This is a genomic window from Burkholderia sp. BCC0044 (genome assembly GCF_902832955.1).
Lineage (GTDB): Bacteria > Pseudomonadota > Gammaproteobacteria > Burkholderiales > Burkholderiaceae > Burkholderia.
The window spans coordinates 225,756-448,566 of record NZ_CADFDO010000003.1 but is presented as its reverse complement, the minus strand read 5'-3'; the positions used below and the strand labels follow the sequence as shown (position 1 = coordinate 448,566).

The following is a 222,811-nucleotide window of genomic DNA, read 5'->3' as shown; positions in this document are numbered from 1 at the left end:
GCCAGGTGCAGTACGGCCGTATCGTGATGGCGTTTTCGGCGTTCTATGCGCTGGGCCTGCTCGGCTTCGGGCGCATCGTCGACTGGCTCGGCACGCGCGTGTCGTACGCGGTGGCGATGCTGGTATGGAGCATCGCCGCGATGCTGCACGCGGCGGTCGGCTCGGTGACGGGCTTCGCGGCCGTGCGCGCGCTGCTCGGGATCGGCGAAGGCGGCAACTTCCCGGCCGCGATCAAGACGACGGCCGAATGGTTTCCGCGTCGCGAACGCGCGCTCGCGACCGGCATCTTCAACTCGGGCGCGAACATCGGCGCGGTGTTCGCGCCGGCGATCATCCCGGCGATCGCGGTGGCCTACGGCTGGCGCGCGGCGTTCGTGATCATCGGCGCGATCGGCATCGTGTGGCTCGCGGTGTGGCTGGTGATGTATCGCACGGCCGACACGCGCGCGCTCGCCGCGGAATACGACGAGCCGCGCGACGAAGCCGAAGCGCTCGACGCGGCGAACGCGAATGCCGGCGCGCCGCGCTGGGGCGAACTGATCCGCAAGCGCGAGACGTGGGCCTTCCTGATCGGCAAGTTCCTGACCGATCCGGTGTGGTGGTTCTATCTGTTCTGGCTGCCGAAGTGGCTGAACGAATCGCGCGGAATGGACATGCAGCACATCGGTTTGCCGCTCGTCTGCATCTATGCGCTGACGACGGTCGGCAGCATCGGCGGCGGCTGGCTGTCGTCGATGCTGCTGCGCGCGGGCTGGAGCGTGAACCGGGCGCGCAAGACGGCGATGCTGATCTGCGCATGCTGCGTGCTGCCGATCGCGTTCGTGTCGCAGGTGCAGAGCCTGTGGATCGCGGTGCTGATCGTCGGCCTCGCCGCCGCCGCGCACCAGGGCTGGTCGGCGAACCTGTTCACGACCGCGTCCGACCTGTTCCCGCGCCGCGCGGTCGCGTCGGTGGTCGGCATCGGCGGGATGGCCGGCTCGATCGGCGGCGTGCTGTTCTCGGAAGTGATCGGCCAGGTGCTGCAGCGCACCGGCCACTACTGGGTGCTGTTCGCGATCGGCGCGTCGGCCTACCTGATCGCGCTGGCCGTGATGCACGTGCTCACGCCGAAGATGAAGCCCGCGAAACTCGATGCGTGATCGCGTATCGGCAAGCGACAACGCCGCCCTTCACTTGGGCGGCGTTTTTTTGCGTTCGGGAAAGTGACGCGTCGCGACCGCGTCAGCCGGCCGACGCCGTCGACGCGCGCATGATCAACCGCGGCTCGAACGTCGAATAGCTCGCGTCGGTGCGCCCGGCGAGCGCGTCGATCAGCTTCTGCATCGCGAGCTCGCCCATGTTCTCGCTCTGGATGTCGACGGTCGTCAGCGCGGGCGCCGCGTATGCGCCGTACGGCACGTTGTCGATGCCGGCGACCGACACGTCCTGCGGCAGCCGGAAGCCGAGCGAGGCGGCCTCCTTCATGAAGCCGAGCGCGATCAGGTCGTTGTAGCAGATCACGGCCTGCGGACGCTGCGGCCCGAGCATCACGCGCGAGCACGCACGCTCGCCGGCCTCGGCGGTCGGCGCGTGCGCGTCGTGCACGTCGAGCGTGAGTCCCGCTTCGGCGAGGCAGTCGCGCGCGCCCTGGATCCGTTCGTCGTTCACGCGCGCGGTGCCGAAGCCGAGATACGCGATGCGCGTGTGGCCGAGATTGAGCAGATGGCGCGCGAGCATGTAGGTCGACAGCCGGTTGTCGATGCCGACGCTCGGAATCGGCAGGCCGGGGCTGCGGCGCAGCAGCACGAGCGGCTTGTTGAGGTCGAGCATCCAGCCGGCTTCGTCGTCGGGCATCCGCGTGCTGACGATCAGCCCGTCGACGCGCTGCGCGAGCGCCTCGATCAGCGAGCGTTCGCGCGCCTGGCTTTCTTCGGTATCGACGAGCAGCAGCGTGTAGTCGTGCTGCAGCGCGACGCGGTTCGCGCCTTTCACGACGTTCGTGAAGTGCGGGTTGCTGATGTCGAGGATCACGAGGCCGATGGTGCGCGTGCGGCCGGTGATCATCGAGCGCGCGAGCGGGTTCGAACGGTAGCCGAGCCGCTCGATGGCCTCCTTCAGCCGTGCCTCGACGGTCGGCGAGAAGCGCTGCGTGCCGTTCACGTACTTCGATACCGTCGCGACCGACACGCCGGCTTCCGCGGCCACGTCGCGGATCGTCGAGGAAACTTTTTTCATTCGAAGGGTAACGTTTTCGTTCGATAACGCCCGATTGTGGCAGAAAAAGCCGGCGCGCAGACCGCCGCCGATATCGGGAAAGTGCGGAGGGTTGCGAGCAGATTCGACCATTGACGCTCGGCGCCGCGTCCGCGTATAGTTGGAAAACGTTTTCCGCTTTAGGTCAGATCCAAGGAGATTCGATGAACGCCTCATCCACCGCCGCGCGCAAACCGTTCGGCCGCCTGCTGCTGACGGGCGCGGCCGGCAACCTCGGCCGCCAGTTGCGCGGCGCGCTCGCCGACTGGGCCGACGTCGTGCGCGTCAGCGACATCGCGGCGCTGGACGACGCGGCCGCGCATGAAGAAATCCGCGTGGTCGATCTGGCCGACCGGCCGGCCGTGATGGATCTCGTCGACGGCGTGGACGCGATCGTCCACCTCGGCGGCATTTCGGTCGATGCGCCGTTCGACGATCTGGTCGGCGCGAACATCACCGGCACGTACAACCTGTACGAAGCCGCGCGCAAGCACGGCGTGAAGCGCGTCGTGTTCGCGAGCTCGAACCATGCGATCGGGTTTCATCCGGTCACCGAGGTGCTCGACGCCGATGCGCCGCTGCGCCCCGACAGCCTGTACGGCGTGACGAAGTGCTTCGGCGAATCGCTGTCGCGCTATTACTTCGACCGCTTCGGGATCGAGACGGTGTGCCTGCGGATCGGCTCGTCGTTCGAGGTGCCGAAGAATCCGCGCATGCTCGTCACGTTCCTCAGCTATCGCGACTTCATCGAGCTCGTGCGCTGCTCGCTGCTGACGAACCGCGTCGGGCACGCGATCGTCTACGGCGCGTCGGACAACCCGGTGAAGTGGTGGGACAACACGAAGGTCGGCTTCCTCGGCTTCCGCCCGCGCGACAGCTCCGAGCAGTTCGCCGGGCTGTTCCCGGTGACGGCGCCGACCGCCGAGTACGACGATCCCGCGCAGCGGTTCCAGGGTGGTGGGTTCGTCGTCGGCGAGCCGATGGAGCGGAAGGCGTCGTAAGCGTCGGCGGCGTTGCCTGCGTCAAGCCTCAACGCAGAATGTCGGTCGCCTTGTGCCGCTCGTCGACGCCGTCGATCAGGATCAACGGGCCGCTCGCGTGCCGTGCGCGCAGCGGCTGGATCTGCCGATACGCATCCGATTCGTACCACGCGCGTGCCGTGTCGAGATCCGGAAACGCGATCGCGATCAGGTCGCCGTGCCACACGCCTTCGCGTACCTCCGGCCGTGCGCCGTGAATCATGAAATGGCCGTCGTACGGCGCAAGCGTGCCGTCGATGCGTTCGAGGTATTCGACGATGTCGTCGCACATGTCGACGTCGAGCAGGTGGGCGATGGCATAGGCGGTCATGGCGGGCTCCTTGGCGTGATGCGGTGCGTGAGTCGATGGAGCCATGATCGCGGCGCGGGCGGCGCGCGTCGATTACCTGCGACGTAAGCAAATCCGGACAACTGCACCGCATCGTGTTTCAGTCCGCGGCGCGCATCGATCAATGGACGGCGCCGCGCAATCCCGCATCACACTCCCGCAGCACACTCCATCACGCCCGCTTGCGCGCCGGCCGCACGACGGGCGCCGGCTCCAGCGGCTCGGCGGCCTGCTCGCACAGCCGGTCGAGCATCCGCTGCGCGGCGCCCGCGCAATCCTCGCCGGCCGGCTTGTTCTCGATCTCGTCGATCAGCGTTTCCAGATGCTGCCGGTTCTGCGCGAGACGCCGTTCGAGCAGCGCGATTTCGTCGACCTTGTGCCGCAGCGCGACCAGCAGTTCGTCGTGCGGCCATGCGCCGAGATCGGGCGGCAGCACCGCGCGGATCTCGTCGAGCGAGAAGCCCGCGCACTGCGCGCGGTCGATGATCGCGAGCCGCGTCAACGCTTCCGGCCCGTATTCCCGATAGCCGTTCGCCTGCCGGCGGGCCGGTTCGAGCAGGCCGCTCGCTTCGTAGAAGCGGATGCGCGACGCCGCGAGGCCGCTCGCCTTCGCCAGTTCGCCGATTTTCATGGGGGCTCCAAAAGGGCTTGACCTTAAAGTTGACTTTAAAGTTATCGTGGGCCATCGTCAATCGAGGATCTCCCACCATGACTCTGTTTGCGCCCCTCACACTGCCCAACGGGGCGGTGATTCCGAACCGTCTGGCCAAGGCCGCGATGGAAGAAAACATGGCCGATGCGGACCACGCGCCGTCCGATGCGTTGCTGCGCCTGTACCAGGCGTGGGCCGACGGTCAGGCCGGCCTGATCCTGACCGGCAACGTGATGGTGGACGGCCGCGCGATGACAGGGCCGAACGGCGTCGTGCTCGAAAGCGACGCGCATCTCGACCGTTTCCGCCGCTGGGCGCAGATCGCGCGCTCGAACGGCGCGCACGTGTGGATGCAGATCAATCACCCGGGGCGCCAGATGCAGGCGGCGCTCGGCCAGACGACGCTTGCGCCGTCGGCCGTGCCGCTCGCGCTCGGTGCGCTGTCGAAGCAGTTCCCGGTGCCGAAGGAAATGACGGCAGCCGATATCGCCGACGTGCAGCAGCGCTTCGTGCGCGCCGCGCAGCTCGCGGAGCAAAGCGGCTTCACCGGCGTGCAGGTGCACGCGGCGCACGGCTATCTGCTGAGCCAGTTCCTGTCGCCGCTGACGAACCGCCGGCAGGATCAGTGGGGCGGCAGCATCGAGAATCGCGCGCGCCTGCTGCTCGATATCGTGAAGGCGGTGCGCGCGGCTGTGTCGCCGGCCTTCGTCGTCGCGGTGAAGCTGAACTCGGCCGATTTCCAGCGCGGCGGCTTCAGCGCGGATGACGCGAAGCGCGTGGTCGAACTGCTGAATCCGCTCGGCGTCGATCTCGTCGAACTGTCGGGCGGCAGCTATGAAGTGCCGGCGATGCAGGGCGAGGCGCGCGACGGCCGCACGCTGGCGCGCGAAGCGTATTTCCTCGAATTCGCGCACGACATCACCGCCGTCGCGCGGATGCCGCTGATGGTCACGGGCGGCATCCGCCGCCGTGCGGTGGCCGAGCAGGTGGTGAACAGCGGCGTCGCGATGGTCGGTATCGCGACCGCGCTGTCGATCGACCCGAACCTGCCGCGCGACTGGCGCGCCGGCAAGGACAGCGCGCCGGTGCTGCAGCCGATCCGCTGGAAGAACAAGGCGCTGGGCGCGCTGGCGAACATGGCCGTCGTCAAGTTCCAGCTTGCGCGGTTGAGCGAAGGGCGCCGTACGCATCCGCAGGTGTCGCCGTTGCGCGCGCTGGTGGGCCAGCAACTGGCCGCGCAGTGTCAGACGCGACGCTACCGAAAGTGGATGGCGGGCCCGCGTGCGTGACGGGTTGTTTCGGGTAGGCAGCGGCGAGACCGGACACTGACCGACCCGCCGCCGCGCACGCGTTGCGCGACGGCGCGCCGCATCAGAACCGGTAGTTCGCCAGCACTTCGAACCGCCGGTCGTTGCCGAGCAGATACTGCGTCTCGTTGTAGTACGCGGACTGCACGTAGCGGCGATTGAACACGTTGTACGCGCGGGCGGTGATCGTCATGTCCTTGCGCGGCTTCCACGCGAGGCCGAGGTCGACGGTCGTGTACGACGGCATCACGAGCTGGTTCGCGGTATCGGCGAACCGCTTGCCGACGTACTTGACGCCCGCGATGCCCGTCCAGTCCGGCGCGAAGCGCCAGCTCACCCACAGGTTCGCGAGCCGCTGCGGCACCGACACCGGCACGTTGCCCGCGCGCGACACGGTCGTGCCGCCGGACGATTGCTGGAAATCGTCGTATTTCGCGCGCAGGATCGACACGTTCGCATCGACGCGCCAGTCCTTCGCGAGCTCCGCGCCGACCGTCGCCTCCAGCCCGCGCGACGACTGCTGGCCGACCTGGATCGACTGGTTCGGGTTCACCGGGTCGGCCGTCAGCAGGTTGCTCTTCACGATCCGGTACGCGGCGAGCGTCCATTCGGCCTTGCCGTCGAGGAACGACTGCTTCACGCCGATCTCGATCTGCCGGCCGGTCGCGAGCGTGAAGTTCGCCTTCGACGCATTCAGCGACAGCAGCGAGCTAACGGGATCGGCCGCGACCGAATACTGGCCGTACACGGCGAGGCCGGGCCGCACGTCGTACACGGTGCCGATGCGCCAGCCGGTATTCGCGAACACCTTCGTGAACGCGCCGCCGTTCACGAGATCGTCGCGGTTCACGCTCGCATGGTCGTAGCGCAGCCCGCCGATCACCGACCAGCGCGACGTGATCTCGAGCCGGTTCTCCGCGAACAGCGCGTACTGGTTCGACTGGCTGCGGTACTTCGGAAACGTGCCGGCCGTGTTGATGAAACTGCCCGGGTCGAAGTTGAACGGATCGACGGTCGACGTGCCCGAATACGGCGAGTTGTTGTCGTGCTGGAACGTCGTGTGGTTGAACTCGACGCCCGCCGAAAACGTGTTGCGCATGCCGAGCAGCGCGCCGCCGACGGTGGCCGTCGTCACGTTGCCGTATTGCTCCTGGTCGTGAAAAATTTCCGTATAGCTGCTGCGGCGTACCTGCGCGCTCGACGGCAGGTACGTGTAGTACTCCGCATCCTTCCAGTGACGGTTGCTCTTCATCCGGTACAGCGTGCTCGTCACGTTCAGGCTGTCGCTCGGCTGCCAGTTCGCCGAGACGGTGGCCCAGCTGTCGCGGAACGCGATGTCGGCGTCGCCGACGTTGTAGTTCTGCTTGTCGAGCGCGCGATCGCGCGCACCGTTGACGAGCGGCACGCCGAAATACTGCATCGGATGCATGAAGCCCTGCGCGTACGATGCCGTCACGTACAGGTCGGGCGTCACGTCGTAGCGCAGCGCGCCGGACACCGACAGGTTGCGCGAATCGCCGCGATCGACCCAGTTCGACGCGCGGTTGCCGCTGATGTCGAAGCGGTACGACAACTTGTCGTTGATCGCGCCGCCGCTGCCGAACGCGGCGCGCGCGGTGCCTTCGGTGCCGCCGCCGATTTGCAGCTCGTTGCGGATCGGCGTGCGCGTCGGCTTCTTCGGGACGATGTTGACCACGCCGCCGATCGCGCCTTCGCCGTAGATCACCGAAGCGGGGCCGCGCAGCACGTCGATATGGTCGACCGACCACGTGTCGAACGGGAACGTGACGCCGATCGCGCCGTACGGGCGCACGCCGTCGTAGAGCTGCGTGACCGACGACGCGCCGACGAAACCGCGAGCGGCGAGCTCCGAGTTGCCGTTGCCGGGATGCGGCGACGCGCTGATGCCGGCGGCGCGGCTCACGGCGTCGATGATCGAACTGTCGCCGCGCGTGTCGAGTGTCGCGCGGTTGAGTTGCTCGACGCCCGCGGGCGTTTCGAGCGACGACAGCCCGAGATGGCTGCCGGTGTCGAGCGGTTGCGTCAGCGCGGGCGCTTTCTGCGCGTCAACGCGAATCGGGGCGAGCGTGGCGCCGGCGCTGTCGACACTACTTTCTTGTGCTTGTGCCTGCCCGGCCGGCGACAGCGCCGCGAGCACGGCAGCAGGCAGCATCAATCTGAACTTCATTTTTTTGGTTTCCTTCGAATGGGGGAAGCGCTTGCGTCGATCACGCCGCGGCGCGAGCCGCGCGGCCGAACAGCAGCCGGTCGAGCAACCAGACCGCGACGATCGTCAGCCCCATCAGCGGGAACACGATGCCGAGCAGCACGAGCCCGGCGATCCAGCCGCGCATCGACGGCGTGCCGCGTTCGCGCGACGGTGCGCCCAGCGTCCGGGCCGGGCGGCGCTTCCACCACATCACGGTGCCCGTGACGGCCATCGCGGCCAGCCCGAGCGACAGCACCGCGCAAATGATCTGGTTCGCGAGCCCGAAATAACGGCCCATGTGCAGCGACGTGCCGTACGACACCGCTTTCGATACCGCGCCGTAGTCGCCATAGCGGATGTCCTTCAGTACCGCGCCGCTGTACTGGTCGACGTAGATCGTGCGTTCGGCCTTCGGGTCGGCCGGAAAGTACGACGCGGTGAACACGCCGTCCGCGCCGGACGGCAGCGCGAGCGTGTAGCCGCTCGTCACGCCGAGGCCGGCGACGATCGCGATCGCACGGGCCAGCGGCAGCGGCGCGGGCGTCGGCGCGGACGGCGAATGCGGGACGGGCACGTTGCCGACCGCCCACGGCGTTTGCGGCAACGGCAGGTCGTCCATCACCATCCCCGGCATCGATTCGCCGGCATCGTGGTGATGGCCGGACGGCGCGGCGGCCTGCGCAGGCGCACGTGCAGTGTCGGGCGTCGCGGCGGCGCCCGGGCGCGTCGAGCGCACCGACGCACCGCCCCACGCGCCTTCCGGCGCGCCGAGGTTCACGGTCGCGGCGAGCGCCTTGAAGTTCTTGCCCCACGAGCCCGACCACGGCAACCCGGACAGGATGAACGCGACCGTGCCGGCCGCGAGCCAGATGCCGGCCGTCGCGTGAAGGCTCTTCCACAGCGGCCGCCCGCGCAGCGACAGGTCGGGCCGCAGCGCGTGCCCGACGCGTGCCGCGCCGCGCGGCCACCACAGCGCGATGCCGGTGCCGATCATCACGAAGGTCCAGCAGGCGGCGAGCTCCATCAGCAACTCGCCGGTCTTGCCGAGCAGCAGCTTGCGATGCAGCATCCGGTCGACTTGCATGAAGCGGTTCTCGACGCTCAGCGTGCCGAGCACGCTGCCGTCGTACGGGTTCACGTACACGCTCTCGCGGCTGCCGTCGCGCAACCGGAACACGTACTCGGCGCTGCGGTCGGGCGCGGTGGCGACCTGCACGGAAACCGGCGTCGCGCCGGCCGGCATCGCGGTGCGGGCGCGGGCGAGCAGCGTGTCGGCATCGAGCCGCGGCGTCGCGCGCGGTTCGACGACGAGCCGGTGCGGATACAGCAGCGGCTCGATCTGCGGCTGGAAGCAATAGAGTGTGCCCGTGATCGCGAGGATCACGAGGAACGGCATCACGAACAGGCCGGCATAGAAATGCCAGCGCCAGAGCGTCCGGTAACCGGCGCTGGCGGGACGGGCGGGCGAGAGGGCCCGATCGACGGTGGTCGACATGGTGTAACTCCTCGGGTTCGTCGAGCGGCACGGCCGGTGCGGGCCGGCCGCCGTCAACGTGCGTCGCACCCGCGTGCGTGCGTCGGCGCAGCAGGCGGCGCGGCACGCTGCGCAAACGGGGCGCAGGGCGGCGTCGCCCGCGCGAAGCGGGCAGGCGGGTGAACGCGTGAATCAGGTCGGGTGAAACGAACGGCGTGAACGCGCATGCACGTCGACGTGCCTGCGCTACAGGGCGGAACGTTCAGCAGAACCGGGGAGGCGCGCGGGAAGGCGGGCGATCGTCGAATATCGATCGCACGAAGGGAGGACTGTCGAAATGAACGCGGAACCGCCGCGGCGCCGCTGCGGGAAACAGCAGCACCAGCAGCACGAACGACGCGAGCGCGGTGAACAGCGCGGCGCCGAATGCGCACAGGCTGTCGCCGTTGCCGGAGGACGCCGCCTTGTCGGCGTGCGCGTCATGCTTGAGCGCATCGACGAGCGCGCGCGCATCGTTGGCCGGCGTGATCGGCGCGCGCGCGTCGAAGCGGGCGGCCAGTGCGGCCCCGGCGACGATCAGCGGGCCGCGACCCGAACACAGCACCACCGAGCCCGCATCCGGACCGTCCGGATCGAGCATCACGGCGCCCGACATCAGCGCGCGGGACAGCAGCGTCACGAGGAGTAACCCCCACAGCAACTGTCGCGCGACGCCTGGCCGGAGCAGGAAGCGGCGAAGTGCGTTCATGGCGCGCGATTGTACCTCCGTTTGCGCGGAGGGGCAGGCGGGCCGTGCGTGTGCGGGTTAAGTCAGGAGGAACTGGAGCCGATGCGCTGTTCGTCTTCGGTTTCGTCGTCGTCGGCCAGCAGATCGGAAAGATCGGCCGGCGACAGTCGCCTCATCACGCGTTCGGTGTCGCGATCGTAGCGACGATCGTTTGGATCGAGATGCTTCTGTGCGTTGCGCCCGTATTGCTTTACGAAGAGGCCGAGTTCGCCGGCCAGCCGGGATGGGCGATTTCCGATGCGCATGCGCACAGGTTAACCGGCGTGCTCGCGAAGCGTGAAAGGCCGGCGTTGCCGCGACGGCCATACGCGGCTCCCGATCCGTTGCGCCGGCTCACACCGGATACGCATCGTCGACCTTCAGGTTCGCGAGCCGGAACAGCGTGCGCAGCGTCTGCGGATGAATGTCGCGGTGCGAGGCGAGCGACGTCAGCATGAAGTCGAGCACTTTCGCATAGCGGAGCAGCACGAGGCAGCGCGCGAGATCCGGCGTGCGGCCGCGCATGTCTTCGGCGAGCGTGACCATTTGCGTCGACAGCGTGCGCGCCATCTCGAGTTCCATCTGCTGTTTTTCGGTCCAGTCGGGCAGCGGCTGTTCGAGCACCTTCGCGAGGAAGAGCTGGAACGACGAATCGGACGAGTTGGGCTGCGCATCCATGGAGAGCCTCGTTGCGTGTGCATATCGTACGGGCGGATCCGTGGAGCGCCCGAGGGTGAATTCATGTCCGCGCGTTATCGCGCGCGGCTTCTGCCCCGAACGGAATGCAGGTTCCGTACCAGCGCCGCCGGACGATTGTTGAGGAATGTTGAGCCGCGATCCGGCATCGGGCGGCGAGTCCCGTCGGGACTGGATCGCGCAGGTGGTGGAGGAGGGTGTCTATGGGCGGGAGGCAAGCGGTGTCGAGCGCCCGACGCGGCGCGACGACGCGAAATGCTTCACGGATGTAACGTAACGCGGGCATCCGGCGCGTCGCGCGTTTATGCCGGCGAACGGCCGGAACGACGTGTGCGGTGCGCTTCGGCCACGCCCGCCGTGCGTCCGGCGGCGGACACCGGCCGCAAGGAGCACGCGTCGCCGCATCGCGCGAACCGGCGGCGAATGCACCGGTTGTTTCAAAACAGAGACAGTTCGGCACGCGGCGACCGGTTGCATGTTCACGCAACCTGGCCCAGCGATTGACCGCGCAATTGTGCATGGGCAGACGGCGCAGGTTTGCCAACCATCTCCGAATTATCCCTGCGAGGTTCGACATGAGCGTCCATACCTTCTTCTCCGCCAACCTGCTGCTCGCCTACACCGCCTATTTCATCGGCACGGCCAGCCCCGGGCCGAGCAATCTCGCGATCATGTCGATCGCGGCGACGCAGTGCCGCAAGGCGGCGCTCGTGTTCGCGCTCGGTGTGATTTCGGGGTCGATATTCTGGGCGACGGTCGCGGCGCTCGGCGTATCGGCCGCGCTGCTCGCGTGGTCGAAGCTGCTGGTCGCGATCAAGGTGTTCGGCGGCTATGCGCTGGTGTTCTCGATGGACGGTGCGCGCCGGCTGTACGTGCGCGGCCGGCGCGCGATGGAAGCGTGCCTGGCCGTCGTGTTCGGCGTGGCGGGCGCTCGGCTGCTGGTGACGAACGTCTAGCGGGGGGCGTGCCGGAAACCCTCCGCCGCACCGGCGTGCGACGGAGGCTCCGGCACCCAATCAAGCCGGCTTCAGAAAATGAAGCCCGTATTGATGAACTTCGAGTGGTGATCCGACACGATCGAGTCGAGCAGTTGCTTGCTGCTGTCGGTCTGCTTCGCCGCGACCATCGAGCGGATCGAGAACGCGCGCAGCGCGTCGCTCACCGACAGCGTGCCTTCCGCCGAATCCTTGCGGCCCGCGAACGGGAACACGTCGGGCCCGCGCTGGCACTGGCAGTTGATGTTCACGCGGCACACCTGGTTCACGAGCGGATCGACGAGCGCGCCGATCTGCGCCGGATCGGAACCGAAGATGCTGACCTGCTGGCCGTGGTCCGACGTCGTCACGTAGTCGAGCGCGGTTTCCACGTCGTCGAACGGCGCGACCGGAATGATCGGCCCGAACTGCTCCTCGCGGTACAGCTTCATCCCTTCGGACACCGGATACACGACGGCCGGGTAGAACAGCGTCTTGCTGAATTCGCCGCCCTGATGGTTGACGACCTGCGCACCCTTGGCCTTCGCGTCGTCGATCGCGTCGGTCATGTACGCGGTGCGATGCATGCCCGGCAGCGGCGTGATGCTGACGCCCTTTTCCCACGGCATGCCGATCTTCAGCTGTTCGAGCGCGGCGGTGAAGCGCTTCAGGAATTCGTCGACGATCGAGCGGTGCACGAGCAGCATCTTCAGCGCGGTACAGCGCTGGCCGTTGAACGACAGCGCGCCGAGCAGGCACTCCTTCACGGTGAGGTCGAGATCGGCGTCGGGCAGCACGATCGCCGCGTTCTTCGCGTCGAGGCCGAGGATCGCGCGCAGCCGGTGCGACTTCGGGTGCTGCTTCTTCAGGTGATCGGCCACCTTGCTCGAGCCGATCAGCGCGAGCACGTTGATCTTGCCCGACGCGAGCATGTGCGGCACGACCACCGCGCCCGGCGCGTAGATCGTGTTGATCACGCCCTTCGGGAACGCGTCGCGGAACGCTTCGAGCAGCGGCTCGAACAGCAGCGTGCCGTACTGAGGCGGCTTGAACACCACGGTGTTGCCCATCAGCAGCGCGGGGATCAGCGTCGCGAAGGTTTCGTTCAGCGGATAGTTGTACGGGCCCATGCACAGCACGACGCCGAGCGGCGTGCGGCGGATCTGGCCGATCGTGCCTTCCGCGATCACGAAGCGCGAGTTCGCGTTGTCGAGTTCCTTCAGCGCGTCGATCGTCTGCGTCATGTACGTGACGGTGCGGTCGAACTCCTTCTGCGAATCGGCGAGGCTCTTGCCGATCTCCCACATGATCAGGTTCACGACGAGTTCGCGCTGCGCGACCATCCGCTTGATGAAGTCCTGCATGCACGCGATGCGCTGCTCGACCTTCATCGTCGGCCATTCGCCGCGGCCGGCGTCGTACGCGCGCACCGCGGCGTCGAGCGCCGCGTCGCTTTCCGTTTCGCCCATCACCGGGTAGCTGCCGATCTCGACCTGCTCGACGCTGCCGTCCGCCTGCCGCACGCACACGGGCGACAGCACGGTCTTGGTCGCACCGTCCCACGGTCGCAATGCGCCGTCGACAAGCGACACGCGCTGGTGAATCGGCGAAGCGAGCCGGAATTCGGCGGGGATGTCCTGTAACGCGGGAAACAGATGCTGCAGGGAGGCGGAATCGGGCATGACGGTCTCGTTTGACGGGGTGTCCGGGAAGGACGGGCGATGCGAATCCTGAGTCGGATGATTCTCGATCCTGAATCGGCATCATGACGCGCACGCGACGGCTCGTCACGCGAGAACATGGCCGATTCAACGAATGGAACCAGTTCCATTTAAAAGGAACGCCGCGATGAATGCAACCTGGGTGCTATCGCGGCGAAATGACCGTAAGCATTTGGAAAGACTGTTTCCAAATCGCCGATATAACAGCCTGGGTGCAACCGCAAACGTTTTACTTCGGCGGAATTGAGCGGATAATGGCCCGACGCGGTGAGGAAAAAAATGCAGTGAACCTGAGAGCAGACGTAGTGAAGAACAGAAGAAGATCCGCCGCGCCGCCGATACGAGGTCGGCTGCCCGGAGCGCCGGGTCGGGGTTGCCCGGTCCGGCGCACACCGGACCATTGAATCCGTCCCGCCTGCTTCTCCTGATCCTTCGTGATCCTCTCCAGCTTCTCCGTCGTCCTGTCCCGAATCCCGCCTTTTACCGATCGTTGCCGCATCAGGCGACCGACCAAATTCTTTCGTTTCCATTACGTCCAAGCCGCTCAATCGCTTGAAATAGAAAGGCATTCGTCAGGAATGCAGAGCGCAATACGCATTCACGTTGCGGGCAGGCGACACGACGAAAATTAATTAAAAACACGAATCATTCTCGTTTATTATTTCGCCGCATTACGAGCCGTGACGGGGCGTCACGGCTTTTTTCGTGCCGGTTACGCCGGCCGGCAGCGATCCGCGCCGGCCGTTCGTCCGCCGGCCGGCGCGGCGGGGCGATCCTCCACGCGCGTCGTCGTCTTTGCGCAAAGGGCTGCGTCGGCTGATTCGCCGCGTGACATGCGCGCGTGCCGGCGTGCCCTCGTTCGCCGTTTTCTTCACCCTCTTCTACGTTCACGATGAAACTCAACACGAGCGCGTGCCATGCGCTTCTGATCGCCACGTCGCTGGCCGGCGCCCGCACTTCGTTTGCGCAGGCGGCCGACGCCGCGGCGACCCTGCCCGCGATTTCCGTCAACGCGGCCGCCGAGCATGCGTCGTACGACGGCGGCCATTCGCGCGCGGCGACCAAGACCGACATGTCGCTGATGGACGTGCCGCAGACCGTGAACGTCGTGCCGCACGCGGTGATCGAGGATCAGAACGCGACGTCGCTGCAGGACGCATTGCGCAACGTGCCGGGCGTCGGCTTCTCGGTCGGCGACGGCCAGCGCGACCAGATCACGATCCGCGGCTTCAACAGCATCACGGACCAGTACGTCGACGGCATTCGCGACGACGCGCTGTACTACCGCGACCTGTCGAACGTCGATCGCGTGGAGGTGCTGAAGGGGCCGGCGGCCGTGCTGTACGGGCGCGGCTCGGCGGGCGGCATCGTGAATCGCGTGCTGAAGCGGCCGCAGGCGAACCCGGTGAACGACGTCGGCGTAACGCTCGGCACGCGCGGCGAGCGGCGCGGCGAATTCGACCTCGGCTGGAACGCGAACGACGCGGCGCGGTTTCGCATCACCGGCGCGGCCGAGAATTCGAACAGCTTCCGCGACCAGTTCCAGCTCAACCGGCAGGCGATCGCGCCGTCCGCGCAGTTCAAGCTCGACAGCGACACGGTGCTGAACGTCGAATTCGACTACCTGCACGACCGCCGCACGTCCGACCAGGGGCTGCCCGCGTATCGCGGCCGGCCGGTCGACGTGCCGATCAACACGTACTACGGGTCGGCCGACGGGGTGAACAGTTCGTACAACGACGTCTCCGCGAAAAGCGCGACGGTGTCGCTCGATCACCGCTTCAACGATTCGCTGTCGTTCCACGGCGCGATCCGCGCGTACGACTTCTCGCTCGAGCGGAAGAACTACGTGACGTACGAGCCGATCAAGACCGCCGCGCACCCGGTCGTGACGCTCGACCAGTCGACGCGCCAGCGTACCGATCACGGCATCGACGGGCTGTTCGAGCTCACGCAGAAGACGTCGCTGTTCGGCATGCGCCACGAGCTGCTGTACGGGCTCGAACTGTCGCAGCAGCAGAAGTTCGACACGATCTACAGCGTGACGAAGGTCGCGACCTACGATCTCTTCAATCCGCAGGCCGTCGTCTTGCCCGGTGTGCCGATCGGCACGCGCGCGAAGACGAACGCGTCGACCGTCGTCGGGCTCGCGGGCGTCTATGCACAGGACCTGATCTCGCTGACCGAGCACTGGAAGGTGCTCGCCGGCCTGCGCTTCGACTACCTGAACCAGATCCGCCACGACTACACGTCGTCGAACGTCAATCTCGACCGTACCGACCACGCGTGGAGCCCGCGCGTCGGCCTGATCTACGAACCGCTCGACTGGCTCACGCTGTACGGGTCGTTCAGCCAGTCGTTCTCGCCGCTGGCCGACACGCTGATCAGTTCCGGCGCGTTCTCGAACGGCGCCGCGCTCGCGCCGCAGAAGACCACCGCGTATGAAGTCGGCTCGCGTTTCGACCTCGGCGGCAAGGCGACGGCCAGCGTCGCGCTGTTCGACATGCGCCAGACCAACCAGCAGATCGGCGACCCGGCGAATCCCGGCTATGCGCTGCCGATCGGCACGCAGCACGTGCGCGGGATGGAGCTGGGCTTCACCGGCGAGATCGCGCCGAAGTGGTCGGTGTATGCGGGTTACGCGTACCTGAACGGCACGGTCGATGGTTCCGCGCAATCGACGGCGGCCGGCCTCGCGGTGTCGAGCAACACGCCGGGGCTGATGCCGCGCCACAGCGCGAACCTGTGGCTCAAGCGCGAGCTGCCGTACGGCTTCTATGCGGCGGCCGGCATGCAGTTCCAGTCGGCGCGCTACACGTCGGCGAGCGATCTCGTCACGCTGCCGTCGTTCACGGTGTTCAACCTGGGCGCCGGCTATCGCAGCAAGAAGGTCGACGTGACGCTCACGCTCGACAACCTGTTCAATCGCCGCTACTTCATCGCCGCGCACGGCAACGCGGACCTGTACAACATGCCCGGCGATCCGCGCACGCTGACCGCCACGGTGAAGTGGCACATGTAACGCACGCGGCGCGCGACGGTGCGGGTCTTCGTCATGATGATCCGCACCTCGCTGCCCATGATCGGCAACGCGCTTGATGTGCCGAGCATGACCGGCCGCGCCCGCGCGCTGCTGGTAAAGATCGTTTCAGCCGACGCGCCGGCGCGGCACGTATCCAACGCCGCTACGCGATGACGCCGGCGCGACGGCGCGGTTACTCGACGTCCTCGTCGTCTTCCTCATCGGCGTTGTTCTCTGCGAGCTCCGGCGCCGCATACGCGCTCGCCTGTTCGAGCAGCCAGCTGCGGAACGATTCCAGCGGCTTGCTGTGGCTGAACTCCGTCGGATACACGAGGTAGTACGCCGAATCGCCGACGGTTGCCGCATCGCACGGCACGACGAGCCCGAGCTGCTGCAACTGTTCCTCGACGAAGAACTTCGGCACGAGCGCGACGCCGAGCCCGGCCGCGGCCGCGCTGATCAGCATCGTATGCAGCTCGTAGCGCACGCCCTGCATCGTGCGGATGTCCTCGACGCCGTGCGTCTCGAACCACTGCGCCCATGCGCCGGGGCGCGTCGTCGAGTGCAGCAGCGGATACGCGAGCAGATCCTCGACGCGCTCGACCGGCCCGTTCAGCAGCGCGGGCGAGCAGATCGGCACGACTTCCTCGCCGAACAGGTAGTCGGACGACGTGCCGGGCCAGGTCGGCTTGCCGTAGTGGATCGCGGCTTCGAAGTGCGTGTCCTCGAACGAGAACAGGTCGGTGCGGCTGCCCATGTTCACGCGCACGTCGGGCGTGCGATCGTAGAAGCTCTTGATGCGCGGGATCAGCCAGTGCGACGCGAAGGTCGGCAGCACCGCGAGTTCCAGGTAGCCGCCGCCGCTGCCGTGCGCGATGATCGACAGCGTGTCGCGGTCGAGCGATTCCAGCGCGCGTCGCACCTGCGTGCCGTACAGCTTGCCGGCGCGCGTCAGCACGACGCGCTGCTTCACGCGTGCGAACAGCCGCACGCCGAGGCTCGCCTCCAGCGTCGCGATCTGCCGCGACACCGCGCTTTCGGTCAGGAACAGCTCCTTGGCCGCGTGCGTGAAGCTCTCGTGGCGGGCGGCGGCTTCGAAAGCCACGAGCGCGCCCATGTTGGGGATCTTGAATTTGCGCATGATGCTCGATTTGTCTGATGAACGGACCCGTGCGGCCCCGGGGTGAAGCGCCCGCGAGGAGCGGTCGATAATTCCAAAAACTCATCACGTATCAATTTAATCTCGCTTTACGCCCCGCCGCAACCCTTTGAATAATGCTTCCCGTGCAAGGTCAGGCGCCCGCGGGCGGCCGGCCGACGCGTTGCCGGCACGTTTTGCCGGCGGGTCCCGACACGAGAATCCTGATGCGCAATCCGAATATCGACAGCCTGCTGACGAAGCTGCTGGGACAGGCGAAGACCGATGCCCTGTTCTCGACCCTGAACATGCCGGCCATCCTCGAAGAATGGGAAGACGGCGTCGTGACGCGCGCGGAAATCGCGCAGGCGATGAACATGGCGCTGTTCGAAGGGCTGCTCGAGCGTTCGGCGAACGGCCGCGCGTACACGGCCGACGCGATCGAAAGCGGCGGCTCGGTCCATTTCGACCACGGCGCGCTGCGCACGGTGCGCTGGCCGCACACGGGCGCGCTGCCGCCGGGCGAGGCCGCGTTCACGCGCATCCTGCGCCCGCTCGGCTTCCGCCTGAACGGCCGTTACCCGCTCGACAAGCTCGGCATGACCGGCCGCGCGTATGCGCATGAAGACGCGCCGGACGAAATCGCGCAGTTCTTCGTCAGCGAACTGCATCCGGAGCGTTTCTCGAAGGAATTCCAGCAGGCCGTGACGCACGTCGTCAGCTCGTCGCGCGATCCGCTGTCGCCGGCGGCCGTCGCGCTGCTGTGGGAAGTCGAGCGCGAAGGCTGGCTGTCGCTGGAAGCCGCGCACGCGCTGCTGCCGGAAATCGTCGGCGCGTTCGCGCGCCAGCACGATGTGCCGAACGAACTCGACTACGAGATGCTGCTGATGGAATCGGCGGAAATGGCGTGGATCGCGACCGAAGGCAACGCGTTCAATCACGCGACCGACCGCGTCGCCGACGTGTTCAAGCTGTCCGACGACGAGAAGGCGAAGGGCCGGCCGATGAAGCCGGAAGTCGAGCGCTCGCGCTCGGGCCGCGTGTTCCAGACGGCCTATCGCGCCGATACCGTCGAGCGCGAGTTCCGTACCCGCGACGGCGGCACGGTGAAGCGCAACGTGCCGGGTTCGTTCTACGAGTTCATCACGCGCAAGCGCACGTTCGACCAGGCGTCGCGTCGCTGGGTGACCGACCTGCGCTTCGACGCGGGCAACGCGCAGGGCATCTTCAAGATGACGGCGAACGCGGCGAAGTAAGCGCGACGCGTCACGTACCGCACGCAAAAGAGAAGGGCCGGCGGCTGGTTTCAGCCGTCGGCCCGTTTTCATTGACGACGCGTCGCGTGCATCAGAAGAGGTGCGTGATCAGATAAAACAGCACCAGCAGCCCGATCGGTACGCCGAGCAGCCAGGCGATCAGGTATTTGCCCATGTCGTTGTCCTCCTCGTGGCCGCGACGCGGCGCGCGTCGCGGCGGGGTGAAACGACCTGCGCGTTACAGCTCGCGGTCGAATTCCTTCAACTGCTTCTCGGCTTCGTCGCGGGCGATCCCGTAACGCTCCTGGATCTTGCCGGCCAGATAATCGCGATTGCCTTCCGCGACCTGGAGATCGTCGTCGGTCAGCTTGCCCCACTTGGCCTTCAGCTTGCCGGTGAGCTGCTTCCACTGGCCCTTGATCTTGTCTTCGTTCATGGTGTGCTCCTGGTGTAAGGGGAGAAAAGTGCGGCGGTCGGCCGCCGCGTGGTAGCTCAGGCCTTCGCCTTCAGGCCGGACGAGTCGACGTGCTTCACGCCCTTGATCGCGCGCGTCACGGCGATGGCCTTCTTCACGGCGGTCTTGGTCGGGAGCACGCCCGTCAGCGTGACGACGCCGTCCACCGTCTTCACGCTGACGTCGGTGCTTTCCACGCCCTTGGTGGTCGCGAGTTCGCTCTTCACCTTGGTCGTGATCCACGTGTCGGTGACAGGCTGATTCGATTCGCTCGCCATGCCGCTGTCGGTCGACGAGGCCTGGGCGTGCACGTTCGTGAGCGGGGCGGCGGAAAGCAGGAAGGCCGCGCTGACGGCGAGCAGTGTCGAAAGGTGCGAGGTCTTGTTCATTGATGTTCTCCTTCGATTGGCGGGTTGAATCAATCAGTGGGTGAGCACGGATCGTTCCCGTGCAGGCCGATGCGCGCCTGGGGCTCAGCGGGCGATCGGCGTGTCGTAGCCGGGCTCGCGCGGCGGCATGTCCGGGCGCGGCACGTCGGGCGGCAGCGGCACCGGCGGATCGGTGCCGGGCGCCGGTTCGGGTGGATGGTCAGGGGCCGGCTCGGGCCGCGTCGGATCGGGTGTCTGTTGCAATTTCATCCGGATGTCCTCCTCTGCGGTATGAAAGGGCAGCGCATGAGCGCCGATGCAGTACCAGCGTACCGACGCGAACGCGAGCGGACATCGCGCAAATTCACCTGATCGGCTAGTGCGTTTGCACCGGGGGACGGAACGCACGGCCGGGCACGCGACGTGCACCATGACCCGGGCAACGCGGTGTGGCGGGTGCGCGGGCCGCATCGCACCGTTCGGCGGGGCGCCGCACGAAATGCAGGCGGCGTACGAATGTACTATTTGAGATAGTGCATCCGCGCCTGTCGCGCCGTTGCGCCGCACGTGATCATCGCCGCACTCGCCGGCCGGCGCGTCACGCTGCAACGGGCGCCCGGGCCGTGCGCTGTTGACCGCTCATGTAGACGACAGGGACAACGAATCGATGAACGAACCAGTAGACGAACAGGTGCTCAAGTCGCATACCGACCGGCGCCAGTTGCACCAGATCATCGCGGGGCTGACGGAGGGCGTGATCCTGATCGAGCCCGACCAGCGGATCGTCTGGGCGAATGAGGCCGCGCTCGCGATGCACGGCGTGACCGAGCTGAAGGCGCTCGGCGCGGACGTCACCGAATACCGCGAGCGATTCCGGCTGCGCTACCGGAACAACCATCCGGTGCGCGACGGCCACTATCCGATGGATCGCGTGATCGCCGGCGAGGAGTTCAGCGACGTGACGGTCGAGGTCGAATCGGCCGCCGACGAGTCGGTGAGCTGGGTGCACCGCATCCGCAGCCTCGTGCTGACGAACGCGGCCGGCGCACCCGACTGCCTTGCGCTCGTGCTGCACGACGCGACCGAATGGGCGAGCGCCGAGGAACGCTTCGAGCGCACCTTCAACGCGAATCCCGCACCGGCCGTGATCTGCCGGCTCGACGACTTGCGTTACGTGAAGGTCAACCAGGGCTTTCTCGACATGACGGGCCACGCGCGCGATGACGTGCTCGGCCGCTCGGTATACGAGATCGACGTGCTCGAACAGGCCGAGCGGCGCGAGCTGGCGATCGAGCGGCTCGGCGAAGGCGCGACGATCCCGCAGATGGAAGCCGTGCTGAAACTGGCCGACGGCAGCACCAAGGCGGTGGTCGTCGCCGGGCAGCCGATCGACATGAACGGCGAGGCGTGCATGCTGTTCACGTTCATGGATCTCGAGCCGCGCAAGCAGGCCGAGCGCGCGCTGATGCAAAGCGAGGAACGCTTCGCGACGGCCTTCCGGATGGCGCCGGTCGCGATGGCGATCGTCACGGCCGACCGTTTCGAGCTGCTCGACGTGAACGACGCGTTTGCCGCGATGACGGGCCACGCGCAGGCCGACCTGCTCGGCAAATCCGCGGACGAGATCGGGCTGTGGGCCGAACGCGGCGTATGGCCGCGCATCGAAGGCCGGCTCGCGCGCGACGGCAACGTGCGCAACGCGGACGTGCAGATCCGCACGCGCGACGGCGACGTGCGCGATTGCGTCGTGTCGGCCGACCCCGTCGCGATCCACGGGCGCGACTGCCTGCTCGTCGCGCTGCTCGACATCAGCGACCGCAAGCGCACCGAGATGGAGCTCGTCTATGCGATCGAGACCGCGATGCAGGATGCGTCGTGGTTCAGCCGCACGCTGATCGAGAAGCTCGCGAACGTGCGGCGCGCGAATGCGCCGGATGCGGGCGCGCAGCTGTCCGACCTGACCGCGCGCGAGCGCGACGTGTTCGACCTGCTGTGTCATGGGCTGGCCGACAAGGAGATCGCCGGGCGCCTCGGGCTGGCGCCGAACACCGTGCGCAATCACGTCGCGACGATCTACGCGAAGCTCGACGTGCACAGCCGCGGCGAGGCGATCGTGTGGGCGCGCGAGCGCGGGATCGTCGGCGCGGCCGAAGCGAACGGCGCGCGCGGCGACAAGGGCGGCGCGAAGGGCAAGGACTGAACATACAAGCGCGGCGGTACGAATGCACCATGCCGATTGGTGCATCCGCATCTACCTGTCGCGGCGCCCGCTTGCGAACCTGTCCACTCGGCGGTGCGACGGAGGGCGCCGCATCGCCGGCTCTCCCTCAAACCATCGCAGGAGATGACCATGGACAAGAATCGCGTCGAAGGCAAGCTCAAGCAGGTCAAGGGTTCGGTCAAGGAAGCAATCGGCAAGGTGACGGGCGACCGCGAGACCGAAGCGGAAGGCCTGGCCGAACAGCAAGCCGGCAAGCTGCAGGAAAAGGCCGGCGAGGCGGCCGATGCGGTGCGCAACCAGACGGGCACCGATCGGCACTGACCGATGACGCGACGCCCTCCCGTGGGCGTCGCGAAGGCCGGCCGGGCCGCATCGCAACGATGATGCGTAGCCGGCATGACCACGGCCGGCCTTGAACCGGCGGCGCGGCCGCCATTCCCCCGCAAGACCTCCATCCACGGCCCACCGTCGTACGGGCCGCGGATCGGCCATGGCCACGGAACTTGATGACAAATCCTCACAACATAGTTCCGATATTTCGTTTGCTGCACGGGTATTGGCTACCCACAATCCATTCACCTCTTTCGCGATGAAAGGTTCTTCGGAGACGGAACCGCGGTGATCGGCGGGCCGGTCGCGCGCATGGCGCCGCGGCAGCGCGAGCAATCACCGGCGCGCAGGAGGTTGCCGACGCGCGCCGATCGCGCGTCGCATCCCGACCCTCACAAGAAGGACTGCCATGACGTTCCGCATTCGTTCGCTTTCCGGCATCGCACTGACCGCCGCGCTTCTCGCATTCCAGACGGGCGCGGCCCATGCGCAGGAGACGATCGTCAAGGTCGGCGTGGCCGGCCCGCTGACGGGCGGCGGCGCCGCGTACGGCAAGGACATCGAGAACGGCGTGCGGATGGCGGTGGACGAAGCGAATGCCGCGCGGACGACCGTCGGCGGCAAGCCGGTGAAATTCGTCGTCGCGTCGCAGGACGACCAGAGCGATCCGCGCACCGGCGTGCAGGCCGCGCAGCAGCTCGCCGACGCGCAGGTGGCCGTCGTGATCGGCCACTTCAATTCGGGCACCACGCTGCCCGCATCGAAGATCTACGCGAAGGCCGGCATTCCGATGATCACGCCGTCGGCGACCAATCCCGACATCACGCGCGCCGGGCTCGACACCGTGTACCGCGTGATCGCGACCGACACGCAGAACGCCGGCAATGCCGGTACGTATGCGGCGAGCGTGACGAAGGCGAAGCGCATCGCGATCATCGACGATCGCACCGCGTTCGGCCAGGGCGAAGCCGACGAATTCGAGAAGGCCGTGAAGGCGAACGGCGGCACGATCGTCGCGCGCGAATTCACGAACGACAAGGCCGTCGACTTCAGCGCGCAGCTCACGAAGATCAAGAGCGCCAACGCCGATCTCGTGTTCTTCGGCGGCCTCGACGCGCAGGCCGCGATGCTGGTGAAGCGCATGCGCCAGCTCGGCATCCGCGCGCAGTTTCTCGCGGGCGGCGGCGTGATGAACGCGAACTTCATCAGGCTCGCCGGCAATGCGGCCGAAGGCGCGTCGGTGTGGGAATACGGGCAGCCGCTGTCGCGTCTCGCGAAGGGCAAGCTGTTCGAAACGAAATTCAAGCAGAAGTACGGCGTCGACATGCTCGCGTACGCGCCGTTCGCGTACGACGCGACGTGGATCGCGATCAATGCGATGCAGAAGGCGAACTCGACGAAGCCGGTCGATTTCAACGGCGCGCTGAAGGGCACGCGCTACGACGGCATCACCGGCACGATCGCGTTCACGAACACGGGCGACCTGAAGAACCCGAGCTCGACGCTGTATGAAGTGAAGAACGCCGCGTGGCAGCCCGTCACGACGAAATCGGCGGATTGAACGCAACATAACGCAACCTGCGCGCGGACTTTCGCGGCGATGCCGGACGTGCTGAAATAGCCGAAGCGATCGCCCGCGAAGTTTGCCCGCGCGACGCCGCGCGAGTCGCGGCACGCATCACCCACAGGCGCTGAGCCTTTTACGTGCAACCGGAGTCAGTCGTGAGTTCTCAAGTCGTCATCGTCGGCGGTGGTGTGATCGGCAGCTCGATCGCTTATTTCCTGCGCGCCACCGATCCCACGGTCGCCGTGACCGTGATCGAGCGCGACCCCACCTATGCCAGATCGTCGTCGGCGCTGTCGGCCGCGTCGATTCGCCAGCAGTTCTCCACGCCGCTGTCGATCGAGATGTCGCTGTTCGGCATCGAGTTCCTGCGCACGATCGGCGAACGGCTCGAAGTGGACGGCAACCGGCCGTCGATCGATCTGCACGAAGGCGGTTACCTGTTTCTCGCGACGCCGGCCGGCGACGCGACGCTGCGCGAGAACCATGCGCTGCAGACGCGCCTCGGCGCCGATATCCGGCTGCTGGACGGCGACGCGCTGCGCGCGAAGTTTCCGTGGCTGAACGTCGACGATCTCGTGTCGGGCGCGTATGGCGCGAGCGGCGAAGGCTGGTTCGACGGCTACGGGCTCGTGCAGGCGCTGCGCAAGAAGGCGCAGGCGCTCGGCGCGCGCTACGTGCCGGCCGACGTGAAGGACGTGGTGCGCGACGGCCGCAAGATCACGCACGTCGTGACGGGCGACGGCGAGCGTTACGCGTGCGACACGCTCGTCAACGCGGCCGGCGCATGGACGCGCACGCTGTCGTCGATGATGGGTATCGACATCCCCGTGTATGCGCGGCGGCGCAGCATCTTCAACGTATCGTCGCCGGCAAAGCTCGCCGATTGTCCGCTGCTGATCGATCCGACCGGCGTGTATTTCCGGCCGGAAGGGCGCACGTATATCTGCGGCACGTCGCCGAGCCCGGATCGCGACCCCGACGACCTGCCGCTCGACGAAGTCGACCACGACCTGTTCGACGACGTGATCTGGCCGACGCTCGCGCACCGCGTGCCGGAATTCGAGGCGCTGCGCGTCGAGAATTGCTGGTCCGGTTACTACGAGTACAACGTGTTCGATCACAACGCGATCATCGGCTACCACCCCGAACTCGACAACGTCGTGTTCGCGAACGGCTACAGCGGCCACGGGCTGCAGCAAGGGCCGGCGACCGGGCGGGGCGTCAGTGAACTCATTCTGGGCGGGCGTTACGACACGCTCGACCTGTCGTCGCTCGGCTGGGCGCGTGTGCTGGAAAACCGGCCGATCGTCGAAAAGAACGTCGTGTAGTGTAGTGCGGCGTGACCGCCCGGTATGGGGTGGGCGGGATTCTCCTTGTGTCTCAAACCCGTTGGCCCGACGTTGTCGGGCCTTTTTTCGTTGCGGGCGTCAGCCGGCGCCATAAACGGCGTCGCGCAGATCGAGCGTGTACTGCCCGTTCATCCCTTCGTAGAGCGTGTTCGACAGCGACACGACGGTCAGCCCGCGTGCGCGATCGACGAACCACGAATGCCCGTAGACGCCGCCCCAGCGCCAGGTGCCGACGGATTCCGGCGACGCGGCCGCCTGCGGGTCGCGCAGCACCGAGAAGCCGATCCCGAAGCCCGCGCCCGGCAGATCCGGCAATTCGAAATCGCCGGTCTGTACGCGTCCCATCTCGTCGACCAGTTCGGCCGGCAGGATCGCGCCACCGCCCGCGCGCAGCGTGTCCAGCACCGTCAGCACGTCGCCCGCGGTGCCGACCATTCCGGCGCCGGCCGACGGGAACGCTTGTGCATTCAGCGCGCGCGACGGCGAATACGTGACGCCGACGAACCCTTCGTCGATGGGCACCGTCTCGTTCTCCGCGAGCCGATGCGGCTGCGGTGTGTCGTTCACGTACGGCGTGGCGAGCCGCGCAGGATCGCGTGCGACGAAGCCCGTGTCGCGCGCGCCGAGCGGGCGCAGCACGAGCGCATCGATCGCATCGGCGAGCGGCTCGCCGCGGACGGCCTCGATCAGTGCACCGATGACGTCGATCGACAGCGAGTAGTTCCAACTGGTGCCGGGCGCGAACAGCAGCGGCACGCTCGCGATCCGGCGCAGGTTTTCCGCGAGCGTGATCGATGCGCCATCGAGCCCGTCGGAGACACCCGCACGCGCATACGGGCCGTTCGCGTCGGTTTCGTTGAAGCGATAGTCGAGGCCGGCGGTATGCACGAGCAACTGGCGCACCGTGATCGTCGGCACGCGACCGTCGGGCAGCGCCGGACGGAATTCTGGCAGCCAGCGCGTGATGTCTTCGTCGAGCGACAGCTTGCGTTGCGCGACGAGCACCATCGCGGCCGCGGAGACGATCGGCTTCGTGACCGAGGCGAGCCGGAACAGCGTGTCTTCACGCATCGGCGTACGCGATTCGCGGTCCGCGAATCCGGCCGCGCGTCGATAAACGAGTTCGCCGTCGCGGGCGACGAGGACGACCGCGCCGACGAGGCGCTGCGTATCGAGCTGGCGGGACAGGACCGCGTCGATGCGCTCGGCGAGCGCCGGATCGGTTGACGACTGCGGTGACGATGCGGGAGAGGAGGTCATCGAAATTTCCGTCGTGAAGGGCCTGGTCGACATGTTAGGCGGCTGTTGCCGCACGCGTCGTTAACCCTTACACGGAACAGGGCGATGCGCGCGGGGCGGGCGGCTGCGATGAATACCGAACCCGGCAGCCGACAAAATAGGCGCCAATCGGCCGGCGGCGTTCGTTAGAATCGGCTTTCGTCGAGGCAATGACGCATTTGCATGGTGCAGAGCAGTATCGAATCGAAGACGCTGCTTGTCCTGATTCCATCGTTCATCTTTCACCGGAGGCGAGCATGCCAGGTTTACTTCCCGATGTTGACCGCGAGGGGCTCCTCGAATATTCGGTGGTGTACACCGATCGCTCGGTCAACCATATGTCGCAGCGCTTTCAGGGCGTCATGCGCGACATTTCCGCCACGCTGAAAAAGGTCTACAACGCGAAGTCGGTCGCGATCGTCCCGGGCAGCGGGACGTTCGGCATGGAAGCCGTGGCGCGACAGTTCGCGACGAACAAGAAGTGTCTCGTGATCCGCAACGGCTGGTTCAGCTTCCGCTGGTCGCAGATTTTCGACATGGGCAGCATTCCGTCGGAAACGACGGTGCTGAAGGCGCGCCCGGTCGAAGCGGGCAGGCAAGCCGCATACGCGCCGGCGCCGATCGATGAAGTGGTCGCCGCGATCAAGGAAAACAAACCGGATTTCGTGTTCGCGCCGCACGTCGAAACCGCGTCCGGAATCATGCTGCCCGATGCGTACCTGCGTGCGGTGGCCGATGCCGTGCATGCGGTCGGCGGGATGTTCGTGCTGGATTGCATCGCGTCGGGCACCGTGTGGGTCGACATGCAGGCGAGCGGCGTCGATATCCTGATCAGCGCGCCGCAAAAGGGCTGGAGCGCGTCGCCGTGTTGCGCGATGGTCATGTTGAGCCCGCTTGCGCGCGAGCGCATCGATTCGACCACCAGCACCAGCTTCGCGTGCGATCTGCGCAAGTGGCTGCAGATCATGGAAGCGTACGAGGGCGGCGGGTTCGCGTATCACGCGACGATGCCCACGGACAGCCTCACGACGCTGCGCGACGTGATGAAGGAAACCGATGCATACGGCTTCGACAAGGTGAAGGCGGAACAGCTCGAACTCGGCGAGCGCATTCGTGCGCTGCTGACGGAGAAGGGGTTCAGGAGCGTGGCCGCGAAGGGGTTCGAGGCGCCGGGTGTCGTCGTGAGTTACACGGACGATGACGGTATTCGCACCGGGAAGAAATTCGCCGATGTCGGTTTGCAGATCGCGGCGGGTGTGCCGCTGCAATGCGACGAACCGGAGGATTTCAAGACGTTCCGGCTCGGGTTGTTCGGTCTCGACAAGCTGCATGACGTCGATGGCGCGGTGAAGCGGTTTGCCGATGCGTTGAACCGGATTGTTTGATGCGGTTTTATGGAATCGGTTGATCCGGCGGCCGCCGCTCGTTCGTTGAGCGGCGGCTTTTGAGTCGTTGAAAACGCAACCATTCGGGATGGTGACATGATCGAAGGCGCTCTGACGTTTGCCAGTCAAGTCGAATGGGAAAGCTGGTTGGCGCAGAACGGCGGCACGTCGACCGGAGCATGGCTGCGGCTCGCGAAAAAAGGTACGGGGCAGCAAACTGTCACCTACCAAGAGGCGTTGGAAAGCGCGCTCTGCCATGGCTGGATCGATGGTCAAAAGAAGGCCGAGAGCGAGCAATTTTGGTTACAACGTTTCACCCCGCGCTCGGCGAAAAGCATCTGGTCCAAGTTGAACAAGGATAAGGCCGAAGCGCTGATCGCCGCAGGCAGAATGCGCGCGGCCGGCCTGTCAGAAATCGAGCGGGCCAGGAAGGACGGCCGCTGGGAGGCTGCCTATACGTCGGCCGGCAATTCAATCGTGCCGGATGACCTGCAGGCGGCTCTGGACGCCAATCCGAAAGCCGGGAAGTTTTTTGCGACGCTGAACAGCCGCAATCGCTATGCGATCCTGTTCCGGATACAGAACGCCAAGAAGCCGGAAACACGGGCGCGCAAGATCGCGGAATTCATCGACATGCTCAAGCGGGGCGAGACTTTTCATCCGTAGAGCGTGGGTTTCCGACGGAGATTTTGTCGAACGCGATCGACGCGATAATTGTTCCGGGTCGCCATATGAATGGAAAAACAAGAATGCGAGCAAGAATGCATATCCGCGCATCGGCGTTCAGCCCTCGCCGCGTGGCGCCGGGCGTCGCCATGGCGCTGACGTTGTCGTGGTTCACCGCTGCGCAAGCGCAGAGCTGCGCACCAGATAGCGTAGCGCCCGAGTGCTTGCTGCAGCGCAGTCAAGATGAATTTCAGCGAGTGGATGACGAATTGAACCGCACGTACCGGAAGGTTTTGAAGTCGCTGTCTCGGCCACGTGACGAGTACGTCGACTATCCGGCACTCAAGGTGAAATTTGTCGCGGCTCAGCGGCAATGGATCCGTTTTCTCGGCGACGAGTGTTCCGCTTGGTATCTGATAAACGAGGCAGGCGCGGATCGTAATCTTGATCTACTGACTTGCGAAATCGACAGAACACGTGATCGTACGCGCGAATTGAACGCGTGGCTCAAGCAAGTGAGCCATGATTAGTGCAGCGCTAGACAAAGCGGGTGCGTGGCTAGCGTCAGGTCAGTCATGCGGTGCACCGGGATGGTAGCGCCAACATAACGGGGAAACGAGCGATGGTGTCGAAAAGCGTCCGCAGAGCGACGGTAGACGATGTGCCGGTGCTGACACAGATCCGGAACGATGCACATGCCAAGAAGGTCGCGCACGGCGACTACGTATGGGGCAAGGAAGGCGACGGCTTCTCCGAACGGTGGGTACGAAACCATGTCGCCGAGAAAGCCGTATACGTCGTCGAACAGGAGGGCGCGCTGGTCGGAACGTTCTCGCTCGACTTCGACGAGGACAGGCACTGGGAGCCTCAAGAGCCGATCGCAGGTTACGTGCACGGCCTCTGTGTGCGGCAAGGTTTCAACGGGCTTGGGCTCGGCAGCTTCATGCTCGACTGGTGCGCGCATGAGGTGAGCCGATCGAATCGGCGTTTGCTTCGACTCGACTGCGGCGCTGAAAACACGAAGCTTTGCGCTTACTACGAGTCGTTAGGCTTTGTTCGCGTTGGGTTGAAAACGGACGGTATCGTCTGGTCTCTTTACGAAAAGCCTGTCAGTTCGACCCGCTGATGATCGTGGCGGTCCGGCAGCAAACTTCGGCGACGGCATCCACGTGAGCCTGGGTCGCGCGATTGAACATCGTGCGTTCGCGAACGTTCGACATCATCTGAAGCCGCGTCGCCGTTACCCTGCTACGCCGGCAAAAGCCCCGCTTTCCGATAATTGTCGATCAGCGCGTCATAGAGCGAGAGATCGCCGCGACTCCGCGCGATGAGCTGGGCGCCGGCGATGGCGGCGAAGATGGCCCGCGCCCGCGGTTTGCTTTCCCGAGCGCCGACTATTGCCGCTGCGGACAGGACCTTGCTGAGCCACGCGACATTCACGTCGGCGAAGGCCAGCACTTCCTTCATCACGACTTCCGGCAGGTCGTCGGTTTCGGCGGCCATGAAGCTGCACAGGCACAGGCGGTTGCCGGTCTCGAGCGCCTTGCGGAAGGTACCCGGATAGCGACGCAGGCAGTCCAGCGGATCGCGCGATCCGGCCAGCATGTCGTCCAGCGCGGCCGCTGAATCCTCCCAATAACGCCGCGCTACCGCTGCGCCGAGATCGGCCTTGCTTTCGAAGTGGTGGTAGATGCTCGCGGCCTTGATTCCTACCTCGTTGGCGAGATCCCGATAGTTCAACCCGCCGTAGCCGTGCGTCTGCGCGAGCCTCGTGGCGGCTGCCAGAATTCTTTCTCTCGAGTTCGAGCTCGCGTCGTTCGTCACTGCTTCAGTCTCCGCGCACGGGAAAGGGATGTTGACACGTCGGATTGTACCTTATATGGTTAACCTAACAAACGTTAGGTAGTTTCGTGGGCGACGTGCTTTCACGTCGTCCGATCCAGTGCAACCGACTATGGAGCGCCTCTGCAATGACTTCCAGTAACGCCGATTTCGACACAACCCGATTACCCGTGATGAAGATCCACGATTTCCCGACGGGGCCCTATCCGACCCGCGTGCGCATCGCGCTGGCCGAAAAGGGGCTGCAATCGCGCGTCCAGTTCGTGATGGTCGATCTTTACAAGGGCGAGCATAAAAAGCCCGAGTTCATCGCCGGCAAGAATTATTCGGGTACGTTGCCGGTGCTGGAGCTCGATGATGGCACTTGTATTGCCGAGTGCACGGCCATTACCGAATACCTCGACACGCTCGATGGCGTACCGACGCTCACCGGCAGCACGCCGCGCGAAAAGGGCATCATCCACATGATGAGCAAGCGCGCCGAGCTGGAGTTGCTCGACGCGATCAGCGTCTATTTTCATCACGGCACACCGGGCTTGGGGCCCGACGTCGAGACGTATCAAAACCCGGAGTGGGGGTTCCGTCAACGCGACAAGGCGCTGAGGGGCATGCGCTACTTCGATGCCGTTCTGCAACGGCAACCGTACGTCGCGGGCCAGACGTTCTCGATGGCCGACATCACCGTCATCGGCGGTCTGATCTTCGCGACGCTCGTGAAGCTGCCGGTGCCCGAGGAGTGCGAAGCGCTTCGAGCCTGGTACGCGAGAATGCTGGAGCGTGAGAGCGTCAGGAATCAGCCGGTGTTTGCGATGCTGAGCTGAGCTGGCCCTGCGTTGGTCGATAACGGGCGGATGGGGCGACCGAACGGAGGGCTGCGCTACCGCGTCAAGCGGTACAAAACATCGGGGCAGCCTTCCTCGTTTCTGCTTCCGTCGCTGTGCGCAATGGCAACGAACCCGTGCTGCTCGTAAAACGCAGCGGCATCGCGGTTCATTTCGAACGTATGGAGCTGGAGCGTGCCGTCCGTTTGCGACTTCACCGATTCCAGCAGGGCAGTGCCGATTCCTCGCCGTTTGAATTCGGGGCGCACGTACAATTGCTCGATCCATGTCACGCCGTCGGTGACAGCGTGTGCGGCCATGCCGACGATGTGGCCATCGTTCACGGCAACGGTAACGTCGCCCGACGGGACAAGCATGTTGGCAACCCAATCGCGGACGGCCGCTTCGGCGTGCGCGAGTGGCGCATAGGATGCCAGCGTGTCGCGCGACCGAAGATAGACGTCGGCCACCGCGGCGGCATCGGCCATCGTCGCGCGGCGCAAGATCAGGGGCATTGGTCGGCCACTCCGAAGTCGTCAAGGAATGCTCGACGATAGCAGCAGGGCATCGAACTTCCAAGGTCGCCCGGAATGCTGCTGAAGTGGGCTGAATTCGGCAGGTCCACGGGATAATCGAGTTTGCGGCACGAACAATTGGCGCAGCGTCCGGCCAGTTTCTGCCATTCGATCTTCGGAGGAAAATCGTCGACAATTCGCGGAGGTATTGGGGACTCCTTGGGACTCGGGGAAGCTCAGTGACAAGCATGCGCTTCAGAGATGGGCACGGGCTCAGTTGCCACTCCTGCAGTGCCGGCGAGCAAACGTCGCAGATGAATCTGCGCGGAACCGGGGCCGCTTATCAAGACCTCATAATCCCGACCCGCTTCGGGGACAAAAGTGCCGGCGCCTGGCGCATAGGTTATCCAGTAAGCTTTGGCGTTGACCATGGTCGCCTCAGTAATTTGAGCGCTAATCGTCAAGGGTTCGCCGGCAGGAACGATCCATTCTTGATAATAGCGATAGGCGTCGGAAGGTAGCGGCATCCCGACAGTTTTATTCACCATTGCGGAGAATCCCGGCTTGGATACCAGGCGGCTGGGCTCGGGATATCCACCCCAAAGCCCTTGTTTCGGCGTACAAGCCGTGTTGTATTGAAAATACACGGTCGCCCCCCAATACACGCGAATTCGGGCTTCCCTATCAGGCTGCCAAGCGGTTCGGTTCGATTGAGGGGACGCACAGGCGCCGAGCACAATAGGAGCGAATAGCGCGCAAAAGAATGCAATACGATGGCTCATGGAGTAGCGCGGTGGTTATTCGTGGCTAGCGAAAATACCTCAGGTCTTGGTTACTGTCACCAGGCATCGATCGAATGATCATCAGCTTTCGAGCGGCCCGACTGACCGTTTCGGATTGGAAGCGCCCAACGGCTCTGGCCGCAGCCAATTGCGGCCACTCACGGGACCCATATGTTCACCCCCGAATTTGTAAACGAAGAATTACGCCAGTTTGTCCTAGTCGCCAACCATAGCTTGGAATCGGCGGAGGCCGCTTGTCTAAGCATCGAGTACAACCGAGCGCGCATCGTGCACGGTCGACCGCATCTGCCTTCGGGGCCCTGGAAGTGTCAACTTGTCTATGATGTTCGCGGTCAATCGGTGAGCGAAGTGACGATTGACCAAGTCAGGGCAGCGCTCTGCGACGTAGCTACCGTGGAGTTCAAGCGCTGATGGGCATTCAAGTCGTAGTTGCCGCCGGGAGTCGAGCAGAGGTAGTTGAGAAATTGGGAAATGCGGCTCCATTCGCCGAGATCTTTCCATTGTCGGGAGGCAATTTCGGGATTTCCATCCCGTTCGAGGTCGTCGCCGATATTGGCGAGCAGGTCGTGCTCGACCGCATCTCGGCTCTCAAGTATTTCGATCTCTGGGCGGGCGAGTGGAAGCCACCGCAGTAGAGCCTACGCTCGCTTGCGAAAGAACAGCAATAGCTCATACGCCACATCATGAGGGTTCGCTTCCGGGTACCAAAACGGCCGTCGGCATCCTTGTTATTGAACGGCAGCAACGGGTCATTCTGAGCCGATAACAGACCACCGCCGCATGTGGCAACATTGCGGTCATCGCTACATCACGTCAGCGTGCTGACCGATCCAACCATCCGGGGAAACTCATGTTTGACCACGTCAAATTCGGCGTCAGCGACTACGCCGCCAGCAGGGCGTTTTTCCTGAAGGCACTTGAACCGCTGGGCGTCGAAATCGTCGGGGAAGGCGAGCCGTCGTACGGGATCGAGATCGGTCTGCCCGACAAGTCTTCGCTGTGTCTGTTCCCGACCGAAGAGAAGCCGGCGCCTCTCCACATCGCGTTCGCGGCCGACACGCGGCAGCAAGTCGATGCGTTCCATCGCGCGGCGCTGGAGGCGGGCGGGAAGGACCATGGCGCGCCGGGGTTGCGGCCGCATTATCACGCGAACTACTACGCGGCGTTCGTCATCGCGCCGGATGGACACAATATCGAGGTGGTGTGTCATCGGGCGGACGGCTGATGCGCGGGATCGGTAAAACGCTTGCGGTGATTTCAAGCATCGCGGTCTTCGGCATCGCCTACGTTCAAGCCGCTCCCACGGAATCCGCATTTCCACGCTTCACGCAGGCCGCGGGCAAGCTCGATGGCGACGGGCTTCCGCTGTCCGGCGTGAAGCTCTGCGTGCTGCCCGACCGTGCGCCGTGCTTCGAGATGCCGCCGGCGCCGCTTCCTCATTCTTCGAAGGAGCTGTACCAGTTCGGCCTGAATCCACGGTCCGAGCGGCTGCCGATTGCGTCGGGCGGCTCGTGGGTGTTCTTCTCGGGGATGTTCTCGGGTGGCGGCAGCGGGATGCTGGAGCGCGTGGCCGTGCTGCGGGTCGGTGCGAACGGCAAGATCGAGAACCTGATGCCGAAAGTCACCCAGACGGAAATGGCCGATCGCGCGATGTGGAGCTTGCCGGAGGTGTCGCCGTATCCGCTGTTCGTTCGGGCCGACTATGTGTGGGGCAAGGGCGAGGATCATTTCGGCGAGCACTTCTTCGACGTCGACGCATGGGCGTTCGATCCCGCCGCCAATCAATACACGAAGCGCTTGGCTTACCGTACGAGCAAGCGCTACGACAGGGGCGAGGGCGGGGACCACGTGCTGAGCGCCGAACGTCCGGAAATCCTGCGCCGCCTCGCCGCCGGCAAGTAGCGCGTTATCGCTGCGCGTCCCCGTACGTCTCCTTGCACACCTCGCGTAGCGCGTCGACGAGCAGATCGCGCGCGGGCGACCGCGAATCGGCGGCGCGCGTGAACAGCGCAATGGGCGGCAGCGTCCACACCAGCGAATAAGGCACGATCGCCACGCCGGCGATCCGCACCAGTTCCTCCGCGATATCGGCCGGCACGATCGACACGGCCTCGTCGCTCGACGCGATCATTTCGCCGATCAGCTTCGACGAGTAGCTTTCGACGATTGGCACGGGCGGCGCGATGCCGGCCGACAGGAACAGGTCGGTCACCTGTTCGCGCATCGGCGTATGCGGGGCGCCGAGAATCCAGTCGAGCGCGTGCAGCTTGTGCCAGTCCAGCGGCGTGCGCGCGAGCTTCGCCGCCAGCCGCCGGCTCGCGATCATGCGCGGCTGCTGCTGGTACAGCACTTCGAACGAAACCTGCCCGAGATCGATCGCCGACGACGCGCGCCCGATCACGATGTCGACGCTGTGATCGCGGAGCTGCAGCAGCAGCTGATCGCTGGTGCCTTCGTGAATCGTCACGGTCAGACGCCGCTCCATGCGCGCTTGCAGCCGCTTCAGCGCGGCCGACAGCATCTGGCCGGAGATGAACGGAATCACGCCGATGTGCAGATGGGCCGCATGCCCGGCGGCGACGGCCTCCATCTCGCGGGCGAGGTGGTCGAGATCCTTGATCATCGCCTTCGCCCGTTCGAGCACGACCGCGCCGAGCGCGGTGGGTCGCATGCCGCGCGACGAGCGTTCGAACAGCGGCGTGCCGAACATGCTCTCCAGTTCGGACAGCGCGTTCGTCACGGCCGGCTGGCTGCTCGCCATGTGCTCGGCGACGCGCGTCAGCGAGCCGTGCTGCTGGATCTGCAGCAACAGCACCAGATGCCGAATCTTCAGACGCGCGCCGAGCCGTCTGACCACGTCGTTTGCGTCAAAATTCATTGACTGGTCATGTATTCATCAGGAAAAGGTTATGAGCCGATATTAAAACAGAATCATCACGTTATGGCGGATGCCTAGAATCACCTTCATGGATCGCGCCGGGACTGGCCTGGCGCCCACGCCGAGACGAAAACATGAAACAGACCGAGACACAGAAGCAGGCCGCGTTCGACTATCACGAGTTTCCGACTCCCGGGAAAATCTCGGTCGTCGCGAGCAAGCCGCTGGTGACCCAGCGCGATCTGGCGCTGGCCTATACGCCCGGCGTGGCGAGCGTGTGCGAGTCGATCGCCGCCGATCCGCTGCAGGCGCACCGCTTCACGAGCCGCGGCAACCTGGTGGGCGTGATTACGAACGGCACCGCCGTGCTGGGCCTCGGCAACATCGGCCCGCTCGCGTCGAAGCCGGTCATGGAGGGCAAGGCTGTCCTGTTCAAGAAGTTCGCCGGAATCGACGTGTTCGACATCGAGATCAACGAGACCGACCCGGACAAGCTGATCGACATCATCGCGGGCCTCGAACCGACGTTCGGCGGCATCAACCTCGAGGACATCAAGGCGCCGGAATGCTTCACCGTCGAGCAGAAGCTGCGCGAGCGCATGAAGATTCCCGTCTTCCACGACGATCAGCACGGCACGGCCATTACCGTTTCCGCCGCGTTCATCAACGGGTTGAAGGTGGTCGGGAAGTCCATCAAGGAAGTGAAGGTCGTGACGTCGGGCGCCGGTGCGGCCGCGCTGGCGTGCCTGGACCTGCTGGTCGACCTCGGGCTGCCGGTGGAAAACGTGTGGGTGACCGACATCGAAGGCGTCGTCTATCGCGGCCGTACCACGCTGATGGACCCGGCCAAGTCGCGCTTCGCGCAGGAAACCGATGCGCGCAAGCTTGCCGAAGTGATCGGCGGCGCGGATGTGTTCCTGGGGCTGTCGGTCGGCGGCATTCTCACGGCGGAGATGCTCAAGCAGATGGCGGCGCGTCCGCTGATTCTCGCGCTGGCCAACCCGACGCCGGAAATCTTCCCGGAACTGGCGCATGAGACGCGCGACGATGTCGTGATCGCGACGGGCCGCTCGGACTATCCGAACCAGGTCAACAACGTGCTGTGCTTCCCGTACATTTTCCGGGGCGCGCTGGACGTGGGCGCGACGACGATCACGCGCGAGATGGAAATCGCCGCGGTGCACGCGATCGCGGGGCTGGCCGAGGAAGAGCAGAACGAAGTCGTCGCGGCGGCCTACGGTGCATACGACGTGTCGTTCGGCGCGCAATACCTGATTCCGAAGCCGTTCGACCCGCGCCTGATCGTGCGGATCGCGCCGGCCGTGGCGAAGGCGGCGATGGAAGGCGGCGTGGCGACGCGTCCGCTCGCGAATCTCGATGCGTACGTCGAGCAGTTGCAGCAATTCGTCTACCACTCGGGCGCGTTCATGAAGCCGCTGTTCGCGACCGCGCGCCAACTCGTGCGTGACGGTGGCAAGGCGCGGATCGTGTTCACCGAAGGCGAGGACGAGCGTGTGTTGCGGGCGGTGCAGGTGATCGTCGACGAGAAGCTTGCGCGGCCGATTCTGGTCGGGCGTCCGGAGGTGCTGCTCGCGCGCATCGAGCGGTTTGGCCTGCGCTTGCGGCTCGGTCAGGACGTCGAAGTGACCAATCCGGAATATGACGAGCGCTTCCCGCAATACTGGACGAAGTATTGGGAACTGCGGTGCCGCGACGGTATTTCGAAGGAAATGGCGCGCGTGGAAATGCGCCGCCGCCTGACGCTGATCGGCGCGATGATGGTGCAGCTCGGCGACGCGGACGGGATGATCTGCGGGACGGTGGGCGAGTATCACAATCACCTGCGGTTCGTGGACGAAGTGATCGGCAAGAAGCCCGGTGCGTCGACCTACGCGGCGATGAATATTCTGTTGCTCGATCAGCGGACGGTCGCGCTGGTGGATACGCACGTGAACGACAACCCCGATGCGGAGCAGATCGCCGAATTCACGATCGCAGCGGCGCGGCAGATGGAATGGCTGAACCTGACGCCGAAGGTGGCGCTGCTGTCGCGGTCGAATTTCGGGTCGGGGAGCGCGGCTTCGGGGGTGAAGATGCGCCGCGCGCTGGAGATCGTGCGCGAGCAGGCGCCGGATATCGAGGCCGATGGCGAGATGCATGGCGACTGTGCGCTAGATGAAGGGCTGCGGGCGAAGCTGCTGCCGATGTCGCCGTTGAAGGGGGCGGCGAATTTGCTGGTTTGTCCGAACGTGGATGCGGGGAATATTGCTTACAACCTGCTTAAGACCGAGGCGGGGAGTAATGTTGCGGTGGGGCCGTTCTTGTTGGGCGTCAACGCGCCGGTGAACATCCTTACTTCCAGCGCCACCGTGCGGCGGATCGTGAATATGGCTGCGCTGACGGTGATTGAGGCGAATCGAGGTGTGGCGGGCTGATTGGTTGGTTGTTGTGGGGCGGCTGAGGCCGCCCCAGGAAGTGTCGTGGCAACAGTGGGGCGCCTCTAAGCACGCGTGAATCGGCCGTTTTTCTATGAATCGAGAGCGCAAGTCTGCGCGTACGTATGCGCTATCAAGTGCGCCAGAACTGATGCCTCAAAGTAGATGTGTTGTGCCGTTGTATAGCTGTAGGAAGCTACACCTTGATTTAAGATTTTTCTTGCGTAAATTATTATATCTGTTCTGCAATTTCATCAAGATCAAATTCTTTTAGTAGCTGCTTGGCGTGATCCTTGTCGTGAAGTTTTTTTTGAACAAATTCCTTTATTATGATTGGGAATTGATTGCTGTATTTTACTTGGTCGTTCTTCTTAGCTATTTTTGCCAAATATGTCAGATGTGCTATTGGGTTTTCTGAGTCATATAGTCCGAAGCGCAGCTTCTTGGCAAGATCATTGGCTTGAGCAAAGCTATCGGAGTTTTCATATATTTTTAGCATTCGGTCTATCACTAATTCTGGAGTGTCAAACCAGAATCCCCCGAAAACGTCATCGGCTGATGCTCGCTTGACGCGCTTCAATGAAGATTCATAGAATGGAAGTTCTTTCTTCGCAAGAAGATACTCAACGGAATCGAAAGAGTCGGTTGGTAAGTTCTCGACAAATGTCCTCAGGCGTAACCGATCTGCCTCTCCAACAAAATCCCAAAGCTGTACTCCTTCCCCGTGGCCAATGAATTTTACCGTTCGAACCAATTGATTGTCGTCGTTAAGGTTGGGGATGAGTGCTGCCAGCAATTCTCGCATTAGGCGCTTCCATTGCTCAGGGTGCATTTCGGAAAGTGCAAATAGAGAATTAGATGCTCTGCTATGTGTTTCGGAGCTGTCCCACTCGTCCTTCAAGATTCTCTTTATGAGAATGCTTAGGTAGCTTCTCAGTAGAGACTCTCGTGGTTTTGCGAGTGCGCCAGCTTTCAGGAATACGAGTGTGTCGTTGCTTTTTGAAGGGAAAAAATTTGAATCCAATTCTGACACAAGGCGTTCCAGTGCTTGCTTGCCTTGAGCTGCTGGTTGGGCTAATACATAGCGCGTAGCATTAACTATATGCAGTCGAGCTAATTCTGGTGTGGCCTCGAAAACTTCAGTATCAGAAACCAGCGACGGATGCGCGCACCGATTCCGATCTTCGATCAATCTTCCTAGGTCGATAAATTCGATGTGTGAGATGAATTGAAACTTGTCTCGAGCAATTGGCAGTAGTTCTTTCTCGAACGAAAGGGCCGCTCGCACATCGCCGTCTTGTCTTGCTCGATCAAATGTTGCAATGGTTTCTGCGGCCATCGCATCTCCGGATGCAGCTAGCTCGCGGATTTTGTCCACGAGATCGAACGCGACGGCGATCCAACACGCGACCACTGAGGCTCTGTATGCCCCCGCCTTGTAGCATTGGACTGCTTCTCTAATGTATTTTCTTGATCGCGGATCTGGGCATTCTGACACTAACTCGTCTAAGTCAATAAGCATCTTGGCCTCTCGGTGGGCATGTTGCCGGGGAAGTGCCACATTGGAGTGGCGTCGTCGTTTCCTTGGAGTACCCATGCGGCGGCTGGCCGGCACATGTGGGGTATGCAAAGGAGCATCTTTGTTATTATTAAGCGACTCTCTTTGGGAGCACAAGACGCAAACGTCGAAGGCGGGATCAGGAAGAAGAATACGCAGAGTCAGGTTCTAGTCGTAGTGCGCCTCCACCGAATAGCTAATCTCTTCAATTCCCCATCTCTAAGATGTTGACTCGACTACACTGATCGAGAAGCCTTGCTTCTCACCATCGGAAGTCACGCACAGTCTCAGCACCGATGGTCGGAAAATTAGTCTTTCTTAACAAGAACCAGCGAAGGGGAAGGCAGAAGCGAAACCCAAGGCAACAAAGAAGCGCGGGCCGCATGGGCGGCAACCCATACGATCTGTTGACAACCACCACCTAGTTACAGGGATCGGACGCGGCTAATGCTAATAGTAGCCGCGCCGAAAGAACAAACCGGTCAACATGCAGGAGACGTTTGATCTGGTCCTGCGCAACTACCCGGACCTCCCATACGAGGTCGGCCGCACTTATCGGGGATGCAGGCGATCGCATTGATTTCAAGATCTTCGATTTAAGCCTGGCGACCGTGGGGACTGGTCGCCAACTAGGTAACCCCGGTAGATCACGATCATGCTGGACTAAAGCCAACTGCCGCTGCGAGAGCAGCCGTACCATGATCCTGATTGAGAACTGTCGCCGCTATAGCACCTGCTAGGGCCGCTTGCTGTGGCTCTTGCGAGTGGATGTAGGCGTTTCCAGAAAGCGACTGACCACCGGGTCGAACCGTCCTAGCCCTTGTCGCGAACGTCGCGCGTCACACCAATAACCGTCTTCAACAACTGTCACGGCCGCAAGGCCCGTGAGGCTGCACCCCGTCCGGCGAAACACTCTCTGAACACCCGTTCCATAGACAGCCCGCAACACCTGCATCAACAACCCAGCCCCGCTACACCCCCCATCCCCATGTAATGACCAAACCGCAAGACCTAGTGCATAGATATCGTTTGCCGAGCCCTTAATGACTATCGACAATCGTGGCTCGAATTCCCCGCCTCGGCGCCAGAAGCGCCTAGGCGGCCGGCACTCGACGGCCATCCCGGCCGTCCGCGCCCCCCGCTCACGACGACATGTACGCGTTCACGCCCTCATTCCAAAACCCTGCCGGCTCGCCGATCCGCGAGTTGTTCAAGTACCTGTCCGAACCGGGCATGATTTCCTTCGCGGGCGGTTACCCGGCCAGCGACCTGTTCGACGTCGACGGCCTGAACGCGGCTGCCGAGCGCGCGTACGCGCAGCCCGTCCGCTGCCTGCAATACGGCCCGACCGACGGCCTCGCCGAACTGAAGCAGCAACTGATCGCGCTGATGGCGCGTCGCGGCGTCGTGTGCACGCCGGCCGAACTGCTCGTCACGACCGGTTCGCAGCAGGGTCTCGACCTGCTGCTGCGCGTGATGGTGTCGCCCGGCGACGTCGTGCTGACCGAACAGCCGGCGTACCCGGCCACGTTGCAGGCCATGCGGTTGCAACAGGCGCGCATCGTGACGATTCCCGTCGACGGCGAAGGTCTCGACGTCGATCGTCTCGGCGAACAACTCGCGTCCGGCGCGATCGCGCAGCCGAAGCTGCTCTACACGGTCCCGACCTTCGCGAACCCGACGGGCGCGACGCTTACGCGCGAACGCCGGCTGAAGCTGCTGCGTCTCGCGGTGCAATACCGTTTCCTGATCGTCGAGGACGATCCGTACGGCGACCTGCGTTTCGCGGGCGAAGCCGTGCCGTCGATGCTCGCGCTGGCCTGCGAAGTGGACGGCGCGCGCGACTGGCTCGTGCATTTCGCGAGCCTGTCGAAGATCGTCGCGCCGGGACTGCGCGTGGGCTGGACGATCGCGCCGGCCGAAATCGCGCGGCGCTGCGTGATCGCGAAGCAGACGGTCGACCTCTGCAGTGCACCGTGGACGCAGGCGACCGCCGCCGAATATCTGGCCGACGGTGCGCTCGAACGTCATCTGCCGCGCATCACGGCCGCGTACCGGCGTAAGTGCGACGCGATGTGCGACGCGCTGCGCGACGGGTTCGGCGACGCGATCGAATTCCATCGTCCCGAAGGCGGGATGTTCGTGTGGGCGCGGCTCGGCGCGGTGTCGTCGGACGCGCTGCTGCAACAGGCGATCGCCAACAAGATCGTGTTTGTGCCCGGCAAGGCGTTCTTCGCGGACAACGTCGACGCAGCGTCGCTGCGCCTGTCGTTCGCCGCGCCGGATGTCGATGCGATCCGGGGGGGCGTCGCGCGCCTCGTGCGCGCGTATGGTGCGGCGCGGGCCGCGTGAGGAGATATCGACATGACAATCACCGTCAACGAAACGGCATCGATGGGGGCAGCGGCGAGTGCCGCCTATGAACAACCGGCGAAGCATCGCTCGTCGCAGATCAGCGCCGGGCCGCAGTATGTGGCCGACGTGCTCGGCCGCTTCGGCGCGGAGCCGGCGACCGATGCCAGCGAGGCGGCGTCGGTCGTGCTCGGCTACAACTGACATGACAGGCACGAGGGCAACGCCGCATTACATGCGAGCCGTCGCCGAAACAAACGGTTAAGCTGGCGCGATCGAAACACCGACGATCGCCACCGCCTCATGTCCGACTCGATCTCCGAATCGCTCGCGCAAACCTACGACCGCTTGTGGTCCTGCCTCGAATCCGGCGTCAGCGTGCAGCGCTCGCCGTTCACGATGCTGCAGGCGGCGACGCTCGGCCTCGATGGTGCGCCGAAGGTTCGGACGATCGTATTGCGTCAGGTGAATCGCGCCGAGCGCGTGCTGTCGTTTCATACCGACGTACGTTCGGAGAAGGTCGCGGAGTTGCGTCGCGATCCGCGTATCTCGATCGTCGCGAACGATCTCGACGCGCTCGTGCAGATTCGCGCGGAAGGCGTTGCGTCGATCTGCGAGGACGAAGCGCAACGGCGCGCGATCTGGGAGGCGAGCCGCCCGCATACGCTGCTGCTGTATCGCGCGCCGTTGCCGCCCGGCACGCCGATCTCCTCACCGGAAGACGCGCATCTCGACAGCACCGCACCCACTACAGATGGCTACGAAAACTTCTGCCTGATCCACATGACGGCCACGCGCATCGACTGGCTCGAACTCGCGCGCGCCGGCCATCGCCGCGCGGTATTCGACCTGAACGAAAGCGGCTATGAAGCCCGCTGGATCGCGCCCTGACGCGGGCCAAGCGCGCTCAGTTCGCTCAAGGCCGCCCGTCCGACGCGGCCTGGATCATCCACTCGCGCATCACCGCGATCGCATCGTCGTCGCGGCGCTCGGCCGGATACACGAGATAGAACCCCATCGACAGCGGAAACGCGAAGTCGAACGGCTTGCACAGCCGTCCGGCGGCGATGTCGCGCTCGACGAGCGGCTCGGTCGCGAGCGCGATGCCCTGGCCGGCGACGGCCGCATCGATCGCGAGCGACGTCTGGTTGAAGCGCAGCCCCTTGTGCGGATCGACGTCGACCGGTGCGGGCATCGCCGCGAGGAACTCGGGCCACAGGTCGTGCGCGTCGTGCAGCAGCACCTGCCCGGCGAGCGCGCGCGGTGAGGCCGGCCCGGTCAGCACCGACGGGCTGCACACCGCGCACACGTCGAGCGGGAACAGCGCGTGGGTGGCGAGATGCTTGCCGAACGGCGGCTTGCCGTAGCGGATCGCGAGATCGACGCCGTCGTGGCGGAACGTCGCGATCTGCGGATCGGCGATCACGCGCACGTCGTAGTCGGGGTGTGCTTCGGTGAACTGCGCGAGCCGCGGGATCAGCCACTTCGACGCGAACGACGGCGTCGTGCTGATCGTCAGCGCGGCGCGCCGCTTCACGAGCTTGTCGGTCGCATCGGCGATCGCATGCAGCGCACGCTGCACGTCGGAGAAATACGCGGCGCCGTCGTGCGTGAGCGCGAGGCCGCGCGGCAGGCGCTCGAACAGCTTCAGGCCGAGCACGTCCTCGAGGTGGCGCACCTGCTGCGCGACGGCGCCCTGCGTGACGCCGATCTCGTCGGCGGCGGCGCGGAAGTTGAGGTGCCGCGCGGACACTTCGAACGCACGAAGCGCATTCAGCGGCGGCAGGCGGGAAGGGCGTGGCGGCATCGTCAGGCTGTAGAAAAACTATCGGCTGGCGGCAGAAATACTGGTTCGACAGTCGGAATCGATGCGCCTACATTACCACCATGGCGCACCGACCGGCGGCTGCGCGGCGGCAGAATCGGAACGAGGAGCGGATCGTGACTGTAGAAAAAGTGGCGTTGATCACGGCGGCAGGCAAGGGCATGGGCGCGGCGATCGCGCGCGAACTGGCGGCGACCGGCTATCGCGTCGCGCTGATGTCGCCGTCGGGCAGCGCGGTGGCGCTCGGCGAGGAACTGGGCGGTTTCGGCATCAAGGGCTCGGTGACTGACGAGGCCGATATCGACCGGCTCGTGCAGGAAACGGTCGCGCGCTACGGCCGGATCGACGCGGTCGTGAACAACACCGGCCATCCGCCGAAGGGCGAGCTGCTGGCGATCACCGACGACAACTGGCACGCGGGGCTCGACCTGATCCTGCTGAACGTGGTGCGCGTGATGCGCCGCGTGACGCCGATCTTCCAGAAGCAGGGCGGCGGCGCGGTGGTGAACATCTCGAGCTTCGCGGCGGATGCGCCCGAGCAGCCGATGCCCGTGTCGTCGGCGCTGCGCGCGGCGCTGAGCGCGTGGACACGCCTGTACGCGGAACGCTATGCGGCCGAGAACATCCGGATGAACGCGGTGCTGCCGGGCTTCATCGACAGCTGGCCGGAAACGCCGGAGATCGTCGCGCGCATCCCGGCCGGCCGCTTCGGCAAGACCGGCGAGATCGCGAAGACGGTCGCGTTCCTGCTATCGGACGGCGCGGGCTACATCACCGGGCAGAACATTCGCGTCGACGGCGCGATCGTCAAGGCGCTCTGAGCGTCACACCGGCGGGCGGCCGCGCAAGCGTGGCCGCTACAAACACGTACAAATCAGACAAATCCGGGATACATCGGACCTTTCAAATGGGCGACGCCGCGTGACGAGGGCGCGCCGGATTGAAAGCCTCGGGGCGATCCCGCGCGCGGCATGTTCACTTTCCACTTCACGAAAGGAGATGCCGAACGATGTCTTCCACACCGTTTTCCCCGATGCGTCGCCACCTGCTGGCCACTTCCGTGGCCGCCGGGGTCTCGGCGATGCTGCCCACCGCGCTGCATGCCGCTACCGGCGCAAGCGGCATACGCCCGTTCACCGCGCACATTCCCGATGAAGCCGTGGCCGACCTGCGCCGTCGCATTGCCGCGACGCGCTGGCCGGGCCGCGAGACCGTCGCCGACGAATCGCAGGGCGTGCGGCTCGCGCGCATGCAGGCGCTGCTGCGCTACTGGGGCACCGACTACGACTGGCGCAAGGGCGAGGCGCGCCTGAACGGTTTCCCGATGTTCATCACGGAAATCGACGGGCTCGACATTCATTTCATTCACGTGCGGTCGCGGCACGAGAACGCGATGCCGATGATCATGACGCACGGCTGGCCCGGTTCGATCTTCGAGCTGCTGAAGGCGATCGGCCCGCTGACCGACCCGACCGCGCACGGCGCGAGCGCGGACGATGCGTTCCACGTCGTCGTGCCGTCGCTGCCGGGCTTCGGCTTCTCGGGCCGGCCGACGAAGACCGGTTGGGGTTCCGACCACATCGCGCGAGCGTGGGGCGAGCTGATGGCGCGGCTCGGCTATACGCGCTTCGTGTCGCAGGGCGGCGACTGCGGTTCGGTGATCTCGCACCGGATGGCGATGCAGCGCGTGCAGGGTCTGGCCGGGATTCACGTGAACATGCCGGCGACGGTGCCGCCGGATATCGCGACGCTGCTCGCGACCGATGCGCCCGCGCCGGCTTCGCTGTCGCCGAAGGAGAAGGCCGCGTACGAGAAGCTCGCGACGTTCTATCGCGACAACTGCGGCTACTCGGCGATGATGGTCACGCGGCCGCAGACGGTCGGTTATGCGCTGGCGGATTCACCGTCAGGGCAGGCCGCGTGGATGTATGACAAGATCTCGCAGTGGACTTATAGCGGCGGCGTGCCCGAACGCTCGATTCCGCGCGACGAGATCCTCGACGACATTTCGTTGTACTGGCTGACGAATACTGCGACGTCGTCCGCGCAGATCTACTGGGAGGATCACTCGAACAACTTCAACGCGGTGGATATCTCGTTGCCGGCGGCGATCACGGTGTTTCCGGGCGAGATCTACCAAGCGCCGCGCAGTTGGGCCGAGCGCAGTTATCACAACCTGATCTACTTCAACGAAGTCGACAAGGGCGGGCACTTCGCGGCATGGGAAGAGCCAGAGCTGTTTGCGCGTGAAGTGCGTGCCGGGTTCCGGCCGTTGCGGCGAGCGTAAGCGGCATTGCACGACGAACACGGGCCGGCCTGTTGCGCGGCCCGTGTTCGTTTCTGCCGCGCAGCCGCTCCAAAACGTCGTTTTTCTCTCCATTTTTGAATCGCTGTGTGTCGTGTTCGCACACGGATACGTTGGGATACAAAGCGTCCGAATGGTTCGGATATAAAACCGGTGAAGCGATTCACACGGCGGCGCGGCGCCATGCGCCGCCGCTGCGAACGGCGAAAACCGATTGCCCGCGCGTGCCGCGGGCCTTTCCTTAGCGATCGACAATGGAGAACGAATCATGCCTGATACCGTGAACACCCGCCGCCGCCTGATCCTGGGCACCACGCTGGCAAGCCTGAGCCTGGCCGACCTCGGCTTCAGCGCGCTCGCGCAAGCGCAGTCGGCGCCCGATGCTTCCGCGGCGAAGCGCTCGGCCGGCGTCGCGTCGCTGGGCACGATCCACCAGATCGATGCAGGCGTGCTCAACGTCGGTTACGCGGATCTCGGGCCGAAGCAAGGCCCGGTCGTGTTCCTGCTGCATGGCTGGCCGTACGACATCTACAGCTACGCGGAAGTCGCGCCGCTGCTCGTCGCGGCCGGGTATCGCGTGATCGTGCCGTACCTGCGCGGCTACGGCTCGACGACGTTCCGCTCGGCCGACACGGTGCGCAACGGCCAGCAGGCGGTAACCGCCGTCGACATCATCGCGCTGATGGATGCGTTGAAGATCGACCGCGCGGTGTTCGGCGGCTACGACTGGGGCGCGCGCACGGCCGACATCATCGCGGCACTGTGGCCGCAGCGCGTGAAGGCGCTGGTATCGGTGAGCGGCTACCTGATCGGCAGCCAGGCGGCGAACGCCAAGCCGCTGCCGCCGCAGGCCGAATTCCAGTGGTGGTATCAGTTCTACTTCACGACCGAGCGCGGTGAACTCGGCTACGCGCAGAACCGCGATGCGTTCAACAAGCTGATCTGGCAGCTCGCGTCGCCGAAGTGGCAGTTCTCCGACGAAACCTATGCGCGCTCGGCCGCATCGTTCCGGAATCCCGATCATGTGGCCGTCGTGATCCACAACTATCGCTGGCGTCTCGGGCTCGCGAAGGGCGAAGCGCAATACGACGACATCGAGCGGCGTCTCGCGGCCGGGCCTTCGATCACCGTGCCGACGATCACGATGGAAGGCGACGCGAACGGCGCGCCGCATCCGGAACCGGCCGCGTACGCGAAGAAGTTCACCGGCAAGTACCAGCACCGGACAATCACCGGCGGCATCGGCCACAACCTGCCGCAGGAAGCGCCGCAGGCATTCGCCGATGCGATCCTGCAAGTGGAGCATCTGTGATGCGGGCCCGCGTGGGGGTGGGGCGGCGCGGTGCGCGCCGTATGCTCGTCGCAGGCGTGCTGCTGGCCGCTGCGTGGTCGGTGAGCGGGCCGGCCGCGTTCGCGGAGCAGCCGAAGCCGGCCGCGGCCGCCGCCGCATCGCCGATCTACGGCGTGACGATTCCGCCCGGCTACCGGAAGTGGGAAATGGTCGCGCCGGCCGAAGAGGCCGCACCGCTCGACGAGCTGCGCGTGGTGCTCGGCAATCCGGTCGCGATCCGCGCGCTCGAACAGGCAACGCTGCCGTTCCCGGACGGCACGATCCTCGTGAAGCTCGCGTACAAGCGCAAGCAGTCCGACGAGTTCGCGCCCGCGACGGTGCCCGGCCAGGCGACGACCGTGCAGGTGATGGTGAAGGATTCGCGTCGCTATGCAGCGACGGGCGGCTGGGGCTTCGGGCGCTTCATCAACGGCGTGCCGGCCGACATCGGCCAGCATCAGACGTGCTTCGGGTGTCACCAGGCGCGAGTGAAGAACCACGATTACGTGTTCACGCAGCTTGCGCCGTGACGTGACACGGCGGTGTGAAGTGGACGGAAAGGCGTGCCCTGCGAGGCACGCCTTTTTTCGTGGTGCGTAGCGCGGGGCGAAATGAATCGAATCGGCAAGCGAGTGTGTATCGCACTGTATCCAGGGCCGCTCCTGAAAAACTGGCATGCAGAAAGCCCGGTTTCGGAAACATGCCGGATACGTGCGCGGGTTCTACTGTCGACATGCAGCAAACGTTCGGTGTCAGACGTTCGCACCGGATGCCCAGTGATCGACACCCCAACCTGTCCTAGGAGAACCTTCATGAAAGCCGCTCGAATCCTCGCCGTTGCCGTCCTCGCCGTCGCACCCGCGCTGTCGTTCGCCGATACCGGCCACAGCCTCACGCGGGCCGAAGTGCGCGCCGATCTCATCCGTCTCGAGAAGGCCGGCTACCACCCGGCCGGCAGCGAAGCGCATTACCCGGACGACATCGCCGCCGCACAGAACGCCATCGCGGCTGCCGAGCAGGTCGCACGTTCCGACCAGAACGCCCCGTCGAAGTCGCAAGGCGACAACGTGGCCGATGCGTCGACGCCGGCCGGCCATCGCGATGCCGCGCAGTCGCGCGCCGCACGCAACGCCGCCGACGACCTGTACGCGCATTCGTGATGCCATGCCGCGCCTGCCGCATGCAGGCGCGGCCGCTCAGGCAGCACTTCACTTCAACGACACGATAAAGAAAGGAGCATGACGATGGCCGGTTTGATGAAACGCGTCCTGGTATCCGCCGCGGTGATCGGCGGACTGTTCGGTGCGGTCGCGGCGCAGGCCGCGCCGAAGGAAGACCTGAAGGGCACCAACGTCGTGCTCGTGCACGGCGCGTTCGCCGACGGGTCGAGCTGGAACCGCGTGATTCCGCTGCTCGAGGCGCGCGGGCTGCACGTGGTGTCGGTGCAGAATCCGCTGAGCTCGCTCGCCGACGACGCGGCCGCGACGAAGCGCACGATCGACGAACAGAAGGGACCGGTCGTGCTGGTCGGCCACTCGTGGGCAGGCGTCGTGATCAGCGATGCGGGCAACGACGACAAGGTGAAGTCGCTCGTGTACGTCGCCGCGTTCGCGCCCGACAACGGCCAGTCGATCGCCGACGTCACGCAGGGGCTGCCGGCGCCGTCGTGGGCCGGCGAGTTGCGCAAGGACGCGGGCGGTTTCGCGCGGCTGTCGGACAAGGCGATCGCGCAGGATTTCGCGCCGGATCTGCCGGCCGCGCAGCAGCGCATCGTTGCCGCGACCCAGGGGCCGTGGTATGGCGGGTGCATCTCGGAGAAGGTCGCGCAGGCCGCGTGGCATGCGAAGCCGTCGACGTTCGTCGTCGCGACGCAGGACCGGATGATCGATCCGACGCTGCAGGAAGCGATGGCGAAGCGGATCGGCGCGACGGTCACGCGCGTGAACGCCAGCCACGTCGCGATGCTGAGCCAGCCGAAGGCCGTGGCCGACGCGATCATCGCCGCCGCCGAGCGCGCGAAGCCGGATACGCAGTGAGCGCATGCTGCGTGGCGCTGTCGTGAGGACGCGCGGCGCCGTGAGCGATTGTGATGTCTTTTCACCAGGAGAAGTCATGACGCAACTCTGGCAACTGTCGGCAACCGAACTCGCGACACGCGTGCGGCAGCGTGACGTGTCCGCGCGCGAAGTGGCTGACGCCGTGCTCGATCGGCTCGATGCGGTGAATCCGGCGATCAACGCGGTGGTCGAACATCGCCCCGACGACGTACGCAGGCAGGCCGACGAAGTCGATCGCGCAATCGCGCGTGGCGACGATCCGGGGCCGCTCGCGGGCGTGCCCGTCACCGTGAAGATCAACGTCGATCAGGCCGGCTTTGCGACGACCAATGGCACGCGCCTGCAGGAAAACCTGATCGCGCCCGCCGACAGCCCGGTGGTCGCGAACATCCGCAAGGCCGGCGGGGTACTGCTCGGCCGTACCAATTCGCCGACATTCGCATTGCGCTGGTTCACGTCGAATCTCGTGCATGGCCATACGCGCAATCCGCGCAATCCGTCGCTGACGCCGGGCGGATCGAGCGGCGGCGCAGCGGCGGCCGTCGCCGGCGGGATCGGCCCGCTCGCGGTCGGCACCGACATCGGCGGCTCGGTGCGCTACCCGGCCTATGCGTGCGGCGTACACGGGATCCGGCCGTCGCTCGGCCGCGTGCCGGCGTTCAATGCGTCGTCGCCGGAGCGGGCGATCGGCGCGCAACTGATGTCGGCGGCCGGGCCGATCGCGCGCACGATCGATGATCTCTCGCTCGCGCTGCGGGCGTTCTCCGCGCCGGACCCGCGCGATCCGTGGCACGTCGCGGTGCCGTTCGACGGGCGCGAGGTGGCGAAGCGCGCGGCGCTGTGCGTGCGTCCGCGCGGCCTGGAGGTCGTGCCCGAAGTCGAGGCCGCGTTGCGCGATGCCGCGCGCCGGCTGGTCGATGCAGGCTGGACCGTCGACGAGATCGACGATACGCCGCCGATGCGCGAGGCTGCGCTGCTGCAGGAACAGCTGTGGCTCGGCGATGGTTTCGACGCGCTGGCGAACGCGGTCGAGCAAGACGGCGATCCGGGCGCGACGGCGGTGATCGCCGCCGTGCGCGGCAAGGTGCGCGATCTGCCGGCGGATGTGATTAGCCGTGCGCTGGTTCGACGGACGACGTTGACGCGAGCGTGGCGGCTGTTTCTCGATGAATATCCGGTGTTGCTGCTGCCTGTTTCGTCGGAACTGCCGTTTCCTGATGATCTCGATCGGCTGGGGCCGGAAGGGTTCGATCGCGTGTGGGAAGCGCAGCTCACGTTGCGCGCGCTGCCCGCGATGGGGCTGCCGGGGCTGGCCGTGACGACGTCGATCACGAACGGCGTGCCGGTGGGCGTGCAGGTGGTGGCCACGCATCATCGCGAGGATCTGTGTTTGCTTGCTGGGCGCGATATCGAGGCGCGTGGCGTGCCGGTTGCGGTGGTCGATCCGCTACCGTGATGCGTTGAAGAACGAGGGCATCGGCAATGCCGGTTGGCATTACGCCGATGCATCGTTACCTGTCGGATATCGCGCGATGGCGCGACGTTGGTCGTTAACAGCTCAACTGAATCGTAGCCACCGTCGGGATATTGGTATTCCCGTCCGAAATACTCGGCATGACCGAAATATGGCCAGGATGAAAGTTGGCCACGCACGAAAAGCTGACGCTCGTGTTGTTGAGAATCGTCATTGAAACATCGGTCGCTTGCCAATGGAGCGATGCGTTCGTCCATGGCGCGCCGACCGACGCCGTGCATGTCCCGTTACCCGTGGTCGACGTACATGAAATGCTCAGAGACGTCTGCGCATGCGCTGGCGATGCGGATAACAGCAGGGGAATCGACAGAAGCATGGGCAAGAAAATATTTCGTGAATGTTTGGTCATATTTGTTCCGAAAATTCTTGTTTATCCGTCAGATGGGGAGGATCGCGTGATTCGATACCGTGAAAGACGCGACGCGAACATCGTACCGAACCCGAGTCGGGAACGGGGGCACTTCTCGTGCAGGTGACAGACGGATAAGGGCTTTCGCAGGCCCGGCGAGCCGAAATGCGGGATCGACGCGTATTGGCCTCTCCGAATCGTATTGACGAAAGCAAAATGACAGCTCGATTCGGCGGCGTGCGCCACGCGCGTCGGCGCCGATTCGGACTTTGCAGATGTCCTGACACGCAGGGCGTCATGTCATGACTGTTACGCCATCCCTGTCGCGCATCCTGCGCGGTGGTCTCCCTCATTACCAAACACGGCACGGCAATCCGTTCAACCGTGGTCCTCTGCCATTGCATTCCCCGCGGCGCTGATTAGGAAATGAATTTTTATTGGTTCTGCTTCCCCGACCGCGCTCGCATAGTGGCGTTGACGGCTATAGACAGCACGCAAGCTGCAACAGCCGCATTCCCGGTGTCTTTGTTCATACGAATCTGAGAATACAAGGAAGTGTCATGACGGTTGAACTGGAAGAACGAACCGCTGCGCAGCAGGCGCTGGAAGACGCCCGCGCGGCGGCCCTGGCGGCCGGCAAGCCCTACGCGGGCGGCGTTGCGCCGGAAGCCGCGTGGGCGCTGTTCTCGGCGGGCGATGCAGTGCTGGTGGACGTGCGCACGGCCGAGGAACGGAAATTCGTCGGTTACGTGCCGGAGTCGCTGCACGTGCCGTGGGCGACCGGCACGAGCCTGACGCGCAACCCGCGCTTCGTGCGCGAACTGGAAGCGAAGACCGGCAAGGACGCGGTCGTGCTGTTGTTGTGTCGCAGCGGCAACCGTTCGGCGCAGGCGGCCGAGGCCGCGGCGAAGGGTGGTTTCACGCAGGTGTTCAATGTGCTCGAAGGCTTCGAGGGCGACCTCGACGAGCGGCAGCATCGCGGCGGCCAGAACGGCTGGCGCTTCCGCGGCCTGCCTTGGGCGCAGGATTGATTCACGGCCGTTACGGGGAGAAAGCAGCATGGCCGCATTCGATATCGACGACATCGTTCAATCGCTGCAGACGGTGCGCCGCGCATGGCGCGAAAAGCAGCGGCGCTCGCTCGAACCGGGCGGGCGCGATTTGCCGGCGCGCGAGGCGCTCGCGCAGATCGTCGGTGCGCTGAAAGGCGTGCTGTTCCCGATGCGGCTCGGGCCGCCCGACCTGCGGCAGGAAAGCGAGAACTTCCACGTGGCCCACGCGCTCGACGCGGCGCTGAACGCGTTGCTCACGCAGGTGACGCTCGAATTGCGCTACGCGGCGCGTCACCGCAATGCCGACGGGCCGGCCGACAACCTCGACGAAGTCGCGTCGAAGGCCGTGCAGGCGTTCGCCGCGCGCTTGCCGGAGATTCGCCGGCTGCTCGACAGCGACGTGCTGGCGGCCTTCCACGGCGATCCGGCGGCCGGCAGCGTCGACGAGGTGCTGCTGTGCTACCCGGGCATCCTCGCGATGATCCACCACCGGCTCGCGCACGAGCTGTACGGGCTCGGCCTGCCGCTACTCGCGCGGATCATCGCCGAGCAGGCGCATGCGGAAACCGGCATCGATATTCATCCGGGCGCGCGCATCGGCGCGGGCTTCTTCATCGATCACGGCACGGGTGTCGTAATCGGCGAGACGGCGATCATCGGCGAGCGCGTGCGCGTGTACCAGGCGGTCACGCTCGGCGCGAAGCGCTTCCCGCGCGATGCGGCCGGCCATCTGGAGAAAGGGCTCGCGCGCCATCCGATCGTCGAGGACGACGTCGTGATCTATGCGGGCGCAACGATCCTCGGCCGCGTGACGATCGGGCGCGGCGCGGTGATCGGCGGCAACGTGTGGCTCACGCAGGACGTGCCGGCCGGCGAAAACGTCACGCAGGCCGTGCTGCGCAGCGAAGCGAACGCCGCGCCGCGCACGGCGGCGCGCGTCGCCTAGGAGGCGCGATGAGCGACCTCATCCATCACTTCGGCGCCACCGTGCGCAAGCTGCGCGAAGCGCGCACGTGGTCGCAGGAGCAGCTGGCCGAGCACGCGGGGCTGAACCGCTCGTACGTCGGCGAGATCGAGCGCGGCGAGGCGATTGCGTCGATCGTCACGGCCGACAAGATCGCGCGCGCGTTCGACGTGTCGATCTCGACGCTGCTGCCGGGCGCGTACGTCACCTGAGGCCGCCTCCATCGTTTTCCCCTTTCGGGTGCACGACCTGACGGCTATAGCATGTTGAGCCGGCGGGGGCGTGCTTCCGATAATCACCCAGCGTCATAAGCAATCCCGTTTTTCATCTTAAGAACCCGGAGCCACACATGTCGACCGTTGCAAGCGGCACGGCCGCGCTGAGCGATCACGCCGCCCGCCAACTAGCGAACGCTACCAAGACCGTTCCCCAGCTTTCCACGATCACGCCGCGCTGGCTGACCCATCTGCTGCAATGGGTGCCGGTCGAGGCCGGCATCTATCGCCTGAACCAGGTGAAGAACCCGGAAGCGGTGCGCGCCGCGTGCACGCAGCTCGAGGACGAAAGCGTGCTGCCGCAGACCTTCGTGCCGTACGAGGAACAACCGCGCGAGTATTTCCTGAACGCGGTGAGCACGGTGCTCGACGTGCATACGCGGATCTCCGATCTTTACAGCAGTCCTCATGACCAGATCAAGGAACAGCTGCGCCTGACGATCGAGACGATCAAGGAGCTGCAGGAAAGCCAGCTGATCAACAACCCGGACTACGGGCTGCTCGCGAACGTGACCGACGAACAGCGGATCTTCCCGCTGACGGGTGCACCGACGCCGGACGATCTCGACGAGCTGCTGACGAAGGTGTGGAAGGAGCCGGCATTCTTCCTCACGCACCCGCTCGCGATCGCCGCGTTCGGGCGCGAATGCACGCGGCGCGGCGTGCCGCCGCCGACGGTCAGCCTGTTCGGCTCGCAATTCCTGACGTGGCGCGGCATTCCGCTGATTCCGTCGGACAAGGTGCCGGTCGCGGACGGCAAGACCAAGATCCTGCTGCTGCGCGTCGGCGACAAGCGCCAGGGCGTCGTCGGCCTGTATCAGCCGGGCGTCGCGGGCGAGCAGGGGCCGGGCCTGTCGGTGCGCTTCATGGGGATCAACAACCAGGCGATCGCGTCGTACCTGATCTCGCTATATTGCTCGCTCGCGGTCCATTCGCCGGATGCGCTGGCTGTCCTCGATGACGTCGAAATCGCCAAGTTCCATGACTATCCCGACACCTACCGTTAATCCCGGCCTGACCGGCGGCGACGCGCACGCGTTGCCGCATGCGCCGCTGCCGGCCGGCTTGCCCGACCCGGCGACGCTCGCGCGGCTCGCGTCCGAGTTCTTCGCGACGCCGCCCGGGCAGGCCACCGCGCCCGGGCTGTCGGCAGGGAGCGGCGCAGTCGGCGGCGTGCCGTCGGCACTGCCGGCGGCGGCGCCGATCCTCGCGTCGGTGAGCAACCCGGTGCCGGGCGGTTCGCCGCTCGCGGGCCCGGGCGGAGCGGGCACCGGCGTGCCGGGGCTCGCGCTGCCGCAAGGCAAGGTACCGGGCGCGAACCTCGCGCCGTCCGCGCCGACGCACGTGCTGTCGCTCGGCAACCGCGCACCCGCGCTCGCGCCGCATGCGGCCGCGCAGAACGGGCTGCCCGACAACGCCGTGTCGATCGCGCCCGCGCTCGAACCGCGTGTCGGCGGCGCGGCGCTCGGCGTGCCGCAGGTGAATGCGCCGGTATCGGACGGCGCGGCGAAGGCGTCGCCGTACTACTTCACCGACGGTTCGCTGCAAGGCTGGCAGGCGACGCCGCAGGACATCGTCGTGCCGTCGAACGGCCTCGCGTCGCCGGAAGCGTTCGGGTTGCCGGGCGACGACGCGCTGCGCGCGCTGCTCGCCGTGCATCGCGACGTGCCGGCTTCGCGTGCATCGGGCGCCGACGTGCCGCGTTATTTCATCGACGATGCGCAGGCAACCGAGCCGCAAGGCCAGCTGCATCGCGGCGCCCATCCGCCGTTCGACGTGAACGCGATCCGCCGCGACTTCCCGATCCTGCAGGAGCGCGTGAACGGCAAGCAGCTCGTCTGGTTCGACAACGCGGCGACGACGCACAAGCCGCAGGCCGTGATCGACCGCCTCGCGTACTTCTACGCCCACGAGAACTCGAACATCCACCGCGCCGCGCACGCACTGGCCGGCCGCGCGACGGATGCGTACGAGCATGCGCGGGAAACGGTGCAGCGCTTCATCGGCGCATCGTCGCCGGACGAGATCGTGTTCGTGCGCGGCACGACCGAGGCGATCAACCTGATCGCGAAGACGTGGGGCGTGCAGAACGTCGGCGAAGGCGACGAGATCGTCGTGTCGCACCTCGAGCATCACGCGAACATCGTGCCGTGGCAGCAGCTTGCCGCGCTCAAGGGTGCGAAGCTGCGCGTGATTCCGGTCGACGATTCGGGGCAAGTACTGCTCGACGAATACCGGAAGCTGCTCAACGATCGCACGAAGATCGTGTCCGTCACGCAGGTGTCGAACGCGCTCGGCACGGTCGTGCCGGTGAAGGAGATCGTCGAGCTCGCGCATCGCGCGGGCGCGAAGGCGCTCGTCGACGGCGCGCAGTCGATCTCGCACATGCGTGTGGACGTGCAGGCGCTCGATGCGGATTTCTTCGTGTTTTCCGGGCACAAGATCTACGGGCCGACCGGGATCGGCGTCGTGTACGGCAAGCGCGCGATCCTCGAAGACATGCCGCCGTGGCAGGGTGGCGGCAACATGATCGCGGACGTGACGTTCGAGCGCACGGTGTTCCAGCCGCCGCCGAACCGCTTCGAAGCCGGCACCGGCAACATCGCGGATGCGGTGGGGCTCGGCGCGGCGCTCGATTACGTGAGCCGGGTCGGCATCGAGAACATCGCGCGCTACGAGCACGATCTGCTTGCGTATGCAACGAGCGTGCTCGCGCCGGTGCCGGGCGTGCGGCTCGTCGGCACCGCACGCGACAAGGCGAGCGTGCTGTCGTTCGTGCTGAAGGGCTATGAAACCGAGGAAGTCGGGCAGGCGCTGAACGAAGAGGGCATCGCGGTGCGCTCGGGGCATCACTGCGCGCAACCGATCCTGCGGCGTTTCGGGCTCGAGGCCACGGTGCGGCCGTCGCTCGCGTTCTACAACACGTGCGACGAAGTCGATGCGCTGGTGCGTGTCGTCAGGAGACTGGCGACGCGGCGTTGACGTTGTCGTTGTGCTGACGTTGTCCGCTTGCGGCGGCCTTTGCGGGCCGCCGCAAGCGTTTTGATGCTACCCGGTCAGAAGCGCACGACCGGCTTCTGCTCGACGCTGAACCCGTCACGCAGCACGCACGCCGAATCGGCAAAGTAGCGGCGGGTTTCCGACAGCAGATCGGTGTTGCCGCGCCGGCAGAACACCATGCCCGAACCTTCCTCCGTCAACAGTTCGTCGATCAGCGACGCGGGTTGCCCGATATCGGCGAGATGGACGTTCTGCACGCCGTGTGCGAGCGCATCGAGCGCGTCGCGCACGCACGGCGCCGCATCGGCGGCCGGATGCTCGGCGAGCCATTGCTCCAGCTCCGTGATGCCGTACAGCCCGGCGAGCTCGCCGAGTTCGTGCAGCAACGCTTTGTCGACCATCATCACCAACGAGACGGCGCCCGTGCGTTGCGCGAGCACGCTGCCGAGCCGTTCAGCGCGCAGCAGGCAGTCGCGGCCCGCGTCGTCCGGCGCGACCGGCATCACGACGGGCGCCAGTCCGTTGTCGAGCAACGCGTTCAACGCGGTGACGTCGAACCGCGCGACCGTGCTCGTGTTCGCGCTGTCGGGGTCGGCGCTGGCGACGAGCAGGCCGCCGTCGTGACCGTCGATGCCGATCGCCCGCGCGCCGTGGCTGCCGATCAGGCGCACCAGTTCATGGTTGACGCGGGCCATGGCGGCGTGTGTCGCGTGGACCGATTGCGTGCCGGACGCAGTCGGGATGCTTTGGATCACGATCGGATGGATGCCGGTGAGCGCGAGCAGCGCGACATCCTGCGCGAAGGCGGAGCGCGTGTGGACGTCGCTGGCGGCACCGCCGTCGACGATGACGACGGTCTGTCCGTGCAACGCCTGCATGAACGGAAGCGAGCGGGCCAAGCCGGCCACACGTCGAGTGGGAGTTGCAGGGTCTGGGAACATGGGAATCCGAAATGATGGAGGGGATACCTGTCGTCGCGCGACGTTGGCTCAAACCGTGCGTTGCATGAGCCGGTGAACGTCGCCGGGCGTTTGCGCATCGCGCGACGCCTGCCGGATCGCGCGTTCGCTGAACCATCGCGCGGCGTCGGCGAGCAGTTCGAGGTGCGCGCGGTCGTCCGCGTGCGGCAGCACCAGCACGATGAATTCGCGCACGGGCTTGCGGTCCGGCGCGTTGAACGCGAACGGGTATCGCGCGCGAACGAACAGCGCGGCGGCCGAGCGGAGCCCGTCGATGCGCGCATGCGGAATCGCGACGCCTTGGCCGAGGCCGGTCGAGCCGAGTTGTTCGCGCCTGATCAGTTCGGCCCGGATCCGTTCCGCGGATACGCCGCTGTCGCGTGCGACATGGTGAGCGACGAGATCGAACAACTGGATCGCGCTTTCCGCCGGCACGTCGAGCAGGATGTTGCCCGGCGGACAGGCATCGGCGAGCCGGGTCGCGAACGGCGTGCGGCCGCGTCGGTGAGGGAGGTCGGGTTGGCCGCCGACGGCGGCCTGCTGCGTTTGCATGCGGATTGCTCCGTGTCGGGATGACACGGAAATCCTAGTCAACCGCGCGTAAAGACGGTGTCAGATACACGGGGACCGAGCGTTAAAATTTCGTATCGAGCGCCGCGGGGGCTGGGCCCGATAATACGGATGACTTCACGTGCCCGACAGCACGAACGGCAGCATCGTCAGCAGAAACACCGGGTCGTTGCCGGTCCAGCCGAGGCGTTCGTCGTCGTCCAGAATGGTTTGTGCGGTCGGCATGGCAACTGAGCGGCGCGGGCTCCGAAAAAGGACAAATACGCAGCGGATCAACGTCCGGCCAGCATCCGGCCGCCCACGCCCATCAGCAAGAGACCAGCCGCCGTATCGAGCACGGCCTTGCGTCGGACCAGCAGCCGGCGCACCGACGGATGCGATGCGAGCAGCGCCATCGTGCAATACCACGCGGCCGAGATCGCAACCGACAGCGCGACGACCGATAGATCGAGCCATGCGGGCGCATGAGCCGGCACCATCAGCGCGAAGATGCTGCCGTAGAACGCGACGGATTTCGGGTTCGTCATGCTGACGACGTAGCCCTTCCGAGCCGCGTTCCAGTCGGACATCGCGGCCGGCGCGGAAACGGGCAGCGGCTGGCGTGCGGTCATGATCATTTTCAGGCCGAGCCAGATCAGGTAGGCGGCGCCCGCCAGCCGCAGCGCGGTGTGAACCCACGCGACATGCGTGACGAGCAGGCTCAGGCCGGCGATCGCGATCGCGGCCCAGGTGCCGGATGCGGCGGCGAGGCCGAGCCCCGTCATCACGCCAGCGCGGCGCGACATCACGGCAGTCGACGTGACGATCACGAAGTTCGGGCCGGGGCTGGCGACGCTCAGCAGCAGGACGCCGGCGAGCGGAAGCAGGGTGTTGGCGATGGGCGACATGGCGTGGAAGCGGCAAGGCGGAACGGGTCTTCATCTTACCCGAGCGCGGCGATCGGCCCGCCGGCCACGGCATTGCGTCGCGCCAAAGCAAACAACGCGTGACGACTTCCATCGCCACGCGTTGCAGGATCCTGCCCAACCGCGCACACCGGCGAACCGGCGCGCACGCTGCTGCGTCGTCAGAAATCGAACCCCGGCCCGCCCGCACCCGGGCCGCCCGGCGCGGCGGTCGGCGCCGCATCCTTCGGCGCTTCGAACACGGTCGCATCGGTCGTCAGCAGCAGCCCGGCCACCGACGCCGCGTTCTGCAGCGCGGTGCGCGTGACCTTGGTCGGATCGAGCACGCCCGATTCGACGAGGTCGCCGTACTCGCCCGTTTGCGCGTTGTAGCCGAAGTTGCCCGTGCCTTCCGCGACCTTCGCGACGACGACGCTCGCTTCCTCGCCCGCATTCGTGACGATCTGGCGCAGCGGTTCTTCCAGCGCGCGCAGCACGATCTTGATGCCCGCGTCCTGATCGGGGTTCGCGCCCTTCAGTTCGCGGATCGCCTGCCGCACGCGGATCAGCGCGACGCCGCCGCCCGGCACGATACCTTCCTCGACGGCCGCGCGCGTGGCGTGCAGCGCGTCGTCGACGCGGTCCTTCTTCTCCTTCACCTCGATTTCGGTCGCGCCGCCGACCTTGATCACCGCCACGCCGCCCGCGAGCTTCGCGACGCGTTCCTGCAGCTTCTCGCGGTCGTAGTCGGACGTTGCTTCTTCGATCTGCACGCGGATCTGCTTCACGCGCGCCTCGATGTTCTTCGCGTCGCCCGCGCCGTCGATCACCGTGGTGTTTTCCTTGCCGACCTCGATGCGCTTCGCCTGGCCCAGTTCGGCGAGCGTCGCCTTCTCGAGCGTCAGGCCCGTTTCCTCGGCGATGACCTGGCCGCCGGTGAGGATCGCGATGTCCTCGAGCAGCGCCTTGCGGCGATCGCCGAAGCCCGGCGCCTTGACCGCGACCGTCTTCAGGATCCCGCGGATGTTGTTCACGACGAGCGTCGCGAGCGCTTCGCCTTCGACGTCTTCCGCGATGATCAGCAGCGGCCGGCCCGACTTGGCGACCTGTTCGAGCACCGGCAGCAGGTCGCGGATGTTCGAGATCTTCTTGTCGTGCAGCAGGATGTACGGGCTTTCGATCTCGGCGATCTGCTTGTCCGGATTGTTGATGAAATACGGCGACAGGTAGCCGCGATCGAACTGCAGCCCTTCGACGACGTCGAGCTCGTCGGCGAGCGACTTGCCGTCCTCGACGGTGATCACGCCTTCCTTGCCGACGCGATCGATCGCCTCGGCGATGCGCTGGCCGATCGATTCCTCGCCGTTCGCGGAGATCGTCGCGACCTGCGCGATTTCCTTGCTCGTGGTGGTCGGCTTGCTGATCTTCTTCAACTCGTCGACGGCCGACGTGACGGCCTTGTCGATGCCGCGCTTCAGGTCGAGCGGATTGAGCCCGGCCGCCACGTATTTCTGGCCTTCACGGACGATCGCCTGCGCGAGCACGGTGGCCGTGGTCGTGCCGTCGCCGGCCGCGTCGCTGGTGCGCGACGCGACTTCCTTCACGAGCTGCGCGCCGATGTTCTGAAGCTTGTCCGCGAGTTCGATTTCCTTCGCGACCGACACGCCGTCCTTCGTGACGACGGGCGCGCCGAAGCTGCGTTCGAGCACGACGTTGCGGCCCTTCGGCCCGAGCGTGACCTTCACCGCGTTCGCGAGAATGTTCACGCCTTCGGTCAGCTTCGACCGTGCGATGTCGCTGAAAAGAATTTCCTTGGCTGCCATGATTGCGCTCCGTTATTGATTGACGACCGCGACGATGTCTTCTTCGCGCAGCACGAGAAACTCGTTGCCGTCCACCTTGACGGCTTGCCCCGCGTACTTGCCGAACAGCACGCGTTCACCGACCTGCAGGTCGGGCACGATGCGCTGGCCGTCCGTGTCCTTGCGGCCGGGGCCGACGGCGATCACTTCGCCCTGGTCGGGCTTTTCGGCGGCGCTGTCGGGGATCACGATGCCCGACGCGGTGGTGGTTTCCTGGTCGAGTCGCTTCACGATCACGCGATCGTGCAAGGGGCGTAGGCTCATTTTTTCGTCCTGTCCTGTTCTGTCGAAATTGGCTGGCACTCTTTAACAGAGAGTGCTGACGAGTATAAAAATGCATGGCGGCGCGATCCAATAACGGATTTGCACAAGCATTCGCGCCGTCGTGCAAAGCGCGGTGAGCCCGTTATTGCGACACGGCGGGCTGCGCGACCGGCGAGCAGACAGGGCGGATCGTCTCGCCGGCCAGCACGCGCTTCACGAACGGAATCGAATCGGCGAGCGACGCGTTCACGGTGCCGTTGTGCTCGCGGCCCGCATACAGATGCGCCTCGACCGTCGTGCCCGCCGCGCACGCGTCCTTGGCCAGCGCAAGTTCGAGCGGCGCCAGCCCGTCGTCCGCGCCTGCACCGATGAACACGGGCGTCGCGATCTTCAGCGTCGGGTACTTCAGGTAATCGTCCCACCACGCCTTCAGCCGCGCATCGCCGCCCGGTTTCACGGTGTTCGCGTGCGTGAGGTGCGCGAGCGCCGCATCGTCCTCGAGCGACGCGAGGCAACTGATGCGCGCCTGTTCGAGGATCGGCAGTGCGGTGTCGGTCAGCACTTCGTCGGCGCGCAGCGACGGGTCGATCTGCTGCGCGGACAGCACCGAGTAGAACTGGTACGCGAGCGTCGGATCGACGCGTTCGGGATCGCGCCGGTAGGCCGTCTCGAACTTCGGCAGCGATGCGAGCGTGGCGCGCGACGCGTTGTAGATCGTCCCGGTCGCGACGGTTGCGCGGATCGCCAGTTCGGGCGCATAGACCGGCGCGTAGCCGGCCGCCGCGATCACGGCCGAGCCGCCTTGCGACTGGCCGACGAGCACGACCTCGTTCGCGAGGCCCGGCACGCCGCCGAGCACCGCGCGCACGCTGTCGAGCAGCGTGTAACTGTTCGAGCGGTTGTTGAGCTGCGGATTCGGGCCGGGCGTGCCGAGGCCCTGATAGTCGGTGGCGACCACCGCGAACCCTTGCTGAAGCCATGCGTTCAGGTAACGCACGTCGCGATACGCGCGGCCGAACCACGACGGCGCGCAGATGTCGGCCATCCCGAACGTGCCGTGCGCCCACGCGACGATCGGCCAGCCGCCGGCCGGCGGCGTGCCGCGCGGCACGAACAGCGCGCCCGACACCGCGATCGGCGTGCGGCCGCCGACGCCGTCGGTCGATGCATACAGGATGCGCAGTTGTCGCCCGGCGCTTGCAAGCCCGAGCGTCGCGGGCAGCGCTTCGGTGCGCAGCAGCGCGCCGGGCGTGGCCGGAATGTCGTGGTCCCACGTGTAGAACGCGGATACGCGGCCGTCGCCCTGCAACGGGTCGGATGTGGGGACTCGGCCGGCCGAAGCCGCGAGCGAGACGACGGGAGGCACGGCGAGTGCCGATACGAGCAGCGTGCGCGCGGCGAGGCCGCGCAGGGAAAGAAGCGTCATGGTCGGATGGAGGTCGATGAGAGCGGATGCGCCGGACCAGGCCGGCGCGGGCCGAGTGCGATGCAAGTTTCGAACCAGCGGGGTCGTTGCGTACGCAACACACGGCACGGCGGGCGATCGGCGCGATGGCGCGCGCATCGCGCATACGCACCGGCTGCGTGTCGTGCAGCAATCCCGGCCGGCACGGTGTTGCTTGCGCAACAGACGCGTCTGCGCGGGCTGCACTGCGCAAGTCGGGTATCGCGCGCCTGCGCCGCGCCGGCCGGCCTTCGATACGCCCATCGCGGCGCTGGCACGATTGCTGCTGATTCGTTGACCGTGCATCGCGACGTTGCGGCGTTGCGACGCGAGCCCATCCGTTCAACCGATCAAGGAAACTTCCTCATGTCCGTCACCCAAGCCATCGACAGCGGCGAACTCGTGGCATTCGTCGAACGCGCGACGCGCGAATTCGCGCAGGCCGCGCGCGTGCTGAAGGAAACGCGCACGCTGTCCGCGACCAACACGTTCCAGGCGTTCCAGCGCGTGCCGGGCACGGAGCTCGTCGTCGCACTGTCGGCGCCGAGCCCGTGGGCCGCGTCGCAGGAGGTCCAGCCGGTCGTCGTGACGCTCGACGGCGACGTGCTGCACGGCGATGCGCGCGCGGGCGGCCACGGCCCGCGCTACGCGGGCGTATTCCGCGAGGCGCCGGAAGTCGATGTCGTGATCCACGTGCACGGCCCGTATCTCGGCGCATGGGCGAGCGCGCATCGGCCGCTGCCGATCCGTTACGCGCCGGCCGCCCGCTACACGCGGGCCCGCGAAATCCCCGTCTACGTCGATCGTCGCCCCGGCGAGCCGCGCTTCATCGTCGACACGATCCGGCGCGATCCCGACGTGCCGGCGATCATCGAGGCGAACGGCGGCGCGACGTTCTGGGGCAAGTCGATCCTCGACGTGTCGAAGTACATCCTGATTCTCGAGGAAGCCGCGTATTTCCAGGCGCTCGCGGAACCGCTCGGCGGCTCGCTCGAATTCGGGCCGGGCGCGCTCGAACAGCAATGGAAGATGACCGGCCTCGCATGATGCCGCGCGGCGGCCGGCGCAATCCGGCCGCCGTCATACCGATAGCTCGATGAATTGGTTCGTGGCCGGCGTGCGCCTTGCTATCGTCGAACCTTCCCCGTTCAACACGCCGGTCGTGCCATGGCCATCTTCAGCTTGCCGGACCCGACTTCGCACGCGATCACGATTCGCGCGAAGGCACTGACGTTCGACGATCCCAAATCGCGGGTGCTGCTCGAACGCATCCAGCTCGTCGCACCGAGCGATGCGACGGTGCTCGTCACCGGCGAGAGCGGCACGGGCAAGGAGCTGATCGCGCGTCTCGTGCATTCGCTGAGCGAGCGTCACGACGGGCCGTTCGTCGCGGTCAACTGCGGCGCGTTTTCGGAAACGCTGATCGAAAGCGAGCTGTTCGGCCACGAGCGCGGCGCATTCACCGGCGCGATCAACAGCCAGCCCGGCTGGTTCGAATCCGCGAATCGCGGCACGCTGTTTCTCGATGAAGTGGGCGACCTGCCGCTGTCCGCGCAGGTCAAGCTGCTGCGCGTGCTGCAGGAGCGCGAGGTGACGCCGGTCGGCTCGCGCAAGACCGTGAAGATCGACGTGCGGCTCGTCGCGGCGACCAACGTGAATCTCGAAGCCGCGGTGCGCGCGGGCAATTTCCGCGAGGACCTGTACTACCGGCTCAACGTCGTGAAGCTGAGCCTGCTGCCGCTGCGCGAACGGCCCGGCGACATCGCGCCGCTGATCGAGCACTTCATCGACACCTATGCGAAGCGGCTGCGCGTGACCGCGCCGACGCTGACCGACGCCGCGCGTGCCCGTCTGCATGCGCATGCGTGGCCCGGCAACATCCGCGAACTGGAGAACGTGATTCACCACGCGGTGCTGATCTGCGCAGGCGGTGCGATCGATGTCGGCGACCTGCAATTTTCCGCGCTGTCGCTCGCGCCCGACCCGGCCGACGCACCGGGCGCGGTTGTCTCACCGCCGCGCCGCGCGCGCGACGTGGCCGAAGCGACCGACGCGCTGCGCCACGCGGTGATCGAACTGCTGGATCTCGGCACGCCGGCGCTGTGGCAGCACATCGAGGACACCGTGTATCGCAGCGTGTTCGACTACAGCGAGCACAACCAGTTGCGGATGTCGCGCCTGCTCGACCAGTCGCGCAACATCGTGCGTGCACGGCTCGCGCAGCTTGGCATCCTGAAGCCGCGCGACGCGGGCGACGGCGGCGACGCCGACGCGCGGCTGCGCCGTCAGGCGTGATCGCGCCAGCGCAGCGCGCGCTGCGCGATCCGCTCGCATAACGCACTCATGCCGACGGCCAGCGCCGTCACACCCAGCACGCACACCAGCAGCACGTCGGCGCGCGCGCCGGCCTGCGCGTTCTGCATCAGGCTGCCGACGCCGGCGCCCGTATTGAACAGCAGCTCGCTGCTGGTCGCGGTGATCCACGCGAACGGCACGGCCTGCAGCACGCCTGCGAACAGGTCGGGCAACGCACCGGGGATCAGCACGTCGCGCCACAGGCCGATGCGGGTCAGCCGATACGACTGCGCGAGTTCGACATAGCGCGGATCGACGCGGCGCAGCCCGTCGAAGCTGGCGGTGGTCATCGGGTAGAACGCGGCGAGCGCGATGATGAACACCTTCGCGAATTCGCCGGTGCCGGCCCACAGGCTCAGCAGCGGAATCAGCCCGAGCAGCGGCACGTAACGCAACGCCTGGAACGCCGGCTCGCCGAGCTTGCGCGCCAGCGGGGAACGCGCCATCGCCGCGCCGAACGCGAGCCCGAACGCGACGCCGAAGCCGAGCCCGAGCGTCGTGCGGCGCAGGCTGGCGCCGAGATCGGTCGCGAGTTCGCCGCTGCGCGCGAGTTCGATGAGCGCGGCGCCGACCTGCTGCAACGGTACGAACGCATATTGGTGGGCCGCATCGCCGGACGATGCGGTTTGCCAGGCGGCCAGCAGCAACGCGGGTACGACGAGGCCGCGTGCGCGGCGGCGCAGCGGGGCGAGCGGGAAAGTGCGGGTAACGAAGGTCATGCCGAAGCGGTTCCAGTCAGGGTCAGCGCGCGGGCGTCTGCCAGCGCAATGCGTAACGCTGCACGAGCGCGATCGAGCGGTCGAGCGCGAAGCCGATCAGCCCGATCGCCGCGACGTCGACGAGCACCACGTCGAGCCGCAGCATCTGCCGCGCGAGCTCCATCATCTGGCCGATGCCGCTGTCCGCGCTGAGCAGCTCGACCGCGACGAGCGCGAGCCACGCACGCGCGAGCGCGATCCGCACGCCGGTCAGCAGCGGCGGCAGCGCGGCCGGCAGCAGCACGTCGCGCAGCAGTGCGAAGCGGCCGAGCCCATAGTGGCGCGCCATCTCGACGAGATCGCGCGGCGCGTCGTGCACGCCCGTGTACGCGGCCAGCGCGACCGGGAAGAACACGGCCTTGCCGACGACGACGAGCTTCAACGGTTCGTCGACGCCGATCAGCAGGATCAGCAGCGGAATCAGCGTGAGCGTGGGCAATTGCCGTAGCAGGTCGAACGTCGGCCGCAGGTAGTCGGCGAACAGCCGGCTGCGCGCGAGCAGGATGCCGAACGCGGCGCCGCCGGTCGCGCCGATCGCGAAACCGAGCGCGAGGCGATGCAGCGTGATCGACAGGTTCTCGCGCAGTTCGCCGGTGTCGAGCAGCGTGAGCAGCGTCGCCGCGAGGCGCTCGGGCGGCACGACGAGTTGCGGCGGGAACCAGCGCTGCGCACTCGCGAGCCACCACAGCGCCGCGAATGCGACGGGCGTGATCCACCACAGCGCATGGTCGCCGAGCCGCGCGATGCCCGGCAGGCGAACCGCCGCGCGCAAGCCGTTCGGCGCGAGGGCGCGCATCGGCATCAGCGGCTCGCGACGCGCGGGGTGTCGGCGCGCCAGTAGCCGTCGAGGCCGAGCTGCTTGAGCGCGGTCGACACGAAGGTCGGCGCGAGCAGCGCGTTCACGTCGACCGGCGCAGACGTCAGCCCGGCCTGGCGGCTGTACGCGATCACGTCGCGGTAGTGGCCGGTCAGCGCCGGCGTGAAGAGCGGCGTCCATTGGTCCTTCCACGGCGTCGCTTCGTCCGCGTATTCGCGGCGCACGACGCTTTCCGGCTGGCCGGACGCGCTCAGGATCTTCACGTACGCGTCGCGGTTCTGCGGCTGCGAAATCCAGTGCGCGGCGCGCACGTAGGCCGTCGCGACGAGCTGCGTGATGTCGGGGTAGCGCCGCACGAAATCGTCGGATGCCCACAGTTCGGCGCGCATCTTCCAGTCGTCGGGCGCGGTCTTGGTCGACCAGATGATCTTGCCGACGTTCTTGTCGACGAGCGAATACGCGTCGGACAGCGTGAAGAAGCCGTCGACGCGGCCGGCCGCGACGGCTGCCGCGCCGGCCTGCGGATCGAGGTTGTAGATCTTGAAGTCGGACAGCTTCAGCCCGGTTTCGGCGAGCAGCTTGCTGAACGGCACTTCCCACGGCCGGCCGCGATTGAGCGCGATGCGCTTGCCCTTGAGGTCGACGATCGACTTCGCGGTCGAGCCGGCCGGCACGACCAGATACGTGTTGCTGCCGACGCCGCCCGGCACGATCAGGCGCGTGTGCGTGCCTGATGCGTTGACGACCACCGACGGCAGATCGCCGTAGCCGGCGAAATCGATGCTGCCGTTCGTGAACGCCTCGTTGACGAGCGTGCCGACGGCGGCGGTCGACACAGGCACCCATTGCAGTGTCACGTGCCGTGCGGCGAGCGCTTTTTCGAGCGACTTGTCGGCGTCGATCAGCGCGGAGGCGCCTGCGTATTGCGTCTTGCCGCCGCTCGAATACGCGACGACGGCGATCCGCACGACCTTGGGCGCGTCTTGCGCGTGGGCGGCGGGGGCGGCGAGCGACGCGATGGCCAACGGCAGCGCGGCGAGCAGCGCGCGCAGCGGGCGATGCAGCGACGCGACGGAGAGTGTGGGTTTCATGATGGTCCCGAACAGTGAACGGTGAAGGGGCTCACGCACGTTTCTGCAACGACGGCCGCAGCACGTCGGCGAGCGGGCGCGGATCGATCCAGTCGGCGACGTCGAAGTCGGCTTCCAGAAAACCGTGGTCGTGCAGGAACGTCTTGAACTCGTCGAGCGCGGCAACCGATTCGTCGTCGAGATTGACGCCGAGGTGCCGGTGCAGCTGGTTGCCGTACGCGGCGCGCACCCAGTCGATCGACGACGCGGTTTCGCCGGCTACGTAATGCGCGGTTTCGTCGGGATGCGTGCCGGCCCACTCGCCGGCGGCGACCACGAGTTTCAGGAAGCCGGCGACGATGTCGGGATGGTTCGCGAGCACGTCCGCGTTGACGGTCAACGGGCGCGGCGTACCGTTGTTGTTGCGGATCGAGCGCTCCGGATGAAAGCCGATGTCGATCACGACGTGCGCGCCGATCAGTTGCGCGATCTCCAGGCCCGTCGAGCCCTTCACGTAGATCGCATCGACTTCGCCGCGCAGCAGCGCGCCGGCTTCGGCCGCATACAGCGCGCGGCTCGAAAACCCTTGCGGCGATGCGAACAGGCTCGCCGCGCGCGCGGGCCCGACGGCCTGCAGCGTGCGGGCGCGCACGTCGACGCGTTCGACGTCGCCGAGCGTCAGCCCGTCGAGGCTCAGCGCGTTGACGAAACCGCGCAGCGCCGACGCGCGAAAGATGTCGATGCGATCGTCGGGGCGGCTCGGGATCGCGATCCGGCGCCCGCGCAACGCCTTCACGGAGCGGATGCCCGACTCGGGGCGCGCGAGGATCAGTTGCGATTCGTCGACCCACGACAGCCCGATCACGCGCGTGTTCGCGTCGTTCGAGCGCGCCCACATCGCGGGGATGCTGCCGCCCTGGCGAAACGATTGCGCGAGCGTGTGATCGCTGATCGACGATACGTCGTGTCGCGTGGCGCCGCGCCGCGAGCGGATCGCGACGCCGTCGGCCGACGTCTCGCCGTTGAGCCAGCCGAGATGCACGGCGATGCCGAGCGGCGTCGGCACCGGCGATCGGGCGTACCAGAACGTTTGCTGCTTGTCCGATGACGAATCGGGCCTGTCTGTCATGTGTGAGATTCCCCTGTCTGGGTAAGCGTGGTCGAGGCGCGGTGTCGCACGCGCGGGCCGTTCCACGTTGCAAGTTCCGGGCCAGTGAACGGAAACGGCCGTGTGGCCGGCGGCGCGGGCATCACGGGCGACCCACCGCACGGCGGCCGCCGAATGTGTTGTTGCGTGAGCAACAGTCGCGTCGGGGGCTGTTGCGCGCGCAGCACCGGTGCGGCGGATGCAGCAGCGACGCCTGCGTGCGTCGCGACATGTCGGGCGGCAACCGGCGCACGTGATTCGAATCGCCGCGCACGCCCGGCCCGCAAGGCGTCAAGCGCATTCGCCGACGGCCCCGCGAGCGTCGGCGCGAGCCCGTTGGCACACCGCGTGCTTTACAGCGCTGCATACGCGCGGCACGCCGGTGCCGCACGCAATCCGAACGGGCCGACAAGGAGAATCCCGATGGCTGTTGAATTTCTGTGGCGCCTGCCGATGCACGGCGACGGCCGGCGCGCACACGATCTGCATACGCGCGGCGAATGGAATCGCCAGCGTGCGTCGCGCGTCGCGCCGAAAGTCGACGACGACGATTTCGGCTACATCGACTATCTGTCGCAGGTCGCGCGCGCGGCCGACATCGCCGGCTTTCACGGCGCGCTGATTCCGATCTTCCGCTTCACCGAGGAGCCGTGGGTCGTGGCGGCCGCGCTGGCGCGCGAGACGCGCCGGCTGCGGCTGCTGATCGCGTTGCAGCCGCATTTCGTGCATCCGGTGTATGCGGCGCAAATGGCCGCGAGCCTGCAGCGGATCAGCCGCGGCCGCGTCGAATGGAACGTCGTCACGGGCGGCGGCGGGCCCGACCAGCGCGCGTACGGCGATTTCATCGATCACGACAGCCGCTATGCGCGCACCGACGAATTCCTCGACGTCGTGAAGGGCGTCGCGGCCGGCGCGCCGTTCACGTTCGACGGCCGCTTCTATCGCGTCGAGGCGGGCGGCCTGCTGCCGCCGCTGAGCGGCCAGAAGCCGCCGCGGATCTATCTGGCCGGCGCGAGCGACGCGGCGCTCGCGGTCGCCGCGAAGCACGGCGACGTGCACCTGAGCTGGGGCGAGCCGCTCGCGAAGCAGAAGGAAGTGATCGATGCGGCGCGTCGCGCGCTCGACCGGCAGAACGCCGAGCGCGACCTGCGCTTCGGCATGCGTATCGACATCCTCGCGCGCGAGACCGAGGAGCAGGCGTGGGCCGAGCTGCGGCAGATGTTCGCGACGGTGGGCGACACCACACGCAACGGCTTCGGCGGGCGCGGCGAAGCGTCGGAATCGGTCGGCGCGAAACGCCAGTTCGCGTTGCACCAGGGCAATACGCAGCATTTCGACGACCTGATCGTCGGCCCGAACCTGTGGGCCGGGATGTCGCAGATCCGCGGCGGCCCCGGCTGCGTGATCGTCGGCAGCCACGAGCAGGTGGCCGAGCGGCTCGCGGAATACGTCGAGATCGGCGTGTCGACGTTCATCCTCGCGAGCAACCCGCATCTCGAAGAGGCGTACCGCGTGGGCGAGGAAGTGCTGCCGCTCGTCGACGGCGCGCTGAACGCGCGCGGCACGCAGGCGGCGCTGCGCGTGGCCGGCGCCTGAGCGCGGCGGCCCGCCGCCACGCATCCACGACAACGACAAGGAATACTCACCATGACGACACTCGCTGCGCAGGCCACGGCCTGCGACGCACTCTGGTACACGCGCTGCCCGGTGCCGACCGCGCTCGGCATCGCCGTGCATCGCGGCTGGTTCGACGAAGAGTTCGGACCGGACGGCATCGCGCTGCATTCGCTGCAGGAGACGCTCGACGCGGACAAGCGCGAATCGCACTTCGATCACAGCCTGCCGCACTCGTTCCGGCAGGGCGGCAACATTCCCGCGCTGTGGGCGCGGGCCCGCGGCGCCGACACGCGCGTGATCGGCCTGTCGTGGACCAACGAATTCCAGGCGATCGTCACGCTGCCCGAGCGCGGCATTCGCACCGCGCGCGACCTGCGCGGCCGGCGGCTCGGCTTGCCGCGCCATCCGATCAGCATCGACTTCTGGCGTGCGGCCGCGCTGAAGGGGTTCCTGAGCGCGCTCGAACTGGAAGGGCTCGGCTACGGCGACGCCGAATGGGTCGACCTGCCCGACACGCGCGAGCGCCGCACCGGCCCCGCGTCGTTCACGCGCGGCCCGCACGAATACGGGCTCGAGATCGCGGCGCTCGTGCGCGGCGACGTCGACGCGGTGTTCGTGAAGGGCGTGGCCGGGCTGGAAACCGTGCACCTGATCGACGCGCAGGTCGTCATCGATCTCGGCGCGCATCCCGATCCGCTGGTGCGGATCGGCAACGGCACGCCGCGCACGCTGACCGTCGATCGCGCGCTGATCGACGCGCGCCCCGATCTCGTGAGCCGCTTCCTGTCGGTCGTGGTCGGCGCGGGCGATTGGGCCGCGCGCCATCCGGCGGAGACGGTCGCCTATATCGGCCGCGAAACGCGCGCGTCCGACGAGTGGGTGCGCTACGCCTATGGCGCGGACGTGCATCGCCATCTGGAAACCGGGCTCGCGCCGACGTCGATCGACGGGCTCGTCGCGTTCAAGGATTTTCTCGTCGAGTGGGGCTTTCTCGAACACGATTTCGATGCGCGCGCGTGGATCGATCCGGCGCCGTTCACGCAGATCGACCGGCACCGCCATGCGTGGGTCGCGTAGCGCGCCGCGGCGTGTCATTGCAAGGAGTCGAACATGACAGGGCTGACGATCGAATACGGCGTGCCGCCCGCACGCCGGCATGCGGCGCGTGCGGCGCCGCGCACGGTGGCGGCGGTGGCGCGGCCGCCTTCGGTGGCGCCGTCCGCGCAGGTGGACGCACGGCCGGCGCCCGCGAACCGATGGCGCGGCGTGGCCGCGATCGCGCTGGCCGTCGCGGCGCTGCATGCGGGCGTCGCGCTGCTGGCCGCGCGTGTGCCGGCCGCAGCGCCCGTGCAGCCGCCGCGGCCGCTGCCGATGACGGTCGAGCTGACGCGGCCGCCCGAACCGCTGCCGCAGGCCGTGCGTCCGCCGCCGCCGGTCGTGCCGCCGAAGCCGTTGAAGCAGGCGCCGGCCCCGCCGAAGCCGCGCACGGCCGTTTCGCGTCCGGCGCCGGCTGCCACGCCGCAGGCGACGCACGCAGCCGCACCTGCACCGGTGCCGGCGACGCCGGCCGTCGCCGCGCCCGCTGCTCCGGCCCAGGCAGTTGCGCCCGCACCCGCACCCGCCGCACCCGTGCGCGAAACCGCGCCGATCGGCGACGCGGCGTACCTGCGCAACCCGGCGCCCGACTATCCGGCGTTCGCGCAGGACCAGGGCTGGGAAGGGCGCGTCGTGCTGCGCGTGCACGTGCTCGCGAACGGCTCGCCCGATTCGGTCGAGGTCCGCACGAGCAGCGGCCGCCGCGTGCTCGATAGCGCGGCGGTGGCCGCCGTGAAGCGCTGGACCTTCGTACCCGCGAAGCGTGGCGACGACGCGGTCGACGGCTGGGTGAACGTGCCGATCGATTTCAAGCTGGGCTGACCCGCGGGGCCGCCCGCCACATTTTTCAAGGAACTCACATCATGAACGCTATCCCGACCACCTTCATCGTCCAGGGCGCGCTCTGGCTGCTCGTCGTCTTCTCCGTCGTCACGTGGACGCTGATCGTCGTGAAGGCGATCCAGAGCCTGCGCTCGAGCGCGCGCAACCGGCGTTACGTCAGCGCGTTCTGGGCCGCGAACAGCTTCCACGACGCGGCCGCGCTCGACGGCGCGAACAGCCCGGTGGGCGAACTTGCCGCGACGGGCTTCGACGCGCTGCGGCGCGCCGACGAGAGCAGCGCGCACGATCTCGAACACAGCTGGAGCCGCCACGACCTGCTGGAACGCCATCTGCGCCAGCAGATCCACAACGCGCGCCGGCGCGAGGAAGCCGGGCTCGCGGTGCTCGCGTCGATCGGCAGCACCGCGCCGTTCGTCGGGCTGTTCGGCACCGTGTTCGGCATCATCCACGCGCTGACCGCGATCACGCACAGCGCATCGGCGAGCATCGACGTCGTGGCCGGGCCGATCGGCGAAGCGCTCGTCGCGACCGGGATCGGCATCGCGGTCGCGGTGCCGGCCGTGCTCGCGTACAACTTCTTCGTGCGCCGCGTGAAGGCCGCGTCGGCCAATCTCGATGCGTTCGCAACCGACTTCGTCACGCTCGCGCAGAAGGCCGGCTTCCGCGTGCCGGCCGCCGTGCCCGCCGCCGCGCCGGCGCGTCGTTCCGACGACACCCGCCAGGAGGCGTTCGCATAATGGCCTTTTCATCTTCCTCCGACAACGACGACGTACTCAGCGAAATCAACATCACGCCGCTCGTCGACGTGATGCTCGTGCTGCTCGTCGCGTTCATCGTCACCGCGCCGCTGCTGAACAACGCGGTGCACGTGACGCTCCCGAACACCGTCGCCACCGCGCCGGCCGATCGCAAGCCGAACGTCACCGTGAGCGTCGACGGCAACGGCGTCGTGTATCTCGACAAGCGCGCGGTCGCGCTCGACACGGTGCCGGCCGAGCTGGCCGCGCTGAAGGCCGGCCGGCCCGACGTCGCGCTCGACCTGCAGGCCGACGAGCACGTGCCGTACGGCACCGTCGCGAAGCTGATGGCCGCGATCGAGCACGCGGGCATCACGCGGCTGTCGGTGCTCACCGCGCCGCGCGGCTGACGCGCCTTTCACGACTCCTTTTTTGCGAACGCATTCATGAGCACCACGGCTTCACACAACGTTCAGTCGATCTGGTACACGCGCTGTCCGGTGCCGACACCGCTCGGCATCGCCGCGCATCTCGGCTGGCTGGATCACGAATTCGCCGGCGACGGCATCACCGTGCGCGCGCTGCAGGAAAGCCAGCACGCGGCGCTGCATCACGCGCACGTCGACCATTCGCTCGACAACGCGTTCCGGCAGGGCGGCAGCATTCCGGCGCTGTGGGCGCGCGCGTCCGGCGCCGACACGCGCGTGGTCGCGCTGACCTGGGTCGACGAGGCGCAGGCGATCGTCGCGCTGCCGGAGGCCGGCCTCGCGCGGCCGAAGGACCTGCGCGGGCGCCGCGTCGGCCTGCCGCGCCGCGACGGCGAGCGGATCGACATCTTCCGCGCGGCGGCGCTGCGCGGCTTCGTCAGCGCGCTGTCGCTCGACGGGCTCGGCCCCGGCGACGTCGAATGGGTCGACGTTCCGGCGTCGAACCTGCGCGCGCCGGTGGCGACGCCCGCGACCCGCGACGCGGCGTTCAGCCATCCGGCGAGCCTGTCGAGCCGGCGGCTCTATGCGGCCGAGGCGGCCGCGCTGGTGCGCGGCGACGTCGACGCGATCTACGTGAAGGGGTCGCTCGGGCTCGAAACCGCGCACCTGATCGGCGCGCAGCCGGTCGTCGACATCGGTTTTCATCCCGATCCGCAGATCCGCATCAACAACGGCTCGCCGCGGCCGCTGACCGTCAATGCGTCGACGCTCGAACGCCATCCCGACATCGTCAGCCGCTTCCTCGCGCGCGTGACCGACGTCGAAGGCTGGGCGCGCGAGCACGAGCAGGAAGTGCTCGGCTATCTCGGCCGCGAGACGGGCTCGGGCCACGACTGGCTGCGGCTCGCGTACGGCGTGGACGTCCATCGCCGGCTGCGCACGGATCTCGACGAAGCGTCGATCGCCGCGCTCGACGATTTCAAGCGCTTCCTGGTCGACTGGCGGTTCCTGCCCGCCGACTTCGACGTGCGCGCGTGGATCGACCGGCGCGCGCTCGACGGCATCGCGACGCTGTCGCGGTGAGCACGCCGGCACGCGTCGCCGACGCATGGCGGCGCGAGCGCTTCACCGGCGGCTTCATGCTGCTCGCGCTCGCGAGCGGCACGACGATCAGCATGGCGCAGCTCGCGACGACGCTGTATGCGCTGGCGCTCGGCGTCGACGACGCGCGGCTCGGCATCATCGCCGCGATGGAGCCGCTCGGCATCGCGCTGATGACGTTGCCGGCCGGGCTGCTCGTCGCGCGCTACGGTGCGCGCCGCGTGTACTTCGCCGCCAGCATGGGCCCGATGCTGCTCAATCTCGTCGTGCCGTTCACGGGCGCATGGCCGCTGATCGCGCTCACGCAGGGGCTGATCGGGCTGTGCATCCCGTTCCGGATCGTGTCGATCAACGGCGTGTTTCTCGCGCGTCTCGCGCAGATCGGCCTCGCCCGCGCGGGCTGGTATCGCGCGGCGATGTCGGTCGGAACGGGGATGGCGGGGCCGTGGCTCGCGAGTGGGCTGATCGGCGCGCACGGTGCGGTCGCGACGTTCTGCGCGGCGTCGGCGAGCTTCGCGGGGATGGCGCTGTTCAGCCGCGTGTTGCTCGGCGATGCGCAGCCGCCGTCGCGTGGTGGGCCGTCTCAAGCCGGTGGCCTGCGCGCGCTGTTCGCGCTCGCGTGGAGCCGCGACATACGCGAGCAACTCGTCGTGGAAGCGGTGAACGGCGCGACGCGCGCGCTCGTCGGCACCTATACGGTGGTGCTCGCGATCCAGTCGCTCGGCCTCACGCAGACGCATGCCGTCGCGCTGCTGACGTGGCAGGGCGCGGTCGCGGTGATCGCGCTGTTCGGGCTCGGGCACGTCGCGCAGCGCATGACCGAGCGCCGCTGCCACGCACTCAGCCTCGCGGGCGGCGTGGCCGGGCTGCTCGCGCTCGGCCTCGCGCGCGAGGCGTGGATCGTCGGCGCGGGGCTCGCCGCGCTATGTGCGGGGTCGTCGCTGCTGCATCTCGTCAACATGCAGCATCTCGGCCGTCATCCGGCCGACAAGAGCCAGGTATCGAGCCTCTACAACCTGGCATCGATGACAGGCGCGTACTGCGGCCCGCTGGTCGGCAGCGCGCTCGCGCCGCTCGTCGGATTGCGGGCGGTGTTTCTGTGCTGGTTGCCGGTCGTCGTGCTGGTTGCGCTCGCGCTGCGGCTCGCTCGCGGGCGTCGCGGCGCGACGCATCCGCCGCCTGCGAAGCTGTCCTGACGATTTCGGAAGCGGGCGGTGTTGCGTGGCCAGCAGTTTGCCTGCCTTCACAGATGCGCATGCAGCAACACCGATGCAGCATGCGCGCCGCAAGCCCCGTGCGACGGGCATGTCGATGCTGGCATCCGAATTGCATGAGAGAACCCGTGCGTCGCGCACGCACGTGCGTTCAACCGATCAAACAGGATGACTCATCGATGTTCAGGAAAAAACTAATCGTCACCGCGCTGGGGGGACTGCTGACGGGCGGCGCCGTATCGTTGCCCGCGTGGGCAGAGGATGGCGCGGCGACGGCGGGGGCGCCGGACGCGAAGCCGGCCCAACAGGCAGCGGACGACGCGGCCGCGGCCGCACCGAAGGCGGCACGTGCGAACGGCGGCACGGCCGTACGCGAAACGAATCTCGGCACGGTGACCGTGACCGCGCGCCGGCGCAAGGAGCGCATCCAGGACGTACCGGTCGCGGTCAGCGTGCTGAGCGGCGATGCGATCAAGAACAACGAACTGCGCGTGATCAACGACGTGACGAAGTACGTGCCGAACTTCACCGGGCAATCGACCGAGGGCCGCGAGCGGCCGCGCTGGTTCCTGCGCGGCGTCGGCAGCAACGATCCGTCGGACCTGTCGCTGAGCCCGATCGGCGTGTATTTCGACGACGTGTACATCAATAGCGTGTTCGGGCAGGGCTTTCCGCTGTTCGACCTCGACCACATCGAAGTGCTGCGCGGGCCGCAGGGCACGCTGTGGGGCAAGAATACGGTCGGCGGCGCGCTCAACATCACGTCGCAGAAGCCGACGTTCGACGTGAGCGGCTACGGCAAGCTCGGCTTCGGCCAGTACAACAGCCGGCTCGCGGAAGCGGCGATCGGCGGGCCGATCGGCAAGAACGACGTGCTGGCCGCGCGCGTGTCGGTGTATCACGAGAACGCCGACAGCTTCTACACGAACACGGTGCAGCAGGGGCGCTTCGGCGGCTTCCACGACAACGCGGTGCGCTTCCAGGTGCTCGCCGTGCCGACGTCGGACACCGATTTCCTGTTCAATATCCACGGCCGCAACTACACGGGCGGCGGCAACGCATGGCACGCGGAAGGCGCGGGGCGCGGCGGCGCGAACCAGTTCGGCTTCGTCGGGTCGAGCGATCCGTATACGGTGTCGCTCAATGCGCCGTCGAGCGATCACATCTCGACGTGGGGCACGTCGCTGACCGCGCACTGGCGCATCAACCCGGCGGTGTCGCTGACGTCGATCACCGCGTTCGAAGGGCTGCACCGCTGGTACCAGGACGACGCGGACTATTCGCCGGTCGATGCGGCGCGTTCGCACGACCGGCTGTCGAGCCGGCAGTTTTCGCAGGAATTCCGGCTCGAATCGCCGCAGACCGACCGGTTGAGCTGGATCGTCGGCACGCACCTGTTTACCGAGCAACTGGCCGAGCAGGGCGCGGGCGGCGGCCTGCCGGGCTCGCCGTCGCCCGCGTACTACCACCTGACGGATCTCACGCAGCACACGCAGAGCGCGGCGATCTTCGGCAGCGTGAAGTACCGGTTCACCGACCGCTTCAACGTGACGGGCGGGCTGCGTTACACGATCGAGCGCAAGACCATCAACCTGACCGGGCTGCAGGATACCGGCAACGTGACGTTCAGCGATCCGAACAGCTGGTGGTCGCCGTCGTCGGTGTCGTCGCCGCTCGCGGTCAGCGCGCGGCAGAACCAGACGAACACCTGGCGCGCGCCGACCTGGGACCTTACGCCCGAATATGCGCTCAGCAACAACGTGCGCGCGTATTTCCGCTATGCGCGCGGCTTCCGCTCGGGCGGCTACAACGGCAACGCGTATACGCAGAGCACGGTGTCGACCGTGTCGCCGGAGTACCTGACCGATTACGAAGTCGGCATCAAGAGCGAATGGTTCGACAAGCGGCTGATCGTCAACGCGAGCGTGTTCCACTACGACTATCGCGACATCCAGGTGTTCGCGCTGGCGCCGAACCCGTTCGGCGGGCCGCCGGTGTCGACGCTGTCGAATGCGGGGCAGGGGCGTGCCGATGGCTTCGAGCTGGAGCTGAAGGCGCAGCCGGTCAGCAGCCTGTACCTGTTCGCGAACCTCGGGTTGCTGAACACGCGCTACACGGAATTCCGCAACGTGCCGACGGCGGTGGGCAACTCGTTCGCGCGTTCGCCGCATACGACGCTGAACGCGGGCTTCGACTATCGCGTGCCGGTGCAGTTCGGCACGCTGACGGCGGGCGGCGACGTGAACTATCGCAGCCGCGAGTACTTCAGCGCGACGCGGCAGACGACGCCGCAGCTGTGGCAGGGCGGGTATACGGTGCTGAACGCGCATGTGTCGTACACGACGCCGAACCAGAAATACATCGTGACCGGCTACGTGACGAACCTGACGAACAAGGTCTACAAGAAGCTCGAGCTGTTGCCGTCGTATGGCGCGTATCCGACGCTGTACGGCGATCCGCGCACGGTCGGGATCACGCTGACCGCGAAGATCTGACGCTGACGGGAGACGCCTGCCGCGGCACCGGCGTGTGGGGCGCCGGGCCGCGGCAGGCCGTTCCTTCCGGCGTCACGATGCGACGCGAATCACCACCTTGCCGAAGTGCTGCCCCGATTGCAGGTGCGCATACGCTTGCGGCGCCTCGTCGAAGCCGAACACGCGGTCGACCACCGGCTTGATCCGTTTCGCGTCGACGAGGCGCGCGACGTCGTCGAGCATCGCGCGGCTGCCGACCATGAAGCCGTGCAGTTGCTTGACGCCGCCGATCAGCGACAGCAGATCGAGTGCCGGCCCGCCGAAGCTGCTGAGGCCGCCGATGATCGACACGATGCCGCCGAGTTTCGTCGCGGCGATCGAGCGCGGCAGCGTATCGCGTCCGCCGACTTCGACGACGAGATCCGCGCCCGCACCGCCGGTGAGCCGCAATACTTCATGTTGCCATTCGGGCGTCGCGAGATAGTTGATCGTTGCGTCCGCACCGAGTGCGCGGGCGCGTTCGAGCTTCGCGTCGCTCGACGACGTGACGATCGTGCGCAACCCCGTGGCCTGCGCGAGCTGCAGCGCGATGATCGATACGCCGCCCGTGCCGAGCAGCACGACGGTCGCGCCCGGCGCCAGCCTGCCGTCGACGAACAGCGCGTTCCACGCGGTGACGCCCGCGCACGACAGCGTCGCCGCTTCGTCGTAGTCGAGATGCGCGGGAATCGCGACCAGCGCGGTTTCGTCGGCGACGAAGCGTTCGGCCAGCACGCCGTCGAATTGCGCGCCGGGCGACCCCGACACTTTGTGCGGCGTCGGCGGCCCGTCGATCCAGCGCGGGAAGTAGGTGTTGATCACGCGGTCGCCCGGCTTGAAGCGCGTGACGTCGCGGCCCGTTTCGACCACTTCTCCGGCGCCGTCGGCGACCGGGATCAGCGCGTCGGTGCCGATGCCGAGATAGTCGCCGCGCGCGAACATCAGGTCGCGATAGTTCAGCGCGGCCGAGTGGATCTTCACGACGACGTCGGTTGGCCCGACGGGGCGCGGCGTCGCGTCGACGCGCCGGAGCCCGGCAATGCCGTCGCCCGGTTTGATGTGCCATGCATGCATGTCGACTCCTTTTTCGAGATAGTCCGGACTATCATAGTGTTGCGCTGGCGGACGCATTGGCGAGAATTCGGCCAATGATTGTCGCCGGTATGGACACAACCCTGTCATCGCACCGGAGCGCTGCGGCATGGATGAACGGCTGAGAGGCGTCGCCGAATTTGTCGACGTGGTGGAATCGGGCAGCTTCGCGGCGGCGGCGCTGCGCCTCGGCATGACGCGCTCGGCCGTCGCGAAGATCGTCGCGCGGCTCGAACTGCGTCTCGGCGCGCGGCTCCTGCAGCGCACGACGCGCCAGCTCGGCCTGACCGACGAAGGGCTCGTCTATTACGAGCAATGCCGGCGGCTGCTGGCCGAACTCGGCGAAACGGAGGCCGCGCTCGACGCGGGCCGCCGCGAGCCGGCCGGGCGTGTGCGCGTCACCGTGCCCGTGCTGTTCGGGCGGCAGTGCGTGGCGCCCGTCGTGCGGCGTCTCGTCGAGCGCCACCCGCGGCTCGAAATCGACATGTCGTTCAGCGACCGCGTGGCCGACCTCGTCAACGACGGTTTCGATCTGGCGGTGCGCATCGGCGAGCTGGCCGATACGAGCGCGCTGGTCGGCCGGAAGCTGGGCGTGCAGCGCATGGGCATCTGCGCATCGCCTGCGTATCTCGCGCGTCACGGCCGGCCGTCGGGGTTCGAGGCGCTCGCGTCGCACGTCGGCATCGCGTATTCGCACGGCGGGCAACCGACGCCATGGCGGGTCATCGGCGCGGACGGCGCGGTGCACGACCATCGCGCGGTCGGGCGGCTGCGGTTCGACGACTTGCAGGCGATCGCCGATGCGGCCGCCGCCGACGCGGGCCTCGCGTGGCTGCCGTGCTGGCTGATGGCGCCGTACGTGCGCGACGGCCGCCTCGCGCTCGTGATGGACAGCAACAGCGTGTCGGGCGCCGAGGTGTTCGTGGTGCGGCCGGCGGCGCGTCACGTGCCGTCGAAGGTGCGGGTCGTCGTCGATGCGCTGGTCGACGAGATTCCGCACATGCTGGCGTCCGATGAGGTGAACGCGGAACGCGGATGACGGCGGCCGGTTCTCCGGCGACGACGCGACAATCTGGCTGGATGCGCGTCGCGCTCGCGTGCATCTGGCATAGACAGCCTGAACCGAGGGAGGAAAAACCGGGAAGTCGCTTTTTTCGGGCGACTAGCGCTTGCGTCGGCGCGGATCGATACCGTTTTGTTCGAGCAGCTTGCGCAGCCGCGAGTTTTCGATCCACAGTGAAGCGAACGCAGTCACCGTCATCAGAAGCGGAAACCATTCGCCTGTCGCGCTGATGATTGCCCAACCTGCGGCGGTGACAATTAGCGCCGTGACGATGAGAAGCAATCGGTCCGCAAGCCACTTCATTGAGCACCCCGGATCGCAGTGTTCGCCTTCAGGCCGAGATAGCTGTGCGAGTCAGGTGCAAGCACTTCGGAATGGCGCAGAATTTGAGCCGAGATCGTCGTGGCGCCCATCCGTTTACCGACTGTTGCATCTGCACCTAACGTTTTCAGGACGCCCATCATCTCGGCAACGCTGACGATGGCCGTTTGCAGCGTTGCGAAAAGTGTCGTTGAAACCGGCATGCGCAACGCGGTGGTGTTTGCATGGAAGGCCTCGAAAAAACTCGGGCATTTCGACATTTTGACGTTCTCCTCATCGAGTGCGAAATTATTACACACGCCTTTCAATTACCTGCTTGACCGTCCTGCGAGGTTGTCGAGACACCCGAGTCCGTATCGGCGCGTGCTCGCCGAGCCCGCGGCCGCGCGAGGTCGACGCAACGCCGCCGACCGCACGCATTTCCCACCGCTGCGGCACAATCGCCCGGAGCACGCGCACGCCGGGTGACCCCAGGCGTGTCGCGCCGTTTCCTCCAGATTCCTCCCCAAGGGCACACCCATGTCATCCCGCACTTATCTCGTCACCGGCGCGTCGCGCGGCATCGGCCTCGCGATCAGCACCACGCTCGCCCGGCGCGGCCATCGCGTCGTCGGTCTCGCGCGGCATGCGCAGGGCATCGACTTCCCCGGCGAATTGCTCGCGTGCGATCTCGCCGATATCGAGCAGACCGCCGCGACGCTCGCGCGAATCGGCGAGCGCCACGACGTCGACGGCATCGTCAACAACGCGGGCATCGTGCTGCCGCAACCGCTCGGGCAAATCGATTTCCAGTCGCTGCAGACCGTGTTCGATCTCAACGTACGGGCCGCGATCCAGGTCACGCAGCATTTTGCCGATGCGATGAAGGCGCGCGGCTACGGACGCATCGTCAACATCTGCAGCCGCGCGATTTTCGGCAGCCTCGACCGCACCGCGTATTCGGCCGCGAAGAACGCGCTGGTCGGCTGCACACGCACGTGGGCGCTCGAACTCGCCGAACACGGCGTGACCGTCAACGCGGTCGCGCCCGGCCCGATCGAGACGGAACTGTTCCGCCAGACGCGGCCGGTCGGCAGCGAAGCCGAGCGCAAGGTGCTCGCGACGATTCCCGCACGCCGGCTCGGCACGGCCGACGACGTCGCGGCCGCGACCGCGTTTTTCTTGTCGGACGAAGCCGGTTTCGTCACCGGGCAGGTGTTGTCGGTGGACGGCGGCGGCAGCCTCGGCGGTCGCAGCTGACGCGCGGCGGCGCGATGCGTGGCGCACGACGCGCATCGATATTCCCCCACCCCGTTAGCATGTGACGAATCCGACTTTGGGCGCTGCGCGAGCGACGCTAAGATCGCCGCTCCCGTAGATCGAGCGTCAACAAGAATGAAAAAGTCCGCGTCGCCGTTGCATGCTTTTCGTTTCCGTGTCGTTTGCGCCGCGATTGCCGGCGCGGTGTCGCTCGCGTCGTGCGGCGGCGTCGACAGCGATGCGCCGTCGCAGGCCGGCGCCACGCCGACGCCCACCCCGACCCAGGCCGCGAAACGCCCGAACATCCTGTACATCATGGCCGACGATCTCGGCTATTCCGACATCCATGCGTTCGGCGGCGAGATCAACACGCCGAACCTCGACGCGCTCGTCGCGTCGGGCCGCATCCTGTCGAACCACCACACGGGCACCGTCTGCGCGATCACGCGCGCGATGCTGGTGTCGGGCACCGATCACCATCTCGTCGGCGAAGGCACGATGGGCGTGCCGACCGACGAGCGGCGCGGGCTGCCCGGCTACGAGGGCTACCTGAACGATCGCGCGCTGTCGTTCGCGCAACTGCTGAAGGACGCCGGCTATCACACGTATATCGCGGGCAAGTGGCACATCGGCTCGGGGATCGTCGGCAGTGCGACGGGCAGCGGGCAGACGCCCGACCAGTGGGGCTTCGAGCGCAGCTACGTGCTGCTCGGCGGCGCGGCGACGAACCACTTCGCGCACGAGCCGGCCGGCTCGTCGAACTACACGGAAGACGGCCGCTACGTGCAGCCGGGCCAGCCCGGGCAGCCGGGCGGCACGGGCGGCAGCCCGGCCGTGTTCTATTCGACCGATTTCTATACGCAGAAGCTGATCTCGTACATCGATGCGAACAAGCAGGACGGCAAGCCGTTCTTCGCATACGCGGCCTACACGTCGCCGCACTGGCCGCTGCAGGTGCCCGATCCGTGGCTGCACAAGTACGCGGGCGTGTACGACGCCGGCTACGATGCGATCCGCAACGCGCGGATCGCGCGGCAGAAGGCGCTCGGCCTGATTCCCGCCGATTTCAAGCCGTTCGACGGGCTGCCCGAGACGACGGTCGCATCGCCCGCGACCGCGAACAACGGCACCGCCAGCGCGAAGTACATCAACGCTGTGCATTCGGCCGCGGACGGCTACAGCGACTACGGCCCCGGCAAGGTCGACAAGCTGTGGTCGAGCCTGTCGCCGGCCGAACGCAAGGCCCAGGCGCGCTACATGGAGATCTACGCGGGGATGGTCGAGAACCTCGACTACAACATCGGACTCCTGATCCAGCACCTGAAGGACATCGGCGAATACGACAACACGTTCATCATGTTCCAGTCGGACAACGGCGCGGAAGGCTGGCCGATCGATTCCGGCGCGGACCCGACAGCGACCGACACCGCGAACGGCCAGGAGCCGATCTATTCGACCCTCGGCACCGACAACGGCAAGCAGAACGCGCAGCGCCTGCAGTACGGGCTGCGCTGGGCCGAAGTGAGCGCGGCGCCGTTCCGGCTCACGAAGGGCTATTCGGGCGAAGGCGGCGTGTCGACGCCGACGATCGTGCACCTGCCGGGCCAGTCGCAATCGTTGCCGACGCTGCGTGCGTTCACGCACGTGACCGACAACACGGCGACGTTCCTCGCGGTCGCGGGCGTCACGCCGCCGTCGCAGCCGGCGCCGCCGCTGGTGAACACGCTGACGGGCGTCGACCAGAACAAGGGCAAGGTCATCTACAACAACCGCTACGTGTATCCGGTGACGGGCCAGTCGCTGCTGCCGGTGCTCACCGGTTCGGCGACGGGCGAAGTGCATACGACGCCGTTCGGCGACGAAGCGTACGGCCGCGCGTATCTGCGCAGCGCCGACGGCCGCTGGAAGGCGCTGTGGACCGAGCCGCCGCTGGGTCCGCTCGACGGTCACTGGCAGCTTTACGATCTCGCGGCGGACCGTGGCGAGACGACCGACGTGTCGACGCAGAACCCGTCGGTGGTCAGCACGCTGGTCGACCAGTGGAAGACCTACATGGGCAACGTCGGCGGCGTCGAACCGCTGCGTCCGCGCGGCTACTACTGAGCGCGGGGCGACACGATGCGGTTGCGTTTCTGGACGATCGGCGCGGCGCTGGCCGCCACGCTGTTCGCCGCCGCGTTCGCGGCGGGCTATGCGAATCCGGCGGCGCCGGCAGACGGCGCGTTCGACGACCTGAATCGCGGCCGCGCGCTCGCGCCGCTAGGTTCGGAGCGCCAGTGCGAACGCTATTCGGGGCTGCCGTCGAAGTGGCGTGACGATCCGCAGGCCGGGATGGTGCATCTGCGCGGCGGCGCGTTCGTGTTCGGCAGCACGCGCGGCTATGCGGACGAGCGTCCGGTCGGCGACGGCAAGACGCGCGTCGGCGGCTTCTGGATCGACCAGACCGACGTGACGATCGCGCAGTTCGCCGCATTCGTGCAGGCCACCGGTTACGTGACCGAGGCCGAGCAGCAGGGCGGCGCGGCGGTGTTCCATGTGCCGACCCGCGACGAGATGAATGCACGCGACCTCGCGTGGTGGACGTGGGTGAAGGGCGCGTCGTGGCGGCATCCGCGCGGGCCGGGCAGCGACGTGAACGGGCTCGGCAACCTGCCGGTGACGCTCGTCACGCAGCGCGATGCGCTCGCGTATGCGCGCTGGCTCGGCCGCGACCTGCCGACCGAGGCCGAATGGGAATACGCGGGCAAGGCGGGCCGCGACGACGCATCGCTCGATGCGGCGCCGCGCGATGCGCAGGGCAAGCCGGCCGCGAACTACTGGCAGGGCGCGTTTCCGGTGCTCGACTCGGCCGAGGATGGCCATGCCGGATTGGCGCCCGTCGGCTGCTATGCGGCGAACGGCTTTCGTCTTTACGACATGATCGGCAACGCATGGGAATGGACGAAGGACGCGTACACGGGTCCGCATCAGTCGCATACGAACGGCGATACGGCGGCCGTCGCACCGCCGACGCGCCGGCACGATACGCCGATGGTCATCAAGGGCGGCTCGTTCCTGTGCTCGCGCGATTACTGCGTACGCTATCGCGCCTCGTCGCGCGAACAGCAGGAAGCCGATCTCGGCGCGTCGCATATCGGGTTTCGCACGATCCTGAGGGACGCGTCGTGAAGCGCGCTGGATGGGCCATTGCCGCAGGGTTGATCGTTGCGTGCGGCGTCGTGTGTCCGGCGTGGGCCGTGGCCGCCGAATCCGCCGCGCCCGCGGTGCGCGTCGGCGCGACGCGCGGCGTGCACGCGGAAATCCTCGACGAGGTGAAACGCGTCGCCGCCGCGCGCGGATTGGCCGTCGACGTCGTCGAATTCGACGATGCGTCACGCATCGACACGGCGCTGGCCGACGGCCGGATCGACGCGGCCAGTTTCGAGGATGCGCAACAGCTTGCCGCGACGCGCGCACGGAAGCGCTACGCGCTGACCGAAGTTGCGCCGACCGTCACGCTGCCGATGGCGTTCTATTCGCGCAAGCTGAAGAACCTGAACGAACTGCAACCCGGCGCGACGGTCGCGCTGCCCGCCGATCCGCGCGGGATGGCGCGTGCGCTCGTGCTGCTGCAGAACGACACGCTGGTGACGCTGCGCGAAAAAGCCGGCCTGCATGCGACGCTGCGCGACGTGACGGGCAACCGGCTCGCGCTGAAATTCGTCGCGCTGCGCCGCGACCGGCTTTACGCGGCGCTCGACACGGCCGCGTTCGTCGCGATCGACAGCGACGATGCGGCCCGCGCCGGGCTGCAGCCCGCGCGCGACAGCATCAGCCTCGAGGACGCCCGCTCGCCGTATGCGAACGTGCTCACGGTGCGCGACGCCGATCGTGCGAAGCCGTGGGTCGCGCAGCTCGTCGCCGCGTATCACTCGGACGACGTCGCGCACTTCATCCTCACGCGCTACCAGGATTCGGTGCGGCGGCCGTGGTAGACACCTACCTGCTCGCGTGCAACACGTGCGGCCGCTGCTGCAACAGCGCGCCGACGCTGTCGTTGCGCGAACTGTTCCGGCATCGGCATCGCTTCGTCGGCGCACTGACGATTCGTCGCGTGCCGAAGCGGCGGATCGGCGAACGCTGGCAGGCGGGCGGGCGCGAGCATGCGCTCGATGCGGACGATGTCGCGGCGGCCGACGCGCTGGCGGACCGGCTGTTCCATCGCGGCGGCGGCGTGCAGGGCGAATGGCTCGCGCTGACGCTGCAAGGCTACGACTATCCGTCGCTGGGCCGTTGCGCGGCGCTCGCCGACGACGGCCGCTGTGGCGTCCATGCGAACAAGCCGTCGATCTGCGGTGCGGTGCCGCTCGATCCGATGCTGCCCGACCGGTTGCAGGCCCGCGTGCTCGCGGCACGGCGCGACGATGCGGCGTGGCTGGGCGCGAACTGCATCGTCGAGGCGGGGCGCGAGCAGTCTGCGAACGAATCGTCGTTCCCGATTCCGCTGGTGACGGCCGGGCAGATCGCGGATCGTGCGGCGCTCGATGCGCATCGCGATGCGCTCGTGTTCGAGCGCGCGGTGTGGCGCGACGCCGTGTTCGCGTCGCTGACCAGCGGCGGGCAGGACGTGCACGCTGCGCTGTCGCGGCTTGCGCCCGGCGGCTACCTGACCGTGTCGATCGTGCCGGTCCTGCTGGCCGTCGCTCAGGTTTCCGCGCATTGCCGCGCGCTGTGCGTCGACTTCATCGATGCTCAACTGGCCTTGATCGGCGCGAACGTCGAAGCGGCGCTCACGCGGCGACGGGCCGACGACCGGCCGGCGACGCAAGAATTGCGCGGCTTCGCGCAGGCGCTGGAACGAGCGCGACGGGCGCTCGCGGCCATGCCGGCACCCGCCGCCACGCGTGACGATGCGTCGCGCATCGACGCGTGGCTCGACGATCGCGGCGACGCCGCCGCGCCGCTCGCCGCCTGACGCTCGCGGCACGCCGCGCGTGCCTTACACTTGGCGCTCTTTCAATCGTGGCAGAGTGAGCGGGCATGTACACGTCGACTTTCATTTTTCGTGCCGGGCAGTACGACGACGAATTCCACCGGCTCGACCGGCAGATCGCCGACATGGCGCGCGCGACGCCCGGCTATCTCGGCGAGGAAACGTGGGAGAACGCGGAAGCCGGCCTGATCGAGAACGTCTACTACTGGGAATCCGAGGCGGCGCTGCGGCAATTGATGCAGCACCCCGCACATCTCGAGGCCAAGGCGAAGCAGGCGCGCTGGCTGGACGGGTATCGCGTCGTGATTTCGCAGGTGCTTCGCGAGTATGGCGACGGCAAGCTGACGCCGCCGCATGCGGGGCCGTCCGCGTAACGGTTGCCGCTCAGGCGGTCGCGCCGGTTCCTCCCGGTGCGGCCGGTTCGCGCGTCGCACGCTCCCAGATCGGGAACATCGCATTCTGGATCGACGTCTGCGCGTCGATCACCTTGCGGTGATCGATGCCGGGCAGGTCGAGCAGCCGGTCGACCGCCGCCTTCGCGCCTGGCGCATCCTGCGGGAAGCTGCACGCGAACTGCTTGTTCGTATCGAACAGGACCCACCAGACATCCGACACGAACGGCCCGTGGTCGCTGGTTTCGATCAGGATCGCGCCGAGGTCGGCGAGTGCGATGCCGCGCGTCGTCCCGGTCTGGTCGGTCGACGCGATGTGCGAGTCGGTTGCCGTCACGAGCCAGCCGCTCTGCCGGGCAGGCGGTCGGGTCGATGCCGGCGCGGCATTCGGCCGGGCCGGGCTGCCGGTGACTGCGCCCGTGCCAGTCGGTACGACCCCATCCACGGCGCCGACGGCCAGGCGGCTCGGCGCACCGCCATCCTGCCGCCCGCGCCCGTCGATCCACGGCAGTGCGGCGGCGCCGACCATCGCCGCGATCCACAGGTAGTACCCGGCGCCGAACGTGCGGATCGTTTCGTAGTTCGCGTCGGTCGGGATCGTATGCCACCCGAGCGCGAAGACCACGACCACGGCCAGCAGCGCGGACACGGTACGGCGCGGCCTGAGCAGCGCGACGACGAGCAGCGGATTGCCGAGCCACGCGAATTGCAGGTCGAGGATCGCGAGGCCGCCGAGCGCGAGCACCATGTAGCCGCGCCACCAGCTCACCGCGCCGGTCGCGTTCGGCGGTTCGGCCGCGACGGGCAGCAGCAGCGACGCGACGTACAGCGCGACGATCACTGCGCGCGCGAGGTTCAGGCGGGACGAAGCGGAGCGAATCTGCATGTTGCCTTCTCGTGGTGCACGATCAAGCGAAGCGACGAATGCCGGACGGTCGGGCCGTCATTCACGATGCGCGGCGCCGGTATGGCGACGCGCCGAACGCGATTGTGGGCGATTCATGCGGCGATGTCGAACGCGCGTTGTCCACCGCCGCAAAGTCAAAGCGCTTCGACCAGCAACCGCGTGCTCTTTTCGCAATACTCATGACATGCCGCGCGCGCCGCGATCGACGCGCCGTGCACGAAGCGCGGCGCGTCCGTCCGCCGCGACATCGACACGACGATCGACGGCGGCGACGGCTGCAGCGGCAGCTCGACGACTTCGCCGCTCTCGATCAGCGCGTCGACGAACAGCACCGGAATCGCGGCGACGCCGAAGCCGTCGCGCACCAGCTGCACGATCACCGAGATCGACGGCGACCCGGTGATGCGCGTCTCCGACAGCGGCACGCCGTGCGCGTGCGCGAGCGTGCGGACGATGTCCTCCAGCGCGCGGTGGGGCGCGGTGCCGCGCCCGTAGGTGAGGATCGGCTGGCGCAGCACCTGCCGCGTGAGGCCCGTGCGCGTGTTCGGCAGCAGCCCGGCGCGCGCGATCCAGCGCACCGGGTAGTTCGCGAGCGCGTCGCACACCACCGACGCCTCGTCGCTGCCTTCCACACGAATGATCAGGTCGAGCTCGCCGGCCATCAGCCGGCGCTGCAGCACGACGCTGACGTCGACGGTCAGGTCGATCTCGAGCTGCGGATAGTCGGCCGCGAGCCGCCGCATGTAGTGCGGCAGCCAGCTGTGCACGACCGTCTCGATCACGCCGAGCCGCAGCTTGCCGCGCAGCGCTCGCTCGCCGGACGCGGCGGCCTGCAGTTCCTGCGTCGCCTCGACCACGGCTTTCGCATAGCCGAGCAGGTATTCGCCGTTCGGCGTGAGCCGGAACGCGCGACTGTCGCGATCGACGAGGACAGTGTGCAGCTCGTCCTCGAGCGCCTTCAGGCGCTGCGAGATCGCGGCCGGCGTCGCATGCAGCGCAGCCGCGGTCGTGCGGAAGTTGCGCAGCTTGGCGAGCATGACGAAGGTTTCGAGAAAACGCGTATTCATGGCGGTCGGGCGAGCAATGGAGGCGCAGCTTGCCGGCGACGAAAAGCGAACGGGAGCGGGGAAAACCCGCAGATCCGTTAAGAAATTCTATACAACGGACGCAAAAAAACTCGTTGGCGACAAAATTTTTTCCTTTCTATTCTTCGCCATATCCGATGACACGCCACCGTCATCGCCCCGCCATCCCGATTTGCGACCGACCATCATGACGCCTTCCGAATTCCGCCAGTCCGTGCGCCGCGGCGCGTTCCGCGGCCCGACCGCCGGCCATTGCGGCCCGTTTGCCCAGGCGAACCTCGCGATTCTGCCCGACGCGTACGCGCACGATTTCCTGCGCTTCTGCCAGGCGAACCCGAAGGCCTGCCCGTTGCTGGGCGTCGGCGAACCGGGCGCGTTCCGGATCGCCGCGCTCGGCGAGGATCTCGACATCCGAACCGACGTGCCGAGCTACAACGTATATAGGGACGGCTGCCTGACCGAGCAGGTCGAATCGCTCGAGGCGCTGTGGCGCGACGATTTCGTCGTATTTGCGATCGGCTGCTCATTCTCGTTCGAGGACATGCTCGCCCGCGAAGGGATCGGGCTGCGCCACGTCGAGGAGGGTCGCAACGTGCCGATGTACCGCACGTCGATCGCGAACCGCCGCGCGGGGATCTTCGGCGGCCAGCTGGTCGTGTCGATGCGGCCGCTGCGCGGCGCCGACGCGATCCGCGCGGTGCAGATCACGAGCCGATTCCCGGGCGTGCACGGCGCGCCGATCCATATCGGCCATCCGCGCGAACTGGGCATCGACGATCTGGACGCGCCCGAATTCGGCGACGCGGTGACGATCCGCGACGGCGAGCTGCCGGTGTTCTGGGCGTGCGGCGTGACGCCGCAAACCGCGCTGATGGACGCGAAGCTGCCGATCGCGATCGCGCATACGCCCGGCCACATGCTGATGACGGACATCACGAACGCGTCGCTGGCCGTGTTCTGACCCGGCCGATCACCGCACGCGGCGCACCTACGACAGACACACCGCACCCCACGCCATTTGACCGGCGCATAACGACAGGAGTACCACCATGGAAAGCAAGACCCTCGCGGCGCCCGCCGCCGAGCCCGCGAGCCGCGAGCGCAGCGGCCTGTTCTCGTGGTACGCGGATGCGCAGCCGCGCGAACGCCGCGCGTTCTGGAGCTGCAAGGTCGGCTACATGCTCGACGGGATGGACACGCAGATGCTGTCGTTCGTGATCCCGACGCTCGTCGCGACCTGGGGCATCTCGCTCGCCGACGCGGGCTTCATCGGCACGATCACGCTGCTCGCGTCGGCGCTCGGCGGCTGGATCGCCGGCATCCTGTCCGACCGGATCGGCCGCGTGCGCACGCTGCAGCTCACGGTGCTGTGGTTCGCGGTGTTCACCGCGCTGTGCGGGCTCGCGCAGAACTATCACCAGCTGGTCGCGGCGCGCGCGCTGATGGGCTTCGGCTTCGGCGGCGAATGGACGGCCGGCGCGGTGCTGATCGGCGAAGTGATTCGCGCGCGCGATCGCGGCAGGGCGGTCGGCCTCGTGCAGTCGGGCTGGGCGATCGGCTGGGGGCTGTGCGCGCTGCTGTATGCGCTGCTGTTCTCGGTGCTGCCGGCCGAGCAGGCATGGCGCGCGCTGTTCCTCGTCGGGCTCGCGCCCGCGCTGCTGGTCGTCGCGATCCGCCGCTACGTGAAGGAGCCGGACGTCTACGAGAAGGAGAAGGCCGCGCAGGCGAAAGTGGCCGACGCGCCGCGCCTCACCGAGATCTTCGCGCCGAAGCTGATCACGACGACGCTGCGCGCGGCGCTGCTGACGACCGGCGCGCAGGGCGGCTACTACGCGATCACGACGTGGCTGCCGACCTTCCTGAAGACCGAGCGGCACCTGACCGTGATGGGCACCGGCGGCTATCTCGCGATGATCATCTTCGGCTCGTGGGTCGGCTACCTGACGAGCGCGTACCTGACAGACCGCCTCGGCCGCAAGCCGAACTTCATCCTGTTCGCGGTCGGCTCGATGGTGATCGCATTCGCGTACACGTCGCTGAACCTGACCAACGCGTCGATGCTGTGGCTCGGCTTCCCGCTCGGCTTCTTCGCATCGGGCATCTTCTCGGGGATGGGCGCGTTCCTCACCGAGCTGTTCCCGACCCGCGTGCGCGGCTCCGGCCAGGGTTTCTGTTACAACGTGGGCCGCGCGATCGGTGCGCTGTTCCCGTTCCTGATCGGCGCGCTGTCGAAGCAATACGGGCTCGGCACGAGCATCGGCATCTTCGCGGTCGCCGCGTACGGCGTGGTGATCGTCGCCGCGCTGACGCTGCCCGAGACCCGCGGCCGCGAACTCGACGCCGCCTGACCGGCGGCAGCGGCGGGGCCGCCGGCCCCGCGTGTTTCTTCCCCTTTCATCGACACCGTGACACGGCGCGCGACGCGCGCCGTGCGGCGGCGCTCGTCCCTCGAATCAACGACGCATCGACCGACATCATGACCGACCGACACCTTTCCCCCGTTCCCTCCGACACCGCGCGCTGGCAATTCTGGATCGACCGCGGCGGCACGTTCACCGACATCGTCGCGCGGCGGCCCGACGGCACGCTCGTCACGCACAAGCTGCTGTCGGAGAACCCCGAGCAGTACCGCGACGCGGCCGTGGCCGGCATCCGCCACCTGCTCGGCCTCGCGGCCGATGAGCCGATCACGCCCGCGCAGGTCGACATGGTCAAGATGGGCACGACGGTCGCGACCAACGCGCTGCTCGAACGCAAGGGCGAACGCACCGCGCTCGCGACGACGCGCGGCTTTCGCGACGTGCTGCGCATCGCGTACCAGAACCGGCCGCGCCTGTTCGATCTCGACATCGTGCTGCCCGACGCGCTGTACGAGACGGTCGTCGAGATCGACGAGCGCGTCGGCGCGCACGGCGACGTGGTCGCGCCGCTCGACGTCCAGGGCGCCGAAGCGGCGCTGCGCGGCGTGTTCGACAGCGGCGTGCGTGCGCTCGCGATCGTGCTGATCCACGGCTATCGCTACACCGCGCACGAACGGATGGTGGCGGAACTCGCGCGCCGCATCGGCTTCACGCAGGTGTCGGTGTCGCACGAGGTGTCGCCGCTGATGAAGATGGTGTCGCGCGGCGATACGACCGTGGTCGACGCCTACCTGTCGCCGATCCTGCGCCGCTATGTCGAGCAGGTCGCGCACGAGATGCCGGGCGTGAACCTGCAGTTCATGCAGAGCAGCGGCGGCCTCACGCGCGCCGACGCGTTCCAGGGCAAGGACGCGATCCTGTCGGGCCCGGCCGGCGGCATCGTCGGGATGGTGCGCGCGGCGCGCGCGGCCGGCTTCGAGCAGGTGATCGGCTTCGACATGGGCGGCACGTCGACCGACGTGTCGCACTACAACGGCGAATTCGAGCGCGCGTTCGAGACGCAGGTGGCCGGCGTGCGGATGCGCGCGCCGATGATGAGCATCCATACCGTCGCGGCCGGCGGCGGCTCGGTGCTCGGCTTCGACGGCGCGCGGCTGCGCGTCGGGCCCGAATCGGCCGGCGCGAACCCGGGGCCGGCCGCCTACCGGCGCGGCGGCCCGCTGACGGTGACCGACTGCAACGTGATGCTCGGCAAGATCCAGCCCGATCATTTCCCGCGCGTGTTCGGCCCGCATGCGGACCAGCCGCTCGACCGCGACGGCGTGGTCGCGAAGTTCGCGGCGCTCGCCGACGAGATCCACGCGGCGACGGGCCGGCGCGAGACGCCCGAAGCGCTCGCCGAAGGGTTCCTGGAGATCGCGATCGGCAGCATGGCGAACGCGATCAAGAAGATTTCCGTGCAGCGCGGCCACGACGTGTCGCGCTACGTGCTGACGACGTTCGGCGGCGCGGGCGGCCAGCACGCGTGCGGCGTGGCCGATGCGCTCGGGATGACGCAGGTGTTCGCGCATCCGCTCGCGGGCGTGCTGTCCGCGTACGGGATGGGCCTCGCCGACCAGACGGCGATGCGCGAGCGCGCGGTGGAAGCCGTGTTGTCCGACGAATCGCTGCCGGCGCTGAACGCGGCGCTCGACCGGCTGGCCGACGAGGCCATCGGCGCGCTGCTCGAACAGCACGTGCCGCCGGAGCGGATCCTGACCGAACGGCGCGTGCACCTGCGCTACCAGGGCACCGATTCGGCGCTCGACGTGCCGGCCGGCTCGGTCGCGGCGATGCAGCAGGCATTCGAAGCCGCGTACCGGCAGCGCTACGCGTTCCTGATGCCCGGCACGCCGCTCGTGGCCGAACTGGCGTCGGTCGAGGCGATCGGCCGTTCGGACGCGCCGGTCGACCTCGCGCCGCTCGCCCCGCGCGACGCGGGCGCGGCGCCGCAAGTGCACACGGCCGTGCGCTTTTATTCCGGCGGCCGGTGGCACGACGCGGCGCTGGTCGTGCGCGACACGCTGCGCGCCGGCGACGCGATCGACGGCCCGGCGATCGTCGCGGAGAAGAACGGCACGACCGTCGTCGAGCCCGGCTGGCGCGCGGAGATGACCGCCCAGGGCAACCTCGTGCTGACGCGCACGACGCCGCTGCCGACGCGCCGCTCGCTCGGCACCGACGCCGATCCGGTGCGGCTCGAGATCTTCAACAACCTGTTCATGTCGATCGCCGAGCAGATGGGGCTGCGGCTGCAGAACACCGCGTACTCGGTGAACATCAAGGAGCGGCTCGACTTCTCGTGCGCGATCTTCGACGGCGACGGCAACCTGATCGCGAACGCGCCGCACATGCCCGTGCACCTCGGCTCGATGGGCGAGAGCATCCGCACGGTGATCGAGCGCAACCGCGGCCGCATGCGCGACGGCGACGTGTTCATGCTGAACGACCCGTATCACGGCGGCACGCACCTGCCGGACGTGACGGTCATCACGCCGGTGTTCGCGGACGGCGCCGACGCGCCGCTGTTCTACGTCGGCTCGCGCGGCCATCACGCGGACATCGGCGGCACGACGCCGGGCTCGATGCCGCCCGATTCGACCCATATCGACGAGGAAGGCGTGCTGATCGACAACTGGCAGCTCGTGTCGGCCGGCGTGCTGCGCGACGCCGACACGCGCGCGCTGCTCGCATCGGGCCGCTACCCGGCGCGCAACGTCGACCAGAACATGGCCGACCTGCGCGCGCAGGTCGCCGCGAACCAGAAGGGCGTCGACGAGTTGCGCCGGATGGTCGCGCAGTTCGGCCGCGACGTCGTGCTCGCGTTCATGGGGCACGTGCAGGACAACGCGGAAGAAGCGGTGCGCCGCGTGATCGGCGCGCTGCAGGACGGTGCCTACCGCTATCCGCTCGACAACGGCGCGGAGATTCGCGTCGCGATCCGCGTGGATCGCGCGGCGCGGTGCGCGGAGATCGACTTCACCGGCACGTCCGCGCAGCTCGACAACAACTTCAACGCGCCGAAGGCCGTCTGCATGGCCGCGGTGCTGTACGTGTTCCGCACGCTGGTCGGCGACGACATTCCGCTGAATGCCGGCTGCCTGAAGCCGCTGACCGTGATCGTGCCGGCGCGCTCGATGCTGAACCCCGAATACCCGGCGGCCGTCGTGTCGGGCAACGTCGAGACGTCGTCGGCGATCACCAACGCGCTGTACGGCGCGCTCGGCTGCGTCGCGTCGAGCCAGGGAACGATGAACAACTTCACATTCGGCAACGATCGATATCAGTACTACGAGACGATCGCGGGCGGCAGCGGCGCGGGCGACGGCTTCGCGGGCGTCGCCGCGGTGCAGACGCACATGACGAACTCGCGACTCACCGATCCGGAGGTGCTCGAATGGCGCTATCCGGTGCGGCTCGATTCGCACCGGATCCGCGCCGGCTCGGGCGGCGGCGGGCGCTGGCGCGGCGGCGACGGCGCGGTGCGGCGCATCCGCTTCCTCGAGCCGATGACCGCGTCGATCCTGTCGAACAACCGGATCCACGCGCCGTTCGGCGCGGCGGGCGGCGAAGCCGGCGCGCTCGGCCGCAACACGATCGAGCGGGCGGACGGCACGGTCGACGCGCTCGACCATATCGGCCGCGCGCAGATGGCGCCGGGCGACGTGTTCGTCGTCGAAACGCCGGGCGGCGGCGGTTACGGCGCGGCGGGCTGAGCGGCGCACCCGCGTATCCGGCGCGGACGCCCCCGCGCCGGTGCCGGGGGCGGATGGAGGATATTGCAACGAACTGTGGAATAAAGCCGCGCATTCACGCACGCGCGGAATCAAAAATGGCGGGGAAACCGGAGCGCCGCATGCGATTCGACCCTGCCGCCACGGCCTCGCCCAAAGATCGGGCCCCATATCCATGGATCGGCCTCGAACGCCCGCCCGGCGGGGCTTGCGGCCCGGCACGCCGCCCTCGATGTGCGCCGCGTTATCCGCCCGTTCGCAAGCGGCCAATCATGAAAAATCCGGCTTGCCAATCGAGTCCCGATTCCTTGACACTGTTCTTTAAATGTGAGTGCCAATCTTCATTGTCATTTGATAAGATGGCTCTCATCATTCGTAAGGCAAGAACCTGCGCGCATCACGCGCGAACGCCGGTCGCATCAGCTGCAAACAAGTACGGGACGAGGCCCGCTGTCACGGCAATCACGAGTGCACTGTCGGGCACGCGCGCTGCGCGGCCCGGGAAGGCGGTGGGCTCGCTCGCCTCCGTCTACACTGTGCGTTTTTTTTGGATCGGGGCGTGTCCATGGATGACGAAAACGATAGCGCGGTGCTCGAGGCGCATGTCGGTACGCGCAGCCCCTGCTGGCGTCTCGGCAGCGACAGCAACGCGCTCGAACTGGCCGCGGTCCGCGGCCTGACCAACGTCGCAGTTGCGCTGACGGTCGAACAGGCGGCGCGCATTCGCGCGCTGACCGGCGTCACGTCGCACCTCGTGCTCGACATCGTGCTGTTCGGCAACCCGGTCAGCCTCCATCTCGTCGGCAGGAAGGTCAATACGGTCGACTGGGCCGGCACGGCGTCCGCCTATTCCGATACCGAGTCCGTCGCGGGCGACCTGTCGCACGGGCTCGCGTTCGCCGAGCAGGTCGTGTCCGAAGTGAATTCGCTCGTCGTGATCCTCGATCGCAACGGGATGGTGCAGCGCTTCAACCGCCTGTGCGAGGAAGTGACGGGCAAGCGCGAGGTCGACGTGATCGGCCGCAGCGCGTTCGAGCTGTTCATGAGCCCGGAGCAGGGCGCGCAGTCGCGCAGCAACATCACCGGCTTCTTCGCGAGCAACCAGTCGTTCGCGGTCGAGCGCTACATCAACACGGTCAACGGGCCGCGCCTGTTCCAGTTCCGCAACAAGTTCGTGCAGAGCGGCAGCGGCGTCGACGAGCAGTTCCTGATCTGCTCGGGCATCGACATCACCGAGGAGCGCAACGCGCAGCAGCGGCTCACCGAGCTCGCGAACACCGACGTGCTCACCGGCTTGCCGAACCGCCATGCGATCAGCGAGCGCATCCACGCGGCGATCGCGGACGAAGAAGCCAATACGCGCGGCCAGGTCGGCATCCTGTTCCTCGATCTCGACAACTTCAAGCGCGTCAACGATCACTACGGGCACATCACCGGCGATCGCCTGCTGCAGGACGTGTCGGCGATCATCAGCGGCTGCCTGCCGTCCGGCGCGACGCTCGCGCGGCTCGGCGGCGACGAATTCCTCGTGCTGTTCGAACACGGCACGCGCCCGCTGCTCGAAGCGACCGCTCAGATCATTCTCGAGCGGCTGCGCACGCCGATCCATCTCGGGCTGATGGAGGTCTACACGAGCTGCTCGATCGGCATCGCGATGTATCCGCAGCACGGCGATTCGCTCGAGACGCTGATCCGCAGCGCCGACACCGCGATGTACGTCGCGAAGGAAGAAGGCAAGCATACGTATCGCGTGTTCTCGCTGGAGATGAACCAGAAGGTCGCGAAGTACATGTGGCTCGACACGAACCTGCGCAAGGCGCTCGAGGAAGAGCAGTTCGTGCTGTACTACCAGCCGGTCGTCGACATCGCGACGGGCGACGTGCACGGCGTCGAGGCGCTGATCCGCTGGCAGTCACCCGATCGCGGGCTCGTCGCGCCGGTCGAGTTCATCCGCTTCGCGGAGGAGTCCGGGCTGATCGCGCCGCTCGGGCGCTGGGTGATGCGCACCGCGGCCGCGCAGGCCGCCGCGTGGAAGGCGAAGGGGCTCGGCATCCGGATCGCGGTGAACGTGTCCGCGCGGCAGTTGCAGGACATGAACATCGTGCACCAGTTCGCGTCGATTCTCGACGGCGCGGGGCTCAAGCCCGGCCTGCTCGACATCGAGCTGACCGAGAGCTGCTTCATCGAGGACGAAGAGGCGGCCAACGGGCTGATGCGGCAGTTCCGCCAGCTCGGCGCGGAAATCCATCTCGACGATTTCGGCACCGGCTATTCGTCGCTGTCGCAGTTGTCGCGCCTGCCGCTCGACGCGATCAAGCTCGACCGCACCTTCATCACGGCGATCGACCGCAATCCGCGCTCGCAGGCGCTGGTGCGTTCGGTCGTGTCGCTCGCGAAGGCGCTGAATTTCGCGGTGGTCGCCGAAGGCGTCGAAACGCATGCGGAAGCCGAATTCCTCAAGCAGCTCGACGTCGATCACGCGCAGGGCTACTACTACGCGCGGCCGATGCCGGCGCAGGCGTTCGAGGCGTGGCTCGCGGAGACGAGAAAGCTCAGGCTGATCGCCTGAGCGTCGTTCCGGAAAAAGGGCGCCGCCGGCCGCGGCGGCGCCCGTCGCATTACACCGTGCGCAGCTTCGACACGCGCCGGTTCTGCAGCATCACCAGGCGTTCCATGTATGCGAGATCCTTCGGCTCGATCGTGAACGCCGCATGCACCCACGCTTCCGTGATGTCCATCAGCTCCGAGCGCGACAGCTGGAACACGCGTTCGCGGGCGCGCAGCATCGCGCGGATGCCGTTCAGCTTGGGCTTCGTCACGTCGATGAAGGTACGCGTCGCCAGATACGCGTCACCGGCGTCGAACGTCTCGTCGATCAGCCCCTGATCTTCGTACCACTCGGCCGCATGCGCTTCGCCGGTCGCGATCAGCGATTCCGCGAGGCCGCGGTTCGCCTTGCGCGCGACCAGCGAATAGCCGCCCATGCCCGGGAACAGGTTGAACGCGATCTCGGGAAAGCCGAGTTTCACGCCCTTCTGCGCGAGCACGTAGTGGTGCGCGAGCGCGGCCTCGAAGCCGCCGCCGAGCGCGCTGCCCTCGACCATCGCGATCGAGATCGCGCCGGTGCCGAAGCCCGTGTAGATCTCGTACACGCCGTCGATGCACGAGCGCGCGTAGGCCATCAGCTGGTCGCGCCGGCCGCTGCGGATCGCGTCGACGAAGAAGCTCAGGTCGCCGCCGACGTTGAACAGCTCGGGGACGAGCGAGCCCGTCACCCAGAAGTCGAACTTGAGGCCCGAGTCGCGTGCGACGCGCGCGAGATGGATGATGTCGGTGACGAGTTGTTGGTTGAAGCACGGTCGCGGCTCCGATCGCAGCATCATCCACATGACGTTACGGCCTTCTTCGTAGAAGGCGGTCAGTTGGGAGAGTTCGCCGGCTTCGTAGAACGGACGGCAAGCCGGATGGGATTGGAGTTGCATGGTATGTCCTCGTGAGATGTGGTTTTTGAAAAGCGCCGCGCCAGGCGCCATGCGGGAATCGAGGTGCCCGCCGGGCGCCGGACGCGAGGCATCGCCATTGTTGCGCGCGCACAAAAGTCGAATTGCGGGGAACAACGCACGACCGGGACGCCGATGCGGGTCGCGTTCGGGTCGCGTTCGGGTCGCGTTCGGGCGAAGGGGCGGGTGACGACGGATGGCGGGACGAGGGGCTGAAGGCGGCGGGGCGGAGGGGGCTGGGAACGGAGTGGGCGCGGCGCGTGCGCCGGCGATGAGACGGCCGGCGTCGCAGGGGGCGCTTACGCGCCGAAAATGGCGTCGGGACGCCGCTCGGCCGTTGCGGGTCGGGGCGGCCGGTGTGGGGGTTGCCCGTTTCGCCGTGAGCGGGACGGAGCGCACGGCGCGCATGGCCGCGCGGTGCCGATCCATTTCGGATGCCGCCGTTCGGGATGCAGCGCCGTCGGCAACGCGCGGAACAGGCTCACGCCCCGCCACGCGAACGCAATCACGCGGTCACCGATTTCGAAAGCGTCGCTGATCGGCATGATGTTTCCTTGCCCATGGCGCGGCTTGACGCTCGCCAGCCCGTCGCCCACACTGGGCCGCACGACGGCTACACGTGGTGCGCGAGCGGCTTGTCATACGCGCGTCATGCGGTACGACTTCTGCTTCGGCGCGCGGCGCTGACGTCCGGCAATGAACGCGCGGAGAGCTTCGACGTGGTGCGTTTTCCTTTCCGATGGACCGGCTGCCTGTTCGCGTGCGCCGTGGCGCTCGGCGCGGGTGCGGCCGTGGCCGATACACGCGACTCGGGCGGCTCGGGCGACTCGCGCGATACGGCGCCCGTCACGCTCGTCAGCGACGTCCACGAATTCGTGATCCAGCACGACGGCTCGCTCGACGAGCACGACGATTCGACGCTGCGCGCGAACGATGCGAACGGCATCGACGCGGTCGCGCAGCGCTACGTGTGGTACGACAAGAATCTCGAGAAGGTCGAGCTGCTCGCGGCCGAGACGATCGACCGCGACGGCGTCGCGCATCCGGTCGGCGCGGACGGCATCCGCGACGTGCAGGAGCCGCGCTCGGCCGGCGCGCCGACGTTCCAGGACGGGCTGCTGCGCACCGTCGTGTTCCCCGGCGTCGAAGCCGGCTCGAGCACCCGAGTCGCATTCCGCAAGACCCGCACGAAGCCGGTCAATCGCGGCTACTTCGGCTACACCGTCGAGCCGTCGCGCGAGCCGGTCGACAGCCAGCGGCTGATCTTCGACGTGCCGGCCGACATGCCGCTGTATGCGGATGCGCGCGGCTACGTCGCGCTGCCGCCCGTCACGGCGAACGGCCGCACGCGCTACGCATTCGACTACCGGCACGGCGTGTACGACCGCATCGAGAGCGGCGCGGTCGGTTACCCGACCTACGGGGACCGGCTCGTCGTGTCGACGCTGCCCGACTACGCGGCGTTCGCCGCGCGCTACCGCAATGCGGCCGTCGACCCGAGCGCGAACGAGCCCGCGGTCGTGCAACTGGCGCGCGCACTCACGGCGGATGCCGCCGATCCGCGCGACAAGGCGCGCATCCTGTACGACTGGGTGCAGGCGAACGTGCGCTACGTCGGGCTGTTTCTCGGCGAAACGGCCGCCGCGCCGCATCGCGTGACCGACATCCTGCGCAACCGCTACGGCGACTGCAAGGATCATGTCGCGCTGTTCGGCGCGTTGCTCGCGGCGGTCGGCATCCGCAGCGAACCGGTGCTGATCAATCTTGGATCGGTGTACACGCTGCCGTCGGTGCCCGGCTACGGCGGCGGCGCGATCAATCATGCGATCACGTGGCTGCCCGATCTCGCGCTCTACGCGGATACGACGACGGCCGGCATCGCGTTCGGCTACCTGCCGCCGATCGTGATGGATCGCCCGGCGCTGCTCGTCGATACGGGCGTGCTGTCGCGCACGCCGGCCACGCAGCCGCGTGAGCGCACCGCGCGGATCGCGATCGACGCCGCGCAGCCCGGCGCCGCGCGTGTTCAGGCTTATGTCCGCGACGACGGCTGGACCGCCGAACTCGAACGCAACCTGTTTCGCCGCGCGCCGCGCGAGCGCATCGCGCAACTGGCGAACGAGCGTCTGCGGCAAAGCGGCCTGCGCGGCCGCGCGCAACTGTCGACCAGCGACCGGCGCGTGACCGACGGGCCGTTCGACGTGACCGTCACCGGTACGCTCGATCATTTCGTGTGGCCGGACGGCACGACCGCGTTGCCCGCGCTGTCGAGCGTCACGGGCGGCATCGCGACGCAGGTCGAGACCTGGCTGGCCGAGCCCGTGCGCACGCAGCCGTGGGGCTGCATTGGCGGCACGTTCGACGAGACCGGCCAGATCGCGCTGCCGGCGGACGTGACCCTGACCGACCTGCCGGCCGATGCGGCCGTGCACGACCGCTTCGTCGATTTCACGTCGCATTACGTGTTCGATGCGGCCGCGCGCGTCGTGCAGGTCACGCGGCGGATGACGGCGGATTTCGGCAGGCAGGTGTGCACGCCGGACGAATTCGCGGCGCTGCGCGCGTCGCTCGAGCGCATCGAGCGCGACACGCAGGCGCAGATCGTCGTGCGGGCGAAGCAGCGTTGAGCGGCGCGGGCACGGCATTCGCTCCGAACGGGCGAATCATCGCGATCGCCGACGCGCAGGAGGGACATCATGACCGAACGGGATCACGAGATCGCCGAACTCTCGAAGGAATTGCTGGGCCGGATCGTGCAGGGCACGGTCGCGACCGGCGCGGCAGTCGATGTGGAGCAGTGCGCGGCGCTCGCCGTGCAGTGCGCGACGGCGCTGGTCGACCGGCTCGACGCGTTGAAGTGACGCCCGGCGGGCCGCCACTACCACTGCCGCCGGCGCTGCGCGTTACGCTTCGGCGGGCACGTCGCCGTCCGCGCGCACGGCGCCCGGCGGCTTGCCGACCACGCGCTTGAACGCGCGGCTGAACGCGGCGAGCGAACCGTAGCCGAGCCGGTACGCGACCGCCTCGATCGTCTCGCGGTCGCGTGCGATCCACTGCGCGGCGAGCCGCATCCGCAGCTCGGTCAGGTAACGCACGGGCGTCATTCCGGTGGCCGCGAGGAAGCGCTCGGCGAACACGGAGCGCGACACGCCCGCTTCGGTCGCCAGCTCCGCGACGCTCCAGTTGCGGCCCGGGTCGCGATGCAGCGCGACGATCGCGCGGCCGAGCTTCGGCTCGCGCAACGCCTGCACCCAGCCGGTCGCGTCGCCGCATCCGCACTCGACCCAGCCCCGCACGATGAACGCCGCGACCACGTCCGCGAGGCGCGCGAGGATGCCCGCGAAGCCCGCGCGCGCCGTGCACGCTTCGCGCTCCATCGCGTCGAGCATCGGGCGGATCTCCGGGTAGCGCGCGAGCAGCGTGCCCACGTGCATGAACGCGGGCATCGTGCCGACGAGCGGCTGCATGCCGCCGAGATCGAGTTCCATGCACGCGCTGAAGATCAGCGCATCGCCCGCGCCGGGTTCCGTCGTCGCGCAGGTCGCGGGCGACACGCCGGCCGACGCCACCGATGCGACCGTATCGCAGATCTTCGCGATCTCGAAGCCGTTGATCTCGCGGCACGGCACATCCGGATCGGATACCAGCGCGTGCATGCCGCCGTGCGGCAACAGGATCGCGTCGCCGGCCTCGAGCCGCATCGTCTCGCCCGACGCGTCGCGCAGCAGCACGGGCCCGCGCACGATGAAATGGAACTGCGCGCGGCCCGTCCCGTGGCCGAAACTCAGCCCGAACGGCCGCGCGACCTGGATGCGGCGGTACTGGACGCCGCTCAGCCGCATCCCCAGCAGCAACTCGCTGACGAGGTCGTGCGCGTCAGGAATCGGGGGCAGAAGAGGCTCGGACATGGCGAGATTCGGACGAACGATCAATAACAACGGATTGTATGTCATAGACCGTCCTGCTGCTGTTCCTTACGATACGCCCTTATCAGTATTTTCCCTAACCGACACGGAACCCCCGCATGAATCCCGGAATCTCCTCGGCCGCCTCGACGGCGGCCCCCCGCGAACCGGCCTGGGGCGCGGTATTCGCGATGACGCTCGGCGTGTTCGGGCTCGTCACGGCCGAATTCCTGCCGGCGAGCCTGCTCACGCCGATGGCCGACAGCCTCGGCGTGACCGAAGGCGTGGCCGGACAGGCCGTCACGGCCACCGCGACGGTCGCGCTCGTCACGAGCCTGCTGATCTCGGCGCTCACGCGCACGATCGACCGGCGGCGCGTGCTGCTCGTGTTCTCGGTGCTGCTCGTCGTATCGAACCTGGCTGTGGCGTTCGCACCGAACCTCGCGATGCTGCTGTTCGGCCGCGTCGTGCTCGGCATTGCGCTCGGCGGCTTCTGGACGATGGCGACCGCCACCGCGATGCGGCTCGTGCCGACGGCGATGGTGCCGCGCGCGCTGTCGATCATCTTCAGCGGCGTGGCGGTCGCGACCATCGCGTCCGCGCCGATGGGCAGCTACTTCGGTCACCTGATCGGCTGGCGCAACGTGTTCCTGATCGCGGCCGTGCTCGGCGGCATCGCGTTCGTGTCGCAGATCGTCACGCTGCCGTCGATGCCGCCGAGCGGCACGACGCGACTGCGCACGCTGATCGACGTGCTGCGCCGGCCGACCGTCGGCCTCGGGATGTTCGCGACGATCCTCGTGTTCACCGGGCATTTCGCGTTCTTCACGTATCTGCGGCCGTTCCTCGAACAGGTGGCGGGCGTCGGCGTGAACGGGCTGTCGGCGATCCTGCTCGGCTACGGCATCGCGAATTTCGTCGGCACGTCGCTCGCCGGCCGCGTGCTCGAACACCGGCTGCGGCCGATGCTGATCGGCATGCCCGCGCTGATGGTCGTGCTCGGCATCGCGCTCGTCGTGCTCGGCCGCGCGCCGATGATCGACGCGGTGCTGGTCGCGTTGTGGGGAATGGCGTTCGGCGGCGTGCCGGTCGCGTGGTCGACGTGGGTCACGCGCACCGTGCCCGACGAGGCCGAGAGCGCGGGCGGGCTGATCGTCGCGGCGATCCAGCTCGCGATCGCGACGGGCGCGGCGGCCGGCGGGGTCGTGTTCGACGCGAACGGTGCGGCAGGCGTGTTCGTCGGCGCGGCGGTCGTGCTGGCGGTGGCGGTCGCGACGATCGTGACCGGCGTGCCGAAGCGCGTCGGCGTGGTCGCGTCCTGACCGGCCTGGCGGCCCGCGTGGCACGGGCTGCCAGGCGAGCGTCCGCAGGTCAGGCGACGCCGGCGCCCGCGATGCCGTTGAGTTCCGCGAGCGCGTCTGCCGGCAAGTCCAGGTCGGCGGCCGCGAGATTCTCGCGCAGATGCGCGACCGACGACGTGCCCGGAATCAGCAGGAGATTCGGCGCGCGGCGCAGCAGCCACGCAAGGGCGACCTGCATCGGCGTCGCGCCGATCCGGGCCGCCACGCCGGACAACGTCGACGATTGCAGCGGCGAGAAGCCGCCGAGCGGAAAGTACGGCACGTACGCGATGCCGTCACGGGCAAGCGTGTCGATCAGCGCATCGTCGCCGCGATGCGCGATGTTGTAGTGGTTCTGCACGCAGACGATGTCGCAGATCCGCCGGCCTTGCGCGACCTGCGCGGGCGTGACGTTGCTCAGGCCGATGTGCCGCACGAGCCCGCGCCGCTGCAGTTCGGCGAGCGTGGTCAGCGGCGCTTCGATCGATCCTTCGGCCGGCCCGTGCGTATCGAACATGATGCGCAGGTTGACGACATCGAGCACATCGAGCCCCAGGTTGCGCAGGTTGTCGTGCACGGCCCGTTCGAGTTCGTCGGGCGCGAAGGCCGGCAGCCACGATGCGTCGTCGCCGCGGCGCGCGCCGATCTTGGTGACGATCACGAGATCGTCGCGATACGGATGCAACGCGTCGCGAATCAACTGGTTCGTCACGTGCGGGCCGTAGAAGTCGCTGGTGTCGAGATGGTCGACGCCGGATTCGACGGCTTCGCGCAACACGTTCAATGCGGCTTCGCGATCTGTCGGCGGGCCGAATACACCGGGGCCCGCAAGCTGCATCGCACCGTAGCCGATCCGTCTGACGTGGCGATCGCCGAGCTGGAAGGTGGCGGTGTGGCGAATATCGGGCATGACCGTACTCCTGTCGAAGAGATGAATGAATGCGTTCAGCATAAGGACGAGTCGGCTGCGCGATAAGCCGGCATAATTCGCACGGGTTGTACGAAAAGGCGAACAATGCAAACCGATCTGGGCGATCTGAACGCGTTCATGGCCGTGGCACGCGCGAGCGGCTTCCGCGATGCCGCACGCATCACGGGCCTCAGCGCGTCGGGGCTGAGCGAGGCCGTGCGCCGGCTGGAAGCGCGGCTCGGCGTGCGGCTGCTGCACCGCACGACGCGCAGCGTCGTGCCCACCGAAGCCGGCGAGCGCCTGCTCGCGCGGCTCGGGCCCGCGCTGACCGAAGTGGCGGCGGCGCTCGACGGTATCGACGAATTCCGCGGCCGACCGGCCGGCACGCTGAAGCTCAACGTGCCGGTCAGCGCGTCGCGGCTCGTGTTGCCGGCGATCGTGCCGCGCTTTCTCGATGCGTATCCGGACATCCGGCTGGAAGTGACTGCCGATGAAAGTTTCGTCGACGTGCTAGCGGCCGGGTGTGACGCGGGCATCCGCTACGACGAACGGCTCGAACAGGACATGATCGCGGTGCCGATCGGGCCGCGCATCCAGCGGTTCGCGACCGCGGCCGCGCCCGGCTATCTCGACCGGCACGGCCGGCCGCGGCATCCGCGCGACCTGCTCGGCCATCGGTGCCTGCGCGGGCGCTTCGCAAGCGGCGCGATGCCGCCGTGGGAGTTCGAGCGCGACGGCGAGGTCGTGCGGGTCGAGCCGGCCGCCGGGCCGCTGCTGGTCCAGATCGGCGGGGCGACGGAGCTGATGGTCGATGCGGCGATCGCCGGGACGGGCATCCTGCATCTGTTCGAAGACTGGGTGCGTCCGCATTTCGACAGCGGCGCGCTCGAACCTGTGCTCGAACCGTGGTGGCGGCCGTTCTCCGGGCCCTTTCTGTATTACCCGGGGCGGCGTCTCGTGCCGCCGGCACTGCGCGCGTTCATCGATTTCATCAAGGAATACTGAGCGTCGGTCAGCGTACCGGCGCGTGCGCGTCGAGCAACTGCCGGTGGCGCGCGTCGGTCGCGTCGTCGGCGGGAAACATGCATTCCATGCGCAACTCCTGCGCGGCCGCGCTCTGCGGCGTACCGACCGTCGTCACCAGCGAGAAGTAGCGCAGCACGACGCCTTCGTGGATGAAGCCGATCGGGATGACCGGCAACGACGGCGCGGCGGCCGGCGCCAGCGGCGTGTTCCAGTCGCTTGGCGCGGCGGGGCTGGCGAGCAGGTCGTCGAGCAGGCGCCGGGTTTCGTCGTCGATCACGCGGCCCACCGATTCGCGATGCACGCGCTGCAGCAGGCTGCGCGACACGGTGCCCCAGTCGGCCACGAACGGCTGCATTCCGTGCGGATCGAACATCAGGCGCAGCAGGTTGCGCGGCCCGTCGCGCGCTGCCATGTCGATGAAGCACCCGAAAAAGCGCGGCGCCGCCTCGTTGGTCATCAGCACGTTCCAGTGACGGTCCATCACGATCGCCGGAAACGGCTCGTGCTGGCGCACGACCCGTTCGAGCGCGCGAATCACGCCGTGCATCTCCTGCGCGTCCCACGGCGCTTCCGAATACATCGGCGCATAGCCGGCCGCGAGCAGCAGCGCGTTGCGCTCGCGCAGCGGCACGTCGAGCGTTTGCGCGAGCGTCAGCAGCGTGTCGCGGCCCGGCACGCTGCGCCCGCTTTCGATGAAGCTGATCTGGCGCTGCGAAATCCCCGCGTCGAGCGACAGGTCGAGCTGGCTCACGCCGCGCACGTCGCGCCAGTCGCGCAGCAACCGGCCCAGTGCGTTCGGCGGCGGGTTCGGGGCGTGGCGGCGGGCGTTCATCGGCGTTCCCTGGTCGTTCCGTGATCGACGCGATCGACTATATCGGACTCATGCGGCGTGCGCATGCCATGCGAATGCGTCGAACGGCGCTTCGAGCGCCGGCCGCGCGACGCTGCCGACGTAGTTCGTGATCGTCGACGCGGCCACCACCGCGATGACTTCCAGCAACTGCTCGGCGGTGAAGCCGGCATCGACGAACGCTTGCCGGTCGGTATCGGACAGGCGCCCGCGGGCGTCGATCAGTGCGCGCGCCGTGGCGGACAAAGCGGCCAGTTTCGCGTCGGCGGGCAGCCCGCCGCGCCGGATCGCGTCGACGTCGGCGGACAACACGCCCTGTTTCAGCGCGAGCGCCGTGTGGAACGCGACCGGCCATTCGCTCGCATTCGTGACCGCGTTGGTGAGCAGGAGTATCTGGATCTGCGGCTCGGTGAGGCTGCTCGCGTGCACGCGCTCGAACAGGCCGATGAAGCCGTTGATCAGCACCGGCGACGCGGCCATCGCCGCCGCGATGTTCGGGACCACGCCGAACGCTTGCTGGAGTTGCTGGAGGACGGGTTTCGATGCGGCTGGTGCGGAATCGATCGTATGAAGCGGATAAGCGGACATGATGTCTCCGGGCGATGAGCGCCGCCGGAATGGCGGCGCGACACCCGAAGCGTAGGAGCGGGCGTGTCGCGCGCCAATTACATGGGATGTAATCGTTTGACGCGCGAGCGGACGCCGCTGCCCCTTGAATGCGTTTAGCCGCCTTGCTTGACCAGCGCCGCGAGCGCTTTCATCGCCTGCAGATACGGATACGGCCCGTGGCTGATGCGCGCCACGCCGTACTCGGCGAGTTCCGCGATCGTCGGTGTCTCCGACACGCGCATCACGTTCACCGGCAGCGGCGACGCGGCCGTCAGCGCGCGAATCAGCGCCGGCGAGCGCAGGCCCGGCACGAACAGGCCGTCGGCGCCGGCCGCCGCATAAGCGCGGGCGCGCGCCAGCGTCGCGTCGAGCAAGCGTTCGTCGTGCGTATCGGCTGCGGCCGTGAAGAACACGTCGGTGCGCGCGTTGATGAAGTAGTCGGCGCCCGCGCGATCGGCCGCCTGCCGGGCGGCCGCGAGACGGGCCGCCGCTTCGTCGACGTCGCGCAGTGCGCCCGTGGCCGGAAAACTGTCTTCGAGATTGCAGCCGATCGCGCCGGCCTGGATGCTGAGCGCGATCGTTTCGGCGACCTCTTCCGGCCGCTCGCCGTAGCCGCTTTCGAGATCGACGGTGACGGGCAAGTCCGTCGCGCGCACGATCCGCTCCAGCACGTCCATCATCAGTGCGCGCGGCATCTGCTCGCCGTCGGCGAAACCGTTGGCCGCCGCGACCGACCAGCTGCCGGTGGCCAGTGCGACGGCGCCCGCGTCGGCCGCGGTGCGCGCACTGCCGGCGTCCCACACGTTGAACAGCGCCAGCGGCTGGCCCGCGCGGTGAAGCGACCGGAAAATCGCGCCTTTCTCGTTGTTGCCCATGCTCGTCTCCTGATGGATGGATATCGGACCGGTTGTCGTGCCGAGCGATATTGCCACCGAATCGGGCGGTGCGACCGGCGCGCGCCATGTCTGCTGACAGCGCGTGACAGGAAGTGCGCGTGACCGCCGCAGAGCGAACCGAGTGCCGCCTCAGTCGCGCGACCCCGGATCGATCGACAGCGTGCGCAGCTGGCCGCGCAACTGGTCGACTTCGCCCGGCGCGAACGGCCGCTCGATCTCGGCATGCGCCTGCTGCCACAGCGGGAACGCTTCGGCCAGCAGGTCGTGCCCGGCCGGCGTCAGTTCAAGCAGGCGGCTGCGCCGGTCGTCCGGATCCTGTTCGATCGTGACGAGGCCGCGCCGCTCGAGCGGCTTGAGCGCGGCCGTGAGCGTGGTGCGGTCCATCGCGAGCAGCGACGCGACCGATTTCATCGGGGCCGGCTGCGGCCGGTTCAACGACATCAGCAGCGAAAACTGGCCGTTGGTGAGGTCGAGCGGGCGCAGCACGTCGTCGAAGATGCGCGCGAGATTGCGCGCCGCGCGCTGCATGTGCAGGCACAGGCAGCAATCGCGCACCATCAGCGTCGTTTCGAAGGGAAGCTTTTCTTTTCGTGCCATGTTGCAATTGTGTTGATATCAACCTATCTTGTCAAGGTCGAGGCGCGGCAACCCGCCGTGTCCGCCATCGGAGGAGAAGGCATGAGTACGCAACCCCAGTTGTATCTCGCCGTATTTCTCGGGAGCCAGGATAGCCCGGCGATGAAGGCATGGCTCGCGCTGCCGGAGGACGAGCGGCGCACGCGCGAGCGCGACGGCATCGCCGCGTGGCATGCGTGGGTCGAGCGGCATCGCGACGCGATCGTCGAGCTGGGCGGGCCGCTCGGCAAGACCAAGGCCATCGACGCAGGCGGCATCCGTGACACGACCAATGCGCTGACCGGCTTCACCGTCGTGCGGGCGGCGTCGCACGACGCGGCCGCCGCGCTGTTCGAAGGTCATCCGCATTTCACGCTGTTCCCGGGCGAGTCGGTCGACGTGATGCCGGTGCTGGCGATTCCCGGCGCATGAGCGACGCGCGCTGCGGGGCGCCGCGCGTCGCAGCGCGCGATGTGTCGCGCCCGGCATGCGGCAGACATTTTTACGACATTCTGGATGGAGACTGACGATGAAGCTTTACGGATTTGCCGGCACCCGCTCGCAACGCGCGCTGTGGGGGCTGAAGGAACTGGATGCGGATTTCGAATTCGTGTCGGTCAACCTGCTCGAGGGCGCGCACAAGCGGCCCGAATTCCTGCGCCTGAATCCGGCCGGCAAGGTGCCCGTGCTGGTGGACGGCGACCTCGTGATTCCCGAGTCGGCCGCGATCGTGCTGTATCTCGCGGACAAGTACCCGGAGAAGGCGCTGCTGCCCGTCGATCCGGCGCTGCGGGCGGAGGCCTATCGATGGATCATGTTCGCGGTGACGGAGCTGGAGCAGCCGCTGTGGCGGATCACGCGGCATACGTTCCTCTATCCGCCGGAGAAGCGCTCGCCGGCCGATATCGAACTGGCGCGCGAGGATTTTGCGACGATGGCCGTGATTCTCGACAAGCATCTGGAAGGGCGTGAGTTCATCGTCGGCGATTCGCTGACGGTGGCCGATTGCGTGACGGCCTACCTGATCGACTGGGCGAGCGAATGCCATCTGATCGAACCGTTCCCGCAATTGCGTGCGTATCTCGAACGCCTGTATGCGCGGCCAAAGGCGCCGCAGCGGATCGCGGACGCGAGGAAGGCGGCGTGAAAGCCAAACGGGTAAGCGGGTCATGCCCGGCGGCGGCATGACCCGCTACGCCCGCCTGCGATCACGAAACGGTGTCGGGCCCGCCCAGCGCACGACACAGCATCGCCAGATCTCGCAACATAAGATGCGGCGTTACCGCATGCTGCGGCGCCTGTTCTCCGTCCACCCGCGGCTCGCGCACGACCCACGCGGCCTGAAGCCCCGCATTCAACGCGCCGACGATATCGAGGTGGAAGTCGTCGCCGACATGCAGCAATTCGGCCGGCCGCACGCCGAGTGCGTCCGCCGCCGCATGGAAGATCTCGGGTTCCGGCTTGGCGAAGCCGAATGCACGCGCGCTGAGCGTCGTGCGGAAGAATTCGCCGCCGCCGGTCAACCGGAGGTCGGCGTTGCCGTTGGTGACCGCGATCAACGGAAAGCGCGCGCTCAACCACGCGAGCGCCGGCAGTGCGTCTTCGTAGAACTCAACGCGGTTGCGCGCCGCATAGAAGACGTCGTAGGCGCGATCGGTCAGCGAGACATCTTCGTTCGCGCGTTCCAGCGCAAGCCGGATCGAGCCGATTCGCATCGCGCGATAGTCGCTGGCGAGATCCGGGCACAACCGTTCGTATTCCTCACGTAGCGCACTGAGCGCCTGTTGCGTCGGCAGCACGCTTGCTGTGTTGGGCGCGTGCTCGATCAGCCATGCGCGCAGCGTCGCCTCGGCCCGTACGACGGACGGGCCGAACGGCCACAAGGTATCGTCGAGGTCGAACGAGAGGGCGGAAACTTTGGCGAGACGCATGGCGGTTGAAAGCGGGAAGTCGTTTTACCAGGGCCACGGAACGGAGGTGCCGGTGCCGTTGTCGAGCGCGTGTCGATACAGGAAGCGCGCGACGGTCAAATCCTGCAGCGCGAGCCCCGTCATGTCGAAGACGGTGATCTCGTGCGCGGCACGGTCGACCGATGTCGCACCCGCGAGGATGTCACCGATTTCCGTGCGCGGCAAATCCGGCGCCCACTGGCACTCGCCGATGCCGCGCGCCTGATCGTGATCGTCGACGACGATGCGCGCGCGTTCCAGCACGCCGGCCGGCAATTCGCGCTTGCCCGCGGTGTCGGCACCGACGCAGGTCAGGTGGGTGCCCGGTTGCACGGCATCCGCGTCGAACAACGCGCCGCCGCCGGGCGTGGCCGTGATCACCACGTCGCTATGGGCCACCGCATCGTTCCGGTCGCGCGCGACGCCGATCGTGCACCGTTCGACGAAGTGCGCTTCGAACGCCGGGTCCGGCTCGCCGCTGACGGTCACGTACTGCACCGTGCACCGCTGCGGCAGCAGCGTGAGCGCGTAGTCGAGCTGCACGCGCGCCTGCACGCCGGTGCCGAACACGCAGAGCCGCGTGCTGTCGCGCCGCGCGAGCTGCTGCAGCCCGAGGCCACCGGCGGCGCCGGTCCGTGCGGTGGTGATCGCGTTGCCGTCCATGATGCACAGCGGGCGGCCCGTCGCCGGATCGAACAACGCGACGGTGGCCTGATGCGGCTCGCCGCCGACGGTTCGATTGGCGGGCCAGAACCCGGCCGCCTTGAAGCCGAGCAGATCCTGGCCGGCGACGTCGCCCGACTTGATGCCGAACACGCCGCCGGTATGCAGCTTCTCGCGCACCACCGGAAATACGCGTCCGGCCCTTTGACTGTGCAGCACGAAGGCTTCGCGCACGGCCGCCATCACTTGCTCGGCCTGCAGGGCGGGCTCGACGGCATCGCGGTCGAGGAGAAGGAGGCGGGCGTCGGTCGGCATGGTCGGGGGCTGTTCGGTACGAGACGAATCGAGAATGTTTTAAAGTTTGTCTAAAATTGGATTAATAGTCAATGTACGGATGGCACGGCATGGAAGCCGGCCGTCGCTCACCACCCGTAGAACCGAGGCCACGTCTGCGCGGCGCCGTCGTCGCCAATGGCCTGGTATTCGGGATGTTGCGCGCCGGTCGCGCACGCGTGATTCGGCAGGATGCGCAGCCGCGTGCCGATCGGAAACCGCTGCGCGATGCCCGTATCCGGCGTGCCCGCGCGCGACACGATCCCGTGTTCCTGGTTTGCGGCGCTCAGCAGGTAGCCGCCGAGCACGTCGCCGGCTTCGGTGCAGACCTGCCCATAGCCGAAATCGCGCGCCTGGCGCTGCGTGCCGCGGTCTCGGCTCATCGCCATCCAGCCCGCGTCGACGATCGCCCAGCCTTTCTCTTCCTGGTGGCCGATCACGGTGGTCAGCACCGACAGCGCGATGTCGGACGGCTCGCACACGCCGATGTTGTGCATCACGAGGTCGAACATCACGTACACGCCGGCGCGCACTTCGGTCACGCCGTCGAGCCGTTCCGTGGCCAGCGCGGTGGGCGTCGACCCGATGCTCACGACCGGGCACGGCAACCCGGCGGCCCGCAGGCGCTCCGCGGCCCGCACGGTGCGGCTGCGCTCCTGCTCGGCGATCGCGACGAGTGCCGCGTGCGTGTCGTATTCGTAGCTGGAGCCCGCGTGAGCGAGCACGCCGCCGAGCAGCATGCCGCCTTCGGTCAGCGCGCGGCCGACGTCGATCAGCAGGTCGGCTTCCGGCGGGATGCCCGAGCGGTGGCCGTCGACGTCGACCTCGATCCACACGTCGAAACGTTCGCCGTGCTCGCGCCCGAACGCGGCGATCGCGTGGGCGGCCTGGAGGCTATCGGCGACGATCTTCAGGTCGCAGCCTTGTCGGCGCAGCGCGAGCGCCTGGCCGAGCTTCGCGGGCACCATGCCGACTGCGTAGACGATGTCGCGGATCCCGTCCGCGAAGAATTGCTCGGCTTCCTTGAGCGTCGATACCGTGATGCCCTGCGCGCCCGCCGCGATCTGCGCGTCGACGACTTGCCGGCATTTGGTGGTCTTGACGTGCGGCCGGAACCGCACGCCGAGCGCGTCCAGATGCGTCTGCATGCGCGCGATGTTGTGCTGCATGCGGCCGACATCGATCAAGGCGGCGGGGGTGTTGAGGGTGTGAAGGTCCACGATGCGTCCGATTGCGAGGTTGCCGATGCGGACACTGTAGGGCAGCTGGTCCGCATCATGTTTAATGCGGAACTAATCTGCCATTAAGCCGAATTTAATCCGTCGTGAATCTCGTGGATCGCGGCCCCGGCTCACGCTTTGCCGCGCCACGGCGGCGGGTCGAGAAACTGCCGCGCCGCGTCGAGAAACACCCGCTGCCGCGCGGAGCGGCCGGTACGCGACGGCAACAGCGCCGTCACCGGCGCGGGCGGCAGGCTCCAGCCGGGCAGCAACCGGACGAGCTTGCCGTTCGCGAGGAGCGGGGCGACGTCCCACTCGGAGCGCTCGACGATGCCGAGCCCGGCCAGCGCCCATTCGGTGATGACGGTGCCGTCGTTGGACGACAGCGCGCCGGTGACGCGGATGACGGTCGCCCGCCGCGGTTCGCCCTTGACGCCGCGACCGGGCGAGAAGCGCCAGCGCGGGATGTCTTCGTCGTTTTCGCGCAGGCACAGGCAGTCGTAGCGGGTCAGGTCGGACGGATGATTCAGATCCTTGAGGCGGCGCGCGTAGCCGGGGCTCGCGCACAGGAAGCGCTCGTTGGGCGCGAGCGGATAGCCGATCCACGAAGACGACCTGAGGCTGCCGACATGGACGACCACGTCGGCCCCCGATGCACTGGTCAACGGGCTTTCCGACAGGTGGAGCGAGATTTCGAGCTTCGGATGCGCGCGCTGCACGTCGCGCACGATCCGCGCGACGTACTTGCGGCCGAAGCCGAGCGGGGCGACGACGCGCAGCGTGCCCTGCACGTCGCCGTGGTCGCCCGCGATGCTGACCGGCAGCGCCTCCACGCGCTCGAGAATGCCGACGGCTTCCTGGTACAGCCGCTGCCCTTCGTCGGTCAGCGCAATGCCTTTCGGCTGCCGCACGGCGAGCCTTGCGTTCAGGCGTGCTTCCATCCGCTGCAGGCGGATCGTGACCGCGGGCGGCGTGAGGTCGAGCAGGCGCGCGGCAGCGGCGAGGGAGCGCGACGTGCCGATCGCGCGAACGAGTCGAAGGTCGTCGAGGTCGAGCATTTCATGGCTCTTAATGCGGAGGGTGTCGAGCATTAAACCGCACATCGCGCGGGGAAGCCATCAGCGCGCCGTGGTGGCACGACGACCAGGAGGCCGGAACGCGCGTGTCGCCTTCGCCCGATACGTCGAATTTCCCGATCGACCGTGACGCCCGGCTGCATGCCTGCCTACGCATGAAGCCCGAAAATCAGCGATCGATGTGCACCCACGCCGGCCGCCACGCCCGATGCCGAGGCGAACGTCGCATTGGTCATCAGGCTCGACGCGTCGCCGGCCGCATACACGCCGGCGACGCTCGTCTGTTTCCACGTATCGACGCGAATCGCGGTGCCGAGCGGCCCTTCGTCGAACGCGCAGCCGAGCTGCTGCGCGAGGTCGCTCGCCATGTCGGTGCGCGCGCCGACGAACAACGCGTCGATCGGCACGACCTGCCCGTCGGCGAGCCGCAGCGCGTCGATACGCGGCGCATCGCCGAGGATCTCGACGACCGGCGAGCGTTCGATGCGCACGCCGCGCGCGGCGAGCAACGCGGCTTCTTCGTCGTTCGGCTCGACCACGCGCTGCGTGAACCACGTCGTCGGGCCCCAGTCCGGAATCAGGATCGCCTGATGGACCGACAGCGGATGCGTGGCGAGCACGCCGAGCCGCTGGCCGCTGACTTCATATCCATGGCAGTACGGACAATGCAGCACGCTGATGCCCCAGCGTTCGGCGAGCCGTAGGTTCTCAATGAATGTGATTTCTTTCTCATATATTGATTAGGGAAATTGATAGGCTCAATCTATGCGACGCCTTGCCCGAGCACGGAAGCAGTTCCACATCCATCTACGCATCAAGACATTTCCGGACGATCGTCTGTGGTCTGTGCCGCTCTTCGTTCACATTTTTTCAAGTTTTAATGGGGCTGCAAATTCTAGGATTGGTTGCCTGCGCCTCCCGATTTTACGAAACGTCGGCGGCCACTTTTTCGAACCTGCCTCAGTCAAGAACTGCGACAGCAGCGCGGTCAGCCTGGCATTGAGCGACCAAGCCTATGGTGAACTCGGATTGCAAGGAACCAGATCCTGACGTCTTTGAGTCTTCTGAAGGCGATCCGTTGACTCCTCCGACCAATTTCGTCTGCTTGTGTAGGGCATATGAATTGGACTAGCATTCGCAGCACAGTATTTCGTAATGGAAATGAAATATTGTGATGTGCCAACCAACGGCTTAATGGCCATCTATCTCAAATTCAGGCCGTTCGATTCGAAGGCATGGAAGTGGATTCGAGGTTGCGGTGCGGTCGTGTGTTTGAGACGGATTGTCTTTTTTCGTCAGAAATTTTACTAAACCACGCAAGCTTTTAATTTTTATAACTCAAGGAGAAGTAAAAATGTCAGGAAGCAACCTGCAGCTGCACTCGAAGATTAGAATCGAATCGGTAGCGAATCAGCTCAATCTTGAGCGGCTTGAAAGCAGTCGTGCCAGTTATGATGATTTGATGGATGCCTTCGCCCGCGAGTTGACGTCTGATGAGATCCTGCTCATCTCGGGCGCATCGAAGTCAGGCGGGCGCTATTCCGGGACCGCGTACGCGTAAATGAAACTAACCAGCTAACCAGTGACTCGGCTGCCAGATCACCTTCTGGCAGCAAATCTCCGGTCTTACGCAGTCAAAATATCAAAGTGTTGAAAGAGAAAGTGTGAGATTCAAGTGCCATCGGTAAGATTTGCATACTCGAATCGAGAGAACTCAACCAGTTCGTTGGGAATTGTGCGCGCAGGAGATGTTGCATTGACTGCCTTTTTCTTGACTGCTGCTGCAAAGAACCTGCAGAGCTGAAATAGACTTCGTAAAAATGAAAATTAATTTCAAGATCAGCGCCGATGAATTCAAGCAGAAGTATCAAGAGCGATTTCCCTTTATTATCAAGGGGGCGGTTGATACGTCGAGCGTTCACTGGGCAGACATCAACGACATCATCTCCAGGTGCGATCCTCAGTCTGAACACTTCCGTGTTTCATTCCCGAGTGGAAATGTCGACAAGGAGAAGTACGTGCACACGTACTTTCATGTCGGGGACGTGCGGCGCAAGTTGAACAGGCCTGCTCTCTATGGTTTCCTGCGCCAGGGCGGGACACTGGTCGCCAATCATATCTACGATGAACCGAAGTTCAATGACTATGCGAAGGACGTCGCACAGTTTACCGGGCGCCAGACCGTCACCTCCGCATATGTTGCATTTGGGAAGACGGATTCCTACCGTGAACATTGGGATTCCAGAGACGTTTTCGCGGTGCAGCTGAAGGGAAGAAAACGCTGGATCGTGTATTTCCCCTCCTTCGAGGCACCGCTATACATGCATCAAAGTAAATATATCGAACACAAATATCCTTGTCCGGATGAACCTTATCTCGATTTCGTTCTCGAGGAAGGTGATGTCTTTTATATTCCTCGAGGCTGGTGGCACAACGTTACGCCACTTGGGGAGCCGACAGTGCACCTCGCTATCGGTACGTTCCCGGCATTTGGTATCGATTACGCAAAATGGGTATTCCGGAAGTTGCCCGAGTGTATTCACGCGCGGATGGCGCTTGAAAATTATGCACAGGACAAGGAAGCGATTCGTCTGCTTGCGGAAGTAATCTCCGAGCGCATGAATGATCCCGTGTGCTACCGCGAGTTCATGGAATCACACGTAGCGGATCAAATCCTCGAGACGCGACTGAACCTCGAAACGCTTGGCAACGCGAGCGTCAATGCGCTCGAGTGTGACACGCAGCTACGTCTCAACGTGTTGAGAAGCGATCTTTCAGACGATTACCTTGTCACGAGCAACGGCAAGGTGTGGTTTCAGGACGACCTGCAGCCTCTGAAAGATTTTCTGGTCACGAATCCACACGTGAACGTTTCTCAAATCGAAGAGAAATTTCCGGATCGTACGCGTACCGAGCTGTCCGAAGTTCTTTATTCGCTAGCGATAAACGGAACAATCGAAATTATTTAAAAAGAAAGATTTCTTGGTGCGGATGGTGTGGTTCACCGGTATCCGGCACGGCATCGTTCTGTCACGCAGTGGAAAGTTTACATGATTAGTCCCGGATTCGGTTTGAATCGGGTGTTCGATTAAGCGGTTGGTGATTGGCGAGATAACCGTAGTTCGATTGTAGGATATTGCTTCAAAATGATGAAAGCCGAGCTTCCCTATCCATTCGACATCGAGTTCATGAGGCAGAACAAGGCTTTCATGTTTTTCTGTCCTCCTGATTGCCTGGACGAAGACGGTCGTCCGGTTCTGGAAGGCAGATCGATGTTGTACAAACCCGGTAGCTCGGCTTACCGGGCGTGTCCTTACCGAGACTCACGAGCGAATACCCATAAGCCGGTCAACGTGGAATCGCTCCAGGCACTTATGCGGCACCAGAACGAAGTGATTGCATTCATCCGGGAAACTGCCTCGCTTCTGCGCGATCGAAAAATCATCGGCGAGACAGGGGGCAGTGTCGGCGACATGTATACGCTCGCTTACGTGTGCTACAAGTCGCCGGAAATCTATTTTGTCAATCAAGTGTTTGGCCGGCAGGTCGACGTGCCAGCGATGTGCTCGATTGCCTCGCGCTTCTTTCATGGGCTGGTCAATCTGTTTGCCATCATGGCATTCGAACATCAGGGTGCCTTGGCCGAGGTCGACCTGACGCCTGAGGAGATCTATTGCTACGCGGATGAAGGCGGATATCTCGTCGGCATGAATGAAGCGTGTGCCGCATCCAGGGCAACCATCGTCAAATACCTCTCCATCGTCCGGCAAGCGCTGCTGCCTGACGATGGAGATGCGGCCCGATTCACGGATGCTGTCCTGTCCCAACAGGAAATGGACAGGGTGATTCAAGCGGCTCAAGTCATGATGAGTCTCGAATTCCATGGCCTGATCTACGAAACAGCGCGTTGCCGTTCCTGGCGCCAGATCAATGAGAGCGGCCGCGGGAACCTCAAGGAGCCGCTTTCGCGCTTCGCCACGACGCATTGCCTGGTGGCCAGGAAGCTGTCGCTGGACGAGCGACCCTTCGAGCATCTTCTCTTCAGGCGAGCCCGCAATCTGTCCGGGGCGCTGCTGATCGATCGTGCGTCAGCGGAGCGACTGTGTGAATCGGCGAACGCGTACATCATGACGAGCGTTCGCGATACCGAGGCACGAAGGGCACACCGAGAGAGACTCAAATCCGGGATGCTGCGGCTCATCGAGCGTCATCGGCGATTCGTTACCGAGCACGTCGCGGACGACGGCTATCTAACGGCTGATTTGGACATATTTTTTGGCCGATGGCCGGAATAGCGGATTGATGATTGGTGTCGATGGACAAGAGAGAACTATTCAGGAAGGAAGCGCTCGAGGCACGCAAGGACGCGAGGAATCTCTATGGCGACGTCCTGCTGTTTCTTCCGCGGTCGTATAAAAAGATACTCGTGTTGCTGTTCGTTTGCATCCTGTCTCTCCTGCTGGTCCTGATCTTCGGGTCCTACACGAGACGAGTCGCGGTAAAGGGAGAGCTGTTCTCGACGCTCGGCGCGATACCGGTGTATCTGCCGAAGCCGGGGATCATCAACAAGTACTTCGTGAAGGAAGACGAAATCGTAAAGAAGGGCGCGCCGCTGTTCCGGGTGTCGACCGAAGTCTTTGGCCTAGCCAACCGGGGAACCTCGACCGAGGCGATCAACCTGCTCAACGAGCGAAAGGAACTGCTGCAACGGCAGCTCGAGAGCGAGAAGTCGACCTACGTGCATAGCCTGAAGAACATCGAATATCAGATTCGCTCGAAGCAGAATGAGCTGAAGCTGCTTGGCGCGCAGATTGAAGAGGTGCGGAACAAGAATAAGTTGCTGTCGGCAAGCTTGAGGCGGTACGAAGCGGCGCGGGCCCAGGAGGCGATCTCTGAGGATGCGATGGCAGAAAAGGCGATCCTGGCGTTCAACAGCAGGATCGACTACAACGAACGGCAAAGATTGTCGGAAACTTTGAGTCGGGACCTCTCGAATCTTTCCTTCGAAAGGGACAAGGAGGAGTCGGAGTTCGGGAAGCGCACCTTGTCGATCAAGGGCGAGTTGTTGGCGCTTGAAGAGCAAATTCTCGCCGCCGAGTACCAGAAGGGCGCCATCATCAAGGCGCCTGCATCGGGAAAGGTCACGGCGATCCAGGGGGTCGACGGTTCCTACTACGACAGCACCAAGCCCGTCTCGTTCGTAGTGCCTTCGCAGGCGGAGATCGAAGCCCGGCTTCTCGTTCCGGCCGCCGCCATTGGCTTCGTGAAAAAGGGCGACGTCGTCTATCTGCGCTATTCGGCTTTCCCGTATCAGCAGTTCGGCCAGGGTAAGGGAATTGTCTATTCGATATCCGAAACGTCACTGATGCCGGACGAAATCGCATTGGGATCCAAGCTGTCTGTAACGGAGCCGATGTATCTGGTGAAGGTTCGGGTCGAGCGGCAGTTCGTGAGCGGAAATGGCATGCGCTACGCGCTCAAGCCAGGGCTGATGATCGATGCGGACGTCATGGTGGAACAACATCGAATCTATCAGTGGCTCATGCGCCCGCTCTTCGCTGCGTCGGAAAGAATCAAACAGTAAGCAATGGAAAAGAAGGCATACTTCGAACGTATATTCGGTACCCGATTCCCGACGGTCCTGCAGACCGAGTCGACGGAATGTGGTCTCGCGTGCGTGGCGATGCTGGCCAATTACCATGGCCATCACGTGACGCTGCGCGACCTCCGGCTCAAGTTTTCCGTGTCGCTGAAGGGGATCTCGCTTGGATCGCTGCTCCGCGTGTGCAAGCACAACGGCTTGTCGAGCCGGCCGATCCGTACCGAAATTGCGGGTCTCGAGCAGATCAAGCTCCCGTGCATCCTGCACTGGAACTTCAATCATTTTGTCGTGCTGAAGCAAATCGGCGCCGAGCACGCCATCATCATCGATCCTGCATACGGCGAGAGAAAAATCGAGCTGAGGGACTTGTCCCGAGCGTTCACCGGGGTGGCCATCGAGGTATGGCCGGATCCGGAGTTCATCGTCGTCGAGCCGCAGAAGAACATTCCCCTGAGACATCTGATCGGCAATCTGCGGGGGCAGATGAGGGCGCTCGTCACGATCCTGTTTTTGGCGATCGGGCTGGAGTTTCTCGTGGCACTTTCGCCCTATTACATCCAGCTGGTCATCGACAGTGCGATCGGCACAAACGATCAGTATGTCATCGCCGCGTTCGCGGCAGGCTTCGGGATGGTCTATTTGCTCAAGAACTTCATCGGCTCGGTGCGCAGCTGGTTCCTGATGTATCTGAGCACCAGCCTGAACGTTCAGTGGAAAGACAATGTCCTGGAGCACATGCTCGCCTTGCCGCTCGAATACTACGAGAAGCGGCACATGGGCGACGTGCTGTCCCGATTCGGCGCCATTGACTTCATTCAGCGAATGCTGACCACGTCATTCGTCGAATCGGTGCTTGATGGCACATTCTCCATCGTCATCCTGCTCGTGCTGTTCATTTACCAACCGTTGCTGGGCACCCTGGTTCTGGTTAGCGCGCTGCTGTACATCGCGGTGCGCTGGCTGCTCAACGCCTCGATTCTGGGCGCATCGAGAAATGAGATCGTCCATGGGGCGAAGCAGAGCTCCTACCTGCTCGAGACCATTCGTGGCATCCGGCAGGTCAAGCTCTATGGCCAGCAAGCGGAACGCCGGCTCAGCTGGATCTCGCTGTTCGTCAATCAAACGAATGCCAAGCTCCAGACACTGAAAATCGACATCTGGCTGAAGTTCGCCAGGACCTTGATCTTTGACGTCCAGAACATCGTGGTGGTCTGGTGCGGTGCGGTCCTGGTCATCGATCGGAAATACACGGTGGGTGCACTGATTGCCTTCCTCGGCTACAAGCTGCTATTCGAAAGCCGCGTGATCGCGCTCATCGACAACGTGTTTGTCATTCAGAACATGCAGCTCCAGGCCGACCGGCTCGGCGACATCGTGCTTTCAAGGCCGGAGGAAACGCGCGGTGACCTCGAATGCGATATCGCCAGGTTACCTGGCAGCCTCGAGTGCAAGGACCTGTTCTTCCAGTATTCGCTATTCGAACGAAACGTAATCGACGGATTGAACTTCAAGGTCGAGGAAGGCGAATCGGTGGCCATCATCGGGCCTTCTGGATGCGGCAAGTCGACGATCTTCAACGTCATTCTCGGCATCTACCAGGGGGCCAAGGGGCGAATCCTCATTGGCGGGGAGAATGTCGAGTCGATGAGCGTGGAGAAGGTCCGCAGCGTATTCGGAACCGTGCTGCAGGATGACATCCTGTTTGGCGGATCCATCGCGGAAAACATCTCGGGATTCGATGCGCGTCCGGATCGTGAGTGGATTGCCAAGTGCGCGGCAATGGCCAACATCGAGGATGAAATCGACGCCATGCCGATGAAGTACGCGACTCTCGTGGGCGACATGGGCGCGGTTCTGTCCGGTGGTCAGAAGCAGCGCATTTTGCTGGCGCGGGCGCTTTACAAGCGTCCGAAGATTCTGTTGCTGGATGAGGCAACCAGTCATCTGGATGTGTCAAACGAGAAGGCGGTGAATCGGGCGATCAAGTCGCTGAAGATCACGCGCATCATCATCGCCCACCGTCCGGAGACGGTCCTTTCCGCGGACAGGATCATGCTGATGAAGGACGGAAAGATTGATTCGATTCTCACGCCGACGGAGGCGATGTCGTTGCTTGAATCTCTCAATGGATTGTCGATATAGCCGGGCCCGTGGTGGCAGGCAAGTGGTCGGCCAGGCTTCGTCTGGAGGGGCAGTCCTCATGTTCGCAATATCTGTCTTCAATGGTGACGTGATGTCTGAATTGTGTCTTGTGATTGGGTCTCGAGTGTAATCATGCCGTTTACAAACAAGGATCTGCCTCACGGGAATAACGTGCGCAACATGCCTATTCCTGGCAAGCCTCGCCGCACGTCGCCAGTTGTCGCGCATGCGACGTGTCAGATCACCTTCCCTCGGCTGAAACATTGCTTTGTCGGCGCATTGATCCCGTTCAGCGCCGTGTTGACTGGGTGCGCGGGTAGTGTCTATGAACGGCCATCGCTCGATGTGCCGGCGCGTTGGGTTCAGGCGAACGTCGTGGACGGACATACGACGCCGGATGCGGTGCCGTGGTGGACGCGTTTTGGCGATGCGCGGCTCGAACGACTCATTGCCGAGGTGCTGTCGCGCAACAACGATCTCGCCACCGCCGCGCTGAACGTGTGGAAGGCCGAGATTCGCGCCGGACTCGCGGGCGATCCGCTCCAGTTGGGGGCCGAGGCTGGCGTTAATGTCCGTCGTGATTTTCACTTGGATAGCGGCGAGGCGACCCGGAACAACATCGGCATGTCGCGCGGAACTGTCAGTTACACGATCGACCTGTGGGGCCGACTTGCGCAGCAGCGGAGCATCGCTGAATGGGCACTTCTGGCGTCCGAGGCGGATCGCGAAACAGCACGCCTCAATGTGATCGCCACCGCGGCGAACCTTTACTGGCGCCTGGCGTACCTCAACCAGCGGCTGGCCTCCGAAGAGCAGAGCCTCGCGACGGCATTGCACACGCAACAACTCGTAAATGCCCAGAATCTGGCGGGGATCGTATCCGCGCTCGAGCGTCGGGAAGCGGAGCAGACGGTTCTGACGCAAAAGAGCAGCCTGTCGCAGTTGCGTCAGTCTCAGGTCGAAACGCGCAACGCGCTGGCGATTATGTTCAACGCGGCGCCGGGCAGCAATGTGCTGGAAGAGGTGCTCGGTCAGGAGCCGCCAGCATTGCCAGCCGGAACATTGCCGTTAGTGGAGGGCGGGCTGCCTGCGGATCTGCTGGGGCGACGCCCTGATATGCGTGCTGCCGAACTCCGGTTGCGCCAGAGTCTTGCCAATGTCGACGTGGTTCGCACTAGCTACTACCCGAACCTCTCGCTGACCAGTGCGGTGGGATCGAGCAGCACCTCGCTCGGTAGCCTGCTGGCGAATCCGGTGGCGATCCTTGGCGCTGGCCTGAACTTGCCATTTCTCAATCTTAAGGCGATGCGCGTCGACACGCGCATCGCGCAAGTGGAGTACGAGTCGGCGGTCATCGGATTTCGCCAAGCGCTCTATCAGGCCTTCGCTGACGTGGAAAATGCGCTGTCTGCACGAGTCCGCTTGGCCGAGCAGGCCGATCTTCGGGCTTTGAACCTAACCGCCGCGCGAGAGGCCGAGCGTCTTTACGAGACTCGTTATCGTGCGGGTGCGGTCGCGCTGCGCACGTGGCTCGATGCCCAAGAGTCACACCGTACCGCGGAACTCCTCTGGGCGCAGACGCGCCTGAGCCAGCTGCAGAACTTTGTCGCGCTCTATCAGGCCGTGGGAGGCGATATGTCCATGCGTTGAATCTGGCACAGGAGCAGTGTTCCCAATGTCGTCGCTATCAAATCTCCTCCAAATGCAAGGAACCAAATGAGTGTCTCGAAGGAAGCCTTTTCTTTGCCGGATCTTGGCAGGCTAGCGAATGGATTGTCGATCCAGCCCTGCGATATCCAGCGCTGCAAGGCGTTGCTTCTTGTTGGGTCTTACGCTGAAGGCTTGTCGACGAGAACATCCGACCTCGATTTCATCGTATTGACCAATGAGAGTGTGACTTCGTGGGGAGAGGACGAGGAGTTTCGCGTCTGCCAGATTGACGGGCGGCGAATCGAAGTCTTGGTGCTCAACTACGCAGGTATCTCGAAGATTTTCGGAATATGTGACGCGGAAAACTACAATTTGTATTCGCTCCGGAAACTTGAATTTATTCACCGTCTCCTGAACGGAATTCCGCTACATGGACGGGAATATCATGATTCTCTGATTGCCGGTAGAAAGAAATCATTTCAGAGAAGGATGGCGGACTTCTACATAAAGGCTGGAGAAAATATTTTCGAGGACATTGTCGGTTGCAAGGCCAGTGGAGATTTGCTGACGCTGACGATGCAGACGCGCGAGCTGGCCCGATTCAGCTTCGATGCCCTACTTGCGACTGAGGGTGACACATATCCGAAGGTGAAGTGGCGGGCCCGACGTATTGCTCGCGTGTTCGAAGCGCGGCCGGATGTCGTGGAAAGCTATCTTGACGTGGAGTTCCGCGTTCCCTTCGACTCGGAGTCGACGATCGAGACGTGGTGTCGCCACGTCATGGCACTCGTCGCGCAGAATCAGCTAGAGCTGTATTTCGGCGTGAAATCTAGGCTGTCGTTCGAAGAGTTGCAGCGTAGACCGGAATGGTTTGACGGGTACATCTTTCGCCACCTTGGGCGCTTCTATATCCGGACGGAGCAATCGCTTCGCGAGGTAAACGACATCGCGGTGGCGTGCATGCTGCTGCTGGCAGCAAAAACGCCACTCAATGAATTGCGGAGCGAGATGGAAAGCCTTTGTTCGGCAAGCGGAATAACGGTTCCTCGGCGCGATGTTGTGGCAGATATCGTCTCAAAATTGAAGGAACAGAACGTCTACGGAAAAGGGGGGAGCGAATGAACGTTTTGCTGCCGCAGGCCGACGAGCCGATGGAACTGATCCTTAAGCTCACAGGCGAGACCTGCAATATCAATTGTTACTACTGCTATGAAAAGAGGAAGCCATATCCTCAGGCGAGCTATTTGGACACCGCGTCGCTGGTATCGCTGTTGACCCTCCTGGAGCCGCGACCATTGTCGGTGCATCTCTTGGGAGGGGAGCCTCTGCTCTTCGGCATGGAGCGGATGCGATCCATATTCGCCGCATTGCGGGCATACCGCGGCGGTATTCGCGTTGGGATACAGACAAATGGAACACTCTTGAGCGGCGAGTGGCTCTCGTTCTTCTCGATTGAATGGCCCGAGATTCAGATTGGTATCAGTATCGATGGGCCTGAAGAGTTGAACGGATTCCGGGTTGACTACCGGGACAACTCCACGTTCCTCGCCGTATGCGACGCCATGCAGCGATTACACGATCACGGTCTCGAAGTCGGAGTCATCAGCGTGATTACACGAAAGTCGATCACGAGCGCTCCACGACTGTTGGACTTCATCTCGAATTTCGAGGCCGTTAGAGCTTTGAACTTTGCTCCGTGTTTTGACTATCGGGTAACACTCAAGCGTGTGCCGAAAGGGAATTTCATTTCCATCCAACGTTTGACCAGCGGAAAGGAAAGTCCAGACTGGGCCATTACGCCGGAACAATACGCGGAATTCCTCTGCTCGGCCTATGACCATTGGGCGAAGACCTCCTTGTATCAGCGATTCAGCATAGAGCCGTTCATGAGCATCATCAGGAAGCTTCTTGGGCGCACGCCGGGTTCCTGTCATTTCTCTGAGCAGAAATGCGCCTACTCGGTAACGCTTTATCCAGATGGCCGAATTGGTACGTGCGACGAAATCGATATGCCGCTCGGCCTTATTTCTGAAATGCGGTATATATCGAATAAGGAGGATTTTCTGTGGTGGCAAAGGAACGATGCGCTGCGGACAAGGGTTTCAAGATTGCTGAAGGTATGTGACTCCTGCGCCTATCAATCAACGTGTGGAGGCGGGTGTCTTGCTACGCGTTTGAAGTATGAGGGCACGGAAATGGAAGAAGAGTATTGCAGGTATAGATCGACGATTATCGATCACATTAATTCCTCGCTAGCGGAAAATGGAATAATGTTATGATATTTGAAAAAATCGAATGTTCAATTCGCAATCATCGCAGTCGTCGAATCGACCAGCTCACTCAGATATTTGACGGGCTTGACATACCCGTATGCACCAACGTGTCGGACGGTGCCCGTTTCCCGGTGCGATATGCCTCAATGCATCACATTGCATTCAGGGCGAGGCGCGGAGCGCTGACGCATTCCAGTGAGCTGATTGCAGGTGCGCGGTCCCACGCACTCGCACTGGAAAGAAGTAACTCTGATCTGCCGTTGTTCGCAGATGCCACTTCCTGCTGGGAACCGCCTGGTGGTGACTTTAGTTCAGCCGTATATGTGTTGGGTGCGGATTCCCGGTGCTGCGATGACAGCTATCGTGGACGCATCGCGAGAATCGTGTGCGAACCAGAGTTGTTCATGCCGGCTGGCGCGGATTTTCCGGTCGGCATTGTCGTTTCGTTTGGCGATGCGTCGGGCCGGAACACCCATCGTAGCTACACGGTTGCCCAGCTTCCCGGGACGGTGTTCATCGAGAAGACGGCAAGTGACTTCCAGATGAAGGAGGCATTGGTTCACGAAGGGGCGCACTGCTGGCTGAACGACGCTTTGGTCGCCTGCGAGGAAGTGATCGTGCGCAGTGAGACGCGGTTCCATTCACCATGGAAGGGCGAGTGGCGTCCCGCATTCAATTTCCTGCATGCGGTCGTGGCGTTTTCGACAGTGACCAGATTCCTCGCGAGTGAATTGGCGAAGGGGAATTTCGTTGACCAGTCTTACGAGGTTCTTAATTTTCGACTTCGCGAGCATCTTCTCAAGTTGTCGCAAGCGAACCAATCGTTCTATGAGGTACTCAGGGAAATATCCGACATCCGTCTCAGGGGCGCACTGGAAAACCATTATCGTGGCATTGAGAATCTCACGTGATCCAAAAAAGCGCGGACAAATCCACGCTTAAACCCGCGCGGACTTGTCCGCGCTTAAACCTAAAGGAGTTAACTGATGAACGTAGACAATTTCGCCGACTTCGTCCGGCGTGTTGAGGCGCTGGACTTGGGTGAATCGAGCGGCAAGACGACAGCGCACACTTCGGCGGTGACGCTGAGTTGGGCACCGATCCTTGATTCGGTGACTGGCCAGGGCGTCTCTGCGGAAGCGCAGCGCAGCGACTTGGATAACTGATCAATGCGAGGAGCCCCTGTCCCATCGGGATTGGGGGTGACTTCGACTGGAAGAATTATCGTGCAAATCAAGAACAAAGTACTTGTCTATCTTACATGGCGAGATAAATTGCTCACTTTCACGCAGCCTATGTTCCCGGAAGCCGGGCGGCAGGTGGTTGCCGGCACGATGGAGCAGGACGAAACACCTGAAGCCGCTGCGCTACGTGAGCTACGCGAGGAAAGCGGCATCGAAGATGCAGAAGTTGTTCGCATCCTCGGTGACTACTTCTATTCGATGAGGAAATTCGGAAGAAGCGAGATCCAGCACCGGCATGTTGTGCACATCATGGCGAGTGACTCCATTGCTATGAAGGAATGCTGGACGTATTTCGAGACTCATCCAAGTTCCGGTGGCGAACCAATTGAACTCAGCCTTCAATGGCTTCCCCTTTTTGAAAAAGAATTCGCGCTGATCGGTGGACACGATTTCTTCCTGCCCATGTTGAAACATTTCGTGCGCGAGCATTCGGAGATTTGAATGAGATGTGTTGCCGATCACGTCGACAAAAGCGCACTGTTTGACGAGCCCACGGCCATCCACCTCGCATCGGCAAGGCTGGTGGACGGTCGTGCGATCCACCACTACTTGATGTTTATCGAACCGGTGCTGGAAGCATCGAAGGCGCGGGCAAGACAGATAGAGTGCATGCTAGGCGAAGCTGGTTTGATGAATATCGCTGCACGTTGGGCAGACGGAGCGCGCGCGTCAGGGGGCGATTCACACAGTACCTTGGAATTCTTCGAGGAGATCACCGCGGAGCAAGGGGCGGCAACTGGGCTGTGGAACGCGGCATGCCGTTTCATTTGCAAATGGATTTCTGCCGAGCATATTGTGAACGGCGTACCAGACATCTATGTGCGGCGCCGTGTTGGCGACTTCCGGACACTGATCGAGCTCTTTGCCGACAGCGTCGTGAGTGAGGCTCGGCGCCGATCTGGCCACCACAGGTCGACCTCCGTGTCTGTCGGACCGGAAGAGTTGTTGCAGTTTCTGCAATCCTTTCCCCATCTGCCTCATACGCAGGAGCTTGTCTCGTGCTGGTATCCGGGCTGGAACAGGGTCTTGTTCATTTACGATTCGCCATTCGATCCCATGACAAATCTTATGCAGTGCTCTTTCGAGACGACAGATGAATACACTCCTTGAAACGCTCTTTGTCTCCGGTTTTCCACTGTTGTCGATGGCGGAGGTCAATACGATCTTGATGGAGATCGACCGGCATGTCGACACGCTGGATCCATCTATAACCGACTACCAGAGACGCAAAGCCAGTGTGCACAGCGCCGATGGTTTCAGCGTCGATGAACTGAAGGCAATATACGAGCCTAATGGCAGGCTCGAACTGGTCTCACTTCCGGCGTCCATTACGGATGCTGTCACGAACGCGGTGCAGCGCCAGCTTCCGCTGGTGCAGCGGCTCCTGCCGTCGGTGACGGGAATCGGCGACTGGATTTATGTTGAATATGGTGTCGGCCAGTACATCACCCCGCATATCGACGGAGTGAGTTCACCAACGGACAGTCGGAAACAGATTGCTGGTATTGGGGTGTGGTTGAATGATGATTTTGAAGGGGGGGAATTCGCGGTAAGCACAGTCATAGACGAAAATCTCTTCGGCGAGAACAGAAACGAATTTGTTGCTTATGGCGTCGACAATAGCGTTCCGTGGTTTCGAGCGTTGTGTACTACTACCTGGACAGCAAAACCAGCTGCCGGGGACGTGTTGCTATATGGTTCGCAGACGATTCACAGCACGCGCCCCGTAGTAAAGGGCAAGGCGCGCAGACTGATCAACTTCTTGACGGCAAATGGATAACAAGATTATTTATCAATTGGCGGACGACAACGCAAACATGTCCGATCTGGATCGGTTGGTCAACCTGTACTGGGCGTTTTCATCCGTTCTGTTTTCCAGGGTACCCGGAGACGTTGTGGAGCTTGGCTGCAACGCCGGAAAGACTACGGTTTTCTTTCGGATGATTCTGGATTATTACAAGGTCGGCAAGACGATTCATGTCTACGACAGCTTCGAAGGTTTGCCCGCTCCAGGAGAGCGTGATGCCTACTTGCGAGCGGGTGACTGTCGTTGCACCGCTTCAGATCTGAAGGAGACGTTCAAAAAATGGGACCGTACGCTGCCGGAAATTCACAAGGGTTGGTTCGATAAGACCCTGCCGGAACAGCTTCCCGATCAGATTGCCTTCGCATATTTGGATGGCGACTTCTACGAATCCATCAAGATTAGTCTTGAAACGATCTATCCGCGCCTTGCGAACGGTGCCATCGTAATTGTTGACGACTACTGCGACCTCAAGCGAGCGCCTCGCAGCTGGAATGGATTGCCTGGCGTCAAGGTGGCATGCGACGAATTCGAACGTAAAGCGGGCGTCAGGTTCTCCGCACTGTGCGGTATTGGTGATCTATCATTTGGCATGCTCAGGAAAGAATGCAATGACTAAAGCCGCGTTCATAGCAATTGAAGGATGTGATGGCGTCGGCAAGTCGACCATTCGGAATCTTCTACACAAGATGCTTTGGGAGCATGGTCTGCATTGCTCGATGGTGGGGCAGCATTCCTGGCTTGATCTTGGCGCGTCGCGCGTGATCGTAGACGTCAGGGAGCGACTGCGTGAGCGGGAGCCCGCGGAGATTTCGGAAGCCTATTTCATCGACAAGCGGTTGCATGCGTCGGCCACGATCGAACCAGCGCTTTACTTGGGTCCCGTGATTTCGGATCGGTATATTATCAGCGATGCTGTCTATCAGGAGGCTCTCTACGGCATATCAGCGGAAGAGACGCTCTTGAAACATAAGAGGGAGAATACCTTGCTACCCGATGCGATTCTCTATGTGGATGCGGCCGTTCCCACTGCATATGAGCGCATACTTCGCAGAAGCAAGCATACGCGGCATTACGAGCGACCCGTTGAGCTCGCCGTTATTCAGGCGATATACGAGAGAATTATTCCGTACTGCAAATCGGATCTGGGTATTGAGAGTCTGATCTTTCTAAATGAACATCATGATGTTGAGGAGCGGGTCAGGAGTTCTATTCTTGATTTCATAATCGCGCTCAATCGACAGGGAACTCTCGCCCGTGACGCTTAACGTCTGGACAGCAAACCGCTCAGAGCTTGGAGTGCTGGAGGGGCTTCCATATGGGACTCCCGACTTTAGCGCACGTGTCGTCGCGTTGCAGCTTGATCCGCATACCGATCAGGGGGCCAGAAGGGTACATCTCGTGCGTGGGCAGATCGATCGGATAGTGCGTCGGCTGGGCGCAGACATCTTCCAAAAAGTTGCACACCTCGGTTGTGGGCCGGGTGTGGTTGCGGGGTGCGTGCCGATGGAGATGCAGGAGTATATGGGTTTCGACATCAGTCCGGCCGCAATACGTCACGCTTGCGAAGAATATTCGCGTGACAGACGGTACAGGTTTCGAATGGCTGACATTCGCCACGATCTTGGGATTGACGGCTCTTGCACCTTGGTTCTCCTACCCTACGAAGTGCTAAATCAGTTCAATGAGGCAGGCGCCCGGTGCGTCGCTGCCAATATTTGCAGCGCGTTGAGTGCGACAGGCGTTGCAGTGGTGGAAATCAGGAATGTCGAGCTGACTCAGCAGACCGGACATCAGTTCTCCGTCCAAATGCTTGATCGTTCGATCTTCTCTTCCCTGCCTCACTATCTTCGCGTCACATCAGGCTATAACGAAACAGCGCGAACCTATGTAGATGAATTCGTTGTGACGTGGGCACACGGATCGAAAGTGTTTTATTCCATTGTTTGGCTGTATACACTCGAGGAATTGGGCGCGATATTTGGCGAGGTTGGGCTGGAGATCTTCGCTGTGGAATATGATAAGCCCTATCAAACGGACAACTCCTTGACAGCTTGCAATCCCATGCTCTTTATCAGAAGGCGATAATCTCCACATGGACCAGGCCGACGGCCCGCTGACGTCGGAGACGATCGCGACGATGCTGTGCACGAACCCGGTCGTCGTGCGGCGCCTGCTCGGCGGGTTGCGCGATGGCGGCTACGTGCAGTCGGAGAAGGGGCACGGCGGCGGCTGGGCGCTGAGCGTCGCGCTCGACGACATCACGCTGCTCGACGTCTATCGCGCGGTGGGCGAGCCGCCGCTGTTTTCCGACCTGGTGCCCGAGGATGCGCCCGAATGCCTGGTCGAACAGGCGGTCAACGCGCATCTGTCGGCGACGCTGAAGGAAGCCGAAGCGTCGTTGCTCGCGCGCTTCGGCGAAGTCACGCTCGGCATGCTGTCGCGCGATTTCGAAGCGAAGGCGGCCCGGCTGCGCAAACCGCGCTGACGCAGCGCAACACGGCGCGAACCCACGCGCGACGCGCGCCGGCGCGGTCGAAACCGTCGCGCCGCCATGTTCTGTCCCCCAACTTCTGCCCGGTTCGCCCGCCACAGGGCAAAATACGGGTTTTCCGCACCCGCGAGGGCGCGTTCGAATCACGCGCCGGGCGGCGGCAGTGCGCATGCCGCACGCCGCCGCCCGGCGCCCAGGCAAGAAACGCTCGCCGTGCTGCGAGCCCACAGGAGTCCAGACCCCATGCCCGAATCCAACCTGTCCTTTTTCGGCCGGCTGTCGCTGGCCGTCGGCACGTTCTTCTCCGTGCTCGGCAATCGCGAGTTCGCCGCCGGCGTGCTGCGCGTGCGCGATGGCGCGCCGGCCCCGGTCGCGCCCGCCCCGGCGCCCGCCCCGGCGCCCGCTGCCGCGCCCGTCGCACCCGCGCCGGTGAAGGCACCGGCCCCCGAGCTGCGCGAAGCGAGCCCGCAGGCCGCGCTGCAACTGCTCGGCCTGCTGCAACGCGACGCACGCTTCATCGATTTCGTCGAGGAAGACATCGCCGGCTACGCGGACGCCGACATCGGCGCGGCCGCGCGCCTCGTGCACGACGGCTGCCGCGCCGCGCTGCGCGAACACTTCACGATCGTGCCGGTGCGCGACGAAGCCGAAGGCAGCCGCGTGACGCTGCCGGCCGGCTTCGACGCGACGGCCGTGCGCGTGACCGGCAACGTGGTCGGCTCCGCGCCGTTCACCGGCACCGTCAGCCATCGCGGCTGGCGCGTATCCGACGTGCGCCTGCCGAAGCTGACGGGCAGCCACGACGCATCGGTCGTCGCACCGGCGGAGGTGGAACTGTGAGCGATCCGCGCTATTCGATCGGTATCGACCTCGGGACGACCCACTGCGCGCTGTCGTACGTCGACAGCAGCACGAGCGACGGCGAAACGATCACGCAGCAGGTGCTGCCGATCGCGCAACTGACCGCACCCGGCGCGCTGGAATCGCGCGACCTGCTGCCGTCGTTCCTCTACCTGCCGCATGAAAGCGAACTGACGCAGGGCGACCTGACGCTGCCGTGGACGGATTCGCGCGGCTTCGCGGTCGGCGAGATGGCGCGCACGCGCGGCGCCGGCACGCCGATCCGCCTCGTGTCGAGCGCGAAGAGCTGGCTGTGTCACCCGGGCGTCGACCGCCGCGCGGCGATCCTGCCGAGCGATGCGCCGCCGGAAGTGGCGCGCGTGTCGCCGCTGGAAAGCTCGATCCGCTACCTGACGCACCTGCGCGAAGCGTGGGACCACGCGCATCCCGACGCGCCGTTCGCCGACCAGGACGTGACGGTCACGATCCCCGCGTCGTTCGATCCGGCCGCGCGCGAACTGACGGCGGAAGCCGCGCGCGCCGCGGGCTACTCGCGGATGACGCTGCTCGAGGAGCCGCAAGCGGCGCTCTACAGCTGGATCCAGAAGAGCCAGGGCGGCTGGCGCAAGCAGGTGCAGGTCGGCGACCTGATCCTGTGCGTCGACGTCGGCGGCGGCACGACCGACCTGTCGCTGATCGCGGTGGTCGAGCGCGACGGCAATCTCGAACTGCATCGCGTGGCCGTCGGCGAGCACATCCTGCTCGGCGGCGACAACATGGATCTCGCGCTCGCGCACGTGGTCGCGCGCAAGCTCGCGCAGCAGGGCACGCAGCCCGATCCGTGGCAACTGCGCGCGCTGACCTACGCGTGCCGCTCGGCGAAGGAAACGCTGCTGTCCGACCCGACGACCGACGCGGTGCCGCTCGTCGTGCCGAGCCGCGGCTCGAAGCTGATCGGCGGCTCGATCCGCACGGAATTGACGCGCGCGGAACTCACGCAGACGATCCTCGAAGGCTTCTTCCCGCAAGTCGATGCGGCCGCGCGCCCGGTGAGCCGTGCGCGCGTCGGCCTGACGCAGCTCGGCCTGCCGTATGCGCAGGACGCCGGCATCACGCGCCATCTCGCGGCGTTCCTCGGCCGCCAGGTCGCGGCGCTCGACACGCTCGAAGGCGTGCAGCGCACGCTGCCGCAGGGCGCGACGTTCCTGCATCCGACCGCCGTGCTGTTCAACGGCGGCGTGTTCAAGTCGACGCTGCTCACGCAGCGCGTGCTCGATACGCTCAATAGCTGGCTCGCCGCCGAAGGCGCGCCGCCCGCGCGCCTGCTCGAAGGCGCGGATCTCGATCTCGCGGTCGCGCGCGGCGCGGCCTACTACGGCTACGTGAAGCGCGGCCGCGGCGTGCGCATTCGCGGCGGCACGGCGCGTGCGTACTACGTCGCGATCGAATCGGCGATGCCCGCGGTGCCGGGGCTGGAGCCGCCGGTGCAGGCGCTGTGCGTCGCGCCGTTCGGGATGGAGGAAGGCTCGGATGCGGCGCTGCCGCCGCAGGAGTTCGGCCTCGTCGTCGGCGAACCGGTGCAGTTCCGCTTCTTCGGATCGTCGGTGCGCCGTCAGGACCAGGTCGGCACGCTGCTCGACTACTGGTCGGCGGAAGAGCTGCAGGAGCTGGAGGAAATCCAGGCGACGCTGCCCGCCGAAGGGCGTACCGTCGGCGAAGTCGTGCCGGTGAAGCTGCATGCGCGCGTGACGGAGGCCGGCACGCTCGAACTCGAGGCGATCCCGAGCGGCACGGACGAGCGCTGGAAGGTCGAGTTCGACGTGCGCGGCGCCGTCTGAGCGCGATGAAGCGTTATACGGTCGGCATCGACCTCGGCACGAGCAATACGGTCGTCGCGTACGTCGAGGCCGGTTCCGACGCGATCCGCGTGTTCGACGTCGAGCAACTGGTCGGCCCCGGCGCGGTGGCCGCGCAGCCGCTGCTGCCGTCGGTGCGCTATCACCCGGCGGCGGGCGAGCTGCCGCCGGACGCGCTGCGGCTGCCGTGGGCGGCCGATCCGAAGGTAAACACGAAGGCGAGCGCGCAATCGGGCAAGACCGATGCGCCGCCGGCCGTGATCGGCCGCTACGCGCGCACGCTCGGCGCGCAGGTGCCGGGCCGGCTCGTGACCAGCGCGAAGAGCTGGCTGTCGCATGCTTCAGTCGACCGGCTCGCGGCGATCCTGCCGTGGGGCGCGGCCGACGGCGTCGACAAGGTGTCGCCGGTCGATGCGAGCGCGAGCTACCTCGCGCATGTGCGCGACGCATGGGACGCGCATTTTCCCGATGCGCCGCTTGCGAAGCAGCACGTGATCCTGACGGTGCCCGCGTCGTTCGACGACGGCGCACGCGCGTTGACAGTCGAAGCTGCCAAACGCGCGAAGCTGCCGGCGCTGCGCCTGCTCGAAGAACCGCAGGCCGCGTTCTACGACTGGTTGTATGGCCAACACGCGACGTTGCGCGACACGTTCGCCGCGCCGCGGCGCGTGCTGATCTGCGACGTCGGCGGCGGCACGACCGATCTCACGCTCGTCGACGTCGCGCCCGGCGACGACGGCGAGCCGACCTTCACGCGCGTCGGCGTCGGTAATCATCTGATGCTCGGCGGCGACAACATGGATCTCGCGCTCGCGCGCCTCGTCGAGTCGCGGCTGACCGAGCCCGGTACGCGGCTGTCGGCCGCGAGCCTGTCGCAACTCGTCGAACGCTGCCGCGCGGCGAAGGAACGGCTGCTCGGCGACGACGCGCCGGCGTCCGTCACCGTCACGCTGCTCGGTGCGGGCAGCAAGCTCGTCGGCGGCGCGCGTTCGGCGGAGCTCACGCGGCAGGAAGTCGAGCAGATCGTCGTCGACGGGTTCTTTCCGCAGGTCGAGGCCGGCGAATTGCCGCGCCGTGCGCGCGCGGCGATCGTCGAATTCGGCTTGCCGTATGCGAGCGACGCGGCCGTCACGCGGCACGTCGCCGCGTTCCTGAACCGTCATGCGGAAGGCCCGCTGCCCGACACGCTGCTGCTCAACGGCGGCGTGTTCCGCGCGGGCGCGCTCGCCGGCCGTCTCGCGCAGACGCTCGGCGCGTGGCGCGGCGCGCCGCTCGACGTGCTGCACAACGCGCATCCGGACGTGGCCGTCGCGCGCGGCGCGGTGGCTTACGGGCTTGCGCGTGCGGGCCATGCGCCGCGCATCGGCGGCGGCTCCGCGCGCAGCTATTTCCTCGTGCTCGACGATGGCGAAGGCGACGCAGCCACCCGCGGCGTCTGCCTGCTGCCGCGCGGCGCGGAAGAGGGCCGCGAGATCCGCCTCGACGATCGCACGTTCGCGCTGCAGCTCGGGCAGCCGGTGCGTTTCCACCTCGTGTCGACGGTGGCCGACACGAAGTACCAGCCGGGCGATCTCGTCGCTCTGGACGGCGGCGATTTCGTGCGGCTGCCGCCGATCGCGACGGTCGTCGATGCGAAGGCGGGCGGCGACGCGCGCGAAACGCCGGTGAAACTCACCGCGTCGCTGACCGAGGTCGGCACGCTCGAAATGCATTGCATCGCAACCGACGATCCGTCACGCCGCTGGCGGCTCGAATTCCAGTTGCGCGGCGATGCGCCGGTTCACGGCGACGATGCCGCGCTCACGCGGCATCCGAGGCTCGACCAGGCGATCGAGCTGATCGAGCGCTCGTTCGGCAGCAAGGCCGCGGGCGTCACGCCGAAAGATACGCGTCGGTTGCGCGCGCAACTTGAACAGGTGCTCGGCGCGCGCGAAGACTGGGACGTCGCGCTCGCACGCGAACTGTTCGACGCATTGCTCGCGCGGGCGCGGCGGCGGCGCCGCTCGGCCGATCACGAGCGCGCGTGGCTGAATCTCGCCGGGTATTGCCTGCGTCCGGGTTTCGGCCATCCGCTCGACGCATGGCGGATCGAGCAGCTGTGGCCGCTGTTCGACGACGGGATTCAATACGTGACCGACGCGCAGGTGTGGTCCGAGTGGTGGACGCTGTGGCGGCGCGTGGCCGGCGGCCTCGACGACGACGCGCAGACGCAGGTGCGCGACGCGATCGCGTTCCTGGAACCATCCGACGACAAGCGGCGCAAGCTGCCGTTCGATCCGGCCAAGGTCGGGCCGGCCGACATGACGCGGCTGTCCGCGTCGCTCGAACGGCTGCCTGTCGAGCGCAAGGTCGAACTGGCCGAGCGCCTGATCGCGCAATTGCAGAAGCCGGCCGAGCGCGCGTTGTGTGCGTGGGCGCTCGGGCGGATCGGTGCAAGGCGGCCGTTCTATGGCAGCGCGCACAGCGTCGTGCCGGCGGAAATCGTCATCGGCTGGCTCGATGCGCTGTTCGCGCTCGACTGGAAGCAGGTCGAGCCAGTTGCGTTCGCGGCTGCGCAGATTGCGCGGATGACGGGCGACCGTTCGCGCGATCTGCCGGACGACACGCGCGAGGCCGTCATCAAGCGCCTGTCGGCCGCGAACGCATCGGCGGCGTGGATCGACATGGTCCGTGAAGCGATCGCGTTCGATGAAGCCGATACGGTTCGGGTATTCGGCGAAACGCTGCCGGCCGGGTTGAAGCTGTTGGGCGATTGAGAGCAGGGCCGGATGCTTCGATCTCGTTCGCGGATCGAAGCATCCGGCTCACGACAACCATAGCTCGACGTCGAAGTCCTTTCATTCAGGCTTGCGATACCGACACCGCTTCGCGCCGCTTTTCCATTGATTCGAATTTCACGCCGTCATGCGCCGCCGCCGAACGCCGCGCGAGATGAATCCCCGCGAGCATGCAGCGCACCGACCCGCCGGCCAGTTCGATCGTCGGCACGTCGAGCGGCAGCAGCCGTGCGGAGCGTTCGATCACGGTGCGCTGATCGCGCGTGAGGCAATCGAACGCGCGTCGCGACAACGCGAGCACGCGGCCATCCTTCCCCGACAATTCCAACGTATTGCCCGCGAAATTCGCGATTTGCGACGGATCGAGCGCGATCACCGCGCGCCCCGTTTCGGTCAGGCGTTGCGCGATCTCGCCACGGCGGCGGCTATCGGCGATCAGGTCGAGGCCGACCATCGCGAACTCGGTCGCGACGCTCATCATCACGTTCGTGTGATAGATCGGTTTCCCGTTCGCATCGGCCGTGTCGAAGCAGATCGGCTCGAAGTTGAAGTGCGTGCAGAACCGTTCGAGCGCGACCGGATCGGCGCGGCGCGAACGCGCGGTGTACGCGATTCGCGCGACGTGGTCGAGCACCATCGCGCCGGTGCCTTCCAGGAACACGTCGTCGTATTCGAGGCCCGAGTAGTCGATCACGTCCTGCACGCGGTACTCGGTCTTCAGCATCTCGATCACGTCCGCGCGCCGCTCGCGGCGGCGGTTCGGGCTGTGCATCGGATACAGCGCGATATGCCCACCGGGATGCGTCGAGAACCAGTTGTTCGGAAACACCGAGTCGGGCGTGTCGCGCTCGCCGTGGTCGTCGAACACGTGCACGCGCACGCCCGCATCGGCGAGCGTCTGCGCGGCGGCCGTGACTTCGTCGCGCGCGGCGGCTGACACCGCCGGCGTGTCGTGCGCATCGTCAGCGGTCGTGCGCTGGAACGCGTTGTCGGTCGCGGTCTGCGGGTTCGGCACGAAGCGGTGCGGCCGGATCATCACGACGGCGGACGGCGCCTGGATCGATACGAGATTCATGAGCGGTAAGGGCGAGAGGCGGAAAACCGGGTGGCGCGCACGCCACCCGCGCATGACGGTCAGCGCGCGAACGCGGCGACGGCTTCGGTCACGAACGCCGCGTGACCGTGCGCGATCGCGGCCGGGTCGTCGATCAGCGCGAACAGGTTCTTCGGATCGACGGCCGGCGGGATCAGCGCGATCTCGACGCCCGCGTTGTGCTGCTGCGCGAGCGCATACAGGTAGCGCAGCGCCGAGTAATCCTCGAGCGCGAAGCCGACCGAATCGAACACCGTGACTTCGTCCGCGCGTTCGCGGCCGGTCGTCTCACCCTGCAGCACGCGCCACAGTTCGGTCACCGGGAAGTCGGCCGGCATCTGCTGGATCTCGCCCTCGATGCGCGACTGCGGCTCGAATTCGACGAACACGCGGCCCGCGTGCAGCACGCCCGCTTCGAGTTCGGTCTTGCCCGGGCAATCGCCGCCGACCGCGTTCAGGTGCATGCCGGGCTCGATCATGTCGGCCGCGACGATCGTCGCGTATGCCTTGTCGGCGGTGACGGTCGTCACGATGTCGGCGCCGCGCACCGCGTCGGCGGTCGAGGCGGCGCGCACGATGCGCAAGCCGCGGTACGCGGCGAGGTTCCGCACGAGCTTGTCGGTCGCGAGCGGATCGACGTCGAACACGCGGATTTCGTCGATGCCGAGCAGCGTGTGGAACGCGATCGCCTGGAATTCGCTTTGCGCGCCGTTGCCGATCAACGCCATCGTGCGCGAATCGGGTCGTGCGAGCGCCTGCGCGGCGAGCACCGACGTTGCGGCCGTGCGCAGTGCGGTGGTGAGCGTGAGTTCGGCGAGCAGCAGCGGATAGCCGGTATCGACTTCGGCGAGCGCGCCGAACGCCATCACCGTGTGCATCCCGCGCGCCGCATTGACGGGGTGGCCGTTCACGTACTTGAACGCGAACAACGACGCGTTGGCGACGGGCATCAGCTCGATCACGCCGTCGCGCGAGTGGCATGCGACGCGCGGCGACTTGTCGAAATCGGCCCACTGCAGGTAGTCGGCGCGCAGCGTGTCGACGAGTTCGCGCAGGAACGTCGTGACGCCGGTTTGGGCGACCAGGCGGGCGGTGGCGGGAACGTCGAGGAAGCGAGTCATCGGTCTGTCTCCATATTCGGTGCCGGTACGGGTGTCCGGCGTTCTGGTCGACCGGGCGGGGCTTCGGCGCGAATCCGGGCTTCCTGGAAAGGCAGTGGCGCGGCGGGTCGGCCGGTCGATGGAGTCATTATTTCCGCGAGTCGGGCCAACAAAAAGACGGCAAAAGTGGCAGATTTATCGATAGACTTGGCAAATTGCCAGTCCATTCCGGCAATTTGATTAGTTCATGCTGGCCGGAATGCGCAGCCTCCGGCACGCTGACGGCCGGTTCACGCCCAACAGGAAAGCCCGTTCATGATCACGCTCGACGACGTCGACCGTCAGCTCATCGCACTGCTGCGCGACAACGCGCGACTGCCGGTCGTCGCATTGGCGAAGGCATTGCGCGTGGCGCGCGCGACCGTGCAGAACCGGCTCACACGGCTCGAGAAAAACGGCGTGATCGTCGGCTATACGGTGCGGCTCAAGCCGGCCGCCGAACGGCACCGGATCCGCGCGCTGATGTCGATCGCGGTGCAGGGCAATCGTGGCGCGGAGGTGGTGAAGGTGCTGCGCGGGCATCCGAACGTCGCGTCGATCCACAGCACGAACGGGCGCTGGGATCTCGTCGCCGAGCTGCATGCCGATTCGCTCGAGCACTTCGATCGCGTGCTCGGCGCGATCCGGTTGATCGACGGCATTGCCAATACCGAGACGAGCATCTTGTTGTCGACGCACAAGGCGTGACGCGGGCAGCGCCGCGCCACGTTCCTGCGTGCGGTCAGGCGCTGGCCGCCGGCTCCGGAAACACCGGTTCGCCGAGCGTCAGCATCAGCCGGTTTGCCCACGCGAAGATCGCGATCGCGTGCGACAGGTCGAGAATTTCCTCATGCGTGAGCCCTTCGGCTTCAAGCGCGGCGAGGTCGTTTTCGTCGATCGCGTCGGGCCGTTCGGTCAACGCGATCGCATAGCGGACGATCGCGCGTTCGCGCGCCGTCGTGCCGGCCGTCGCCGGATCGTCGAACACCTGCTCGATCGCATCGGTGCGTTTCGCGAGCTGCGCGAAGCGTTGCGCATGCACCGACGCGCAGTACACGCAGCCGTTCACGCGCGATACCGCCGTGCTCGCCAGTTCGCGCTCCGCGCGCGATAGCCCGCCGGGGCCGTACATGATCGCGTTGAACACGCCCGAGCGCTGCAGCAGGATTTCGGGCAGATGGACGAGCAGCAGGTAATAGTCGGACGTTTTCGCTTGCGGATGGCTCGCTTCGAGCACCGCGAGTTGATCGGGCGTCGCCGCGTCGAGCGAGACCGTGTCGAGCCACGCGCGCCAGCCGAGCGTGTCGGATGTGAAGCCGTGGGTGGCCGTCGTCATGCGGCCTCCTTGGCGGCGCGCGCCTGAAGTGCCCGCGCGGCAGCGGCCACGCGCAACTGATACGCGACGAACGCAACGAGCTGCGACAGCGCGACGATCGCGGGCGTCGTCAGTCCGGCCGATTTCAACGCGTCGAGATCGGAGGCGCGTGCGTCGACCGGTGCGTGCGTCAGGCGCTTCGCGTGCAACAGGATCGCGCCGAGGCGGCGCGGCAGTGCGCCGAACGCGTCGGCATCTGCGTGCTCGATGTCGTCGAGCGTGCCGCCTGCGTCGAGCAATCGTGTGCGATAGATGTCGGCGAGCGCGTGCGCATTCGACTGCCGCGCGACATAGCGTGCCGCATGCAGCCGCTCGACCGGCGAAAGATCGGGCAGCGCGCGATCGAAGAGCGCGGCTTCGCTTAGTTGCGTATGCAACAGCACCTTGCCGCGTGCGCGGCGCAGCGCGGCGACGGCGTCGCCGTCCCGCAGGCCGGCCGCGGTGTCGATCGTATCCGGCACGGCGGCCGGCGTGATGGAGTCAGTCATCGTTTCGGGGTTCCTTCGTCGTCAAAGTGACCGATGGCGTCGGCGTCGCGCCATTCGTCGCCCTGCAATTCCGCATTCGCGTAGGCGACGAGCGCGTCGTAGTGGCGATCGCGATCGGCATCGAACAGCCGGCTCGCAATGCCGCGTGCGAGCCGCTTCGCGCCCGCGCTGATGGCCGGGATATCGCCGGACAGCTTGCCGTGGCTCAGGCTCGCCGCATGGTTGAAGCAGTGGATGCGCGTGACGGCCGGGCACGCGCCGCGCTCGCGTTCCTGAAACGCGAACGCGGGGCCGAGATCGGGCGACTCGGCGAGCTCGTCGAGCCACAGCGACGGTTCCGGCCGATAGCGATCCTTCCAGCGCCGCACGTGCGCGCCGAACGACGCGAATTCCTCGCGCGTCGTCCAGTCCGAATGAAAGCCGGTCGCGAAGATCAGGAAGTCGACCGTGTAGCGACCGCGCGGCGTCGTCACGTCGAGGCCGTCCGCGCGGTCGGCAAGCGTCTCGATCGGGCTGCCCGCATGGAAATGCGCGTGGTCGTGGCGCGACACGCGCAGCACGCTGTCGCGCGGCGGCGGCGTCTGCGACGTCAGCGCGTAGTGCATGAAGCGCCACTTCGTCGCGTCGTCGAGATCGGCGTAGCCGTGCACGAGGCCCGGGCTGCCGATGCCGGTCAGCTTGTTGATGCGCGGAATGTCCGCGCGGCGGAAGAACAGGTCGACGCGCGCGGCGCCCGCTTCGAGCGCGGTGCCCGCGTTGTCGAACGCGGACGCGCCCGCGCCGACCACGCCGACGCGCTTGCCCGCGAGCGCGGCGAAATCGATCGGCTCCGACGAATGGGCCCAGCGCGTGCGCGGCACGCGTTGCGCGACGGGCGGCACGTACGGGCCGCCGAGCCCGTCGCGGCCGGTCGCGAGCACGACGTGCCGCGCGAGCAGCGTGTCGCCTTCGCCGTTTGCGCGGATGTCGAGCGCGAGCAGCCCGTCGTCGCGCGGACGCAGCGCGACGAGCGTCGTGTCGTTGCGCACCTGCAGGTCGAGCACGCGCCGATACCAGCGCAGGTAGTCCATCCATTGCGGGCGCGGGATCTTGTAGAGCGAATCCCACGCGTCGCGGCCGTATTGCGCTTCGAACCACGCGCGGAACGTCAGCGCGGGCAGGCCGAGCGCGGGGCCGGCGAGCTGCTTCGGCGAACGCAGCGTCTCCATCCGCGCGAACGTGACCCACGGGCCTTCGTAGCCGGCCGGCGCGCGATCGATCACGCACTGGTTGTCGATGCCGAGCAGGCGCAGTTCGGCGGATGCCGCGAGCCCGGCCATCCCGCCGCCGACGATCGCGACGTCGAGCACGCGCGCGCCGTCCGCGTCGCGCGGCGGCACCCACGACGGCGCGGGCAGGTCGAGCCAGCGCAGGTCCTGCGCGAGCCGTGCTTCGAGTGCGTCGAGTTGGGTCGTCATGCGGCCTCCGGGCGCGCGCGGCGGGTGCGTGTCGGGCGAGGCGGGCGCGCCGCGCGGTCGGTGCGCAGCCGATCGCCGCGCAGCAGCGCATCGTGTGCGGCGGCGTCGTGAAAGATCACGTCGTCGAGCAGCGTGCGCGTCGTGCGGTGCAGTGCGTCGAGCAGCGCATCGACGGCCGCGGTGCGCGCCTTGCCGGCTGGTGTCGCGACGCCGAACGCGAACGGGATGTCGACGTCGAGCGGGCGGGCGACGACGCCGTCCACCGGCAATGCGACACCGGTCGCCGGATCGACGATGCCGATCCCGATGCCCGCGCGCGCGGCCATCACCGCATTCAGCGACGCATTGGTTTCGATGAACACGCGCGCATCGACCCGCGCGGCCGCGAACGCCGCGTCGATCCGCTGGCGCAGCCGGTGCCGGTTCGCGACCGTCACGATGCGGCGGCGTGCGAGGTCGCGCAATGCGATGCGCGGTTTCGCCGCGAGCGGATCGTCGGCCGGCAGCACGGCGACGCACGGCGTTTGCGCGATCCAGTGCACGTCGAGCCCGGCATGCGCCATCGGCAGCGTGACGACGCCGATATCGGCCGTGCCGGCCAGCACCTCGTGCACGACATGCTCGGCCGATTCGCTGCGCAACTGGTAGTGCGGCGCGTGCGCGTCGTCGGGCAGCGCGGCGAGCGCGGCCGGCACGAGCGTGGCCGCGAGCGACGGCGTCGCCGCGATGCGCACGGGTTCGGCCGTTTCGTCGCCGAGCGCGCGGGCCCGCGCCTCGATCGCGCGCAGGCCGACCAGCGAGCGTTCGACTTCCCCGTACAGCAGGAACGCGCGGCGCGTCGGCGTGACGCGCGGGCCGTGCCGGTCGAACAACGCATAGCCGAGATCGGCTTCGAGCTCCTGGATCTGCCGCGTGACGGCCGGCTGCGAGCGGCCGAGCAGTTCGCCCGCGCCGGTCACGCTGCCGGCCGACATGACCGCGGAAAAGGCTTCGAGTTGATGCAACTCCATGACGCGTTCCGATGATGCGATTTGCGCATTGTAGGAGTGCAAGCATGCGCGATTCATATAATGATTTTTGCTATCGACAGCGGGAAAACTGCGAAGCGCGTGATCGTCGCGGCGGTCGGCTATGCGCGCATGCGCGCCGGTCGTGCGGGATGACAAGAACGAAACGCCAATCGAATCAACGCGATGCGATGCATGCCCGCATGTCGATCGATGCAGCGGGTATTCACGTCGATCGCGAACGTCATCCGCTTCGCGCCGCATGCGATATCGATATGCGCAAAACTTCGTTGGAACGCTCCGGACCGGATGGTTACATGCCCTCACTCTTTTCGACTGACTGAAGCTGGGGGACGCATGAACGTTTCGGGGAACGACGCGCGCGGCGCATGGCGGCGCGTGCTGGGCACGGTGGCGGCGCTCGCTGCCGCATGGGGCTTGTCGACGGGCGGCGTGCTCGCGGCGAGCGTGTCGGGCGAGCCGGTGGTGATCGGCGTGAGCGGACCGCTCACGGGTCAGGACGCGCAATACGGCGAGCAGTGGAAGCGTGGCTTCGATCTCGCGCTCGACGAGATCAACGGCAGCGGCGGCATTCATGGCCGGCCGCTCGCGATCGACTTCCAGGACAGCCGCAGCGATCCGCGCCAGGCGGTGGCGATTGCGCAGAAGTTCGTCGCCGATCCGCGCATCGCGATCGAGCTCGGCGATTTCTCGAGCGCGACGTCGATGGCCGCGTCGCCGATCTACCAGCGCGGGCAACTGATCCAGTTCGGCTTCACGAATTCGCATCCGGATTTCACGAAGGGCGGCGACTATCTGTGGAGCACCGCGCTGAGCCAGGCCGAGGAACAGCCGCTGCTCGCGCGCTATGCGGTGAAGGAGCTCGGCTTCAAGCGGATCGCGGTGCTGTACCTGAACACCGACTGGGGCCGCACCAGCAAGGACATCTTCGCGAAGGCGGTGACGGGGCTCGGCGCGCAGGTCGTCGCGGCCGAAGGCTACCAGCCGACGGAGAAGGATTTCCGCTCGACGCTCGTGCGCATCGGCGAATCGAAGCCCGATTCGATCGTGCTGATCTCGTACTACGCGGACGGCGCGCAGATCGTGCGCCAGGCGCGTACATCGGGGCTCACGCTGCCGATCGCGGCAGTCGGCTCCGTGTATTCGCCGAAGTTCCTCGAACTGGGCGGCACGGCCGTCGAAGGCGTCTATACGGAATCGAACTTCTTCCCGGCCGAACCGCGCCCCGAGGTGCAGGCGTTCGTGCAGCGCTATCGCGCGAAATTCCACGCCGATCCCGATTCGTTCGTGGCGCGCGCGTACGACGCGCTGATCCTGTCGGCCGAGGTGCTGCGCCGCTACGGCACGACGCGCCAGGCCGCGCACGACGGCTTCGCGAAGATCAGCGACGTGCCGAGCGTGATCTTCGGCAAGGTGCGCTTCGATCCGCAGACGCGCCGCGTCGCCGGCGCGCGCACCGTGTATCTGGTCGTGAAGCAGGGGCAGTGGGCGCTGTGGGACGGCGCGAAGCCGCAGCTCGCGGCGCGCTGAAAACCACGGACGCATCGTGATGGCTTCCTGGCTCGACTACACGCTCAACGGCCTCATCGTCGGCAACATCTACGCGCTGCTCGCGGTCGGGCTCGCGCTGATCTTCGGCGTGTCGCACCTGATCAACTTCGCGCACGGCTCGGTGTACATGGTCGGCGCGTTCATCGGCTGGCTGTGCCTGACGCGCTTCGGGTTGCCGCTGCCGGTCGCGCTCGCGGCGGTCGTGGTCGGCTGCGGCGCGCTCGGCATCGCGATCGAGCGGATCGGGCTGCGGCCGTTGCGCCACGCGGCACGCATCGCGCCGCTGCTCGCGACGATCGGCATCAGCTTCATCCTCGACCAGCTCGCGCAGCTCGCGTTCGGCGCGGACCCGCGCGCGGTGCCGACGCCGCTGCCCGACTGGCACGTGCGGATCGCCGGCGCGACGCTCGGCTCGCTCGACCTGCTGATCGCCGGCATCGGCATCGCGGCGGCCGCGCTGCTGTACGGCTTCCTGCGCTTCACGCGGCTCGGCTGGGCCGTGCGCGCGACCGCGCAGGATCGCGATGCGGCGCTGCAGATGGGCGTCGACGTCGATCGCGTGAACCAGACCGTGTTCGCGATCGCGTGCGCGCTCGGCGGCGTGAGCGGGCTGCTGGTCGGCATGTACTACAACAGCATCGACCCGGCGATGGGTTTCCAGGCGACGCTGAAGGGCGTGGTCGCGCTGCTGATCGGCGGCCTCGGCAACGTGCCGGGCGCGATCGCCGGCAGCCTGCTGCTCGGTCTCGTCGAAAGCTACGGCGTCGCGCTGTTCGGCACCAGCTATCGCGACCTGTTCGCGTTCGGGCTGCTGATCGTGTTCCTCGTGTGGCGGCCGAACGGCTTGTTCAGCGCGAATCGCGCATTGCCGCCCGAGCCGATGACGGGCACCTTCCTCGCCGCCGCGAAAGCGGTGCGCGTGCCGCGCCCGGTGCTCGTCGCGCTGATCGCGGCGGCCGCCGTGCTGCCGTGGCTCGGCGCATCGCCTTACGTGCTGCAGACGCTGACCAACGCGTGGCTGTACGGGCTGCTCGCGCTGAGCCTCACGCTCGTCGCGGGCACGGTCGGGCAGATCTCGCTCGGTCACGCCGCGCTGCTCGTGATCGGCGCGTATGCGTCGGCGCTGCTGTCGTCGGATCTCGGCTGGTCGCCGGCCGTGACGATTCCGTGCGCGGGCGCGATCACCGCCGTGCTCGGCACGCTGCTCGTCTATCCGGCGTTCCGGCTGCGCGGGCACTACGTGTCGATCGCGACGCTCGGCATCGGCGAAGTGGTGAGCCTCGTGATCCTGAACTGGGATGGCCTCACGCGCGGCCCGCTCGGCATCACCGGCATCGCGCCGCTGCCGTGGGCGACGACCGCGCGCGCCGCGTACTGGTTCACGTTCGCGGTGCTCGTCGTGTTCGCGCTCGTGCAGGTGCGGCTGCTGCGTTCGCATCTCGGCCGCACGCTGCGCGCGGTGCGCGAGGACGACGTCGCCGCGCGTGCGCACGGCATCGCGCCGAACCGCTACAAGGCGATCGCGTTCGCGGTCGGCGGCGTCGCGGCCGGCGTGAGCGGCGGGATCGCCGCGCATCTGTACAGCTACATTAATCACCAGACCTTCGATTCGCAGGTGTCGATCCTTGCGCTGACGATGGTGATCCTCGGTGGGCTCGGCAACGTGCTCGGCGGCATCGTCGGCGCGATCGCGCTGATCGGGCTGCCCGAGCTGTTCCGCTGGGCGGCCGACTACCGGATGCTGATCTACGGCCTCGTGCTGTTGCTGCTCGTCCGGTTCCGGCCGCAGGGCCTGCTCGGCACGGTGTGAGGAGGAATGCGATGACCACCACCCGACCCTTGCTCGACGTGCAGGGCCTGACGCGCCGCTTCGACGGCGTGACCGCGCTCGACGGCGCGAGCCTCACGCTCGCCGACGGCGAACTGCTCAGCGTGATCGGGCCGAACGGCGCGGGCAAGTCGACGCTGTTCAACCTGATTGCCGGCGCCGACCGGCCCGACGCCGGCCGCGTGACGTTCGACGGCCGCGACATCACCGGCACCGCGCCCGAACGGCTCGCGGCGCTCGGCATCGCGCGCACGTTCCAGCACGGCCGCGTGTTCGGCAACCTGAGCGTGCTCGACAACGTGCTGATCGGCGCGCACGCGCGGCTGCGTGCGGCGCGGCCCGGCTGGCCGGCGCTCGGCGCGGCCGCCGAAGTGCTGCGTGCGCTGGTGCGGCCCGCGTCGGTGCGGCGCGAGGAAGCCGAACTGCGCGAAGAAGCGCGCGCGATCGTCGCCGGCTTCGGCGAACGGCTCACGCCGCGCATCGATCATCCGGCGCACAGCCTGTCGTATGCGAACCGGCGGCGCGTGGAGATCGGCCGCGCGCTCGCGCTGCATCCGCGCCTGCTGCTGCTCGACGAGCCGACGGCCGGGATGAACGAGACGGAGACGGCCGAGATGCTGCAACTGATCCAGTCGCTGAAGGCGCGCGGGCTGACGATCCTGCTGATCGAGCACAAGCTCGAACTCGTGATGCGCGTGTCCGATCGCGTGATGGTGCTCGACAACGGCGTGAAGATCGCCGAAGGCGCACCGCGCGACGTGCGCCAGGATCCGCGCGTGATCGAGGCTTATCTCGGCCGCCGCCATGCGGGCGACGCGCCGGCCGACCGCACGACGCAGGCGGCCGCATGAGCGCCCTTGCTTCGGAACCCGATACGACCATGACCGACGCGCTGCTGAAACTCGAACACCTGGATACGTTCTACGGGCCGGTGCAGGTGCACTTCGACGTGAACTTCGAGGTCGGCCGCGGGCAGATCGTCAGCCTGCTCGGCGGCAACGCGAGCGGCAAGTCGACGACGATGAAGCTGATCCTCGGGCTGATGCGGCCGAAGCGTGGCGTCGTGCGTTTCGATGGCGACGACGTGACCGCGCTCGCGACACCGCAGCGCGTACGGCGCGGGATCGCGGCCGTGCCGGAGGCGCGGCGGCTGTTCGGCGACATGAGCGTGCGCGAGAACCTGCTGATGGGCGCGTACACGCGCGGCGATCGTGCGGCGGTGGCCGACGACTACGAGCGGGTGCTCGACCTGTTTCCGCGTGTGCGCGAACGGCTCGCGCAGCGCGCGGGCACGCTGTCGGGCGGCGAGCAGCAGATGCTTGCGATGGCGCGTGCGCTGATGGCGCGGCCGAAACTGATCTGCATGGACGAGCCGACGATGGGGTTGTCGCCGCTCTACGTCGACAAGGTGCTGGAGCTGATCGACGCGATCAACCGGCAGGGCGTGACGGTGTTCATGGTCGAGCAGAACGCGAGCCTCGCGCTGGAGATCGCGCACTACGGGTACGTGCTGCAGACGGGGCGCGTCGTGCTCGAAGGGCCTGCGAAAACGCTGCTCGACGATGAGCGCGTGCGCGATGCGTATCTCGGTGGGGAGGCGGTGGCGGTGTAGGCGGCGTAGCGCGTTTCATCGCCCGGCATTCGCCGCGTTCGCGTCGCCGAGCTTGCGTTGCAGCCTGCGCTCGGGCTCGGTCCGATGCAAGTGAACGGCGTAGGTATCCCAAGGGAGCTCGATATCCCGTGCCGAGAGCGCGGCCGCCTGAATCATCAGTCTGCCCGCTTCGCCGCGATGATAGCCGCCGTGCGTGACGACATGGGTCAGCATCTCTTCGCGCGTCATGTATCCGTTGTCGCCATCGGTAAACACAAAGGGAATCGATTCCGACAGCATGTCGGGTGTGGCGGTTTCCACATAGTCGAGATACCAGCGATCGAGCGTGGCGAATGCCGCGCGCAGCGCTTCCGGCTCCGGCGTGTCAGGCGTGTTGTCGGACACGAAGCCGTGACGCTCGCCGCTCAGGTGCGCGGCGAATATCCGGTTCACCACGAGGCAATGGTTCATCAGCCGCAGCGCGAGATGACGGGCTTGCGCATGCCGCACCGCGTCGAGCCCCGGCACCGCCTTCAGCATTTCGTCATTGGCCCATGCGTGGTAGCGCAGCATGCGGGACAGGAGTGCGTTCGCGCTCATGGTCGTTTCCTCGTCGGGTTCACCTAATATGTGAGCTTCGCCACCATTATTTTCAGTGGGAGCCCGCATGTCCACTCGCGTTTACAATGCAGCCGCCGCGATGCGTAAAGCCCCGCGCCAGGCCCGTTCGCGTGCGACGGTGGACGTGATCGTCACGGCCGGGGCTCGCGTTCTGGACAAGCACGGGTGGGCCGGCTTCACGACCAACGAGGTCGCGCAGGTTGCCGGCGTGAGCATCGGCTCCGTGTATCAGTATTTCCCGAACAAGCTCGCGTTGGTCGATGCGATCCGGCATCGCCATTTCGACGACGTGCTCGCCGTGCTGCAGCGCGCGCACGATCGTCGGGCGAGCGCCGGGCGTCGGCTCGACGGCCTGATCGGCGACCTGATCGCCGCGCATCGCGATTACCCTGCGCTGCACCGGGCGCTGCTCGATCTTCCCGATCCGGGCGGTGCGAAGGACGCGTATGACGCGTTTCAGAACGAATATCTGCGCCGGTATGCGCTGATCGTTGCCGCGTGTCGCGGGCGTGCGCCGGTCAAGGCCGATACGGTGACCGCGCAGGTGCTGTCGTCCGCGCTCGAAGGCGTCGTGCACAACGCGGCCCGGCGCGGGCTGCTGGCGGATCCGAAACTGAAGCGCGAGCTCGTCAGGCTGGCCGGCACTTACCTCGAAGATCGCCGCGCGGCGACGGCGAATGTACGTTCATGAGCCGCCCGGAAAAATCGTCACGGATACCGAAATTCACGGTAGATTGACGCTCTCCTGATTTCGAACACCACAGGGTTGCCGCGCCATGTTGACCTATTCCATCCAGAAAGTCGGCTACGATTTCAATCAGCTCGATCAGCAGGGCGCGACCGACTACGCGTCGTTCGTTCATGCGTTCGATGCGTTCCCTTGGGTGGCGCAGCACGTCGAATGGAACGAGACGCAGGACGGCCCGCTGCCGGCGCTCGTGCTACAGCATGCGGACGATCAGCGTGAGCTGTGGGTGACTGCGTTGACGGATGCGCATTCGGATGGCTTCCAGCTGAATTCCGTAGGCATGCGGATCAAGAAGGGGCTATTCGGCATCGGCAAGGGCAAGCTGGCGCAGCACGTCGACACGATCGACGTGAGGAAGCGCGTCGACGTCGATGCGTTGTGTAGGTTGTTCTGCGACCGCCAGTATGACGAACTGGACCAACGGGTGGCGCGGCATGCGCAGCGAAGCCGGTTCGACGACGACAACCGCCGCTGAGCGTCTGCCGCGCATGGCACGGCGCTGATTCGACGGCTTATGCCTTTTCTGCGTCGGTCCCCGCCGCACGCGGAAACGTCAGCACCACCGCAAACCCGCCCGCATCCGGAAACGCGAACCCGACGCGTCCGCCGTGCGCCTTCATCACTTCCTGCACGATCGCGAGCCCGAGGCCGGACCCCGTGCGCCGTTCGCTGCCGTCCGGCGCGATCCGCACGAACGGCTGCAACGCCGCGTCCCAGTGCTCGCGCGGTATCCCGCGCCCGTTGTCGGTGACGGTCAGCGTCACCGCCTGATCCGCGTTGCCCATCGTCGCGACCGACACGACGATGTCGTCCGCATGGCCATGCAGCAGCGCGTTGTGCAGCACGTTCGACAGCGCTTCCTGAAGACTGATCGCGTCACCGTCGATCCACGCATGCGGCGCGTCGCTGGCGAACGCAACGGCCACGTCGCGTTCGCCGGCGAGCGGAATCGTGCGGCCCAGGACCTCTTTCGCGAGCGCGACGAGGTCGACCGGTTGCAGCGGCACGGCCTCGGTGCGGTGAATCACCATCGCATGATTGAGCAGCTGCCCGGTGAGCCGGCCGACGTCCGAAGAGGTCGCGCGCAGCGCATCGAGCCGCGCTGCATGACGCGCGGGATCGGATTCGCCGTCGAGCAGCTCGATCTGCGCGTCGAGCCGCGCGAGCGGCGTGCGCATCTGGTGCGCGGCGTCGGCGATGAAGCGCTGCATCGCGTTGATCCGCTCGGCGAGGCGGTGCATCAAGCCGTTGATCGACCCGATGATCGCGTCGATCTCGCTCGGCGTATCGACGGCCACCGGCCGCAGGTCGGCCGGGTCGCGCGCGGCGATGATCGTGCCGATCTGCGCGAGCGGGCGCAGGCCGCGCCGGATCGCGAGGCCGCTCGCGCCGATCGCGAGCACGCTCATCAGCAGGATCAGCGTCCATACCTTGATGCTCATGTCGTTCGTCAGCTGCTGCCGCGCATGGGTTGTCTGCGCAACCGTCACGAGCGCCCAGCCGGGCGTGCTTTCCTCGGGCATGTAGCGCGCGATGGTCGCGGTGCGGATCCGGTGCCCCTGGTAGACGGCGTTCGCGAACGCCGGGCCCTGCTTCGCGGCGGCGAGCGTCGCGGGGCTCGCGAGATCGTTGTAGCCGGCCACGACCACGCCGCGCGAATCGACCACCTTGTAGTAGACGAGGTCGTAGCGCGACAGCGTCGACAGCGCGGCCACCGGCGGATTCAGCGCGAGCACGCCGCCTTGCACGTAGAGGTTTTCCGCGACCTGGATCGATGCGCCCGCAAGCAACTGGTCGTATGCGCGTTCGGCCGCGACACCCGCGTAGTAGCGCGCGATCGCCGCGAGCGCGAGCGCGCCGGTCGCGACGACGAGCGCGATGAACAGCAGCGTGCGCCCGAACAGCGTCTTCGGGAACCAGTCAATGCGCGGCAATCTGATACCCCATCCCGCGTGCGGTGCGGATCTCGACCGAGCTGCCCTGAAGTTTCTTGCGCACGCGCGTCACGTATTGCTCGACGGCGTTCGCGGTCGGCTCGTTGCCGAAGCTGAACAACTGGTTCAGCAGTTCTTCCTTCGAGAAGATACGCTGCGGGCGGCTCGCGAGGATTTCGAGCAGCGCGAATTCCTGGCGCGACAGCGACAGCGGCTGGCCATCGAGTTCCGCGAGGCGGCTGCTGCGGTCGATCACGAGGCCGCCGAGCGTCAGCACGTCGTTCGCGTGGCCGCTGTTGCGGCGCAGCAGCGCCTGCACGCGCGCGTCCAGTTCGCGGTAGTCGAACGGCTTCACCAAGTAGTCGTCGGCGCCGAGGCCGAGGCCGCTCACGCGGTCGTCGATCGCCGAGCGCGCGGTGACGAGCAGCACGGGCGTCGTGCTGCCCGACGCGCGCAGGTTGCGCAGTACCGTGAAGCCGTCCATGCCGGGCAGGTTCGCATCGAGCACGACGAGATCGAAGCGCTCGACGCGCAGCAGCCCGTTCGCGGTCGCGCCGTCGGTTTCGAGATCGACGGCGTGGCCGAGCCGGGCCAGGCGGCTACGGATCGCCGCGCCGATTTCGGCATCGTCCTCCACGACGAGAATGCGCATGGTGCCGTTTTCAGGTAGAGGGGTTAGGGGTTTTCCCGGGGCCGGGATGTCAGCATTTTCTCAGACTCGGCCGATAACCTGTGTCGAGCCGGAAGCAGGACGCAAGGACGGCATTAATACCAGAAATATTCAAGGAGACGGCAACATGCAGCATGTCACGGGCACGACGAACGCGCGCCGCGGCGCCACGCCGGCTTGCGCGCGGCCGCTGGCCGTCGGCCGCACGGCGGCGCGCGCATGACGACGTCGCCGCGCCGCCGCGCGTTGATCGCAGCCGGGCTCGGCGTGCTGGGCGTGCTCGGGGCGCCGGCGCCGGTGCGCGCGAAGCCGCGCACGGTGCGGATCTCGAAAGGCTATGGCGTGCTGTACCTGCCGCTGCTCGTGATGGAGAAGCAGCGGCTGTTCGAGCGGCATGCGGCGCGCCACGGCGTGCGCGACGTCGCGGTCGACTGGGTGCTGCTCGACGGCGGCAATTCCGTCAACGACGCGATGATGGCCGGCACGCTCGATTTCGCGGGCGCCGGCGCGCCGGGTTTCATCGAGCTGTGGGCACGGGCGCGCGGCATTCCGAACGTCGAGGTGATCGGCATCAGCGGGCTGTCGACGACGTCGCTGTCGCTGAACGCGAACCGCGCGGGCCTCGCGTCGCTGCGCGACTTCACGCCGTCCGACCGGATCGCGGTGCCGGGCATCCGCACGTCGCTGTCGGCGGTCGTGCTGCAGATGGTCGCGAGCCGGCAGCTCGGCCCGAAGCATTTCGCGCAGCTCGATTCGATCACCGTGAACCTGCCGCATCCGCAGGCGATGCAGGCGCTGATCCGCCGCGAGAACGGCGTGACCGCGCACTTCACGTCGCCGCCTTTCTCGACGCTCGAATTGCGGCAGCCGGGCATTCATCGCGTGGTGAGCTCGGTCGACGTGCTCGGCCCGCTGACGCTCGATGTCGTGTTCGCGCCGAAGCGGCTCGTCGATGCGGAGCCCGCGCTCGCCGTCGCGTTTCTCGGCGCGCTCGACGAAGCGAACCGCCTGATCGCGCAGGACCCGCGCGCGGCGGCCGCGCTCTATGCGGCGTCGTCGGGCGTCGGCGTGTCGCACGACGACGTGATGCGGATGCTCGCCGCGCCGGACACGCGCTTCTCGGTGCTGCCGAACCAGTTGATGGACTACGTCGACTTCCTGTACCTGGCCGGCACGATCAAGGCGAAGCCGCGCGCGTGGCACGAGATGTTCGCGCCGATGCTCGACGACTACCGGTCGGGTTGAGCCACGCGGGCCGCGATCCGATTCCAATCATCGAACCACCTGGCGCCCGCGCGTTCATCAAGCGCGGCGCCGATTCAACCGATTCACCCGATACGCAACCGATTCACCCAAGGAGCCTGAAGTGAACGCTACCGACACCCTGGACCCCGCGTCCGCCGAAGAACAGCGCATCATGTCGAAGGTGGCGCGGCGCCTGCTGCCCATCCTCGTCGTGATGTTCCTGATCGCGTTCATCGACCGGCAGAACGTCGGTTTCGCGAAACTGCAGATGGTGCACAGCCTCGGGATGACGGAAGCCGCGTTCGGGCTCGCGTCGTCGCTGTTCTTCATCGGCTACCTGCTGTTCGAGGTGCCGAGCACGCTCGCGCTGCATCGTTACGGCGCACGCGTGTGGCTCGCGCGGATCATGCTGACGTGGGGGCTCATCACGGTGCTGATGGGCTTCACGACGTCGATGCCCGCGTTCTGCTCGCTGCGCTTCGTGCTCGGCATCGCCGAGGCCGGCTTCTATCCGGGCGTGATCTATTACCTGACGCTGTGGTTTCCGCAGAGCTACCGCGCGAAGGTGCTCGGCATCTTCACGCTCGGCAGCGCGCTCGCGAACATGCTCGGCTCGCTGGTCGGCGGCCTGCTGCTGAGCCTGAACGGCGTGTGGGGGCTCGCGGGCTGGCAGTGGGTGTTCGTCGCGACGGGCATTCCGGCCGTGGTCGTCGCGATCGTCGTGTTCCGCGTGCTGCCCGCATCGTTCCGCGAAGCGCCGTTCCTCGACGAGCGCGAGAAGCAGATCGTCGCGGCCGCGCTGGAGCGCGAGAAGCCCGCGCAGGCCGAGCACGGCCAGCCGTGGAAGGCGCTGCTCGATCCGCGCGTGATGCTGTTCGCGGCAACCTACATGCTGATGTCGACGTCGCTGTACGGCGTCACGTACTGGCTGCCGACGCTCGTGAAATCGTTCGGCGTGTCGAGCACCACGAACGGCTTCCTGAGCATGCTGCCGTGGGCGCTCGCGGTGGTGCTGCTGGTGTGGCTGCCGGCGAAGCTGCGCCGTGCGAAGAGCATCCTGCGCACGATCGCGATCGTCGCGGCGCTCGGCGCGCTCGGTTTCCTGCTGAGCCTCGTGCTGCCGTCGACGCCGCTGCGCTTCATCGCGCTCGTGCTCGGCGGCGCGTGCATCCCGCTGCTGTATCCGTGCTTCTGGTCGATGCCGCCGCGCTATTTCACCGGCGCGCGGGCGGCCGCGAGCGTCGCGGCGATCAACTCGATCGGCAACCTCGGCGGCTTCTTCAGCCAGAACCTGATGCCGTTCGCGGGCAAGGTGACGGGCACCGCGTTCGGGCCGATGATCGTGCCGATCGTGTGCCTCGCCCTGCTCGGCGTCGGCGCGCTGGTCGCGTGGACGCGCTCGGAGCGGGGGATGGTGGCGGCGCGGGCGTGATGGCGTTCGTTGCTATCGCAGCGTCGGCTGGTTTCCGATGATCCTGAAACTGGGCGACGCATGCCGGTTCGACGGCAAGTACCCGAGCGCGCTACCATGCGGTGCACATGCGACGAATGGAGCGGGCAATGAAGAAGGTGACGATGATGAACATGTCTTGCGACGGCGTTGCGCGCCGCCGCGCGCAGCGCGAGTTTGTCGCACGTGGGCTGGCATCGCGTGACGAGGCGCGGCGGACCGGCGAATACATCGATGCGGCCAACGTCCGCGCGGAACTCGAGCGCATGCTGAAAGCGGCGCGCTCGACGAAGGCGGTCGACTAAGTCATCGTCGTGCGGCGGCTTCCGCCGCCCCGATCTACCCCCGCGAAACCCCGTCCCCGCCATGCACTGCGGCGACGGGTGACGGCGACAACGGAATTTCGACCTCCACCGTCGTCCCTTCGCCGAGCGTCGTCGCGATCCGCAGCGTGCCGCCGACCAGATACGCACGCTCGCGCAGCCCCACCAGCCCGAATGAAGCCGACTTGCGCGGCACCGCGGGATCGAAGCCCGCGCCGTCGTCGCGTATGGTCAGCGCGATCGCTTCGCTGTCGTACACGAGCTCGACGTTCGCATGCGACGCGGCCGCGTGCCGGGCGACATTCGCGAGCGCTTCCTGCGCGATGCGGAACACGGCCGTCGCATACGGCTCGTCGAGTTGCAGCTCCGGCGGCTCGACGTGCAGCGAACAGGCGATCCCGTGACGGTGCCGGAAATCCTCCGCGAGCCATTGCATCGCGGCCGCGAAGCCGAGATCGTCGAGCATCAGCGGGCGCAGGTCCGACGCGATGCGGCGCGTCGCGGCCACCGCGCCGCGCGCGAGCGCATGCATCGCCGCGATCTTGCGTGCGAGCGACGCGTCGTCCTGCGGCACGCGGTCGATCAGCCATTCGAGATCGTTCTTCAGCGCCGCGAGCGACTGCGCGAGTTCGTCGTGCAGTTCGCGCGCGATGCGGCGCTGCTCGGCTTCGCGCGCGCTGGCGCTGATCGCGGCGATTTCGCGCAGCTCCTCGCGCGACGTCTGCAGCGCCCGTTCCGCGCGCACGCGCTCCTCGACTTCGCGCCGCAGGTCGCGGTTCGACGCGCTCAGTTGCGCGGTGCGCGCGGCGACGCGCTGTTCGAGCCGTTCGTTCGCATCGTTCAACTGCGCGCCTTTCTGCACGACGAGCAGATGCTGGTAGCGTGCGCCGGCCAGCGCGCGCACCGTCTGCGCGTGCAGCCGGCCGTTCTCGAACAGCATCGCGAACAGCACGACGCCCGACGCGACGAGGCCGTACGCGCGCCCCGCGTAGAAGCCGAGATCGAAGCGCCCGTGGTTCAGCATCGACGACAGCGCGATATCGAACAGCCACGCGACGAGCACCGTCATCACCCACAGGTCGAGCACGGAGTGACGCCGCCGCTGCCGCCACATCAGCATCAGCGCGACCAGGTTCAACCCCCAGACGACGGTGATCGCTTTCGTCATCGTCGCGGTCATCCGGTTGCCGCTCATGATGCGCGGCAGCAGGTCGTGGCCGGCGGTCGCGAGCAGCGCGAGCGCGACCGTCGCGCCGGCCGCGGCCGCGATGCAGAGGACGACCGGAATCGCCGCACGACGCTGCGGGGCCGGGGCCGGGGCCGGGGCCGGGCGTCCGCGCGACGTCGCGCGCAGCAGCGCATACGCGGCCACCGACAGCGGAAAGCCGCCATGCCAGAACAGGTAGAGCCACGCGGTGGTCTGTTCGCCGGCGCCGAGCAGGCCGGTCGGCGCGAACAGGCCGGGGAAGGTCAGCATGTGCGTGCCGGCCATGAACGCCGTGAACAGGTAGCCGCCGGCCAGCACGAGCAGCGACTTCTCGCGCAGGATCGCGTACTGGCCGAACAGCAGGCCGGCCGTCACCACGTCGTTGACGACGATCGCCGACTGGTACACCGGAATGAACGCCCAGCCCGGCGCGAGCGGCATGGCCGCGAACGGCGCGAGCGCGGCGAAGATCACGGCCGATACGAGGACGGTGGCGAGCGCGAGCCGCCGCTCGCGACGGTCCGGCGGCAGCGACGACATGAACAGGCGCGACGTGTCCGGATCGTCGTGGTCCGGCGGGGGTGTGGGCGGGAAGGCGGCCATCATGCGTCGTCGGCCCCGAAGTCGAGATCGTGGCGCACCGTGTAGCGGACCAGTGCGGCTTCGTGCGGCAGCCCCATCTTCTCGAGGATCCGCGTCTTGTACGTGCTGACCGTCTTCGTGCTCAGCGCGAGTTCGGATGCGATCCGCGTGACGGTCTGGCCCGCGACGATGCGGCGCATCACGTCGAACTCGCGCGCGGACAGCCGCTCGTGCGGCAGCGCCTGAGCCGGCGCGCGCAGCGTGCTCGCCAGGCTTTCGGCCGCGGACGGGCTCACGTAGATGCCGCCCGCCGCCACCTTGCCGACGGCCTCGACGAGCTCGGCGGCCGCGCTGTCCTTCGTCAGGTAGCCGGTGGCGCCGGCCTTGAACGCGCGCGCCGCGTACTGCGCTTCCGCGTGCATCGTCAGCACCAGCGTGCGCAGCGACGGCGCCTGGCGCTTGACCAGCCGGATCAGCTCGATGCCGGTGGGCGCGGGCATCGACAGGTCGAGCAGCAGGACGTCGGCGGCCGCGCGCTCGGCCAGCGCGAGCGTGCCCGAGCCGTCGCTCGCCTCGCCGACGATCTCGAAACCGCCGGCCCTCTCCAGGATGTGACGCAGTCCGTCCCGCATGACCGCGTGATCGTCAGCCAGAATTACCCTGATCATCTTTCTGCGATCCTCTTCGGGATGACGCCGCGGGGTTGCGGTCGTTGCTGTCCGGGTGTCGCCGCGGCCGTTCCTCTGATCAATATATTCCGCCGAATGCGAAAACGGTACGCGTTCGAGAAATTTTCAAGCGGGTTGATCGCGGAATGCGCACTGAAAAGAAATAATTCACGGGAAAGCGTATCGTGCGCAGCCCATGCGAATCAGGGTATTCCCGGGTGATCGTTGCAGCCGACGCGGGCACGCGCGGCATCGCCGGACCCGCCCCGCGAACCGTTCCGATTCGGGACTAAACTGGTGCCCGATGCCATCTGCGCGAACCGAGGAGGCCTGCAATGATCGACCTTGCCGATATCCTGCCGTCCGCCCTGCCCGCCGCCGTCGCCTGGGCCGAAGCGGAGGCGGCGCGCGGGCTCGCGCAGGGCGCGCCGCTGACGCCGGCGCAAGCCGACGATGCGCGCACGGTGGGCGTCGCGCAGCCGGACCGGATTCGCGTGATGGCGGTCGACCGCATGCCGTTTCCCGACACGCCGACGCTCGCCGCGATCGCCCACGACACGGGGCTGCTGTCGCCCGCGACGATCGGCCTCACGCTCGGTCATGCGGTGTACGTGCTGCGCGGGCAGGACACGCGCCGCCTGCTGACCCACGAGTTTCGTCACGTGCATCAATACGAGGCCGCCGGCTCGATCGGCGCGTTTCTTGCGCGCTATCTGCACGAGATCGCGACGGTCGGTTACCACGACGCGCCGCTCGAGGCCGACGCGCGGCAGCACGAGTTCGATTGACCGCCGACCCGCCGCCGGCGCGAACGCGCGCATTGCCGCGATGAACGTATCCAATGACCCTGCCGGCCGGGTGTTCGCGCACCGGGCCGCACCGTTCGGGAGTGGGCGATGAGCGAGACGATCCACGCGTGGATCGGCGCGATCGGCGCGCATCCGCTGCTGGTGCTGGCGATCGTGTTCGTGGCCGCGTGCGCCGAGGCAATTGCACTGATCGGCACGGTCGTGCCGGCCGGCGCCGTGATGTTCGCGGCCGGCGCGCTGATCGGCGCGGGCGCGCTCGACGCATGGGCGACGATCGGCGTCGCGGCCGTCGGCGCGGTGATCGGCGACGGGATCAGCTATGAACTCGGGCGGCATTACCGCGGGATGATCCGCAACGCGTGGGCGCGTTTCGGCTATGCGAGCGCGTACGCGCGCGGCGAGGAGTTCGTGCTGCGTCACGGCATGAAGAGCATCGTGCTCGCGCGCTTTCTCGCGCCGGTGCGCGCGGTCGTGCCGGTCATCGTCGGCTGCGCGACGCTGCCGCGCCGGTCGTTCTATCCGGTCAACGTGATCTCGGCGCTCGTGTGGGCGCCCGTGCACGTCGCGCCCGGCATCCTGTTCGGCGCGTCGGCCGCGCTGGCCGCGGCGATCAGCGTGCGGGTCGCCGCGATCCTGCTGGTCGTGGCCGCGCTGGTCGCGCTCGTGTGGATCGGCGTGCGCGTCGCGCTGCGGCGCGGCTGGCCGCTGCTGCGCCGCGCGCTCGTCGAAACCGTGCACGCCTGCGCGCGCCGCTGGCCGCGGTTCGGCGCGCAGTTGCATGAAGGGATCGCATCCCTGCGCGGGTTGCCGGGCGCGGTGCCGGTGCTCGCGCTGCTGTTCGTCGGCTGCGTGTGGCTGTTCGCGGGGATCGTGCAGGACGTCGTCGCGAACGATCCGCTGATGCATGCGGACATCGCGCTGTACGCATTCCTGCAGAACCTGCGCACGCCGCCCGCCGACGCCGTGATGAGCGCGCTTGCGGTGCTGCACGGACACGATACGGGGCTGATCGTCGCGGCCGCGTTTCTCGTGTGGCTGATGATCCATCGCTGCTGGCTGACGGCCGCATGGTGGCTGGCGACGGTCGGCGTCGCCGTCGTGCTCGTGCCGGTGTTCGGTGGGGGCGTGCCCGGCGCGACGCCCGCGAGCCTGCCGCCCGGCGCGCCGCACGTGCCGCTGCCCGATGCGGACGCCGCCTTCGCGATCCTCGCGAGCAGCGGCCTCGGCTGGGTGCTGGCGCGCGACCGGCCCGCGCGGTGGCGCATTCCGGTCGTGACGGCGGTCGTGCTGTGGATCGTGCTCGGCGGCTTCGCGCGGCTGTACGTCGGCGATACGTGGTTGTCGGGCCTACTGGGCGGATGGAGCCTCGGGCTGGCGTGGTTCGCGTTGCTCGCCGGCGCCTATGCGTACTGGCGCGTGCGCGAGCACGTGCAGCCGCGCGGCGCGCTCGTCGCGGTCGTCGTCGTGCTCGCGACGGCCGGCGTATGGACGGTTCCCGCGCAATGGCAGCTCGATCGCGCGGCGCGCCCGCATGTCGGCGATGTGGTCGCGATGACCGTCGACCAGTGGCTGCGCGGCGGGTGGCAGCGGGTGCCGACGCGGCGCACCGAGATCGGCGGCGACCGCGAGGAATATCTGCCGCTGCAATGGAGCGCGACGTCGGACACGCTCGACCGTCATCTCGCGCAGGCCGGCTGGCAGCGCGCGACGCCGTGGACGCCAGCCACCGCGCTGCGCTGGCTGTTGCCGCAGGCGCCGGCCGACACGCTGCCGGTGCTGCCGCGCTATACGCATGGCGAAAGCACGCGGCGCGTGTTCGTCCGCGTCGATCCGGCCCATCCGGACAAGCGATTCGTGCTGCGGCTGTGGCGTTATCCGTACGTGCTGCAGGATGCGCTCGGCACGCGGCCGCTGTGGTACGGCGGGCTGTATCGCGAGACGCTGCGCCGGCCGGCGCGGCTGATGACGATCGTGCACACGACGACGATCGACGATGCGACGGCGATCGCGCACGCGCTGGCGGTCGAGCCGACGATCGCGCATCCGCCGGCGGGGATGGCGACCGCGCCGGACGCGATGCTGCTCGTGTGGATGGTTCAGCCGTGAGGGGGCACGCGTGCCGTGCGCCCGTTACGCGTGCGACGGCTGCGCGGGAACGACGGACAGGCGCAGGCCGACGGTCTTGAGCACCGCGAGCAGGGTTTTCAGCGTCGGGTTGCCGTTCGGGGACAGCGTGCGATACAGCGATTCGCGGCTGATGCCGGCTTCGGCCGCGACGGCGCCGAGTCCGCCGTACGCTTCCGCGACCGTGCGCAGCGCGAGCAGGCCGGCCGCGCGGTTGTCGGGATCGTCGAGCGATTCCATCGCGACACGCAGATAGGCGACCGCGAGCTCGCGGTCGGCGCCGAGTTCGGCGACTTCCGCGTCGTGGTGCGATACCGCGCCTTTGAGCTTGTTCATGTTTGCCTCCGTTTCCAGTTCGACCAGTGTTCCTTCGCGCGCCTGATGTCGTCGGGTTGACTCGCCTTGTCGCCGCCGGACAGCAGCAGCACCAGGGCGCCGCCGTGCCGGCCGAAGTACACGCGGTAGCCGGCGCCGACATGGACGCGCAGTTCGATCACGCCTTCGCCGACCGGCTCGCAATCGCCGAAGTTGCCGGTCTGCACGCGGCGCAGGCGCTCGCGGATCCGCGAGCGCCTGCGCGGGCTTGTCACGGACGGCGTTCAGCCATTCGGTGAAAGGCTCGCGACCGTCGTCGCGCTGATAGCGAAGGAGTTCGAACTTGGAGAGCATTGTAACTTATAAGCTACAAAAAGGGTAACGGGAACGAAGCGGTTCGCATCGCAACGGCTGGGTGGCCGACGCGCAGGCGGCGTCTTCCTCTCGTTCGGGATTTCAGCGCGTGGCGCCGGCCTCCCGGACGACGACCATTCTTTCATCCGGTATCGCGCATGACGATTCGGCCGAATGGCCGGTGTCGATGATGCGATGAGGGGTGTGCGTCGGGGCCGAGCGCCCCGGCTTCAGCGATCCATCCAGTTGCTCGCACGCGTTCGAGCGCGGGTACGGCATGCCGCCGGGCGCGTGTCACGGCACAGCCCGTAGAGAAGGCGACCCGCGATGAATCGCGGTACGATCGCTCGTTCGCCTGTCCTGCCTGTCGACATCCCACTCACGAGAGACCCGCATGATCACGATCCGCCCGATGACCGACGACGATTTCGCGCGCTTCTGGCCGACCTACCGCGCCATCGTCGCTGCTCAGGAAACCTATGCATTCGATCCCGAGCCGACCCAGGAAGCGGCACGCGCACTGTGGCTCGACGCGCCGCTCTGCACGTGGATCGCCGAAGAGGACGGCGTGGTGCTCGGCTCGTATTTCCTGAAGGCGAACGCGGCCGGCCCCGGCAAGCACGTGAGCAACTGCGGCTACATGGTGAGCGAGGCCGCGCGCGGACGCGGCGTCGCGCGCCTGATGTGCGAGCACTCGCAGCAGGTGGCGCGCGAACACGGTTTTCTCGCGATGCAGTTCAATTCGGTGGTCGCGACGAACGAGGTCGCCGTCGCGCTGTGGCAGAAGCTGGGATTCGAGATCGTCGGCCGGCTGCCGCGCGCATACCGTCACGCGCGGCTCGGTTTCGTCGACTGCTTCGTGATGTTCAAGTGGCTCGGCGACGCGGCGGCCGCCGAAGCCTGAGCAACCCGCCGCTGCGTCAGACGGCGAACGCGCCGTCGAACACGATCCGCTCGTCGAGCGCGAGCGTGCCGCGCGCGAAGATCAGGTCGAGATGGTGGCTGCCGTTTTCGCCGCCGCCGAGCCCGAGATGCAGCCCAGGGTGACGTTCCTCGAACCCCGCGTTGCGGCCGTACAGGCCGCGGATGCCGAGGTTCGTGCCGATGCCGAATTCCTCGATCCGCCGGTGATTCGCGTGCCGGTCGAGATAGGTCGAGAAATCGCGCCGGAAGCCCGCATCGTCGGTGTCGAAATCGACGATCGTGCTGTGCTCGACATGCAGCGTCGCGAGCCGCTCGGCCACCTTGTACTTGATCGCGAACGGCACGGTGCCGAGAAACGTGCCGCTGAACACGACGGTACCGTTCAGGTCGGTCACGTGCGTCGCGATCTCGCCGGGCACGACGTCGAGGTTGCCCATGCCGTCCACGCTCGTCCATTTCTGGTCCGGCGCGAGCGAGCCCGTCAGCGTGTTGCCGGCTTCGTCGATGAAGCGGATCTGCGACGCGCGGGCGGCCGCGTCGATCAGCCGGCCGTTGCGCGCGGCGATGTCGTCGAGCGATTCGGCGAACGCCTCGTCGAGGTGCGGGCCGTAATCCTTGAATAAAACCGACTTGCTCCAGTGTTCGACGATCGCGGGACGGATCGCGGCGAGAAATGGCGGCCCGCTCGGCGACGGCGTCGGCAGGCACGACGAGTCGTACAGCAGCACGAACAGGTCGGCGTCGTCGAGCGCGGCGGCGATGTCGGCGGGCGGGGTGTTTTCGAGGCAGAGGGTGGTCGCGTCGAGCGAATCGGGCAGGGCGGAAAAGGCGCGCAACGCGATGTCGCGGTTGCGGGTGTCGTAGCCGACCAGCAGTTTTCCCGATTCGCCGCGCGCCAGCTTGTCGCGCAGTGCCGGGTGAAAACCGAGCGCGCGGTGCAGGTTCAGCATGCGTATCTCCGGAAGCGGCGGAAGGGCCGTGGCCCTTCCGCGAGAACGGGTGGCCCGCTCAGACCGGCCAGAGCGCGGTGCCGAACGGCACCACGGCGTCCTCGACCATCATGTCGACGGCCTCGGGGTGCGTGTCTTCCTGCATCCAGTCAAGCAATTCGATTTGCTGGGTTTCCTGCATGTCAATTCTCCTGTGGTGAACATGAGTGATTCAACATGAAGCACGGCCAAAAAATATTGCCGTTTCTCGTTCGGTATTTTGTGAATGCCGGACGAGTGGCGTCGATATTAGTCGGACGAATTGACGAAAGCAATGCGTTGCAAGGTTTTTAGCCGAGACGTGCTAAACACGGGTGTTTGCGATTCACATATTGGAAAAAACGGATAAAACGAGCGACAAAACGCACATCATTTTGTTAGAAAATTGAATCTGGAGCGACGAAATAGATTTGGTTATTTTTAATTTGAATTCAATTGCCCGGATTGCTGCGTTTTATGTCATTCACGAAAATCGCAGGCGTGATCGTCCGGCGCTCGAACCGCTCCGCTGATTGCACGCGTCACGCAGTCGGCCCACATCCGCACGTCATCCGAGCAGCGCCTTTCCGATCGCCTTGGTCGGTTCCGAGCGCAGCACCAGCGAAGTCGTGACCGCGCCGAAGCGGGCAATCGCGTCGATGAGGGTTTCGAGCTGGCCCGGTGTCGGCACCAGCACCTTCAGCAGAAAGCAATCCTCGCCGGTCATGCGGTGGACTTCGATGACATGCGGCATCTCGGCGAACGTGCGCAGCGCCGGCTTGATGTGCTCGTGAGTCGTTTTCAGCCGGATGATGGCCATCATGCCCAGCCCGAGCGCCGCCGGATCGATGCGTGCGCCGTAGCCGGCGATGATGCCGCGTTCCTCGAGCCGCTTGACGCGCTCCGAGGTGGCGGGCTGCGACAGCCCGATGCGCCTGCCGACTTCCGACAGCGGCGTTCGCGCGTTCTCCTGCAGCGCTTCGAGGATCGCAAGATCCAGGCGATCCAGTGCTTCGTCCGGCATGACGGTCCTCCGGTACCGTTGATTCATCGGCATTTTGTCTCAATAACCGATGACTTGCCATTCCATGCCGACCGACGCGTGGTCACACTCCGGGTTTCAGTTGACGGAGGGCGTGATGGATCAAGCGATCGTGATCGTGCCGGGTATCGGCAATTCGGGACCGGATCATTGGCAGAGTCATTGGGAGACGGCGTTTCCCGGCGCCGCGCGCATCGCGCCGGCTTCGTGGGAGGCACCCGACCTCGCCGACTGGGTGGCGGCGCTGGACGCGGCCGTCGCGAACGCCGGGGCGCCTCCGCTCGTGATTTGTCATTCGCTGGGTTGTCTGTTGTTCGCGCATTGGCATGCGGTTTCGGCGCGCGCGGTGCGCGGCGCGTTTCTCGTGGCCGTGCCCGATCCGCAAGGGCCACGCTTTCCGGTTGCCGCCGCCGCGTTCGCGCACCTGCCGAACGGCGGGTTGGGGCGCGTGCCGGTGCTGGCGATCGCGAGCGCGGACGATCCGTACGATCCGGCGGGGCGCGCGATCGAATGGGCAACGGAACAGGGCGCGACGCCGCTTGTGCTCGGCGCACGCGGCCATCTGAACGCGGCTTCCGGGTTGGCCGAATGGCGCGAAGGGCGCGCGCTGCTTGCGGCGTTTGCGGCCGGACTCGGGCGGTAGTGCGTGCCCGCGTCGGCCGGCCTCCAGCGTATTCCCGCCGTCGCGCCGGGAGCGGGAAGCGGGCGCGCCGGTCGTCGGTTTTTTGCCGCCGTCGCGCGCCGGTTCGTGGCGGCTCCAGTATGATCGACCGACGGCGGCGAAAGCCCCGCAATCGAACAACGAAGGAGACACCCCGATGCGTGCAGTGCCGCAACCGGAGCGTGACGGCTGCTCGCGGCCGGACGCCGGCGCGACCGATCCCGGCCGCATGGCCGCGTGGCGGCTCGCGATCTGCCTGTCGCTCGGCAGCGCGATCGCGCTCGGCCTGGCACGTTTCTCATATGCGCTGCTGCTGCCGCCGATGAAGGCCGATCTCGGCTGGACGTTCGCGCAGGCCGGCGCGTTGAACACGGCGAACGCGGCCGGCTACCTGATCGGCGCGCTCGCATTCCCGCTGCTGTCGCGACGCTGGCGCGCGGGCACGCTGCTCGCGGCCGGCTGTGGGCTGACCGCCGTGCTGATGGCCGCGGGCGGGCTCACGTCGGACATGCACGCGCTGCTCGCGCAGCGGCTCGCAACGGGTGTCGGCAGCGCGCTGATCTTCATCAGCGGCGGCGTGCTGGCCGCGCGGCTCGCGTCCGCGTCGCCGCGCGATGCGGGACTGCTGCTCGGCCTCTATTACGGCGGCACCGGATGGGGCATCGTCGCGTCGTCGCTGCTCGTGCCGGCCACGCTCGCGCACCGTGTACACGGCTGGCAGCCGGCGTGGTTCGCCCTCGCGGCGGCGTGCGTGCTGTTCTCGGCGGTGGCCGTGTCGGCTGCACGCCGCATCGAGCACGTACATGCGGCACCGGCCAAGCAGGCCGACGGCGCGAAACCGGCGACGACCGCGAGCCCGGCCCGCTCCGCGCTCGCGCTGGCCGGCTACGGCCTGTTCGGTGTCGGCTATATCGGCTACATGACGTTCATCGTCGCGCTGCTGCGCGGCGCGGGGATGAGCGGCACGGTGGTCGCCGCGTTCTACGTGATGCTCGGGATCGCGACCGTCGTGTCGGCGCGGTTGTGGTCGGGGCTGCTCGACCGGATGCGCGGCGGCCAGGCGCTCGCCGTGCTCAACGCGTTGCTCGGCGTCGCGACGCTGATGCCGGCGATCTTCGTGCATCCGGCGGCCGCGTTCGCATCGGGCCTGCTGTTCGGCGCGACGTTCCTGTCGGCGGTGGCCTCCACGACCGCCTTCGTGCGGCACAACCTGCCGCCCGACGGTTGGGCGAAGGGGATCAGCGCATTCACGACGGTCTTCGCCTTCGGGCAGATCGCGGGGCCGGTCGCGATCGGCTGGGTGTCCGACAGCGCGGGGCTCGCGCGCGGGCTCGTGTATTCGGCGCTGACGCTGTTCGCGGGCGCTGCACTTGCGGCCGGGCAGCGCGCGTTGCGGGCGTCCGCGTAGCCGGCACGGGCTCGCACCCGGCGCGGCGGCGCGCCGGCGTCGTTACTGCACGCAGGCCGTGCGCGACACGCGATGAAACGCGCGGCTGAAGTAGATCAGGCTGTCGCCGTCGTCGCGCACGCGAATCGACGTCGCCTCGATGAACATCACCGAATGCGAGCCGACTTCCTTCATCTCGGCGATCGTGCCCTGCAGGCTCGCGAGCGCATCGCGCAGCACCGGCACGTCCTGTTCGCCGCGATCCCACACGGGCAACGCGAAGCGTTGTTCCATCGGTAGGTCGGTGAGCCCCGCGAAGTGTCGCGCGAGCAGCTCGTGCTCGGCCGGCAGCACGTTGATGCAGACCTGACGGTTGCGCTCGAAGGCCGCATGCATCGCGCTCGACCGGTTCAGGCACACGAGCAGCGTCGGCGGCGCGTCGGTGACGGAGCACACGGCGCTCGCGGTGATCCCGCAGCGGCCGTGCGGCCCCGCGGTGGTGATCACGTTGACGGCCGCGCCGAGGTGGGCCATCGCCTGGCGGAAGGCCTTTTGCGCGTCGGTCGGCTCGGCGCGCGCCGGTTGCGGGGTATCGGTCGTTGCGGACATGGGCGCTCCTGATTGGATGAAGGCGGCGATCGCGGGCGCTGTCGATGCAGCGGCGCTTGGCCGACGATGACCCGAGCGTACGTCGCGAAAATGCGGCCGACCATTCGCACGATTGGCGATCGGGATGGCGTTCCTGCCGACGCGTCTAAAGGTTCTACCTAGATGCGCGGCATCGCGCGCGAAAAAAAACCGCGATTGCGCGTTCGTGCGGCACGTGAAGGGGTTTGCAGCGGGTTTTCGGCTCGTTATGATGTGCCGCACACCCCCAGCGAACGACGCTCGCGACACGCCGGCCACCGGCGTTGCGCGCGGCGCGTGCGATACCGATACCGACATTCAGCGAGACCCCCGCGATGACGTCACCCGCACCGATCGTATACATCGTCGACGACGACAGCGGCATGCGGACGTCGCTCGCGTGGCTGCTCGAATCGGTTGGCATCGCGTCCGAAGGGTTCGCGAACGCCGCCGATTTTCTCGCGCGCTTCGACGTGAACCTCCCCGCGTGTCTCGTGCTCGACGTGCGGATGCCGGAGAAAAGCGGCTTCGACGTGCAGGCCGAACTGAATGCGCGCGGCGCGACGCTGCCGGTGATCTTCGTCAGCGGGCACGGCGACATTCCGATGTCGGTGCGCGCGCTGCAGAACGGCGCGATCGATTTCGTCGAGAAGCCATACAACTCGCAGCAGATGCTCGAGCGCGTGCAGCGCGCGCTGCGGCTCGCGCAGCAACGGCATGCGGTGAGCCAGCGGCACCGCGAGCTGCGCCAGCGGCTCGATGCGCTGACCGCGCGCGAGAAGGAAGTGCTGCGCGGCGTCGTGGATGGCAAGGGCAGCAAGCAGATCGCGTCGGATCTGTCGATCAGCGTGAAGACCGTCGACGTGCATCGCGCGAGCATCAAGGAGAAACTCGGCGCGACGTCGATCGCCGCGCTGGTGCGCGACGTGATGGTCGTGTGGGGCGACGACGGGGAGTCGTCGCGCTAGTGGTCGGGCCTGCACGCGGATTGGCTTGCGCATACACGCCACGCCAAGCAAACCAAGCAAACCAAGCAAACCAAGCAAACCAAGCAAACCAAGCACACCAAGCACACCAAGCACACCAAGCACACCAAGCACACCAAGCACACCAAGCACACCAAGCACACCAAGCGCGGCAAACGTGCCAAGCGCACCAAGTCCGCGACGCAGCCGACGCGCAAGCGCCACGCGCACCGCACACTTCACACTTCACACGCATCTCGCGCGGCACCGACGGCACCGCACGCTCGATACCTGCCACCGCTCAACGCATGTACAACCCGCCGTTGATGTCCCAGCATGCGCCGTTCGCGAAATGCGCGTCGCCCGACGCGAGCAGCACGGCCGCATCGGCGACGAAACCGGCCGACCCGAGCTTGCCGCCCGGCAGGCTCGCGAGCACCTGACGCAGTTTTTCCGGCGCGACGCTTTCGTACACGATCGGCAGATCGAGCGGGCCCGGGGAGATCGCGTTGACGGTCACGCCCTGCGCGGCGAGATCGCGTGCGAACACCTTGGTCAGCGTCAGCGTGCCGCCTTTCGCGGCCGCGTAGTGCGCGCCCGTCGCCGAGCCGCCGTTCTGCCCGGCGAGCGACGCGATGTTGACGATGCGGCCCGCGCCGCGCTGCGCGAAATACTGGCCGAACACCTGGCAGCCGAACAGCACGCTGCGCAGGTTCACGTCGATCACCTGGTCGAACTGCTCGGCCGTGATCTCCATCGCCGGTACGACCTTCGACGCGCCCGCGTTGTTGACGAGCACGTCGATCGTGCCCCAGCGCGCGACGAGCGCATCGCGCGCCGCTTCGAAATCGCGTTTCGACGTGACGTCGAGCGGCAGCGCGATCGCGCGTTCGCCGCTCGGGTCGAGTTCGCGCGCATGCGCGTGAACGGCGTCGGCGGCGATGTCGGCCAGCGCGACGCGGTAGCCGGCCGCATGGAAGCGTTCGGCGATGACGGCGCCGAGCCCGCGCGCGGCGCCGGTGACGAGGACGACTCGATCTGACATGGTGTGGAGTTCCGTGGTTCGCGGGCGCACGGCGGTGACAGCGGCGCCCGCATCGTGGTTCATGCGGTCAATGCCGCTTCGAAGTGTGCCGCGATCGCGCAGACCCGTTCGTCCGCGCCCTTGCGCCCGACGATCTGCAAGCCGGCCTTCAACGGCGAACCGGCGAGCGGCAGCGGCAGGCTGAGCGCCGGATGGCCGCTCAGGTTGAACGGCCGGATCAGCGACGACATCGCGATCACCGAGACGCCGTCGCGTGCCTGCTGCAGCGTGATCGGCAGCGCGGGCAGCGTCGGCAGCACCAGCACGTCCGCGTGTTCGAGCGCGGCATCGACCTGCGCGGTGAAGCGTGCGCGTACGGCTTCGGCTTCCTTCAATGCCGCGGGCGCGGTCGTTGCGGCCGCACGCAATCGCGCATCGAGGTCGGCGCCGAGCTTGCCGGTCGCGACCAGATGACCGAACGCGCGCGACGTTTCCGCGTTGATCACGGTGAGTCCCGCCGCGAACGCGGCCGGCATTGCGTCGAGCACGACCGTGTGCGAACGCAGGCTCGACGCTCGAACGGCCGCATCGAGCGCGGCGGCGATCGCCGGATCGGCTTCGACAGCGAGTTGCGCGACCGTGCAGCCTTCAACGGAGGCGGTCGCCTGCGCACGATCGAAACCCGGCGCGATCGCGGCCATCACCGCGACGAGCGTGCGGACGTCGCGCGCGAACGGCCCGACGCAATCGAGCGTGGTGTCCGCGGGCGCGACGCCGCGCCGCGACACGCGGCCGAACGTCGGCTTCAGCCCGGCCACGCCGCAGCACGCGGCCGGCCCACGAATCGAGCCGCCGGTATCGGTGCCGAGTGCGGCGTCGACCATGCCGAGCCCGACGAGCGACGCGGAGCCGCTCGACGAGCCGCCCGGAATGCGCGTGGCGTCCTGCGGATTGACGGGCGTGCCCGTGTAATCGTTGATGCCGGTCATCCCGAACGCGAGCTCGTGCATGTTCGCCTTGCCCGCGATCTGCCAGCCGGCGTCGAGCAGCAGGCGGACCACGTCCGCGTGCTGTACGGCCGGCGGCGCATCGGCGAGCGCGCGGCTTGCCGCGCGGGTCGGATGGCCCGCGATGTCGATCGTGTCCTTGATCGCGATCGTCGGCCCGGGGCCGCCGAGCGTGAAGGTGTCGATGAAGCCTGTCATGGTGCGATGGCGTGCGAATACGGTGGAAGGGTTCAGGACCGTGGCGCGGCGGCGAGCGGCCACGGGCCGTCGAGCACGCGTTCGGTGCGGAAATGGCGGATCAGCCAGGCGGAGCCGTTGGCGGCCGGCGCGAAATCGATCGTCAGCCGCGCGGCGATCAGCTCGGCCGAAGCGTCTGCGTAGCGCGACGCCTGCAGCATGATCCAGCGGCCGCGCGCGCTTGCGTGGCCGGCACCGATCTCGATCGACTCCGACGTCAGGAAGTGCAGGTTCGCCGAGAAATGCGGATCGGGCGGCAGATAGCGGCCGAGCATCGCGACGATCGCCGCGGTGCCTTCGAGGCGGCCGAACTTCTGCGCATACTGCGGCCCGATGCCTTCCCATACGGCGTCGGCCGTGAACAGGTCGGCCAGCGACGGGCCGTCGCCCGCATCTTCGGGCACGTCACACAGCGCCATGTAGCGCGTGATCGTCGCGCGCACCGCACGCTCGGCGTCGAGCGCCGCGACGCGCTGTGCGAGCGCGTCGATCGCAGCCGGAGACAGATCGGTCATCGCGCGCCTCACGCCGCGGGCTTCGCAGCCGGCGGCACGGTCAGCGCGCGGCCGACGCGCGCCTCGATCTTGCCGTAGCGCCACAGGTTGTATTCGCCGACGGGCGTCGTGCGGTACAGGTTGCACACGGCGACCGTCGTGTCGAAATCGGCGACGTCGGCCATGATGTAGAAGGTCCACGGCGCGCCGTCGGCCTGGCCGACCACGAGGCGGTCGTCGTCCATCACGCCGAGCACGCGCACGCCGGGCATCGCTTCGACGGCCGCGAGCATCGCGCCGTACGCCTGCCACACTTCGCCGATCTTCTCGCGCGGCAGGTCGAAGAAATTCTGCGACACGCCGCAGCAGAACAGCACGCGCAGCGGCAGCGGATTCGAATCGGACATATCGGGTTCTCCAGAGGAATCGGTCGGGCGCATGAGCCGGCCGGCGGCGGCGCGTCGGGTTCGGCTTCATGCGCGTTCATCAAAAGCTTCGGTCGATGCCGGTTACAGATAGCCGGGAAACGGCGCGACGCCGGTGAACACCGCGCCCGCGCCGTCGAAGTTGCCTTCGGCGAGGAACGCGTGCTGCGTGACGACCATCGCATCGCGCAGCAGCCGCTGCAGCGGATGCGACCGGTAGATCGCCGCCGTGCCGCCGAGGCGGTACGCGCGTTCGACGACGCTCGCGCCTTCGCGGGCGATTTGCGTCGCCGCGAGCCGCAGCAGGCTGACCTGGTCGGGCGTCACGGGGTTGCCCGCGAGAATCGATTGCCACACGGTGTCGGTCGCATCGTAGAAGAACGCGCGCGCCGAGCGCAGTTGCGCTTCGGCCTTCGCGAGCTCGATGCGGAAATACGCGCGATCGGCGAGACGCGGTGCGCCGGTCGTCGTCTGTCGGCCGCCGGACATCCGGTTCACGACGTCGAGCGCCGCGCGCGCGAGGCCGAGATTGACGACGGCGAGCACCTGCGCCGCATACGCGACGGTCGGGTAGCGATACAGCGGCTCGTCGACGGTCGGTTCGCCGCCACGCACGAAGGTCCACGCTTCTGGCACGAAGCGGTCGTTCACGCGCAGGTCGTGGCTGCCGGTGCCTTGCATGCCGACCACGCTCCAGTTCTCGACGATCTCGACGTCGGCGGCGCGGAACACGGCCGTGCGCGGCTTGTTCGGCGCGGCGTCCTGCGCGCCCGGCACGGCGATGCCGACGCCGAGCCAGTCGGCGCCCTTGCAGCCGCTCGCGAATTTCCACGTGCCGTTCACGCGCCAGCCGCCCGGTGCGTCCTGCGCGGGTTGCACCGGGAACAGGCCGCCCGCGAACACCTGGTCGGGGCCGCTCGCGTACAGCTCGGCCTGCGTGTCGAGCGGCAGTGCGGCGAGGTAGACGTTCGCGGAGCCGAAGCTCGCGACCCACGCGGCCGACCCGTCGGCGGTCGCGATCCGTTCGATCATGTCGAGGAACGCGGTGGGCGCGAGCGCGTCGCCGCCGAAGCGGCGCGGCGTGCCCGCGCGATAGATGCCGGCCTGCTTGAACAGCGCGATCACGTCGCGCGGCACGTGCGACAGCCGGTCGAACTCGTCGCGGCGCGCGGCGACGGTTTCGATCACCGCGTCGAGCGGCGACAACTGGCCGGCCGCGGGACTGGCCGCGGGCGGCGAGGTCGGCGCGGATTCGATGGCGAGAGCGGCTTGCGGCATGAAAGTCTCCTGGGGGATGGGGGGCGGTGTCGAGGTCGGTTGCGGGGGGCAAGGCGATGCAAGGGTCTGTTTGCATATGAAACGCGCATGCGTTGCCACGAGAACGGCCGCTCGCGAGGCGCGCGACGCCGCGAATACTGACGTATTCGCCAAGGAGCGCAACGCGGCGAGCGGCCGTTCTCGTGGCAACCCCAAATTAAAAAAAGACGTTCCACGGGAATGCCCGAAATCGCCCGCCTGGCGGCGTCGCTCGTCGCTTGTTTGGCTCGCCAAACGGCGCTCCTCGCTTCTTGCCAGGCGGGCGATTTCGGGCATTCGCATGTGCGTTTCATATGCAAACAGACCCTAGTCTAGAAACGCCGAAAACACGCAGCAATTGGTGCGTTGGGCCGCGGCACTGGTGACGCTCCGTGCCGGCCTAAAGAAATCTTCAGATGCGATCGGCGCGCGCCGGTGCTATGTTGGGTTTCCGGCCGCGCGATGCCGCGCGCCTTCCTCTGAATCCGATCATGAGTTTTCCCGACGAAGACGATTTCCACCGGCTGCTCGACGCGCTGACCACGTGCGTGTTGCTGCACGACGCGCGCACCCGGGCGATCGTGTGGGCGAATCGCGCCGCGTGCATCGCGCTCGGCTTTTCCGTCGAGGAACTGCTGCCCCTGAAGGCGCCGGACATGACGCGCCCCGAACCGAAATACCAGCGCGAGATCGCGGTGAGCGCGTGGGATCGCGCGCTCGTCGATGGCCCGCAGGTGTACGAGTGGTGCTATCGATCGCGTACGGGCGTCGACATGCTGTCCGAGGCCACCGCGACCTACGTGCCGCTGCGCGGGCGCGACGTCGTGATGGTGCAGTTCCGCGACATCAGCGCGGAAGAGGCGGTCCGCCAGCAGTTGCGCCGCTACGAGGCGCGGCTGCGCGAGTTCATGCAGGATCTCGACGAAGGGATCGCGGTCGTGACGCCGCACGGCGGCGTGCAGTTCATCAGCGAGTCGGGCCGCCGCGTGCTCGGGCTCGCGCCCGACGAGCCGCTCGGCGAGGTGCTCGACTACTGCTCGGCGGCCGATCGCGACCGGCTCGTCGCGCAGTTGCGCGACGCGCCGTCCACGTGCCCGTCCGCGCCGCAGCGCTACCGGATCGTGCGGCGCGACGGCTCGGCATGCTGGCTGCGCATCCTGTGCCGGCAGGTCGAGATCGAAGGCGATCTCGACGGGCTGCTCGTGCAGTTCCGCGACGTGAGCGACGAAGTCGCGATCGAGGACGCGCGGCGCGCGGAGGCGCGGATGCTCGAATATGCGGGCCGCTACAACGCGATGGGCGAGATGGCGACCGTGATCGCGCACGAGCTGAGCCAGCCGCTCGCGGCCGTGCGCAATTTCATCGAAGGCGCGGTGCGGCGGCTGAACGGCAACGGCGCCGTCGACGACGCGATCTGGGGACTGCGCAGCGCCGACCGGCAGGCCGAGCATGCGGCGCTGATCATCAAGAGCGTGCGCGAATTCATCGTGAAGCGCGAGCCGGTCGTCGCGCGCGCCGACCTGCGCGACATCCTCGCGGACGTCGCGTACTTCATCGAGCTGCGCGCGAAGGAGGCCGGGGTGACGGTCACGATCGTGCAGGCCGACGCGCCGCTGCCGATCCGCTGCGAGCGCGTGCTGATCGGGCAGGTGATCCTGAATCTCGCGTTCAACGCGATCGAGGCGTTCGCCAGTTGCGAGCGCGTGCCGCGCACGCTGACGCTCGGCACCGCGAACGTGGCCGGCCAGGCGGAATTGCGTGCGATCGATAATGGCCCGGGCATCGAGGCCGGCGCGCACGACCGGCTGTTCGACGGCTTCTCGTCGTCGAAGGCAGGCGGCAACGGGATCGGGTTGTCGCTGTGCAAGAGCATCGTCACGCGGCACGGCGGGCGGATCGCCGCGAGCCCGGCCGCGGGCGGCGGGCTCGACTGCCGTGTGACGCTGCCGCTTGCCGACGGGTAAGCGCAACCGTGTCGGCGCATCACGGCGGGGCAGCGACGCGCGACGCATGGTCAGCGCCCCAGCACCCGCGCGGTCTGGCCGCCGATGCCGAAGTCCGTGTTCGGAATGTCCTTGATGACCACGCGCGTCGCCTGCAACGGCGCGTCGAGCACGGTCGCGCCGGCGTCGGACAGCGCGGCGATCAGCGCGCGTTTCTGTGCGTCGGTGCGGCCGGCGATCAGGATCGCGACGATCACCGGCAGCGACGGCGGCGCGCCGTCCGCTGCGCTGCGGCCGCCGAGGCCGATATGCGTCGCGGGCAGTTCGGTGAGCAGCACGCGCACCGATTCGAGCGGTGCGCCGATCGCGTCGACGGTCGCGTGGCTGAGCCGCGCGATCAGCTCGGCCTTGCGTGCGTCGTCGTGGCCGGCCGGCAGGAAAACTTCGAGTGTGGGCATGGTCGTCCGGAAAGGTGAAGGTGACTGGCTCACCGTTGCGCGAGTGACGGCGAAGCGGTCGCCGCTGAAAGGTGAAGGTGACCGCCTCACCTTTGCGCTGGCGATCGCGAGCCGGCAGCCGCTCACGGGTGAAGGTGCCCGGCTCACCTTTGCGCGGGCAACGATGAACCGGCCACGGCTTACAGCAGGAAGCCGATCGCACTGAGCGCTTCGGTCGAGTCGATCAGGCGCACGACTTTCTCGGCAATCCGCATCTCGCCGTCGGCATCGACGTGCAGCTTGTGCGTGACGTCGGCCGCGAACAGCGTTGCGACGCCGCGCTTGTACGCGACCACGACCTGCGCCGATTTCAGCTCGACGGTGTCGGCGCTGCCGCTTTCCAGCGTGAAGCGCGACACGGTGCGCACCGTGCGCGCCGCGTCGGTGGCCGACGCCGAATAGCCGGACACCATCCGCTGCACGCGCTTCTCGCGCATGTCGTGGTCGTCGAACACGTAGTTCAGCGTCGCCGCGAAGTCGGTCGCGTCCGGATCGATGGGCACCACGTAGTGGCCGGCCGGATCCCACAGGTCGAGCCATGCGCGGTAGTCGCGGCGGTCGAGCATCTCGGCTTCGCGCCACACGAATTCGACCGCGCGGGCGAAGGTCTGCTCGGAAAAGAGGGCGTTGCGGTCGTCCATCACTGTTGCTCCATCATCTTGCGCCATTGCTGGTAGGCTTCGCGCATGCCGGTCTCGTCGGTCGCATGCGCGGTCTTTTCGCCGTTCGCGGCGGTCGTCTCGCGGTTCAGCCCGCGATTCACGAGGATCGGCACGTCGGCGCCCGCATGCGCGCCGCGCTGCACGCGCTCCCACGCTTCCGCGTCATCGGGGCTGCCGAAGCCGAATGGGCCCTGGAAGTGCTCGTGGATGCGCAGCCGCTCGCGGTTCGCTTCGTCGGGGCCGCCGTCCATCGCGAGCGCGACGTGGCGGATCTCGGTTTCGTTCGCGGAGATCGGTCGCAGCACGCGGAAGAACGCCATCGACAGTGCGAGGTTCGGGAACAGGTTCAGGTTGAAGCCGACGCCCATCAGCGAGCGCACGATGCGGCGCACTTCTTCGGGCGTGTGGCGCTCGGCGAGTTTCGCCGCGAGCGGCGCGAAGCGTTCGGGCAGCGGTGCGCCGTCGTCGTCGTCGAGATCGATCAGTTCGGGCATCAGCACCGCGAGGCTGTGGCCGTTGCCGAGCGCACGGCAGAACGCGTGCTCGCTCGTCATGAAGCTCGTGATCGCGGCGGCCGTCTCGTCGTCGATCGACTTCATCCACGACTTGTGCACGACCGGGAAGTGATAGAGGTCGGTGGTGTTCTCGAGCTGGATCTTCCAGTTGCCCTTGAACTTGAACTTGTGCTCGCCGTTCGCCTTGATCGGGTAGCCGGCGCCCTGTTTCATGAACAGGTCGATCCACGGCTTCGCGCCGCCGAGGAAATCCTCGAGCGGCTCGATCGCGTCGTTGAAGCTCGCGAAGATCAGCCCCTGGTACACGCCGACGCGCAGCTTCACGAGCGGCAGGTCGCCTTTGTCGCATACGCCTTCGTAGCCGTCGCCGTACGGCAGCGCGCGCAGCGTGCCGTCGAGCGCGTACGACCAGCTGTGATACGGGCACGTGAAGCCCTTCGCGTTGCCCTTGTGCGCTTCGCACACGGTCGCGCCGCGATGGCGGCAGCGGTTCTGCAGCACGTTGATCTCGCCGGTCCTGTCGCGCACGACGATCACCGGCTGGCGGCCGATCGTCGTCGTGACGAAGTCGCCCGGGTTCGGCAGCTCGCTGTCGTGCGCGACCCAGATCCAGGTGCGGTAGAAGATGCGCTCGAGCTCGGCTTCGAACAGCGCGGGATCGTGATACATCGCGGGCGCGATGCGGTCGGGCTGCGCGAGACCCTGCAAGGCGCGGGTGTCGATCGTCTGGTAGGCAATGTCGCTCATCGTCGTCGTGGGGAAAGAGTCGCGAAAATCGGGCCGCGCTGTGCGCAGCGTCCGGAGACCAGTCTCGTCTTCTGCCGCATATCGGTCAAATTGATCTAAAATTGATAATCAAATAAATGCGGCAAATGATGGAGGTCACGATGACATCGGTCGATCATCTCGATCTGAACCTGTTGCGCGTATTCCAGGCGATCGTCGAGGAACGCAGCCTCACGAAGGCCGGCGAGCGGCTCGCGCTGTCGCAGCCGGCGGTCAGCTATTCGCTCGGCCGGCTGCGCACGCTGTTCGACGATCCGCTGTTCGTGCGGACGCGCGCGGGCATGCAGCCGACGCCGGTCGCGCTCGAACTCGCGAGCATCGTCGGCAAGGCGCTCGACATGGTGCGCGTCGCGCTGCGCTATGCGGAGCGCTTCGATCCGGCCACCAGCACGCGCACGTTCCGGCTGTCGCTGTCGGATGCGGGCGAGATGGCGTACCTGCCGGCGATCTGCCAGGCGCTGCGCGAGCGCGCGCCGCGCGTGACGCTGAGCGTGCAGCCGCTGCCGGTGGAGGAGATCGAGGAAGCGCTACGTGCGAGCCGGCTCGATTTCGCGATCGGCAACCTGCCGGAGCTGATGCCGCGCACGCGCCACCAGGTGCTGTTCGAGGAAACCTACGTGTGCATGACGGGGCGCCGGCGCGGGCTGCCGACGGCCGCCGCGCTGAGCCTCGAGCAGTTCGTGCGCGCTGCGCACGTCAACGTGAAATCGGTCGAGCACAGCCACCACGCGCTCGACGACGCGTTGCGCGTGCAGGGCGTGGGCCGCAACATCGCGCTCGAGGTGCCGCACTTCGTCGCGCTGCCGAGCGTGCTGTCGGTCACCGATCTGTATGCGACGCTGCCGAGGCGGCTCGCGCAGATCCTGAACCGCGACAACGCATTCCGCCTGTACGACCTGCCGGTCACGCTGCCGCCCGCGCCGGTGACGATGCACTGGCACGAGCACTTTCACGAGGACGAGGGCAACGCGTGGATGCGTGCGCTGCTTGCCGAGATCGTCGAGCGGTTCGACGCATGACGGTCGGGCGGTGCGCGCGTGATGCCACCGCCGTGGCTGAGCGTCCGTCGCCCGCGCACCGTCACATCAGTCGATCAGTAGGTTGGCGCGGCAACACGTCGGCGCGTTCGGCGCATCAGAGATCGAGCACGAGCACCGCCGAGCGCGCACGCGACACGCAGCAGCAGATCACCGTGTTGCTCGCGCGCTCGGCCTTGCTCAGGCAGTGATCGCGATGATCGGGCTCGCCGTCGATGACGGGCACCATGCAGGTGCCGCATACGCCTTCGCCGCATGACGTATCGACTTCGATGCCGATCGTCGCGAGTGCGTCGACGATCGACGTATCGGGGGCGACGCGCACCGATTGGCCGCTGCGTTGCAGGCGCACTTCGAAGCCGTCGGCCGCGCCCGCGCTGGCGTTGCCCGCATCCGCGGCGACGGGTTCCGCCGCGAAGCGTTCGAGATGAATCGCGTCTTCCGGGATGCGCTTGGCCGCGGCTGCGACGACTGCGTCCATGAACGGCCCCGGTCCGCACGTATAGACATGCGCTTTCAGGTCGATCGACTCGATGCAACGGCCGAGTTCGGCCGCGAGCGCATCGGGCTCGACGCCGTAATGGAACGTCACGTGCGACGCGAACGGCTCGGCCGACAACTCGTCGACGAACGCCGCATGCTCGCGGCTGCGCGCGAAGTAATGCAGCCGGTAGCGCGCGCCGCGCTTGTGCAGCGCGTACGCCATCGACAGCAGCGGCGTGATGCCGATGCCGGCCGCGATCAGCACGTGCTCGCTCGCGTCATCGGTCAGACGAAACAGGTTGCGCGGCGTGCCGATCGACAACTCGGCGCCGACGTTCGCGTCGTCATGCAGCGAACGCGAGCCGCCGCGCGACTGCGCTTCTTTCTTCACCGCGAACAGATAGCTGCCGCGCTCGTCCGGGTTGCCGCACAGCGAATATTGCCGCGTGATGCCGGACGGCGCGGTCACGTCGATATGGGCACCCGGTTCGTACGCGTCGAACGGCTGGCCGTCGACGCGCGAGACCCGGAAACAGCGGATGTCCTGCGCCGCGTCGATCAGCGCGTCGATCCGGACCTGGTGGCGGTTCGCTTGCATGGAAAATTCCGTGGGGTAGAGAAAAGCGGCGCGGCAGAGCTTCGCGCCGTCATGCGATCGAGAATAGGGACGGGCATCGCATAAATCAAATCGATTAAAAAGCGATGCCTGAATAAGCCGGGTGGATGATGGTGGGCGTACCGATTGTCGCCGGTCAGCGTGGCGGCGATCGCGCGGCCGGTGCGCCGACCACGCGATCGGTGAACCGCGCGACTTTAGCGAGCGGCAATGGCGTTACCGCCATCGACGGCCGCGTCAGCTGAAGCCGCTGCCGCCGCATGACCGCGTTCGCGCTCGAGGCTGCGGCGATAGTGGCGGCAGCCCGCGGCGAGCAGCACCGCCGCGAGCGTGGCCGCCGCGACGTTGACGATCGACATCGAATGACCGACCGCGGCCGGCGCGCCGAACACGCGATCGGTGAACAGCGCGACGACGGTCGTGCCGATCCCGAGCGCGATCAGGTTCGACACGAGCAGGAACAGCGCGGAGATCTGCGCGCGCATCTGGTTCGGCGCGAGCGTCTGCATCGCGGCGGTCGACGTCGGCATCGGGAACGACGCGAAGAACATCGCGACGACCAGCATCGCGAGCGACGCCGGCAGGCTGTCGAGCTGCGTGAACAGCGTCGCGGGAATCACCATGCACGCGGCGCCGATCGCGCCGGCGCGCATCGGCGCATCGCCGCGGCCGCGCCGCAGCAGCCAGTCGTTGAGCCAGCCGCCGCAGAACACGCCGGCCGTGTTCGCGACCAGCAGCACGATGCCGAGCGTGTAGCCGGCTTCGACGGCCGTCATCCCGAAGCGGCGGATATAGAACGCGGGCGTCCAGCTCAGCAGGCAGTACAGCGTCATCGCGTAGAACGAGAAGCCGAGGTAGTGGCATGCGAAGGTCGCGCGGTGCGTACCGACGAAGCGCAGCGAATCGCGCATCGACACGCGCCGCACCGCACCCGAGCGATCCTGCGCGAGCCCCTTGCGCTGCGGGTCGCGCACGGTCGCGGCGAACAGCAGCGCGACGAGGATGCCCGGCAGCCCGACGATCAGGAACGTGACCTGCCACGCATGCACCTGCCCGACCACCGGCAGCGTGAACGCGCTCGCATGCTTGAGCAACGCGATCACGTAGCCGCCGATCAGGAACGCGATGCCGCCGCCGATGAACGAGCCGAGCGAATACACGGCGATCGCGCGGCCCAGCTTCTCCTTCGGGAAGTAGTCGGCGAGCATCGAATACGCGCCGGGCGACAGCGCGGCCTCGCCGACGCCGACGCCCATCCGCGCGACAAACATGTGCACGAAGTGCTGGCTGAGCCCGCACGCGGCGGTCGCGACGCTCCACAGCGCGATGCCGATCGAGATGATGCGCGGGCGCGCATAGCGGTCGGCGAGATACGCGACGGGCAGCCCCATCACCGCGTAGAACAGCGAGAACGCGAAGCCGTTGAGCAGGCTGAACTGGGTATCGGACAGGTGCAGGTCGCGCTTGATCGGTTCGATCATCAGCACGAGGACTTGCCGGTCGACGAACGAAAAGATGTACGCGAGCATGCAGATGACGACGACATACCATTCGTACGTATAGCGCTTGCCGTCGGCAGCGCGGGCCGTGGATGCGGACATGCGGGTTCTCCAGGAGCGGGCGGTGGAAAAGCGCGGCATCGGCCTCGCGGGCCGGGCGCCGTCGCGGCGCGAAAGCGTGCGGGTGACACGATCGGAGACGCAGCGTAGTCGGCCAAATTCGGCCGCCATAGCCGGAGTGACAGCCGCGCCACACGGACCTTTACCGACCCGGATAAAGAAAACACCGAGACCGTGCGCGCGGGCCGCCGCGCAGCGTGCGTGCGGCGGGGCCCGCGTGCGTCATGCGGCGCGTCTATAAGCGTTATAGAGCGCATTGCGTCGACGTCCGAAATTGTCGTTCCTAGACTCGGCCCGGTTTTGATCGGCAGCGTTCGCACCGGAAAGCGAACGCGCTTCACATCAAGCGGCGCGATGCCGACAGGCGCCGCAACTTCTACGGGACGACGCAGATGAACCATCCGAACGGGCGGGCCGACCGGCTTGCCGTACCGCTTGCCGCGCTGCTCGCGTGCATGACGCTGCCTGCCGTCGCGCAATCGAGCGTGACGCTCTACGGCCGCATCGATACCGCGATCGAATACGCGAACGCCGGGCCGAACCACGTGACGCGCATGGGCAGCGGCAACCTGTGGGCGTCGCAGTGGGGGCTGAAGGGCGTCGAGGATCTCGGCGGCGGCTACGCGACGATCTTCAAGCTCGAGGACGGTTTCAACGCGGCGAGCGGCGCGTTGTCGAACAGCAGCGCGCTGTTCGGCCGCGAAGCGTGGGTCGGCATCACGGGGCCGTTCGGCGGCGTGCAGTTCGGCGAGCTCTACACGATCCTGCATACGACGCTCGTCACGTACAGCCTGCCTGGGCTCGGCGCGGGGCTCGCATGGGGTAACGCGACCAACAATTTCGTCGGGCCCGCGTTTCTGCGCGTGCGCAACTCGATGCGTTACACGTCGCCGCGCTACGCGGGCTTCCTGCTGCGCGCGATGGCCGCGCGCGGCGCCAACGGCACGGCCGGGCAACCGGCGACGCTCGGCGATACGTACGGCGCGGGCATCAACTACGTGCGCGGCGGGCTGTCGGTCGACGTCGACTACATGCAGCAGAAGTTCAGCCCGGTAGCCGCATCGACGCTCGGCGCCACGAGCACCGCCGCGAACGGCAACTACACGCTCGGTGCGATTTCGTACGACTTCAACGTCGTGAAGGTGGCCGCGCTGTACCTGCGTCACCGCGGCGGCCCCGATGTGGCGACCACGATCGACAGCCAGAGCGCGTATCCGCACAGCGACATCATGGAACTCAGCGCGACGGTGCCGATCGGGCGCGCGTCGCTGCTGTTGAGCGTCGGCCATTACCGGAAGGTGGCGGACAGCGACGGCAACGCCGATTCGTACGGCATCCGCTTCGACTATCCGTTGTCGAAGCGCACGGTGCTGTACACGGGCGCAGCGATGGTGCGCAACGGCGCGCATGCGCGCTTCGTCGTCAACGGCGCGGCGGGCGGCGGTGTCGCGGTCGCGAAGCCGGGCGCGACCGCGAGCTCGCTCGTCGCGGGCATCCTCACGTCGTTCTGAGCGTTGCGTCAGACTCGCGCCCGCGCCCGTGCCTTCGCGCGGGCGTGCTCGCGCCGCTACGCGCAGGCGGGCGGCTGCGGCGCGAGCCACGCGTCGAACGGCGCCTGCTCGCCGATATTGAACAGTTCGAGCAGCAGCGCACGCAGCCAGCGATGGCCGGGGTCCGCGTCGAAGCGGCGATGCCAGTACGCGTTGACGGCCCATTCGCCGGCGTCCGCGATTTCATACAGCACGCACGGCTGGCGCGCCGCGAACGTGATCGCGATCGTCTCCGGCAGGATCAGCGCGTAATCGCCGTCCTGCAGCAACGCCGGCACCACCATGAAATCGGGCAGCGCTGCGCGCACGCGCGGCATCAGTTCGTGCCGTTCGAGCAATTGCATCGACTGCGGATGCGACGTGACGGCAACGAAACGCAGCGCGTCGGGCGCCGCTCTGTCGAGCACGAAATCGTCGGCCAGCCCGACGCGCTGCGCGGTGCGGCGCGGCATCAGCAGCACGCAGCGCTCGTGCAGTAGTGCGGTGCGCTGGAAGTGGCTCGACGCATCGGCGAAATGCCCGAGCGCGAAGTCGATGCGCCCCGATTCGAGCGCGACGTTGAGCTGGCATTCGTCGACGTGCAGCGTCTCGATCACGGCGCCCGGCGCGCGCCGGTCGAACGCGGCGAGCAGCGTCGGCAGGAACGCGCTCGCCGCGAAATCGCTCATGTGCAGGCGGAACACGCGCTGCGTGCTGTCGGGCGTGAAGCGCGAGCCTTCGTCGAGCACGTCCTGCAGGATCGCGAGCGCCTTGTCGACCGAGATCGCGAGCCGTTGCGCGCGCGGCGTCGGCTCGACGCCGGTGCCGGTGCGCACGAACAGCGCGTCGCGGAACATCAGCCGCAGCCGGCCGAGCGCGTAGCTGACGGACGGCTGCGTGACGCCGAGCCGCAGCGCCGCGCGGCCGACGTGCCGCTCCTCATACACCGCGCGAAACGTCTTCAGCAGGTTGAGATCGAGATCCTGCACGCGCAGGCCGTCGGTGGCGTCGCTGTCGTGCGGCGCGGGTTCGGGGCGGGACGGGGCCGCCGGGCGGCCGGGAGCGGAGAGCGTCATCGTGTCTGCCTCGCGGTGACGGAAGGCGCGTGGCCGTAACGCCGCGCATACGCCTTCGCGAAATGGCCGAAGCCATGGATGCCGTGCGCGATCAGCACGTCGGTCACGCTGCGCGCGTCGCCGCGTTGCAGCGCCGCGTGCACGGCGGCGAGCCGGCGTTCGCGCACGTACGCGGCCGGCGTGGTGTGCAGGAACGCGCGGAATGCATGCTGCAGCGTGCGCGGCGCGACGCCCGCGACGGCCGCCAGCGCGGCGAGCGCGAGCGGTTCGCCGAGGTGCGCGTCGACGTGAGCGCAGGCACGGCGCACATGCGCGGGCAGCGGCGGTGTGCCGCGCAGCAACGCGTCGCTGTACGAATGCGGCAGGTGCGTGAGCAGCAGCGACATCAGCCACGCGGTGAGGTCGGCGCCGAACACCGGCGACGCCGTGCCGATGCCCGGCTGCGCGCCGAGCCGGCACAGGTATTCGAAGGTCGGCAGCACGAGCGCGGCGCCCGCGCTGGCGCCGCCGGCCGCGAGGTCGAATTGCAGCGGCCGCGTGAGCGTCGCTTGCAGCATGTGCTGCAGCTTGCGTTCGAGCGCGCCGCGTTCGAGCCGCAGCACGAGGTTGCGGCAATCGGGGCTCGTGCGCAGGCGGCTCGCGAGCGCGGGCGACGACACGGTCAGCTCGCCGGGGCCGGCGCGCGCGACGACGCTGCCGGCCTGCAGCTCGCACGCACCGGCGAGCGTCAGCCGAAACAGGAAGTGATCGGCGTCGTCGCCGAACTCGATGCGCGTTTCGCGTCCGTAGCAGAGTTCGAGCAGCGCGCCGTGATGCAGCGGCACTTCGTACAGCTCCGCGCGAAACGGATCGCGGCCGGACGCGGCCATCCGGTGCGGCCCGAGCCGATGCGCGACCGCGCGTTCGACTTCGTCGGGCGCATGCAGCGTGCCGAGCCGGTTCGGCGCATGGCGGGAAAGGGCGATGTCCATTCCTAGACCTCGTGGCGGATGCAGGGGCGACGCGGCCTGCGCTGCGCCGCGATTGCGTTGCGCGAACGGGTGCGTCGTTGCGCGTTTTGAAGCGACGCGGCGCAGGCGGCCGCGTAGTCTCGGACGTACTCGATCACCAGGAGAAAACGATGAAGGTATGTGTTCTGGGCGGCGGCCACGGCTGCCATGCGGCGGCCGTCGACCTGCTCGAAAAAGGCCACGACGTGACGTGGTGGCGGCGCGATCGCGCGCCGCATGCGCGGCTGCGCGAGCTTGGCGTGCTGAACGTGACCGACTATCGCGGCAAGCGCACGGTGCCGCTCGGCGACGCGCCGGGCGCGATCCGCCTGACCGACGATCTGGCATCCGCGCTGCACGGCGCGCAACTCGTCGTGGTGCCGCTGCCGGCCACGTCGCACGACGCGCTCGCCGCGCAGGTCGCGCCGCTGCTCGAGGACGGCCAGGTCGTGTTCCTGCCGCCCGGCACGTTCGGCAGCGTCGTGTTCGCCCGCGCGGCGGCCGACGCCGGCAACCGTTCGCGGGTCGCGTTCGCCGAAACGGGCACGCTGCCGTACCTCGTGCGCAAGCATGGCGACAACGACGTCGTGATCAGCGCATACGCGACGCGCCTGCCGACCGGCGTGTGGCCGGCGAACGCGGCCGCCTGGGCGTTCGACGTGTTGCGTGCGGGCTATCCGTCGATCGAGCCGGTCGAGGACGCGTTGTCCGGCGCGCTGATGAACGCAGGCCCCGTGATCCACCCGCCGCTGATCCTGATGAATGCCGGGCCGCTCGAACACTTCGACGCGTGGGACATCCACAACGAAGGCACGCAGCCGTCGATCCGCCGCGTGACGAATGCGCTCGACGCCGAACGCATCGCGGTGCGCGAAGCGCTCGGCTACCGCGCGCCGCATTTCCCGCTCGCCGATCACTATGCGACCGATGGCGACGAATGGATGTACGGGCGCGGCGCGCACGGCAAGCTGACCGATAGCGGCGACTGGCGCGAGAAGATCGATCTGCGCACGCATCGCTACATGCTCGAGGACACCCGGCTCGGGCTGTCGTTCATCGTGTCGTGCGGGCGCCGGGCCGGCGTGCCGACGCCCGTTGCGCAGGGGCTGCTGAGCATCGCGAGCGCGGTCGCGGTGCGCGACCTGTACGCGGAAGGCCGCACGCTGGAGCGGCTCGGCCTCGCGGCGCTGTCGAAGGACGCGCTGCGCGCGCTGCTCGACGCGGGGTATTCGGCATGAAGGCCGCTGCTGATGTGACGCGCATCCACGTGCTCGGCGCGGGACGCATGGGGCAGGGCATCGCGCTCGTGTTCGCGTTCGCGGGCCTCGACGTGACGCTGATCGACTTCAAGCCGCGCGACACCGCCGGCCGGCGCGCATTCGACGAGCGCACGCGCGACGAGATCGCCCGGCCGCTGGATGCGCAGGTCGCGCTCGGCCGCATCGACGCCGCGCAGGCCGACGCCGTCGTCGCGCGCATCGCGCTCGTGGCGCGGGACGGCGCGGCCGACGCGGTGCGCGATGCCGATATCGTGTTCGAAGCGCTGCCCGAAGTGCTCGACGCGAAGGCGGACGCGCTGTGCTGGCTCGGCGAACACGTCGATGCGCACGCAACGATCGCGTCGACCACGTCGACGTTCGTCGTCACCGACTTGCAGCGCCACGTCGTGCACCCGGCGCGGATGCTGAACGCGCACTGGCTGAACCCCGCGCTGCTGATGCCGCTCGTCGAGGTCAGCCGCAGCGATGCGACCGATCGAGCCGTCGTCGACGCGCTCGCGGCGCTGCTCGAACGCGTCGGCAAGAAGCCGGTGATCTGCGGGCCGGCGCCCGGCTACATCGTGCCGCGCATCCAGGCGCTCGCGATGAACGAGGCCGCGCGGATGGTCGAGGAAGGCGTGGCCAGCGCGGAGGACATCGACACCGCGATCCGCACCGGCTTCGGCCCGCGCTTCGCGGTGCTCGGGCTGCTCGAATTCATCGACTGGGGCGGCTGCGACATCCTGTACTACGCGTCGCAGTACCTGGCCGGCGAGATCGGCCCGCGCTTCGCGCCGGCCGCGAGCGTCGTGCGCAACATGGAGGCCGGGCGCGACGGCGTGCGCACGGGCGCCGGCTTCCATGACTATGCGGCGGTCGACGTGCCCGCGTACATGCGGCAGCGGCTCGGCGAATTCGCGCGGCTGCTCGACCATCTCGGGCTGGCGCCGGCGTTCGACGGCGCGCGGCGCGACGCCGGGCGCTGAGCGTCGCGCGGTCATGCCGGGTCGCCGCGCGAACCGTCGGCGGGCGGGGTGCGCGTCTCGCGCATCACGCACAGCGTCGCGACCGTGACGAGGCCGAGCGCAATCAGGAACAGCGACACCGGCCACGACGCGTGATAGCGCGCGAGCAGCGCGGTCGCGATCAGCGGCGACATCCCGCCCGCGAAGATCGACGCGACTTCGTGGCCGAGCGCGACGCCCGAGTAGCGCACCTCGGTGCTGAACAGCTCGCCGACGAGCGCGGGCAGCGTGCCGATCATCGCGCCGTGGCTGACCGCCGTGCCGACCGTCAGCGCGAGCCACACGAGCGGCGTCACGCGCGTGTCGAGCAGCCAGAAGAACGGGAACGCGCATGCGACGAGGCTCAGCGCGCCGATCAGGTATACCGGTTTGCGGCCGATCCGGTCGGACAGCCGGCCCCAGGCGAGCATCGCGCCCATTTCGACGATCATCGCGATCATCACGCCGGTCAGCATCGTGCCGTTCGGAATCCCGAGGTATTTGCCGTAGACGAGCGAAAACGCGAGGAAGATGTAAGCGCCGCCGTTCTCGGCCACGCGCAGCCCCATCGCGAGCAGGATTTCCTTCGGATGGCGGCGGATGCACTCGACGATCGGCAAATGCGTGTGCGCGCCGCGCTTGCCGGCCTGCTCGAAGTCGCGGCTTTCCGGCAAATGACGGCGGATATAGATGCCGATCGCGAAGATCGCGATGCTCGCGAGGAACGGCAGCCGCCAGCCCCACGTGCGGAACGCATCGTCCGGCAGCGCCTGCGCGGCGAGAAACGCGGCCGACGACAGCACGAAGCCGCCGCCCACGCCGAGCTGGCTCCACGCCGCGTAATAGCCGCGCTGCTCGGGCGGCGCGTTCTCGCTGATCATCAGCACGCCGCCGCCCCATTCGCCGCCTGACGCGATGCCCTGCAGCAGGCGCAGCACGACGAGCGCGGCCGGCGCCCACAGGCCGACCTGCGCATAGGTCGGCAGCAGGCCGATCGCGAACGTCGACGCACCCATGATCAGCAGCGTCCACACGAGCGACGCCTTGCGTCCGTAGCGATCGCCGACGTGCCCGAACACGATCCCGCCGAGCGGCCGCGCGACGAAGCCGAGCGCGAATGCCGCGAATGCGGCGAGGCTGCCGGCGAGCGGCGATGCGCCGGGCGGAAAGAACACGTGGCCGAACACCAGCGCCGCGGCCGTGCCGTACACGAAGAAGTCGTACCACTCCATCGCGTTGCCGGCGACGGAGGCGATGACGATCCGGCGTAGCTGCCGGTCGGCGAGCGGCCGGACGGCGCTCGGGGATTGCACGGTGTCGGTCGGGTACATGGCGGACTCTGAAGGGGGAGGCAGTCGCGTGCCGTCTTGTGCGGCACTGCGGGCTAGGGCCTGTTCACGCTAATAACGGGCTTGCGAACGTGCCTTTCCGCCCGCAGGGCAAGGAGAAAGGAGGCGCAATAGCCGTAGCTATTGCAACGACGAACGACGCCGCCATGCGGGCGGAAAGGCACGTTCCCCTGTTTGGAGAAAATCGTTCGTGGGGCTGGCCCCCAGAAGGGCCGATCGCCGCGTCATGCTCCTCGCGAATACGTCGAGTATTCGCTTCGTCGCAATCCTTGCGCTCGGCCCTTCTGGGGGCCAGCGCAAGCCCGTTATTAGCGTGAACAGGCCCTAGTGTTGTCGGCCCGCCGCTCCCCGGTCAAATCCGCAGAAAAAGGGGAGTGTCATCACTCCCGCAAATGATGGTCGGGGCGCGCGGCGGCGCTTTCCCGCAGCAGCGCGATCATCCGCTGCGCGAGCGGCGGCACGTACGCGCCCGCACGGTGCATCGCGCCGATGCGGCGGTCCAGTTCGAGTTCGCCCACCCGCAGGTCGAGCGCGCGCAGCCCGGTCACCTGGCCAAGCGCATCGGCGCCGCCGACGCACAGCAGCGACGTGCCGTGCAGCAACTGCAGCAGCGACGTGTTGCCGAAATCGGTCTCGACGCGCAGGCGCGGCGCCGGCAGCCCGCGCGCGCGGAACGCGTCGTCGATGCGGTGCCGCACCGGAATCGTCGTCTCCGGCAGCAGCCATTCCTGATGGGCAAGATCCGCGAGCGTGAGCGCGCGCTTGCGCTGCAGCGGGTGGGCGGCGTCGGCGAGCACCGTGAGCCGGTCGTCGAACAGCGCGATCGTGTCGAGCGCGAGGTCCGGCTGCTGCGGCTCGGGCGCCACCACCAGGTCGAGCTCGCCGGCCGCGAGCAGGTCGAGCAGCTCGCGCGCGAGCCGGCAGCGCAGCCGCAACCGCGCGGCCGGCCGTTCGCGAATCAGTTGCCGGCACGCGCCGAGCACGAACGCGTTGGGCACGGTCGGCGAGTAGCCGATCCGCACGACCCCTTGCTCGCCGCCGCGAATCGCGCGCATCTCCTGCATCGCATCGTCGAATTCGAGCGCGATCCGCTGCGCGCGGGCGACGAATCGCGCGCCGGCCGGCGTCGGCGTCATCCCGTTCGCGGTGCGCTCGAACAGCGTCACGCCGACCTGGGCCTCCAGCCGCTGCACGGCCTTGGTCAGCGCGGGCTGCGAGAGCCCCAGCGCGTCGGCGGCCTTGCCGATGCTGCCGTGCTGCTCGACGGCCAGCAGGTACTCCAGATCGCGGGTATCCATCAGAGGATTCCTGTTGGTTATGACTTTATAGCCGGTGATGCATTGTGGTGATGCCTGGGCATCTTACAGACTGGCGGCACTGTTCGACCAGGAGAATCGTTTTGAGCTTCGCCTACTTCCTGCGGCGCGCGGCCCGTTACTGGGGCAGCCAGCCCGCCGTGATCCACCGCGACCGCGCGCTCACGTACCGTCAGCTCGACGAACGTTCGACGCGCCTTGCGAACGCGCTGCGCGGCCTCGGCTTCGCGCGTGGCGAACGCATCGCCGTGCAGGCGCGCAACTGCATCGAGCTCGTCGAGATCGAGTGCGCGCTGTACAAGGCCGGCCTCGTGAAGGCCGCGCTGAACCCGCGCTTCACGGCGGCCGAGGCCGCCGACGTCGTCGGCAACTGCACGCCCGTCGCGTTCATCGGCGGACGCGGCTATACGGACTACACGCCCGATTCGCCGGGCTTCGGGTCGGTCGAGCGGTTCGTGTCGCTCGGCGGCCCGGCCGCCGGCTATCTCGACTACGAAACGCTGATCGCGCAGGGCAGCGATACGGCCCTCGACTACGCGCCGGCCGCCGACGATCTCGCGGTGCTGCACTTCTCGTCCGGCTCGACCGGGCGCATCAAGGCCGCGATGCAGAGCTACGGCAACCGGCTCGCGTCGCTGCGCAAGATCGTGCTCGGGATGGACCGCCCCGCGCAGCCCGGCGACCGGCTCGCGCTGATCGGGCCGATCACGCACGCGTCGGGGATGCTGATGCAGCCGTACCTGTTCTGCGGCGCGACGCTCGTGCTGTTCGACACGTTCGAGCCCGCGCATTTCCTCGCTGAAATCGCGCGCCAGCGCATCACGCACACGTTCATGGTGCCGGCGATGGTCAACATGCTGCTGAACGCGCCGGAGCTCGCGCAGGCCGACCTGCGCAGCCTGAAGGTGCTCGGCTACGGCGCCGCGCCGATGGCGCCCGCGCGCATCGAGGAAGCGTGGGCGCGCATCGGTCCCGTGCTGTCGCAGGGCTATGGCGCGAGCGAATCGACGTCGGGCGTCACGCGGCTGGGGATCGCCGATCACGTGCATGCGCTGCTGCACGACCGCGAGCGGCTCGCATCGTGCGGCCGGCCGCTCGGTGAAACGGAAGTGCGGGTGGTCGATGCGGACGGCCGCGAAGTCGAAGGCGATGCGATCGGCGAGATCGTGATTCGCGGCGCGGACGTGTTCCACGGCTACTGGAATGCGCCGGAGCTCACGCGCGAGGTGCTGGTCGACGGCTGGCTGCATACGGGCGACCTCGCGCGCACCGATCGCGACGGCTTCATTTACCTGGTCGACCGCAAGCACGACATGATCATTTCGGGCGGCTTCAACGTGTATCCGACCGAAGTCGAAGCGGCGCTGTACCGGCACGAAGACGTGCTCGAAGCGTGCGTCGTCGGCGTGCCCGACGACAAGTGGGGCGAGGCCGTGAAGGCCGTCGTCGTGTTGCGTTCGGGCCGCATCGCGCAAGCCGCCGATCTCGTCGCCCACTGCCGCGCGCAGCTCGCCGACTACAAGGCGCCGCGCTCCGTCGATTTCGTCGCGGAACTGCCGAAGAACGCGAGCGGCAAGGTCGCCCGCAAGCTCGTGCGCGAGCCGTACTGGCGCGGCGTCACGCGCCGCGTCAACTGAAGGAGCCCGCCATGTTCGATCATCTGCAACGCCCCGAATTCGTCGCGCTGCGCGCGGCCGTGCTGCGCTTCGTCGACGACGAGCTGCGCCCGATCGAGCGCGAGCTTCAGCTCGACTCGGAAGACGTGTGGCCGCGCGACGTGCTGCGCCGCGTGTGGCGCCGCTCGGCCGCGCTCGGCTTCTATACCGCGAGCCTGCCGGTCGAGATCGGCGGACAGGGGCTGTCGATCGCCGAGGTGTGCGCGCTGAAGGCCGACCTGGCCGCGAGCGGCGCGGCGCTCGCGCCGCACGTACTCGGCGAACTCGGCGGGCCGCCGCGCATCGGCAACATGCTGAAGTACGCGACGCCCGCGCAGCTCGAGCGCTATTTCAAGCCGGTGATGCGTGGCGAGAAATCGACGTGTTTCGCGCTGACCGAACCGCACTCGGGCTCGGACGCGATGAGCATCCGCACGACGGCGGTCGAGGATGGCGATGCGCTCGTCATCAACGGCACCAAGCACTACATCAGCGGCGCGCCGTTCGCGGATTTCGCGATCGTGATGTGCGTGACCGATGCGACCGCGACGCCGCCGCAGATCACGGCCGTGCTCGTCGATCTCGACCTGCCGGGCGTGCGCATCGATCACGAGTACGTGCCGATGTCCGGCCAGTACATCGATGCGGACATTTGTTTCACCGACGTGCGCGTGCCGCGCGAGAACGTGTTCGGCGGCATCGGTAACGGATTCAAGCTCGGCATGTCGCGCATCAGCGTGAACCGGCTGCTGCACTGCCCGACGATGCTCGGCCTCGCGATGTCCGCGTACCGGGCGGCGCTCGACTACGCACGCACGCGTCAGCAGTTCGGCGGCCCGATCGCGCGTTTCCAGGCGATCCAGCACATGCTTGCCGACATGGCCACCGAGCTGTGGGCCTGCGAGAGCATGATCGCGCACACCGCCGCGCTCGCGGATGCGGGCGCGGACCTGCGGATGATGTCGTCCGCCTGCAAGCTGTTCGTGTCGGAGCGCTGCTTCGAGGTCGCGGACAAGGCCGTGCAGATCCACGGCAACGTCGGCGTGACGCGCGGCCATCCGGTCGAGCAGACGTTCCGCAAGCTGCGGATGTTCCGGGTCCTGACCGGCACGAGCGAGATCCAGCGCAACACGATCGCGAAGGCGATCCTCGAGCCGGCCGGCGCGGGGCGCGACGCATGACGGCCCGCGGCGCGCACGACGCGTGGCCGGCGGGCGACGACCACGCGCCCGCGTGGTCGTGCCTGCGCGGCGTGCGGATCGTCGATGCCGGCCAGTTGCTGCCCGGCCCGCATGCGTGCGCGCTGCTGCGCCAGCTCGGCGCCGACGTGATCAAGGTCGAGCCGCCGGGCGGCGACGCGTTGCGGCAGGTCGGCGCCGACACGTTCGCGCAGTTCAACCGCGGCAAGCGCTCGCTCGTGCTCGACCTGAAGACGCTTGACGGCCGCGCGCGCTTTCTCGAACTCGTGCGCGATGCCGATGCGGTGGTCGAAGGCAACCGGCCCGGCGTGATGGCGCGGCTCGGGCTCGATTACGCGACGCTCGCCCGTGCGAACCCGCGCATCGTGCTGTGCTCGATCACCGGCTACGGGCAGGACGGCCCGTATGCGAACCGCCCTGGCCACGACCTGAATTTTCTTGCCGATGCCGGCTACTGGTCGGTGCCCGCGCAACTGCACGACACCGTCGCGCGGCCGCGCGTGCGGCTCGCCGATCATGCGGCCGCGCTGCATGCGGCGCTCGCGCTGGCCGTCGCGGTGATGAGCGCGCGGGCGAACGGCGTCGGCCAGCATCTCGACGTGTCGATCCACGACGCGATCTTCGCGTGGACCGCGCCGGCCGCGTGGGCGTTGCGCACCGGCCGCGATACGCCCGACACCGCGCGCTGGGTGATGCCCGACAACGACCTGTTCGAAACCGCCGATGCGCGGCACATCGTGCTCGCGACGTTCGAGGACAAGTTCTGGGCCGTGTTCGCCGATGCGCTCGGCGACGCGTATCCGGCGCTGCGCGAACCGCGCTACGCGCAGCGCGCGGGCCGCCAGCAGCATCGGCACGCGCTCGGTGCGCTGTTGCGCGCGCTCTTCGCGACGCGCACGCAGGACGAGTGGATGCGCGTGCTCGGCGGCCTCGGGTTGCCGGTGTCGCGCGTGCCCGATGCCGGCGAGGTGTTCGACGATCCGCACGTGCGGGCCCGTGGCGTCGTGCGTGAGGCGGCGGCCGACCGCACGCTCGCGGTGCGCTTCCCCGTGAAATTCTCGCTCGGTTTGCCGGACGGCGACGACCGCGTACCGGCGCCGGGCGAACACGGCGGCGGATAGCGCGACGCCGCCTGCCGCCGACGATAACGAAACTGGAGACAGCCATGACGAATGGTGCGCAGTACCGCCCGGGACGGGCGTGGTCGATCGCGACGATGCTCGCGCTGATGATGCTGGTGAATTTTCTCGACAAGGTCGCGCTCGGCCTCGTGTCGGTGCCGATGATGCGCGACCTGCATCTGAGCCCGACGCAGTTTGGCCTGATCGGCGGCAGTCTCAACTGGCTGTTCGCGGTCGCGGCGGTCGCGGGCGGCATCGCCGCGAACCGCTGGCCCGCGAAATGGCTGCTGTTCGCGATGGCGGCCGCGTGGGCGCTGCTGCAACTGCCGATGCTGGTGGCCGGCTCGATCTGGGTCGTCATCGCGTGCCGCGTGCTGCTCGGCATCGGCGAAGGGCCCGCGTCGCCGGTCGCGACGCACGCGATCTACAAATGGTTTCCCGATACGCGGCGCAACCTGCCCGTCGCGCTGCTGCACCAGGGCAGCGCGCTCGGCCTGCTGATCGCGGGGCTGTCGATTCCGGTCATCACGACGCACTGGGGCTGGCGCGCGAACTTCGCGGTGCTCGCGCTGCTCGGGGTCGTGTGGTGCATCGCGTGGGCGGTGCTCGGCGAGGAGGGCACGCTGTCGCGTGCGCCGCGCGCCGCGGGCGGCGAGCGCGTGCCGTACGGGCGGCTGCTGACCGACCGCACGGTGCTCGGCAACTTCCTCGGCCATTTCGCGGCGAACTGGATTCTCGCGATGACGCTCACGTGGATGCCGACCTACCTGCAGCTCGGGCTCGGCTTCGGGCCGCACGAGGCCGGCCGCATGTTCGCGCTGTTCGTCGCGATCACGTCGCCGCTCAGCCTCGCGCTCGCGTGGCTGTCGCAAACCCTGCTTGCGCGCGGCATGCCGTCGCGGCACGGCCGCGGCACCTTCATCGCGGTCACGCTGGCGCTCGCCGGCGCGATGCTGGCCATGCTGCCGCTGCCGGACGTGCCCCGCGCGGCGAAGCTCGTGCTGCTGACGCTCGGCAGCGGCCTGACGCTGACGATGTACTCGATCGGCCCCGCGATGCTCGCCGAAGTGACGCCGGACGCGCAGCGCGGTGGCGTGCTCGCGCTCAGCAACGGCTTCGCGTCGCTCGCGGGCCTGGGCGCGCCGGTCGTCACGGGGATGCTGATCGAGGGTGCCGGCGCGTCGGTCGCACATGGCTTCGAGCAGGCGAGCCTCGTGTGCGGCGTCGTGCTGATCGCATGCGGCGTGCTGGGCGCGTGGTGCCTCGATCCGCAGCGCTCGCTGCGGCGTCTCGCGGGCGAACCGGCGCGCGCCGCGCCGCCGGTCGGCGTGTGCGGCCGCTAGTGCCGCACAGCGCATCACATCGTTTTCGGCGTGCGGCCCGCTTGCCGGGCGGCGGCGCTTTTCGACGGTAGTTGCACCACGAAACGCCGCGCGACGACGCGGCAGGAGGAGACATGAAGAAGATGATCGCGGCGACGCTGGTCGGCGCGCTATGCGCAAGCGCGCATGCGCAGTCGAGCGTGACGTTGTTCGGCCGGATCGGCGGCGGCGTGCGTTGGGTCAACGGGCTGCCGGGCGGCAGCCAGGTCGGCTTCAACAACAACATCATCGCGGGCAACGAGTTCGGCATTCGCGGCCGGGAAGATCTCGGCGGCGGGCTGAGGGCGTTGTTCGTGCTCGACGGCGCATTCAACAGCGGCACCGGCGCGCTGAAGACCTCGGGCACGCTGTTTTCGCAGGCCGCGTATGTCGGCCTCGCCGGCGATTTCGGCCGCTTGACGCTCGGCCGCCAGTTCAACGTCGCGGAGGATCTCGGCATCGCGCTCGATCCGCTCGGTGGGCGCGGGCAGTCGCTCGCGGTCGAGCCGGGCGTGCAGTTCGACGGCAACTTCTTCACGCTCGACTCGCGTTTCAACAACACGATCAAGTATCTCGGGCAGGTGGGCGGGTTGCGCTTCGGCGCGAACTATTCGCCGGGCGGCGTCGCCGGCAGCTCGCATGCGGGCGCCAGCTATTCGACGGCCGCGATGTACACGTACTCGGACCTGATGGGCGGCGTGTCGTACGCCAAGACGTACAGCCCCGACGGCTCGCAGTCCGCGCAGACGATCCAGGCGGGCGGCACGCTGCAGCTCGGCCGCGCGCGTTTCTACCTGAGCTATGCGTCGCTGAACGTGCGCGCGAACAAGGCCGGCGCGCCGTCGCGACGCGACGATATCCCTTCGTTCGGCGTCGTCGTGCAGCCGCTGCCGTCGGTGCAGTTGAGCGCGGCCGCGTTCTACGACCGCGCGCGCAATCTCAACAACGTGCGGGGCGCGGACGGCCACAAGCTGACGACCTACGCGATCGCCGAGTACTTCCTGTCGAAGCGCACCGAGCTGTATGTCGAAGTCGACCGCAACGGGATGACGGGTGCGTACATGCGCGACCCGGCGACCATCGCGGCGCTGAACCTGCGACGCGGCGCGAGCGCGACGACCGGCGTGTCGATCGGGCTGATGACCCAGTTTTAAGGTGTTCCGTTCAACGATTTCAAGGAGCGTGATCCGATCATGCGTACTTCATCCAGATGGGCCGCGCGGCTGCTGACGGCAGCGTGCTGGACCCTCACCGCCCACGCGCAACCCGATGCCGCGAGCGCGGCGGTTTCATCGTCATCGTCATCGTCGTCGTCGGCGGCCGCGGTCGCGCACGAATCGGCGCAAGCGTCAGCCTCGGCCGGCGGGTCGCCCGCGCAACGCAAGGCGGCCGACCGCAAGCTGAAGCGACGCGTCAGCACCGCGCTGGCGCGTGCGAAAAACCTGAACGCGACGCGCATCCTCGTGCGCGTGCGCGACGGCAGCGTGACGCTCGCCGGCTCGGTCACCGATACGACCCAGGTGAATCTCGCGGCGACGGTCGCGCGGAGCGTCGACGGCGTGACGTCGGTATCGAACCAGTTGCGCATCGATGGCCAGCAGCCGTGATGTCCTGCGCATCGTCCGATTTCTCTTTCCACTACGAGGCATGATTCGATGCGAATTCATCGACGCTCTACCCCTGCCCGGCGAGGCCGCCGGCTGGCCGGCACCGTCGCGCTGGCCGGCGGGCTCGCGCTCGCGGCCACTGTCGCCGCGGCAACCGACGGCGCCGCGCCTGCGGCCATGATGCAGGGCTTCCCGCCGCCGGCCGACCGGATCGTCAACAACGCGAACGCGTTCACGCCCGCACGCCTGCGCTGGGCATTGAGCAACACGCGGCTGCTCGCGCCGACGGCCGGCATCCGGCACGCGGCCGTGCCGATGCCGCTGCCCGCGCAGCCGGCGCCCGGTCTCGACGCGCTGCCCGTGACGATCGGCGGCGAGACGCTGACGCTCGACGCGTACCTGCGCGCGACTCATACCGACGGTTTCATCGTGCTGCAGCGCGGCCGGGTCGTCTACGAGCGCTACTTCGACGGCTTCCGGCCGGACCAGCAGCACGCGTGGGCGTCGATGACGAAATCGGTGACGGGCCTGCTCGCCGCACGGATGATCGAGTCCGGCGTGCTCGATGCGGGTGCGCCGCTGTCGCGCACGGTGCCGGAACTGGCTGACACGCCGTTCGGCAGCGCGACGCTGCAGCAGAACCTCGACATGGAAGTGCCCACCGCGTACGCGCCGGGTGTCCCGCCCGATCTCGGGCTGTTCGGCGCGGTCGGGCTCGTGCCGCACCGCGAAGGCGCGCCGACGAGCATCGTCGATTTCCTGCTGACCGTGCGGCCCGTGCCGGACGCGGCGCCGGGCAGCGCATGGTTCTATCAGAACGGGTCGCCGGAAGCGGTTGCGTGGGCGATGCAGCGCGCGACGGGGCGGTCGTGGAGCGCGCTCGTCGAACAGTGGCTGTGGCGCGATTTCGCGGAAGACGACGCGTACGTCGCGGTGGACCGCAATGCCATGGCGATGGCGAGCGGCGGGCTGTATACGACGCTGCGCGATGCCGCGCGCTTCGCGGAACGTGTGCGCGCCGGGCTCGGCGGCGCGCCCGGCACGCTGCCGGCCGCGACGATTCGCGCGGCATTGGCGCCGGCGCACAACGCGGCGCTGTTCGCAAAGGGCAACGTGGTGCCCGGCAAGGACGGCTATGCGTATCGCGACTACTGGTACCAGACCAACGACGGCGACGGCTCCTTCGCGGCGGCGGGGCGCTTCGGCCAGGCGATCCTCGTCGATCCGAAAGCCGCGCTGACGATCGTGAAGTTCTCGTCGTCGCCGGATTTCGCGCCGCGCGCGCTCGCTGCGCAAGGCGAGGCGACCCGGCCGCGCGCGGCGCTCGAGCGCGGCGATGCGCTGAGCGCGGTGGCGCGCGCGGTCGCGGAGAAGCTGCGGTGACGCAACCGCGCGCCGCGTGCGCTTACCGTTCGATCTGCCGGTTCCACCGCGTATCCCACTGCGCGCGGCGCGCGTTGATCGCGGTCCAGTCGACGACCGTTACCTTGCGCACCAGATCGTCGACGTTGCCGAGGCTCTGCTGCATCGGGGCCGGCATCTTCGCGAGGCGGTTGGTCGGAATCTGCTTGCCGGCCTCGGCCGCCTTCGTCTGCGCGGGCGCGGACAGCAGGAACTGCGCGAGCTTCTGCGCGAGTTGCGGATCGGGATTGTTCGCGACCACGCACAGGTCGACGAGCAGCAGCACCGGGCCTTCCTTCGGGTTCGCATACGCGACGGGGATGCCCTTGTCCTGAAGGTCGCCGACGCCGGTCGGCGTGAGCGGGAACAGGCCGGCCTCGCCGGTCTGCACCATCTCGGAGATCTTCGCCGAGTTCGGGATGTACTCGACGACGTTCGGCCCGACCGTGCTCGCCCACTTGCCGAAGCCGGGCTCGACGTTCTGCTCGTTGCCGCCGAGCAGCCGGTTGATCGCGAGGAAGCCGTGCAGCCCGAACGTGCTGCTCGACGCCGACTGGAACACGACCTTGCCCTTGTATTTCGGATCGGCGAAATCCATCCACGAGGTCGGCGGCGCCCAGCCTTTCTCGGCGAACAGCTTCTTGTTGTACGCGATGCCGGTCATCCCGAGCTGCACGCCCGCGCCGACGTCGTCCTTCATCCGCGCGAACGGGTACAGCTCCTTCAGCACCGGCGAATCGTCGAGCTTCTGGCACACGCCGAGGCTCACCGCGCGCGCCATCACGCCGTCGTCGAGGAACGCGACGTGGATCTGCGGCTTGTTGCGGTTCGCGAGCAGCTTCGCGAGCACGTCCGACGACGTGCCGGGCACGATCACCACCTTGACGTTGTTGGCCTTCTCGAAGTCGGGCAGCACCTGGCTCGTATAGGCCTTTTCCATCGGCCCGCCGTTCATGCCGACGTAGATCGTCTTCGTTTGCGCGAACGCGGGCGTGCCGACGCCTGCGATGCAGAGGGCGGCGGCCGCCGCGATCGTTCCGAGCAGTTTCACTTGTGGGTCTCCTCTTGACGGAAAGGGGCGGTCGGCGCGGCTTGGGGGAAGAAGCGGCCGATCGAGAATGCATCGAGTGGCGTGGCGGTTTCGCCGGTCGTGACGAGATCGGCGAGCACGTCGCCGACGCCCGGCGCGAGCAGGAAACCGCCGCCGGAAAAACCGAACGCATGCAGCAGGTTCGGCGTGGTACGGCTCGCGCCGATGATCGGGTTGTGGTCGGGCGTGCAGCCTTCGACGCCGCTCCACGTGCGGATCAGCAGCGCGTCGCGCAGCGCGGGCAACAGCGCACACGCATCGCGCATCACCGCGCGTGTCGTGTCGACCGACGGCTGACCGAATTCGCCGTCGCCGCGGCCGCGCCCGCCGCCGATCACGCAGTTGCCGCGCGCGACCTGCCGCGCGTACACGCCGCCGCCGTACACGCCGAGGTTGTGCGTGATGAATGGCGGCAGCGGCTCGGTCACCCACATGTTCGGGTAGATCGGCTCCATCGGGACGGCTTCGCCGAAGCGTTCGGCGATCGTGTTCGCCCATGCGCCGGCCGAATTGATCAGCCACGTCGCGGTGTGCGCGCGGCCGCCCGCCGGCAAGTGAAAACGCGTGCCGTCGTGATGAACCTCATCGACGGCGGTGTGTTCGAACACGTCCGCGCCGGCCTCGCGGGCCGCGCGCGCGAACGCGGGCGACACGATGCGCGGGTTCGCATGGCCGTCGGTCCCGCACAGCGAGCCGCCGAGCGCCGCGCGGCCGAGCCACGGGTAGCGGCGGCGGAACGCATCGCCGCGCATCACCTGCAGCGGCAAGCCGTGTTCGCCCGCGAGCGCGGCGTACGCGTCGAGCGCGTCGAGATCGGCGTCGCTGCGCGCGAGCCGCAGGTGGCCGGACACGACGAATTCTCCGTCGATGCCGATCAGTTCGGACAGGCGATCCCAGATGCGCCGCGCCCGCAGCGCGAGCGGCAATTGCTCGGCCGGGCGGCCCTGGCAGCGCACGCCGCCGTAGTTCACGCCACTCGCCTGCGCACCGCAGTCGCGCCGTTCGAACAGCCCGGTGCGCAGTCCGCGGCGCGTGAGCGCGAGCGCCGCCGACGCGCCGACGAGGCCGCCGCCGACGATCGCGACGTCGTAGTGCCGGCTCTCACTCATCGCGCGCCTCGTCGGGAATCGCCGCGACGTCGTCGCCCGCGAGCGCGGCCGAGATCGGGAACGGTTTCACCGGTGGTTGCGCACGCAACCGGCCGACGTCGGCGAGCGGGCGGCCGGTTTCGGCGGCCAGCACGAGCGCGGCCGCGTCGCCGCACATGCGGCCCTGGCAGCGGCCCATGCCGACGCGCGTCAGCGCCTTCAGCCGGTTCAGTTCGGTCGCCGCGCCTTCGCGCACGCAGCGGCGCAGCGTGCCCGCGTCGATCTCCTCGCAGCGGCACACGATCGTGTCGTCGGGGCAGCGCGCGGCCAGCTCGGCCGGCGGCGCGAACGCCGCTTCGAGGCCCGCGCGGAATGCGCCGATGCGCGCGAGCGTGCGGTCGAGCGCCGCCGTGTCGGGTTTGCCGGACGGCGAGCGCGATGCGATGCCGGCATCGTCGAGCAGCGCGAGCGCCGCACGCCGGCCCGAGGCTTCGGCCGCGTCGGCGCCCGCGATGCCCGCGCCGTCGCCGGCGACGTAGAAGCCGCGCACCGACGTGCGCCCGCCCGCGTCGCGTTCGGGCAGCCACGCGCGGTTGAGCGGGTCGAAACCGAACCGGCAGCCGGCGAGATCGGCAAGCTGCGTTTCGGAACGCAGGCCGAAGCCGAGGCCGAGCGCATCGCAATCGAGCACGCGCGGCGGCGCGGGCTGTGCCTCGTCGCCGGCGGCGCGCCATGCGAGCCCCGTCACCTGCCGGTCGCCGAGCACGCGCTCGAGCGTGACGCCCGTTTCGATCGGCACGCCATGCGCGCGCAGCCAGCCGTTGTAGTAGAGCCCTTTCGCGAAGATCGACGGGATGCGCAGCAGCGCGGGCGCGGCAGCGGCCTGGCGGCGCAGCGGGCTCGTGTCGAGCACGGCCGCGACGTGCGCGCCGGCCTTCGCATACTGGTAAGCGACGAGGTACAGCAGCGGCCCCGTGCCCGCGAACACGATGCGCCGGCCGATCGCGCAGCCCTGCGCCTTCAGCGCGACCTGCGCGCCGCCGAGCGTGTAGACGCCCGCGAGCGTCCAGCCCGGCACGGGCAGCATGCGGTCGGTCGCGCCGCTCGCGACGATCAGGTGCGAGTACGGCACGGTCACTTCGCGGCCGTCCTGCAGCGTGTCGACGCGGCCCGCGCCGCATGACCACGCAAGCGTGTCCGGCCGGTAGTCGACGTGCGGCAGCAACGCGGCCATCGTCCGGTGCACGGCGTCGGCCTTCGCGGCCTCGAAACCGTACAGCGCGCGCTTGCCGCGCACGAACGCGGCGTCGGCCGGCGGCTGACGATAGATCTGCCCGCCCCAGCGCGCGTTCTCGTCGATCACGACCGGGCGCAGCCCCGCGTCGACGAGCGCCTCGGCCGCGCGCACGCCGGCCGGCCCCGCGCCGACGATCACCGGTTGCAGTACGGCGCTCACGATGCGTCTCCGGTCGCGGCCGGCCGGGTGATCGTGAGAATCCGCATGCCTTCGGCGATCGGCGTCGAGCATGCGCGCACGCGTGCACCGGCTTCGGTGCGCACCCAGCAGTCCTGGCAGGCGCCGATCAGGCAGAAACCCGCGCGCGGCTGGCTGCTGAATTCGCTGACGCGCACGCGACGCTGCGCAACGAGGATCGCGGTGAGCACGGTGTCGCCGGCAAGCGCCTGCGCGGGGTGGCCATCGAGCGTGAACGCGACGGCGGCGCGCTCGCGTTCGGCGACGCGCACGAACTGCGCGCCGTCGTCCGCGACGTCGGTGGAACGGGAAACGGGAGTCGTCATCAATGTTGGCCGATCAGGATGCGGTTCAGGCCGTACACGCGATCGAGCAGCAGCATCGCGCCGGCGGTGATGAAGATGACGAGCGCCGACACCGACGCCATCATCGGGTCGATCGATTCGGTCGCGTACATGTACATGCGCACGGGCAGCGTGACCGTCTGCGGCGACGTGACGAAGATCGACATCGTCAGCTCGTCGAAGCTGTTGATGAACGCGAGCAGCCAGCCGCCGGTGATGCCGGGCACGATCATCGGCAGCGTGATGCGGCGGAAGGTCGTCCACGGATCGGCGCCGAGCGAGCACGCGGCCTGCTCGATGCTGCGGTCGAGGCCGGCGACGGACGCGAGCACGAGCCGCATCACGAACGGCGTGATGACGATCATGTGCGCGAGCACGAGCCACGCGAACGAGCCGGTCGCGCCGATCAGCGCGAAGAAGCGCAGCAGCGCGATGCCGAGCACGAGGCCGGGAATCACGAGCGGCGACAGCAGCAGCCCGTTCAGGAATGCGCGGCCCGGAAACGTCGCGCGGCCGATCGCGAGGCCGGCCGGCAACGCGATCGCGAGCGACAGCGTGGCCGACGCGAACGCGAGCTTCACGCTGTTGAGGAACGCGGTGACGAAGTCCGGATAGTCGAGGATCGCGCGGAACCAGCGCAGCGACACGCCGCGGGTCGGCAGCGTCAGCGTCTCGTCGGGCGTGAACGCGACGAGCACGACGATCGCGAGCGGCGCGAGCACGAACAGGATCACGAGCGTGTGGAACGCGAGGGCGAAGGGGCCGTTCTTTCTCATCGCGATGCGCCTCCGAGGCTGCGCGCGTAGCGGCGTTCGAGCACGCGGTAGTAGGTGAGCATCACGACGAGGTTCGCGGCGAGCAGCAGCACCGCGATCGTCGCGCCGAGCGGCCAGTTCAGCGAGCCGAGGAATTCGTCGTAGACGGCCGTGGCCGCGACCTTCAGCCGGCGCCCGCCGAGCAGGCCCGGAATCGCGAACGCGCTCGCCGACAGCCCGAACACCATCAGGCTGCCCGACAGCACGCCCGGCATCAGTTGCGGCACGACGATGCGGCGCAGCGTCGTGAACGGCGACGCGCCGAGCGACAGCGCTGCATGTTCGGTCTGCGGGTCGAGCCGCTGCAATGCCGTCCACACGGGAATCACCATGAACGGCAGCATCACGTGCACCAGCGCGATCACGATCGCGAACGTCGTGTATTCGAGCTTGTACGGCCCGAGCCCGACGAGCCCGAGCGCCTGGTTCACGAGGCCGCTCGTGTTCAGCAGCATGCTCCAGCCGAACGCGCGCACGACCACCGACACCAGCAGCGGCGCGAGGATCGCGAGCAGGAACAGCGAACGCCACGGGTCGCGCATCTTCGACAGCACGTACGCTTCGGGCGTGCCGATCGCGACGCAGATCGCGGTGGTCAGCGCGGCGATGCCGAACGTGCGCGCGAAGATCGTGTGGAAGTACGACGAGCCGAGCACTTCCGCGTAGTTGCCGAACTGGAAAGCGGCGATCGGGCCGGTGGCCGGGTCGAAGCGGTAGAACGTCAGCACGAACGTCATCGCGAGCGGCACGAGCACGAGCGCGGCGAACAGCGCGAAGGCGGGTGCGCACATCAGCCACAACGGCGCGTGGGCGCGCCAGCTCGCACGCAGCGCGTTGCCGCCGACGGCGCGGGGCGACATTGCATCGGCGGTAGCGGTCGCGCCCGATGGCGCGAGCCCGGCCGGTGCGCCGTCGCTCGAGAGCGGGCGGGAAGGCTGTCCCATTCAGGCCTCCCGGCGCATCACGCGCACCGCGTCGCTGTGCCAGTCGATGCCGACTGGCGCGCCCTCCGCGAGCGGTTCCGCGCCTTCGTTCTGGCAGCACACGAGCACTTCGCCGAGCGCGCTGTCGACGCGGTACAGCCACTGGCTGCCGAGGAAGAAGCGGCTCGTGACGGTCGCGGCGAAGCGGCCGGCATCGGGCGCGCAGAGCCGCAGCTTTTCGGGCCGGATGCAGACCGACACCGCATCGCCGATGCGCATGTCGCGCTCGCGTGCCGGCAGGTGCGCGGTGCGGCCCGTCTCGGCGAGATCGTGCCCGAGGTCGATGCGGATCGCGTCGCCGTCGTGCGCGACGATCGTGCCGGGCAGCAGGTTCGCCTTGCCGATGAACTGCGACACGAAATGATTCTCCGGGCGTTCGTACGCGCGGTACGGCGTATCGGTCTGCGTGATGCGGCCGGCCTCCATCACGACCACGCGGTCGCTGATCGACAGCGCTTCCGATTGATCGTGCGTGACCATGATCGTCGTCGTGCCGATCTTGCGCTGGATCGCGCGCAGTTCGAACTGCATCTCCTCGCGCAGTTTCGCGTCGAGGTTCGACATCGGTTCGTCGAGCAGCAGCACCGGCGGCTCGATCACGACCGCGCGCGCGATCGCGACGCGCTGCCGCTGGCCGCCCGACAGTTCGCGCGGAAAGCGGTGCGCGAGCGCATCGAGCCGCACGAGCGCCAGCGCCGCGCGGATGCGTTCGACGCGCTCGGCCTTGTCGACGCCGCGCATGTCGAGGCCGAAGCCGACGTTCTCGGCGACGCTCATGTGCGGAAACAGTGCATAGCTCTGGAACACGATGCCGAGCCCGCGGCGGTTCGGCTTCAGGTGCGTGATGTCCTGCCCGTCGAGCGCGATGCGGCCGCGCGTGACGTCGACGAAGCCGGCGATCATCTGCAGCGTGGTGGTCTTGCCGCAACCGGACGGCCCGAGCAGCGACACGAATTCGCCTTGTTCGACCGACAGGTTGACGTCCGCGACGGCGGTGAGCTCGCCGAAGGTTTTCGTCAGATCCGTAAGCGTGAGAAACGACATGGGGAGCTCCGGGTTCGCACACCGCCTGGCCGGTGCGCCGATGACGCGGACTCTAGCCAGCCATATTTCGGAGCGTCAATTTCGAATTCTGCTGAACGGGATGAATTTCCGAAAAATTCCATTGAACGGAACGAATGGATAAATCGTGTGCGAATCGTTCCGCTGGATGAGGGGCGGCCAACCCGCGAAATGCGCGCGTCAATCCCGTGCACACCCGGATGCCCGCGGATTTTCGGCCGGACGACAATGGCGGCTACCGTATTCCGTTCAATGAAATGGTCGAGGAGAGCCGGCATGCAGGAACCCCATTCGCCCGGAACGTCGCCGGCTGCGCGCATGCCGCACCCGGACGAGGACGCTGTCCCGGCTGATTCGGCCGATGCGGCCGGCGCGCCCGGCACCGGCATGCTGCAGCGTGCGTTCGCGATCCTGCGCGCGCTGGCCGGCATGCAGCAGGACGGCGTGCGCGTCACGCATCTCGCGAAGGCCGTCGGCCTCACGCAGGGCACCGCGCACCGGATCCTGCAATCGCTGATCGCCGAAGGGATGGTCGAACAGGACGAGCAGTCGAAGCTGTACCGGCTGAGCGTCGACTTCTTCGCGCTTGCCGCGCTGGCCGGCAACCCGAGCAGCATGCGCACGCTGTGCCGGCCCGCGCTGCTGCGCCTGTGCGCGAGCCTCGGCGAAACCATCTTCCTGCTCGTGAAGAGCGGCTTCGACGCGGTATGTCTCGACCTGTGCGAAGGGCCGTTCCCGATCCGCTCGTTTACCGGCGACATCGGCGGGCGCATCGCGCTCGGCGTCGGGCAGGGCAGCCTCGCGATCCTCGCGTTCCTGCCGGAAGCCGAACGCGAGGAAGTGATCCGCTTCAACGTGCCGCGCATCCGCGGCTACGGCGTGCTCGACGAGGTGTATCTGCGCACCGAGATCGAACGCGTGCGGCAACTCGGCTACGCGGGCCGCAACAGCGGCGTGCTCGACGGGATGGCCGGCGTCGCGGTGCCGATCCTCGATCGCACCGGATATCCGGTCGGCGCGCTGAGCGTCGGCACGCTCGCGTCGCGGCTCGGCGACGACCGGATGCCGATGGTCGTCGAACTGCTGCGGCGTCAGGCCGATGCGATCGGCCCGCGCACGAATCCGTTCGACGCTGCGCTGCGACGGCCGATGCACGGGCTATCAGGGAAAACCGGATAGCCGCGTAGGGTGTTGCCGTTTCATCGGCGTGGTTGCGAAAGCCATCCACGTCAGAGCAAAGCGCGCACGGTCCAGCGGACCTGCGCGCTTTTGTTTTTTCAGCGGCACCGCCTGCGCGCCTCGAATGACGTTTTTCGAGGGTTATACGACCTTTGCGCCATCTGCCTCCCGTTCCATACTTCACATCAACGATCAAGCCGAAACACGTCCGCAAACGCCATCGCGCGTCGCGTCTCCGGCCGGGTCACTCACGACATGAAAAGGAACGGAAGATGCGACTCAGGAACAAATCGGCGTTGATCACGGGCGGCACCAGCGGCATCGGCCTGGCCACCGCGAAGCGGTTCGTTGCAGAAGGCGCGCGCGTCGCGGTGACGGGGCGCGACGAGGCCGTATTCGAGCGCGTGAAGGCGGAGCTCGGCGAGCATGCGATCGTGCTCAAGGGCGACGTACGCTCGCTCGACGACATGCGCGCGATTGCCGCCGAGGTCGACGAGACGTTCGGCGGCCTGGACGTCGTGTTCGCCAACGCGGGCTGGGCTTTCCCGTCCGCCGTCAACGACATCGACGACACGCTCTACGACGACATCATGGACATCAACGTCAAGGGCGTGGTGGTCACGCTTCAAGCGGCGCTGCCGTACTTGCGAGAAGGTTCGTCGGTGATCCTCAATACCTCGTTCGTCGCGCAGACCGGCAAGCACGGCATCTCGTTGACCGCGGCGGCGAAGGCTGCCGTGCGATCGCTGGCCCGCAGCTGGTCGTACGAATTTCTCGACCGGAAAATCCGCTTCAACGCGATCGCGCCCGGCGCGATCGATACGCCGCTGCTCTCCAGGTGGGGCAAGCCCGACGAATGGGTGCGCGAGCGCAAGGCCGAATTCGCCGGAGCGATTCCGGTGGGCCGCATGGGCCACGCCGACGACATCGCGTACGCGGCGCTCTATCTCGCCAGCGACGAATCCGCCTTCGTCGTCGGCACCGAGCTGGTCGTCGATGGCGGCGCGTCGCAGCTTTGAGCCTGCGCTTCACGCTTCGCGAGCCCGGCACGTCGCCGCGGCTCGTCCCCATCCGATTTCACGTCCGCCACGCCGTTCGCGGTGGCGGTTATTCGATCCGGCCCGGCGTGGTCGCGCTCGCCCATGGGCCGAAGTGCAAGGAGCAATCATCTTGACCGACAGTAGCGATAACCGTGCCTCTGCGAGGCAACTCACGCGGGCAGGCCGCTCGCGCCGCGATGTCCTGAAGTTCGGCAGCGCAGCCACCCTCGGCGCCGTGCTGGGCGGCGGCGCGTTGTTCGGGCACGCCGCGCCGGCGCTTGCGCAGACGGGCAGCGCGGGGCTGCTTGCGCCGAACGAGCCGCTCGACATCCTGATCGTCAATTACGACGGCGGCACGCTGCTCGACTTCGCGGGCCCCAGCGAGATTTTCCACCGGCTGCCGAATACGCACGTTCGCTATGCGAGCCTCGACGGCGGCAACGTGACGCTCGAATTCGGCGTCGTGTACGGCAAGACCGAACGGCTGGCCGATATCGACAAGACCGACGTGATTCTCGTGCCGGGCGGGTCCGATTTGTCGGCGCCGATGCGTCCGGCGTATCAGGCGCAGATCCGGCGGCTGGCGGAAAGCGCGAAACACGTGACGTCGGTGTGCAACGGCTCGCTCGTGCTCGCCGCGACCGGCGTGCTCGACGGCAAGCGCAGCGCGTGTCATTGGGCATTCGTCAACAAACTGGCCGAGTATGGCGCGATTCCCGTTCCCGATCGCTTCGTCGAAGACGACGACGGCCGCTTCATGAGCGGCGGCGGCGTGACGGCGGGCATCGACTTCGCGCTGCGCGTGGCGGCGAAACTGCGCGGCCAACAGGCGGCCGAATACACGCAGCTCGTCGTCGAATACGATCCCGATCCGCCGTTCCACTCCGGTCATCCGAGAGATGCGCGGCCCGAACTCGTCGCGATGGTCGACAAGAAGCTGCCCGGCGCATCGAAGGGGCTCGCCCGCGTTCCCGGCGTCCGCTGACACGCTTGCCGGCGACGCGTGCAGGGTCGCCGCCTCTTCAATTCAAACCCTGATTCGGAAATCATTCGATGCGACAGATTCATCTTTGTACTGCTGCGCTTGCCGCGTGCGTGTCCTTTTTTGCATTCACGGCGCCGGCTGTCGCCGGCGGTGCGCAACGCCCGCCCGAAGCGGCGATCAAGGCCGAAAACGCGCGCTGGGCCGATGCCTTTGCGCGAGGGGACTACGACGCGATCGGCCGCCTCTATACCGACGACGGCACGCTCCTGCCGCCGGGAGGCGACAAGGTCACCGGGCGCCGTGCGATCACCGAGTACTTCACCAACGGGTATGCGGGATCGAAACCCGGCACCGTATCGTTCAGCAATTACGAGTTCTACGGTAATGACCGGGTCGTGACGGAGGTATCGGATGCGGAGGTTCGCGACGGTGACGGAAAACTCAAGGTCCGCGCGAAGCAGACGCTTGTCTTCCTGAAGCAGGGCGGCACGTGGAAGCTGCATCGCGACATGTGGAACGCTTACCCGTCCGTCAAGGATTGACCGTCATCGGCGTCCGGCGACAGGGCGCGTTGCATACGCGCGCGCCGATAGCCTGTTAGCGGGAAGTGGCCCACGCAGCGCGCTGATCGGCAGGCCGTCGATCAGCGCGCCGCGTTCGATCTGCTCTCGCGTCGAATCGCTTGCGGCGGGTGTCCGAGCAGCTTGATGAAGGCCCGGCGCATCCGCTCCGGATCGGTGAATCCCACCGCCAGCGCAATCTGTTCGATCGGCTCGCTGCCGCCCTGCAGGCGCAGCCTCGCGGCTTCGACGCGTAAACGCTCGACCGCCCGCGCGGGTGTTTCGCCGGTTTCCCGGCGAAAGGCGCGCCCGAACTGTCGCACGCTCAAGCTCGCCGCATCGGCGAGCCGTTCGACCGGCAACGCTTCGGCCAGATGTTCGCGGGCGAAATTCAGCGCGATGCGGATGCGATCCGATTCCGGCTCCATCTGCGACATCGCGGAAAATTGCGACTGCCCGCCGGGCCGCCGATACGGAACGACCAGCAGCCGCGAGACCTCGCGCGCAATCTCCGCGCTCATGTCGCGTTCGATCATGCCGAGCGCGAGGTCGATGCCGGACGCGATGCCCGCCGACGTCCAGACGTGGCCATCGACGATATAAATACTGTCGCCGTCGACCCGCGTGCGCGGGAAGCGCGACTGCAATTGCGCCGCGTAGCGCCAGTGCGTCGCCGCTCTCAGGCCATCCAGCGAGCCGGTTTCCGCGAGCAGAAATGCGCCCGTGCACACGCTTGCCACGCGCGACGCCCTGGCGGCCAGCTTGCTGGCCGCGGCGATATTTTCCGCTGTCTGCATCGGGGCGATATCGCCGCCGACGAACACGATGGTGTCGAACGCACGCCGTCCGATCGGCTTCGTGTCGATCGAAAGGCCGGTATTGCCGGGAATCGGGCCGCCGGAGGGCGAGATGACGTGAAGGTCGTAGGGCGTATGGCCGGCGGCCGTCGCCACCTGATTGAAGGCCGACAACGGGCCGCCCAGATCGAGCGCGTCGTAGCCGCGGCAAACGAAGAATCCAATTCGATGCATGACGAAGCAATTGATCGATAACCCCGGAATGGCGAATTTTACCGGGAACCCTCGCATTGTGTCGTTTGACTCGAAACGAGGGAAAAGCGACGTTTACGCCGTCATCAATCAACTGTATTCGTTTGCGCCGCGCCGACGCGATGCCGACGGAAAGCGATGATCAGCGGCGGTAGATGAACTCCAGATCGGTCGACTCGCCGACCTTGAAATCGTACGTACCGACACGCTTGAAGCCTGCCTTCTCGTAGAACGCGATGGCCTTCGCATTGCCCGACCACACGCCCAGCCATACCGGGCCGGGACGCGTCGCGGCGAGATACGCGAGCGCGGCGTCGAACAGCGCCCGCCCGGCGCCGGTTCCCTGCGTGCCGCGTCGAAGATAGATCTGATGGATCTCCCCCGCGCCGTCCGCCACGTCCGGGTGCGGAAGCTTGCACGGCCCTGCATGCGCATACCCGACCAGCGTGCCGTCGTCGCCTTGCGCGACCCACGTGCGGCATTGCGGGTCGCCGAGTTGCTCCGTGATCGCTGCCACCGAGTAAGTGCGAGCTTCGTACTCGGCCAGATCGTCCGGCGGGTAGTCGATGCCGAATCCGTCCTGCAGAAAGGTTTCGCGAAACGTATCGCGCTTCAATTCGGCAAGCGGGACGGCGTCGGCCAGGGTCGCAACGCGGATCAACATGGAGCTTCTCTCGGTTCGGTGTCGGGCCGTCAGTTTATCGCGGGCGGCCTCGAGCACACGCACCGCCGCCGGCTAACCCGCGACCGTCGCGGTCGGACGCACGACGATCTCGTTCACGTCGACATCGGCAGGCTGCGCGATTGCGTACGCAATGGCTGCCGCGATCGCTTCCGGTTCGAGCGCGATGCTGCGGTACCGCGTCATCGCTTCGGCCGCGAGCGGGTCGGTAATCGTGTCGGCCAGCTCGGACGTGACGACGCCCGGGCAGATGCTCGTGACGCGCAGCTTGTCGTTCTCCTGCCGCAAGCCGTCGGAGATCGCGCGCACCGCGTACTTCGTCGCGCAATAGACGGCGGCCGTCGGCGACACGCGCAATCCGCCGATCGACGACACGTTGACGATCTGGCCGAAACCCTGCCGATTCATCACCGGCAGCGCGGCCGCGATGCCGTACAGCACGCCCTTGATGTTGACGTCGACCATGCGGTCCCACTCGTCGACTTTCAGCGACGCCATCGGCGACAGCGGCATCACGCCCGCGTTGTTGACGATGACGTCGATGCGCCCGTACTCGGCGAGCGCGGCTTCGACGAAGGCGACGCTGTCGTCGCGCCGGGTGACGTCGAGCGCGCGCCAGGCCGCGGTGCCGCCGTCGGCGCGAATGTCGTCGGCGAGCGCGGCGAGGCGTTCGGTGCGACGCGCGCCGAGCATCAGGCGCGCGCCGCGCTCGCCCAGATAGCGGGCGGTCGCCTCGCCGATGCCGCTGCTCGCGCCGGTGATCAGGATCACTTTCTGTTCGATGTCATGGCGAGTCATGTCCGTTCCTCGGTGAGAGATGAAGAACCGACAGCATCGCGCGGAAGCGGGCGCGGCCGTTATGCCGCAAGTCCGCATTTCTTGCACGATTCTCCGAGAATGCATGGGGCATGATCCGGCGCGTGGCCGCGGATGCGGCTGCCCGATCCGGGAAAAAAGTGCCGATTTTGCAGCGCAGCGAAAGGCGGCGACGCTCGCCCGGCCGGGCCTCCGTAACCAACCGAAACCGCCGGCACGGCAATCATGCGGATGCCGATGGTTGACCGCCGTCGGACATGCTAGGATTTCCGTCAAACAACTCCGGAGACTGCGATGCCGTTCATCTGCGAAAACGTTGAGTGTCGTGCCGTGCTGGCTCGCGGGCAGGTCAGGCACCATCAGGAGGGCGCGGGCTGGTGCTTCTACTGCCCGGACTGCAACACCCGAAACGAGTTGATGAATATCGGTACGCTCAGCGGCCCGGTCGAGCTGGTTCAGCCGGAACGGGCCAGTCCGCCGCACAAGGTCGTCGCGACGGCCCGGCCGCTGGACGACGGCCGATACGCGGCGCAGCTGAGCGTCCAGCGGGCGCTCGCCGTGAAGGGAACGTATGCGGCCGAAGAGCACTGGGATCAGCTCGGTGTATTCGGCGACGCGCAGGAAGCCGTCGCGCATGCGAGGTCTTTCGCCACGGACCTGCTGCAGCGCGCCGCGTAGCCGGCGCTTTTCCGTGAATGAATAAGGGGCGTCGCGCATTCGTGCGCGACGCCCCTTTGCGTTTTTCGCTCGCGTTCGTCAGTCGTAGGTAATGAACGAGCGGGACCTCTTCGCGATCCGCAGATACGTATCGTCCTGATTCATGCGCTTACGCAGCCGGCGCCTGCGCCGCGCGGGCCTGTTCGCGGGCCGCGACGAGTTCCCTGATCCGCGCGCGGTCGGCCGGCGTCGCCGGCGTGAAGATCACGAGGCTCAGGTCCGGGCGGCCGGTAACCGAGAACGTCGAATGTTCGAGCGCGATCCGGCCGGCTCGAGGGTGGCGGATCTCCTTCGTGGCTTCTTCGTGCGTACGGATATCGTGGTCGCGCCACATCGCGTCGAATTCGGCGCTGGTCGCGCGCATCTCGTCGACGAACGCCTGCACGGCCTGCGTCGCTCCGCTGCGCGCGATGTCCGCACGAAACCCGCCGACCGCGAATCGCGCGATGCGCTCCCAGTCCGGCTGTGCATGGCGCACGCCCGCGTCGACGAAGATCAGCCGCAGGATGTTGCGCGCGGCCGGCGGCAGCGTCGCATAGTCGGTGAGCGTCGCGGCCGCCGCGTCGTTCCACGCGGCGACGTCCCACGTCGCGGTGCGGATGATCGCGGGGCTCGCGTCGAGCGAATCGAGCACGTGCTGCAGGCGCGGCGTCACGCCGGCCTGCGCGTGATAACGCACCTCGGGTGGGTGGCCGAGGCCGATCAGGAACAGGTGCTCGCGTTCGGCCTCGTTGAGCATCAGCGCGCGGGCGAGCCGGTCGAGCACGTCGGTCGACGGCGCGCCGCCGCGCCCCTGTTCGAGCCACGTGTACCACGCGACGCTCACGTGCGCGCGCTGCGCGACTTCCTCGCGCCGCAGGCCCGGCGTGCGGCGGCGCGTGGCCGGCAGCCCGAGCGCGGCCGGGTCGAGTTTCTCGCGGCGGTCCCGCAGGTACGCGCCGAGCAGGTTGTCGGGGGCGTCAGCCATATCCTGTTAGTTCGTTTACCAGTAAACCGTCACGACTTCACCGCGAGCGGCCATCGGCAGATAGTAAGCCTCCATTTCATCCGGAGGTGCTGAACATGCGTGTCTTTGTTACGGGAGCATCGGGATTCGTCGGCTCGGCCGTCGTCGCCGAGCTTGTGGCCGCCGGGCACTCGGTGCTCGGGCTCGCGCGGTCCGACGCGGCCGCGGCAGCGGTTGCCGCGGCCGGCGCCGATGTCCATCGCGGGTCGCTGGAGGATCTCGACAGCCTGACGCGCGGCGCCGAAGCCGCCGACGCCGTGATCCACACGGGATTCAATCACGACTTCTCGCGCTTCGCGCAGAACTGCGAGCTCGACCGCCGCGCGATCGAGACGATCGGTGCGGCGCTCGTCGGCTCGTCGCGGCCGCTGATCGTCACGTCGGGCCTTGCGCTCGTCGCGCCCGGCCGCGCGGCGACGGAGGACGATCCGCACGTGCCGGTGTCGGCGAATTATCCGCGTGCGTCCGAAGCGACGGCGGTCGCGCTCGAAGCGCGCGGCGTGCATGCGTCGGTCGTGCGCCTGCCGCCGTCCGTGCACGGCGACGGCGATCACGCGTTCGTGCCGCGCCTGATTGCGTTCGCGAGGGAGAAAGGGGTGGCGGCATACATCGGCGACGGTACGAACCGCTGGCCGGCCGTGCACCGGCTCGACGCGGCGCGCGTGTACCGGCTCGCGATCGAGCGCGGCGCGGCCGGCGCGCGCTATCACGCGGTCGACGATACGGGCGTGCCGTTTCGCGAGATCGCCGAGGTGATCGGGCGGCGGCTGAACGTGCCGGTCGTCGCGAAGTCGGCGGCGGAAGCCGGCGAGCACTTCGGCTGGTTCGCGAGATTTGCGGGGATGGATGCGCCCGCAACCAGCGAGCGCACGCGGGCATCGCTCGACTGGGCGCCGACGCAACCGAAGTTGCTGGCCGATATCGACCGGCCGCGGTATTTCGAAGGCTGACGAGCGGCGCGCGCCGCTCGCCGCGGGCGGCTCGGGCCGTGACGAACACCCCTCCACGTCGCGGCCGCCCGCGTGCCGTGCGTCATTCGACCGGATGCAGGTCTTGCAGCAGCGTCGGCACGAGTTCCGACACGGTCGGGTGGATATGCATCGCGCGGCTGATCGTCGTGTACGGCGCGCCGGCGGCCATCACGTCGAGCATCCCGTGCACGACCTCGTCGCCGGTCACGCCGAGGATCGACGCGCCGAGGATCGCGTGGCTGTCCGCGTCGACGATCACCTTCATGAAGCCCTGGCTCTCGCCTTTCTCGACCGCCCGGCCGACGCGCGTCATCGGGCGCGTGCCGACCAGCAGCCGGCGGCCCGTCTGCTTCGCTTCCGCGAGCGTCATGCCGACGCGGCCGAGCGGCGGGTCGATGTACATCGCATAGGCCATGACGCGGTCGGACACCTTGCGCGGATCGTCGTCGAGCAGGTTCGCCGCGACGATCTCGTAGTCGTTGTATGCGGTGTGCGTGAACGCGCCGCGCCCGTTGCAGTCGCCGAGCGCCCAGATGCCGGGCACGTTCGTGCGCAACTGCTCGTCGACGGTGATGTAGCCGCGCGCATCGGTGTCGATGCCCGCGCGGTCGAGCCCGAGATCGTCGGTGTTCGGCACGCGCCCGACCGCGAGCAGCAGGTGCGAGCCCGCGACCTCGCGGCCGCCGCCCGCGCAGTCGAGGCCGACCACGATGCCGTCGCCGTCGCGGCGCGCGCTCAGGCAGTTCGCGTCGAGTTGCACGTCGATCCCTTCCTTCTCGAGGATCTCGCGCACGGCCTGCGACACGTCTTCGTCCTCGCGGCGGATCAGGCGCGCACCTTTCTCGACGATCGTGACCTTCGAGCCGAAGCGGCGGTACATCTGGCCGAATTCGAGCCCGACGTAGCTGCCGCCGACGATCACGAGATGGTCGGGCAGGAAGTCGACGTCCATCATCGTCGAGTTGGTCAGGTACGGCACCGAGTCGAGGCCCGGCATCGCGGGCACCTGCGCACGTCCGCCGACGTTGATGAAGATGCGTTCGGCTTCGAGCACGTCATCGCCCACGCGCACCGCGTTCGCGCGCTCGAAGCGGGCATGACCCTGAAATACCGTCGTGTTGTCGAGGCCGCGCACCCATTGCTCGACGCCGTGATTCGAGCGGCCCGAGATCTGGTCCTTGCGCGCCTTCACGGCTTTCATGTCGACGGTGACGGGGCCGCCGACCGACACGCCGTATTCGCCGGCGCGCCGCGCGAGCTGCGCGGCGTACGCGCTCGCGATCAGCGTCTTGGTGGGGATGCAGCCGGTGTTCACGCAGGTGCCGCCGAAGCGGCCGCGCTCGACGATCGCGACTTTCATGCCGGCGCCGGCGAGCCGCGCGGCGAGCGGCGGGCCGGCCTGGCCGGTGCCGATGACGATCGCATCGAAGTGTTGCGTCATGACGTCCTCCTGTGCGGGGGCAACGAGGAAAGGGGCAGGCGCAAGCCGCATGCCGTGCCGGCGGTCGCGCGGGCGACGAGCGCCTATGGTAGACCTGTTGGCCGGGTGTCGCGAGCGGCGGGCAGGCGACGCGTCGTATTGAAAAACGGCACCGCCGCGGGCGTGGAGTCGTACCGGGCGGCTAGTCCTTGCGCTGCCACTGCCCGAACGACACCGGCCGGTGCGCGTCGGCGCGCGTGACGGTGACGTGATCGGGCTTGTCGTCGAGCGGAAACGATTCGGTGACGATCTGGTTCGAAAACAGCCAGCCGCGCGTGCGCGGGTCGTAGCGGAACGTGATGTAGTCGGTCCAGTGCTGGCCGCACGCGACGGAGTTCTGTACGGTGAAATAGAGGCCTTTTACCGCGAGGCCGTCGACGGCGAACTCGAACGGATCGCACTGGCCGCCGTCGTTCGCGCGCAGCACAACCTGGTCGTTGCGTGCGGCGAGCCGGTAGGTATGGTCGGCCTGTTCCTCGTAGATCAGCAGCGGGCGCGGCGATGGCTGGTCACGCGTGTCGACCGCGCGATGCACAACGACGAGAAAGCTGTGGCGTCCGTTGTCGAGATCGGGGCCGGGGTACTCGCTCAGCAACTCGTAGCCTGGCGGCAACTGAGCGGCAATCGATTTCGGCAGGCCGTCGGCGTGGGCGCTGAACGAGAGTACGGCGAGCAGCGGGAGCAGCAGGGCGGAAAGGCGAAGAGCGCGCATGGCGGGCGGTCGGGTCGAAAGGAGGAAAGGGGATGAGCCGCGCGGCGTTACAGATCGCGCCCGGGAAACCCGGCACCCGGCGCCGGAATTTCGGGTCCGTCGTCCTGGAATTCGAAGCTGACGGTCGGGCTCGCGACGCACGCGCGAACGATCGCTTCGATGGCGGCGGCATCGTCGGGGTAGCGGGCAACGCGAATCTCGATCATGAGCCGGCGCGAAATGACGGGAAAGAGGGCCAGCATAGCAGCGCCCGGCCGCTTTCGGCCATGCGCGAAGCGTGCCAGAATCAGCGCTCCGACCGTCGGAAACGACACGCAGGCGCCGGCGCAGCGGCGTCGCTGACCAAGGAGACTTCGATGACCGCATCGGCTGCCGTACTCGCCATCCTGGCTGCGCTGTTTCTCGGCGCGATGATCCCGGGCCCGAGCTTCGTGCTGGTGGCCCGCAATTCGATCGGGCTGTCGCGTCGCGACGGGCTGGCCACCGCGCTCGGCATGGGCATCGGCGGCATCGTGTTCGGCGGCGTCGCGCTGGCCGGGCTCTACACGCTGCTGCAGGCCGTCGAATGGCTGTATGTGGGCCTCAAGGTCGCGGGCGGCGTGTACCTGATCTACATGGCGTCGAAGATCTGGCGCGGCGCCGACCGGCCGATCGCGATGGACGATCCGCAGGCGATGGCCGGCGGCAGCGCGCGCAAGTCGTTCTGGACCGGCCTCACGACCCAGCTCAGCAACCCGAAGACGGCGATCTGGTACGGCAGCATCTTCGCGGCGCTGCTGCCGCAGCATCCGCCGCTGTGGTGCTACCTCGTGCTGCCGCCGCTCGTGTTCGCGGTCGAATTCGGCTGGTACACGCTCGTCGCGCTGTGCTTCTCGACGCGTCGGCCGCGCGAACTCTACCTGCGCGCGAAGAAATGGGTCGACCGCATCGCGGCCGGCGCGATCACGCTGCTGGGGCTGCGGCTGATCCTGAATGCGCCGAAAGCGGGGATTTGAGCGGTTCTCTATCAGCACGTGGCGGCGGCCGTCGCCGGTTAGCGGCGGGAACCGCCCGGGCCGCTCGCCCGAGCGCGTCGGCGTCCCGAATTCCAGGATTACCGGTTCATCGTCAGGCCATAGGTCAGGCGCGGCTTGCGGAATGCCCGCACCCGCCGCGGCGGCTCAGCCCCTTCATCGTTCATGCCGGGTCTGCACTGCAAACACGCAACGCATGATTTCCCGATCGCGCGACCGCTCGCCGGCCGCCACCTCCCATGTTTCCCGCCCGTCACCACCGCCCGCCGAGCCTTGCGCGACGGGCGTTCGCGTGTGTCGCACGGCACGTCGAACCGCGCCGCTTCCCCGATTCTGACGGTCGACTTCCCGGCGACGTGTAAACTGCTGCCTTTTTTGACGGTTTGCAGCATGGTGCAAGCATCTCCGCGCCCGGCGTTGAGCGGTCCGACGCTCGTCCGGCTGCTCGCGCGCCTGGCCGATGCCGACGTCGCGGAATCCCGGCAGACACTGTCCGACCGGCTGAGCCAGTGGCTCGGCTGGACCGACGCGATCACGCTGTCGTCGGCGCTGACTGCGAGCCCGCCGGGCGTCGCGGCCGGCGTGCGCGGCTACGACGCGGAGCGCGACTGCGCGCGCGTGCGCCACGACCTCGCGCAGGCGATCGCGGCCACCAACCGGCCACGGGCGCGGCGCCGGCCGGGCGACCTGCCGCCGCCGGCCGCCGACACGGCCGATTTCGCGGACTTTCGCCAGCGGTATCTGACCCTCCAGCAGGACATGGAAACGGCGATCGGCCAGTTGCGCGGCCGCTTGCGGGTCGCGCTCGCCGCGCGTTCGTCCGGGATGGCGCGGCTCGCGACGCTCGACACGATCATGGAGCGCGTGCTCGGCGCACGCGAGCGCAGCCTGCTGTCGGCCGTGCCCGCGCTGCTCGGCACGCGCTTCGCGCGGCTGCGCGACGCGGAGCGGCAGGCGCTGGCCGATGCCGAATCCGCGGCGGCCGCCGCTGCGCCCGACGTCGCTGACGCATCGGCTCCGGCCAATGAAGGCGCGCTGGCCGACACCCCGACCGTCGCGGCGATCGTGCCCGGCGCATGGCTCGATACGTTTCGCGGCGAGATGCACAGCATCCTGCTTGCCGAACTCGAAGTCCGGTTTCAAACGGTAGACGGGCTGCTCGCGGCCCTTCGCACCTGCTAATCAACACGCTATGTCCAGAATTCGCCTTGATCTCGTTGTCTTCGTCGCCGGTCTGCTCGCAGTGGGCTGGATCGGTGCCGGCTATGTCGCGTCGAACCCGCTGGCGGCGGCCGTCACGCTGCTGATCGGCGCGTGCTACGTCGCCGGCGCATGGGAGCTGCTGCGCTACCGGCAGGCGACCGCCACGCTGTCGCACGCGGTCGCCGGCCTGACCGAGCCGCCCGCGAAGCTCGACACGTGGCTCGACACGCTGCATCCGGGCCTGCGCGGCGCGGTGCGCGCCCGGGTCGAAGGCGCGCGCGTCGCGCTGCCGGGCCCGGCGCTCACGCCTTACCTCGTCGGCCTGCTGGTGCTGCTCGGGATGCTCGGCACGCTGCTCGGGATGGTCGTCACGCTGAAGGGCACGGGCGCCGCGCTCGAGAGCGCGACCGATCTCGATGCGATCCGCGCGTCGCTGATCGCGCCGGTGAAGGGGCTCGGGTTCGCGTTCGGCACGTCGATCGCCGGTGTCGCGACGTCCGCGATGCTCGGGCTGCTGTCCGCGCTCGTGCGCCGCGAGCGGATCGACGCGGCCCAGCAGCTCGACGCGAAGATCGCGACGACGCTGCGCGTGCATTCGTCCGCGCACCAGCGCGACGAATCGTTCCGGCTGCTGCAGCGTCAGGCCGACGTGATGCCGGCGCTCGTCGACCAGTTGCAGACGATGATGACGACGCTCGAGGCGCGCAGCGTCGCGTTGCACGATCGTCAGATCGAAAGCCAGCAGGCGTTTTTCGACCGGACCGAGCGTGCGTATGCGGGCCTTGCGTCGAACGTCGGCGACGCGCTGAAGGAAAGCGCCGCCGAAAGCGCGCGCGTGGCCGGCGCCGCGTTGCAGCCGGTCGTCGCCGCGACGATGACGGGGCTCGCGCAGGAAATGGCCGCGCTGCGCGATACCGTGACGGGTGCGGTGCAGCGTCAGCTCGACGGGCTGACCGAAGGCTTCGAGAAGACCACCGGCAACGTGACGGCCGTGTGGAACCGCGCGCTCGACGAACAACGTCAGGCGGGCAACGCGGTCGCGCAGCAGTTGCAGACGACGCTCGGCCAGTTCACCGACACGTTCGCGCAGCGTTCGTCGGATCTGCTCGACGGCGTCGCGACGCGCCTCGAATCGACCGAAGGCCGACTGTCGGACGCATGGCGCGATGCGCTCGCGCGTCAGGAGCAGGTCGGCGAGACGCTGGCCGGCCAGCATGCGCGCGCACTGGGCGAAGCCGCGGCGACGTTCGAACGCCATTCGGCCGCGACGCTCGCCGCGATGCACGAGTCGCATGCGGGGCTGCAGACGCAACTGGCGGCGCGCGACGAAGAACGCCTTGCTGCGTGGAACGATTCGCTGGCCGCGATGGCCGCGAAGCTTGGCGACGAATGGCAGCGCGCAGGCGTGCATAGCGCGGGCCGCCAGCAGGAAATCTGCGACGCGCTTGCGCAAACGACGCGTGACCTCGCCGCACAGGCTTCGACGTTCGAACAACGCTCGAACGATCTGCTGACGACGATTCGCGATTCGCACACCGGCCTGCAATCGCAACTGGCGGCACGCGACGAAGAACGTCTGTCGGCATGGAATGACTCGCTCTCCGCGATGGCCGCGAAGCTCGGCGAGGAATGGCAGCGCGCGGGCGTGCACAGCGCGGGCCGTCAGCAGGAAATCTGCGACGCACTCGCGCAAACGACGCGCGATCTCGCGGCACAGGCTTCGACGTTCGAACAACGCTCGAACGATCTGCTGACGACGATTTGCGATTCGCACACCGGCCTGCAATCGCAACTGGCGACACGCGACGAAGAACGTCTGTCGGCATGGAACGATTCGCTCTCCGCGATGGCCGCGAAGCTCGGTGAAGAATGGCAGCGCGCGGGCGTGCACAGCGCGGGCCGTCAGCAGGAAATCTGCGACGCACTCGCACAAACGACGCGCGACCTCGCCGCACAAGCGTCGACGTTCGAACAACGCTCGACCGATCTGCTGACGACGATTCGCGAGTCGCACACCGGTCTGCAATCGCAACTGGCGGCGCGCGATGAAGAACGACTGTCAGCGTGGAACGATTCGCTGGCCGCAATGGCCGCGAAGCTCGGCGACGAATGGCAGCGCGCGGGCGTGCACAGCGCCGGCCGTCAGCAGGAAATCTGCGACGCACTGGCGCAAACGACGCGCGACCTCGCCGCACAAGCGTCGACGTTCGAACAACGCTCGAACGATCTGCTGTCGACGATTCGCGAGTCGCACACCGGCCTCCAATCGCAACTCGCCGCACGCGACGAAGAACGTCTGTCCGCCTGGAACGACTCGCTCGCCGCGATGGCGGCCGCGCTGCGCGACGAATGGGCACAGACGAGCGCACAGGCCGCGGCGCGTCAGCAGGACATCTGCGACACGCTGACCCGCACCGCGAACGACATCACCGCGCAGGCGCAGGTTCACGCGAGCGACACGATCAACGAAATCTCGCGCCTCGTGCAGGCCGCATCGGAAGCGCCGAAGGCCGCGGCCGACGTCGTCGCCGAGCTGCGCCAGCGCCTGTCCGACAGCATGGTGCGCGACACCGCGATGCTCGAGGAACGCAGCCGCCTGCTCGCGACGCTGGAGACGCTGCTCGGCGCGGTCAACCACGCATCGACCGAACAGCGCACCGCGATCGACGCGCTCGTCAGCACGTCGGCCGATCTGCTCGACCGCGTCGGTGCGCGCTTCAACGACACCGTCGATGCCGAAACGCGCAAGCTCGATTCGGTGGCCGCGCAGGTCACGGCCGGCGCCGTCGAAGTGGCGAGCCTCGGCGATGCGTTCGGGATGGCCGTGCAGGTGTTCGGCGAATCGAACGACAAGCTGCTGACCCATCTGCAGCGCATCGAGGCCGCGCTCGAGAAGTCGCTCGCGCGCAGCGACGAACAGCTCGAGTACTACGTCGCGCAGGCGCGCGAGGTGATCGACCTGAGCGTGATGTCGCAGAAGCAGATCGTCGAAGACCTGCAGCAGCTCGCCGGCCGGCGCGCGCCCGTCGGAGCGTAACGCATGCACGACGAAATCGACGGCGGCGCGCAATCGGCGCCGGTGTGGCCCGCGTTCGCCGACCTGATGTCGGTGCTGCTCGGCGCGTTCGTGCTGATCCTCGTCGGCGTGATCGGCATGCAGCTCCAGCTCACGTCGAAGCTCGAGGAAGCGGTGCGCGCGCGCCAGCTCGAAGCGCAGCAGCGCAAGTCGCTCGAACAGGCGCTCGCCGGGCCGCTCGCGGCCGGCCGCGTGACGCTCGTGAACGGGCGCATCGGCATCAGCGGCAACGTGCTGTTCGCGCTGAACTCGGACCAGTTGCAGCCCGCGGGCCGCGACCTGCTGAAGACGCTGGCCGGCCCGCTGGCCACGTACCTGAAGACGCGCGACGAGATCCTGATGATCAGCGGCTTCGCGGACGACCAGCAGGTGCACGCCGGCAACCGCCTGTTCGCGGACAACTGGGAACTGTCGGCCAAGCGCGCGTTGACGGTCACGCGCGCGATGATCGATGCCGGCGTGCCGGCGTCGTCGGTGTTCGCGGCCGCGTTCGGTTCCGAACAGCCGGTCAGCTCGAACGCGGACGATGAAGGCCGCGCGAAGAACCGCCGCGTGGAGATCGCGCCGGTGCCGCGCAAGTCGGCGTCGAACGGAGGAAAGGCGAAGTGACCGGCGACGCGACGCAGGTGCGCGCGATGCTCGACGCATGGCGCGAGCAGGGCGCCGATCGGCTCGATCCCGTGCGGTTTCACCGGATCGATGCGCTCGCGAAGCGTGCGGCCGTGCTCGATGGCGACGCGCGTGCGTTGCTCGATGCGCGGCTGGCGACGCTGATCGAAGGGTTTGCGGAGATCGTCGCGCGCGCCGGTGAAGCCGAAGTCGCGTGCGAGACGGCGGCACGCGTGCCGGCGCGTGGTGCGCTTGCCGCGCTCGTCGAAGGGCTCGGCCGCGATGCGCAGGCCGACCGGCGCGGGCTCGATCCCGAATTGATCGACTACTTCCGCGCGATGTGGTCGAAGGTGCGCACCGAACAGCAGTATCGCCAGTCGCTCGACCAGGTGCCGCGTAATGCGGGGCCACTCAATTCGAACAGCCTCGTGCACCGGTCGCTCGCGGCGATGCGCGAGCTGTCGCCGGAATACCTGCAGCAATTCCTGTCGTACGTCGATGCGCTCGCATGGCTCGAGGATCTCGCGGGCGGCGGCGCGCAGCCCGAGAAGGAAGCGGCGCGTGCGAAGGCGGCGAAGCCGGCGAGAAAGACGACGCGCGCCAAGGCGCGATAACGCAACGCAACGGCGCACGCGTTCAGCGTGTGTGGATCGCCTATCGGCCGGCAGCCGGATCGTCGATCGCCGTGCGCAGCGCGTGCAATGCTTCGACGAGCGCCGACGCGAACGGCGGATGCGCGGCGATGCCCGCCGCATCGAGCTGACTGCCGAGGATCGGCAGCGTGATCGAAGCATCTTCGACGATGCGCGCCGACATCACCGACAGCGTTTCCCGCAGCGCCGCGTCCGCATGCGTCGCGCGCGGCGACGCGTTCAGTACCGCGACCGGTTTGTACACGACGGCTTCGCATCCCACGATCCAGTCCAGCGCGTTCTTCATCACGCCCGTCACGCCGTGCGCGTATTCCGGGCTCGCGATCAGCACGCCGTCGGCCGCGTTCAGGCGGTCGATCAGATCGCGCACCGCGGCGGGCGCCGGGTATTCGGCATCGGGATTGAACAGCGGGAATTCGCCGAGGCGATCGAAACGCGTGATGCGCATGCCGTGCGGGGCAACGCGTGCGGCTGCATCGAGCAGGGCCGCGTTGTACGACTGCGCACGCAGGCTGCCGCATAGCGCGACGATGTCGAGGGGGCGCTCGGAATCGGTTCGGGTTTCGTTGACCATCGCGGAACGTGTCGGTGAGTGGCTCGCGCGGCGGCGGCGCGCGGCTCCGGCGAATTATCGCATCGGTGCGTGAGCCATATGAGCGATGTGAGCGACGGGACACGCGTGGCCGACGCGCTGCACATTCACGTCCGCATACTCGGCGGCATCGACGCCAGTCATCCC

General features: G+C 67.1%; 217 protein-coding genes and 3 pseudogenes (2 of these 220 only partly in view). 124 read left to right on the top strand and 96 right to left on the bottom strand.

What is annotated here, in order from left to right:
- Positions 1 to 1,139, top strand: partial view of an MFS transporter gene (locus HWX14_RS19050; RefSeq protein WP_175883976.1) — the 3' portion only. 154 nt of this gene lie to the left of the window's left edge; the window shows 1,139 of its 1,293 coding nt (coding positions 155-1,293); its start codon lies off the left edge, out of view; its stop codon occupies positions 1,137 to 1,139.
- An 82-nt stretch (positions 1,140 to 1,221) separates the two neighbouring features.
- Here the strand turns inward: HWX14_RS19050 and HWX14_RS19045 are convergent, their stop codons facing one another.
- Positions 1,222 to 2,325, bottom strand: coding sequence for a LacI family DNA-binding transcriptional regulator (locus HWX14_RS19045; RefSeq protein WP_175883975.1), 1,104 nt, complete (start codon positions 2,323 to 2,325; stop codon positions 1,222 to 1,224).
- A 71-nt stretch (positions 2,326 to 2,396) separates the two neighbouring features.
- Here HWX14_RS19045 and HWX14_RS19040 point away from each other — a divergent pair, with 71 nt between their 5' ends.
- Positions 2,397 to 3,233: an NAD(P)-dependent oxidoreductase gene (locus HWX14_RS19040; RefSeq protein WP_175883974.1), complete on the top strand. Its 837-nt coding sequence runs from the start codon at positions 2,397 to 2,399 to the stop codon at positions 3,231 to 3,233.
- Positions 3,234 to 3,261: 28 nt separating this feature from the next.
- Here HWX14_RS19040 and HWX14_RS19035 read toward each other — a convergent pair whose 3' ends face one another.
- Together HWX14_RS19035 and HWX14_RS19030 are read right to left on the bottom strand one after the other, a co-directional pair.
- On the bottom strand, positions 3,262 to 3,582 hold the full coding sequence (locus tag HWX14_RS19035) for a DUF1330 domain-containing protein (protein WP_175883973.1): 321 nt from the start codon (positions 3,580 to 3,582) through the stop codon (positions 3,262 to 3,264).
- 190 nt (positions 3,583 to 3,772) lie between these two features.
- The gene (locus tag HWX14_RS19030; protein ID WP_175883972.1) at positions 3,773 to 4,231 is read right to left on the bottom strand and encodes a MerR family transcriptional regulator; all 459 of its coding nucleotides are present in this window, start codon (positions 4,229 to 4,231) and stop codon (positions 3,773 to 3,775) included.
- Positions 4,232 to 4,308: 77 nt separating this feature from the next.
- On the opposite strand from HWX14_RS19030, the gene HWX14_RS19025 reads away from it, so the two are divergent.
- A complete protein-coding gene (locus HWX14_RS19025) occupies positions 4,309 to 5,541 on the top strand; it encodes an NADH:flavin oxidoreductase/NADH oxidase family protein (RefSeq protein ID WP_175883971.1) in 1,233 nt (410 codons plus the stop codon).
- An 82-nt stretch (positions 5,542 to 5,623) separates the two neighbouring features.
- Here the strand turns inward: HWX14_RS19025 and HWX14_RS19020 are convergent, their stop codons facing one another.
- The 5 genes from HWX14_RS19020 to HWX14_RS19000 form a co-directional block, all read right to left on the bottom strand.
- On the bottom strand, positions 5,624 to 7,747 hold the full coding sequence (locus tag HWX14_RS19020; RefSeq protein ID WP_175883970.1) for a TonB-dependent receptor: 2,124 nt from the start codon (positions 7,745 to 7,747) through the stop codon (positions 5,624 to 5,626).
- Positions 7,748 to 7,787: 40 nt separating this feature from the next.
- A complete protein-coding gene (locus tag HWX14_RS19015) occupies positions 7,788 to 9,263 on the bottom strand; it encodes a PepSY domain-containing protein (RefSeq protein WP_175883969.1) in 1,476 nt (491 codons plus the stop codon).
- Between the two features lie 241 nt (positions 9,264 to 9,504).
- Complete coding sequence (locus HWX14_RS19010; RefSeq protein WP_175883968.1) at positions 9,505 to 9,990, bottom strand: hypothetical protein; 486 nt, start codon at positions 9,988 to 9,990, stop codon at positions 9,505 to 9,507.
- Positions 9,991 to 10,052: 62 nt separating this feature from the next.
- The gene (locus HWX14_RS19005) at positions 10,053 to 10,274 is read right to left on the bottom strand and encodes a hypothetical protein (RefSeq protein ID WP_175884618.1); all 222 of its coding nucleotides are present in this window, start codon (positions 10,272 to 10,274) and stop codon (positions 10,053 to 10,055) included.
- 88 nt (positions 10,275 to 10,362) lie between these two features.
- Complete coding sequence (locus HWX14_RS19000; protein WP_175883967.1) at positions 10,363 to 10,686, bottom strand: DNA-binding protein; 324 nt, start codon at positions 10,684 to 10,686, stop codon at positions 10,363 to 10,365.
- 145 nt (positions 10,687 to 10,831) lie between these two features.
- Here HWX14_RS19000 and HWX14_RS18995 point away from each other — a divergent pair, with 145 nt between their 5' ends.
- Positions 10,832 to 10,981: a hypothetical protein gene (locus HWX14_RS18995; protein WP_175883966.1), complete on the top strand. Its 150-nt coding sequence runs from the start codon at positions 10,832 to 10,834 to the stop codon at positions 10,979 to 10,981.
- A gap of 298 nt (positions 10,982 to 11,279) precedes the next feature.
- A complete protein-coding gene (locus HWX14_RS18990; RefSeq protein ID WP_175883965.1) occupies positions 11,280 to 11,660 on the top strand; it encodes a LysE family transporter in 381 nt (126 codons plus the stop codon).
- Between the two features lie 71 nt (positions 11,661 to 11,731).
- Here the strand turns inward: HWX14_RS18990 and HWX14_RS18985 are convergent, their stop codons facing one another.
- Positions 11,732 to 13,360 carry an NADP-dependent glyceraldehyde-3-phosphate dehydrogenase gene (locus HWX14_RS18985; protein WP_175883964.1) on the bottom strand — a complete coding sequence of 543 codons (1,629 nt, stop codon included), beginning with the start codon at positions 13,358 to 13,360 and terminating at the stop codon, positions 11,732 to 11,734.
- Positions 13,361 to 14,291: 931 nt separating this feature from the next.
- Here HWX14_RS18985 and HWX14_RS18980 point away from each other — a divergent pair.
- Together HWX14_RS18980 and HWX14_RS18975 are read left to right on the top strand one after the other, a co-directional pair.
- Entirely contained in the window at positions 14,292 to 16,421 is a 2,130-nt protein-coding gene (locus tag HWX14_RS18980; RefSeq protein ID WP_175883963.1) for a TonB-dependent siderophore receptor, read from the top strand.
- Positions 16,422 to 16,454: 33 nt separating this feature from the next.
- Positions 16,455 to 16,595: a hypothetical protein gene (locus HWX14_RS18975; RefSeq protein ID WP_175883962.1), complete on the top strand. Its 141-nt coding sequence runs from the start codon at positions 16,455 to 16,457 to the stop codon at positions 16,593 to 16,595.
- 19 nt (positions 16,596 to 16,614) lie between these two features.
- On the opposite strand, the gene HWX14_RS18970 is transcribed toward HWX14_RS18975, so the two are convergent.
- A complete protein-coding gene (locus tag HWX14_RS18970) occupies positions 16,615 to 17,562 on the bottom strand; it encodes a LysR family transcriptional regulator (protein WP_175883961.1) in 948 nt (315 codons plus the stop codon).
- A gap of 224 nt (positions 17,563 to 17,786) precedes the next feature.
- Between HWX14_RS18970 and HWX14_RS18965 the strand changes: the two genes are divergently transcribed.
- Positions 17,787 to 18,815, top strand: coding sequence for a DUF1338 domain-containing protein (locus HWX14_RS18965; RefSeq protein ID WP_175883960.1), 1,029 nt, complete (start codon positions 17,787 to 17,789; stop codon positions 18,813 to 18,815).
- Positions 18,816 to 19,053: 238 nt separating this feature from the next.
- Here HWX14_RS18965 and HWX14_RS18960 read toward each other — a convergent pair whose 3' ends face one another.
- From HWX14_RS18960 to HWX14_RS18950, 3 genes are all read right to left on the bottom strand, one after another.
- The gene (locus HWX14_RS18960) at positions 19,054 to 19,251 is read right to left on the bottom strand and encodes a CsbD family protein (RefSeq protein ID WP_006479804.1); all 198 of its coding nucleotides are present in this window, start codon (positions 19,249 to 19,251) and stop codon (positions 19,054 to 19,056) included.
- Between the two features lie 56 nt (positions 19,252 to 19,307).
- On the bottom strand, positions 19,308 to 19,658 hold the full coding sequence (locus HWX14_RS18955) for a BON domain-containing protein (protein WP_175883959.1): 351 nt from the start codon (positions 19,656 to 19,658) through the stop codon (positions 19,308 to 19,310).
- Positions 19,659 to 19,742: 84 nt separating this feature from the next.
- On the bottom strand, positions 19,743 to 19,907 hold the full coding sequence (locus tag HWX14_RS18950; RefSeq protein ID WP_162838130.1) for a hypothetical protein: 165 nt from the start codon (positions 19,905 to 19,907) through the stop codon (positions 19,743 to 19,745).
- A 397-nt stretch (positions 19,908 to 20,304) separates the two neighbouring features.
- On the opposite strand from HWX14_RS18950, the gene HWX14_RS18945 reads away from it, so the two are divergent.
- The 4 genes from HWX14_RS18945 to HWX14_RS18930 all read left to right on the top strand — a co-directional run bounded on the left by HWX14_RS18945 (position 20,305) and on the right by HWX14_RS18930 (position 25,083).
- Positions 20,305 to 21,837, top strand: a complete 1,533-nt coding sequence (locus HWX14_RS18945) for a helix-turn-helix transcriptional regulator (protein WP_175883958.1) — start codon at positions 20,305 to 20,307, stop codon at positions 21,835 to 21,837.
- Between the two features lie 150 nt (positions 21,838 to 21,987).
- Positions 21,988 to 22,179 (top strand): CsbD family protein, encoded by a 192-nt coding sequence (locus HWX14_RS18940; RefSeq protein WP_175883957.1) that lies wholly within the window; start codon positions 21,988 to 21,990, stop codon positions 22,177 to 22,179.
- 418 nt (positions 22,180 to 22,597) lie between these two features.
- Positions 22,598 to 23,749 (top strand): branched-chain amino acid ABC transporter substrate-binding protein, encoded by a 1,152-nt coding sequence (locus HWX14_RS18935; RefSeq protein WP_175883956.1) that lies wholly within the window; start codon positions 22,598 to 22,600, stop codon positions 23,747 to 23,749.
- Positions 23,750 to 23,910: 161 nt separating this feature from the next.
- Positions 23,911 to 25,083: an FAD-binding oxidoreductase gene (locus tag HWX14_RS18930; RefSeq protein ID WP_175883955.1), complete on the top strand. Its 1,173-nt coding sequence runs from the start codon at positions 23,911 to 23,913 to the stop codon at positions 25,081 to 25,083.
- Positions 25,084 to 25,182: 99 nt separating this feature from the next.
- Here the strand turns inward: HWX14_RS18930 and HWX14_RS18925 are convergent, their stop codons facing one another.
- Positions 25,183 to 26,364, bottom strand: a complete 1,182-nt coding sequence (locus HWX14_RS18925) for a serine hydrolase domain-containing protein (RefSeq protein WP_175883954.1) — start codon at positions 26,362 to 26,364, stop codon at positions 25,183 to 25,185.
- Positions 26,365 to 26,639: 275 nt separating this feature from the next.
- Between HWX14_RS18925 and HWX14_RS18920 the strand changes: the two genes are divergently transcribed.
- The 4 genes from HWX14_RS18920 to HWX14_RS18905 all read left to right on the top strand — a co-directional run bounded on the left by HWX14_RS18920 (position 26,640) and on the right by HWX14_RS18905 (position 29,559).
- Positions 26,640 to 27,767 (top strand): aminotransferase class V-fold PLP-dependent enzyme, encoded by a 1,128-nt coding sequence (locus HWX14_RS18920; RefSeq protein WP_175883953.1) that lies wholly within the window; start codon positions 26,640 to 26,642, stop codon positions 27,765 to 27,767.
- 96 nt (positions 27,768 to 27,863) lie between these two features.
- Positions 27,864 to 28,433: a YdeI/OmpD-associated family protein gene (locus HWX14_RS18915; protein WP_175883952.1), complete on the top strand. Its 570-nt coding sequence runs from the start codon at positions 27,864 to 27,866 to the stop codon at positions 28,431 to 28,433.
- A 95-nt stretch (positions 28,434 to 28,528) separates the two neighbouring features.
- Positions 28,529 to 28,963, top strand: a complete 435-nt coding sequence (locus tag HWX14_RS18910) for a lysozyme inhibitor LprI family protein (protein ID WP_244130263.1) — start codon at positions 28,529 to 28,531, stop codon at positions 28,961 to 28,963.
- 92 nt (positions 28,964 to 29,055) lie between these two features.
- The gene (locus HWX14_RS18905; RefSeq protein ID WP_175883950.1) at positions 29,056 to 29,559 is read left to right on the top strand and encodes a GNAT family N-acetyltransferase; all 504 of its coding nucleotides are present in this window, start codon (positions 29,056 to 29,058) and stop codon (positions 29,557 to 29,559) included.
- 122 nt (positions 29,560 to 29,681) lie between these two features.
- On the opposite strand, the gene HWX14_RS18900 is transcribed toward HWX14_RS18905, so the two are convergent.
- Positions 29,682 to 30,257 (bottom strand): TetR/AcrR family transcriptional regulator, encoded by a 576-nt coding sequence (locus HWX14_RS18900; protein WP_175883949.1) that lies wholly within the window; start codon positions 30,255 to 30,257, stop codon positions 29,682 to 29,684.
- Between the two features lie 146 nt (positions 30,258 to 30,403).
- Between HWX14_RS18900 and HWX14_RS18895 the strand changes: the two genes are divergently transcribed.
- Positions 30,404 to 31,096: a glutathione S-transferase gene (locus tag HWX14_RS18895; protein WP_175884617.1), complete on the top strand. Its 693-nt coding sequence runs from the start codon at positions 30,404 to 30,406 to the stop codon at positions 31,094 to 31,096.
- 56 nt (positions 31,097 to 31,152) lie between these two features.
- On the opposite strand, the gene HWX14_RS18890 is transcribed toward HWX14_RS18895, so the two are convergent.
- Together HWX14_RS18890 and HWX14_RS18885 are read right to left on the bottom strand one after the other, a co-directional pair.
- Positions 31,153 to 31,611: a GNAT family N-acetyltransferase gene (locus tag HWX14_RS18890; RefSeq protein WP_175883948.1), complete on the bottom strand. Its 459-nt coding sequence runs from the start codon at positions 31,609 to 31,611 to the stop codon at positions 31,153 to 31,155.
- A 236-nt stretch (positions 31,612 to 31,847) separates the two neighbouring features.
- The gene (locus tag HWX14_RS18885) at positions 31,848 to 32,393 is read right to left on the bottom strand and encodes a hypothetical protein (protein WP_175883947.1); all 546 of its coding nucleotides are present in this window, start codon (positions 32,391 to 32,393) and stop codon (positions 31,848 to 31,850) included.
- 431 nt (positions 32,394 to 32,824) lie between these two features.
- Between HWX14_RS18885 and HWX14_RS18880 the strand changes: the two genes are divergently transcribed.
- The 3 genes from HWX14_RS18880 (at position 32,825) to HWX14_RS18870 (ending at position 34,316) form a co-directional block, all read left to right on the top strand.
- Positions 32,825 to 33,049: a hypothetical protein gene (locus HWX14_RS18880; RefSeq protein WP_175883946.1), complete on the top strand. Its 225-nt coding sequence runs from the start codon at positions 32,825 to 32,827 to the stop codon at positions 33,047 to 33,049.
- Positions 33,050 to 33,264: 215 nt separating this feature from the next.
- Positions 33,265 to 33,639 (top strand): VOC family protein, encoded by a 375-nt coding sequence (locus tag HWX14_RS18875; protein WP_175883945.1) that lies wholly within the window; start codon positions 33,265 to 33,267, stop codon positions 33,637 to 33,639.
- Entirely contained in the window at positions 33,639 to 34,316 is a 678-nt protein-coding gene (locus HWX14_RS18870) for a hypothetical protein (RefSeq protein ID WP_175883944.1), read from the top strand. The genes HWX14_RS18875 and HWX14_RS18870 overlap by 1 nt, the downstream gene beginning before the upstream one ends.
- Positions 34,317 to 34,320: 4 nt before the next feature.
- Here HWX14_RS18870 and HWX14_RS18865 read toward each other — a convergent pair whose 3' ends face one another.
- Positions 34,321 to 35,292, bottom strand: a complete 972-nt coding sequence (locus HWX14_RS18865) for a LysR substrate-binding domain-containing protein (protein ID WP_175883943.1) — start codon at positions 35,290 to 35,292, stop codon at positions 34,321 to 34,323.
- Positions 35,293 to 35,426: 134 nt separating this feature from the next.
- On the opposite strand from HWX14_RS18865, the gene HWX14_RS18860 reads away from it, so the two are divergent.
- Entirely contained in the window at positions 35,427 to 37,727 is a 2,301-nt protein-coding gene (locus tag HWX14_RS18860) for an NADP-dependent malic enzyme (protein ID WP_175883942.1), read from the top strand.
- Between the two features lie 232 nt (positions 37,728 to 37,959).
- On the opposite strand, the gene HWX14_RS18855 is transcribed toward HWX14_RS18860, so the two are convergent.
- Complete coding sequence (locus HWX14_RS18855; RefSeq protein WP_175883941.1) at positions 37,960 to 39,066, bottom strand: hypothetical protein; 1,107 nt, start codon at positions 39,064 to 39,066, stop codon at positions 37,960 to 37,962.
- A 1,371-nt stretch (positions 39,067 to 40,437) separates the two neighbouring features.
- Here HWX14_RS18855 and HWX14_RS18850 point away from each other — a divergent pair.
- From HWX14_RS18850 to HWX14_RS18840, 3 genes are all read left to right on the top strand, one after another.
- Positions 40,438 to 41,637 (top strand): PLP-dependent aminotransferase family protein, encoded by a 1,200-nt coding sequence (locus HWX14_RS18850; protein WP_175883940.1) that lies wholly within the window; start codon positions 40,438 to 40,440, stop codon positions 41,635 to 41,637.
- 12 nt (positions 41,638 to 41,649) lie between these two features.
- Positions 41,650 to 41,841: a hypothetical protein gene (locus HWX14_RS18845; protein ID WP_175883939.1), complete on the top strand. Its 192-nt coding sequence runs from the start codon at positions 41,650 to 41,652 to the stop codon at positions 41,839 to 41,841.
- 99 nt (positions 41,842 to 41,940) lie between these two features.
- Entirely contained in the window at positions 41,941 to 42,528 is a 588-nt protein-coding gene (locus HWX14_RS18840; RefSeq protein ID WP_175883938.1) for a pyridoxamine 5'-phosphate oxidase family protein, read from the top strand.
- A gap of 25 nt (positions 42,529 to 42,553) precedes the next feature.
- Here the strand turns inward: HWX14_RS18840 and gcvA are convergent, their stop codons facing one another.
- Positions 42,554 to 43,444: a transcriptional regulator GcvA gene (gene gcvA / locus HWX14_RS18835; RefSeq protein ID WP_175883937.1), complete on the bottom strand. Its 891-nt coding sequence runs from the start codon at positions 43,442 to 43,444 to the stop codon at positions 42,554 to 42,556.
- Between the two features lie 134 nt (positions 43,445 to 43,578).
- On the opposite strand from gcvA, the gene HWX14_RS18830 reads away from it, so the two are divergent.
- The 13 genes from HWX14_RS18830 to HWX14_RS18770 all read left to right on the top strand — a co-directional run bounded on the left by HWX14_RS18830 (position 43,579) and on the right by HWX14_RS18770 (position 56,310).
- Positions 43,579 to 44,283, top strand: a complete 705-nt coding sequence (locus tag HWX14_RS18830) for an SDR family oxidoreductase (protein WP_175883936.1) — start codon at positions 43,579 to 43,581, stop codon at positions 44,281 to 44,283.
- Positions 44,284 to 44,471: 188 nt separating this feature from the next.
- A complete protein-coding gene (locus HWX14_RS18825; protein WP_175883935.1) occupies positions 44,472 to 45,749 on the top strand; it encodes an epoxide hydrolase in 1,278 nt (425 codons plus the stop codon).
- A gap of 286 nt (positions 45,750 to 46,035) precedes the next feature.
- On the top strand, positions 46,036 to 47,079 hold the full coding sequence (locus tag HWX14_RS18820) for an alpha/beta hydrolase (RefSeq protein WP_175883934.1): 1,044 nt from the start codon (positions 46,036 to 46,038) through the stop codon (positions 47,077 to 47,079).
- Positions 47,079 to 47,627 (top strand): cytochrome P460 family protein, encoded by a 549-nt coding sequence (locus HWX14_RS18815; RefSeq protein WP_175883933.1) that lies wholly within the window; start codon positions 47,079 to 47,081, stop codon positions 47,625 to 47,627. The genes HWX14_RS18820 and HWX14_RS18815 overlap by 1 nt, the downstream gene beginning before the upstream one ends.
- Before the next feature lie 282 nt (positions 47,628 to 47,909).
- On the top strand, positions 47,910 to 48,257 hold the full coding sequence (locus HWX14_RS18810) for a DUF4148 domain-containing protein (RefSeq protein ID WP_175883932.1): 348 nt from the start codon (positions 47,910 to 47,912) through the stop codon (positions 48,255 to 48,257).
- Positions 48,258 to 48,341: 84 nt separating this feature from the next.
- Positions 48,342 to 49,133, top strand: coding sequence for an alpha/beta hydrolase (locus tag HWX14_RS18805; protein WP_175883931.1), 792 nt, complete (start codon positions 48,342 to 48,344; stop codon positions 49,131 to 49,133).
- A gap of 76 nt (positions 49,134 to 49,209) precedes the next feature.
- A complete protein-coding gene (locus HWX14_RS18800; protein ID WP_175883930.1) occupies positions 49,210 to 50,610 on the top strand; it encodes an amidase family protein in 1,401 nt (466 codons plus the stop codon).
- Between the two features lie 185 nt (positions 50,611 to 50,795).
- Complete coding sequence (locus HWX14_RS18795; RefSeq protein ID WP_175883929.1) at positions 50,796 to 51,164, top strand: hypothetical protein; 369 nt, start codon at positions 50,796 to 50,798, stop codon at positions 51,162 to 51,164.
- Between the two features lie 433 nt (positions 51,165 to 51,597).
- The gene (locus HWX14_RS18790) at positions 51,598 to 52,068 is read left to right on the top strand and encodes a rhodanese-like domain-containing protein (RefSeq protein WP_077218049.1); all 471 of its coding nucleotides are present in this window, start codon (positions 51,598 to 51,600) and stop codon (positions 52,066 to 52,068) included.
- A gap of 28 nt (positions 52,069 to 52,096) precedes the next feature.
- Positions 52,097 to 53,035: a serine O-acetyltransferase EpsC gene (gene epsC / locus HWX14_RS18785; RefSeq protein ID WP_011694557.1), complete on the top strand. Its 939-nt coding sequence runs from the start codon at positions 52,097 to 52,099 to the stop codon at positions 53,033 to 53,035.
- A gap of 8 nt (positions 53,036 to 53,043) precedes the next feature.
- Positions 53,044 to 53,265: a helix-turn-helix transcriptional regulator gene (locus HWX14_RS18780; protein WP_006484517.1), complete on the top strand. Its 222-nt coding sequence runs from the start codon at positions 53,044 to 53,046 to the stop codon at positions 53,263 to 53,265.
- A gap of 137 nt (positions 53,266 to 53,402) precedes the next feature.
- A complete protein-coding gene (locus HWX14_RS18775; protein WP_006479760.1) occupies positions 53,403 to 54,335 on the top strand; it encodes a family 2A encapsulin nanocompartment shell protein in 933 nt (310 codons plus the stop codon).
- Positions 54,310 to 56,310, top strand: a complete 2,001-nt coding sequence (locus HWX14_RS18770; RefSeq protein ID WP_175883928.1) for a family 2A encapsulin nanocompartment cargo protein cysteine desulfurase — start codon at positions 54,310 to 54,312, stop codon at positions 56,308 to 56,310. Before HWX14_RS18775 ends, HWX14_RS18770 begins: the two co-directional genes overlap by 26 nt.
- Positions 56,311 to 56,384: 74 nt before the next feature.
- Here the strand turns inward: HWX14_RS18770 and HWX14_RS18765 are convergent, their stop codons facing one another.
- The 6 genes from HWX14_RS18765 to HWX14_RS18740 form a co-directional block, all read right to left on the bottom strand.
- A complete protein-coding gene (locus HWX14_RS18765; protein WP_175883927.1) occupies positions 56,385 to 57,269 on the bottom strand; it encodes an acetylglutamate kinase in 885 nt (294 codons plus the stop codon).
- Between the two features lie 48 nt (positions 57,270 to 57,317).
- Positions 57,318 to 57,839, bottom strand: coding sequence for a PTS sugar transporter subunit IIA (locus HWX14_RS18760; RefSeq protein WP_175883926.1), 522 nt, complete (start codon positions 57,837 to 57,839; stop codon positions 57,318 to 57,320).
- A gap of 290 nt (positions 57,840 to 58,129) precedes the next feature.
- A complete protein-coding gene (locus HWX14_RS18755; protein ID WP_175883925.1) occupies positions 58,130 to 58,744 on the bottom strand; it encodes a LysE family transporter in 615 nt (204 codons plus the stop codon).
- Between the two features lie 179 nt (positions 58,745 to 58,923).
- Positions 58,924 to 60,564, bottom strand: coding sequence for a chaperonin GroEL (groL, locus tag HWX14_RS18750; protein WP_175883924.1), 1,641 nt, complete (start codon positions 60,562 to 60,564; stop codon positions 58,924 to 58,926).
- Between the two features lie 12 nt (positions 60,565 to 60,576).
- Positions 60,577 to 60,867 carry a co-chaperone GroES gene (locus HWX14_RS18745; RefSeq protein WP_011694564.1) on the bottom strand — a complete coding sequence of 97 codons (291 nt, stop codon included), beginning with the start codon at positions 60,865 to 60,867 and terminating at the stop codon, positions 60,577 to 60,579.
- Between the two features lie 142 nt (positions 60,868 to 61,009).
- Positions 61,010 to 62,293, bottom strand: a complete 1,284-nt coding sequence (locus tag HWX14_RS18740) for an alpha/beta fold hydrolase (protein ID WP_175883923.1) — start codon at positions 62,291 to 62,293, stop codon at positions 61,010 to 61,012.
- Positions 62,294 to 62,677: 384 nt separating this feature from the next.
- Between HWX14_RS18740 and HWX14_RS18735 the strand changes: the two genes are divergently transcribed.
- Both HWX14_RS18735 and HWX14_RS18730 read left to right on the top strand, forming a co-directional pair.
- Complete coding sequence (locus tag HWX14_RS18735; protein ID WP_175883922.1) at positions 62,678 to 63,358, top strand: class II aldolase/adducin family protein; 681 nt, start codon at positions 62,678 to 62,680, stop codon at positions 63,356 to 63,358.
- 120 nt (positions 63,359 to 63,478) lie between these two features.
- On the top strand, positions 63,479 to 64,606 hold the full coding sequence (locus tag HWX14_RS18730) for a sigma 54-interacting transcriptional regulator (RefSeq protein WP_175883921.1): 1,128 nt from the start codon (positions 63,479 to 63,481) through the stop codon (positions 64,604 to 64,606).
- On the opposite strand, the gene HWX14_RS18725 is transcribed toward HWX14_RS18730, so the two are convergent.
- The 4 genes from HWX14_RS18725 to HWX14_RS18710 are packed head-to-tail and all read right to left on the bottom strand — an operon-like array spanning position 64,597 to position 68,440.
- Entirely contained in the window at positions 64,597 to 65,385 is a 789-nt protein-coding gene (locus tag HWX14_RS18725; protein WP_175883920.1) for an ABC transporter permease, read from the bottom strand. The two genes, HWX14_RS18730 and HWX14_RS18725, sit on opposite strands and share 10 nt — an antisense overlap.
- A 22-nt stretch (positions 65,386 to 65,407) precedes the next feature.
- The gene (locus HWX14_RS18720) at positions 65,408 to 66,226 is read right to left on the bottom strand and encodes an ABC transporter permease (RefSeq protein WP_175883919.1); all 819 of its coding nucleotides are present in this window, start codon (positions 66,224 to 66,226) and stop codon (positions 65,408 to 65,410) included.
- Positions 66,226 to 67,332 carry a PhnD/SsuA/transferrin family substrate-binding protein gene (locus HWX14_RS18715; protein ID WP_175883918.1) on the bottom strand — a complete coding sequence of 369 codons (1,107 nt, stop codon included), beginning with the start codon at positions 67,330 to 67,332 and terminating at the stop codon, positions 66,226 to 66,228. Before HWX14_RS18715 ends, HWX14_RS18720 begins: the two co-directional genes overlap by 1 nt.
- Positions 67,333 to 67,363: 31 nt before the next feature.
- Positions 67,364 to 68,440, bottom strand: coding sequence for an ABC transporter substrate-binding protein (locus tag HWX14_RS18710; RefSeq protein WP_175883917.1), 1,077 nt, complete (start codon positions 68,438 to 68,440; stop codon positions 67,364 to 67,366).
- A 441-nt stretch (positions 68,441 to 68,881) separates the two neighbouring features.
- On the opposite strand from HWX14_RS18710, the gene HWX14_RS18705 reads away from it, so the two are divergent.
- The 8 genes from HWX14_RS18705 (at position 68,882) to HWX14_RS18670 (ending at position 77,988) form a co-directional block, all read left to right on the top strand.
- Positions 68,882 to 70,054, top strand: coding sequence for an LLM class flavin-dependent oxidoreductase (locus tag HWX14_RS18705; protein ID WP_175883916.1), 1,173 nt, complete (start codon positions 68,882 to 68,884; stop codon positions 70,052 to 70,054).
- Between the two features lie 51 nt (positions 70,055 to 70,105).
- Positions 70,106 to 71,152 carry an ABC transporter substrate-binding protein gene (locus HWX14_RS18700; protein WP_175883915.1) on the top strand — a complete coding sequence of 349 codons (1,047 nt, stop codon included), beginning with the start codon at positions 70,106 to 70,108 and terminating at the stop codon, positions 71,150 to 71,152.
- A gap of 33 nt (positions 71,153 to 71,185) precedes the next feature.
- A complete protein-coding gene (locus HWX14_RS18695; protein ID WP_175883914.1) occupies positions 71,186 to 71,992 on the top strand; it encodes an energy transducer TonB in 807 nt (268 codons plus the stop codon).
- A gap of 41 nt (positions 71,993 to 72,033) precedes the next feature.
- Complete coding sequence (locus HWX14_RS18690) at positions 72,034 to 72,750, top strand: MotA/TolQ/ExbB proton channel family protein (RefSeq protein WP_175883913.1); 717 nt, start codon at positions 72,034 to 72,036, stop codon at positions 72,748 to 72,750.
- Positions 72,750 to 73,160, top strand: a complete 411-nt coding sequence (locus HWX14_RS18685; protein ID WP_012338723.1) for a biopolymer transporter ExbD — start codon at positions 72,750 to 72,752, stop codon at positions 73,158 to 73,160. Before HWX14_RS18690 ends, HWX14_RS18685 begins: the two co-directional genes overlap by 1 nt.
- A gap of 36 nt (positions 73,161 to 73,196) precedes the next feature.
- Positions 73,197 to 74,261 carry an ABC transporter substrate-binding protein gene (locus tag HWX14_RS18680; protein ID WP_175883912.1) on the top strand — a complete coding sequence of 355 codons (1,065 nt, stop codon included), beginning with the start codon at positions 73,197 to 73,199 and terminating at the stop codon, positions 74,259 to 74,261.
- Positions 74,258 to 75,475 (top strand): MFS transporter, encoded by a 1,218-nt coding sequence (locus tag HWX14_RS18675; RefSeq protein WP_175883911.1) that lies wholly within the window; start codon positions 74,258 to 74,260, stop codon positions 75,473 to 75,475. Before HWX14_RS18680 ends, HWX14_RS18675 begins: the two co-directional genes overlap by 4 nt.
- 197 nt (positions 75,476 to 75,672) lie before the next feature.
- Positions 75,673 to 77,988, top strand: coding sequence for a TonB-dependent receptor (locus tag HWX14_RS18670; RefSeq protein ID WP_175883910.1), 2,316 nt, complete (start codon positions 75,673 to 75,675; stop codon positions 77,986 to 77,988).
- 72 nt (positions 77,989 to 78,060) lie between these two features.
- On the opposite strand, the gene HWX14_RS18665 is transcribed toward HWX14_RS18670, so the two are convergent.
- Positions 78,061 to 79,080, bottom strand: a complete 1,020-nt coding sequence (locus HWX14_RS18665) for an NAD(P)-dependent alcohol dehydrogenase (RefSeq protein WP_175883909.1) — start codon at positions 79,078 to 79,080, stop codon at positions 78,061 to 78,063.
- A 127-nt stretch (positions 79,081 to 79,207) separates the two neighbouring features.
- On the opposite strand from HWX14_RS18665, the gene HWX14_RS18660 reads away from it, so the two are divergent.
- Positions 79,208 to 80,137 carry a LysR substrate-binding domain-containing protein gene (locus HWX14_RS18660; protein ID WP_175883908.1) on the top strand — a complete coding sequence of 310 codons (930 nt, stop codon included), beginning with the start codon at positions 79,208 to 79,210 and terminating at the stop codon, positions 80,135 to 80,137.
- A gap of 123 nt (positions 80,138 to 80,260) precedes the next feature.
- Here the strand turns inward: HWX14_RS18660 and HWX14_RS18655 are convergent, their stop codons facing one another.
- Positions 80,261 to 80,464, bottom strand: coding sequence for a hypothetical protein (locus HWX14_RS18655; RefSeq protein ID WP_175883907.1), 204 nt, complete (start codon positions 80,462 to 80,464; stop codon positions 80,261 to 80,263).
- On the bottom strand, positions 80,461 to 80,742 hold the full coding sequence (locus HWX14_RS18650) for a hypothetical protein (protein ID WP_175883906.1): 282 nt from the start codon (positions 80,740 to 80,742) through the stop codon (positions 80,461 to 80,463). Before HWX14_RS18650 ends, HWX14_RS18655 begins: the two co-directional genes overlap by 4 nt.
- A gap of 259 nt (positions 80,743 to 81,001) precedes the next feature.
- Between HWX14_RS18650 and HWX14_RS18645 the strand changes: the two genes are divergently transcribed.
- From HWX14_RS18645 to HWX14_RS18620, 6 genes are all read left to right on the top strand, one after another.
- The gene (locus tag HWX14_RS18645; protein WP_175883905.1) at positions 81,002 to 81,721 is read left to right on the top strand and encodes an SDR family oxidoreductase; all 720 of its coding nucleotides are present in this window, start codon (positions 81,002 to 81,004) and stop codon (positions 81,719 to 81,721) included.
- A 135-nt stretch (positions 81,722 to 81,856) separates the two neighbouring features.
- Positions 81,857 to 83,824, top strand: coding sequence for an arylsulfatase (locus HWX14_RS18640; RefSeq protein WP_175883904.1), 1,968 nt, complete (start codon positions 81,857 to 81,859; stop codon positions 83,822 to 83,824).
- 15 nt (positions 83,825 to 83,839) lie between these two features.
- Positions 83,840 to 84,889 carry a formylglycine-generating enzyme family protein gene (locus HWX14_RS18635; RefSeq protein ID WP_175883903.1) on the top strand — a complete coding sequence of 350 codons (1,050 nt, stop codon included), beginning with the start codon at positions 83,840 to 83,842 and terminating at the stop codon, positions 84,887 to 84,889.
- A gap of 17 nt (positions 84,890 to 84,906) precedes the next feature.
- Positions 84,907 to 85,695, top strand: coding sequence for a MetQ/NlpA family lipoprotein (locus HWX14_RS18630; protein WP_244130298.1), 789 nt, complete (start codon positions 84,907 to 84,909; stop codon positions 85,693 to 85,695).
- Entirely contained in the window at positions 85,689 to 86,675 is a 987-nt protein-coding gene (locus HWX14_RS18625) for a YkgJ family cysteine cluster protein (protein ID WP_175883901.1), read from the top strand. The genes HWX14_RS18630 and HWX14_RS18625 overlap by 7 nt, the downstream gene beginning before the upstream one ends.
- Positions 86,676 to 86,740: 65 nt before the next feature.
- On the top strand, positions 86,741 to 87,067 hold the full coding sequence (locus tag HWX14_RS18620; protein ID WP_175883900.1) for an antibiotic biosynthesis monooxygenase: 327 nt from the start codon (positions 86,741 to 86,743) through the stop codon (positions 87,065 to 87,067).
- Positions 87,068 to 87,077: 10 nt separating this feature from the next.
- Here HWX14_RS18620 and HWX14_RS18615 read toward each other — a convergent pair whose 3' ends face one another.
- Together HWX14_RS18615 and HWX14_RS18610 are read right to left on the bottom strand one after the other, a co-directional pair.
- Positions 87,078 to 87,971: a hypothetical protein gene (locus tag HWX14_RS18615; RefSeq protein WP_175883899.1), complete on the bottom strand. Its 894-nt coding sequence runs from the start codon at positions 87,969 to 87,971 to the stop codon at positions 87,078 to 87,080.
- Positions 87,972 to 88,126: 155 nt separating this feature from the next.
- Positions 88,127 to 89,059 carry a LysR family transcriptional regulator gene (locus HWX14_RS18610; protein ID WP_175883898.1) on the bottom strand — a complete coding sequence of 311 codons (933 nt, stop codon included), beginning with the start codon at positions 89,057 to 89,059 and terminating at the stop codon, positions 88,127 to 88,129.
- A 205-nt stretch (positions 89,060 to 89,264) separates the two neighbouring features.
- Here HWX14_RS18610 and HWX14_RS18605 point away from each other — a divergent pair, with 205 nt between their 5' ends.
- The 4 genes from HWX14_RS18605 to pdeR all read left to right on the top strand — a co-directional run bounded on the left by HWX14_RS18605 (position 89,265) and on the right by pdeR (position 97,779).
- Positions 89,265 to 90,038 (top strand): putative hydro-lyase, encoded by a 774-nt coding sequence (locus HWX14_RS18605; protein WP_175883897.1) that lies wholly within the window; start codon positions 89,265 to 89,267, stop codon positions 90,036 to 90,038.
- A gap of 88 nt (positions 90,039 to 90,126) precedes the next feature.
- Positions 90,127 to 91,425, top strand: a complete 1,299-nt coding sequence (locus tag HWX14_RS18600; RefSeq protein ID WP_175883896.1) for an MFS transporter — start codon at positions 90,127 to 90,129, stop codon at positions 91,423 to 91,425.
- A 128-nt stretch (positions 91,426 to 91,553) separates the two neighbouring features.
- Positions 91,554 to 95,192 carry a hydantoinase B/oxoprolinase family protein gene (locus HWX14_RS18595; RefSeq protein ID WP_175883895.1) on the top strand — a complete coding sequence of 1,213 codons (3,639 nt, stop codon included), beginning with the start codon at positions 91,554 to 91,556 and terminating at the stop codon, positions 95,190 to 95,192.
- A gap of 583 nt (positions 95,193 to 95,775) precedes the next feature.
- The gene (gene pdeR, locus HWX14_RS18590; protein WP_175883894.1) at positions 95,776 to 97,779 is read left to right on the top strand and encodes a cyclic di-GMP phosphodiesterase; all 2,004 of its coding nucleotides are present in this window, start codon (positions 95,776 to 95,778) and stop codon (positions 97,777 to 97,779) included.
- A 49-nt stretch (positions 97,780 to 97,828) separates the two neighbouring features.
- On the opposite strand, the gene HWX14_RS18585 is transcribed toward pdeR, so the two are convergent.
- Complete coding sequence (locus HWX14_RS18585; RefSeq protein ID WP_006479738.1) at positions 97,829 to 98,692, bottom strand: crotonase/enoyl-CoA hydratase family protein; 864 nt, start codon at positions 98,690 to 98,692, stop codon at positions 97,829 to 97,831.
- 317 nt (positions 98,693 to 99,009) lie between these two features.
- Positions 99,010 to 99,255: a hypothetical protein gene (locus tag HWX14_RS18580; protein ID WP_175883893.1), complete on the bottom strand. Its 246-nt coding sequence runs from the start codon at positions 99,253 to 99,255 to the stop codon at positions 99,010 to 99,012.
- A 174-nt stretch (positions 99,256 to 99,429) separates the two neighbouring features.
- Here HWX14_RS18580 and HWX14_RS18575 point away from each other — a divergent pair, with 174 nt between their 5' ends.
- Complete coding sequence (locus HWX14_RS18575) at positions 99,430 to 101,337, top strand: DUF3857 and transglutaminase domain-containing protein (protein ID WP_175883892.1); 1,908 nt, start codon at positions 99,430 to 99,432, stop codon at positions 101,335 to 101,337.
- Positions 101,338 to 101,406: 69 nt separating this feature from the next.
- Entirely contained in the window at positions 101,407 to 101,571 is a 165-nt protein-coding gene (locus tag HWX14_RS18570) for a hypothetical protein (RefSeq protein WP_012338702.1), read from the top strand.
- A gap of 42 nt (positions 101,572 to 101,613) precedes the next feature.
- Here the strand turns inward: HWX14_RS18570 and HWX14_RS18565 are convergent, their stop codons facing one another.
- Positions 101,614 to 102,663 carry an AraC family transcriptional regulator gene (locus HWX14_RS18565; protein WP_175883891.1) on the bottom strand — a complete coding sequence of 350 codons (1,050 nt, stop codon included), beginning with the start codon at positions 102,661 to 102,663 and terminating at the stop codon, positions 101,614 to 101,616.
- Positions 102,664 to 102,734: 71 nt separating this feature from the next.
- Between HWX14_RS18565 and HWX14_RS18560 the strand changes: the two genes are divergently transcribed.
- Entirely contained in the window at positions 102,735 to 103,937 is a 1,203-nt protein-coding gene (locus tag HWX14_RS18560; protein WP_175883890.1) for an MFS transporter, read from the top strand.
- Positions 103,938 to 103,986: 49 nt separating this feature from the next.
- Here the strand turns inward: HWX14_RS18560 and HWX14_RS18555 are convergent, their stop codons facing one another.
- A complete protein-coding gene (locus HWX14_RS18555; RefSeq protein ID WP_175883889.1) occupies positions 103,987 to 104,865 on the bottom strand; it encodes an aldo/keto reductase family oxidoreductase in 879 nt (292 codons plus the stop codon).
- 105 nt (positions 104,866 to 104,970) lie between these two features.
- On the opposite strand from HWX14_RS18555, the gene HWX14_RS18550 reads away from it, so the two are divergent.
- Positions 104,971 to 105,870: a LysR family transcriptional regulator gene (locus HWX14_RS18550; RefSeq protein ID WP_175883888.1), complete on the top strand. Its 900-nt coding sequence runs from the start codon at positions 104,971 to 104,973 to the stop codon at positions 105,868 to 105,870.
- Positions 105,871 to 105,877: 7 nt separating this feature from the next.
- On the opposite strand, the gene HWX14_RS18545 is transcribed toward HWX14_RS18550, so the two are convergent.
- From HWX14_RS18545 to HWX14_RS18530, 4 genes are all read right to left on the bottom strand, one after another.
- Positions 105,878 to 106,723 carry a helix-turn-helix transcriptional regulator gene (locus HWX14_RS18545; protein ID WP_175883887.1) on the bottom strand — a complete coding sequence of 282 codons (846 nt, stop codon included), beginning with the start codon at positions 106,721 to 106,723 and terminating at the stop codon, positions 105,878 to 105,880.
- Positions 106,724 to 106,771: 48 nt separating this feature from the next.
- Entirely contained in the window at positions 106,772 to 107,329 is a 558-nt protein-coding gene (locus HWX14_RS18540; protein ID WP_175883886.1) for a carboxymuconolactone decarboxylase family protein, read from the bottom strand.
- A 134-nt stretch (positions 107,330 to 107,463) separates the two neighbouring features.
- On the bottom strand, positions 107,464 to 108,225 hold the full coding sequence (locus HWX14_RS18535; RefSeq protein ID WP_175883885.1) for an isocitrate lyase/phosphoenolpyruvate mutase family protein: 762 nt from the start codon (positions 108,223 to 108,225) through the stop codon (positions 107,464 to 107,466).
- Between the two features lie 150 nt (positions 108,226 to 108,375).
- Entirely contained in the window at positions 108,376 to 108,843 is a 468-nt protein-coding gene (locus HWX14_RS18530; protein ID WP_175883884.1) for a MarR family transcriptional regulator, read from the bottom strand.
- An 81-nt stretch (positions 108,844 to 108,924) separates the two neighbouring features.
- On the opposite strand from HWX14_RS18530, the gene HWX14_RS18525 reads away from it, so the two are divergent.
- Positions 108,925 to 109,293: a YciI family protein gene (locus HWX14_RS18525; protein WP_175883883.1), complete on the top strand. Its 369-nt coding sequence runs from the start codon at positions 108,925 to 108,927 to the stop codon at positions 109,291 to 109,293.
- 97 nt (positions 109,294 to 109,390) lie between these two features.
- Positions 109,391 to 110,008 (top strand): glutathione S-transferase family protein, encoded by a 618-nt coding sequence (locus HWX14_RS18520; RefSeq protein ID WP_175883882.1) that lies wholly within the window; start codon positions 109,391 to 109,393, stop codon positions 110,006 to 110,008.
- A 61-nt stretch (positions 110,009 to 110,069) separates the two neighbouring features.
- On the opposite strand, the gene HWX14_RS18515 is transcribed toward HWX14_RS18520, so the two are convergent.
- The 5 genes and pseudogenes from HWX14_RS18515 to HWX14_RS18495 form a co-directional block, all read right to left on the bottom strand.
- On the bottom strand, positions 110,070 to 110,792 hold the full coding sequence (locus tag HWX14_RS18515; protein WP_175883881.1) for an HAD-IA family hydrolase: 723 nt from the start codon (positions 110,790 to 110,792) through the stop codon (positions 110,070 to 110,072).
- A 24-nt stretch (positions 110,793 to 110,816) separates the two neighbouring features.
- Positions 110,817 to 111,788: an ornithine cyclodeaminase family protein gene (locus tag HWX14_RS18510; RefSeq protein ID WP_175883880.1), complete on the bottom strand. Its 972-nt coding sequence runs from the start codon at positions 111,786 to 111,788 to the stop codon at positions 110,817 to 110,819.
- 107 nt (positions 111,789 to 111,895) lie between these two features.
- Positions 111,896 to 113,026: a DSD1 family PLP-dependent enzyme gene (locus HWX14_RS18505; RefSeq protein ID WP_175883879.1), complete on the bottom strand. Its 1,131-nt coding sequence runs from the start codon at positions 113,024 to 113,026 to the stop codon at positions 111,896 to 111,898.
- A gap of 131 nt (positions 113,027 to 113,157) precedes the next feature.
- Entirely contained in the window at positions 113,158 to 114,117 is a 960-nt protein-coding gene (locus HWX14_RS18500; protein WP_175883878.1) for a LysR substrate-binding domain-containing protein, read from the bottom strand.
- Between the two features lie 134 nt (positions 114,118 to 114,251).
- Positions 114,252 to 114,800: pseudogene (locus HWX14_RS18495) on the bottom strand (NAD(P)/FAD-dependent oxidoreductase); the annotation flags it as partial.
- A gap of 656 nt (positions 114,801 to 115,456) precedes the next feature.
- Between HWX14_RS18495 and HWX14_RS18490 the strand changes: the two are divergent.
- From HWX14_RS18490 to HWX14_RS18395, 20 genes are all read left to right on the top strand, one after another.
- Positions 115,457 to 115,663 (top strand): hypothetical protein, encoded by a 207-nt coding sequence (locus tag HWX14_RS18490; RefSeq protein ID WP_175883877.1) that lies wholly within the window; start codon positions 115,457 to 115,459, stop codon positions 115,661 to 115,663.
- A 259-nt stretch (positions 115,664 to 115,922) separates the two neighbouring features.
- Positions 115,923 to 117,071, top strand: a complete 1,149-nt coding sequence (locus tag HWX14_RS18485) for a cupin domain-containing protein (protein WP_175883876.1) — start codon at positions 115,923 to 115,925, stop codon at positions 117,069 to 117,071.
- Between the two features lie 177 nt (positions 117,072 to 117,248).
- Positions 117,249 to 118,397: a hypothetical protein gene (locus HWX14_RS18480; protein WP_175883875.1), complete on the top strand. Its 1,149-nt coding sequence runs from the start codon at positions 117,249 to 117,251 to the stop codon at positions 118,395 to 118,397.
- A 20-nt stretch (positions 118,398 to 118,417) separates the two neighbouring features.
- The gene (locus tag HWX14_RS18475) at positions 118,418 to 119,686 is read left to right on the top strand and encodes an HlyD family efflux transporter periplasmic adaptor subunit (RefSeq protein WP_175883874.1); all 1,269 of its coding nucleotides are present in this window, start codon (positions 118,418 to 118,420) and stop codon (positions 119,684 to 119,686) included.
- A 3-nt stretch (positions 119,687 to 119,689) separates the two neighbouring features.
- Positions 119,690 to 121,846: a peptidase domain-containing ABC transporter gene (locus tag HWX14_RS18470; protein ID WP_175883873.1), complete on the top strand. Its 2,157-nt coding sequence runs from the start codon at positions 119,690 to 119,692 to the stop codon at positions 121,844 to 121,846.
- Between the two features lie 132 nt (positions 121,847 to 121,978).
- Positions 121,979 to 123,496 carry an efflux transporter outer membrane subunit gene (locus HWX14_RS18465; protein WP_244130261.1) on the top strand — a complete coding sequence of 506 codons (1,518 nt, stop codon included), beginning with the start codon at positions 121,979 to 121,981 and terminating at the stop codon, positions 123,494 to 123,496.
- A gap of 66 nt (positions 123,497 to 123,562) precedes the next feature.
- Complete coding sequence (locus HWX14_RS18460; RefSeq protein ID WP_175883872.1) at positions 123,563 to 124,618, top strand: nucleotidyltransferase domain-containing protein; 1,056 nt, start codon at positions 123,563 to 123,565, stop codon at positions 124,616 to 124,618.
- Positions 124,615 to 125,775: a radical SAM protein gene (locus tag HWX14_RS18455; protein ID WP_175883871.1), complete on the top strand. Its 1,161-nt coding sequence runs from the start codon at positions 124,615 to 124,617 to the stop codon at positions 125,773 to 125,775. Before HWX14_RS18460 ends, HWX14_RS18455 begins: the two co-directional genes overlap by 4 nt.
- Positions 125,772 to 126,680: an HEXXH motif-containing putative peptide modification protein gene (locus HWX14_RS18450; protein WP_175883870.1), complete on the top strand. Its 909-nt coding sequence runs from the start codon at positions 125,772 to 125,774 to the stop codon at positions 126,678 to 126,680. The genes HWX14_RS18455 and HWX14_RS18450 overlap by 4 nt, the downstream gene beginning before the upstream one ends.
- 75 nt (positions 126,681 to 126,755) lie before the next feature.
- Complete coding sequence (locus HWX14_RS18445) at positions 126,756 to 126,935, top strand: hypothetical protein (RefSeq protein WP_175883869.1); 180 nt, start codon at positions 126,756 to 126,758, stop codon at positions 126,933 to 126,935.
- 60 nt (positions 126,936 to 126,995) lie between these two features.
- The gene (locus tag HWX14_RS18440) at positions 126,996 to 127,454 is read left to right on the top strand and encodes an NUDIX domain-containing protein (protein WP_175883868.1); all 459 of its coding nucleotides are present in this window, start codon (positions 126,996 to 126,998) and stop codon (positions 127,452 to 127,454) included.
- The gene (locus HWX14_RS18435) at positions 127,455 to 128,123 is read left to right on the top strand and encodes a hypothetical protein (protein ID WP_175883867.1); all 669 of its coding nucleotides are present in this window, start codon (positions 127,455 to 127,457) and stop codon (positions 128,121 to 128,123) included.
- A complete protein-coding gene (locus HWX14_RS18430) occupies positions 128,107 to 128,793 on the top strand; it encodes a 2OG-Fe(II) oxygenase (RefSeq protein WP_175883866.1) in 687 nt (228 codons plus the stop codon). Before HWX14_RS18435 ends, HWX14_RS18430 begins: the two co-directional genes overlap by 17 nt.
- Positions 128,786 to 129,436, top strand: a complete 651-nt coding sequence (locus HWX14_RS18425; protein WP_175883865.1) for a TylF/MycF/NovP-related O-methyltransferase — start codon at positions 128,786 to 128,788, stop codon at positions 129,434 to 129,436. Before HWX14_RS18430 ends, HWX14_RS18425 begins: the two co-directional genes overlap by 8 nt.
- A complete protein-coding gene (locus HWX14_RS18420) occupies positions 129,429 to 130,085 on the top strand; it encodes a hypothetical protein (RefSeq protein WP_175883864.1) in 657 nt (218 codons plus the stop codon). The genes HWX14_RS18425 and HWX14_RS18420 overlap by 8 nt, the downstream gene beginning before the upstream one ends.
- On the top strand, positions 130,075 to 130,905 hold the full coding sequence (locus HWX14_RS18415) for a class I SAM-dependent methyltransferase (protein WP_175883863.1): 831 nt from the start codon (positions 130,075 to 130,077) through the stop codon (positions 130,903 to 130,905). The genes HWX14_RS18420 and HWX14_RS18415 overlap by 11 nt, the downstream gene beginning before the upstream one ends.
- A gap of 7 nt (positions 130,906 to 130,912) precedes the next feature.
- A complete protein-coding gene (locus HWX14_RS18410) occupies positions 130,913 to 131,305 on the top strand; it encodes an Rrf2 family transcriptional regulator (protein WP_175883862.1) in 393 nt (130 codons plus the stop codon).
- 249 nt (positions 131,306 to 131,554) lie between these two features.
- Positions 131,555 to 132,151, top strand: coding sequence for a DUF2760 domain-containing protein (locus HWX14_RS18405; protein WP_175883861.1), 597 nt, complete (start codon positions 131,555 to 131,557; stop codon positions 132,149 to 132,151).
- Positions 132,148 to 133,989 (top strand): Hsp70 family protein, encoded by a 1,842-nt coding sequence (locus tag HWX14_RS18400; RefSeq protein ID WP_175883860.1) that lies wholly within the window; start codon positions 132,148 to 132,150, stop codon positions 133,987 to 133,989. Before HWX14_RS18405 ends, HWX14_RS18400 begins: the two co-directional genes overlap by 4 nt.
- A 5-nt stretch (positions 133,990 to 133,994) precedes the next feature.
- Positions 133,995 to 136,763, top strand: coding sequence for an Hsp70 family protein (locus tag HWX14_RS18395; protein ID WP_175883859.1), 2,769 nt, complete (start codon positions 133,995 to 133,997; stop codon positions 136,761 to 136,763).
- A gap of 85 nt (positions 136,764 to 136,848) precedes the next feature.
- Here HWX14_RS18395 and HWX14_RS18390 read toward each other — a convergent pair whose 3' ends face one another.
- Both HWX14_RS18390 and HWX14_RS18385 read right to left on the bottom strand, forming a co-directional pair.
- Positions 136,849 to 137,859 carry an arginine deiminase-related protein gene (locus HWX14_RS18390; protein WP_175883858.1) on the bottom strand — a complete coding sequence of 337 codons (1,011 nt, stop codon included), beginning with the start codon at positions 137,857 to 137,859 and terminating at the stop codon, positions 136,849 to 136,851.
- A 59-nt stretch (positions 137,860 to 137,918) separates the two neighbouring features.
- Positions 137,919 to 138,998 (bottom strand): ornithine cyclodeaminase, encoded by a 1,080-nt coding sequence (locus HWX14_RS18385; protein ID WP_175883857.1) that lies wholly within the window; start codon positions 138,996 to 138,998, stop codon positions 137,919 to 137,921.
- Positions 138,999 to 139,292: 294 nt separating this feature from the next.
- On the opposite strand from HWX14_RS18385, the gene HWX14_RS18380 reads away from it, so the two are divergent.
- Positions 139,293 to 139,724, top strand: a complete 432-nt coding sequence (locus HWX14_RS18380) for an Lrp/AsnC family transcriptional regulator (protein WP_059237585.1) — start codon at positions 139,293 to 139,295, stop codon at positions 139,722 to 139,724.
- 34 nt (positions 139,725 to 139,758) lie between these two features.
- Here the strand turns inward: HWX14_RS18380 and HWX14_RS18375 are convergent, their stop codons facing one another.
- From HWX14_RS18375 to HWX14_RS18360, 4 genes are read right to left on the bottom strand one after another with little or no spacing between them, the layout of a single operon-like run.
- On the bottom strand, positions 139,759 to 140,352 hold the full coding sequence (locus HWX14_RS18375; RefSeq protein WP_175883856.1) for a peroxidase-related enzyme: 594 nt from the start codon (positions 140,350 to 140,352) through the stop codon (positions 139,759 to 139,761).
- Complete coding sequence (locus HWX14_RS18370) at positions 140,349 to 140,879, bottom strand: hypothetical protein (protein ID WP_175883855.1); 531 nt, start codon at positions 140,877 to 140,879, stop codon at positions 140,349 to 140,351. The genes HWX14_RS18375 and HWX14_RS18370 overlap by 4 nt, the downstream gene beginning before the upstream one ends.
- The gene (locus tag HWX14_RS18365; RefSeq protein WP_175883854.1) at positions 140,876 to 142,336 is read right to left on the bottom strand and encodes an NAD(P)/FAD-dependent oxidoreductase; all 1,461 of its coding nucleotides are present in this window, start codon (positions 142,334 to 142,336) and stop codon (positions 140,876 to 140,878) included. Before HWX14_RS18365 ends, HWX14_RS18370 begins: the two co-directional genes overlap by 4 nt.
- Positions 142,333 to 143,346 carry a LysR family transcriptional regulator gene (locus HWX14_RS18360; RefSeq protein WP_175883853.1) on the bottom strand — a complete coding sequence of 338 codons (1,014 nt, stop codon included), beginning with the start codon at positions 143,344 to 143,346 and terminating at the stop codon, positions 142,333 to 142,335. The genes HWX14_RS18365 and HWX14_RS18360 overlap by 4 nt, the downstream gene beginning before the upstream one ends.
- Positions 143,347 to 143,390: 44 nt before the next feature.
- On the opposite strand from HWX14_RS18360, the gene HWX14_RS18355 reads away from it, so the two are divergent.
- Genes HWX14_RS18355 through HWX14_RS18335 form a run of 5 tightly spaced genes read left to right on the top strand, consistent with a single transcriptional unit; the run spans position 143,391 to position 148,355 of the window.
- Entirely contained in the window at positions 143,391 to 143,687 is a 297-nt protein-coding gene (locus HWX14_RS18355) for a hypothetical protein (RefSeq protein WP_175883852.1), read from the top strand.
- A 13-nt stretch (positions 143,688 to 143,700) separates the two neighbouring features.
- Positions 143,701 to 144,894: an ABC transporter substrate-binding protein gene (locus HWX14_RS18350; RefSeq protein ID WP_175883851.1), complete on the top strand. Its 1,194-nt coding sequence runs from the start codon at positions 143,701 to 143,703 to the stop codon at positions 144,892 to 144,894.
- A 19-nt stretch (positions 144,895 to 144,913) separates the two neighbouring features.
- A complete protein-coding gene (locus HWX14_RS18345) occupies positions 144,914 to 146,725 on the top strand; it encodes an ABC transporter permease (RefSeq protein WP_060212767.1) in 1,812 nt (603 codons plus the stop codon).
- An 11-nt stretch (positions 146,726 to 146,736) separates the two neighbouring features.
- Positions 146,737 to 147,594 (top strand): ABC transporter ATP-binding protein, encoded by an 858-nt coding sequence (locus tag HWX14_RS18340; protein WP_175883850.1) that lies wholly within the window; start codon positions 146,737 to 146,739, stop codon positions 147,592 to 147,594.
- A complete protein-coding gene (locus HWX14_RS18335; RefSeq protein ID WP_175883849.1) occupies positions 147,591 to 148,355 on the top strand; it encodes an ABC transporter ATP-binding protein in 765 nt (254 codons plus the stop codon). The genes HWX14_RS18340 and HWX14_RS18335 overlap by 4 nt, the downstream gene beginning before the upstream one ends.
- Positions 148,356 to 148,370: 15 nt before the next feature.
- On the opposite strand, the gene HWX14_RS18330 is transcribed toward HWX14_RS18335, so the two are convergent.
- A complete protein-coding gene (locus HWX14_RS18330) occupies positions 148,371 to 149,003 on the bottom strand; it encodes a DinB family protein (protein WP_244130260.1) in 633 nt (210 codons plus the stop codon).
- Here HWX14_RS18330 and HWX14_RS18325 point away from each other — a divergent pair.
- Entirely contained in the window at positions 149,002 to 149,646 is a 645-nt protein-coding gene (locus tag HWX14_RS18325; RefSeq protein ID WP_175883848.1) for a TetR/AcrR family transcriptional regulator, read from the top strand. The genes HWX14_RS18330 and HWX14_RS18325 overlap by 2 nt on opposite strands.
- An 85-nt stretch (positions 149,647 to 149,731) precedes the next feature.
- A complete protein-coding gene (locus HWX14_RS18320) occupies positions 149,732 to 150,178 on the top strand; it encodes a hypothetical protein (RefSeq protein ID WP_175883847.1) in 447 nt (148 codons plus the stop codon).
- A 37-nt stretch (positions 150,179 to 150,215) separates the two neighbouring features.
- Here HWX14_RS18320 and HWX14_RS18315 read toward each other — a convergent pair whose 3' ends face one another.
- Positions 150,216 to 151,637 (bottom strand): sensor histidine kinase, encoded by a 1,422-nt coding sequence (locus tag HWX14_RS18315; RefSeq protein WP_175883846.1) that lies wholly within the window; start codon positions 151,635 to 151,637, stop codon positions 150,216 to 150,218.
- Positions 151,624 to 152,289, bottom strand: coding sequence for a response regulator transcription factor (locus tag HWX14_RS18310; protein WP_012338672.1), 666 nt, complete (start codon positions 152,287 to 152,289; stop codon positions 151,624 to 151,626). The genes HWX14_RS18315 and HWX14_RS18310 overlap by 14 nt, the downstream gene beginning before the upstream one ends.
- Positions 152,290 to 152,526: 237 nt before the next feature.
- On the opposite strand from HWX14_RS18310, the gene HWX14_RS18305 reads away from it, so the two are divergent.
- The 3 genes and pseudogenes from HWX14_RS18305 to HWX14_RS18295 form a co-directional block, all read left to right on the top strand.
- Positions 152,527 to 153,552 carry an ABC transporter substrate-binding protein gene (locus tag HWX14_RS18305; protein ID WP_175883845.1) on the top strand — a complete coding sequence of 342 codons (1,026 nt, stop codon included), beginning with the start codon at positions 152,527 to 152,529 and terminating at the stop codon, positions 153,550 to 153,552.
- Between the two features lie 121 nt (positions 153,553 to 153,673).
- On the top strand, positions 153,674 to 154,984 hold the full coding sequence (locus tag HWX14_RS18300) for an MFS transporter (RefSeq protein ID WP_175883844.1): 1,311 nt from the start codon (positions 153,674 to 153,676) through the stop codon (positions 154,982 to 154,984).
- A gap of 161 nt (positions 154,985 to 155,145) precedes the next feature.
- Positions 155,146 to 155,307: pseudogene (locus HWX14_RS18295) on the top strand (prevent-host-death protein); the annotation flags it as partial.
- Between the two features lie 34 nt (positions 155,308 to 155,341).
- Here HWX14_RS18295 and HWX14_RS18290 read toward each other — a convergent pair.
- Complete coding sequence (locus tag HWX14_RS18290) at positions 155,342 to 157,138, bottom strand: sensor histidine kinase (protein WP_175883843.1); 1,797 nt, start codon at positions 157,136 to 157,138, stop codon at positions 155,342 to 155,344.
- The gene (locus HWX14_RS18285; protein ID WP_175883842.1) at positions 157,135 to 157,782 is read right to left on the bottom strand and encodes a response regulator transcription factor; all 648 of its coding nucleotides are present in this window, start codon (positions 157,780 to 157,782) and stop codon (positions 157,135 to 157,137) included. Before HWX14_RS18285 ends, HWX14_RS18290 begins: the two co-directional genes overlap by 4 nt.
- A 335-nt stretch (positions 157,783 to 158,117) precedes the next feature.
- Here HWX14_RS18285 and HWX14_RS18280 point away from each other — a divergent pair, with 335 nt between their 5' ends.
- Both HWX14_RS18280 and HWX14_RS18275 read left to right on the top strand, forming a co-directional pair.
- Positions 158,118 to 158,570: a hypothetical protein gene (locus HWX14_RS18280; RefSeq protein ID WP_175883841.1), complete on the top strand. Its 453-nt coding sequence runs from the start codon at positions 158,118 to 158,120 to the stop codon at positions 158,568 to 158,570.
- A gap of 108 nt (positions 158,571 to 158,678) precedes the next feature.
- Entirely contained in the window at positions 158,679 to 160,697 is a 2,019-nt protein-coding gene (locus tag HWX14_RS18275) for an LssY C-terminal domain-containing protein (protein ID WP_175883840.1), read from the top strand.
- Positions 160,698 to 160,721: 24 nt separating this feature from the next.
- Here the strand turns inward: HWX14_RS18275 and HWX14_RS18270 are convergent, their stop codons facing one another.
- A complete protein-coding gene (locus tag HWX14_RS18270; RefSeq protein ID WP_006479699.1) occupies positions 160,722 to 161,051 on the bottom strand; it encodes a transcriptional regulator in 330 nt (109 codons plus the stop codon).
- Positions 161,048 to 161,384, bottom strand: a pseudogene (locus tag HWX14_RS18265) (type II toxin-antitoxin system RelE/ParE family toxin). The gene HWX14_RS18270 and the pseudogene HWX14_RS18265 overlap by 4 nt, the downstream one beginning before the upstream one ends.
- Positions 161,385 to 161,778: 394 nt before the next feature.
- Here HWX14_RS18265 and HWX14_RS18260 point away from each other — a divergent pair.
- Complete coding sequence (locus HWX14_RS18260) at positions 161,779 to 162,288, top strand: N-acetyltransferase (protein WP_175883839.1); 510 nt, start codon at positions 161,779 to 161,781, stop codon at positions 162,286 to 162,288.
- A gap of 16 nt (positions 162,289 to 162,304) precedes the next feature.
- On the opposite strand, the gene HWX14_RS18255 is transcribed toward HWX14_RS18260, so the two are convergent.
- The 3 genes from HWX14_RS18255 to HWX14_RS18250 form a co-directional block, all read right to left on the bottom strand.
- Positions 162,305 to 163,258 (bottom strand): leucyl aminopeptidase, encoded by a 954-nt coding sequence (locus HWX14_RS18255; RefSeq protein WP_175883838.1) that lies wholly within the window; start codon positions 163,256 to 163,258, stop codon positions 162,305 to 162,307.
- A 58-nt stretch (positions 163,259 to 163,316) separates the two neighbouring features.
- Positions 163,317 to 163,439: a hypothetical protein gene (locus tag HWX14_RS36780; protein WP_006479692.1), complete on the bottom strand. Its 123-nt coding sequence runs from the start codon at positions 163,437 to 163,439 to the stop codon at positions 163,317 to 163,319.
- A gap of 405 nt (positions 163,440 to 163,844) precedes the next feature.
- On the bottom strand, positions 163,845 to 164,300 hold the full coding sequence (locus HWX14_RS18250; RefSeq protein WP_059580088.1) for an Lrp/AsnC family transcriptional regulator: 456 nt from the start codon (positions 164,298 to 164,300) through the stop codon (positions 163,845 to 163,847).
- Between the two features lie 115 nt (positions 164,301 to 164,415).
- On the opposite strand from HWX14_RS18250, the gene HWX14_RS18245 reads away from it, so the two are divergent.
- Both HWX14_RS18245 and HWX14_RS18240 read left to right on the top strand, forming a co-directional pair.
- Positions 164,416 to 164,961, top strand: coding sequence for an alpha/beta hydrolase (locus HWX14_RS18245; protein ID WP_175883837.1), 546 nt, complete (start codon positions 164,416 to 164,418; stop codon positions 164,959 to 164,961).
- A gap of 175 nt (positions 164,962 to 165,136) precedes the next feature.
- A complete protein-coding gene (locus HWX14_RS18240) occupies positions 165,137 to 166,387 on the top strand; it encodes a YbfB/YjiJ family MFS transporter (RefSeq protein WP_175883836.1) in 1,251 nt (416 codons plus the stop codon).
- Between the two features lie 42 nt (positions 166,388 to 166,429).
- On the opposite strand, the gene hpaC is transcribed toward HWX14_RS18240, so the two are convergent.
- A complete protein-coding gene (hpaC, locus tag HWX14_RS18235; RefSeq protein WP_175883835.1) occupies positions 166,430 to 166,975 on the bottom strand; it encodes a 4-hydroxyphenylacetate 3-monooxygenase, reductase component in 546 nt (181 codons plus the stop codon).
- A gap of 353 nt (positions 166,976 to 167,328) precedes the next feature.
- Between hpaC and HWX14_RS18230 the strand changes: the two genes are divergently transcribed.
- Entirely contained in the window at positions 167,329 to 167,961 is a 633-nt protein-coding gene (locus tag HWX14_RS18230) for a response regulator (protein WP_006479687.1), read from the top strand.
- Positions 167,962 to 168,259: 298 nt separating this feature from the next.
- Here the strand turns inward: HWX14_RS18230 and HWX14_RS18225 are convergent, their stop codons facing one another.
- From HWX14_RS18225 to HWX14_RS18205, 5 genes are all read right to left on the bottom strand, one after another.
- On the bottom strand, positions 168,260 to 169,003 hold the full coding sequence (locus HWX14_RS18225) for an SDR family NAD(P)-dependent oxidoreductase (protein ID WP_175883834.1): 744 nt from the start codon (positions 169,001 to 169,003) through the stop codon (positions 168,260 to 168,262).
- Between the two features lie 59 nt (positions 169,004 to 169,062).
- Positions 169,063 to 170,187 carry an amidase gene (locus HWX14_RS18220; RefSeq protein WP_175883833.1) on the bottom strand — a complete coding sequence of 375 codons (1,125 nt, stop codon included), beginning with the start codon at positions 170,185 to 170,187 and terminating at the stop codon, positions 169,063 to 169,065.
- 32 nt (positions 170,188 to 170,219) lie between these two features.
- The gene (locus HWX14_RS18215; RefSeq protein WP_175883832.1) at positions 170,220 to 170,741 is read right to left on the bottom strand and encodes a nuclear transport factor 2 family protein; all 522 of its coding nucleotides are present in this window, start codon (positions 170,739 to 170,741) and stop codon (positions 170,220 to 170,222) included.
- A gap of 8 nt (positions 170,742 to 170,749) precedes the next feature.
- Positions 170,750 to 171,127 carry a hypothetical protein gene (locus HWX14_RS18210; protein WP_011356094.1) on the bottom strand — a complete coding sequence of 126 codons (378 nt, stop codon included), beginning with the start codon at positions 171,125 to 171,127 and terminating at the stop codon, positions 170,750 to 170,752.
- Positions 171,128 to 171,229: 102 nt separating this feature from the next.
- Positions 171,230 to 172,423: an acyl-CoA dehydrogenase family protein gene (locus HWX14_RS18205; protein WP_175883831.1), complete on the bottom strand. Its 1,194-nt coding sequence runs from the start codon at positions 172,421 to 172,423 to the stop codon at positions 171,230 to 171,232.
- A gap of 434 nt (positions 172,424 to 172,857) precedes the next feature.
- Between HWX14_RS18205 and HWX14_RS18200 the strand changes: the two genes are divergently transcribed.
- Positions 172,858 to 174,405 carry an ATP-binding protein gene (locus HWX14_RS18200; RefSeq protein ID WP_175883830.1) on the top strand — a complete coding sequence of 516 codons (1,548 nt, stop codon included), beginning with the start codon at positions 172,858 to 172,860 and terminating at the stop codon, positions 174,403 to 174,405.
- 50 nt (positions 174,406 to 174,455) lie between these two features.
- Here HWX14_RS18200 and HWX14_RS18195 read toward each other — a convergent pair whose 3' ends face one another.
- The 3 genes from HWX14_RS18195 to HWX14_RS18185 form a co-directional block, all read right to left on the bottom strand.
- Positions 174,456 to 174,842 carry a tautomerase family protein gene (locus HWX14_RS18195; protein WP_175883829.1) on the bottom strand — a complete coding sequence of 129 codons (387 nt, stop codon included), beginning with the start codon at positions 174,840 to 174,842 and terminating at the stop codon, positions 174,456 to 174,458.
- A gap of 179 nt (positions 174,843 to 175,021) precedes the next feature.
- Positions 175,022 to 175,525, bottom strand: a complete 504-nt coding sequence (locus HWX14_RS18190; RefSeq protein WP_175883828.1) for an aromatic-ring-hydroxylating dioxygenase subunit beta — start codon at positions 175,523 to 175,525, stop codon at positions 175,022 to 175,024.
- On the bottom strand, positions 175,522 to 176,805 hold the full coding sequence (locus HWX14_RS18185; RefSeq protein WP_175883827.1) for an aromatic ring-hydroxylating dioxygenase subunit alpha: 1,284 nt from the start codon (positions 176,803 to 176,805) through the stop codon (positions 175,522 to 175,524). Before HWX14_RS18185 ends, HWX14_RS18190 begins: the two co-directional genes overlap by 4 nt.
- 140 nt (positions 176,806 to 176,945) lie before the next feature.
- On the opposite strand from HWX14_RS18185, the gene HWX14_RS18180 reads away from it, so the two are divergent.
- A complete protein-coding gene (locus tag HWX14_RS18180) occupies positions 176,946 to 177,863 on the top strand; it encodes a LysR family transcriptional regulator (protein WP_175883826.1) in 918 nt (305 codons plus the stop codon).
- Between the two features lie 115 nt (positions 177,864 to 177,978).
- Here HWX14_RS18180 and HWX14_RS18175 read toward each other — a convergent pair whose 3' ends face one another.
- The gene (locus HWX14_RS18175; protein WP_175883825.1) at positions 177,979 to 178,962 is read right to left on the bottom strand and encodes a PDR/VanB family oxidoreductase; all 984 of its coding nucleotides are present in this window, start codon (positions 178,960 to 178,962) and stop codon (positions 177,979 to 177,981) included.
- A gap of 215 nt (positions 178,963 to 179,177) precedes the next feature.
- Positions 179,178 to 180,581 carry an MFS transporter gene (locus HWX14_RS18170; RefSeq protein ID WP_175883824.1) on the bottom strand — a complete coding sequence of 468 codons (1,404 nt, stop codon included), beginning with the start codon at positions 180,579 to 180,581 and terminating at the stop codon, positions 179,178 to 179,180.
- A 410-nt stretch (positions 180,582 to 180,991) separates the two neighbouring features.
- Here HWX14_RS18170 and HWX14_RS18165 point away from each other — a divergent pair, with 410 nt between their 5' ends.
- A complete protein-coding gene (locus tag HWX14_RS18165; RefSeq protein WP_175883823.1) occupies positions 180,992 to 182,110 on the top strand; it encodes a porin in 1,119 nt (372 codons plus the stop codon).
- A 56-nt stretch (positions 182,111 to 182,166) separates the two neighbouring features.
- Here the strand turns inward: HWX14_RS18165 and HWX14_RS18160 are convergent, their stop codons facing one another.
- Together HWX14_RS18160 and HWX14_RS18155 are read right to left on the bottom strand one after the other, a co-directional pair.
- Positions 182,167 to 183,204, bottom strand: coding sequence for a LysR family transcriptional regulator (locus HWX14_RS18160; RefSeq protein WP_175883822.1), 1,038 nt, complete (start codon positions 183,202 to 183,204; stop codon positions 182,167 to 182,169).
- Positions 183,201 to 184,175 (bottom strand): AraC family transcriptional regulator, encoded by a 975-nt coding sequence (locus HWX14_RS18155; RefSeq protein WP_175883821.1) that lies wholly within the window; start codon positions 184,173 to 184,175, stop codon positions 183,201 to 183,203. The genes HWX14_RS18160 and HWX14_RS18155 overlap by 4 nt, the downstream gene beginning before the upstream one ends.
- 149 nt (positions 184,176 to 184,324) lie before the next feature.
- Between HWX14_RS18155 and HWX14_RS18150 the strand changes: the two genes are divergently transcribed.
- Both HWX14_RS18150 and HWX14_RS18145 read left to right on the top strand, forming a co-directional pair.
- The gene (locus HWX14_RS18150; protein WP_175883820.1) at positions 184,325 to 185,431 is read left to right on the top strand and encodes an NAD/NADP-dependent octopine/nopaline dehydrogenase family protein; all 1,107 of its coding nucleotides are present in this window, start codon (positions 184,325 to 184,327) and stop codon (positions 185,429 to 185,431) included.
- Positions 185,428 to 186,438: a 3-hydroxybutyryl-CoA dehydrogenase gene (locus tag HWX14_RS18145; protein ID WP_175883819.1), complete on the top strand. Its 1,011-nt coding sequence runs from the start codon at positions 185,428 to 185,430 to the stop codon at positions 186,436 to 186,438. Before HWX14_RS18150 ends, HWX14_RS18145 begins: the two co-directional genes overlap by 4 nt.
- 11 nt (positions 186,439 to 186,449) lie before the next feature.
- Here HWX14_RS18145 and HWX14_RS18140 read toward each other — a convergent pair whose 3' ends face one another.
- Together HWX14_RS18140 and HWX14_RS18135 are read right to left on the bottom strand one after the other, a co-directional pair.
- Positions 186,450 to 187,787, bottom strand: a complete 1,338-nt coding sequence (locus tag HWX14_RS18140; RefSeq protein ID WP_175883818.1) for an MFS transporter — start codon at positions 187,785 to 187,787, stop codon at positions 186,450 to 186,452.
- Positions 187,788 to 188,185: 398 nt separating this feature from the next.
- Positions 188,186 to 189,103 carry a LysR family transcriptional regulator gene (locus tag HWX14_RS18135; RefSeq protein ID WP_175883817.1) on the bottom strand — a complete coding sequence of 306 codons (918 nt, stop codon included), beginning with the start codon at positions 189,101 to 189,103 and terminating at the stop codon, positions 188,186 to 188,188.
- 101 nt (positions 189,104 to 189,204) lie between these two features.
- Here HWX14_RS18135 and HWX14_RS18130 point away from each other — a divergent pair, with 101 nt between their 5' ends.
- The 7 genes from HWX14_RS18130 (at position 189,205) to HWX14_RS18100 (ending at position 197,447) form a co-directional block, all read left to right on the top strand.
- Positions 189,205 to 190,758, top strand: coding sequence for an AMP-binding protein (locus HWX14_RS18130; RefSeq protein WP_175883816.1), 1,554 nt, complete (start codon positions 189,205 to 189,207; stop codon positions 190,756 to 190,758).
- Between the two features lie 11 nt (positions 190,759 to 190,769).
- Positions 190,770 to 191,957, top strand: coding sequence for an acyl-CoA dehydrogenase family protein (locus tag HWX14_RS18125; protein ID WP_175883815.1), 1,188 nt, complete (start codon positions 190,770 to 190,772; stop codon positions 191,955 to 191,957).
- Positions 191,954 to 193,096: a CoA transferase gene (locus HWX14_RS18120; protein ID WP_175883814.1), complete on the top strand. Its 1,143-nt coding sequence runs from the start codon at positions 191,954 to 191,956 to the stop codon at positions 193,094 to 193,096. The genes HWX14_RS18125 and HWX14_RS18120 overlap by 4 nt, the downstream gene beginning before the upstream one ends.
- A gap of 44 nt (positions 193,097 to 193,140) precedes the next feature.
- Positions 193,141 to 194,439, top strand: a complete 1,299-nt coding sequence (locus tag HWX14_RS18115; protein ID WP_175883813.1) for an MFS transporter — start codon at positions 193,141 to 193,143, stop codon at positions 194,437 to 194,439.
- Positions 194,440 to 194,552: 113 nt separating this feature from the next.
- Positions 194,553 to 195,611: a porin gene (locus HWX14_RS18110; RefSeq protein ID WP_175883812.1), complete on the top strand. Its 1,059-nt coding sequence runs from the start codon at positions 194,553 to 194,555 to the stop codon at positions 195,609 to 195,611.
- Between the two features lie 39 nt (positions 195,612 to 195,650).
- Positions 195,651 to 196,064 (top strand): BON domain-containing protein, encoded by a 414-nt coding sequence (locus HWX14_RS18105; protein ID WP_175883811.1) that lies wholly within the window; start codon positions 195,651 to 195,653, stop codon positions 196,062 to 196,064.
- Between the two features lie 48 nt (positions 196,065 to 196,112).
- Positions 196,113 to 197,447 carry a serine hydrolase gene (locus HWX14_RS18100; protein WP_175883810.1) on the top strand — a complete coding sequence of 445 codons (1,335 nt, stop codon included), beginning with the start codon at positions 196,113 to 196,115 and terminating at the stop codon, positions 197,445 to 197,447.
- A 22-nt stretch (positions 197,448 to 197,469) separates the two neighbouring features.
- On the opposite strand, the gene HWX14_RS18095 is transcribed toward HWX14_RS18100, so the two are convergent.
- Genes HWX14_RS18095 through HWX14_RS18065 form a run of 7 tightly spaced genes read right to left on the bottom strand, consistent with a single transcriptional unit; the run spans position 197,470 to position 204,303 of the window.
- On the bottom strand, positions 197,470 to 198,516 hold the full coding sequence (locus tag HWX14_RS18095) for an ABC transporter substrate-binding protein (protein WP_175883809.1): 1,047 nt from the start codon (positions 198,514 to 198,516) through the stop codon (positions 197,470 to 197,472).
- Entirely contained in the window at positions 198,513 to 199,664 is a 1,152-nt protein-coding gene (locus HWX14_RS18090) for an FAD-dependent oxidoreductase (RefSeq protein WP_175883808.1), read from the bottom strand. Before HWX14_RS18090 ends, HWX14_RS18095 begins: the two co-directional genes overlap by 4 nt.
- Entirely contained in the window at positions 199,657 to 201,099 is a 1,443-nt protein-coding gene (locus HWX14_RS18085; RefSeq protein WP_175883807.1) for an NAD(P)/FAD-dependent oxidoreductase, read from the bottom strand. The genes HWX14_RS18090 and HWX14_RS18085 overlap by 8 nt, the downstream gene beginning before the upstream one ends.
- Positions 201,096 to 201,443, bottom strand: coding sequence for a (2Fe-2S)-binding protein (locus HWX14_RS18080; RefSeq protein WP_175883806.1), 348 nt, complete (start codon positions 201,441 to 201,443; stop codon positions 201,096 to 201,098). The genes HWX14_RS18085 and HWX14_RS18080 overlap by 4 nt, the downstream gene beginning before the upstream one ends.
- Positions 201,443 to 202,237, bottom strand: coding sequence for an ABC transporter permease (locus HWX14_RS18075; protein WP_175883805.1), 795 nt, complete (start codon positions 202,235 to 202,237; stop codon positions 201,443 to 201,445). The genes HWX14_RS18080 and HWX14_RS18075 overlap by 1 nt, the downstream gene beginning before the upstream one ends.
- Positions 202,234 to 203,220, bottom strand: a complete 987-nt coding sequence (locus tag HWX14_RS18070; protein ID WP_175883804.1) for an ABC transporter permease — start codon at positions 203,218 to 203,220, stop codon at positions 202,234 to 202,236. The genes HWX14_RS18075 and HWX14_RS18070 overlap by 4 nt, the downstream gene beginning before the upstream one ends.
- Positions 203,221 to 204,303, bottom strand: coding sequence for an ABC transporter ATP-binding protein (locus HWX14_RS18065; protein WP_175883803.1), 1,083 nt, complete (start codon positions 204,301 to 204,303; stop codon positions 203,221 to 203,223). It lies immediately after the preceding gene.
- A gap of 294 nt (positions 204,304 to 204,597) precedes the next feature.
- On the opposite strand from HWX14_RS18065, the gene HWX14_RS18060 reads away from it, so the two are divergent.
- The 4 genes from HWX14_RS18060 to HWX14_RS18045 all read left to right on the top strand — a co-directional run bounded on the left by HWX14_RS18060 (position 204,598) and on the right by HWX14_RS18045 (position 208,067).
- The gene (locus tag HWX14_RS18060; protein ID WP_175883802.1) at positions 204,598 to 205,500 is read left to right on the top strand and encodes an IclR family transcriptional regulator; all 903 of its coding nucleotides are present in this window, start codon (positions 204,598 to 204,600) and stop codon (positions 205,498 to 205,500) included.
- 272 nt (positions 205,501 to 205,772) lie between these two features.
- The gene (locus tag HWX14_RS18055; RefSeq protein WP_175883801.1) at positions 205,773 to 206,519 is read left to right on the top strand and encodes an SDR family oxidoreductase; all 747 of its coding nucleotides are present in this window, start codon (positions 205,773 to 205,775) and stop codon (positions 206,517 to 206,519) included.
- 151 nt (positions 206,520 to 206,670) lie between these two features.
- The gene (locus tag HWX14_RS18050) at positions 206,671 to 207,525 is read left to right on the top strand and encodes a DJ-1/PfpI family protein (RefSeq protein WP_175883800.1); all 855 of its coding nucleotides are present in this window, start codon (positions 206,671 to 206,673) and stop codon (positions 207,523 to 207,525) included.
- 68 nt (positions 207,526 to 207,593) lie between these two features.
- Positions 207,594 to 208,067, top strand: a complete 474-nt coding sequence (locus HWX14_RS18045) for a nuclear transport factor 2 family protein (protein WP_175883799.1) — start codon at positions 207,594 to 207,596, stop codon at positions 208,065 to 208,067.
- A 101-nt stretch (positions 208,068 to 208,168) separates the two neighbouring features.
- On the opposite strand, the gene HWX14_RS18040 is transcribed toward HWX14_RS18045, so the two are convergent.
- The 3 genes from HWX14_RS18040 to HWX14_RS18030 all read right to left on the bottom strand — a co-directional run bounded on the left by HWX14_RS18040 (position 208,169) and on the right by HWX14_RS18030 (position 210,614).
- Complete coding sequence (locus HWX14_RS18040) at positions 208,169 to 209,116, bottom strand: helix-turn-helix domain-containing protein (RefSeq protein WP_175884614.1); 948 nt, start codon at positions 209,114 to 209,116, stop codon at positions 208,169 to 208,171.
- Between the two features lie 160 nt (positions 209,117 to 209,276).
- The gene (locus HWX14_RS18035; RefSeq protein WP_175883798.1) at positions 209,277 to 209,798 is read right to left on the bottom strand and encodes a GNAT family N-acetyltransferase; all 522 of its coding nucleotides are present in this window, start codon (positions 209,796 to 209,798) and stop codon (positions 209,277 to 209,279) included.
- Positions 209,799 to 209,870: 72 nt separating this feature from the next.
- The gene (locus HWX14_RS18030; protein ID WP_175883797.1) at positions 209,871 to 210,614 is read right to left on the bottom strand and encodes an SDR family oxidoreductase; all 744 of its coding nucleotides are present in this window, start codon (positions 210,612 to 210,614) and stop codon (positions 209,871 to 209,873) included.
- Between the two features lie 312 nt (positions 210,615 to 210,926).
- Here HWX14_RS18030 and HWX14_RS18025 point away from each other — a divergent pair, with 312 nt between their 5' ends.
- Positions 210,927 to 211,310 carry a hypothetical protein gene (locus tag HWX14_RS18025; protein WP_175883796.1) on the top strand — a complete coding sequence of 128 codons (384 nt, stop codon included), beginning with the start codon at positions 210,927 to 210,929 and terminating at the stop codon, positions 211,308 to 211,310.
- Between the two features lie 148 nt (positions 211,311 to 211,458).
- Here the strand turns inward: HWX14_RS18025 and HWX14_RS18020 are convergent, their stop codons facing one another.
- On the bottom strand, positions 211,459 to 212,316 hold the full coding sequence (locus HWX14_RS18020) for a helix-turn-helix transcriptional regulator (RefSeq protein ID WP_175883795.1): 858 nt from the start codon (positions 212,314 to 212,316) through the stop codon (positions 211,459 to 211,461).
- A gap of 95 nt (positions 212,317 to 212,411) precedes the next feature.
- Here HWX14_RS18020 and HWX14_RS18015 point away from each other — a divergent pair, with 95 nt between their 5' ends.
- The gene (locus tag HWX14_RS18015; protein ID WP_175883794.1) at positions 212,412 to 213,305 is read left to right on the top strand and encodes an SDR family oxidoreductase; all 894 of its coding nucleotides are present in this window, start codon (positions 212,412 to 212,414) and stop codon (positions 213,303 to 213,305) included.
- A gap of 82 nt (positions 213,306 to 213,387) precedes the next feature.
- Here the strand turns inward: HWX14_RS18015 and HWX14_RS18010 are convergent, their stop codons facing one another.
- The 3 genes from HWX14_RS18010 to HWX14_RS36550 all read right to left on the bottom strand — a co-directional run bounded on the left by HWX14_RS18010 (position 213,388) and on the right by HWX14_RS36550 (position 215,760).
- Positions 213,388 to 214,767, bottom strand: a complete 1,380-nt coding sequence (locus HWX14_RS18010; protein ID WP_175883793.1) for an FAD-containing oxidoreductase — start codon at positions 214,765 to 214,767, stop codon at positions 213,388 to 213,390.
- A gap of 181 nt (positions 214,768 to 214,948) precedes the next feature.
- Entirely contained in the window at positions 214,949 to 215,518 is a 570-nt protein-coding gene (locus HWX14_RS18005; protein WP_175883792.1) for a hypothetical protein, read from the bottom strand.
- 47 nt (positions 215,519 to 215,565) lie between these two features.
- Positions 215,566 to 215,760, bottom strand: coding sequence for a hypothetical protein (locus HWX14_RS36550; protein ID WP_244130259.1), 195 nt, complete (start codon positions 215,758 to 215,760; stop codon positions 215,566 to 215,568).
- A gap of 114 nt (positions 215,761 to 215,874) precedes the next feature.
- Between HWX14_RS36550 and HWX14_RS17995 the strand changes: the two genes are divergently transcribed.
- Positions 215,875 to 216,513 carry a LysE family translocator gene (locus HWX14_RS17995; RefSeq protein ID WP_027805824.1) on the top strand — a complete coding sequence of 213 codons (639 nt, stop codon included), beginning with the start codon at positions 215,875 to 215,877 and terminating at the stop codon, positions 216,511 to 216,513.
- A 98-nt stretch (positions 216,514 to 216,611) separates the two neighbouring features.
- On the opposite strand, the gene HWX14_RS17990 is transcribed toward HWX14_RS17995, so the two are convergent.
- Positions 216,612 to 216,923: a hypothetical protein gene (locus tag HWX14_RS17990; protein ID WP_175883791.1), complete on the bottom strand. Its 312-nt coding sequence runs from the start codon at positions 216,921 to 216,923 to the stop codon at positions 216,612 to 216,614.
- On the opposite strand from HWX14_RS17990, the gene HWX14_RS17985 reads away from it, so the two are divergent.
- Genes HWX14_RS17985 through HWX14_RS17970 form a run of 4 tightly spaced genes read left to right on the top strand, consistent with a single transcriptional unit; the run spans position 216,922 to position 222,033 of the window.
- A complete protein-coding gene (locus tag HWX14_RS17985; RefSeq protein ID WP_175883790.1) occupies positions 216,922 to 217,713 on the top strand; it encodes a DUF3348 domain-containing protein in 792 nt (263 codons plus the stop codon). The genes HWX14_RS17990 and HWX14_RS17985 overlap by 2 nt on opposite strands.
- Positions 217,714 to 217,723: 10 nt before the next feature.
- Positions 217,724 to 220,771, top strand: a complete 3,048-nt coding sequence (locus HWX14_RS17980) for a DUF802 domain-containing protein (protein WP_175883789.1) — start codon at positions 217,724 to 217,726, stop codon at positions 220,769 to 220,771.
- A 3-nt stretch (positions 220,772 to 220,774) separates the two neighbouring features.
- Positions 220,775 to 221,419: an OmpA family protein gene (locus HWX14_RS17975; RefSeq protein WP_069621492.1), complete on the top strand. Its 645-nt coding sequence runs from the start codon at positions 220,775 to 220,777 to the stop codon at positions 221,417 to 221,419.
- Complete coding sequence (locus tag HWX14_RS17970; RefSeq protein ID WP_175883788.1) at positions 221,416 to 222,033, top strand: DUF2894 domain-containing protein; 618 nt, start codon at positions 221,416 to 221,418, stop codon at positions 222,031 to 222,033. Before HWX14_RS17975 ends, HWX14_RS17970 begins: the two co-directional genes overlap by 4 nt.
- A gap of 40 nt (positions 222,034 to 222,073) precedes the next feature.
- On the opposite strand, the gene HWX14_RS17965 is transcribed toward HWX14_RS17970, so the two are convergent.
- Both HWX14_RS17965 and HWX14_RS17960 read right to left on the bottom strand, forming a co-directional pair.
- Positions 222,074 to 222,646 (bottom strand): NADPH-dependent FMN reductase, encoded by a 573-nt coding sequence (locus HWX14_RS17965; protein ID WP_175883787.1) that lies wholly within the window; start codon positions 222,644 to 222,646, stop codon positions 222,074 to 222,076.
- A gap of 54 nt (positions 222,647 to 222,700) precedes the next feature.
- Positions 222,701 to 222,811 carry the 3' portion of a histone acetyltransferase gene (locus tag HWX14_RS17960; protein WP_175883786.1) on the bottom strand. It continues 555 nt past the right edge of the window, so 111 of the gene's 666 nt are visible here — the last part of the coding sequence; its start codon lies off the right edge, out of view; it ends in the stop codon at positions 222,701 to 222,703.

Excerpts from the sequence above, each read along its gene's own strand:
- HWX14_RS19045 (WP_175883975.1), bottom strand. The coding sequence starts at position 2,325 with ATGGTCGAATCTGCTCGCAACCCTCCGCACTTTCCCGATATCGGCGGC.
- HWX14_RS19040 (WP_175883974.1), top strand. The coding sequence starts at position 2,397 with ATGAACGCCTCATCCACCGCCGCGCGCAAACCGTTCGGCCGCCTGCTG.
- HWX14_RS19035 (WP_175883973.1), bottom strand. The coding sequence starts at position 3,582 with ATGACCGCCTATGCCATCGCCCACCTGCTCGACGTCGACATGTGCGAC.
- HWX14_RS19030 (WP_175883972.1), bottom strand. The coding sequence starts at position 4,231 with ATGAAAATCGGCGAACTGGCGAAGGCGAGCGGCCTCGCGGCGTCGCGC.
- HWX14_RS19025 (WP_175883971.1), top strand. The coding sequence starts at position 4,309 with ATGACTCTGTTTGCGCCCCTCACACTGCCCAACGGGGCGGTGATTCCG.
- HWX14_RS19020 (WP_175883970.1), bottom strand. The coding sequence starts at position 7,747 with ATGAAGTTCAGATTGATGCTGCCTGCTGCCGTGCTCGCGGCGCTGTCG.
- HWX14_RS19015 (WP_175883969.1), bottom strand. The coding sequence starts at position 9,263 with ATGTCGACCACCGTCGATCGGGCCCTCTCGCCCGCCCGTCCCGCCAGC.
- HWX14_RS19010 (WP_175883968.1), bottom strand. The coding sequence starts at position 9,990 with ATGAACGCACTTCGCCGCTTCCTGCTCCGGCCAGGCGTCGCGCGACAG.
- HWX14_RS19005 (WP_175884618.1), bottom strand. The coding sequence starts at position 10,274 with ATGCGCATCGGAAATCGCCCATCCCGGCTGGCCGGCGAACTCGGCCTC.
- HWX14_RS19000 (WP_175883967.1), bottom strand. The coding sequence starts at position 10,686 with ATGGATGCGCAGCCCAACTCGTCCGATTCGTCGTTCCAGCTCTTCCTC.
- HWX14_RS18995 (WP_175883966.1), top strand. The coding sequence starts at position 10,832 with ATGTTGAGCCGCGATCCGGCATCGGGCGGCGAGTCCCGTCGGGACTGG.
- HWX14_RS18990 (WP_175883965.1), top strand. The coding sequence starts at position 11,280 with ATGAGCGTCCATACCTTCTTCTCCGCCAACCTGCTGCTCGCCTACACC.
- HWX14_RS18985 (WP_175883964.1), bottom strand. The coding sequence starts at position 13,360 with ATGCCCGATTCCGCCTCCCTGCAGCATCTGTTTCCCGCGTTACAGGAC.
- HWX14_RS18980 (WP_175883963.1), top strand. The coding sequence starts at position 14,292 with ATGAAACTCAACACGAGCGCGTGCCATGCGCTTCTGATCGCCACGTCG.
- HWX14_RS18975 (WP_175883962.1), top strand. The coding sequence starts at position 16,455 with ATGATGATCCGCACCTCGCTGCCCATGATCGGCAACGCGCTTGATGTG.
- HWX14_RS18970 (WP_175883961.1), bottom strand. The coding sequence starts at position 17,562 with ATGCGCAAATTCAAGATCCCCAACATGGGCGCGCTCGTGGCTTTCGAA.
- HWX14_RS18965 (WP_175883960.1), top strand. The coding sequence starts at position 17,787 with ATGCGCAATCCGAATATCGACAGCCTGCTGACGAAGCTGCTGGGACAG.
- HWX14_RS18960 (WP_006479804.1), bottom strand. The coding sequence starts at position 19,251 with ATGAACGAAGACAAGATCAAGGGCCAGTGGAAGCAGCTCACCGGCAAG.
- HWX14_RS18955 (WP_175883959.1), bottom strand. The coding sequence starts at position 19,658 with ATGAACAAGACCTCGCACCTTTCGACACTGCTCGCCGTCAGCGCGGCC.
- HWX14_RS18950 (WP_162838130.1), bottom strand. The coding sequence starts at position 19,907 with ATGAAATTGCAACAGACACCCGATCCGACGCGGCCCGAGCCGGCCCCT.
- HWX14_RS18945 (WP_175883958.1), top strand. The coding sequence starts at position 20,305 with ATGAACGAACCAGTAGACGAACAGGTGCTCAAGTCGCATACCGACCGG.
- HWX14_RS18940 (WP_175883957.1), top strand. The coding sequence starts at position 21,988 with ATGGACAAGAATCGCGTCGAAGGCAAGCTCAAGCAGGTCAAGGGTTCG.
- HWX14_RS18935 (WP_175883956.1), top strand. The coding sequence starts at position 22,598 with ATGACGTTCCGCATTCGTTCGCTTTCCGGCATCGCACTGACCGCCGCG.
- HWX14_RS18925 (WP_175883954.1), bottom strand. The coding sequence starts at position 26,364 with ATGACCTCCTCTCCCGCATCGTCACCGCAGTCGTCAACCGATCCGGCG.
- HWX14_RS18920 (WP_175883953.1), top strand. The coding sequence starts at position 26,640 with ATGCCAGGTTTACTTCCCGATGTTGACCGCGAGGGGCTCCTCGAATAT.
- HWX14_RS18915 (WP_175883952.1), top strand. The coding sequence starts at position 27,864 with ATGATCGAAGGCGCTCTGACGTTTGCCAGTCAAGTCGAATGGGAAAGC.
- HWX14_RS18910 (WP_244130263.1), top strand. The coding sequence starts at position 28,529 with ATGCATATCCGCGCATCGGCGTTCAGCCCTCGCCGCGTGGCGCCGGGC.
- HWX14_RS18905 (WP_175883950.1), top strand. The coding sequence starts at position 29,056 with ATGGTGTCGAAAAGCGTCCGCAGAGCGACGGTAGACGATGTGCCGGTG.
- HWX14_RS18895 (WP_175884617.1), top strand. The coding sequence starts at position 30,404 with ATGACTTCCAGTAACGCCGATTTCGACACAACCCGATTACCCGTGATG.
- HWX14_RS18890 (WP_175883948.1), bottom strand. The coding sequence starts at position 31,611 with ATGCCCCTGATCTTGCGCCGCGCGACGATGGCCGATGCCGCCGCGGTG.
- HWX14_RS18885 (WP_175883947.1), bottom strand. The coding sequence starts at position 32,393 with ATGAGCCATCGTATTGCATTCTTTTGCGCGCTATTCGCTCCTATTGTG.
- HWX14_RS18880 (WP_175883946.1), top strand. The coding sequence starts at position 32,825 with ATGGGCATTCAAGTCGTAGTTGCCGCCGGGAGTCGAGCAGAGGTAGTT.
- HWX14_RS18875 (WP_175883945.1), top strand. The coding sequence starts at position 33,265 with ATGTTTGACCACGTCAAATTCGGCGTCAGCGACTACGCCGCCAGCAGG.
- HWX14_RS18870 (WP_175883944.1), top strand. The coding sequence starts at position 33,639 with ATGCGCGGGATCGGTAAAACGCTTGCGGTGATTTCAAGCATCGCGGTC.
- HWX14_RS18865 (WP_175883943.1), bottom strand. The coding sequence starts at position 35,292 with ATGAATTTTGACGCAAACGACGTGGTCAGACGGCTCGGCGCGCGTCTG.
- HWX14_RS18860 (WP_175883942.1), top strand. The coding sequence starts at position 35,427 with ATGAAACAGACCGAGACACAGAAGCAGGCCGCGTTCGACTATCACGAG.
- HWX14_RS18855 (WP_175883941.1), bottom strand. The coding sequence starts at position 39,066 with ATGGCCGCAGAAACCATTGCAACATTTGATCGAGCAAGACAAGACGGC.
- HWX14_RS18850 (WP_175883940.1), top strand. The coding sequence starts at position 40,438 with ATGTACGCGTTCACGCCCTCATTCCAAAACCCTGCCGGCTCGCCGATC.
- HWX14_RS18845 (WP_175883939.1), top strand. The coding sequence starts at position 41,650 with ATGACAATCACCGTCAACGAAACGGCATCGATGGGGGCAGCGGCGAGT.
- HWX14_RS18840 (WP_175883938.1), top strand. The coding sequence starts at position 41,941 with ATGTCCGACTCGATCTCCGAATCGCTCGCGCAAACCTACGACCGCTTG.
- gcvA (WP_175883937.1), bottom strand. The coding sequence starts at position 43,444 with ATGCCGCCACGCCCTTCCCGCCTGCCGCCGCTGAATGCGCTTCGTGCG.
- HWX14_RS18825 (WP_175883935.1), top strand. The coding sequence starts at position 44,472 with ATGTCTTCCACACCGTTTTCCCCGATGCGTCGCCACCTGCTGGCCACT.
- HWX14_RS18820 (WP_175883934.1), top strand. The coding sequence starts at position 46,036 with ATGCCTGATACCGTGAACACCCGCCGCCGCCTGATCCTGGGCACCACG.
- HWX14_RS18815 (WP_175883933.1), top strand. The coding sequence starts at position 47,079 with ATGCGGGCCCGCGTGGGGGTGGGGCGGCGCGGTGCGCGCCGTATGCTC.
- HWX14_RS18810 (WP_175883932.1), top strand. The coding sequence starts at position 47,910 with ATGAAAGCCGCTCGAATCCTCGCCGTTGCCGTCCTCGCCGTCGCACCC.
- HWX14_RS18805 (WP_175883931.1), top strand. The coding sequence starts at position 48,342 with ATGGCCGGTTTGATGAAACGCGTCCTGGTATCCGCCGCGGTGATCGGC.
- HWX14_RS18800 (WP_175883930.1), top strand. The coding sequence starts at position 49,210 with ATGACGCAACTCTGGCAACTGTCGGCAACCGAACTCGCGACACGCGTG.
- HWX14_RS18790 (WP_077218049.1), top strand. The coding sequence starts at position 51,598 with ATGACGGTTGAACTGGAAGAACGAACCGCTGCGCAGCAGGCGCTGGAA.
- epsC (WP_011694557.1), top strand. The coding sequence starts at position 52,097 with ATGGCCGCATTCGATATCGACGACATCGTTCAATCGCTGCAGACGGTG.
- HWX14_RS18780 (WP_006484517.1), top strand. The coding sequence starts at position 53,044 with ATGAGCGACCTCATCCATCACTTCGGCGCCACCGTGCGCAAGCTGCGC.
- HWX14_RS18775 (WP_006479760.1), top strand. The coding sequence starts at position 53,403 with ATGTCGACCGTTGCAAGCGGCACGGCCGCGCTGAGCGATCACGCCGCC.
- HWX14_RS18770 (WP_175883928.1), top strand. The coding sequence starts at position 54,310 with ATGACTATCCCGACACCTACCGTTAATCCCGGCCTGACCGGCGGCGAC.
- HWX14_RS18765 (WP_175883927.1), bottom strand. The coding sequence starts at position 57,269 with ATGTTCCCAGACCCTGCAACTCCCACTCGACGTGTGGCCGGCTTGGCC.
- HWX14_RS18760 (WP_175883926.1), bottom strand. The coding sequence starts at position 57,839 with ATGCAAACGCAGCAGGCCGCCGTCGGCGGCCAACCCGACCTCCCTCAC.
- HWX14_RS18755 (WP_175883925.1), bottom strand. The coding sequence starts at position 58,744 with ATGTCGCCCATCGCCAACACCCTGCTTCCGCTCGCCGGCGTCCTGCTG.
- groL (WP_175883924.1), bottom strand. The coding sequence starts at position 60,564 with ATGGCAGCCAAGGAAATTCTTTTCAGCGACATCGCACGGTCGAAGCTG.
- HWX14_RS18745 (WP_011694564.1), bottom strand. The coding sequence starts at position 60,867 with ATGAGCCTACGCCCCTTGCACGATCGCGTGATCGTGAAGCGACTCGAC.
- HWX14_RS18740 (WP_175883923.1), bottom strand. The coding sequence starts at position 62,293 with ATGACGCTTCTTTCCCTGCGCGGCCTCGCCGCGCGCACGCTGCTCGTA.
- HWX14_RS18735 (WP_175883922.1), top strand. The coding sequence starts at position 62,678 with ATGTCCGTCACCCAAGCCATCGACAGCGGCGAACTCGTGGCATTCGTC.
- HWX14_RS18730 (WP_175883921.1), top strand. The coding sequence starts at position 63,479 with ATGGCCATCTTCAGCTTGCCGGACCCGACTTCGCACGCGATCACGATT.
- HWX14_RS18725 (WP_175883920.1), bottom strand. The coding sequence starts at position 65,385 with ATGACCTTCGTTACCCGCACTTTCCCGCTCGCCCCGCTGCGCCGCCGC.
- HWX14_RS18720 (WP_175883919.1), bottom strand. The coding sequence starts at position 66,226 with ATGCCGATGCGCGCCCTCGCGCCGAACGGCTTGCGCGCGGCGGTTCGC.
- HWX14_RS18715 (WP_175883918.1), bottom strand. The coding sequence starts at position 67,332 with ATGAAACCCACACTCTCCGTCGCGTCGCTGCATCGCCCGCTGCGCGCG.
- HWX14_RS18710 (WP_175883917.1), bottom strand. The coding sequence starts at position 68,440 with ATGACAGACAGGCCCGATTCGTCATCGGACAAGCAGCAAACGTTCTGG.
- HWX14_RS18705 (WP_175883916.1), top strand. The coding sequence starts at position 68,882 with ATGGCTGTTGAATTTCTGTGGCGCCTGCCGATGCACGGCGACGGCCGG.
- HWX14_RS18700 (WP_175883915.1), top strand. The coding sequence starts at position 70,106 with ATGACGACACTCGCTGCGCAGGCCACGGCCTGCGACGCACTCTGGTAC.
- HWX14_RS18695 (WP_175883914.1), top strand. The coding sequence starts at position 71,186 with ATGACAGGGCTGACGATCGAATACGGCGTGCCGCCCGCACGCCGGCAT.
- HWX14_RS18690 (WP_175883913.1), top strand. The coding sequence starts at position 72,034 with ATGAACGCTATCCCGACCACCTTCATCGTCCAGGGCGCGCTCTGGCTG.
- HWX14_RS18685 (WP_012338723.1), top strand. The coding sequence starts at position 72,750 with ATGGCCTTTTCATCTTCCTCCGACAACGACGACGTACTCAGCGAAATC.
- HWX14_RS18680 (WP_175883912.1), top strand. The coding sequence starts at position 73,197 with ATGAGCACCACGGCTTCACACAACGTTCAGTCGATCTGGTACACGCGC.
- HWX14_RS18670 (WP_175883910.1), top strand. The coding sequence starts at position 75,673 with ATGTTCAGGAAAAAACTAATCGTCACCGCGCTGGGGGGACTGCTGACG.
- HWX14_RS18665 (WP_175883909.1), bottom strand. The coding sequence starts at position 79,080 with ATGCATGCATGGCACATCAAACCGGGCGACGGCATTGCCGGGCTCCGG.
- HWX14_RS18660 (WP_175883908.1), top strand. The coding sequence starts at position 79,208 with ATGGATGAACGGCTGAGAGGCGTCGCCGAATTTGTCGACGTGGTGGAA.
- HWX14_RS18655 (WP_175883907.1), bottom strand. The coding sequence starts at position 80,464 with ATGAAGTGGCTTGCGGACCGATTGCTTCTCATCGTCACGGCGCTAATT.
- HWX14_RS18650 (WP_175883906.1), bottom strand. The coding sequence starts at position 80,742 with ATGTCGAAATGCCCGAGTTTTTTCGAGGCCTTCCATGCAAACACCACC.
- HWX14_RS18645 (WP_175883905.1), top strand. The coding sequence starts at position 81,002 with ATGTCATCCCGCACTTATCTCGTCACCGGCGCGTCGCGCGGCATCGGC.
- HWX14_RS18640 (WP_175883904.1), top strand. The coding sequence starts at position 81,857 with ATGAAAAAGTCCGCGTCGCCGTTGCATGCTTTTCGTTTCCGTGTCGTT.
- HWX14_RS18635 (WP_175883903.1), top strand. The coding sequence starts at position 83,840 with ATGCGGTTGCGTTTCTGGACGATCGGCGCGGCGCTGGCCGCCACGCTG.
- HWX14_RS18620 (WP_175883900.1), top strand. The coding sequence starts at position 86,741 with ATGTACACGTCGACTTTCATTTTTCGTGCCGGGCAGTACGACGACGAA.
- HWX14_RS18615 (WP_175883899.1), bottom strand. The coding sequence starts at position 87,971 with ATGCAGATTCGCTCCGCTTCGTCCCGCCTGAACCTCGCGCGCGCAGTG.
- HWX14_RS18610 (WP_175883898.1), bottom strand. The coding sequence starts at position 89,059 with ATGAATACGCGTTTTCTCGAAACCTTCGTCATGCTCGCCAAGCTGCGC.
- HWX14_RS18605 (WP_175883897.1), top strand. The coding sequence starts at position 89,265 with ATGACGCCTTCCGAATTCCGCCAGTCCGTGCGCCGCGGCGCGTTCCGC.
- HWX14_RS18600 (WP_175883896.1), top strand. The coding sequence starts at position 90,127 with ATGGAAAGCAAGACCCTCGCGGCGCCCGCCGCCGAGCCCGCGAGCCGC.
- HWX14_RS18595 (WP_175883895.1), top strand. The coding sequence starts at position 91,554 with ATGACCGACCGACACCTTTCCCCCGTTCCCTCCGACACCGCGCGCTGG.
- pdeR (WP_175883894.1), top strand. The coding sequence starts at position 95,776 with ATGGATGACGAAAACGATAGCGCGGTGCTCGAGGCGCATGTCGGTACG.
- HWX14_RS18585 (WP_006479738.1), bottom strand. The coding sequence starts at position 98,692 with ATGCAACTCCAATCCCATCCGGCTTGCCGTCCGTTCTACGAAGCCGGC.
- HWX14_RS18580 (WP_175883893.1), bottom strand. The coding sequence starts at position 99,255 with ATGCCGATCAGCGACGCTTTCGAAATCGGTGACCGCGTGATTGCGTTC.
- HWX14_RS18570 (WP_012338702.1), top strand. The coding sequence starts at position 101,407 with ATGACCGAACGGGATCACGAGATCGCCGAACTCTCGAAGGAATTGCTG.
- HWX14_RS18565 (WP_175883891.1), bottom strand. The coding sequence starts at position 102,663 with ATGACATACAATCCGTTGTTATTGATCGTTCGTCCGAATCTCGCCATG.
- HWX14_RS18560 (WP_175883890.1), top strand. The coding sequence starts at position 102,735 with ATGAATCCCGGAATCTCCTCGGCCGCCTCGACGGCGGCCCCCCGCGAA.
- HWX14_RS18555 (WP_175883889.1), bottom strand. The coding sequence starts at position 104,865 with ATGCCCGATATTCGCCACACCGCCACCTTCCAGCTCGGCGATCGCCAC.
- HWX14_RS18550 (WP_175883888.1), top strand. The coding sequence starts at position 104,971 with ATGCAAACCGATCTGGGCGATCTGAACGCGTTCATGGCCGTGGCACGC.
- HWX14_RS18545 (WP_175883887.1), bottom strand. The coding sequence starts at position 106,723 with ATGAACGCCCGCCGCCACGCCCCGAACCCGCCGCCGAACGCACTGGGC.
- HWX14_RS18540 (WP_175883886.1), bottom strand. The coding sequence starts at position 107,329 with ATGTCCGCTTATCCGCTTCATACGATCGATTCCGCACCAGCCGCATCG.
- HWX14_RS18535 (WP_175883885.1), bottom strand. The coding sequence starts at position 108,225 with ATGGGCAACAACGAGAAAGGCGCGATTTTCCGGTCGCTTCACCGCGCG.
- HWX14_RS18530 (WP_175883884.1), bottom strand. The coding sequence starts at position 108,843 with ATGGCACGAAAAGAAAAGCTTCCCTTCGAAACGACGCTGATGGTGCGC.
- HWX14_RS18525 (WP_175883883.1), top strand. The coding sequence starts at position 108,925 with ATGAGTACGCAACCCCAGTTGTATCTCGCCGTATTTCTCGGGAGCCAG.
- HWX14_RS18520 (WP_175883882.1), top strand. The coding sequence starts at position 109,391 with ATGAAGCTTTACGGATTTGCCGGCACCCGCTCGCAACGCGCGCTGTGG.
- HWX14_RS18515 (WP_175883881.1), bottom strand. The coding sequence starts at position 110,792 with ATGCGTCTCGCCAAAGTTTCCGCCCTCTCGTTCGACCTCGACGATACC.
- HWX14_RS18510 (WP_175883880.1), bottom strand. The coding sequence starts at position 111,788 with ATGCCGACCGACGCCCGCCTCCTTCTCCTCGACCGCGATGCCGTCGAG.
- HWX14_RS18500 (WP_175883878.1), bottom strand. The coding sequence starts at position 114,117 with ATGCTCGACACCCTCCGCATTAAGAGCCATGAAATGCTCGACCTCGAC.
- HWX14_RS18490 (WP_175883877.1), top strand. The coding sequence starts at position 115,457 with ATGTCAGGAAGCAACCTGCAGCTGCACTCGAAGATTAGAATCGAATCG.
- HWX14_RS18485 (WP_175883876.1), top strand. The coding sequence starts at position 115,923 with ATGAAAATTAATTTCAAGATCAGCGCCGATGAATTCAAGCAGAAGTAT.
- HWX14_RS18480 (WP_175883875.1), top strand. The coding sequence starts at position 117,249 with ATGATGAAAGCCGAGCTTCCCTATCCATTCGACATCGAGTTCATGAGG.
- HWX14_RS18475 (WP_175883874.1), top strand. The coding sequence starts at position 118,418 with ATGGACAAGAGAGAACTATTCAGGAAGGAAGCGCTCGAGGCACGCAAG.
- HWX14_RS18470 (WP_175883873.1), top strand. The coding sequence starts at position 119,690 with ATGGAAAAGAAGGCATACTTCGAACGTATATTCGGTACCCGATTCCCG.
- HWX14_RS18465 (WP_244130261.1), top strand. The coding sequence starts at position 121,979 with ATGCCGTTTACAAACAAGGATCTGCCTCACGGGAATAACGTGCGCAAC.
- HWX14_RS18460 (WP_175883872.1), top strand. The coding sequence starts at position 123,563 with ATGAGTGTCTCGAAGGAAGCCTTTTCTTTGCCGGATCTTGGCAGGCTA.
- HWX14_RS18455 (WP_175883871.1), top strand. The coding sequence starts at position 124,615 with ATGAACGTTTTGCTGCCGCAGGCCGACGAGCCGATGGAACTGATCCTT.
- HWX14_RS18450 (WP_175883870.1), top strand. The coding sequence starts at position 125,772 with ATGATATTTGAAAAAATCGAATGTTCAATTCGCAATCATCGCAGTCGT.
- HWX14_RS18445 (WP_175883869.1), top strand. The coding sequence starts at position 126,756 with ATGAACGTAGACAATTTCGCCGACTTCGTCCGGCGTGTTGAGGCGCTG.
- HWX14_RS18435 (WP_175883867.1), top strand. The coding sequence starts at position 127,455 with ATGAGATGTGTTGCCGATCACGTCGACAAAAGCGCACTGTTTGACGAG.
- HWX14_RS18430 (WP_175883866.1), top strand. The coding sequence starts at position 128,107 with ATGAATACACTCCTTGAAACGCTCTTTGTCTCCGGTTTTCCACTGTTG.
- HWX14_RS18425 (WP_175883865.1), top strand. The coding sequence starts at position 128,786 with ATGGATAACAAGATTATTTATCAATTGGCGGACGACAACGCAAACATG.
- HWX14_RS18420 (WP_175883864.1), top strand. The coding sequence starts at position 129,429 with ATGACTAAAGCCGCGTTCATAGCAATTGAAGGATGTGATGGCGTCGGC.
- HWX14_RS18410 (WP_175883862.1), top strand. The coding sequence starts at position 130,913 with ATGGACCAGGCCGACGGCCCGCTGACGTCGGAGACGATCGCGACGATG.
- HWX14_RS18405 (WP_175883861.1), top strand. The coding sequence starts at position 131,555 with ATGCCCGAATCCAACCTGTCCTTTTTCGGCCGGCTGTCGCTGGCCGTC.
- HWX14_RS18395 (WP_175883859.1), top strand. The coding sequence starts at position 133,995 with ATGAAGCGTTATACGGTCGGCATCGACCTCGGCACGAGCAATACGGTC.
- HWX14_RS18390 (WP_175883858.1), bottom strand. The coding sequence starts at position 137,859 with ATGAATCTCGTATCGATCCAGGCGCCGTCCGCCGTCGTGATGATCCGG.
- HWX14_RS18385 (WP_175883857.1), bottom strand. The coding sequence starts at position 138,998 with ATGACTCGCTTCCTCGACGTTCCCGCCACCGCCCGCCTGGTCGCCCAA.
- HWX14_RS18380 (WP_059237585.1), top strand. The coding sequence starts at position 139,293 with ATGATCACGCTCGACGACGTCGACCGTCAGCTCATCGCACTGCTGCGC.
- HWX14_RS18375 (WP_175883856.1), bottom strand. The coding sequence starts at position 140,352 with ATGACGACGGCCACCCACGGCTTCACATCCGACACGCTCGGCTGGCGC.
- HWX14_RS18370 (WP_175883855.1), bottom strand. The coding sequence starts at position 140,879 with ATGACTGACTCCATCACGCCGGCCGCCGTGCCGGATACGATCGACACC.
- HWX14_RS18365 (WP_175883854.1), bottom strand. The coding sequence starts at position 142,336 with ATGACGACCCAACTCGACGCACTCGAAGCACGGCTCGCGCAGGACCTG.
- HWX14_RS18360 (WP_175883853.1), bottom strand. The coding sequence starts at position 143,346 with ATGGAGTTGCATCAACTCGAAGCCTTTTCCGCGGTCATGTCGGCCGGC.
- HWX14_RS18355 (WP_175883852.1), top strand. The coding sequence starts at position 143,391 with ATGCGCGATTCATATAATGATTTTTGCTATCGACAGCGGGAAAACTGC.
- HWX14_RS18350 (WP_175883851.1), top strand. The coding sequence starts at position 143,701 with ATGAACGTTTCGGGGAACGACGCGCGCGGCGCATGGCGGCGCGTGCTG.
- HWX14_RS18345 (WP_060212767.1), top strand. The coding sequence starts at position 144,914 with ATGGCTTCCTGGCTCGACTACACGCTCAACGGCCTCATCGTCGGCAAC.
- HWX14_RS18340 (WP_175883850.1), top strand. The coding sequence starts at position 146,737 with ATGACCACCACCCGACCCTTGCTCGACGTGCAGGGCCTGACGCGCCGC.
- HWX14_RS18335 (WP_175883849.1), top strand. The coding sequence starts at position 147,591 with ATGAGCGCCCTTGCTTCGGAACCCGATACGACCATGACCGACGCGCTG.
- HWX14_RS18325 (WP_175883848.1), top strand. The coding sequence starts at position 149,002 with ATGTCCACTCGCGTTTACAATGCAGCCGCCGCGATGCGTAAAGCCCCG.
- HWX14_RS18330 (WP_244130260.1), bottom strand. The coding sequence starts at position 149,003 with ATGCGGGCTCCCACTGAAAATAATGGTGGCGAAGCTCACATATTAGGT.
- HWX14_RS18320 (WP_175883847.1), top strand. The coding sequence starts at position 149,732 with ATGTTGACCTATTCCATCCAGAAAGTCGGCTACGATTTCAATCAGCTC.
- HWX14_RS18310 (WP_012338672.1), bottom strand. The coding sequence starts at position 152,289 with ATGCGCATTCTCGTCGTGGAGGACGATGCCGAAATCGGCGCGGCGATC.
- HWX14_RS18305 (WP_175883845.1), top strand. The coding sequence starts at position 152,527 with ATGACGACGTCGCCGCGCCGCCGCGCGTTGATCGCAGCCGGGCTCGGC.
- HWX14_RS18290 (WP_175883843.1), bottom strand. The coding sequence starts at position 157,138 with ATGATGGCCGCCTTCCCGCCCACACCCCCGCCGGACCACGACGATCCG.
- HWX14_RS18285 (WP_175883842.1), bottom strand. The coding sequence starts at position 157,782 with ATGATCAGGGTAATTCTGGCTGACGATCACGCGGTCATGCGGGACGGA.
- HWX14_RS18280 (WP_175883841.1), top strand. The coding sequence starts at position 158,118 with ATGATCGACCTTGCCGATATCCTGCCGTCCGCCCTGCCCGCCGCCGTC.
- HWX14_RS18275 (WP_175883840.1), top strand. The coding sequence starts at position 158,679 with ATGAGCGAGACGATCCACGCGTGGATCGGCGCGATCGGCGCGCATCCG.
- HWX14_RS18270 (WP_006479699.1), bottom strand. The coding sequence starts at position 161,051 with ATGAACAAGCTCAAAGGCGCGGTATCGCACCACGACGCGGAAGTCGCC.
- HWX14_RS18260 (WP_175883839.1), top strand. The coding sequence starts at position 161,779 with ATGATCACGATCCGCCCGATGACCGACGACGATTTCGCGCGCTTCTGG.
- HWX14_RS18255 (WP_175883838.1), bottom strand. The coding sequence starts at position 163,258 with ATGCTGAACCTGCACCGCGCGCTCGGTTTTCACCCGGCACTGCGCGAC.
- HWX14_RS36780 (WP_006479692.1), bottom strand. The coding sequence starts at position 163,439 with ATGCAGGAAACCCAGCAAATCGAATTGCTTGACTGGATGCAGGAAGAC.
- HWX14_RS18250 (WP_059580088.1), bottom strand. The coding sequence starts at position 164,300 with ATGCCGGACGAAGCACTGGATCGCCTGGATCTTGCGATCCTCGAAGCG.
- HWX14_RS18245 (WP_175883837.1), top strand. The coding sequence starts at position 164,416 with ATGGATCAAGCGATCGTGATCGTGCCGGGTATCGGCAATTCGGGACCG.
- HWX14_RS18240 (WP_175883836.1), top strand. The coding sequence starts at position 165,137 with ATGCGTGCAGTGCCGCAACCGGAGCGTGACGGCTGCTCGCGGCCGGAC.
- hpaC (WP_175883835.1), bottom strand. The coding sequence starts at position 166,975 with ATGTCCGCAACGACCGATACCCCGCAACCGGCGCGCGCCGAGCCGACC.
- HWX14_RS18230 (WP_006479687.1), top strand. The coding sequence starts at position 167,329 with ATGACGTCACCCGCACCGATCGTATACATCGTCGACGACGACAGCGGC.
- HWX14_RS18225 (WP_175883834.1), bottom strand. The coding sequence starts at position 169,003 with ATGTCAGATCGAGTCGTCCTCGTCACCGGCGCCGCGCGCGGGCTCGGC.
- HWX14_RS18220 (WP_175883833.1), bottom strand. The coding sequence starts at position 170,187 with ATGACAGGCTTCATCGACACCTTCACGCTCGGCGGCCCCGGGCCGACG.
- HWX14_RS18215 (WP_175883832.1), bottom strand. The coding sequence starts at position 170,741 with ATGACCGATCTGTCTCCGGCTGCGATCGACGCGCTCGCACAGCGCGTC.
- HWX14_RS18210 (WP_011356094.1), bottom strand. The coding sequence starts at position 171,127 with ATGTCCGATTCGAATCCGCTGCCGCTGCGCGTGCTGTTCTGCTGCGGC.
- HWX14_RS18205 (WP_175883831.1), bottom strand. The coding sequence starts at position 172,423 with ATGCCGCAAGCCGCTCTCGCCATCGAATCCGCGCCGACCTCGCCGCCC.
- HWX14_RS18200 (WP_175883830.1), top strand. The coding sequence starts at position 172,858 with ATGCGATCGGCGCGCGCCGGTGCTATGTTGGGTTTCCGGCCGCGCGAT.
- HWX14_RS18195 (WP_175883829.1), bottom strand. The coding sequence starts at position 174,842 with ATGCCCACACTCGAAGTTTTCCTGCCGGCCGGCCACGACGACGCACGC.
- HWX14_RS18185 (WP_175883827.1), bottom strand. The coding sequence starts at position 176,805 with ATGAGCGACATTGCCTACCAGACGATCGACACCCGCGCCTTGCAGGGT.
- HWX14_RS18180 (WP_175883826.1), top strand. The coding sequence starts at position 176,946 with ATGACATCGGTCGATCATCTCGATCTGAACCTGTTGCGCGTATTCCAG.
- HWX14_RS18175 (WP_175883825.1), bottom strand. The coding sequence starts at position 178,962 with ATGCAAGCGAACCGCCACCAGGTCCGGATCGACGCGCTGATCGACGCG.
- HWX14_RS18170 (WP_175883824.1), bottom strand. The coding sequence starts at position 180,581 with ATGTCCGCATCCACGGCCCGCGCTGCCGACGGCAAGCGCTATACGTAC.
- HWX14_RS18165 (WP_175883823.1), top strand. The coding sequence starts at position 180,992 with ATGAACCATCCGAACGGGCGGGCCGACCGGCTTGCCGTACCGCTTGCC.
- HWX14_RS18160 (WP_175883822.1), bottom strand. The coding sequence starts at position 183,204 with ATGACGCTCTCCGCTCCCGGCCGCCCGGCGGCCCCGTCCCGCCCCGAA.
- HWX14_RS18155 (WP_175883821.1), bottom strand. The coding sequence starts at position 184,175 with ATGGACATCGCCCTTTCCCGCCATGCGCCGAACCGGCTCGGCACGCTG.
- HWX14_RS18150 (WP_175883820.1), top strand. The coding sequence starts at position 184,325 with ATGAAGGTATGTGTTCTGGGCGGCGGCCACGGCTGCCATGCGGCGGCC.
- HWX14_RS18145 (WP_175883819.1), top strand. The coding sequence starts at position 185,428 with ATGAAGGCCGCTGCTGATGTGACGCGCATCCACGTGCTCGGCGCGGGA.
- HWX14_RS18140 (WP_175883818.1), bottom strand. The coding sequence starts at position 187,787 with ATGTACCCGACCGACACCGTGCAATCCCCGAGCGCCGTCCGGCCGCTC.
- HWX14_RS18135 (WP_175883817.1), bottom strand. The coding sequence starts at position 189,103 with ATGGATACCCGCGATCTGGAGTACCTGCTGGCCGTCGAGCAGCACGGC.
- HWX14_RS18125 (WP_175883815.1), top strand. The coding sequence starts at position 190,770 with ATGTTCGATCATCTGCAACGCCCCGAATTCGTCGCGCTGCGCGCGGCC.
- HWX14_RS18120 (WP_175883814.1), top strand. The coding sequence starts at position 191,954 with ATGACGGCCCGCGGCGCGCACGACGCGTGGCCGGCGGGCGACGACCAC.
- HWX14_RS18115 (WP_175883813.1), top strand. The coding sequence starts at position 193,141 with ATGACGAATGGTGCGCAGTACCGCCCGGGACGGGCGTGGTCGATCGCG.
- HWX14_RS18110 (WP_175883812.1), top strand. The coding sequence starts at position 194,553 with ATGAAGAAGATGATCGCGGCGACGCTGGTCGGCGCGCTATGCGCAAGC.
- HWX14_RS18105 (WP_175883811.1), top strand. The coding sequence starts at position 195,651 with ATGCGTACTTCATCCAGATGGGCCGCGCGGCTGCTGACGGCAGCGTGC.
- HWX14_RS18100 (WP_175883810.1), top strand. The coding sequence starts at position 196,113 with ATGCGAATTCATCGACGCTCTACCCCTGCCCGGCGAGGCCGCCGGCTG.
- HWX14_RS18090 (WP_175883808.1), bottom strand. The coding sequence starts at position 199,664 with ATGAGTGAGAGCCGGCACTACGACGTCGCGATCGTCGGCGGCGGCCTC.
- HWX14_RS18080 (WP_175883806.1), bottom strand. The coding sequence starts at position 201,443 with ATGACGACTCCCGTTTCCCGTTCCACCGACGTCGCGGACGACGGCGCG.
- HWX14_RS18075 (WP_175883805.1), bottom strand. The coding sequence starts at position 202,237 with ATGAGAAAGAACGGCCCCTTCGCCCTCGCGTTCCACACGCTCGTGATC.
- HWX14_RS18070 (WP_175883804.1), bottom strand. The coding sequence starts at position 203,220 with ATGGGACAGCCTTCCCGCCCGCTCTCGAGCGACGGCGCACCGGCCGGG.
- HWX14_RS18065 (WP_175883803.1), bottom strand. The coding sequence starts at position 204,303 with ATGTCGTTTCTCACGCTTACGGATCTGACGAAAACCTTCGGCGAGCTC.
- HWX14_RS18060 (WP_175883802.1), top strand. The coding sequence starts at position 204,598 with ATGCAGGAACCCCATTCGCCCGGAACGTCGCCGGCTGCGCGCATGCCG.
- HWX14_RS18055 (WP_175883801.1), top strand. The coding sequence starts at position 205,773 with ATGCGACTCAGGAACAAATCGGCGTTGATCACGGGCGGCACCAGCGGC.
- HWX14_RS18045 (WP_175883799.1), top strand. The coding sequence starts at position 207,594 with ATGCGACAGATTCATCTTTGTACTGCTGCGCTTGCCGCGTGCGTGTCC.
- HWX14_RS18040 (WP_175884614.1), bottom strand. The coding sequence starts at position 209,116 with ATGCATCGAATTGGATTCTTCGTTTGCCGCGGCTACGACGCGCTCGAT.
- HWX14_RS18035 (WP_175883798.1), bottom strand. The coding sequence starts at position 209,798 with ATGTTGATCCGCGTTGCGACCCTGGCCGACGCCGTCCCGCTTGCCGAA.
- HWX14_RS18030 (WP_175883797.1), bottom strand. The coding sequence starts at position 210,614 with ATGACTCGCCATGACATCGAACAGAAAGTGATCCTGATCACCGGCGCG.
- HWX14_RS18025 (WP_175883796.1), top strand. The coding sequence starts at position 210,927 with ATGCCGTTCATCTGCGAAAACGTTGAGTGTCGTGCCGTGCTGGCTCGC.
- HWX14_RS18020 (WP_175883795.1), bottom strand. The coding sequence starts at position 212,316 with ATGGCTGACGCCCCCGACAACCTGCTCGGCGCGTACCTGCGGGACCGC.
- HWX14_RS18015 (WP_175883794.1), top strand. The coding sequence starts at position 212,412 with ATGCGTGTCTTTGTTACGGGAGCATCGGGATTCGTCGGCTCGGCCGTC.
- HWX14_RS18010 (WP_175883793.1), bottom strand. The coding sequence starts at position 214,767 with ATGACGCAACACTTCGATGCGATCGTCATCGGCACCGGCCAGGCCGGC.
- HWX14_RS18005 (WP_175883792.1), bottom strand. The coding sequence starts at position 215,518 with ATGCGCGCTCTTCGCCTTTCCGCCCTGCTGCTCCCGCTGCTCGCCGTA.
- HWX14_RS36550 (WP_244130259.1), bottom strand. The coding sequence starts at position 215,760 with ATGCTGGCCCTCTTTCCCGTCATTTCGCGCCGGCTCATGATCGAGATT.
- HWX14_RS17995 (WP_027805824.1), top strand. The coding sequence starts at position 215,875 with ATGACCGCATCGGCTGCCGTACTCGCCATCCTGGCTGCGCTGTTTCTC.
- HWX14_RS17985 (WP_175883790.1), top strand. The coding sequence starts at position 216,922 with ATGGTGCAAGCATCTCCGCGCCCGGCGTTGAGCGGTCCGACGCTCGTC.
- HWX14_RS17990 (WP_175883791.1), bottom strand. The coding sequence starts at position 216,923 with ATGCTGCAAACCGTCAAAAAAGGCAGCAGTTTACACGTCGCCGGGAAG.
- HWX14_RS17980 (WP_175883789.1), top strand. The coding sequence starts at position 217,724 with ATGTCCAGAATTCGCCTTGATCTCGTTGTCTTCGTCGCCGGTCTGCTC.
- HWX14_RS17975 (WP_069621492.1), top strand. The coding sequence starts at position 220,775 with ATGCACGACGAAATCGACGGCGGCGCGCAATCGGCGCCGGTGTGGCCC.
- HWX14_RS17965 (WP_175883787.1), bottom strand. The coding sequence starts at position 222,646 with ATGGTCAACGAAACCCGAACCGATTCCGAGCGCCCCCTCGACATCGTC.